Annotated in this window: 207 protein-coding genes and 6 tRNA genes; 114 read left to right on the top strand and 99 right to left on the bottom strand. The window is 64.6% G+C overall.

The genetic code is table 11. The features are described from left to right. Positions 1–28: 28 nt before the first annotated feature. Positions 29–1882, bottom strand: a complete 1854-nt coding sequence (locus tag ACW7G6_RS01065; RefSeq protein WP_456997371.1) for an SUMF1/EgtB/PvdO family nonheme iron enzyme — start codon at positions 1880–1882, stop codon at positions 29–31. Positions 1883–2042: 160 nt separating this feature from the next. Between ACW7G6_RS01065 and rnd the strand changes: the two genes are divergently transcribed. The 17 genes from rnd (at position 2043) to ACW7G6_RS00980 (ending at position 21168) form a co-directional block, all read left to right on the top strand. Continuing rightward, positions 2043–3149, top strand: coding sequence for a ribonuclease D (gene rnd, locus ACW7G6_RS01060; RefSeq protein WP_456997370.1), 1107 nt, complete (start codon positions 2043–2045; stop codon positions 3147–3149). A gap of 51 nt (positions 3150–3200) precedes the next feature. Then, a tRNA-Ala gene (locus ACW7G6_RS01055) sits at positions 3201–3276 on the top strand. 159 nt (positions 3277–3435) lie between these two features. After that, the gene (locus tag ACW7G6_RS01050) at positions 3436–5067 is read left to right on the top strand and encodes a TldD/PmbA family protein (RefSeq protein WP_456979042.1); all 1632 of its coding nucleotides are present in this window, start codon (positions 3436–3438) and stop codon (positions 5065–5067) included. A 19-nt stretch (positions 5068–5086) separates the two neighbouring features. Continuing rightward, complete coding sequence (locus ACW7G6_RS01045) at positions 5087–6721, top strand: TldD/PmbA family protein (protein WP_456979860.1); 1635 nt, start codon at positions 5087–5089, stop codon at positions 6719–6721. 35 nt (positions 6722–6756) lie between these two features. After that, the gene (locus ACW7G6_RS01040) at positions 6757–8088 is read left to right on the top strand and encodes a TldD/PmbA family protein (protein ID WP_456979041.1); all 1332 of its coding nucleotides are present in this window, start codon (positions 6757–6759) and stop codon (positions 8086–8088) included. A gap of 43 nt (positions 8089–8131) precedes the next feature. Next, positions 8132–8854, top strand: coding sequence for a DUF4159 domain-containing protein (locus ACW7G6_RS01035; RefSeq protein ID WP_456979040.1), 723 nt, complete (start codon positions 8132–8134; stop codon positions 8852–8854). A gap of 16 nt (positions 8855–8870) precedes the next feature. Further along, complete coding sequence (locus tag ACW7G6_RS01030) at positions 8871–9881, top strand: AAA family ATPase (RefSeq protein WP_456979039.1); 1011 nt, start codon at positions 8871–8873, stop codon at positions 9879–9881. A 13-nt stretch (positions 9882–9894) separates the two neighbouring features. Continuing rightward, entirely contained in the window at positions 9895–10800 is a 906-nt protein-coding gene (locus ACW7G6_RS01025; RefSeq protein ID WP_456997369.1) for a DUF58 domain-containing protein, read from the top strand. After that, positions 10797–12020, top strand: coding sequence for a BatA domain-containing protein (locus tag ACW7G6_RS01020; protein ID WP_456997368.1), 1224 nt, complete (start codon positions 10797–10799; stop codon positions 12018–12020). Before ACW7G6_RS01025 ends, ACW7G6_RS01020 begins: the two co-directional genes overlap by 4 nt. Next, entirely contained in the window at positions 12017–14200 is a 2184-nt protein-coding gene (locus tag ACW7G6_RS01015; RefSeq protein WP_456997367.1) for a hypothetical protein, read from the top strand. The genes ACW7G6_RS01020 and ACW7G6_RS01015 overlap by 4 nt, the downstream gene beginning before the upstream one ends. Beyond that, entirely contained in the window at positions 14197–16083 is a 1887-nt protein-coding gene (locus ACW7G6_RS01010; RefSeq protein ID WP_456997366.1) for a carboxypeptidase regulatory-like domain-containing protein, read from the top strand. Before ACW7G6_RS01015 ends, ACW7G6_RS01010 begins: the two co-directional genes overlap by 4 nt. A 42-nt stretch (positions 16084–16125) precedes the next feature. Beyond that, positions 16126–16202: transfer RNA gene (locus ACW7G6_RS01005), tRNA-Arg, on the top strand. Between the two features lie 23 nt (positions 16203–16225). After that, positions 16226–17758 carry an L-piperidine-6-carboxylate dehydrogenase gene (amaB, locus tag ACW7G6_RS01000; protein ID WP_456979034.1) on the top strand — a complete coding sequence of 511 codons (1533 nt, stop codon included), beginning with the start codon at positions 16226–16228 and terminating at the stop codon, positions 17756–17758. 23 nt (positions 17759–17781) lie between these two features. Next, a complete protein-coding gene (locus tag ACW7G6_RS00995) occupies positions 17782–18117 on the top strand; it encodes a DUF4190 domain-containing protein (RefSeq protein WP_456997365.1) in 336 nt (111 codons plus the stop codon). A gap of 2 nt (positions 18118–18119) precedes the next feature. Continuing rightward, a complete protein-coding gene (locus ACW7G6_RS00990) occupies positions 18120–19181 on the top strand; it encodes a quinone-dependent dihydroorotate dehydrogenase (RefSeq protein WP_456979032.1) in 1062 nt (353 codons plus the stop codon). Next, positions 19178–20251 (top strand): UDP-N-acetylmuramate dehydrogenase, encoded by a 1074-nt coding sequence (murB, locus tag ACW7G6_RS00985; protein WP_456997364.1) that lies wholly within the window; start codon positions 19178–19180, stop codon positions 20249–20251. Before ACW7G6_RS00990 ends, murB begins: the two co-directional genes overlap by 4 nt. Beyond that, positions 20245–21168 (top strand): DMT family transporter, encoded by a 924-nt coding sequence (locus ACW7G6_RS00980; protein WP_456979030.1) that lies wholly within the window; start codon positions 20245–20247, stop codon positions 21166–21168. The genes murB and ACW7G6_RS00980 overlap by 7 nt, the downstream gene beginning before the upstream one ends. On the opposite strand, the gene ACW7G6_RS00975 is transcribed toward ACW7G6_RS00980, so the two are convergent. Both ACW7G6_RS00975 and ispG read right to left on the bottom strand, forming a co-directional pair. Next, positions 21152–21892, bottom strand: coding sequence for a phosphatase PAP2 family protein (locus tag ACW7G6_RS00975; protein ID WP_456997363.1), 741 nt, complete (start codon positions 21890–21892; stop codon positions 21152–21154). The two genes, ACW7G6_RS00980 and ACW7G6_RS00975, sit on opposite strands and share 17 nt — an antisense overlap. Further along, positions 21855–23105 (bottom strand): flavodoxin-dependent (E)-4-hydroxy-3-methylbut-2-enyl-diphosphate synthase, encoded by a 1251-nt coding sequence (gene ispG / locus ACW7G6_RS00970; protein WP_456997362.1) that lies wholly within the window; start codon positions 23103–23105, stop codon positions 21855–21857. Before ispG ends, ACW7G6_RS00975 begins: the two co-directional genes overlap by 38 nt. 147 nt (positions 23106–23252) lie before the next feature. On the opposite strand from ispG, the gene xseA reads away from it, so the two are divergent. From xseA to ACW7G6_RS00945, 5 genes are all read left to right on the top strand, one after another. Further along, complete coding sequence (gene xseA / locus ACW7G6_RS00965; RefSeq protein WP_456997361.1) at positions 23253–24608, top strand: exodeoxyribonuclease VII large subunit; 1356 nt, start codon at positions 23253–23255, stop codon at positions 24606–24608. Further along, positions 24605–25078: a DUF4442 domain-containing protein gene (locus tag ACW7G6_RS00960; RefSeq protein ID WP_456979026.1), complete on the top strand. Its 474-nt coding sequence runs from the start codon at positions 24605–24607 to the stop codon at positions 25076–25078. Before xseA ends, ACW7G6_RS00960 begins: the two co-directional genes overlap by 4 nt. Positions 25079–25141: 63 nt before the next feature. After that, positions 25142–27130, top strand: a complete 1989-nt coding sequence (locus tag ACW7G6_RS00955; RefSeq protein WP_456979025.1) for a bifunctional serine/threonine-protein kinase/formylglycine-generating enzyme family protein — start codon at positions 25142–25144, stop codon at positions 27128–27130. Positions 27131–27143: 13 nt separating this feature from the next. Then, entirely contained in the window at positions 27144–27848 is a 705-nt protein-coding gene (locus ACW7G6_RS00950) for a DUF502 domain-containing protein (protein ID WP_456979024.1), read from the top strand. 92 nt (positions 27849–27940) lie between these two features. After that, the gene (locus tag ACW7G6_RS00945) at positions 27941–29761 is read left to right on the top strand and encodes a DUF885 domain-containing protein (protein ID WP_456979023.1); all 1821 of its coding nucleotides are present in this window, start codon (positions 27941–27943) and stop codon (positions 29759–29761) included. Positions 29762–29826: 65 nt separating this feature from the next. On the opposite strand, the gene ACW7G6_RS00940 is transcribed toward ACW7G6_RS00945, so the two are convergent. The 6 genes from ACW7G6_RS00940 to ACW7G6_RS00915 form a co-directional block, all read right to left on the bottom strand. Next, the gene (locus ACW7G6_RS00940) at positions 29827–30519 is read right to left on the bottom strand and encodes a hypothetical protein (protein ID WP_456979022.1); all 693 of its coding nucleotides are present in this window, start codon (positions 30517–30519) and stop codon (positions 29827–29829) included. A 2-nt stretch (positions 30520–30521) separates the two neighbouring features. Next, positions 30522–31622, bottom strand: a complete 1101-nt coding sequence (locus ACW7G6_RS00935) for a hypothetical protein (protein WP_456979021.1) — start codon at positions 31620–31622, stop codon at positions 30522–30524. Further along, positions 31619–32737, bottom strand: coding sequence for a GNAT family N-acetyltransferase (locus tag ACW7G6_RS00930; RefSeq protein ID WP_456979020.1), 1119 nt, complete (start codon positions 32735–32737; stop codon positions 31619–31621). Before ACW7G6_RS00930 ends, ACW7G6_RS00935 begins: the two co-directional genes overlap by 4 nt. A 236-nt stretch (positions 32738–32973) precedes the next feature. After that, positions 32974–34332 (bottom strand): DEAD/DEAH box helicase, encoded by a 1359-nt coding sequence (locus ACW7G6_RS00925; protein WP_456979019.1) that lies wholly within the window; start codon positions 34330–34332, stop codon positions 32974–32976. 296 nt (positions 34333–34628) lie between these two features. After that, positions 34629–38261 carry an ABC transporter permease/M1 family aminopeptidase gene (locus ACW7G6_RS00920; RefSeq protein ID WP_456979018.1) on the bottom strand — a complete coding sequence of 1211 codons (3633 nt, stop codon included), beginning with the start codon at positions 38259–38261 and terminating at the stop codon, positions 34629–34631. 13 nt (positions 38262–38274) lie between these two features. After that, positions 38275–39189, bottom strand: a complete 915-nt coding sequence (locus tag ACW7G6_RS00915) for an ABC transporter ATP-binding protein (protein ID WP_456979017.1) — start codon at positions 39187–39189, stop codon at positions 38275–38277. A gap of 187 nt (positions 39190–39376) precedes the next feature. Between ACW7G6_RS00915 and ACW7G6_RS00910 the strand changes: the two genes are divergently transcribed. Continuing rightward, positions 39377–41488: a M13 family metallopeptidase gene (locus ACW7G6_RS00910; RefSeq protein ID WP_456979016.1), complete on the top strand. Its 2112-nt coding sequence runs from the start codon at positions 39377–39379 to the stop codon at positions 41486–41488. A gap of 154 nt (positions 41489–41642) precedes the next feature. Continuing rightward, positions 41643–43634, top strand: coding sequence for a M13-type metalloendopeptidase (locus ACW7G6_RS00905; protein ID WP_456997360.1), 1992 nt, complete (start codon positions 41643–41645; stop codon positions 43632–43634). A 113-nt stretch (positions 43635–43747) separates the two neighbouring features. Here the strand turns inward: ACW7G6_RS00905 and ACW7G6_RS00900 are convergent, their stop codons facing one another. Next, positions 43748–44404 (bottom strand): rhomboid family intramembrane serine protease, encoded by a 657-nt coding sequence (locus tag ACW7G6_RS00900; protein ID WP_456979014.1) that lies wholly within the window; start codon positions 44402–44404, stop codon positions 43748–43750. A gap of 113 nt (positions 44405–44517) precedes the next feature. After that, entirely contained in the window at positions 44518–44853 is a 336-nt protein-coding gene (locus ACW7G6_RS00895) for an MGMT family protein (RefSeq protein WP_456979013.1), read from the bottom strand. A 35-nt stretch (positions 44854–44888) separates the two neighbouring features. Here ACW7G6_RS00895 and ACW7G6_RS00890 point away from each other — a divergent pair, with 35 nt between their 5' ends. Further along, a complete protein-coding gene (locus ACW7G6_RS00890) occupies positions 44889–45299 on the top strand; it encodes a hypothetical protein (RefSeq protein ID WP_456979012.1) in 411 nt (136 codons plus the stop codon). On the opposite strand, the gene ACW7G6_RS00885 is transcribed toward ACW7G6_RS00890, so the two are convergent. After that, positions 45296–46423, bottom strand: a complete 1128-nt coding sequence (locus tag ACW7G6_RS00885) for an anion permease (protein WP_456979011.1) — start codon at positions 46421–46423, stop codon at positions 45296–45298. The two genes, ACW7G6_RS00890 and ACW7G6_RS00885, sit on opposite strands and share 4 nt — an antisense overlap. Positions 46424–46433: 10 nt before the next feature. Beyond that, positions 46434–47060 (bottom strand): DUF47 domain-containing protein, encoded by a 627-nt coding sequence (locus ACW7G6_RS00880; RefSeq protein ID WP_456979010.1) that lies wholly within the window; start codon positions 47058–47060, stop codon positions 46434–46436. A gap of 303 nt (positions 47061–47363) precedes the next feature. Here ACW7G6_RS00880 and ACW7G6_RS00875 point away from each other — a divergent pair, with 303 nt between their 5' ends. Together ACW7G6_RS00875 and ACW7G6_RS00870 are read left to right on the top strand one after the other, a co-directional pair. Continuing rightward, entirely contained in the window at positions 47364–48701 is a 1338-nt protein-coding gene (locus tag ACW7G6_RS00875) for a hemolysin family protein (protein ID WP_456979009.1), read from the top strand. After that, positions 48685–49320, top strand: a complete 636-nt coding sequence (locus ACW7G6_RS00870; RefSeq protein WP_456979008.1) for an exopolysaccharide biosynthesis protein — start codon at positions 48685–48687, stop codon at positions 49318–49320. The genes ACW7G6_RS00875 and ACW7G6_RS00870 overlap by 17 nt, the downstream gene beginning before the upstream one ends. Positions 49321–49328: 8 nt before the next feature. Here ACW7G6_RS00870 and ACW7G6_RS00865 read toward each other — a convergent pair whose 3' ends face one another. The 3 genes from ACW7G6_RS00865 to ACW7G6_RS00855 form a co-directional block, all read right to left on the bottom strand. Continuing rightward, entirely contained in the window at positions 49329–51500 is a 2172-nt protein-coding gene (locus ACW7G6_RS00865) for a putative bifunctional diguanylate cyclase/phosphodiesterase (RefSeq protein ID WP_456979007.1), read from the bottom strand. After that, complete coding sequence (locus ACW7G6_RS00860) at positions 51497–52414, bottom strand: phosphate/phosphite/phosphonate ABC transporter substrate-binding protein (protein ID WP_456979006.1); 918 nt, start codon at positions 52412–52414, stop codon at positions 51497–51499. Before ACW7G6_RS00860 ends, ACW7G6_RS00865 begins: the two co-directional genes overlap by 4 nt. A 105-nt stretch (positions 52415–52519) precedes the next feature. Further along, a complete protein-coding gene (locus ACW7G6_RS00855) occupies positions 52520–53299 on the bottom strand; it encodes an RNA methyltransferase (protein WP_456979005.1) in 780 nt (259 codons plus the stop codon). Positions 53300–53410: 111 nt separating this feature from the next. Between ACW7G6_RS00855 and ACW7G6_RS00850 the strand changes: the two genes are divergently transcribed. Beyond that, positions 53411–54241: an inositol monophosphatase family protein gene (locus ACW7G6_RS00850; RefSeq protein ID WP_456979004.1), complete on the top strand. Its 831-nt coding sequence runs from the start codon at positions 53411–53413 to the stop codon at positions 54239–54241. A gap of 87 nt (positions 54242–54328) precedes the next feature. Here ACW7G6_RS00850 and secF read toward each other — a convergent pair whose 3' ends face one another. The 5 genes from secF to queA form a co-directional block, all read right to left on the bottom strand. Further along, positions 54329–55294, bottom strand: a complete 966-nt coding sequence (gene secF / locus ACW7G6_RS00845; protein ID WP_456979003.1) for a protein translocase subunit SecF — start codon at positions 55292–55294, stop codon at positions 54329–54331. A gap of 15 nt (positions 55295–55309) precedes the next feature. Next, a complete protein-coding gene (gene secD, locus ACW7G6_RS00840) occupies positions 55310–57175 on the bottom strand; it encodes a protein translocase subunit SecD (protein ID WP_456979002.1) in 1866 nt (621 codons plus the stop codon). A 57-nt stretch (positions 57176–57232) separates the two neighbouring features. Then, entirely contained in the window at positions 57233–57568 is a 336-nt protein-coding gene (yajC, locus tag ACW7G6_RS00835; RefSeq protein ID WP_456979001.1) for a preprotein translocase subunit YajC, read from the bottom strand. A gap of 113 nt (positions 57569–57681) precedes the next feature. Continuing rightward, on the bottom strand, positions 57682–58791 hold the full coding sequence (gene tgt / locus ACW7G6_RS00830; RefSeq protein ID WP_456979000.1) for a tRNA guanosine(34) transglycosylase Tgt: 1110 nt from the start codon (positions 58789–58791) through the stop codon (positions 57682–57684). Continuing rightward, the gene (gene queA, locus ACW7G6_RS00825) at positions 58788–59852 is read right to left on the bottom strand and encodes a tRNA preQ1(34) S-adenosylmethionine ribosyltransferase-isomerase QueA (protein ID WP_456978999.1); all 1065 of its coding nucleotides are present in this window, start codon (positions 59850–59852) and stop codon (positions 58788–58790) included. Before queA ends, tgt begins: the two co-directional genes overlap by 4 nt. Before the next feature lie 222 nt (positions 59853–60074). Between queA and ACW7G6_RS00820 the strand changes: the two genes are divergently transcribed. Continuing rightward, positions 60075–61589: an aminotransferase class III-fold pyridoxal phosphate-dependent enzyme gene (locus ACW7G6_RS00820; RefSeq protein WP_456978998.1), complete on the top strand. Its 1515-nt coding sequence runs from the start codon at positions 60075–60077 to the stop codon at positions 61587–61589. A gap of 102 nt (positions 61590–61691) precedes the next feature. Here the strand turns inward: ACW7G6_RS00820 and ACW7G6_RS00815 are convergent, their stop codons facing one another. Further along, positions 61692–61841 (bottom strand): hypothetical protein, encoded by a 150-nt coding sequence (locus ACW7G6_RS00815; protein ID WP_456978997.1) that lies wholly within the window; start codon positions 61839–61841, stop codon positions 61692–61694. Between ACW7G6_RS00815 and ACW7G6_RS00810 the strand changes: the two genes are divergently transcribed. Together ACW7G6_RS00810 and ACW7G6_RS00805 are read left to right on the top strand one after the other, a co-directional pair. Next, positions 61840–63354: a catalase gene (locus ACW7G6_RS00810; RefSeq protein ID WP_456997359.1), complete on the top strand. Its 1515-nt coding sequence runs from the start codon at positions 61840–61842 to the stop codon at positions 63352–63354. The two genes, ACW7G6_RS00815 and ACW7G6_RS00810, sit on opposite strands and share 2 nt — an antisense overlap. Before the next feature lie 300 nt (positions 63355–63654). Continuing rightward, positions 63655–66003, top strand: a complete 2349-nt coding sequence (locus ACW7G6_RS00805; protein WP_456978995.1) for a membrane-bound PQQ-dependent dehydrogenase, glucose/quinate/shikimate family — start codon at positions 63655–63657, stop codon at positions 66001–66003. A gap of 180 nt (positions 66004–66183) precedes the next feature. Here ACW7G6_RS00805 and ACW7G6_RS00800 read toward each other — a convergent pair whose 3' ends face one another. The 13 genes from ACW7G6_RS00800 to ACW7G6_RS00740 all read right to left on the bottom strand — a co-directional run bounded on the left by ACW7G6_RS00800 (position 66184) and on the right by ACW7G6_RS00740 (position 80437). Then, on the bottom strand, positions 66184–66768 hold the full coding sequence (locus ACW7G6_RS00800) for a hypothetical protein (protein WP_456978994.1): 585 nt from the start codon (positions 66766–66768) through the stop codon (positions 66184–66186). Beyond that, complete coding sequence (locus ACW7G6_RS00795; RefSeq protein ID WP_456978993.1) at positions 66765–67025, bottom strand: hypothetical protein; 261 nt, start codon at positions 67023–67025, stop codon at positions 66765–66767. Before ACW7G6_RS00795 ends, ACW7G6_RS00800 begins: the two co-directional genes overlap by 4 nt. Positions 67026–67072: 47 nt before the next feature. Further along, positions 67073–67963 (bottom strand): ATP-grasp domain-containing protein, encoded by an 891-nt coding sequence (locus ACW7G6_RS00790; protein WP_456978992.1) that lies wholly within the window; start codon positions 67961–67963, stop codon positions 67073–67075. 131 nt (positions 67964–68094) lie between these two features. Further along, positions 68095–68541 (bottom strand): HIT family protein, encoded by a 447-nt coding sequence (locus ACW7G6_RS00785; RefSeq protein ID WP_456997358.1) that lies wholly within the window; start codon positions 68539–68541, stop codon positions 68095–68097. A 108-nt stretch (positions 68542–68649) separates the two neighbouring features. Continuing rightward, positions 68650–69036: a YchJ family protein gene (locus ACW7G6_RS00780; protein WP_456978990.1), complete on the bottom strand. Its 387-nt coding sequence runs from the start codon at positions 69034–69036 to the stop codon at positions 68650–68652. A gap of 53 nt (positions 69037–69089) precedes the next feature. Then, positions 69090–69515 (bottom strand): PaaI family thioesterase, encoded by a 426-nt coding sequence (locus ACW7G6_RS00775; protein ID WP_456978989.1) that lies wholly within the window; start codon positions 69513–69515, stop codon positions 69090–69092. A 23-nt stretch (positions 69516–69538) separates the two neighbouring features. Next, complete coding sequence (locus ACW7G6_RS00770) at positions 69539–72094, bottom strand: diguanylate cyclase (protein WP_456997357.1); 2556 nt, start codon at positions 72092–72094, stop codon at positions 69539–69541. Positions 72095–72128: 34 nt separating this feature from the next. Continuing rightward, positions 72129–72344 carry a hypothetical protein gene (locus tag ACW7G6_RS00765; RefSeq protein WP_456978987.1) on the bottom strand — a complete coding sequence of 72 codons (216 nt, stop codon included), beginning with the start codon at positions 72342–72344 and terminating at the stop codon, positions 72129–72131. A gap of 139 nt (positions 72345–72483) precedes the next feature. Next, complete coding sequence (locus tag ACW7G6_RS00760) at positions 72484–73104, bottom strand: YbhB/YbcL family Raf kinase inhibitor-like protein (RefSeq protein ID WP_456997356.1); 621 nt, start codon at positions 73102–73104, stop codon at positions 72484–72486. 92 nt (positions 73105–73196) lie between these two features. Beyond that, positions 73197–73754 (bottom strand): DUF3228 family protein, encoded by a 558-nt coding sequence (locus ACW7G6_RS00755; protein WP_456997355.1) that lies wholly within the window; start codon positions 73752–73754, stop codon positions 73197–73199. A 14-nt stretch (positions 73755–73768) separates the two neighbouring features. Next, positions 73769–74779 carry a zinc-dependent alcohol dehydrogenase family protein gene (locus tag ACW7G6_RS00750; RefSeq protein WP_456997354.1) on the bottom strand — a complete coding sequence of 337 codons (1011 nt, stop codon included), beginning with the start codon at positions 74777–74779 and terminating at the stop codon, positions 73769–73771. Between the two features lie 70 nt (positions 74780–74849). Beyond that, on the bottom strand, positions 74850–79526 hold the full coding sequence (locus tag ACW7G6_RS00745) for an autotransporter domain-containing protein (protein ID WP_456997353.1): 4677 nt from the start codon (positions 79524–79526) through the stop codon (positions 74850–74852). A gap of 320 nt (positions 79527–79846) precedes the next feature. Further along, positions 79847–80437, bottom strand: coding sequence for a PAS domain S-box protein (locus ACW7G6_RS00740; RefSeq protein ID WP_456978982.1), 591 nt, complete (start codon positions 80435–80437; stop codon positions 79847–79849). Between the two features lie 211 nt (positions 80438–80648). On the opposite strand from ACW7G6_RS00740, the gene ACW7G6_RS00735 reads away from it, so the two are divergent. Together ACW7G6_RS00735 and ACW7G6_RS00730 are read left to right on the top strand one after the other, a co-directional pair. Then, the gene (locus ACW7G6_RS00735) at positions 80649–83786 is read left to right on the top strand and encodes a TonB-dependent receptor (protein WP_456978981.1); all 3138 of its coding nucleotides are present in this window, start codon (positions 80649–80651) and stop codon (positions 83784–83786) included. Positions 83787–83969: 183 nt separating this feature from the next. After that, positions 83970–84887, top strand: coding sequence for a glycerophosphodiester phosphodiesterase (locus tag ACW7G6_RS00730; RefSeq protein WP_456978980.1), 918 nt, complete (start codon positions 83970–83972; stop codon positions 84885–84887). Positions 84888–85001: 114 nt separating this feature from the next. Here the strand turns inward: ACW7G6_RS00730 and ACW7G6_RS00725 are convergent, their stop codons facing one another. Together ACW7G6_RS00725 and ACW7G6_RS00720 are read right to left on the bottom strand one after the other, a co-directional pair. Beyond that, the gene (locus ACW7G6_RS00725) at positions 85002–85781 is read right to left on the bottom strand and encodes a FecR family protein (RefSeq protein ID WP_456997702.1); all 780 of its coding nucleotides are present in this window, start codon (positions 85779–85781) and stop codon (positions 85002–85004) included. 104 nt (positions 85782–85885) lie between these two features. Further along, on the bottom strand, positions 85886–86497 hold the full coding sequence (locus ACW7G6_RS00720; RefSeq protein WP_456978979.1) for an RNA polymerase sigma factor: 612 nt from the start codon (positions 86495–86497) through the stop codon (positions 85886–85888). Positions 86498–86800: 303 nt separating this feature from the next. On the opposite strand from ACW7G6_RS00720, the gene ACW7G6_RS00715 reads away from it, so the two are divergent. The 3 genes from ACW7G6_RS00715 to ACW7G6_RS00705 are packed head-to-tail and all read left to right on the top strand — an operon-like array spanning position 86801 to position 89395. Then, positions 86801–87229 carry a DUF2231 domain-containing protein gene (locus ACW7G6_RS00715; protein WP_456978978.1) on the top strand — a complete coding sequence of 143 codons (429 nt, stop codon included), beginning with the start codon at positions 86801–86803 and terminating at the stop codon, positions 87227–87229. Beyond that, on the top strand, positions 87226–88512 hold the full coding sequence (locus ACW7G6_RS00710; RefSeq protein ID WP_456978977.1) for a PQQ-dependent sugar dehydrogenase: 1287 nt from the start codon (positions 87226–87228) through the stop codon (positions 88510–88512). The genes ACW7G6_RS00715 and ACW7G6_RS00710 overlap by 4 nt, the downstream gene beginning before the upstream one ends. Before the next feature lie 49 nt (positions 88513–88561). Then, positions 88562–89395 (top strand): DODA-type extradiol aromatic ring-opening family dioxygenase, encoded by an 834-nt coding sequence (locus tag ACW7G6_RS00705; protein WP_456997352.1) that lies wholly within the window; start codon positions 88562–88564, stop codon positions 89393–89395. Between the two features lie 91 nt (positions 89396–89486). On the opposite strand, the gene ACW7G6_RS00700 is transcribed toward ACW7G6_RS00705, so the two are convergent. From ACW7G6_RS00700 to rsmD, 7 genes are all read right to left on the bottom strand, one after another. Further along, entirely contained in the window at positions 89487–90254 is a 768-nt protein-coding gene (locus ACW7G6_RS00700) for a TMEM43 family protein (RefSeq protein WP_456997351.1), read from the bottom strand. Beyond that, on the bottom strand, positions 90251–91141 hold the full coding sequence (locus tag ACW7G6_RS00695) for an MBL fold metallo-hydrolase (RefSeq protein ID WP_456997350.1): 891 nt from the start codon (positions 91139–91141) through the stop codon (positions 90251–90253). Before ACW7G6_RS00695 ends, ACW7G6_RS00700 begins: the two co-directional genes overlap by 4 nt. Before the next feature lie 85 nt (positions 91142–91226). Next, positions 91227–92966, bottom strand: a complete 1740-nt coding sequence (ggt, locus tag ACW7G6_RS00690) for a gamma-glutamyltransferase (RefSeq protein WP_456997349.1) — start codon at positions 92964–92966, stop codon at positions 91227–91229. A gap of 28 nt (positions 92967–92994) precedes the next feature. Further along, a complete protein-coding gene (locus ACW7G6_RS00685) occupies positions 92995–93249 on the bottom strand; it encodes a YfhL family 4Fe-4S dicluster ferredoxin (RefSeq protein ID WP_456978972.1) in 255 nt (84 codons plus the stop codon). A gap of 72 nt (positions 93250–93321) precedes the next feature. After that, complete coding sequence (locus ACW7G6_RS00680; RefSeq protein WP_456978971.1) at positions 93322–93822, bottom strand: hypothetical protein; 501 nt, start codon at positions 93820–93822, stop codon at positions 93322–93324. 106 nt (positions 93823–93928) lie between these two features. Then, positions 93929–94432 (bottom strand): pantetheine-phosphate adenylyltransferase, encoded by a 504-nt coding sequence (gene coaD / locus ACW7G6_RS00675; protein ID WP_456978970.1) that lies wholly within the window; start codon positions 94430–94432, stop codon positions 93929–93931. Between the two features lie 57 nt (positions 94433–94489). After that, positions 94490–95119, bottom strand: coding sequence for a 16S rRNA (guanine(966)-N(2))-methyltransferase RsmD (gene rsmD / locus ACW7G6_RS00670; RefSeq protein WP_456978969.1), 630 nt, complete (start codon positions 95117–95119; stop codon positions 94490–94492). A 62-nt stretch (positions 95120–95181) separates the two neighbouring features. Between rsmD and ftsY the strand changes: the two genes are divergently transcribed. From ftsY to ACW7G6_RS00650, 4 genes are read left to right on the top strand one after another with little or no spacing between them, the layout of a single operon-like run. Beyond that, complete coding sequence (ftsY, locus tag ACW7G6_RS00665) at positions 95182–96456, top strand: signal recognition particle-docking protein FtsY (protein WP_456997348.1); 1275 nt, start codon at positions 95182–95184, stop codon at positions 96454–96456. A gap of 16 nt (positions 96457–96472) precedes the next feature. Beyond that, the gene (locus ACW7G6_RS00660) at positions 96473–97798 is read left to right on the top strand and encodes a hypothetical protein (RefSeq protein WP_456997347.1); all 1326 of its coding nucleotides are present in this window, start codon (positions 96473–96475) and stop codon (positions 97796–97798) included. After that, complete coding sequence (gene mutY / locus ACW7G6_RS00655) at positions 97795–98859, top strand: A/G-specific adenine glycosylase (RefSeq protein WP_456997346.1); 1065 nt, start codon at positions 97795–97797, stop codon at positions 98857–98859. Before ACW7G6_RS00660 ends, mutY begins: the two co-directional genes overlap by 4 nt. A gap of 29 nt (positions 98860–98888) precedes the next feature. Continuing rightward, positions 98889–99164, top strand: coding sequence for an oxidative damage protection protein (locus ACW7G6_RS00650; protein WP_456978965.1), 276 nt, complete (start codon positions 98889–98891; stop codon positions 99162–99164). Positions 99165–99170: 6 nt separating this feature from the next. On the opposite strand, the gene ACW7G6_RS00645 is transcribed toward ACW7G6_RS00650, so the two are convergent. Continuing rightward, positions 99171–99599, bottom strand: coding sequence for a DUF6491 family protein (locus ACW7G6_RS00645; protein ID WP_456997345.1), 429 nt, complete (start codon positions 99597–99599; stop codon positions 99171–99173). Positions 99600–99760: 161 nt separating this feature from the next. Between ACW7G6_RS00645 and ACW7G6_RS00640 the strand changes: the two genes are divergently transcribed. The 8 genes from ACW7G6_RS00640 to dxs all read left to right on the top strand — a co-directional run bounded on the left by ACW7G6_RS00640 (position 99761) and on the right by dxs (position 107327). Continuing rightward, positions 99761–99836, top strand: a tRNA-Phe gene (locus tag ACW7G6_RS00640). A 116-nt stretch (positions 99837–99952) separates the two neighbouring features. Beyond that, positions 99953–100666, top strand: a complete 714-nt coding sequence (locus ACW7G6_RS00635; protein ID WP_456978963.1) for a zeta toxin family protein — start codon at positions 99953–99955, stop codon at positions 100664–100666. A gap of 12 nt (positions 100667–100678) precedes the next feature. Beyond that, complete coding sequence (locus ACW7G6_RS00630) at positions 100679–100876, top strand: hypothetical protein (protein ID WP_456978962.1); 198 nt, start codon at positions 100679–100681, stop codon at positions 100874–100876. A gap of 128 nt (positions 100877–101004) precedes the next feature. Next, on the top strand, positions 101005–101487 hold the full coding sequence (locus ACW7G6_RS00625) for an LEA type 2 family protein (RefSeq protein WP_456997344.1): 483 nt from the start codon (positions 101005–101007) through the stop codon (positions 101485–101487). An 82-nt stretch (positions 101488–101569) separates the two neighbouring features. Next, positions 101570–103360, top strand: coding sequence for an acyl-CoA dehydrogenase C-terminal domain-containing protein (locus tag ACW7G6_RS00620; RefSeq protein ID WP_456997343.1), 1791 nt, complete (start codon positions 101570–101572; stop codon positions 103358–103360). A 75-nt stretch (positions 103361–103435) separates the two neighbouring features. Further along, a complete protein-coding gene (locus ACW7G6_RS00615; RefSeq protein ID WP_456997342.1) occupies positions 103436–104134 on the top strand; it encodes an HNH endonuclease in 699 nt (232 codons plus the stop codon). Between the two features lie 64 nt (positions 104135–104198). Beyond that, positions 104199–105314, top strand: coding sequence for a hypothetical protein (locus ACW7G6_RS00610; RefSeq protein WP_456978958.1), 1116 nt, complete (start codon positions 104199–104201; stop codon positions 105312–105314). A gap of 87 nt (positions 105315–105401) precedes the next feature. After that, a complete protein-coding gene (gene dxs / locus ACW7G6_RS00605; RefSeq protein ID WP_456978957.1) occupies positions 105402–107327 on the top strand; it encodes a 1-deoxy-D-xylulose-5-phosphate synthase in 1926 nt (641 codons plus the stop codon). Positions 107328–107402: 75 nt separating this feature from the next. Here the strand turns inward: dxs and ACW7G6_RS00600 are convergent. The 11 genes from ACW7G6_RS00600 to uvrB all read right to left on the bottom strand — a co-directional run bounded on the left by ACW7G6_RS00600 (position 107403) and on the right by uvrB (position 117677). After that, positions 107403–107479 (bottom strand) — tRNA-Pro (locus ACW7G6_RS00600). Positions 107480–107552: 73 nt separating this feature from the next. Further along, the gene (locus ACW7G6_RS00595) at positions 107553–107909 is read right to left on the bottom strand and encodes a MerR family transcriptional regulator (RefSeq protein WP_456962930.1); all 357 of its coding nucleotides are present in this window, start codon (positions 107907–107909) and stop codon (positions 107553–107555) included. Continuing rightward, positions 107902–108204 carry an integration host factor subunit alpha gene (locus ACW7G6_RS00590; protein WP_456961050.1) on the bottom strand — a complete coding sequence of 101 codons (303 nt, stop codon included), beginning with the start codon at positions 108202–108204 and terminating at the stop codon, positions 107902–107904. The genes ACW7G6_RS00595 and ACW7G6_RS00590 overlap by 8 nt, the downstream gene beginning before the upstream one ends. A 74-nt stretch (positions 108205–108278) precedes the next feature. After that, the gene (gene pheT, locus ACW7G6_RS00585; protein ID WP_456997341.1) at positions 108279–110669 is read right to left on the bottom strand and encodes a phenylalanine--tRNA ligase subunit beta; all 2391 of its coding nucleotides are present in this window, start codon (positions 110667–110669) and stop codon (positions 108279–108281) included. 22 nt (positions 110670–110691) lie between these two features. Further along, on the bottom strand, positions 110692–111729 hold the full coding sequence (gene pheS, locus ACW7G6_RS00580; RefSeq protein ID WP_456997340.1) for a phenylalanine--tRNA ligase subunit alpha: 1038 nt from the start codon (positions 111727–111729) through the stop codon (positions 110692–110694). Between the two features lie 115 nt (positions 111730–111844). Then, the gene (gene rplT / locus ACW7G6_RS00575) at positions 111845–112204 is read right to left on the bottom strand and encodes a 50S ribosomal protein L20 (RefSeq protein WP_456961047.1); all 360 of its coding nucleotides are present in this window, start codon (positions 112202–112204) and stop codon (positions 111845–111847) included. A gap of 13 nt (positions 112205–112217) precedes the next feature. Continuing rightward, positions 112218–112415, bottom strand: a complete 198-nt coding sequence (gene rpmI / locus ACW7G6_RS00570; protein WP_456961046.1) for a 50S ribosomal protein L35 — start codon at positions 112413–112415, stop codon at positions 112218–112220. Between the two features lie 194 nt (positions 112416–112609). After that, positions 112610–113131: a translation initiation factor IF-3 gene (gene infC / locus ACW7G6_RS00565; RefSeq protein ID WP_456997701.1), complete on the bottom strand. Its 522-nt coding sequence runs from the start codon at positions 113129–113131 to the stop codon at positions 112610–112612. Positions 113132–113211: 80 nt separating this feature from the next. Beyond that, entirely contained in the window at positions 113212–115113 is a 1902-nt protein-coding gene (thrS, locus tag ACW7G6_RS00560; RefSeq protein WP_456997339.1) for a threonine--tRNA ligase, read from the bottom strand. Between the two features lie 301 nt (positions 115114–115414). Beyond that, positions 115415–115489, bottom strand: a tRNA-Val gene (locus tag ACW7G6_RS00555). Positions 115490–115571: 82 nt separating this feature from the next. After that, positions 115572–117677 (bottom strand): excinuclease ABC subunit UvrB, encoded by a 2106-nt coding sequence (gene uvrB / locus ACW7G6_RS00550; RefSeq protein ID WP_456997338.1) that lies wholly within the window; start codon positions 117675–117677, stop codon positions 115572–115574. Between the two features lie 153 nt (positions 117678–117830). On the opposite strand from uvrB, the gene ACW7G6_RS00545 reads away from it, so the two are divergent. Beyond that, positions 117831–118361 (top strand): GspH/FimT family pseudopilin, encoded by a 531-nt coding sequence (locus ACW7G6_RS00545; protein WP_456997337.1) that lies wholly within the window; start codon positions 117831–117833, stop codon positions 118359–118361. An 85-nt stretch (positions 118362–118446) separates the two neighbouring features. After that, positions 118447–118523: transfer RNA gene (locus ACW7G6_RS00540), tRNA-Asn, on the top strand. A 296-nt stretch (positions 118524–118819) separates the two neighbouring features. Here the strand turns inward: ACW7G6_RS00540 and ACW7G6_RS00535 are convergent. The 6 genes from ACW7G6_RS00535 to ACW7G6_RS00510 are packed head-to-tail and all read right to left on the bottom strand — an operon-like array spanning position 118820 to position 126501. Then, positions 118820–119239, bottom strand: coding sequence for a type IV pilin protein (locus ACW7G6_RS00535; RefSeq protein WP_456997336.1), 420 nt, complete (start codon positions 119237–119239; stop codon positions 118820–118822). Positions 119240–119253: 14 nt separating this feature from the next. Beyond that, entirely contained in the window at positions 119254–123855 is a 4602-nt protein-coding gene (locus tag ACW7G6_RS00530) for a pilus assembly protein (RefSeq protein ID WP_456997335.1), read from the bottom strand. Between the two features lie 14 nt (positions 123856–123869). Next, positions 123870–124352 carry a pilus assembly PilX family protein gene (locus ACW7G6_RS00525; RefSeq protein WP_456997334.1) on the bottom strand — a complete coding sequence of 161 codons (483 nt, stop codon included), beginning with the start codon at positions 124350–124352 and terminating at the stop codon, positions 123870–123872. 12 nt (positions 124353–124364) lie between these two features. Then, a complete protein-coding gene (locus ACW7G6_RS00520) occupies positions 124365–125513 on the bottom strand; it encodes a PilW family protein (RefSeq protein WP_456997333.1) in 1149 nt (382 codons plus the stop codon). Between the two features lie 20 nt (positions 125514–125533). After that, positions 125534–125995, bottom strand: a complete 462-nt coding sequence (gene pilV, locus ACW7G6_RS00515; protein WP_456997332.1) for a type IV pilus modification protein PilV — start codon at positions 125993–125995, stop codon at positions 125534–125536. Then, on the bottom strand, positions 125992–126501 hold the full coding sequence (locus tag ACW7G6_RS00510; protein WP_456997331.1) for a GspH/FimT family pseudopilin: 510 nt from the start codon (positions 126499–126501) through the stop codon (positions 125992–125994). Before ACW7G6_RS00510 ends, pilV begins: the two co-directional genes overlap by 4 nt. 207 nt (positions 126502–126708) lie before the next feature. Between ACW7G6_RS00510 and ACW7G6_RS00505 the strand changes: the two genes are divergently transcribed. Then, positions 126709–127731 (top strand): sensor histidine kinase, encoded by a 1023-nt coding sequence (locus ACW7G6_RS00505; protein ID WP_456997330.1) that lies wholly within the window; start codon positions 126709–126711, stop codon positions 127729–127731. Between the two features lie 220 nt (positions 127732–127951). Here the strand turns inward: ACW7G6_RS00505 and ppnN are convergent, their stop codons facing one another. From ppnN to grxD, 5 genes are all read right to left on the bottom strand, one after another. Further along, positions 127952–129334, bottom strand: a complete 1383-nt coding sequence (gene ppnN / locus ACW7G6_RS00500; RefSeq protein ID WP_456978944.1) for a nucleotide 5'-monophosphate nucleosidase PpnN — start codon at positions 129332–129334, stop codon at positions 127952–127954. 97 nt (positions 129335–129431) lie between these two features. Then, on the bottom strand, positions 129432–132629 hold the full coding sequence (locus ACW7G6_RS00495) for a TonB-dependent receptor (protein WP_456978943.1): 3198 nt from the start codon (positions 132627–132629) through the stop codon (positions 129432–129434). A gap of 214 nt (positions 132630–132843) precedes the next feature. Beyond that, entirely contained in the window at positions 132844–133437 is a 594-nt protein-coding gene (locus tag ACW7G6_RS00490; RefSeq protein ID WP_456978942.1) for a MarC family protein, read from the bottom strand. 10 nt (positions 133438–133447) lie between these two features. Then, positions 133448–134140, bottom strand: coding sequence for an SDR family NAD(P)-dependent oxidoreductase (locus tag ACW7G6_RS00485; protein ID WP_456997700.1), 693 nt, complete (start codon positions 134138–134140; stop codon positions 133448–133450). 68 nt (positions 134141–134208) lie between these two features. After that, positions 134209–134550 carry a Grx4 family monothiol glutaredoxin gene (gene grxD / locus ACW7G6_RS00480; protein WP_456978941.1) on the bottom strand — a complete coding sequence of 114 codons (342 nt, stop codon included), beginning with the start codon at positions 134548–134550 and terminating at the stop codon, positions 134209–134211. A gap of 121 nt (positions 134551–134671) precedes the next feature. Here grxD and sodB point away from each other — a divergent pair, with 121 nt between their 5' ends. Further along, entirely contained in the window at positions 134672–135250 is a 579-nt protein-coding gene (gene sodB / locus ACW7G6_RS00475; protein ID WP_456978940.1) for a superoxide dismutase [Fe], read from the top strand. Positions 135251–135298: 48 nt separating this feature from the next. On the opposite strand, the gene ACW7G6_RS00470 is transcribed toward sodB, so the two are convergent. Together ACW7G6_RS00470 and purE are read right to left on the bottom strand one after the other, a co-directional pair. Then, on the bottom strand, positions 135299–136453 hold the full coding sequence (locus ACW7G6_RS00470; protein ID WP_456997329.1) for a 5-(carboxyamino)imidazole ribonucleotide synthase: 1155 nt from the start codon (positions 136451–136453) through the stop codon (positions 135299–135301). Beyond that, on the bottom strand, positions 136450–136953 hold the full coding sequence (gene purE, locus ACW7G6_RS00465; protein ID WP_456961023.1) for a 5-(carboxyamino)imidazole ribonucleotide mutase: 504 nt from the start codon (positions 136951–136953) through the stop codon (positions 136450–136452). The genes ACW7G6_RS00470 and purE overlap by 4 nt, the downstream gene beginning before the upstream one ends. A gap of 92 nt (positions 136954–137045) precedes the next feature. Here purE and ACW7G6_RS00460 point away from each other — a divergent pair, with 92 nt between their 5' ends. From ACW7G6_RS00460 to ACW7G6_RS00450, 3 genes are read left to right on the top strand one after another with little or no spacing between them, the layout of a single operon-like run. Next, the gene (locus ACW7G6_RS00460; RefSeq protein ID WP_456978937.1) at positions 137046–137315 is read left to right on the top strand and encodes a Trm112 family protein; all 270 of its coding nucleotides are present in this window, start codon (positions 137046–137048) and stop codon (positions 137313–137315) included. Continuing rightward, positions 137312–138178, top strand: a complete 867-nt coding sequence (gene nadC, locus ACW7G6_RS00455; protein ID WP_456997328.1) for a carboxylating nicotinate-nucleotide diphosphorylase — start codon at positions 137312–137314, stop codon at positions 138176–138178. The genes ACW7G6_RS00460 and nadC overlap by 4 nt, the downstream gene beginning before the upstream one ends. A 2-nt stretch (positions 138179–138180) precedes the next feature. Next, on the top strand, positions 138181–138492 hold the full coding sequence (locus ACW7G6_RS00450; RefSeq protein ID WP_456961020.1) for a DUF3301 domain-containing protein: 312 nt from the start codon (positions 138181–138183) through the stop codon (positions 138490–138492). On the opposite strand, the gene ACW7G6_RS00445 is transcribed toward ACW7G6_RS00450, so the two are convergent. The 6 genes from ACW7G6_RS00445 to ACW7G6_RS00420 all read right to left on the bottom strand — a co-directional run bounded on the left by ACW7G6_RS00445 (position 138485) and on the right by ACW7G6_RS00420 (position 143648). Continuing rightward, complete coding sequence (locus ACW7G6_RS00445) at positions 138485–139036, bottom strand: ClpXP protease specificity-enhancing factor (protein WP_456978934.1); 552 nt, start codon at positions 139034–139036, stop codon at positions 138485–138487. The genes ACW7G6_RS00450 and ACW7G6_RS00445 overlap by 8 nt on opposite strands. Before the next feature lie 81 nt (positions 139037–139117). Then, a complete protein-coding gene (locus ACW7G6_RS00440) occupies positions 139118–139753 on the bottom strand; it encodes a glutathione S-transferase N-terminal domain-containing protein (protein ID WP_456997327.1) in 636 nt (211 codons plus the stop codon). Between the two features lie 137 nt (positions 139754–139890). Then, positions 139891–140637 carry a cytochrome c1 gene (locus ACW7G6_RS00435; protein WP_456978932.1) on the bottom strand — a complete coding sequence of 249 codons (747 nt, stop codon included), beginning with the start codon at positions 140635–140637 and terminating at the stop codon, positions 139891–139893. Further along, a complete protein-coding gene (locus ACW7G6_RS00430) occupies positions 140630–141889 on the bottom strand; it encodes a cytochrome b (protein ID WP_456997326.1) in 1260 nt (419 codons plus the stop codon). Before ACW7G6_RS00430 ends, ACW7G6_RS00435 begins: the two co-directional genes overlap by 8 nt. Positions 141890–141892: 3 nt before the next feature. After that, a complete protein-coding gene (gene petA / locus ACW7G6_RS00425; RefSeq protein WP_456978930.1) occupies positions 141893–142573 on the bottom strand; it encodes a ubiquinol-cytochrome c reductase iron-sulfur subunit in 681 nt (226 codons plus the stop codon). Between the two features lie 136 nt (positions 142574–142709). Continuing rightward, a complete protein-coding gene (locus ACW7G6_RS00420) occupies positions 142710–143648 on the bottom strand; it encodes a lytic transglycosylase domain-containing protein (protein WP_456978929.1) in 939 nt (312 codons plus the stop codon). Between the two features lie 149 nt (positions 143649–143797). Between ACW7G6_RS00420 and miaB the strand changes: the two genes are divergently transcribed. The 6 genes from miaB (at position 143798) to ACW7G6_RS00390 (ending at position 151024) form a co-directional block, all read left to right on the top strand. Further along, a complete protein-coding gene (gene miaB, locus ACW7G6_RS00415) occupies positions 143798–145204 on the top strand; it encodes a tRNA (N6-isopentenyl adenosine(37)-C2)-methylthiotransferase MiaB (RefSeq protein ID WP_456978928.1) in 1407 nt (468 codons plus the stop codon). Between the two features lie 68 nt (positions 145205–145272). After that, positions 145273–145719 carry an azurin gene (gene azu / locus ACW7G6_RS00410; protein WP_456978927.1) on the top strand — a complete coding sequence of 149 codons (447 nt, stop codon included), beginning with the start codon at positions 145273–145275 and terminating at the stop codon, positions 145717–145719. Positions 145720–145792: 73 nt separating this feature from the next. Next, complete coding sequence (locus ACW7G6_RS00405) at positions 145793–146485, top strand: TetR/AcrR family transcriptional regulator (protein ID WP_456997325.1); 693 nt, start codon at positions 145793–145795, stop codon at positions 146483–146485. A 133-nt stretch (positions 146486–146618) separates the two neighbouring features. Beyond that, complete coding sequence (locus ACW7G6_RS00400) at positions 146619–147680, top strand: DmsE family decaheme c-type cytochrome (RefSeq protein WP_456997324.1); 1062 nt, start codon at positions 146619–146621, stop codon at positions 147678–147680. A 15-nt stretch (positions 147681–147695) separates the two neighbouring features. Then, on the top strand, positions 147696–150230 hold the full coding sequence (locus ACW7G6_RS00395) for an MtrB/PioB family outer membrane beta-barrel protein (protein ID WP_456997323.1): 2535 nt from the start codon (positions 147696–147698) through the stop codon (positions 150228–150230). Between the two features lie 8 nt (positions 150231–150238). Then, positions 150239–151024 carry a c-type cytochrome gene (locus tag ACW7G6_RS00390; RefSeq protein WP_456997322.1) on the top strand — a complete coding sequence of 262 codons (786 nt, stop codon included), beginning with the start codon at positions 150239–150241 and terminating at the stop codon, positions 151022–151024. Positions 151025–151083: 59 nt separating this feature from the next. Here the strand turns inward: ACW7G6_RS00390 and ACW7G6_RS00385 are convergent, their stop codons facing one another. After that, entirely contained in the window at positions 151084–152775 is a 1692-nt protein-coding gene (locus tag ACW7G6_RS00385; RefSeq protein WP_456997321.1) for an amidohydrolase, read from the bottom strand. Positions 152776–152863: 88 nt separating this feature from the next. Here ACW7G6_RS00385 and ACW7G6_RS00380 point away from each other — a divergent pair, with 88 nt between their 5' ends. From ACW7G6_RS00380 to corA, 5 genes are all read left to right on the top strand, one after another. Next, positions 152864–153850: a PhoH family protein gene (locus tag ACW7G6_RS00380; protein WP_456997699.1), complete on the top strand. Its 987-nt coding sequence runs from the start codon at positions 152864–152866 to the stop codon at positions 153848–153850. Positions 153851–153869: 19 nt separating this feature from the next. Beyond that, the gene (ybeY, locus tag ACW7G6_RS00375; protein WP_456978920.1) at positions 153870–154343 is read left to right on the top strand and encodes an rRNA maturation RNase YbeY; all 474 of its coding nucleotides are present in this window, start codon (positions 153870–153872) and stop codon (positions 154341–154343) included. Positions 154344–154418: 75 nt separating this feature from the next. After that, a complete protein-coding gene (locus ACW7G6_RS00370; RefSeq protein WP_456978919.1) occupies positions 154419–155306 on the top strand; it encodes an HlyC/CorC family transporter in 888 nt (295 codons plus the stop codon). Next, positions 155272–156483, top strand: a complete 1212-nt coding sequence (locus tag ACW7G6_RS00365) for a lipoprotein N-acyltransferase Lnb domain-containing protein (RefSeq protein WP_456997320.1) — start codon at positions 155272–155274, stop codon at positions 156481–156483. The genes ACW7G6_RS00370 and ACW7G6_RS00365 overlap by 35 nt, the downstream gene beginning before the upstream one ends. A gap of 42 nt (positions 156484–156525) precedes the next feature. After that, entirely contained in the window at positions 156526–157539 is a 1014-nt protein-coding gene (corA, locus tag ACW7G6_RS00360; RefSeq protein WP_456997319.1) for a magnesium/cobalt transporter CorA, read from the top strand. Between the two features lie 18 nt (positions 157540–157557). Here the strand turns inward: corA and ACW7G6_RS00355 are convergent, their stop codons facing one another. The 7 genes from ACW7G6_RS00355 to ssb form a co-directional block, all read right to left on the bottom strand. Then, a complete protein-coding gene (locus tag ACW7G6_RS00355; protein WP_456979856.1) occupies positions 157558–158805 on the bottom strand; it encodes a DUF819 family protein in 1248 nt (415 codons plus the stop codon). Between the two features lie 78 nt (positions 158806–158883). Continuing rightward, the gene (locus ACW7G6_RS00350; RefSeq protein WP_456997318.1) at positions 158884–160974 is read right to left on the bottom strand and encodes a prolyl oligopeptidase family serine peptidase; all 2091 of its coding nucleotides are present in this window, start codon (positions 160972–160974) and stop codon (positions 158884–158886) included. A 64-nt stretch (positions 160975–161038) separates the two neighbouring features. Next, a complete protein-coding gene (locus tag ACW7G6_RS00345) occupies positions 161039–162988 on the bottom strand; it encodes an OPT family oligopeptide transporter (protein WP_456997317.1) in 1950 nt (649 codons plus the stop codon). Positions 162989–163136: 148 nt separating this feature from the next. Continuing rightward, a complete protein-coding gene (locus ACW7G6_RS00340; protein WP_456979855.1) occupies positions 163137–165155 on the bottom strand; it encodes an alpha/beta hydrolase family protein in 2019 nt (672 codons plus the stop codon). Between the two features lie 69 nt (positions 165156–165224). Then, a complete protein-coding gene (gene rfbD / locus ACW7G6_RS00335) occupies positions 165225–166124 on the bottom strand; it encodes a dTDP-4-dehydrorhamnose reductase (RefSeq protein ID WP_456978914.1) in 900 nt (299 codons plus the stop codon). Positions 166125–166128: 4 nt separating this feature from the next. Beyond that, positions 166129–166692, bottom strand: a complete 564-nt coding sequence (rfbC, locus tag ACW7G6_RS00330) for a dTDP-4-dehydrorhamnose 3,5-epimerase (RefSeq protein ID WP_456979854.1) — start codon at positions 166690–166692, stop codon at positions 166129–166131. A gap of 78 nt (positions 166693–166770) precedes the next feature. Further along, positions 166771–167250 (bottom strand): single-stranded DNA-binding protein, encoded by a 480-nt coding sequence (gene ssb, locus ACW7G6_RS00325; RefSeq protein WP_456978913.1) that lies wholly within the window; start codon positions 167248–167250, stop codon positions 166771–166773. A gap of 186 nt (positions 167251–167436) precedes the next feature. On the opposite strand from ssb, the gene ACW7G6_RS00320 reads away from it, so the two are divergent. Continuing rightward, a complete protein-coding gene (locus ACW7G6_RS00320; protein WP_456978912.1) occupies positions 167437–168444 on the top strand; it encodes a polyprenyl synthetase family protein in 1008 nt (335 codons plus the stop codon). A gap of 17 nt (positions 168445–168461) precedes the next feature. Here the strand turns inward: ACW7G6_RS00320 and murD are convergent, their stop codons facing one another. From murD to ACW7G6_RS00305, 3 genes are read right to left on the bottom strand one after another with little or no spacing between them, the layout of a single operon-like run. Then, positions 168462–169883, bottom strand: a complete 1422-nt coding sequence (murD, locus tag ACW7G6_RS00315) for a UDP-N-acetylmuramoyl-L-alanine--D-glutamate ligase (RefSeq protein ID WP_456978911.1) — start codon at positions 169881–169883, stop codon at positions 168462–168464. After that, positions 169864–171243, bottom strand: a complete 1380-nt coding sequence (murL, locus tag ACW7G6_RS00310) for a UDP-N-acetyl-alpha-D-muramoyl-L-alanyl-L-glutamate epimerase (protein ID WP_456978910.1) — start codon at positions 171241–171243, stop codon at positions 169864–169866. Before murL ends, murD begins: the two co-directional genes overlap by 20 nt. Before the next feature lie 22 nt (positions 171244–171265). Beyond that, complete coding sequence (locus ACW7G6_RS00305) at positions 171266–173848, bottom strand: bifunctional aspartate kinase/diaminopimelate decarboxylase (protein ID WP_456978909.1); 2583 nt, start codon at positions 173846–173848, stop codon at positions 171266–171268. Between the two features lie 253 nt (positions 173849–174101). Here ACW7G6_RS00305 and ACW7G6_RS00300 point away from each other — a divergent pair, with 253 nt between their 5' ends. Further along, positions 174102–174980, top strand: a complete 879-nt coding sequence (locus ACW7G6_RS00300; RefSeq protein ID WP_456978908.1) for a PhzF family phenazine biosynthesis protein — start codon at positions 174102–174104, stop codon at positions 174978–174980. Positions 174981–174992: 12 nt separating this feature from the next. Here ACW7G6_RS00300 and ACW7G6_RS00295 read toward each other — a convergent pair whose 3' ends face one another. Then, complete coding sequence (locus tag ACW7G6_RS00295; RefSeq protein WP_456997316.1) at positions 174993–175439, bottom strand: OsmC family protein; 447 nt, start codon at positions 175437–175439, stop codon at positions 174993–174995. A 226-nt stretch (positions 175440–175665) separates the two neighbouring features. On the opposite strand from ACW7G6_RS00295, the gene ACW7G6_RS00290 reads away from it, so the two are divergent. The 3 genes from ACW7G6_RS00290 to ACW7G6_RS00280 are packed head-to-tail and all read left to right on the top strand — an operon-like array spanning position 175666 to position 177482. After that, positions 175666–176259: a DUF1439 domain-containing protein gene (locus tag ACW7G6_RS00290; RefSeq protein ID WP_456978906.1), complete on the top strand. Its 594-nt coding sequence runs from the start codon at positions 175666–175668 to the stop codon at positions 176257–176259. 15 nt (positions 176260–176274) lie between these two features. Then, positions 176275–176970: a hypothetical protein gene (locus tag ACW7G6_RS00285; protein WP_456997315.1), complete on the top strand. Its 696-nt coding sequence runs from the start codon at positions 176275–176277 to the stop codon at positions 176968–176970. A gap of 14 nt (positions 176971–176984) precedes the next feature. After that, complete coding sequence (locus ACW7G6_RS00280; RefSeq protein WP_456997314.1) at positions 176985–177482, top strand: PIN domain-containing protein; 498 nt, start codon at positions 176985–176987, stop codon at positions 177480–177482. Here ACW7G6_RS00280 and ACW7G6_RS00275 read toward each other — a convergent pair. The 3 genes from ACW7G6_RS00275 to ACW7G6_RS00265 form a co-directional block, all read right to left on the bottom strand. Next, positions 177454–179739: a DUF5916 domain-containing protein gene (locus ACW7G6_RS00275; RefSeq protein ID WP_456997313.1), complete on the bottom strand. Its 2286-nt coding sequence runs from the start codon at positions 179737–179739 to the stop codon at positions 177454–177456. The two genes, ACW7G6_RS00280 and ACW7G6_RS00275, sit on opposite strands and share 29 nt — an antisense overlap. Before the next feature lie 119 nt (positions 179740–179858). Continuing rightward, on the bottom strand, positions 179859–180662 hold the full coding sequence (locus ACW7G6_RS00270; RefSeq protein WP_456997312.1) for a 3-hydroxybutyrate dehydrogenase: 804 nt from the start codon (positions 180660–180662) through the stop codon (positions 179859–179861). A 47-nt stretch (positions 180663–180709) separates the two neighbouring features. Beyond that, positions 180710–181195 carry an SET domain-containing protein gene (locus ACW7G6_RS00265; protein ID WP_456997311.1) on the bottom strand — a complete coding sequence of 162 codons (486 nt, stop codon included), beginning with the start codon at positions 181193–181195 and terminating at the stop codon, positions 180710–180712. Positions 181196–181292: 97 nt separating this feature from the next. On the opposite strand from ACW7G6_RS00265, the gene ACW7G6_RS00260 reads away from it, so the two are divergent. The 15 genes from ACW7G6_RS00260 to ACW7G6_RS00190 all read left to right on the top strand — a co-directional run bounded on the left by ACW7G6_RS00260 (position 181293) and on the right by ACW7G6_RS00190 (position 197964). Beyond that, positions 181293–181760: an SUF system Fe-S cluster assembly regulator gene (locus ACW7G6_RS00260; protein WP_456997310.1), complete on the top strand. Its 468-nt coding sequence runs from the start codon at positions 181293–181295 to the stop codon at positions 181758–181760. A gap of 89 nt (positions 181761–181849) precedes the next feature. After that, positions 181850–183286 carry a Fe-S cluster assembly protein SufB gene (gene sufB, locus ACW7G6_RS00255; protein ID WP_456997698.1) on the top strand — a complete coding sequence of 479 codons (1437 nt, stop codon included), beginning with the start codon at positions 181850–181852 and terminating at the stop codon, positions 183284–183286. Between the two features lie 34 nt (positions 183287–183320). Next, complete coding sequence (gene sufC, locus ACW7G6_RS00250; protein WP_456960982.1) at positions 183321–184100, top strand: Fe-S cluster assembly ATPase SufC; 780 nt, start codon at positions 183321–183323, stop codon at positions 184098–184100. Continuing rightward, a complete protein-coding gene (gene sufD / locus ACW7G6_RS00245; protein ID WP_456978898.1) occupies positions 184100–185395 on the top strand; it encodes a Fe-S cluster assembly protein SufD in 1296 nt (431 codons plus the stop codon). The genes sufC and sufD overlap by 1 nt, the downstream gene beginning before the upstream one ends. Next, the gene (locus tag ACW7G6_RS00240; RefSeq protein ID WP_456978897.1) at positions 185392–186702 is read left to right on the top strand and encodes a cysteine desulfurase; all 1311 of its coding nucleotides are present in this window, start codon (positions 185392–185394) and stop codon (positions 186700–186702) included. Before sufD ends, ACW7G6_RS00240 begins: the two co-directional genes overlap by 4 nt. A gap of 24 nt (positions 186703–186726) precedes the next feature. Beyond that, entirely contained in the window at positions 186727–187266 is a 540-nt protein-coding gene (locus ACW7G6_RS00235) for a GNAT family N-acetyltransferase (RefSeq protein ID WP_456997697.1), read from the top strand. Then, positions 187263–187583, top strand: coding sequence for a non-heme iron oxygenase ferredoxin subunit (locus ACW7G6_RS00230; RefSeq protein WP_456997309.1), 321 nt, complete (start codon positions 187263–187265; stop codon positions 187581–187583). The genes ACW7G6_RS00235 and ACW7G6_RS00230 overlap by 4 nt, the downstream gene beginning before the upstream one ends. Before the next feature lie 193 nt (positions 187584–187776). Then, complete coding sequence (locus tag ACW7G6_RS00225; RefSeq protein WP_456997308.1) at positions 187777–190104, top strand: catecholate siderophore receptor Fiu; 2328 nt, start codon at positions 187777–187779, stop codon at positions 190102–190104. A 12-nt stretch (positions 190105–190116) separates the two neighbouring features. After that, the gene (locus ACW7G6_RS00220; RefSeq protein WP_456997307.1) at positions 190117–190809 is read left to right on the top strand and encodes a Fe2+-dependent dioxygenase; all 693 of its coding nucleotides are present in this window, start codon (positions 190117–190119) and stop codon (positions 190807–190809) included. Positions 190810–190932: 123 nt separating this feature from the next. After that, positions 190933–193095 carry a TonB-dependent receptor domain-containing protein gene (locus tag ACW7G6_RS00215; protein WP_456997306.1) on the top strand — a complete coding sequence of 721 codons (2163 nt, stop codon included), beginning with the start codon at positions 190933–190935 and terminating at the stop codon, positions 193093–193095. Positions 193096–193153: 58 nt separating this feature from the next. Then, a complete protein-coding gene (locus ACW7G6_RS00210) occupies positions 193154–193792 on the top strand; it encodes a PepSY-associated TM helix domain-containing protein (RefSeq protein WP_456997305.1) in 639 nt (212 codons plus the stop codon). 17 nt (positions 193793–193809) lie between these two features. Beyond that, positions 193810–194367: a DUF2271 domain-containing protein gene (locus ACW7G6_RS00205; RefSeq protein WP_456997304.1), complete on the top strand. Its 558-nt coding sequence runs from the start codon at positions 193810–193812 to the stop codon at positions 194365–194367. 70 nt (positions 194368–194437) lie between these two features. Then, entirely contained in the window at positions 194438–195238 is an 801-nt protein-coding gene (locus ACW7G6_RS00200; RefSeq protein WP_456997303.1) for a DUF4198 domain-containing protein, read from the top strand. Between the two features lie 54 nt (positions 195239–195292). Continuing rightward, positions 195293–196297: an FAD:protein FMN transferase gene (locus ACW7G6_RS00195; RefSeq protein ID WP_456997696.1), complete on the top strand. Its 1005-nt coding sequence runs from the start codon at positions 195293–195295 to the stop codon at positions 196295–196297. After that, entirely contained in the window at positions 196294–197964 is a 1671-nt protein-coding gene (locus ACW7G6_RS00190) for a sulfite reductase subunit alpha (RefSeq protein WP_456997302.1), read from the top strand. Before ACW7G6_RS00195 ends, ACW7G6_RS00190 begins: the two co-directional genes overlap by 4 nt. An 8-nt stretch (positions 197965–197972) precedes the next feature. Here ACW7G6_RS00190 and ACW7G6_RS00185 read toward each other — a convergent pair whose 3' ends face one another. Both ACW7G6_RS00185 and ACW7G6_RS00180 read right to left on the bottom strand, forming a co-directional pair. Then, entirely contained in the window at positions 197973–198578 is a 606-nt protein-coding gene (locus ACW7G6_RS00185; RefSeq protein WP_456997301.1) for a HutD/Ves family protein, read from the bottom strand. 188 nt (positions 198579–198766) lie between these two features. Next, positions 198767–199048, bottom strand: coding sequence for a ComEA family DNA-binding protein (locus tag ACW7G6_RS00180; RefSeq protein ID WP_456960969.1), 282 nt, complete (start codon positions 199046–199048; stop codon positions 198767–198769). A gap of 207 nt (positions 199049–199255) precedes the next feature. On the opposite strand from ACW7G6_RS00180, the gene ACW7G6_RS00175 reads away from it, so the two are divergent. From ACW7G6_RS00175 to murU, 3 genes are read left to right on the top strand one after another with little or no spacing between them, the layout of a single operon-like run. Next, the gene (locus ACW7G6_RS00175; RefSeq protein WP_456997300.1) at positions 199256–200761 is read left to right on the top strand and encodes a M20 family metallopeptidase; all 1506 of its coding nucleotides are present in this window, start codon (positions 199256–199258) and stop codon (positions 200759–200761) included. 37 nt (positions 200762–200798) lie between these two features. Next, positions 200799–201863, top strand: a complete 1065-nt coding sequence (locus ACW7G6_RS00170) for an aminoglycoside phosphotransferase family protein (RefSeq protein WP_456997695.1) — start codon at positions 200799–200801, stop codon at positions 201861–201863. Continuing rightward, entirely contained in the window at positions 201860–202591 is a 732-nt protein-coding gene (murU, locus tag ACW7G6_RS00165; protein WP_456997299.1) for an N-acetylmuramate alpha-1-phosphate uridylyltransferase MurU, read from the top strand. The genes ACW7G6_RS00170 and murU overlap by 4 nt, the downstream gene beginning before the upstream one ends. On the opposite strand, the gene hda is transcribed toward murU, so the two are convergent. The 3 genes from hda to ACW7G6_RS00150 are packed head-to-tail and all read right to left on the bottom strand — an operon-like array spanning position 202554 to position 205611. After that, positions 202554–203258 (bottom strand): DnaA regulatory inactivator Hda, encoded by a 705-nt coding sequence (gene hda, locus ACW7G6_RS00160; protein WP_456997298.1) that lies wholly within the window; start codon positions 203256–203258, stop codon positions 202554–202556. The genes murU and hda overlap by 38 nt on opposite strands. Continuing rightward, a complete protein-coding gene (locus ACW7G6_RS00155) occupies positions 203255–204412 on the bottom strand; it encodes an AI-2E family transporter (RefSeq protein ID WP_456978883.1) in 1158 nt (385 codons plus the stop codon). The genes hda and ACW7G6_RS00155 overlap by 4 nt, the downstream gene beginning before the upstream one ends. Continuing rightward, positions 204412–205611, bottom strand: coding sequence for a DUF2066 domain-containing protein (locus tag ACW7G6_RS00150; protein WP_456997297.1), 1200 nt, complete (start codon positions 205609–205611; stop codon positions 204412–204414). The genes ACW7G6_RS00155 and ACW7G6_RS00150 overlap by 1 nt, the downstream gene beginning before the upstream one ends. Positions 205612–205788: 177 nt before the next feature. Here ACW7G6_RS00150 and purM point away from each other — a divergent pair, with 177 nt between their 5' ends. The 4 genes from purM to ACW7G6_RS00130 are packed head-to-tail and all read left to right on the top strand — an operon-like array spanning position 205789 to position 209107. Beyond that, a complete protein-coding gene (purM, locus tag ACW7G6_RS00145; protein WP_456997296.1) occupies positions 205789–206814 on the top strand; it encodes a phosphoribosylformylglycinamidine cyclo-ligase in 1026 nt (341 codons plus the stop codon). Positions 206815–206841: 27 nt separating this feature from the next. Next, positions 206842–207552: a phosphoribosylglycinamide formyltransferase gene (gene purN, locus ACW7G6_RS00140; protein ID WP_456997694.1), complete on the top strand. Its 711-nt coding sequence runs from the start codon at positions 206842–206844 to the stop codon at positions 207550–207552. Positions 207553–207607: 55 nt separating this feature from the next. Then, complete coding sequence (locus ACW7G6_RS00135; RefSeq protein WP_456997295.1) at positions 207608–208399, top strand: DUF3108 domain-containing protein; 792 nt, start codon at positions 207608–207610, stop codon at positions 208397–208399. A gap of 24 nt (positions 208400–208423) precedes the next feature. Beyond that, complete coding sequence (locus ACW7G6_RS00130) at positions 208424–209107, top strand: DUF3108 domain-containing protein (protein ID WP_456997693.1); 684 nt, start codon at positions 208424–208426, stop codon at positions 209105–209107. A gap of 12 nt (positions 209108–209119) precedes the next feature. On the opposite strand, the gene murA is transcribed toward ACW7G6_RS00130, so the two are convergent. After that, positions 209120–210391, bottom strand: coding sequence for a UDP-N-acetylglucosamine 1-carboxyvinyltransferase (gene murA, locus ACW7G6_RS00125; protein ID WP_456978878.1), 1272 nt, complete (start codon positions 210389–210391; stop codon positions 209120–209122). A gap of 2 nt (positions 210392–210393) precedes the next feature. Next, complete coding sequence (locus ACW7G6_RS00120; protein WP_456997294.1) at positions 210394–210630, bottom strand: BolA family protein; 237 nt, start codon at positions 210628–210630, stop codon at positions 210394–210396. 186 nt (positions 210631–210816) lie between these two features. Here ACW7G6_RS00120 and ACW7G6_RS00115 point away from each other — a divergent pair, with 186 nt between their 5' ends. The 13 genes from ACW7G6_RS00115 (at position 210817) to ptsP (ending at position 221055) form a co-directional block, all read left to right on the top strand. Continuing rightward, positions 210817–211821, top strand: coding sequence for a KpsF/GutQ family sugar-phosphate isomerase (locus ACW7G6_RS00115; protein WP_456978876.1), 1005 nt, complete (start codon positions 210817–210819; stop codon positions 211819–211821). 4 nt (positions 211822–211825) lie between these two features. After that, on the top strand, positions 211826–212428 hold the full coding sequence (locus ACW7G6_RS00110; RefSeq protein ID WP_456978875.1) for a KdsC family phosphatase: 603 nt from the start codon (positions 211826–211828) through the stop codon (positions 212426–212428). After that, positions 212425–212991 carry an LPS export ABC transporter periplasmic protein LptC gene (lptC, locus tag ACW7G6_RS00105; protein WP_456997293.1) on the top strand — a complete coding sequence of 189 codons (567 nt, stop codon included), beginning with the start codon at positions 212425–212427 and terminating at the stop codon, positions 212989–212991. Before ACW7G6_RS00110 ends, lptC begins: the two co-directional genes overlap by 4 nt. Positions 212992–212998: 7 nt before the next feature. Continuing rightward, a complete protein-coding gene (gene lptA, locus ACW7G6_RS00100; protein ID WP_456997292.1) occupies positions 212999–213586 on the top strand; it encodes a lipopolysaccharide transport periplasmic protein LptA in 588 nt (195 codons plus the stop codon). Beyond that, positions 213586–214305 carry an LPS export ABC transporter ATP-binding protein gene (lptB, locus tag ACW7G6_RS00095; protein WP_456978872.1) on the top strand — a complete coding sequence of 240 codons (720 nt, stop codon included), beginning with the start codon at positions 213586–213588 and terminating at the stop codon, positions 214303–214305. Before lptA ends, lptB begins: the two co-directional genes overlap by 1 nt. Before the next feature lie 89 nt (positions 214306–214394). Continuing rightward, the gene (locus ACW7G6_RS00090) at positions 214395–215819 is read left to right on the top strand and encodes an RNA polymerase factor sigma-54 (RefSeq protein ID WP_456997291.1); all 1425 of its coding nucleotides are present in this window, start codon (positions 214395–214397) and stop codon (positions 215817–215819) included. A 69-nt stretch (positions 215820–215888) separates the two neighbouring features. Then, on the top strand, positions 215889–216218 hold the full coding sequence (gene hpf, locus ACW7G6_RS00085) for a ribosome hibernation-promoting factor, HPF/YfiA family (protein ID WP_456978870.1): 330 nt from the start codon (positions 215889–215891) through the stop codon (positions 216216–216218). A 5-nt stretch (positions 216219–216223) separates the two neighbouring features. Continuing rightward, complete coding sequence (locus ACW7G6_RS00080; protein WP_456978869.1) at positions 216224–216685, top strand: PTS sugar transporter subunit IIA; 462 nt, start codon at positions 216224–216226, stop codon at positions 216683–216685. Next, positions 216685–217644: an HPr(Ser) kinase/phosphatase gene (gene hprK / locus ACW7G6_RS00075; protein ID WP_456978868.1), complete on the top strand. Its 960-nt coding sequence runs from the start codon at positions 216685–216687 to the stop codon at positions 217642–217644. Before ACW7G6_RS00080 ends, hprK begins: the two co-directional genes overlap by 1 nt. Continuing rightward, complete coding sequence (gene rapZ, locus ACW7G6_RS00070) at positions 217644–218582, top strand: RNase adapter RapZ (RefSeq protein ID WP_456978867.1); 939 nt, start codon at positions 217644–217646, stop codon at positions 218580–218582. Before hprK ends, rapZ begins: the two co-directional genes overlap by 1 nt. Before the next feature lie 3 nt (positions 218583–218585). Next, complete coding sequence (locus ACW7G6_RS00065; protein ID WP_456978866.1) at positions 218586–218978, top strand: PTS sugar transporter subunit IIA; 393 nt, start codon at positions 218586–218588, stop codon at positions 218976–218978. A gap of 75 nt (positions 218979–219053) precedes the next feature. Next, a complete protein-coding gene (locus ACW7G6_RS00060) occupies positions 219054–219323 on the top strand; it encodes an HPr family phosphocarrier protein (protein ID WP_456997290.1) in 270 nt (89 codons plus the stop codon). A 10-nt stretch (positions 219324–219333) separates the two neighbouring features. Next, a complete protein-coding gene (gene ptsP, locus ACW7G6_RS00055; RefSeq protein ID WP_456997692.1) occupies positions 219334–221055 on the top strand; it encodes a phosphoenolpyruvate--protein phosphotransferase in 1722 nt (573 codons plus the stop codon). Here ptsP and ACW7G6_RS00050 read toward each other — a convergent pair. After that, the gene (locus ACW7G6_RS00050) at positions 221049–221462 is read right to left on the bottom strand and encodes a hypothetical protein (protein WP_456997289.1); all 414 of its coding nucleotides are present in this window, start codon (positions 221460–221462) and stop codon (positions 221049–221051) included. The genes ptsP and ACW7G6_RS00050 overlap by 7 nt on opposite strands. 158 nt (positions 221463–221620) lie before the next feature. Between ACW7G6_RS00050 and mgtE the strand changes: the two genes are divergently transcribed. Continuing rightward, positions 221621–222982, top strand: a complete 1362-nt coding sequence (gene mgtE / locus ACW7G6_RS00045) for a magnesium transporter (protein WP_456978863.1) — start codon at positions 221621–221623, stop codon at positions 222980–222982. A gap of 57 nt (positions 222983–223039) precedes the next feature. Here mgtE and ACW7G6_RS00040 read toward each other — a convergent pair whose 3' ends face one another. Further along, a complete protein-coding gene (locus tag ACW7G6_RS00040) occupies positions 223040–224053 on the bottom strand; it encodes an integron integrase (RefSeq protein WP_456997288.1) in 1014 nt (337 codons plus the stop codon). A gap of 576 nt (positions 224054–224629) precedes the next feature. Between ACW7G6_RS00040 and ACW7G6_RS00035 the strand changes: the two genes are divergently transcribed. The 7 genes from ACW7G6_RS00035 to ACW7G6_RS00005 all read left to right on the top strand — a co-directional run bounded on the left by ACW7G6_RS00035 (position 224630) and on the right by ACW7G6_RS00005 (position 228306). Continuing rightward, a complete protein-coding gene (locus tag ACW7G6_RS00035; protein WP_456997287.1) occupies positions 224630–225019 on the top strand; it encodes a VOC family protein in 390 nt (129 codons plus the stop codon). A 121-nt stretch (positions 225020–225140) separates the two neighbouring features. Further along, on the top strand, positions 225141–225617 hold the full coding sequence (locus tag ACW7G6_RS00030) for an ASCH domain-containing protein (RefSeq protein WP_456997286.1): 477 nt from the start codon (positions 225141–225143) through the stop codon (positions 225615–225617). Next, positions 225547–226302 carry a hypothetical protein gene (locus tag ACW7G6_RS00025; RefSeq protein WP_456997285.1) on the top strand — a complete coding sequence of 252 codons (756 nt, stop codon included), beginning with the start codon at positions 225547–225549 and terminating at the stop codon, positions 226300–226302. Before ACW7G6_RS00030 ends, ACW7G6_RS00025 begins: the two co-directional genes overlap by 71 nt. Beyond that, a complete protein-coding gene (locus tag ACW7G6_RS00020) occupies positions 226302–226892 on the top strand; it encodes a hypothetical protein (protein WP_456997284.1) in 591 nt (196 codons plus the stop codon). The genes ACW7G6_RS00025 and ACW7G6_RS00020 overlap by 1 nt, the downstream gene beginning before the upstream one ends. Before the next feature lie 141 nt (positions 226893–227033). Further along, entirely contained in the window at positions 227034–227306 is a 273-nt protein-coding gene (locus ACW7G6_RS00015) for a hypothetical protein (protein ID WP_456997283.1), read from the top strand. Positions 227307–227325: 19 nt separating this feature from the next. Next, positions 227326–227811: a hypothetical protein gene (locus ACW7G6_RS00010; RefSeq protein ID WP_456997282.1), complete on the top strand. Its 486-nt coding sequence runs from the start codon at positions 227326–227328 to the stop codon at positions 227809–227811. Positions 227812–227955: 144 nt separating this feature from the next. Further along, on the top strand, positions 227956–228306 hold the full coding sequence (locus ACW7G6_RS00005; RefSeq protein WP_456997281.1) for a hypothetical protein: 351 nt from the start codon (positions 227956–227958) through the stop codon (positions 228304–228306). Positions 228307–228542: the final 236 nt, after the last annotated feature.

Below are 228542 nucleotides of genomic sequence, written 5' to 3'. Positions count from 1 at the left end.
GCTCCTTATTTCCCGGAACTCGTTACGTTCAGATCTCGCGCACTACCCGGAAGCCGACCCGGGCGTTGGTGGTATTGGCGTCGCTGCCAAGCCGCCACGCCGACCGCGTCTGGCTTGGCGAGCTTGCCCACGAGCCGCCACGCACCACCCGGTCCCGGCAGCCTGGATTGATCCACGCGCCGCCGTCGGACGGCGCGCGTCGGTAGCTGTCATGCCAGCAATCGGCCACCCATTCGCTGACATTACCGGCCAGGTCGTGAAGATCGTAGGCATTGCCCACATACGAGCCAACCCGCGCGGGCCCCCACGACCCGTCGCCATAATCGTCAAAGGCGTTGCGCCAACCACGCCCGGTAGGTGATTTGTCGAGTCCGCCGGTAAAGTTCCCGGCGTTGGCTGGCGGCGCACCGTCACCCCACGGAAACCGTGTCTGGCTGCCGGCACGCAACATGTATTCAAACTCCGCCTCGCTCGGCAACCGGTAGTGATGACCGGTCTGCTCCGACAACCAGCGGGCGTAGGCTTCGGCGTCCTTGGCACTCACATGCACGACGGGCTGGTCATCGGCCGCCGGAGCGCCGGTGTAGTCCGAGCGCCAGTCCACATGGCTTCGGCGCACCAGGTTGCCGCTGCGCTCGTCGTACACCGTGGAGCCCTGCCGTCGACTGGCGCGTGATTCATAGCCGGTCGCAGTGACAAACCGGCGAAACTCGCCCACGGTGGTTTCATTGCGCGATACCGCCAACCCGCGGTCAAAACGGATGCTGCGCACTGGCAGTTCCGACTCGCTCGCGCCTGGCTCGTTGTCACCGGCGCCCATGCGGAAGGCGCCATGCGGAATCACCACCATCTCCGGGCCACGGCCGCCGTGCTCAAGCGCTTCGGTGAACGCCTGCCCCGGCCGAAACAGCCCGTAATGCGTCACCAATTCGATTTGCTCGCGCAACTCGATTGCCGCAGGGTCGCCGGCCGGTGCGATCCGCAGCAACGTTGCCAACGTGCCACGCGCCACGTCGAGGCCGTCCTCCTTCGACAACGCAGCAATGCCCTCGTCGCGCAGGTTGCCCACCCGCGCGCCCCGCTGGCGCGCTATCCGTTGGCGCGCCTGCTCCACCGTGTCCATGTCCGGGCGCACCTGGGCGGCGTGTCCCAACCAGGTTTCGGCAGTGGCGTAGTCGTCACCCCCGGCTGCCAGCTCGGCCTTGTGGATCAAACCGCTCTCGGCCGCGGCCAGCCCCTGCCTCGCACGCGCATCCGCTGGGCGCAACGCCAATGCCTGGCGGAAGTAGCTGATCGCACCGTCCTGGCCGTCTTGCCCCTGATCCAACGCGCGATCCTGGTTCAACGCGCGTTCGCCGCGCAGGTTGGCTTGCCGAGCCTGGTCGGCGCGATCCAGCAATTCCAGGTACTCGATCACGCCCTCATCGGTCGGCGCAACCGCCCGGGCAACCGCGGCGATCTGATGGGCATGACGCAACTGCGCCGGGTCGGAATCGATTCCCCCCAGTGCGGCGCTGCCCTGGGCCAGCAAGGCCTCCAGGGCGCGCTCCAATCCGGCCAGGACCTCGGGATCCTCCGGTGCGATATCACGCAATGCCAGGTACGACGGGATGGCATCGCTGGCGTCGCCGAACAATTTGCCCTGCTCCAAGGCCAGCTGCGCGCTTATTTTCAGGTCGGCGGCACTGTCCGCATCCACTTCGACCGGCGGTGCCTGCCAAGCGGGTACGGGCGAGACTTGCTGGTCATCGCTGATGGTAACGACCGGCACCCGCGGGCCGGCAGCGGCTTCCGGATCGGCTGATGCAGAACGCTCCGTGTCCGGCTCGTTTGCACAGGCCGCCAACAGCAGCGCGAGCACCGTGGCCGCTACCCACCGCACCGGTCGTGACGCGGGTGACTGAACTGGCAATCGTGCTTGCAATCGTCCTCCTGCCCTGCGAACCATCGGCGCCGCGCCAAGGGGTACGGTGAAAGTAGGCTATTGTCACCCGCCCCGGCAATCTGTGTATCGGAGCCGCTCTCACGTGCCAAGTCCCGCCATGCCTTCATCATCCACTCCCGTCTGGATCATCGATCCCGCCGAGTTGACTGCCCGCCTCGCCGATCGCCCGACGCGTATCGCCCTGGACACCGAATTCATCCGCGAACGCACCTATTGGCCGCAGCTGGCACTGGTGCAACTGGCGCTGGAGCGCGACGGCGTGCTGGAAATCCTGCTGGTAGACACGCTGGCGCCGGGAATCACGCAGGCACTTGCGCCGATCCTTGTCGACGAGTCGGTCCTGAAGGTCATGCACAGCCCCAGCGAGGACCTGGTGGCCTTTCAGCACGCCTGCGCCGTGGTGCCGCAGCCGTTGTTCGACACCCAGCTGGCGGCCGCGCTGGCGGGCATCGCCGGCGGCATGGGCTACCAGAAGCTGGTCGAGAACCTGACCGGGATCGCCCTGGCCAAGGGTGAGACGCGCTCGGACTGGCTGCGCCGGCCGCTGTCTCCGTCGCAGTTGGAATACGCAGCGGACGACGTTCGCTACCTGTTCCCGATGCACGATGCACTGGCTGGCATGCTCGACCAGCTCGGTCGCAGCCAGTGGCTGGCCAGCGACGAGGCGCGCACCGTTGCCAACGCCCGCAACGCCGGGTTGGAGCAATGGCCGCATCTGTCAATGCGCAGCGCCCAGTTCCTCGACCTTGACGCCCAGCGCCGCCTGGTGCGCCTGCTGCGTTGGCGCGAGACCTACGCTCGCGAACACGACCGCCCGCGCAGCTGGATCCTCGACAACGAGCTGGCGATTGCACTGGCCCGGACCGTGCCGGCGGATGCCGCCGCGCTGCAAGCCGTGTTGGACGCCCACCCCAAGGCACCGCGCAAGCTGGGCGAGCCCATCTGGCAGGCACTCACCACCCCGTTGCCCGACGAGGCCGACCTGCCCGACGCGGGACTGGCGGAAAAACGCGACAAGAACCGTTTGCGGCAACTGCAGGACGCCGTCACCGCCCGCAGTTCGGAACTGGGCTTGCCTGCCGGCGTTCTGGCGTCGCGACGCTATCTGGAGGCACTGCTGGATCACGGCGAGTGGCCCGATGCCCTGGCTGGCTGGCGCCGTGAAGTATTGGAACCCAGTCTCGCCCCGTTGCTGCAAAAATAGTCGCGGGTACTGGCGCTGGTGCCCGCACGCCGCTACAATTTCAAGCTTCGTGGGGCGGTAGCTCAGCTGGGAGAGCGCCACGTTCGCATCGTGGAGGTCAGGGGTTCGATCCCCCTCCGCTCCACCACGAAACATTCCGGATAGCCTCCGGATACAAAAAACCCCGCCCAGTGCGGGGTTTTTTGTATCCGGCTTGTATCCAGCGCACCAACCATGCCTAACGTCACTTGACGGCATATAGCGTGGCCAGCACAGTCGATTGACACGTTTCTGGGGCGCGTTAACGATGGATAGACGACAGTTCCTTACCCTCGGCAGCCTCGGCGTCGCCGGCCTGGCGCTCCCCTCATGGGGGCACGCCATTGCCGCCGAGGCGCTGTTGGATCCGCTCGACGTGGCAGTCAACAAGGCGCTCGCCGATACCGCGCTGCAGGCGGCCACGGATGCCGGCGCGTCTTACTGCGACGTGCGCATTGGCCGCTACCTGCGCCAGTTCCTGAGGACCCGCGAAGACAAGGTCGAAAATATCGTCAACACCGAATCCACCGGCGTTGGCATCCGCGTGATCGCCAATGGCTCCTGGGGCTACGCGGCAACCAACGACCTCACTGCGGCAGGCATCGCCGATGCGGCCAGGCAGGCCACGGACATCGCCCAGGCGAACGCCAAGACCCAGACCGCGCCGGTGCAACTGGCCAAGACCCCGGGTCTGGGCGAAGTGTCCTGGAAGACACCGATCCGCAAGAACGCGATGGCGGTGCCGATCAAGGAAAAAGCCGAGCTGTTGCTGGGCGTCAACGCCGATGCCATCCAGGCCGGCGCCGACTTCGTCAACTCGATGCTGTTCCTGGTCAACGAGCAAAAATACTTCGCGTCCACCGATGGCTCCTACATCGACCAGGACATACACCGGATCTGGGTGCCGATGACGGTCACCGCCATCGACCGGGCCAGCGGCAAATTCCGTACCCGCGACGGGTTGTCCGCACCGATGGGCATGGGTTACGAATACCTCGACGGGAATGCCGACGACCGCTTCGTCCTGCCCAATGGGGTGGTCAGCTACGGCCAGTCCTACAACCTGCGCGATGACGCGATTGCCGCAGCGAAGCAGGCGCGCGAGAAGCTCAACGCGCCCTCGGTCAAGCCGGGGAAATACGATCTGGTGCTGGACCCCTCGCACACCTGGCTGACCATCCATGAGTCGGTCGGCCACCCGCTCGAACTGGACCGTGTACTGGGCTACGAGGCCAATTACGCCGGTACCAGCTTCGTGACCCTGGACAAGGTCAGGGATCACTTCCAGTACGGCAGTGAGCACGTCAACATCATCGCCGACAAGCTCGAGCCCGGCAGCCTGGGTGCGGTCGGGTACGACGACGAGGGCGTCAAGACCAGGCGCTGGGACCTGATCCGCGATGGCAAGCTGGTCAACCTGCAGGGCACTCGCGACCAGGTACACCTGCTCGGCCAGGACGCCTCGCATGGCTGCAGCTACGCCGACTCGTGGTCGAGCGTGCAGTTCCAACGCATGCCCAATGTCTCGCTGGCCCCCGGCAAGGACCCGCTCAGCGTTGCCGAGATGATCAAGGATGTCGAAAACGGCATCTACATCGTCGGTGACGGCTCGTTCTCGATCGACCAGCAACGCTACAACGCGCAGTTCAGCGGCCAGCTGTTCTATGGCATCAAGGACGGCCAGATCACCGGCATGCTCGAGGACGTGGCTTACCAGATGCAGACACCCGAGTTCTGGAATTCCTGCGCCGGGGTCTGCGACAAGAGTGACTACCGTCTTGGCGGCACGTTCTTCGATGGCAAGGGCCAACCATCGCAGTCGTCGACCGTCTCTCACGGATCCAGCACGGCACGCTTCAATGGCGTCAACGTGATCAATACAGCACGCAACCTGGGCTGATGGAGAACCCTGCACGATGATGCACCGTCGCGATTTCCTGAAAGCATCCAGCGCCGGTCTGGGCTTGTTGTTGCTGCCTTCGTTCGGCCATGCCATTGCCGCTGAAGAGCTGACCAGCCGGCTCGACGCCGCCGTGAACAAGCGTCTCGCCGACGCCGCGCTCAATGCGGCCAAGTCCGGCGGCGCAAGCTATTGCGACGTGCGTATCGGGCGCTACCTGCGCCAGTTCATCACTACCCGCGAAGACAAGGTCGAGAACATCGTCAACACCGAGTCGGCCGGCATCGGCGTGCGGGTGTTGTCCAACGGTGCGTGGGGCTTTGCCGCAACCAACGAGTTCGGTACCGACGCGGTGGCCGCAGCCGCGCTGCAGGCGCTTGCGATTGCGAACGCCAACGCGAAGATGATCACCACGCCGGTCCAGCTGGCACCGGCGCGTGGCGTCGGCGACGTGTCGTGGGCGACGCCGATCCAACGCAACGCCATGGCAGTACCGGTCAGGGACAAGGTCGAGTTGCTGCTGGGGGCCAACGCTGCAGCGCTGTCCGCCGGCGCCAGCTTCGTCGCGTCGCGGATGTTCCAGGTCAACGAGCAGAAATACTTCGCGTCGACGGACGGCTCCTACATCGACCAGGACATCCACCGCATCTGGACGCCGTTCACGGTCACCGCGATCGACCAGGCCAGCGGCAGGTTCCGTACCCGCGACGGGCTGTCCTCGCCGATGGGCATGGGATACGAGTTCCTCGATCCGCAGCCGGAGCACCGCTTCGACCTGCCTGGTGGCGTGGTGATGTATTCCGATTCCTATGACATCGTCGCCGACGCCGCCGCGGCGGCGCGCGATGCCCAGGCCAAGCTCAAGGCGCCGTCGGTGAAACCGGGCAAGTACGACCTGGTGCTCGACCCCAGCCACCTGTTCCTCACCATCCATGAGTCGGTCGGCCATCCGCTGGAACTGGACCGCGTGCTCGGCTATGAAGCCAACTACGCCGGCACCAGTTTTGCCACGCTCGACAAGTGGCGCTCCGGCGATTACCACTACGGCAGCGACCAGGTGACGATCGTCGCCGACCGGACCCAGCCGCATTCGCTGGGCGAGATCGGCTACGACGACGAGGGCATCCCGGGCCAGCGCTGGGACCTGATCAAGGACGGCGTCCTGGTGAATTACCAGGCCACGCGTGACCAGGCCCATATCATCGACGAGGCGCACTCGCAGGGCTGCTCCTATGCCGACTCCTGGTCGAGTGTGCAATTCCAGCGCATGCCCAATGTCTCATTGGCGCCCGGCAAGGCCGAATTGACCCCGGCGCAGATGGTCAAGGACATCGACAACGGCATCTACATCTTCGGCCGCGGCTCGTACTCGATCGACCAGCAGCGCTACAACGCGCAGTTCGGCGGCCAGTTGTTCTACGAAATCAAGGACGGCCAGGTCACCCGCATGATCGAGGACGTGGCGTACCAGATCCGCACGCCGGAGTTCTGGAATTCGTGTTCGGCCATCTGCGACCAGCGCGACTACCGCCTCGGCGGCTCGTTCTTCGACGGCAAGGGCCAACCCTCGCAGGTCTCGGCGGTCTCGCACGGGTCCAGCACCACACGCTTCGACGGTATCAACGTCATCAACACGGCACGCAGCCTCGGCTAGAAACGCCAGGCACGCATCAACCAGGAGTTCCGCAGATGGGTATGCTCACCGAACAGGAGGCCAAGGCGATCCTCGACAAGGTCATCGCGCTGTCGACGGCCGACGAATGCACCGCGACCTTGGACGGCTCGATCGATGGAAACGTCCGTTTCGCACTGAACAACATCTCCACCAGTGGCGTGGTCAGCGATACCAGCCTGGCGGTGCAGGTGGCGTTCGGCAAACGCGTGGGCGTGGCGACGATCAACGAGTTCGATGACGCCGCATTGAAACGCGTGGTGCAACGCGCCGAGGAGTTGGCGAAGCTCGCCCCGGAAAACCCCGAGTTCATGCCCGTCATCGGCAAGCAGGACTACAAGCCGAGTCCGACCTTCACTGCCGCGACCGCCGCGATCACCCCGGCGTATCGCGCCAAGGTCGCTGCCGATTCGATCGAGCCGTGCAAGACCCAGGACCTGGTCGCCGCCGGCTTCCTCAATGATGGCCAGGGCTTCCATGCCCAAGCCAACAGCAAGGGCAATTTCGGCTACCAGAAGACCTCGGCAATGGATTACACGTGCACCGTGCGTACTGCCGACGGCACCGGCTCGGGCTGGGTGGCGCGCAACCTGGCGGATGTGAGCCAGTTCGACGCCAGCAGCGACATCAAGACCGCGATCGCCAAGGCACGTGGTTCCGCCGATGCCAAGGCGCTGGAGCCGGGCAAGTACACGGTGATCCTGGAGCCGGCGGCGGCCGCCGGGCTGGTCTCGTTCATGATGCGGTTCTTCGATGCGCGGCGCGCCGACGAGGGCCGCAGCTTCCTGTCGAAAAAGGGCGGCGGCAACAAGCTCGGCGAGCAGGTCTACGACCCGCGCGTCAACATCAGCTCCGATCCATGGCACCCGGAGGTGGCGGTGCTGCCGTGGGACGGCGATGGCTTGCCGCGCGAAAAAGTGTCATTGGTGAAGGATGGCAAGATCGCCAACCTGCAGTACTCGCGTTACTGGGCCGACAAACACGGAAAACGCGCCCCGGGGCAGCCCGGCAACCTGCTGATGGAAGGTGGTGACAAGTCCACCGCCGAGCTGATCCAGAGCACCGAGCGCGGCGTGCTGGTCACGCGCACCTGGTACATCCGCATGGTCGATCCGCAGACCGTGCTGTTGACCGGCCTGACCCGCGACGGCACGTTCTATATCGAGGACGGCGTTATCAAGTATCCGGTCAAGAATTTCCGCTTCAATGAGTCGCCAGTGATCATGCTCAACAACATCGACGAACTCGGCCGATCCGTGCGCGTGGGTGACGAGTCGGACTTCGTGATGATGATCCCGGCGATGAAGCTGCGTGATTTCACCTTCAGTTCCCTGTCGGACGCGGTCTGAGCCACCATCGAAAAAAGAGGTCGCGGCCGGCCGCAGCATTTGCATGAACAGTCTTGAGCACCGCCGCGATTTCCTCCGGTTACTGGCGGGCAGCGCCGCCGCGGTCCTGGTCACGCCATGGCCGCGAGTCGCAGTTGCGGCGAGCGCCAACTACGATTTCTGGTTCACCCGATTGCGTTACGAATCCGGCGACTGGGATGTCGATCAGCGCATGCCGGCCAACATGATCACCTCGTTGATCGACTACACCAGCCTGCGGGTGGACCCGGAAGAGCACGTGCTCGACCTCGCCGATCCGAAGATGCTGATGGCACCGTTTTGCTACCTCGCCGGCCACAAGCTGGTCGAGTTCAACCCGGCCGAGCGGCGCAACTTCGAGCGCTACGTCCGCAACGGCGGCTTTATTTTCGTCGACGACTGCAACCACGACATCGATGGGTTGTTCGCCAAGTCGTTCGAGGCCCAGATGGCATCGATCTTCGGCAGCAAGGCACTCAGGAAACTACCCGACAGCCACGCCTTGTACCGCAGCTTTTTCACGTTCAAGGATGGCCCACCGGCAACCTCGTTCGAGCTCAACGGCTGGGGTGATGATCTGGTCCACGATTACCTCAAGGGCATCGAAGTGGATGGCCGTTTGGGAGTGCTCTACAGCAACAAGGATTACGGCTGCGAATGGGACTACGACTGGCGCAACAAACGCTTCCTGGCCGAGGACAACACCAAGCTTGCCGTCAATATCGCGATTTATGCATTGACCGCATGAGACAACCGGAACAACCATGAACGATACGCCGACCGGCACCCCGACAGAAACAGACATCCAGGCCGAGCTGGCCCAACTCGAGACCCTGCGTCGCGCCATCGCGCAGGCGATCGTCGGCCAGGATGAGGTGGTGGAACAGTTGCTGATCGGCCTGCTCGCCGGCGGCCACTGCCTGCTGGAAGGAGTACCGGGCCTGGGCAAGACCTTGCTGGTGCGCTCACTCGGCCAGGCGCTCGACCTGCAATTCCGACGCGTGCAGTTCACTCCCGACCTGATGCCAAGTGACATCATCGGCACCGAGATACTGGAGGAGGATCACGGCACCGGACAACGCCACTTCAAGTTCCAGCGCGGCCCGGTGTTCACCAACCTGCTGCTCGCCGACGAGCTCAACCGCACGCCACCAAAAACCCAGGCAGCGCTGCTGGAGGCCATGCAGGAACGTACCGTCAGCTACGCCGGCGTCACCCATCCGCTGCCGTCGCCATTTTTTGTGTTGGCAACGCAGAACCCGCTGGAGCAGGCCGGCACCTACCCGCTGCCGGAGGCGCAGCTTGATCGCTTCTTGTTGCATGTGCGGGTGGAGTATCCGACCCAGGCGGAAGAACGCGAGATCCTGGTCCAGACCACCGGCACCCACCAGGCCGAAGTGCCGCAGGTGATGCACGGTGAAGCGGTATTGGCCTTGCAGGCGCGCGTTCGCGAAGTGCACCTGGGCGACGACTTGCTGGACTGGATTACCCGACTGGTGCGTGCCAGCCGGCCTGACGACAACGCCCCACCGGAAATACGCCGGTGGGTGAAATGGGGAGCCGGTCCGCGTGCCGGGCAATCGCTGGTGTTGGCTTCCAAGGCCCGTGCGCTGTTGCACGGACGCCTGGCCGCCACCCGCGAAGATGTCCTCGCACTCGCCGCCCCCGTGCTGCGTCACCGCCTGTTGTTGTCCTTTACCGCCGAAGCCGAACAGACCCATGGCGACGAGGTCATTGCGGCCCTGCTGACCGCCGTGCCATTCGCGCCGCGCTGAGGCAGGTGACGCCGTGGCGCATCCGCCGACCCCTCTGCCAGACCTGATCCCACCGGATGTCCGTGCTCGGCTGAAGAACATCCCGCTTGTCGCGCGACAGGCTGCGGGTGCACAGGGCTTCGGCCAGCATCGCAGCCACCACCGCGGCGCCGGTCTGGAGTTCGCGCAGTACCGTGCCTACGAGCCCGGCGATGAGTTGCGCCAGATCGACTGGAAGCTCTATGCGCGCTCGGATCGCTTCTTCGTGCGCGAATCCGAGCGCGACAGTCCGCTCGACCTGTGGCTGCTGATCGACACCAGCGCCTCCATGTCACAGGAAGATGCCGCCCGCCCCGGCTGGTCGCGGCTGGATGCCGCCAAGTCGCTTGCGGCCTGCCTGATCGAGCTGGCGGCAAGCCAGGGAGAGCGCTTTGGCCTGGCCATCATTGGCGGTGGCCAGCTACGGTTGCAGGGCATTGGCGCCGGGCCACGCCACCGTGATCGCTGCCTGCTTGAGCTGCAGTCCCTGGCCGCCACTGGCACCTGGCCCGGCGAAGCGCGATTGCGGCCGCTATGGCAACACGTCGGGGCACGTACTTTGGTTGTGTCGCTCAGTGATGCCTTCGACGAAGCGGTCGCGCACCTGCTGGAGCGCCTTGCCACGGCGCGGCGCGAGGTGCTGAGCGTGCAGATACTGACCACCGAAGAACGCGACTTTCCGTTTCGCGGCGGCTGCCGTTTTCAAGACCCCGAAAGTGGCGAGGAAATGCTCGGCGACGGCAATGACATCCGCGACGGCTTCATTGCCCGCTTCGCCGCGGCACGTGCCGCCGTGGCTTCGCGCCTCGCCGCCAACGGCATCCGCCATGTCGAATACATGCTCGACGAACCACTCGATCTGCCGCTACGCCGGCTGTTCATGGGCGCGTCCCGCCCATGACGATGTCGCTGCTGCTACCGCTCGGCCTGGCAGCTCTGGCCGCGTGTCTGTTGCCGCTGCTGATCCACCTCGCGCGGCGCAGCGAGCAGCGGCTGGTGATGTTCGCCGCCTTGCGCTGGCTGCAGGCAAAACCACAGCCACGGCGCAACTACCGTTTCGAGGAAATCCTGCTGCTGTTGCTGCGCCTCTTGCTGCTGGTAGCGCTGGCGTTGCTGCTGGCCGAGCCGGTGTTGTTCGGCCGGCCGGACCGGACACCGTGGATTGTGGTGGCGCCCGGCGTCGACGTCGCAGCGGCTCGTCGGGATATCGGTATGGCCGATGCCCACTGGCATCGATTGGCGCCAGGGCTTCCACTGCTGGATGAGCAGGACACAGACAGCACCGAGAAGCCCGCAACAAACCCCTCCTCCTTGAGCAGCCTGCTGCGCGAGGTCGACGCGACGATACCGGCCGGCACGGCATTGACCGTACTGGTGCCACCGGTGATCGTTGGTGCCGATGCCGAGCGCCCCGTGCTCAGCCGCAATGTCGACTGGCGTGTCGTTCCGGGATCCCGTACCGCAACGCCCGCGCGTCCGGCACCCACCGCGACACCCTCGCTGATGGTGCGCCATTCGCCAGAGCGTACTGCCGCGTTGCGTTACCTGCGTGCCGCGGGCGAGGCGTGGATGGCGCTAGATCGGGACACTGACCCGGAAACCGACCCTCCGGCCACGACGCCAGTCCCGCCAGTGACCATCGCGCTCGCGTCCCAGCCGATAGATGTCGACAAGCGATATCTGGTCTGGCTGGTCCCCGGCCCACTCCCCGACAGCGTGCGTGAGTGGATCATCGTCGGCGGCAGTGCACTGCTGGACGCCGGCACCACCGCACCCGATCTGGCGGATGCCCCTGTCCTGTGGCGTGACGCCGACGGCCCGATCGTGCGCGGTACCAGCCTCGGCCGTGGACGCGTCATGCGCCTGGAGCGCGAGCTGGTGCCGGCGGCAATGCCGAGCTTGCTTGAACCCGACTTTCCGATCCACCTGCGACGGTTGCTGATCGGCGAACCACCGCAACCGACCCTGGTGGACGCCACCGTTCACACGCCCCGGAGCGGTCGTGCGGACTATCCCGAAGTACCGCGTCCGCTCGCGCCGTGGCTGGCGATGCTGGTGGCGCTGGTGTTCCTGATGGAGCGCTGGGTGGCCGGTGGCCCGCGTCGCAAGCCCGTCGCATGAGTACCGCCAACGCCCGCTTGCAGCATGCCCGTGGCCTCGCCCGCCGTCGCGCGATGGGGACCGCGGTGCTCGCCACGTTGCCATGGCTGCTGGCGGCCATCGTCCTTGCCTGGCGCGTGAACGCATCGGTCTGGTCGCAGCTGCTGGTCGCCGCGACGCTGATCGCCTCGCTTTGGCATGTCTGGCGCAGCGGACGCGGCTTTGATGATCACTGGTTGGCACGGCTTCTGGACGCACAGCGCGCCGACATGGAGGACAGCGCGGCCTTGCTGCTCCCGCAGGCCGCGCCAACCAGCGCGCTGGGGCGTCTGCAACGCGAACGCCTGCGCCAACGCATTCAGGACCAACCCACCCCGGATCTGCGAGCCCCGTGGAAAACACGCCAGTTGCTTGGGGGCGCGGCATTGGCCGGCGTCTGCATCGCTGTGATCGTGCTCTATCCCGGGCTGCCGCAAGCCACGCTCCACCCTGCCGCCTCTTCGGGGAAGCACACGGCGGCGGCCCCGGCACGCTTGCTCGATCAACACATCGGTATCCAGCCGCCGGCCTATACCGGCCTGCCGGAGCGTACCGTCGATACCTTGGCGGCCAAGGTGCCGGAGGGCTCGACGCTGCAATGGACATTGCACTTCGCGCCGGCACCGGAGCAGGTGGAGCTGGTCTTCCACGATGGCCGGCGACTCGCCCTGGAGCGTGACGGCGATGACTGGAAAGGCACGCTTCGCATCGACAAGCCAACCCTGTATCGCATTCAAACCGATCAGCCACTGCCACCGGTCCAGGCAGGTCCTCATCGCCTGGATGTGGTCAACGACAATCCTCCCCAGTTGCACGCACTGGAGCCGCAGCAAACGCTCACCCTGGCCACACCGGGGCAACGGACGTGGACGCTGGAGTTCGAAGCCAGCGACGACTACGGACTGTCACCGGACGCGCGACTTCAACTGACCCGGACCGAGGGCGATGGCGAGAACATCACCGCCCGCCAACACGTCATCACCGTGCGCGGACGTGGCGACGCCCGGCACAAGCGCTACCGCCATCAGATCGACCTGACCACGCTAGGCCTGGCTGCAGGCAACGATGTCATTGCCAAGCTCAGTGTCAGTGATCGTCGCGCCCCAAAAGCCCGCACCACCGACAGTCCGAGTTACATCCTGCGCGCGCCGGCGGTCATCATCCCCAGTTCCAGCGATCTTGAGGGCGTGGTCAAAAGGGTGATGCCCGCCTACTTCCGCAGCCAGCGCCAGATCATCATCGATGCGGAGGCGTTGCTGGAGCAGGTGCACGGGCTGGCGCCGGACGTCTATCTCGAAAAATCCAACACCATCGGCGTCGACCAGCGTCTTCTGCGACTGCGCTACGGACAGTTCCTGGGCGAGGAGACCAGCGGTGAGCCGCGGCTGATGGTGACCGCCGACGCCCAGGATGAGTACCTGGCAACGCTGGGGGGTGACGAGACCGATACGTCGACCACGGCGGCGGCCGGCCACGATGAGCACGCCGACGCGTCCGACGTGTCGCGACCTGCCACGTTTGGCGAACAACAGGACATGGTCGAGGAGTTCGGCCACACCCACGATCACGCTGAAGCCGCTACGTTGCTAGACCCGGCTACGCGCAAGCTGCTCAAGGCCGCGCTGGATGAAATGTGGCAGTCGGAACTCAATCTGCGACAGGGCCGGCCCGAACTCGCCTTGCCCTACGCCAACCGCGCGCTTGGTTTCATCAAGCAGGTTCAACAGGCCGAGCGGATCTACTTGCCGCGCGTGGGCAGTGAGCAGCCGCCAATCGATCACGAGCGGCGCCTGAGCGGCAAGCGCACCGGTCTGGCCGATCGCGGGGACCCTCTGGAGCCGGCGGCCGGCACCGATACCACCGTCGTCAATGCGTGGCGCGCGCTGGCACCGGTTACGGCAAGCCAGGACACGACCCTGGATCTCGATGCGCTCGGCCGCCGGGTCGAATCAAACACCACCGACGCCGGCGATCCGTTGCGGGTGGTCGCTGCCATCGACGCTCTGCGACGCGACCCCGCTTGCGCGGACTGTCGCGAGAAGCTTCGGCGCTTGTTGTGGCCGTTGTTGTCGCGACCACCCGGTGCCACTGGCGAGCGCTCACCACCAGGACGCGTGGGCGACGCCTATCTGGATGCGCTTGGGCGCGCGGGTGAGCAATGAACATCTCGTCACTCGACTTCACTGTTGTCATTGCCGGCGTTCTCGCGCTTGCCGTGGTGCTCGCCAGCGCACGCAGCCTGTGGCACCGGCACCGTCAGCCGCCGTCTTCACGCCCCCGCGTCTGGCGCACCGTGGTGCTGCTATTGGCGCAACTTGCCAGCGCCTGGCTGCTCTACCAGGTGCTGTGCCCGCCCCCTGTCGCACGCACCACCGGGACGCTGGTCGTGCTGACCGCAGGTGCGGGCGAGGTGACCGGGCAGGCGCCTGCCGCTGCCCGCGTGATCGCGTTACCCGAATCACATGCCGACACCGGCACGCGGTCCGACACCCGGCCCGATGCCGAGCGCTTCGGCGATCTCGCCAGTGCATTGCGCCGTTACCCCGCCACCGAGCGACTCCGGGTGGTCGGTGCCGGCCTGGTCGCACGCGACCGCGATGCCGTACGCGGATATCCGGTCGAATTCCACCCGGCACCACTCCCTGACGGCCTGGTCGCGCTGCACTTCCCGACGCAGGTTCCCGCCGGCCGTCAGTTCGCCATTACCGGGCGGGCGCTGGCGCTCGATGACGGATCGGCGGAACTGCGTGACCCTGCAGGCGGCCTCATGTCGCGCGGCGCCATCGGTGACAACGGTCGTTTCGAACTGCACGCCCGCACCCGCAGCGCCGGAGTGACGTCCTATCGGCTGCAAATACGCGATGCCGATTCGCAGGTGGTCGATGACGTTATCGTCCCTGTGCAGACAACCCCCGCCCACCCGCTGCGGGTGTTGATGATGGCGGGCGCACCGAATCCGGAGTTGAAGTTCCTGCGCCGTTGGGCGCTCGACGCCGGGGCCGAGCTCGACACCAGCATCAGCCTGGGCGCCGGCTTGCAGGTTGGCACCACGTCCGCCGATTTACGCCCCTCCACGCTGGGTCAGCTCGACCTGCTGGTGCTCGACCATCGCCGCTGGCATGGACTGGGCCGCCGCGACCGCAGCGCCCTTGCCGCCGCGGCGGACCGTGGGCTCGGGGTGTTGCTGCGCCTGGACGGGCCGGTCAACGGCGCGGATCGCAACCATCTGGAAACGCTCGGCTTCTCCGCATCAAGCACGGCCACGCCACGTGAGATCCGATTGGCGCGCAGCGACCTCACCGAAATTGGCACAGACCCTGCCACAGACACCGTAGCCACCGCCGACAACGACACCGCCGCATCGCCGACCTTGCATACCAGGTCCCCACAACTATCCGCCGCCGATGCGGTCACGCTTCTGGCCGACGCGTCCGGCGCGCCCGTGTCCATCTGGCGCGCGCATGGGCGCGGCCGCATCGGCGTATCCATAGTCAATGACAGTTATCGACTGGTGCTGGCCGGGCGCGACGATGTCCACGGGGATCTGTGGAGTGATGCGTTCACCACCCTGGCGCGTCCGGCCCCGGTCGGCGCCCCGCCGACGGTGGACGCCGCCGCTCCGGGCCAACGCAGCGTGATCTGTGGCATCGGCGAGCAGGCCAGCGTTCTGGTGCCGGGCGGGCACTCCGCCCCGTTGACGCTGGACCCGGCCAGCGACGGCGGCCATTGCGCCGGGTTCTGGGCCGATACCAGCGGCTGGCACCAGCTCCGCGACGCAGACCGCACGTTGCCGTTCTACGTCCGCGAGCCGTCCGATGCGCCCGGTCTGGCCGCCTACACGCTGCATGAAGCCACCCGCGCCCTGGCCGCGCCGGCCATCGCCAACGCCGATATCCCGGCGTCGACCCATGAATCGGCGGCCCAATCGACCCGGTTCGGCCCACGTTTACCGTGGTTTTTCGCCTGGTTGCTGCTGGTAGCAGCGTCCTGGTGGCTGGAGCGCGCACGGTGGGGCCAGCCTGCAGCCCGCCCGGGATCCACCTGAGTTCCGGCCCGCCGTCCATTCGTGCGAAAATTACCGTTTTACGGCCCCGTAGCTCAGCTGGATAGAGCGGTCCCCTCCTAAGGGACAGGTCACACGTTCGAATCGTGTCGGGGTCACCAGGTTTTTTCCAAGGAGTTTCTTCATGACCCACCCCGTCCTCACCGCACTCGGCCTGACCGACAACGAATCAGGCACCTATCTCGGCAATGGCGAATGGGCCACGTCCAGCGATGCCGGCATCCTGGAGCCGATCAATCCGACTGATGGCGAGTCGCTGGCGCGGGTCAATGCCACCTCGCAGGCCGACTACGACAAGCTGGTCGAGCGCGCCCAGGCGGCGTTCCAGGTCTGGCGTACCACCCCGGCGCCGCGACGTGGCGAGGCCGTGCGCCTGTGCTCCGACGCGCTGCGCGAGAACAAGGATGCGCTGGGTTCGCTGGTCGCGCTGGAAATGGGCAAGTCCAAGCCCGAAGGCGACGGTGAAGTCCAGGAAATGATCGACATCGGCGAGTTCGCTGTCGGCCTGTCGCGCCAACTGTATGGCCTGACCATGCCGTCCGAGCGTCCTGGCCACCGGATGTACGAGCAGTGGCATCCGCTGGGTGTCGTCGGAGTGATCTCGGCGTTCAACTTCCCGGTCGCGGTGTGGGCCTGGAACGCGCTGGTCTCGGCGGTCTGCGGCAACATCACCATCTGGAAGCCGTCGCCGAAGACCCCGCTGTCGGCGATCGCCTCGATCAAGATCTGCAACGAGGCGCTGAAGAAGGGCGGCTTCCCGGACATCTTCTTCCTGTTCAACGACGACGATAACAAGCTGGCCCAGACCTTTGTCGACGACAAGCGCATCAACCTGGTCAGCTTCACCGGTTCGACCAAGGTCGGCCGCCACGTCGGTGAGCGCGTCGCCAAGCGCATGGGCCGCTCGCTGTTGGAGCTGGGCGGCAACAACGCGATGATCGTGGACGCCAGTGCGGACATGAAGCTGGCGATCCCGGCGATTGTGTTCGGCGCGGTCGGCACCGCCGGTCAGCGCTGCACCAGTACCCGCCGTGTGTTCATCCACGAGTCGATCTATGACGACGTATTGGCCAAGCTGGTGACCGCGTACAAGCAGGTTGAAAGCAAAACCGGCGATCCGATGGACACGGCCAACCTGATGGGTCCGCTGAACAGCGCCGAAGGCGTGAAGGGCTACCTGGCAGCGATCGAGAAGGCCAAGGCGGCCGGCGGCAAGGTTGAAACCGGCGGCGCGGCCATTGACCGCAAGGGCAACTTCGTCCTGCCGACCCTGATCACCGGCCTGGCCAACAGCTCCGAGGTCGTCCAGACCGAGACCTTCGCGCCGATCCTGTACGTGATGAAATTCAGCACCTTGGACGAAGCAATCGATATGCAGAACGACGTGCCGCAAGGCCTGTCCTCGGCGATCTTCACCGAGAGCCTGAAGGCGGCCGAGCAGTTCCTGACGGCGCGCGGATCCGATTGCGGTATCGCCAACGTCAACATCGGCACCTCGGGTGCGGAAATCGGCGGTGCGTTCGGTGGCGAGAAGGAAACCGGCGGCGGTCGCGAGTCGGGTTCCGACGCGTGGCGCGCCTATATGCGTCGCCAGACCAATACCATCAACTACTCCGACGAACTGCCGCTGGCGCAGGGCATCAAGTTCGACCTGTAAGGCAAGCCACCGAGACCAGCACGATGAACAGTCCGGATCATCCTTCGTCGCTGCCCCCGCCCGCACCCGTTGCGGGCGGTAGGCGTACCAGTGTCCTGGCCATCATCAGCCTGGTCGCGGGCGTGCTGGGCTGGACGGCATTGCCAGTCATCGGCAGCATCGTGGCGATCGTTACCGGCCATCTGGCACGCAGCGAGATCCGCAGGGATCCCGGGGTGATGGAGGGCGATGGATTGGCCCTGGCCGGGCTGGTGCTGGGGTACGCGATGGTGGTGATTGCGGTCTTGTCAGTGATCGCCATGCTGCTGTTTTTTGGCGGGCTGGCGGCATTCTTCGCGCTCGCCTCCAACTGGGGGTGAGCATGTACGGGTTGGCACGCCCGCTGTTGTTCACCATGGACGCCGAACGCGCCCATGACCTGAGCTTGCGGGCGCTTGACCTGGCCCATCGCAGCGGCGCAACCGGGATGCTGGGACGCTTACCGGAACCGTTGCCGACCCGTGCCTTCGGGCTGGAGTTCCCCAACCCGGTCGGCCTGGCCGCCGGGCTGGACAAGAACGGCGAGCATATCGATGCGTTGCTGGCACTGGGTTTCGGTTTCGTCGAGATTGGTACCGTGACCCCGCGGCCCCAAGCGGGCAACCCAAAGCCACGCATGTTCCGCCTGCCCGGCCAGAAGGCGGTGATCAACCGGCTGGGCTTCAACAACGCGGGCGTGGACGCGCTGGTGCGCAATGTCGAACGGGCGCAACGCACGGGCAAGGGTTTGTTGGGCATCAATATCGGCAAGAACAAGGAAACGCCCAACGAGATTGCCGAAGGCGACTACATGTATTGCCTGTCGCGGGTCTACCAGTTGGCGGACTACGTGACGGTCAACATCTCCTCACCCAATACCGCCGGCCTGCGCGAGTTGCAGGAAGAGCAGATGTTGCGTCGACTGATCGGCACCCTGCGTGATGAGCAGGAGCGTCTTGGGGCCAAGCACGGCCGCCGCATCCCGATGCTGGTCAAGATCGCGCCGGACCTGTCCGATCACGATATCGAAGCCTGCGCGCGGGTGCTGGCGGAACTGGAAGTCGATGGCGTGATCGCGACCAACACCACCGTGTCGCGCATCGCTATCGAGGGCGCTCGCCATGCCGGGGAGCAAGGTGGCCTGTCGGGGAAGCCGCTGCTGGGCCCATCGACGACAGTGCTGCGGATGATGCGCACCCGGCTGCCCGAATCGATCCCCTTGATTGGCGTCGGCGGCATCCTGTCGGGTGCCGATGCGGTGACCAAGATGGCCGCCGGGGCGAGTCTGGTGCAATGTTATTCGGGGCTGGTCTACCGCGGTCCGGCGCTGGTGCGCGAGTGCGTGGAGGCGATCCGCCGGCGCAAGTTCGCACCCAGCAGTGGCCCGATGCCACCGGCTGCATGAATTCATCCCCCCGCATCCTCCGACAGGTACCGTTGCAACCGCGCAACACCCTGGGCGTGGTCGCCTGTGCCAGCTTGCTGGCGGAAGTCGGTGATGCGTCAGCGCTGCCGGAATTGTTCGAGCACGACGAGTTTGCCGGCCGCTCACCGCTGGTCCTGGGTGGCGGCAGCAACCTGCTGTTCGTGGGTGACCCGCAACGGCCACTGGTGATGCTGACCGGTCACGATGTCCGGGTGCTGGACAACACGGCCGCCGGGGCAATCGTGCGGGCGGATGCCGGGACGCCGTGGCATGGTTTGGTACTGGACACGCTCGCTCGCGGCTATTGCGGTTTGGAGAACCTCGCGTTGATCCCGGGCAGCGTGGGCGCGGCGCCGATCCAGAATATCGGCGCGTACGGGGTCGAGGTGTGCGAGTTGATCCACGCGGTCGAGGCGTTCGAGCCGGCGACCGGCTCATGGCATCGCCTGGATCGCGACGCCTGTGCGTTCTCCTACCGCGACAGCCTGTTCAAGCGGCAGCCGGACCGTTTCATCGTCACCGCAGTGGAGTTCGCGCTATCGCGCACGTCGACACCGCGTACGTCGACAGCACGACTGGACTACGCCGGTATCCGCCAGGAGCTCGCCGCAATGCAGGTTGATGTGCGCGACCCGAGCCCGCGCCAGGTCGCCGATGCCGTGATCGCGATTCGCCTTCGCAAGCTGCCCGACCCGGCGGTCATCGGCAATGCGGGCAGCTTTTTCAAGAATCCCATCGTGCCGACGTCGCAGGCGCAATCGCTGCTGGCGGAGCACGACGCACTGCCGGTGTTTCCGGTCCGCGACAACGACCCCGACAATGACTGCCGCAAGCTGTCGGCCGCGTGGTTGATCGATGCCTGCGGCTGGCGGGGGCATCGCGACGGTGACGCCGGTGTTGCCGCATCGCACGCATTGGTACTGGTCAACCATGGCCATGCGAGTGGCCGTCAATTGTTCGGGCTGGCGCGGCGGATTGCCGATTCGGTACACGCTCGCTTTGGCGTGGCGCTGGAGCCGGAGCCACGCATGATCGGAGCACGATGGTGAGCACCCCCAAGGCGTCCATGCCGGTACATACGCGTGCAGCGTTGTTGATGCTTGGCAGCACCGGCTTCTTCGCGCTGATGGTGATCACCATCCGCCTGGCCTCTGAATCACTGCATACCTTCGAGGTCGCATTCTTCCGCAGCTTCTTCGGCATGCTGGCAGCACTGCCACTGGTGCTCAAACATGGTCCCGGGCTATTGCGGACGCAACAACTACCCCGCTACCTGGTGCGTTGCGTGCTGGGCACGCTGTCGATGTTTTGCGGCTTCTGGGCGATCGGCAACCTGCCACTGGCCGAGGCGGTATCGCTGTCCTACTCCACCCCGTTGTTCGTGACCATCGCGGCGGTGCTGTGGTTGGGCGAGCAGGTGCGGGTACGCCGCTGGAGCGCGGTCGTGCTGGGTTTCATCGGCGTGCTGGTCATCGTGCGCCCCGGCACGGCCGAGTTCAGTGCCGGGACGCTGGTCGCGGTCTCGGCGGCGGTCATCAGCGCCATCGTCGCGATCCAGATCAAGCAGTTGTCGCATACCGAACCGGCGGACCGGATCGTGGTGCTGACCACCATCTTCTGGGTGCCGATGTCGCTTGTACCGGCACTGTGGGTGTGGGAATGGCCGCAGGGCATCACCTGGCTGTGGGTGATCGCCGCCGGCATCCTGGGGACTGCCGGGCACATGCTGTGGACCCGTGCGCTCAAGCTTGGCGATGTCTCCGCGCTGACGCCGATCAGCTTCGTGCAGTTACCGATCGTGGTGGTGTTCGGCTTCTTCCTGTTCGGTGAGAGCCTGGATCGCTGGACCGTGATTGGCGCGACGATCATCCTGGTTGCAAACGGCTACATCGCCCATCGCGAGGCAAGTCTCGCGCGTCGCGCGGCGACCTCGGCACCGAGTACTGCGGTCAAACCGGGCCAGTAAACGGCCTGTGCTGCAGGCGGAACACCGCCAGATACGCGACCACCGCCCAGACGCTGGCCGCGGCCCAACCGGCAAGGATGTCGGAGGGGTAATGCACGCCAAGGTAGATTCGCGAGAAGCCGACCAGCAGCACGAACGGCACCGCGCATGCCACCACCGGCCAGCGCCAGCGGGTGTGCCACAACACCAACACCAACACCCAGGCCAGGGTCGCCGACCCCATCGCGTGTCCGCTGGGGAAACTGTGGGTGAGCTCGGGCGTGATCGACTCCCACAGTGATGGCCGGTCGCGCGCGAATATCAGCTTGGTGCCAACGTTGAGCAGGCCGGATCCCGCCAGTGCGATCGCGGCAAAGGTCGCCGCCCGCAACCGCCTCAACAGCAGTAGCGCCAGCACCAGCGCGATGTCGAACGGCACCACCCCATGCAGGTAGCCGATATCGGTAATGGCAACGAAGAAACGATCCAGGTCCGGTGTCGCCAGCGCGTGGGCGAAACGCAGGACCGGCTCGTCGAAGCCGATCACCTCGCGCTCGTGGATGTCCCCGGCCAGCTCGGCAAAACCCCACAGCGGCAACAGCAAGCCGATGAATACCAGAAGCAATCGCCAACCGTACCGCCGCGACAGATCGGTAACGAGGTGCCGCTCCGCGCGGAGCGTCTCGCCGACCGCGGGAAGCTTGCGCTCAGTCGGCCCTGTTGCCGCCATAGTGTCGCTCGACATAGGTGTCGATCAGCCCGACGAACTCATCGGCGATATTCTCACCACGCAGGGTCACGGTCTTCTGGCCATCCTCGAACACCGGTGCCGCTGGCGCCTCGCCGGTACCGGGCAGCGAAATGCCGATGTTGGCGTGGCGTGATTCCCCGGGACCGTTGACGATGCAGCCCATCACCGCGAGGGTGAGATTCTCGGCTCCTGGATGGGTGACTTTCCACTGCGGCATCTTCGCGCGTACATGTTCCTGCACGGTCTTGGCCAGCACCTGGAAAAACTCGCTGGTGGTGCGACCGCATCCGGGGCATGCGGTGACCATCGGGGTGAATGCGCGCAGGCCCATGGTCTGCAACAGCTCCTGGGCGACGATGACCTCGTTGGTCCGCGACTGGCCGGGGTCGGGCGTCAGCGAAATACGGATCGTGTCGCCGATGCCCTCCTGCAGCAACACCGCCAGCGCTGCGCTCGAAGCGACGACGCCCTTGCTGCCAATGCCGGCCTCGGTCAGGCCCAGGTGCAGTGCGTAGTCCCCGCGGGTAGCCAGTTCGCGGTATACCGCGATCAGCTCCTGCACGCCGCTGACCTTGGCGCTGAGCACGATGCGATCGGCAGCCAGGCCGATATCGACAGCCCGCGCGGCCGAGTCCAGTGCCGAGCGGATCAGCGCCTCGCGCAGTACCCGTCCGGCGTCCCAGGGCTTGGCGCGCAGCGCGTTCTCGTCCATCAAGTCGCGGGCCAACGACTGGTCCAGCGAGCCCCAGTTGGCGCCGATCCGGACCGGCTTGTGGTACTTGATCGCCAGCTCGATCAAGGTCGCGAACTGGCTGTCACGCTTCTTCCCGAAACCGACGTTGCCGGGATTGATGCGGTACTTTGCCAACGCCTCGGCGCACGCCGGCTCTGCGGTCAGCAATTGGTGGCCGTTGTAATGGAAATCGCCAATCAGCGGGACCGGGGCACCGATCATCGCCAGCTTGTCGCGGATCCGCGGCACAGCGGCGGCAGATTCCGCGTTGTTGACGGTGATGCGCACCAGTTCGGAACCCGCGCGCCACAACTCGGCGACCTGCTTGACGGTACCGGCGATGTCGGCGGTATCGGTATTGGTCATCGACTGCACCACCACCGGTGCGCCACCGCCAACGGTCAACCCGCCGATCCTGACCGCGCGCGTCTGCAGGCGCGGCCGGGGGCCAAAGGCGGCGTGGGAGCAAGGCAAGGCGACGTCCTGATTCATCCGCTCATTGTACCGCCGCAGGCAGGCGTTACATGACAACAGCCGATGGCGGCAATGCCGGTGGCCCGTGATCCGCGTGACCACTCCCGACCGCTGGGTTACCTTGTCACGCCACCCTGCCCTGTTGCCATGACCCTCGACGATCCCAACCACGTCCTGACCCCGAGCCAGCTCAACACCCTGGCGCGCGACCTGCTGGAAGGGGCGTTCCCGCTGGTGTGGATCGAGGCGGAGCTGGGCAACGTGGCGCGTCCGTCTTCCGGACACCTGTACCTGACTCTCAAGGATGCGCGGGCGCAGGTGCGTTGCGCGATGTTCAAGCCCAAGAGCAGCTGGCTGAAGTTCATCCCGCGCGAAGGCATGCGCGTACTCGCGCGGGGCCGGCTGACCTTGTACGAGGCGCGCGGCGAGTACCAGATGGTGCTCGACCACATGGAAGAAGCCGGCGAAGGCGCGCTGCGCCGGGCATTCGACGAGTTGAAGGCGCGGCTGCAGGCCGAGGGCCTGTTCGACGACGCGCGCAAACGGCCATTGCCGGCGTTTGCATCGCGTATCGGCGTGATCACCTCGCCCAGCGGCGCGGCGGTGCGCGATGTCCTGAGCGTATTGGCACGCCGTTTCCCCCTGGTCCAGGCCGAGGTCTTGCCGGTACCGGTACAAGGTGCGACCGCCGCGGCGCAGATCACCCGGATGCTGCAGCGCGCCGCCGCCTCCGGCCGTTACGACGTGCTGGTGCTGGCCCGTGGCGGTGGTTCGATGGAAGACCTGTGGGCGTTCAACGACGAACAGCTGGCGCGGGCGATCGCCGCCTGCGAGGTGCCGGTGGTGTCGGCGGTCGGCCACGAGACCGACTTCAGCCTGGCCGACTTTGCCGCCGACATGCGGGCACCCACGCCATCGGTCGCGGCGGAATTGCTGGTACCCAACCGGGATGACCTCAACCGCCGCCTGCGCGCGCTGGATGCACGCCATGCCAACCTGCAGGCACAACATCTGCGCCAGGCGATGCAGCGGGTGGACCGCGCCGGACTGCGACTGAACGCACAGCGCCCGCAAGCGCGGCTGGATGGCTTGCGCCGACGCCAGCTCGATGCCCTGCGCCGGCTCGCCGCCGCATGGCGACAACGGCTTGAGCAGGATCAGTCCCGCCTGCGCCACGCCGACGCGGTGCTGCGGATATCCCATCCGAAGCGGCGTGTCGATCGTTTGCGCGAGCGCCTGGCGGCGGTGTCGCAGCGTCCGCAGGCGGCTATCGCCCGGCGACTGAGCCACGATGCCCTGGCACTGCGTGGGCTTGCACGCTCGCTGGAGGCGATCAGTCCACTGGCCACCGTCAGCCGCGGCTACGCCATCGTCGAGCACCCTGACGGCCGCCTGGTTCGCAGCGTGTTCGATGCCGAACCCGACGACCATCTGGAAATCCGGCTCTCGGATGGCCGGCTGCAGGTCCGGGTCGAAAAGCCGCACCAGGCGCCCGGTAAATGAACCCCAACCTGCTCCGCCACGGGCTCAACCTGTGGCCGCCATTCCTGTTCAGCGGCATCCACGTCACTGCCATTGGCGCCCATTACCACCATGCCCATGTCGAGCTGCGCATGCGCCCGTGGAACCGCAATTACGTTGGCACCCATTTCGGCGGCAGCCTGTTCGCAATGACCGATCCATTCTGGATGCTGTTGGTGATGCAATCGCTGGGGCGCGACTACATCGTCTGGGACAAGGCCGGCACGATCGACTTCATGAAGCCGGGCCGGGGCACGGTACATGCGCGCTTCGACCTGGAGGCGACAGTTCTGGACGAACTGCGCGAAGCGACCGCCGACGGCGACAAGGCCTTGCGCTGGTTCGAGACCGGGATCACCGACGCGCAGGGCGATATCGTCGCCCTGGTACGCAAACAACTGTACGTGCGCCGAAAACGTCGTACCTTTGGGGATATCGAACCGGACCCATGAGCGCTATGCTCGTCGCTCGCGAGACAGGGGGGCCGCGCGATGCCGCATCCGCCAGACAATGAAATGAGCACGCAACCGCTGCCCGAAGTTCGGGGCTATCGGCTGCTGCGCATCATCAATCATGGCGGCATGTCCACGGTGTACCTGGCCGAACAGATTGCCCCGTCACGCGAGGTCGCGATCAAGGTGATGGCGCCGCAGGCGTTGTCGGATGAAGTCAGTCGGCGTCGCTTCGAGAACGAGGTCCGCACCATTGCCAGGCTGGAGCATCCCCACGTGGTACGCATCCACGAACTGGGGCGCACCGCCGATGGCCTGCCGTATTACACGATGCCGTACCTGTCGCGTGGCCACCTCGGCCAACGCCGCTTCCTGCTCGACAATGGCGAGCCCGACGAACCTCGCATAATCGCGACCTTGCGCACGGTGCTGTCTGCCTTGGCGTACGCGCATGGCCGCGGCGTGGTGCATCGTGATGTCAAAGCCGAGAACGTGCTGTTTGACGACGGCGAGCAACCGTTGCTGGCCGATTTCGGGATTGCGTTGCGACGCGGCTTCGGCCCGCGGGTGACGGCTATCGGCCTGGCGGTTGGCAGCACGGCCTACATGGCACCCGAACAGGCACGCGGCGAGGAAGTCGACGGTCGCGCCGACCTCTACAGCATGGGTGTGCTGGCCTGGGAAATGCTTACCGGCCACTTGCCGTTCGAAGCCGCTGACGCCTTGTCGATGGCCGTCATGCATGCGCAGGACCCGATCCCGAAATTGCCGGCGCACCTGCGTCATTGGCAGCGTTTCATGAACCGTGCGCTGGCCAAACAGCCCAGTGAGCGATTCGAAGATGTCGGCCAGATGGCGGACATGCTGGCCCGGGTAGAGCAGCGCCAGGGTTGGCCGCGACTCGCCGTGTTCCGGGAGCGCATCACCGGCCAGCTGGCGGACATGCCACGTTGGGCGTTGGCTGTTACCGCCCTGGTGTTCGTGGCCATTGTCGGCAGCGCCCTGTTGACCCGCAACGACGGCGTCAATGGGTTCTTCCGCGCTGGCGCGCCGATGATCGAAAACACCGTCCAAACCGATCCAATCCCATCGATGTTGCGCCCCCTGCCCGAGGCGCCCGTGCAAGCGGCATTGGACAATGCGCGCAGGCAGATCGTGCAGCGCAATCTCACTGCACCAGAGGGCAACAACGCCTATGCCAGCGTGGTGAAGGCGTGGCAGGCCGAACCCGACAACCGGCAAGTGCAGGCGGTGGCTGACGAGCTCACCACCGCACTGGGCGCCGAATTGCTACTGAACCTGCGCAACGGCAAGGACACCCGCGCGAAGGAATACGCAGCCCGTGTGCAGCAGCTGGCCGACGATACCGGAACCCCCGTGTCGCCTGCTCGCTCGCAACTGCAATCGGACATCCAGCAGGTCCTGCAGCACCGGGTCGAGCGGGCCGCCACCCATTTTGACAGTACGTTGGCGACCGCTGTTGCCGCCCTGGCAGGACCGCTTGGATTGCCGGACGACGCCGCGGCCAAACTGCAACGCCTGGCCTTGTCGATCCCAAGGTCTGGGCAGCGATTGCCGGGTGACCCTTCGGGCGCGGTGGTGGCAACGGCCGGCGTAGCGGTCAGTCGCAAGCCGGTCAGCGTCGATGATTACTCCCGCTTCGCCACGCTCACCGACCGTCCGGCCGCGCGCTGTCGCGAGCGCGTATCGCTGTTGCGCGTGCTCGCACCACGTGACTGGCGAGATCCCGGGTTCGACCAGGACGAAGAAAACCCGGTTGCCTGCGTATCGTTCCCCGATGCACAGGCCTATGCCGAGTGGTATAGCCGCCAATCCGGGCATACCTATCGTTTGCCATCGACTGCCGAGGCCGATCAGCTGGCACCGGAGATCAGCGGCAAGCCCTTGTCGTTGTGGCTGCTTGACTGCGGTAGCAGCTGCAAGCAGCGCGAGGCTGGCGGCGCGTCATGGCGCAGCCAGGCTGCGAGTCGGGCGCTGAATACCGACCGTGGCTATGACGATGTCGGGTTCCGGCTGGTAAGGGAGCTGTAGCATCCGTCCACCGATGCCGCGCCGCCCCATTTACAATCGCGCCATGCGCACTCCCCCTACCCTGAAGCGACTGTTCCTCACTGGACTGCTGACCTTGTTGCCGCTGTGGCTGACGTGGGTCGTCGGCAAGTTCGTGTTCGTATTGCTATCGGACACCAGCCGGCCGATCACCGGGCCGATGCTGACCCGGCTTGCCAGCGACTTCCCGCACTTCGCCGGTTGGCTGGCGCAGCCCTGGGTGCAGACGGTGATCGCGCTGGTCGCAACCTTGCTGGTGATCCTGCTGTCGGGGATCATGGCCCATCGGGTAATCGGCCAACGGTTGCTGCGCTGGTTCGAAGCCGTAATCGGGCGCATCCCGTTCGCCAGCACCATCTATGGCAGCGCGCGGCAACTGCTGGATATCCTGCAGACCAAGCCCGACGGCACCCAACGGGTGGTGCTGATCGACTTCCCACACGACCAGATGAAGTCGATCGGCTTTGTCACCCGGGTGCTCAAGGAGCAGGGCACCGGCCGCGAACTGGCCGCCGTGTACGTGCCAACCACGCCGAACCCGACCTCGGGCTACCTGGAGATCGTCCCGGTCGAGAAGATCACCCCGACCGACTGGACCGTCGACCAGGCGATGAGCTTCATCATCTCCGGCGGCGCGGTGTCGCCTGACTCGATCCCGTTCTCGCCACCTGCGCGGACTGATGGCGGGAAGACCACGTAGCGATCGCGGGTGACTTTTGGGCCATGCCATGCGCGCCGTGAGCGATGAGGCTCGACGATTGTGCTTGCCGGCCCATCCAATCGGAGAATGCGATGAAGTCCAACGTCACCCGCTCCCTGCTCGCCGTTGCCCTGGTCGCCGCAATGGCCGGCTGCAGCCCCACCCCCGCCAACGATGCGGCCCAGGCCGAGCCCGCCACCGAACAGGCCGCAACCGACAAGGCCGCCCAACTCAAGGAGATGTACGCCCAATACTGGGAGGAGTACCTCAAGCTCAACCCATTGGCGGCGACTTTCCAGGGCGACCCGCGCTACAACGATCAGATGCCGAACTACCTGTCCGAGCAGTACCGGCAGAAGTCGCACGAGTTCACCCAGCGCTGGCTGGACAAGGTCGAGGCGATCGGTTCGGACGGGCTGGAAGACCAGGCGCTGCTCAGCTATGAGATCTTCGTCGAGGATGCCGAGGACGAACTGGCCAGCGAACAATTCCCCGGCTGGATGCAACCGATCAACCAGTTCTACAACCTCGCCAGCATGGCGGTGCAGCTTGGCTCGGGCACCAGCGCGCAACCGTTCAAGACCGTTGACGACTACGCCGCCTGGCGCAAGCGCGCCGCACAGGTGCCGGTACTGTTCGACCAGGCCATCGCCAACATGAAGCTCGGCGTCGAGGCCGGCGTGGTGCAGCCCAAGGTGCTGATGGACAACGTGGTTGACCAGCTCGACGCGTTGATCAAGGAAAAGCCCGAAGAAACCCTGTTCTGGAAGCCGATCGAATCGATGCCCGAATCATTCGCGGACGCCGACAAGGAGCGTATCGCGGCGGAATACCGCGAAATGATCGACACCGAGCTGATGCCGGCATATCGCGAGCTGCGCGAGTACATCGCCAACGATTACATGTCGCACGCCCGCGACACCGTAGGCATGGCCACGTTGCCCAATGGCGAGGCGTGGTATGCGTTCAACGCCCACAAGTCCACCACCACCGACCTGAGCCCGAGCCAGATCCACCAGATTGGCCTGGACGAAGTGGCCCGCATCCACGGCGAGATCCACAAGGTGATGAAGGAAGTCGGCTTCAAGGGCACGCTGCAGGAGTTCTTCGAGTTCATGAAGACCGATCCGCAGTTCAGCTTCGACAGCGAGGAAGCGCTGCTGACCTACTACCGTGGCCTCGAAGACAAGATCAACCAGAAGATCCCGGAGCAGTTCTCGCTGATCCCCAAGGCCGGTTTCGAGATTCGACCGGTCGAAGCGTTCCGGGCCAAGTCCGCGGCCGGCGGCTCGTACATGACCCCGAGCGAGGACGGCAGCCGTCCCGGCATCTTCTACGTCAACACCTATGACCTGCCGACCCGCAAGACCTGGGATGCGGAAGACCTGTACCTGCATGAGGCGATCCCTGGCCACCATTTCCAGCTCGCGCTGCAGCAGGAGCTGACCGACCTGCCCGACTTCCGCCGCTTCGGCGGCCAGACCGCGTTCATCGAGGGCTGGGGCCTGTATGCCGAGTCGCTGGGCAAGGACCTGGGCGTCTACGAGGATCCGTACAGCTACTTCGGCTATCTGCAAAATGAACTGTGGCGCGCGATCCGGCTGGTCGTCGATACCGGCCTGCACAGCAAGGGCTGGACCCGCCAGCAGGTGATCGACTACATGCTGGAGAACTCGGCGGAAAGCGAGACCCAGGCCACGGCGGAAGCCGAACGTTACATGGCGATCCCGGGCCAGGCACTCGCCTACAAGATCGGTGCCCTGAAGATCCAGGAACTGCGCGACAAGGCGGAAGCGGCGCTGGGGGAGAAGTTCGACGTGCGCGAATTCCACGCACAGGTATTGAAGGACGGCTCGGTGCCACTGGACGTACTGGAGGACAAGCTCAACCGCTGGATTGACAGCGTGGAATAACCGCCGCGCTGACCGCATCGCGCACCTGACCGCACAGCCGGAAGTTGTCTCACCGCCGGCTGCTGTCAGGTGGCGCGGTTGACATAGATGCGCAGGCCGGTGCTGTTGTGATGCAGGCGCAGGAAGCCGGCCCCATCGAATACATCGGCGTGGAGCGGATTCGAGTAGGCGATGAGGATGCGTCGCGGTTCTGCCTCATGGGCGGCCTGGATGTTGGCCAGTACCTGGCGCATCACCACCTCGTCGAACGGGTTGTAGAAATAGCAGAACAGGTCACCTGCCGGTGGGCGAAAGGCGACGGCATCCATGCAGAACAACTCGATCGCCCTCGCCTTCGCATCCCGGGCCGCGAAGGCGGCGATATTGCACATGGCCTCGGCGTACAGCGATTCAAACAGTTCGACCCCAACCACGCGGCGAAAGCCAAGATCGGCGGCCAGCACCAGTGCGCGACCCTTGCCGGCGCCGTAGTCGATGAATGTGCAAGCGGTCGGATCGAATGGTTGTGCGGCACTGACCAGACGCCGGAACTTGCCGAACGCCAACGGCGCATAGAACACCGCGTTGGCCGAGTGCTCGTGGCCAGGATCGCAGGCCACGGACTCGGCAACTTCGACCTGGCCCACGGTTGCGATGCCAAGCCTTCGATCCAGCCGCAGCTCGGCCTGGCCACGCAGCCAGACCGGCACCTTGCCGACCACGCCGAACACGCCGTCGATGCGGACCTGCCGGACCAGCTTGCGGATAAAAGTCACCATCGTCAGCTGTCCTGCTCCAACCAGGTCATATGCAGGACGGGCATTGCCTGCGGGGAGATATCCGGGTTGAGCCACATGCCAATGAGCGGTTGTCCGCTGCGGGCGACGAAGCCCGCCGCGCGCCAACCGGCCATGGCCTGCTCGTCGGCCGTAAGCAACAGGTGGATGGCGCTGCGTCGCTGCGCCCGCGCTGCGGCGACCAGGACCCGGATCAGCTTGGGGTGGATCCCTGTCATTGCATCAGCAGCCCAGTAATCCAGCACTTCCAGCGGTTGATCAAGCGCGGCATGGGCATCGCAGGCAAACCATGCCACCAGTTGATCGTCGTCGTCCGACACCAGCAGGTAGCGCGCGCGGCCCGCCGGCGGCATGTCAAACCGCCAGCGCAACAATGCGTGGTCGCGCACGCTGGTCAATGCGCAGGTGTGGGTCGAGCCATGCCACAGCGTGTCCATGCGCGGGTCGCTGTGCTCCGACCAGCGCCAATGCAGGTCCGACACGACGCCGCCGGCCAGCAGGTCCCGCAGCCGCACCGCCGAATCCACCAGCGCACCGACCGGACGCGCTATGGCCACCGGCAGCCTGCGTTGCAGGTAATCCCCGTAGCGCAGCACCTTGGCGTGTCGGCTCAACGTGCCCAGTACGCTGAAGCCTGCCCGGCGGCTGACGCCAACCGCGCTCGGCCGTGGCAGCCCGTACAACAGGTCGAACCGCCCTCGTGCGGCTTCCAGCAACGACTGCTGCAGCAGCAACGCCGGGCCCAGGGTGCGGTGGCCGGCAGCCACCGCAAAGTACGCGACGACCCCGGCGCGAATGGCCTTGCCTTGCCAGATCACCGGCCGCGGACCGGCGCTGATGACACCGACCAACTCGCCATCGGGATCATGACGCAACAACTGGATGATGGCCGGGCCGTCCGGATTGTCGCGGTAGAAGTGGTCGTACTTGTCGGGCGCAATCGCCGGCGGTCCGAAATCACCCTGCCAGAGGGCAATGATCGCGTCGCGGTCACGCACCGCGTCACCCGGATGCGTGCTGTAGCGCATGACCTCCACCACCTTGGTGTCGGCCACGGTGGTAACCGCGCCGCCCGTCGTGCTCATGGAGATGATTCGGCGCGGCGGGTCAGCAGCCGCTGCAACCGTTTGCCGTAACGCAACAGCATCCGGTTGGCCAGGGTGTTGCGCAGGATGGCGTAATCGCCCAGCACGCATTCACCGGCCCACAGGTTCGGAAACATGGTGTTGTCCGCCACCGTGCAGGAGTCGACGGCAGCCAGCTGGGGGTAGCGCTCGCGGATGTGATGCATCTGGTACAGCTCGATCAGGATGCCGGGCGAGTACCGCGCATAGGCTTCGTCGTAGGCAATCTTGAAGGTGAAGGCATGGGCACCGCTCAGGAAGTTGCACTTCATCGCGATGGGCTTGCCATCCAGGTCCAACGCCAGCATGTGCAACTGGCCGCGGGCGTGGGCGGCCTGGCAGGCGGCCAGCAGGAAGGTGCGGCCTGGATCACTGGCACCCATGGCGGTGCCCGCGCGGCCTTTCCAGCCACTGGCTTCGACCCGCAGGAACTGCTCGATCCATGTCGCAAGGTCGTCGTCCCTCGACATCACTCGGTAGCCGACCTCGCCCTCATCCCCCAATCGTCGCTCCTTGCGCCGGAGCGTGCTGCGCTGTTTGGCGGACATGTGTTGCGGGTCGTCCGGCACGTTCAGGTGATACATCGCACGGGTCCAGCGGGTACACCGCGACAGCAGTCGTCCGCGCCGCGCGATCCCCGCATCCAGGGCCGCCGCGACGGCGCCATCCATGCGGATGTTGACCAGCTCGATAACACCGGCGGGAGCGTCGCGTGCGGCCAGCCAGTCGAGCATGGCATCGACCGCCGCCTGCACATGGTCGCGGTGCAGCAGCGGCGCAGACAGGAAGGCATAGTCATGCGTCCATGAGCGCAAGGTGGGCTCAGGCATGCGCTTGAAATGCGCGTGATGGGCCAGCGGCAGCAACCCGATAAGCTCACCTGCGGCATCACGCACGGTCAGCAGTTGCAATGCCTCCGTCGACAAAAACATCAGCGCGGGGCGCAAGCACCAGCTTTCGTAGAAGGGGTTGGGTTCGGCCGCCTCGGCCGCAAGTTGATCGATCTCCCCCGCCAGTGCGTCATCAACGCAGTCCACCTGCGTCAGTTGCGCCCATGGAGCAGGTAGTTCGTTCATGGTTGCACTGGTCACGGACACGCTGGTTCTCCCCGGGTTCGCGGTCACAGGAACCGCTCTCGGTGGGAATAACGCAAAACGCGCCATGAGGTGGACACCGGTGCGCAATTTTTTGTCGCGCCACAACGCAAACGACCCGGAGGTCATCCGGGTCGTTTGCTGGATCGTTTCAGGCAAGCGTTACGCCGTAGCGCCGCTGCCCGCCGGGTGGCTACCCGTACTCAGCCGCCAGTGCTTCAGGCGCTGGAGCCGTCCCGGAACGAACCGCGTCCGCCACGACCACCGGCCGGTGCCGTGCGCTGTCGCGGGCCGCCGGCATGGGCATGACGCGGAGCCGGCTGGCCATGCGAACGAGCACCGCCACGCGGGGCATTGTTGCGTGGAGCGTTGTTGCGCGGCGGACGGCCCGCACCGGCATTGTTGCGCGGGTTCGGGATCGCCACGTCCAGACGGATCGGACGGCTGGGCTCGTAGCCCGGCACCACCACCATCTCGACATCCTTCTTCAGCACATGCTGGATCTGGCGAAGCAGGCCGCCTTCGTCGTGCGAGACCAGCGACAGCGCCTCACCGGTGGAACCATTGCGGCCGGTACGGCCGATCCGGTGCACGTAGTCCTCAGCGACCATCGGCAGGTCGAAGTTGATCACCAGCGGCAAATCAGGAATGTCCAGACCACGTGCGGCGACATCGGTGGCGACCATTACCCGGGCACGGTTCGACTTGAAGTCACGCAACGCCTTCTGGCGCTGTGACTGGCTCTTGTTGCCGTGGATGGCGACCGACTTCAGGCCGGCGGCTTCCAACTGTTCGGCAAGCCGGTTGCAACCGTGCTTGGTACGACCGAACACCAGCACCTGGTCGCCCGGACGCTTGGCGATGATCTCGATCAGCAGGTCGCGCTTGCGGCCGCTGTCCACCGGGTGCGCGCGGTGGGTGATGGTGTTGGCGATCGCGTTGTTGGTGGCGACCTGGACCTGCTTGGGATCGCGCATGAACTGCAACGCAAGCTGCTTCAGCTGGCTCTCGAAGGTGGCCGAGAACAACAGCGTCTGCCGCTGCGCCGGCACGCGGCCGAGGATGCGCTTGATCGCGGGCAGGAAGCCCATGTCGAGCATGCGGTCGGCCTCGTCGAGCACCAGCACTTCGATCTCGTCGAGCTTGACGGTGCCGCGCTCGATGTGGTCGATCAGCCGGCCCGGCGTGGCCACCACCACGTCGATGCCGCGACGCAGATTTTCGACCTGCGGGCCCATGCCGGCGCCGCCGAAGATCGTGCAGAAGTTCAGGCGCAGGTGTTTGGCATAGCTGCGCAGGCTGTCGTTGACCTGCACCGCCAACTCGCGGGTCGGCACCAGGATCAGCGCGCGCGGCTTGCGCGAACCGTTCGGCGCGGTCTGCTTGGCCAGCCGGTTGAGCAGCGGCAAGCCAAACGCGGCGGTCTTGCCGGTGCCGGTCTGGGCGCCACCCAGCAGGTCGTGGCCATCCATGATCAGCGGGATGGCCTGGACCTGGATCGGGGTCGGGCTGGTATAGCCCTGTTCGGCAAGCGCGCGCAGCAAAGCAGGCGCAAGGCCGAGGGATTCAAAAGACATGTTGTAACTCCGAGTAGATAAAAAACCGCATGGAATGCGGCAAGACCCGGAGCGTTCCCTGAAACCGCGCTGCGAGTATTCAATGTGACGGTGCCGGATGCTCCGGACCGTGTCGGCGCGACGAAAGACGTGCGGGATAACGTCGTATTGGGCGGTCCCCGCATGCAGGGAACTCGCACCAGATACGACAGGCAACCTGGGAAACGTAAGGCAGCCGTGCGCTGAACAGGCGAATCCTACGTGAAAATCTCCGCCTGCGCCAGCACCCGAAACTGCCCGTTCATTTTTGCGCCGGGTTACTTCACCGACACCCGCTTGCGGTTGTCCGACGACACCCGGTCGATCAGCTTGTTGTAGGGGTCGAAACCGGCCTCGTACGGCAACTGGTCGACCACCACGGTCAGCGCCGGCGATCCATCGACGATGTGCTGCCGCTCGAGGTACAACACCTGCTCATCGGCCTCCTCGCCCGAGGGCCCGCGAGCGAATACCCCGACCTCGATCCAGTCGTCGAGCTTCGCCGCGGTCTCCCTGCCCTCGCCATCTGCGTACAGCTTGGCCGCATGCAGATTCAGGGTGACTTCGTACTTGCCGTCGTCGCGCTTGACCGCGGTTGCAGCATCTACCCGGTTGTCATAGAAGCTGATCTTCTCGAACAGGTCGGTGATCAACTGCTGGTGCTCCGGCGCGGCCTCGGCGCGGATGTAGCTCAGCAACTCGGCCGAGGTGGTGAACGGTGCGTGCTGGTAGGCCTTGTCGGCGATGAAGCGCGACAGCGCGCGGTTGAGCGCGTCCTCGCCGATCTCGTCGCGCAACCGGTAGAACACCAGCGAGCCCTTGCGGTAATGGATGTACTGCTGATTTTCGACCCGGTACAACGGCAGCTCCTCGATCATCTCGCCACCGCGGCTGGACAGGTAACGGTCCAATTCGTACTTGAGGAAGCGACGCATCCTGTCGCGACCGTACTCATGCTCCATCACCATCAGCGCGGAGTATTGCGCCAGCGATTCGCTGAGCATGGTGGCGCCCTGCACGTTCGCGCCGATCACCTGGTGCGCCCACCATTGATGCGCGATCTCGTGGGCGGTGACGTAGAACACGTAGTCGATCGCGTCCTCGTCGCGCAGGTCGGCGATGAAGCCGATCGACTCGGAGTACGGGATCGTTCCGGCGAAACTCTGGGCGAAGCTGCTGTAGCCGGGGAACTCGATGATCCGTACCTGCTCATGTTGGTAGGGACTGAAATTCGCCTCGAAGTAAGCGAGCGACTTCTGTACCGACTCGACCATGCGGTCGACGTTGTACGGATGCTTGGGGTCGTAATAGACCTCGATCGGGATCTCACCGGGCGTGCCGGCCTTGTAAACGCCCTTCCTGACCTCCCATCGCGCCGACAGGGTTGCATGGAAGTCCAGCATCGGCCGCTGCATGGCGTAATCGAAGCAACGCCGGCCATCGAGCAGGTACTCCTTCTGCAGCACGCCCGGAGCGAGCGCGACCTGATCCGGCGCCGTGCACACCGTGGTCTTGAAGGCGATCCAGTCCCCGTCGTCACTGATGTAGGTGTTGGCCCGCGCAGCCTCGTCTTCCAGCTTGGCCATGCGCGGCACGTCGCCCATCCCGCGCTTGCGCCGCTCGTTGCGGTCGGCGATCTGGAAACCTTCGTTGTAGCCGAAGCTCGGCAACATCTGCGAGTTGATGAAGGAGCCGTTCTCGACCACCGCGGTGGAGGCGGTGTCGTTGCCGAAACCCTCCTGTCCGAACTCGACATCGAAGCTCAACTCGCGCTGCTCGCCTGGCTGCATCGGCTCGGCCAGACGGTAGATGCGGTAATTGACCGGCTCATCGTTGCTGACCAGTTCCGCTTCGCCGAACGCCAGCGCATGCAGCTGCGTATACGGATACAGCTGAATATGGATGTCGTTGATGGCCGCCGCGTGCGGATTGCTGATGGTGTAACTGCCGCGGATGCGCACGCGCTGGTCTTCCGGGCGCAGATCCACCTGCGTGCTGACGGCGCTGATGCGCGGTTGCGGCAGATCCCGGTACTGGCGGTACTGCTCCTCGTAACGCTGCTGGCGATCCTTGACGGCATCACCGGCGACGTACTCGTTGCGCACGTTGGTGTTCCAGAAGATGAAACCACCCAGCAGCGCGAACACCACCAGGCTCGCCGCCACCGCAACGCCATGACCGCCCATCAACCGTTGGCGCGCCAGCTTGAAGCGCTCGCGCCGGCTTGGTGATACCCCACGCACCCAGAACGCTGCCGCGACCAGCAACAACACCAGCAGGCACACGCCCCAGTACGCGTGGAACCACAGCCGCGCGGGCAGGAAATGGCCGTAGCCGTTCATGTCCGAATACGGCGCCTCCGGCGCGCTACCGTAGTTGTAGAGGTTGTGATCGAAGTCGAGGTAGCCCAGCGTGCCCTGCGCCACCAGCCAGGCGATCAGCAGGCCGTAACCGATGAACTTGTTGTTGCTCAGCACCTGCAACACCAGTGCGAGACCGGCGATCAGCACGAATGGAATCGAATCCAGCAACGACGCCTTGAGATACAGCGCTGGCTCCAGCGCGGTGAATCCCTTGCCCAGTTGCATCGCCATCGCGGCCAACGCACCGACGGCTTGGAACGCCAGTACCACCAGCACCAGCGCCGCCATCTTCGCCGCCAGCGGCACCCAGTTGGGCACCGGCAACGCGTCGGTCACCTCGTCGATCTTCGCCCCCCGCTCCTTCCACACCAGCTCGCCGGCGTAGAACATCACGATGATCAGCAGCATGAACGTGAAGCTGCCCTGCAAGGCCTGCAGCATCAGCGAGGTGACCGGGTAGACCTTGGTGCCGAACATGCTCTGGACGACGCTGGCACTGCCGCTGAAGTTCGCCACCGCCAGCACCAGCATGATCAGGAACGGCACGCTCTTGAACACGCCGACGCTGTCGAACCGCCACTGGCGCAGGAACTGCCGCCACGCCACCGATGCTCCGGTGGCAGGTACCACGCGCGGCGCGATCATCGAGCTGGGGCGCGCGGTGACCGCAGCGGCCGGCGCGGTAGCGGCACGACGGGCACGACGGGCACGACGGGTAAACCAGCCCGCAAACCAGCCCTTGCCAGTACCCGTCCGCTGCGGCTTGAACAGCGCAAACGTCGCCACCACCAGCCCCAGAGCAATCGCCACCCACAGCGCGCGGTTGGCAAGCAGGTAACCGGTCACGACCGGCAACTGGGTATTGTTCTCCGCCGCCGACCAGTAGCGGACGATGCGGCGGAACGCCGTGATACCGAACGGATCGAGCAGCGTGGCCAGCCAGACGTTGTCCAGATCGGCCGTGAGCCGGCCCGACATCACATACAGCACAAAGAAACCGATCACGCCCAGGTACACCGCCAGCAGGCTGCGCGTGGTCACCGCCAGCAGCGCCAGCAACGCGCCGGTGAACAGCAGGTTCGGCAACACCAGCACGCCGAAACCCCACACATACGGCGCCAGCGAGAACGCGCCCAGACGCTCGGGATCGACCCACGGCATCAGCGGGCCGATCATCAGTCCCAGCGCGACCATCAGGTAGACCACGCAGCACGCCGCCACCGCAGCGGCGAACCGGCCGATCAGGAAATCGCGCTTGCGCATCGGGCTGGAGAAGAACAGGTCGGCGGTGCCCAGCTCGAAATCACGCAGCAGCGCGCCACTGATGAAACTGACGATCACCAGCAGGCCGAGCACGGTGAACACGCCCAGAAAGGTGATGATCACGGTCGGCGCGTTGCGGTTGATGTTGCCGACCGCGCTGCCGATCTGGATCGCATCGCTGCTGGCCGCGCCGAACGCGAACAGGCCGAACATCAACGCCATCAGCCACAGCAACGGCGCGCGCAACTGCTGCTTCAGCTCGAAGCGGAAGAATTCAAGAATCATGTCGTGACCCCGCTCAAGCCGCTTCGGCGCGGGATGCCGTCTGCCGAGCCTGCTGGCGCAGGCGCTGGAAGTAGACGTCCTCAAGATCCGGCGCGACCTGCTCGAAACCTCCTTCCGGGCTGTCACTGGCAAACACGTGGATCACCGGATGACCCGCCACCAGCCGGGTCGACAGCACCGTGTGGCTTCTTTCGTACTCGGCCAATGCCGCCTTGGTCACCTGCTTGCGCCACACCTGGTTGCGCAGCGCCTCGATCGCCGCGTTCGGCTGGCCGGTCAGCAACACCTGGCCCTTGTTCATGATCGCCATCGTCGGGCACAAGTCGGTCACGTCCTCGACGATGTGGGTGGACAGGATCACCGCGACGTTCTCGCCGATCTCCGCCAGCAGGTTGAGGAAGCGGTTTCGCTCCTCCGGATCCAGACCGGCGGTGGGCTCATCGACGATCACCAACCGCGGGCTGCCGAGCAGCGCCTGGGCGATGCCGAAACGCTGGCGCATACCGCCCGAGTAGGTGCCCAGATTTCGCTTGCGCGCGTCCCACAGATTGACCTGTTGCAGCAGGCCATCGACCACCTCGCGACGCTGCTTGCGCGCGGTCAGACCCTTGAGCACCGCAAAGTGCTCCAGCAGATCCTGCGCACTGACCTTCGGATAAACACCGAAGTCCTGCGGCAGGTAACCGAGTTGACGGCGCACCGCGTCCTTGTCGCGTAGCACGTCGATCGGCTTGCCATCGGCACCGTCGAGCGTGACGGAGCCACTGTCGGCCTCCTGCAAGGTCGCCAAGGTTCGCATCAACGAAGACTTGCCCGCGCCATTGGGACCCAGCAACCCGAACATCCCCCGCGGAATGTCGAGACTGACGTCATCAAGTGCGTGCACGCCGTTGGCGTAGGTCTTGCTGAGTTCACGGATACTGAGCATGAACGCCCCCCGATATGGTGATGTAGCGAACCATAACACCACTCCAGCCCCCATTGCCATGACTTTCCGGCAATGACCTTCGACACACCCGTCAGTCCTGCAGGAGGTCTAATGTCGACCGGTCCCGTACTTGAAAGAAGTACTCTTCGGGGCTGTCATTCCTCAATGCCACCGGCCGGAGTCATACGTGAGCTTGAACAAACCACAAATCCTGTTGCTGTCCCTCGCCATCGCCACTGCCGTGGCCGCCTGTTCCAACCAGGACGCCGCCACCGCTGACGACGCCAGCGCCAAGCCTGCCGCTGCCGCTGACGCCAACTCACTGACCATCGACGAGAGCGCGCTGCCACCGGTCAACCGGTTCCAGATCTCCGACCTGGACAAGTCCAAGGATGCCTGCACCGACTTTGGTGGCTACATCAACGGCACCTGGTTGGCAGCCAACGATATTCCGGGCGACCGCACCAGCTGGGGCGCGTTCGAGATGCTCGACGAGCGCTCCACCGCAGTCCAGCACCAGCTGGCCAAACAGGCCGCTGCCAATGACGATGCCACCGGCGTGCAGAACATCGTCGGCGACTTCTGGGCGACCGGCATGGACGCCGAGCAAATCAACGCCCAGGGTATTGCTCCGATCCAGGACAGGATCGACGCAATCGCCGCACTCGACAGCCAGCAGGCGGTCACCGATTACCTGCGCAGCAGCGCAGCGGAAGGTGAGAATTTCCTGTTCTCGTTTGGTGCCGAGGCCGACTTCAAGAACTCCGACATGAATATCGCCTACGCCGCCCAGGGCGGACTCGGCCTGCCGGACAAGTCGTACTACCTGGATCCCGACAAGGCCGACAAGCTGGCTGCCTACCAGGAGCACATCGCCAAGGTATTGGAATTGTCCGGCGTGGAAGTGGCACAGGCGGCGAAACAGGCAAGCGACGTGATCGCCTTCGAGACCCGGCTGGCCAAGGCTTCCAAGTCCAGCGAAGAGATGTCGCGTGATGTCTCGTTGTTCTACAACCCGGTCAGCCTGGCCGAAGCCGACAAGCTGACCCCGAACTTCCAGTGGACGAAATTCTTCGAGTCCCAGGGTGTCGCCGCCCCGGAGATGTTCTCGCTGGCCATCCCGGCCTTCCACGAGCAAGTCAGCCAGATGCTGGCCGACGTACCGGTCGAGCAGTGGCAGTCCTACCTGCGCTTCCACACCGTCGACGGTGCCTCGCCGTTCCTGAGCGACGCGTTCGTGCAGGAGAACTTCAACTTCTACAACAAGGCAATGCGCGGCCAGAAGGAGATCAAGGACCGCAGCAAGCGGGTGCTGAACACGATCGAGGGCGAAGTGGGCGAAGCCCTGGGCCAGATGTACGTCAAGGTCGCCTTCTCCCCCGAGTCCAAGGCGCGCATGGAAACCCTGGTCAAGAACCTGAGCGACGCGCTGAAGGTTCACCTGGAAGGCCTGGACTGGATGAGCGATGAGACCAAGGCCAAGGCCATGGAGAAATGGGGCAGTTTCACGCCGAAGATCGGCTACCCGGACAAGTGGCGCGACTGGACCGGGCTGGAGACCGACCGCGACAGCTACATCGGCAACGTGATGGCGGCCAACCAGTTCAACTACCAGTGGAACCTGTCCAAGATCGGCCAGCCCGTCGACAAGACCGAATGGGGCATGAGCCCGCAGACCGTCAACGCCTATTACAACCCGCTGGCCAACGAGATCGTATTCCCGGCGGCAATCCTGCAGCCACCGTTCTTCGATCCCGAAGCCGGCGACGCGGTCAACTACGGCGGCATCGGCGCGGTGATCGGCCACGAGATGATCCACGGCTACGACGACCAGGGCAGCCGTTTCGGGCCGACCGGCAACTTCGAGAACTGGTGGACCGAAGCGGACTCCAAGGGCTTCAGCAGCCGTACCGACAAGCTGATCGCGCAGTTCGACGCCTATGAAGCGATGCCGGGCAAGCACGTCAACGGCAAGCTCACCCTGGGCGAGAACATCGCCGACCTGGGCGGGCTGGCGGTGGCTTACGACGCGATGAAGCAGGCAACCGAAGGCACCCCGGACCCGATGACCGATGGCATGACCCGCGACCAGCGGTTCTTCGCCAACTGGGCCACCGTGTGGCGTCGCAACTTCACCGACGACGAGCTCAAGGTACGCCTGACCACCGATCCGCACGCACCGGCGAACTTCCGCGCCATTGGTGCGCCGTCCAACATGCCGCAATTCGCCGCGGCGTTTGAGTGCACGCCCGGCCAGCCGATGGTTCGCGGCGACGACAAAAAAGTCGTCATCTGGTAATCGTGCCGGGCCCTGGTCAGGCCTGACAATGCAATGACCAGCGAGCGAAGCAGAAGCCCGGATTCGTTCCGGGCTTCTGCTTTTTGCCACCCGCGTTCAGTGGTCAAGGCCCATCCGTTGTTAGACTGGCGCGATCATCTGGACGGAATCCGCAATGACCCTTCGACCGCTCTGTTGTGCCCTCGCCCTGGCCTTGACTGCAGGCTTCGCTTCGCCGGGTGCCGTCGCGCAGGATACTGCCACCGCGTGCAGCGATTTTCATGCTTTTTCCAACAGCGGATGGCTCACCGCCAACCCCCTGCCCGCCGGTTCGGACTCCGTCTCCGCGCTGGGGCAACTGTGGGAGCGCGCGCGCCAGCAACAGATCAGTTTGCTCAATGCCGCCATGCAGTCACCCGAAGGCGATGTGCAGAAGCTGCTGGGTGATTTCTGGGCCAGCGGCATCAGTGAAGCCCAGGTCGAGCGCGACGGCGCCCAGCCATTGGCGCCCCTGCTGGACAAGATCATCGCGGTAAAACGCTCCCAGCACGTCGCCCCGACCATCGCGGCCCTGCATCAGGTAGGCATCCCGGTAGCATTCAACTTCGGCGCCGACATCGACCTGCGCAACCTGCAAAGCCATATCGGCTACTTCAGCCAAGGCGGACTGGGTCTCCCCGATCCGGCCTATTACACCCGCACCGATGCCGCGACCCAGGCGTTGCTGGCCCAGTACGACACCTACGTGCAGAAGATCCTCGCCCTGACCGGCGTGAAGGAGAAGGACCTGGCCGATCAGGCGCAACTGGTGATTGACCTGGAGACCCGCATCGCCCGGCTCTCGCTGCCCTTGTCCAAGCTGGAGGATCCACGCACCAACTACGCGCCGGTTGCCACCGAAGGACTCGCTGCGCAGTACCCGAACCTGCACCTGGATCAGTTTCTCGAAGTCCAGGGCGTCACCTCGCCCACGGTATCGGTTGCCAACCCGGAGCTGCTGACCGGTATCGACACATTGGTCGATGAGCTCAAGCCCGAACAATGGCGTGCCTATCTGCGCTGGCAAGTGGGCGATGCCATGGCACCGTACCTGTCCAAAGTCTGGCGTGACGCGCACTTTGATTTTCACGGTCACCTGTTGGCCGGCACCAAGGCACCGCCGCCACGCCAGCAACAGGTACTGGATGCCATCAACCTCGCCGCCGGCCCAATGCTGGGGCACGAGTACGCCGAAAGGTACCTGACCCCGGAGGTCAAGGCGCGGGCACTCGAAATCGCCGGCCACGTCCGCGACGCGCTTGGCGTCGCCCTGCAGGGCGACTCACGCCTGGGGCCGGAAGCCCGGACAGAAGCGGCTGCCAAGCTGGCCGCGCTGAAGATCGAGATCGGCACCCCGGCGCGGGATCTCGACTACACCGTACAACCGATGGGTCGGGGCAGCTTCGGCGGCAACATGCTGATCGCCTCCACCTGGCGTCACCGCGAGGAAATGCGACGGATCGGCGAGGACAATGCCGGCCGCCGCTGGAACGTGTTGCCACAGCAACCTGCACTGGCCTACGACCTGGCCCACAACCGCTTGATAATCACCGCGGCGGTGCTGCAATCCCCGATAATGAACCCGATCGCACAGACCTCCGCCCAGTACGGCAGTTTTGGCGCACTGGTCGGTCACGAGCTCAGCCATGGCTTCGATTCGCGCGGTCGCTTCGTGGACGCCGCCGGGGAGCTGCGCGATTGGTGGGGCCCGCAGGAACTTGCGGCCTGGGATGCCACGGCAAACCAGCTGGCCGCGCAGTACGGAGCCTTCGACTATCCGGTGCTGGAAGCGACCAAGGTCAATCCGGCAGCGGTCCGCAACGAGAGCGTTGCCGACCAGGCCGGAGTCGAGTTGGCGTGGACGGCTTACACCGCTGCGACACCCGATGCCGACAAGGCATCCGGGAAAGCCTTCTTCGAAGGTTGGGCAGCCCTGTGGCCGAAGCATATGACTCCGGAGATGGCCGCCCGCAGCGCCGTCAGCGACGTGCACGCCCCCGGCGTGTGGCGGACCAATGGCCCGTTGATGAACCTGGGCGAGTTTGGCGAGGTCTACGGTTGCAAGGCCAAGACGTCCATGCAATACAAAGCCGATGACCGGGTCGTACTCTGGCCGCAACACGACTGAGCCAGGACTGGGTCAGGCAGGAAAACGGCGCGGATGAAACCGCGCCGTTTTTATTTTACCGTTCTTGTTCCACTGTTCCTGGTTCACTTTTCCTGTTCAGCTATCTGCTCGCATCAGCGTACGACGCGTGGCCGCGGTGGCCCACGACGGCCAAACGGTGGCTGGCCCCGCCAATACCGGATCAGCAGCCAGCCAAACAGCATCCCGCCCAGATGGGCAAAATGGGCCACGCCGGGCTGGTAACCGCTGAAGCCCAGCATCAGCTCGATGGCGCCATAGACAATCACCAGCGTGCGCGCCTTCATCGGGATCGGCGGGATCAGCAACATCACCCGCTGGTGCGGAAACAGCATTCCGTAGGCCAGCAGCAGGCCGAACACGCCGCCCGAGGCGCCGATGGTCGGATAGGCGGCGCCACCGTGTGACATCGTCCAGGCCCCGACGATCAGCTGGCATACCGCCGCGCCCGCCACGCAGCCCAGGAAGTAGGTCAGGAACCGACGCTCGCCCCAGGTGTGTTCCAGCGGCGCACCAAACATCAGCAACGCGATCATGTTGAACAGCAGGTGGGTAAAGCTGCCATGCATGAAGCCGTAGGTGAGCAACTGCCATGGCAGGAACTCGTTGACCATGTAGGCGCTGTCTCCGCTGCTGATTGGCCAGAGCATGAACGACGCCAGTGCAGCGTCACCCAGCACCATCTGCAGGACGAAAACCAGTCCGTTGGCAATCAACAGCGCCTTGGTGACGGGCGGCAAGTTGGAAAACATCGCATCTCCTCAAAGGTCGTTCAATGGTAGCTGCTGGGCGCGGTTTCCGGTTGGGAAGCCAGTCGAGGACATGGTGTTCACGTGGTCGACTGACAACCCCGCTGGCATATCCCTCAGTCTCCCTGCCCGCCCCAGATCTGCTCATCCAGCGTCGCGGCGGCACGCAGACCGCGCACCCGCCCTGCCTCCACCACCACCCCCTCGGCCCGCAAGCGCTGAACCTGCTCGGCAAGCTGGGGTGAGTCGGCAGGGAAAGCGATACGCCCGTCCGAGCGCAGGACCCGGTGCCAGGGCAGGTCGGGGTCGTCGTTGTGGCTCAACAGGCGGGCCACCATGCGCGCACGCCCGGGGAGCCCGGCGCGACGCGCCACCTCGCCGTAGCCGGCCACCGAACCGCGCGGTATTGCCCGGATGACGGCCAGGATTCGGGTGGGAGCATCATCTTGCATCGCGGTAGCATAGTGGTCCCGACCCGGAGTCGCCCATGCACAACCTCCAAGCGATCCAGCAGCACCTGGTTGCCGCCGGCTTCCAGATCAGCTTGCCGCACGAAGGCGTGGCCTGCATCGAGCTGTCACTGGACAACGGCAGCCGCCACCAATCGATCTTCCTGTCGGAACTGGACGACGACGATGGGCGTCCCTACCTGCGCGTAAGCAGCTCGGTGGCGCCGATTGCGGGCCTGGATGCCCACCGCGCCCTGGTATTCAACTGGCAAAGCCGGGTCGGCTACCTGGCCATCGGCGACATGGGCGGAGAACGCTACCTGCAACTGTGCGAAAACCGCCCGTTCGACGGACTCGATGGCGCCGAAGTCCACCGACTGGTACTGGAGATCGGCGGACTCGGCGACCGCATGGAACGCTCCCTGTCCGGTGAGCGCGACCTGCTCTAGGCCCAGCCGGCGGCGGCCAACACCCGGAACGACAGGTACGCGATACCGCCGGCCGCGGGGATGGTCAGGATCCATGCCCAGATCATCCGCTCCACCATCGTCCACTTGATGGCATTCAGGCGTTTGGCGGTACCCACGCCCATGATCGACGCAGAGATGTTGTGGGTGGTGGACACCGGGATCCCCAGCGAAGACGCAATGGTGATGACCGTCGCCGCACTGGCCTCGGCGGCAAAGCCATGGATCGGATGCAACTTCACCAGTTTGTGGCCCAGGGTCTTGATGATGCGCCAGCCACCGGCAGCGGTACCGGCCGCCATCACCGCGGCGCAGGTGAACTTGATCCACAGGTCGATGTCGCCATTGACCAACGCATCCTCCGAAGGGTGCAGGAACGCCAGGAAGCCCGGCAGGTCATCCAGGGTGCCATCGGACTGCGCGGCGACCAATGCCAGGGCGATGATGCCCATGGTCTTCTGGGCGTCGTTCATGCCGTGCGCGAACCCCATGTAGGCCGCGCTGCCGATCTGCGCCTTGCCGAAGAACGCGTTGACCCAACGGGTCCGCGCCAGTCGCGCCACCAGCCCACCGGCCCGCGCCATGGCCGAGATGATCGCGAACAACACCCCCATCAGCAGGAAGCCGCCGACGAATCCCGCCACCGGCGAGGTCACCATCGGCACGATCACCTTCCACATCACGCCGGCGCTGCGGTACCAGGGTTCCACCGGGACCGAAAAGATGATCGCGTCGAAATTGTTCGCGGCCGCCGCCAGTGCCGCACCCATCAGCCCACCAATCAGGGCATGCGAGGACGAGGACGGCAGGCCGAGCCACCAGGTGATCAGGTTCCACACGATGCCGCCCAGCAACGCGCACAGGATCAGCTGGGAACTGACATCGACCACGGACGCATCGATCAGGCCAGACGCAATCGTCTTGGCCACCGCGGTGCCCAGCAATGCCCCCAGCAGGTTGGTACTGGCCGCCATCGCGACCGCCTGCGCCGGCGACAGCACCTTGGTGGCGACTACCGTGGCAATCGAGTTGGCGGTGTCGTGGAAACCATTGATGTACTCGAACACCAGCGCCACGAACACGACTATCAGGACCAGGGTCAACATCCCGGGAGCCTCAGGAGTTCTTCAGCACGATGTCGTACGCCACCACCCCGGCCTCGCGGCAACGGTCGATGGCCTTTTCGAGGATCTCGAAGAACTCCTTGAGCAGGAACATTTGCAACGGCTCCAGGTCCCCCGAGTAGATATCCCGGTACAGCTCAAGCATCAACCGGTCCGCCTCGTTCTCGATCGAGCGCAGCTCGTCGTTGAGTTGTTTCATCGGCGCCAGCTTGATCTTGCGCAGCTGCTTGACCATCTTGACCACCACTCCGGCCGCCTGCTCCAGCATCGCCGCGCGCGGCGCGAAGTCGATGTGTCCCAGGTGCTGCACGGCCAGTGAGTAACGGTCGGCAAACTTCTCGGCCTGCTTGTTGATCTTGTGCAGTGCGGAGCTCAACGCCTCGATATCTTCGCGCTCGATCGGGGTGATGAAGCTGTCGACCAGCTCCTGGCTGATCTGCCCCGAAGCATCGCGCTCGCGCTGGCGGGCGAGCTTGAACGCATCCAGCGCCGGCTCGGCGTCTGCGCTCCTGAGCATCTCGTGCAACGCCTTGGTACTGTCGTGTGCGGCAACCGCAGAAGCCTCCAGCAGCGTATAGAACTGATTGCCTTGGCCGAACATGGTTTGCAGGGAGAACATCAGGGAGGGACCTCGTCGTGCTGGCGGCAATGGGTCGCCGGAATGTGCGGGCAGGAGTGCCGCAACCGGACAGCGGTGGAGGCGACGGCGGAATTATGACGGTTTCGTGACCTTCACGCCCAGTCGGGGACTCTCAACGGGCCCACGGGCACCACCTGCTAAAATTCGCGAGCGCCGCATCGGCGCGCTTATCCGACATCATTTCTCCATGGACGACGACTCCAAACCTCCGCCAACAGTCATTACGCCGCCATTGCGGCGACACGTGTGCGCCCCCTTCACCGCCAACCCGGAGAGGGCGCAATGCTGGAGTTCCTGATTGTCCTGGTCCTGATCGCGTTCAACGCCTTCTTTGCCCTGTCGGAAATGTCGGTAGTCACCTCCCGCCGGCCCAAGCTGCGCCAGATGGGTCGCTCCAGTCCCAATGCCCGCAAGGCACTTGACCTGGCCGAGCACCCCGACCGCTTCCTTTCCACCGTGCAGGTGGGTATTACCCTGATCGCCATCCTGACCGGCATGTTCGGTGGCGACGCCATCGGCAACGCGATCGGCAGCTGGCTGGGCGAGAAGATCCCGGCCCTGGGCAGTTACGCCCGACCGGTTGGAGTGGTGCTTGCGGTCGGCCTGATCACCTACCTGAGCATCGTGCTGGGCGAGCTGCTGCCCAAGCGCCTGGCGCTGCTGGCACCGGAGAAGCTGGCCAGCTTCATTGCACTGCCGATGCACTGGGTTTCACGGATCGCAACTCCGGCGGTTTGGCTGCTGATGGTCAGCACCCGCGGCCTGCTCAGGCTGCTGCGGCTGGACCGTAGCCAGGCCACGAACATCAGCGAGGAGGAGATCCGCCTGCTGGTCAGCGAGAGCCACGAGCAAGGGGTGATCGATGCCGACGAGCGCAAGATGATGCACCGTGTGCTCGGCTTGGGCGATCGCACTGCCGACAGCCTGATGACTCCCCGCACCCGCATCACCTGGCTGGATGCCGGCGCCCCGCTGGAGGTCAACCTGGAGACGATGCGAAATGCGCCCGTCTCGCGCTTCCCGGTGTTGCGCGGTACCGACCAGGACGTGATCGGCGTAGTCGAGGCCAAATCTCTGTTGCGCGCGCTGGCCCCCGGGGTGGCGATCGACCTGTTTGGCAACATGCGCGAGGCATTGTTCGTATCCGAATCGACCCACGCGATGAAGCTGCTGGAGATCTTCCGCGAGGAGCAGCAATCACTGGCGCTGGTGGTGGATGAGTACGGCGACGTAACCGGCCTGGTGACGGTCAACGACGTGATGGGAGCGGTCATTGGCCGCGTCCAGGCGGGCATGGGGACGACGACCGAACACCAGGCCGACCAGGCCAGCCCGGTGGTGGAGCGCGCCGACGGCTCGTACCTGATTGATGGCAGCCTCCACGTCGAGGACCTGCACGAGCTGGTCTCCGGCTCCGTGCCAGGCGACGAGGAGCACGACTTCCATACCGCCGCAGGCATGGTGATCACCCACTTCGGCCGCATTCCCAATGTCGGCGAGCAGTTCGCCTGGCCCGGCTGGCGGATCGAGGTGGTCGACCTGGATGGCCCGCGCATCGACAAGCTGCTGCTGTTCCCCGAACCCGAGCAGGATCCGGACAACGATGAGACCAGTGGATAGGCAACAGGCCATCCGCGAAGCGGGGACGCGTGCGCTGCTGGACGCCTTTGCCCACGGCGAGCAGGAACAGGTGGTCAAGCTGGGAGAGGTGTTCGCCGGCCTTGGCAAGCGGTCCTTCGGCATGCTGTTGTTCGTTGCCATCCTGCCCGCGTTCATCCCTGTTCCAGGGGTGGCAGGCGCGATCAGCGGACCGCTGGTCATCCTGGTCGGAGCGCAGTTGCTGCTCGGCTTGCGAACCCCGTGGCTACCCCGGTTCGTCGCCTGCCGCGGCCCGCGCCGACAAACCCTGGCGCGTTTTCGTGACCGGTTGTCACCCTGGCTGGCCCGGTTGGAACGCGTGGTACGACCACGCTCGCCCGCCTTGCTTGATCATCGCCTGGCCAACGCGTTCACCGGCTTGCTGCTGGTCGCGCTGGGACTGCTGCTGGCCTTGCCGATACCGCTGACAAACTATCTGTTTGGCGTCTTGCTGCTGTTGTTCGCGCTGGCATTGCTTGAGCGCGATGGCCGCCTCATGGCGGTTGCGTGGTTGGCCGGTGCAGCGGCCGTTACGGTGTTTGGATTGCTGTCGGGCCAGATCGCCGCGCTCATCACTCCGTGGATCGACCTGCTGTTCTAGCAGAGGTGCTAGCCCAGGCCCGATGCCATAGGCGGCTGCGCCCGCAACATCTCATGGAATGCTTCCAGGGCCATCGGGTGCCCCAGCCAGTACCCCTGGGCCAGGTTGCAGCCACGCTCGCGCAACAACGCGTACTGGCTTTCCGTCTCCACGCCTTCTGCGACCACCGGAATTCCCAACGAATGCGCCATCGCGATGATCGCGGTGGTCAAGGCAAGGTCGTCGGGGTCATGCAGGATGTCCGCTACGAAGCTGCGATCGATCTTGACGCCATCGATCGGCACCCGTCGCAGATGGCTCAGGCCGGAGAAGCCGGTTCCAAAATCGTCCAGCCAGACACGCACCCCGCGTGCGCGCAGTTGATGCAACATCTCGCTCGCATGCGCCTCATCACCGATCATCGCGGTTTCGGTCAACTCGACATGCAGCTGTTGCGGGGGCAACCCGCTATCTCCCAGCGCCGCGGCGACCACGTGCGGCAAGTCGCCACGACGCAGCTGCCGTGGCGAGACATTGACCGACACGAACAGCGGCTCCCCACTGGCCGACATCGATTGCCAGTGAACGGCGTCCCGACAGGCGACCTCCATGACCAGCGGCCCGATGGTTTCTATCAGCCCGCTCTGTTCGGCGACCTCGATGAATACCGACGGAGCAATGGATCCCAGCTCCGGATGGTTCCAGCGCAGCAATGCCTCCGCTCCGACCAGGATGCCATCGGCGAGCTGGAAGATCGGTTGGTACACCAGGCTGAGCTCCCCGCGGTCCCAGGCATCACGCAACTCCGCTTCCAGATGCAGCCGCCGCTCCACCGCCTGATTCATCGTCCGGCTGTAGTAGCGGATGCAGTTCTTGCCCGCGGCCTTGGCCTGGTACATCGCGATATCACCGATTTTCATCAGGGTCGCGGCGCCGGCCGCATCCTGCGGAAACAGGCCGATACCGATGGAAATCCCGAGGAAGACATCGCTGGCCCGTAGTGGCAAGGGGATCGCGACCTGCTCCACCAGCATTTCTGCCAACTCGCTGGCGACGGCGCGCAACTGGTCCCCATCAGCCGCCTCAAGCAGCACCAGGAACTCATCACCACCAAAGCGTGCCACCAGGGCCTGCTCGCCGGCCACCCGCGCGACAACCTTGCGGATGCGATTGGAGACCTCCAGCAATACCTCGTCCCCGACGTCATGGCCCAAGGTGTCGTTGACCCGCTTGAAGTCATCAATATCGGCGAACAACAACGCCAGCTGTCGGCCCGAGCCACGCAACTGCACCAGGCGCTGGTCCAGCGCCTCCCGGAAAGCGAGGCGGTTGGCCTGGCCGGTCAGCGCGTCGGTATAGGCCATCTTGCGGATGTCGCGGTCATGGCAGGCGATACTCTCGCTCATCCGCGAGAACGCGCGCATCAGGTCGCCAAGCTCGTCGTTGCGATCACTGGCCGGCACCTGTGTTCCGAATGCCCCACCCTCGATCGCACGCGCTGAATCGGCCAGCTGGCGGATAGGACGTACCAGCCAGCGATGGATCGACCACAACGTGACGCCGCCCAGGGCCAGCACCGCGACACCCAGCAGGCCAATCCAGAACAACTGCCGCCGACCCAGTTCCGACAGGCTCTGGCGCAAGCTGGCTGCCCCACGTTCCTGGTACCCGCGCACGACGTCGAGGTCGTACCCGATACGGACCCCGCCCAGGCGATTGCGGCCGACCAGGATCGGCGCCGACACCTCCATGATTGTGTCGCTGAACTGTGTATGCAGCGCCGTCGTTGCAATGGCCTGTGCCGCCAATGGATCGCTCATGTGCCGACCGTAACCGGGGATCTCGTCACTGCCGTCGTGCAGGACGTTGCCGTCTTCATCGAAGACAGTGACGTAGGCAATGCCGGGCTGGCGCAACGCGTCGCCGATGAGCGCTCCGACCTGGTCCAGGTCGTGGTAATAAAGCGGGTTCGCCAGCGACTCCGCCAATGGCCCGACCATCCCTTCCGCCCGTCGATGCAGCGTCTCGATGGTCATGGAATGCATCGCCGCCCGGCTGGCTGCCTCGACCTCGTACTGGGTGCGGTTCTGGCGGTGCAACAACAACGCGATCAGCGCCACCAGCACTACCATCGCGACCAGCATCAGCGATGCGACCCTCGCCTGCAGCCCGTAAGCCGGCTTGAAACGCAATGGCTTCATTCGACCTTGGCCCGTACGTGGCGGACGCCGGACTGGATGTGATCCAGCGCATGGCGGGATTTGGTGTCGATCGGCAAGAACCCCGTAGTCCCGAAAAATTGCCGTAGCGCGGCGCTGGCGGACGGATCGCTGGCCGCGCCCAGCAGCACTTCCTTGAGCCGTGCCCGCACCGCCGGGTCCATGTCCGGGCGCAGCATCTCGACCGCACGCGGGTAGTCCGGTGTGCGGCCGATCACCAACAGGTCGCGTCGGAAGGCCTTGGGCATCCGCTCCGGGTTGTCCCAATCCAGGTTGCTCATCACCCCGGCATCGACCACCCGTTTATGCACCCAGGTCGCGATGTTTCGCTCCGAACGCGCGAACAGGTAGCCCAGCGCGTCGGAATCGATCGAATCGGTCGGGGAAAGCAGTATCTCCAATGTGATTCCGAGCCCCAGCAACTCGCCTGCCGGGACAAAATAGGCACTGGTGGAGGACGGCCGCTGGAAGGCGATGCAATGCCCGCGCAAGCCGTCCAGGCCGGTGATGCCGCTGTCACGCCGGACGAAGAACACGCTGTGGTATTGACTGTGGCCGCCACGCTCGGTCAAGACCAGGGGCTGGGCGCCGGCACGCTCGCGCAGCAACATGCCGGACCCGGCGGTCTCGGTGACCCAGTCGACCCGGCCGCGGCGCATATAGCTGGCCATCTGCTGGGCATCACGCGCCATGAGTACGCTGCCCTCACGGATCCCCACGTCAGCCATCCGGGGCACCACATAGTCCAGCAACGGCTTGAGCTGCTCGTAGTGGGTCGCCGGATCGTCGCTGATCCGGCCCAACACCAGCACACCGTCGTCCGCCATTGCCGGCGACAACGCGCATCCGAACACGACCAGCAGAGCCAATACGGCCCGCTGAAGCGTTGCGATCACTGCAGAACTCGCACAGTAAGCCGGCCAACCCGAGGCAATGTCACAGGATAGCCCGAAAATCCTGCTCGCCACCCTCGACGCGCGCCCTCAGCGTGCCGGCTGCACTCATCGCTTTCCCGCCAGGGTTGCCATGCGGGTGGCATCCGCCAATACCCCGCGCAACAAGCGCACCTCCGGCTCATCCAGGCTTGCGCGCATGAACAATCGGCGCAGCTTGCGCATTGCCGATGCCGGCGCCCGGCCCTTGTGGAAATCGATCGCATCCAGCGTCTCGCCCAACTGGGTGAAAAAGCCCTCCATCTGGGCGTGCGATGCAGGCAACTGATGAGCTTCGTCCGCTACAGACGGTCCGGAGGCGGCCAGCAGCGCCAACCGCACCTCATAGGTCAGCACCTGCACCGCGGCCGCCAGGTTCAACGAGCTGTAGTCCGGGTTGGCGGGGATATGCACCGCGGCATGGCACAGCTGCAACTCGTCGTTGTCCAGGCCGGTACGCTCACGGCCGAACACCAGCGCGACTTCCTCATCGGCCGCCGCCCGGGACACCAGGCGCTGGGCCCCTGCGGCAGGCAGCAACTCGGGCAACATTATGCGACGGGTACGCGCGGTACAGCCGACTACCAGCCGGCAGTCGGCAACAGCCTCCGCCAGGCTGCCGCAGACCACCGCGGCAGACAGCAAGTCGTCGGCACCGGCCGCCAGCGCGAACGAGTCCCCGTTGGGCAATTTTTCCGGCGCGACCAGGACCAGACGGGCCAGCCCCATGGTTTTCAGCGCGCGAGCCGCCGAGCCGATGTTGCCCGGATGCTGGGTCCCGACCAGCACGATACGGATGCGATGGGCGACGGGAAGCGGAGCGTGTTCGGCAATGCGCGTGGTAGTCATGACGGCAATGGTAAACTTCCCGGCCGGCCACGGTCTCCATCCGTGTCATCGCCGGCTGCTCTTTTCCCTTGTCAACCCTTCCTTCACCTCTTTCGCCCGAGGCCGTTTGCCATGCAGAAACCCGCCGTCACCCTCATGGTCAAGGCCGCCCGCTCCGCCGGCAATGTGCTGTTGCGCCACATGTACAAGCTGGATGCGTTGAACGTGGTCGAGAAGGACCGCATGGACTTCGCCAGCGAAGTCGACGAGCTGGCCGAGAAGGAAATCATCAAGGAGTTCCGCCGCGCCACCCCGGACTACGCGATCCTTGGCGAAGAGGGAGGGCTGATCAAGCCCAAGAGCGGGAGCTCCCGCTTCACCTGGGTGATTGACCCCCTGGACGGCACCAGCAACTACCTGCGCGGGATCCCGCACTTTTGCGTATCCATCGCGCTGGTCGAGGCCGGCGAGCCGGTCCACGGGGTGATTTTCGACCCGCTGCGCAATGAGCTGTTCACCACCAGTCGCGGCAGCGGCACCACGCTCAACGACAAACGCGTACGGGTCTCTGACCGCAAGGACCTGACCGGGGCCATGATCCTCACCGGGTTTGCCCCGCGCGAGCGCGCCCGTGCCAGCGCACAGCTCAAATGCATCGATACGCTATTCACCGAGATCGAGGACATCCGCCGCAGCGGCTCCGCCGCGCTCGATCTGGCGTACGTGGCCTGTGGCCGCGCCGATGCCTACTTCGAGGCCGGCCTGAAGCCGTGGGATATCGCCGCTGGCGCACTCATGGTGCGTGAGGCGGGTGGCAAGATCAGCGACTTCCGCGACCGCACCACCGGCCCGATGGACGCACGGGGCGTGGATCCGCGGCCGCTGCTGGCCGGCAACATCAAGGTCACCGGACTGTTGCAGCAGCGCATCGTCAATACCGGTTATGCGGCCGCGTTTGATTGAGTCAAAACCGCACGGACGAATGAACAATGAACACCCACGAAAAAGGCCGCGGAATCCGCGGCCTTTTTCGTGGGGGCAATCGCACGGTTACGGTCGCCGGGCCAACGCTTCGTCGTTCTTGGCCTTGGGCATCAGGTCCTGCTTGGTGATCTTCAGGAAGCCGATGGTCAGCAGCGGGGACGCCACGAAGATCGACGACAAGGTGCCCACGACCACGCCGATCATCATCGACTCGGCCATGCCCCGCAGGGAGCCGCCACCGTACAGATACAACGCCAGCACGGTCAGGAACGCGACCACCGAGGTGATGATCGTGCGGGACAATGTCTCGTTGATGGAGGCATTGATGATCGTGCGCGGGTCGGCGCGCATGGTTCGGAAATTCTCACGGATTCGATCGAACACCACGATGGTGTCGTTGATCGAGAACCCCAGCACCGACAGGATGCCCGCCAGCACCGTCAGGTCGAACTCGTGGCCGCTCAACGCGAACCAGCCGGTGACGAGCACCACGTCCTGCAGCGACGCAATCACGGCAGCGACCGCGAATTTTTTCTCGAACCGCATCGAGATATAGATCAGGAAGCCGACCACGACGAAGATCACCGCCCAGATCCCATTGAGCGCCAGCTCCTTGCCGACCTGCGGACCGACGAAGTCACTGCGCATCACCCTGCCGGGATTCTCAGGCGTTGACACGGCCTTGGTGATGGCCTGGGCCGTCCGCGAGTCAATCTGGGCAGCCTCGTCTTCGCCTTCCTGCTCCGATTGCAAGCGAACCAGGATATCGTTGCCCGAGCCAAAGCTGAGCACCTCGGCATCGCCGTACCCGGCGTCCGCAAGCCGGGTACGCGCATCGTTGATGTCGATCGGTTGCTCGAAACGCAACTCGGTGACGGTACCGCCGGTGAAGTCCAGCGCGAAGTTGAAGCCGTTGAACACGATCGACCCGACCGATACCAACAGCAGAATGATCGACAACGAAAACGCTGCAGTGCGCAGGCGCAGGAAGTCGATGTTGACGTTTACCGGGATGAGGTTGAGTTGTTTCATGATCGTTTCCCGCCGTCAGATCGCAAGGGACTTGAGCTTGTTGCGCTTGCCGTAGATCAGCGTGGCCATCGCCCGCGAACCCGACACCGCCGTGTACATCGATGTCGCGATGCCTACGATCAACGCCACCGCAAAGCCCTTCACCGGACCGGTACCGAAGGCGAACAGCGCCACGCCGGCCAGGATTGCGGTCAGGTTGGCATCCATGATGGTCCCGGTGGCTTTCTCGTAGCCGGCGACGATCGCCGATTTGGGCGGCATCCCGTCACGTAGCTCTTCGCGTATTCGCTCGTTGATCAGCACGTTTGCATCCACCGACAGGCCGACCGTCAACGCGATACCGGCCAGGCCAGGCAAGGTCAGCGTGGCCCCGAACAGCGACATCACCGCGACCAGCATCAGGATATTGAGCAGCAACGCCAGGCAGGTGATCAGCCCGAACATGCGGTAGTACACCAGGAAAAACACCAGCGCGAAGGTGAACGAATAGCTCACCGCAGTCAGACCCCGCGTGATGTTTTCCCGACCCAGGCTGGGACCGACGATGCGCTCCTCGACGAAGTCCATCGGTGCGGCCAGCGAGCCCGAGCGCAGCAGCAGCGCCAGATCCGCCGCTTCCTTGCTGCTGTCCAGCCCGGTGGTCTGGAACTCCTTGCCGAACACGCCGTTGATGTTGGCCACCGAGATCACCTGCTCGCTGACCCGGGTGCTGCGCACCTCTTCGCCATCAACCATGCGTACCTCGGGGATACGCTCGATGTAGACCACGCCCATCGGCTTGCCCACGTTCTCGCTGGTGAAGTCGAACATGCGCTGCCCACCGGCACTGTCCAACCGGACCGAGACCGACGGTGTGCCGGATTGCGGATCCATCCCCGAGGTAGCGCCAATCAACTGGTCACCCGAGGCGATCACACGCTTGTTGAGCAGGATCGGCACCGGCTTGCCATCCGGACCGAGCTCCTTGCGGTAATAGACCTTGGCCTGCGGCGGCACGTTGCCCGAGGCGAGCGCGTCATACGCGTTGCCTTCAACCACGGCGCGGTATTCCAAGGTGGCGGTGGCACCGATGATGCGCTTGGCCTGGGCGGTGTCCTGCACGCCCGGTAATTCAACCACGATCCGGTCATTGCCCTGGCGCTGGATCAGCGGCTCGGACACGCCCAATGCGTTGATGCGGTTGCGCAAAGTGCCCAGGTTCTGGGTCAGCGCGTCGGCCATCATCCGCTGCAACTCGGCGTCGGGCACCGTCAGCGTCAGGGTCCGGTCATCTTGATTCAACTGCAGCGCCGGCTGGCTGGCGCGGATCTTGTTGAGCGCATTGGCAGCGTCGGCCGCGTCGGCCAGACGTACCACGATGGAATTATCGGGCCGGCGGGTCACCGACTCGTAACGCACCCGGCTATCGCGCAACACCACCCGGGTGTCCTCGACGATGGCTTCCATGTGCTTGTCCAGCGCCGCCTTCTGGTCGACCTGCATCAGGAAGTGCACGCCGCCCTGCAAGTCCAGGCCCAACAGCATGCCGTCGGCACCGATGGCGGTGAGCCAGCCGGGGACGGTGGACGCCAGGTTGAGCGCGGTCACGTAGTCGCTGCCCAGCACCGGCGCCAGTGCATCGGCGGCCCTGGTTTGCAGCTCGGTGCCAGGCAGGCGCACCAGCAGGTTGTCACCGGCCAGCTCGACTTGCTTGACCGGGATGCCCGCCTTCTCAAGCGTGCTGCTTACCCGGTCGGCCAGTGCCTGGTCGACGGGTGCACCGCGGCTGGCGGTGACCTGTACCGAGGGATCCTTCTGGTAAAGGTTGGGCAACGCGTACAGCGTGCTCAACACGATGGCCAGCACCAGTACAACGTATTTCCAGCGCGCGTAAGTCAGCATCGATTGCCCCTGCGGCGACCACCCCGGCCACCAGACGTCAAAAGTAGTGTTGGCCGATCAGGCCGACTTCAAGGTGCCCTTGGGCAATACGTTCGCAATCGATCCCTTCTGCACGCGGATGCGCACGTTGTCGGCGACCTCCACGGTGATGAAGTTCTCTCCCAGCTCGGTCACCACGCCGGCCATGCCGCCGTTGGTCAGCACTTCGTCGCCCTTGGCCAACTGGCCGAGCATTGCCTTGTGCTCCTTGGCGCGCTTCATCTGCGGACGGATCATCAGGAAGTACATGACGCCGATCAGCAGGATCGGGAACAGCAAGGACATTCCAAAGCCGCCAGCCGCCGGCGCAGCGGCTGCATGGGCGGGAGCAATCAGGAGATCAAGCAGGTTCATGTGGAAATTCCGTAAAGGCTGAAATTAGCCGGGGATTATGTCACGGCAGGGCACATACCACTTGCCTGGTCGTGAGACGGGTTGAAACCGGTTGAAATGGGGCTTGCACGCCACTACGGCTGACGCGCGAGATAAAAAGACTCCCTGAACGCAGCAAAGGTTCCCTGCCCGATTGCCTCGCGCATCTGCGCCATCAGCCGCTGGTAGTAGCGCAGGTTGTGCAGCGTACCCAACATCGGCCCGAGCATCTCGTTGCAACGGTCCAGGTGGCGCAGGTAGCTGCGGGTGAAGCCGCCGGCGCAGGCGCGGCAGTCGCAACCCTCCTCGATCGGCCGCAGGTCGTGCTCGTATTTCGCGTTGCGGATGCGCACCGTGCCGGTCGAGGTGAAGAAGTGGCCGTTGCGTGCGTTGCGGGTCGGCATCACGCAATCGAACATGTCGATGCCGCGCGCCACACCTTCGACCAGATCCTCCGGCCGCCCCACGCCCATCAAGTAGCGCGGACGGTCGGCAGGCAATTGCGGACAGGTGTGCTCAAGCATCGCGTTGCGCTCATGCTCCGGCTCGCCGACCGCCAGGCCGCCGATCGCGTAGCCGTCGAAGCCGATCTGCTTGAGTCCTTCCGCCGAGCGTGTACGCAGGTCGTGGTGGACCCCACCCTGGACGATGCCGAACAACGCCGCATCGTTGCCGTCGTGGGCTTTGCGGGAACGCTCGGCCCAGCGCAGGCTCAGTTCCATCGACTTTTTCGCGACATCCGGCGTCGCCGGGTACGGCGTGCACTCGTCGAAGATCATCACGATGTCCGAGCCGAGCACCTTCTGGATGTGCATGCTCTCCTCGGGTCCCAGGAACACCTTGCGGCCGTCGATGGGCGCGGCGAACGTCACCCCGGCCTCGGTGATCTTGCGTTTGTGCGCCAGCGAGAACACCTGGAAGCCACCGGAGTCGGTCAGGATCGGGCCATCCCACCGCGTGAAACCGTGCAGGCCGCCATGTGCCTCGATCACCTCGAGGCCTGGCCGCAGGTACAGGTGAAACGTGTTGCCCAGGATGATCTGCGCACCCAACCCGTGGATGTCATCGGGAAACACGCCCTTGACCGTGCCGTAGGTGCCGACCGGCATGAACGCCGGGGTCTCGACTGTGCCGCGCGGAAAATCCAACCGGCCGCGGCGCGCGGCGCCGTCGGTGCCGAGCAGTTCGAAGGACATGCGGCTCATGGCTGCTGCTCGGTGGTGCGCTCGGGCCACAGCAGCATCGCGTCGCCGTAGGAGAAGAACCGGTAGCGCTCGCGGATCGCATGCGCGTAGGCCGCAAACACCCGATCCTTCCCGGCGAACGCGGACACCATCATCAGCAAGGTGCTCTCGGGCAAATGGAAGTTGGTGACCATCGCATCGACCGAGCGGATCCTGTAGCCGGGCAGGATGAACAACCGGCTCTCGCCGGCATAAGGACGCAACTCGCCCCCGGGATTGGCCTCGGTAACTCGCATTGCCGTCTCCAGCGCGCGCACCACCGTGGTACCGACCGCAATCACCCGGCCCCCGGCAGCGCGCGTGCGCCGCACCTGCCCGACCAGCCCAGCGCCGACATTCAGCCACTCGCTGTGCATCACGTGCTGGTCCAGGTCGTCAACCCGCACCGGCTGGAACGTGCCCGCGCCCACATGCAGGGTGACGTGGCCGGAATCCACGCCCCGCGCGGCCAGCCGCTCCAGCAACGGCTGGTCGAAGTGCAGCCCTGCGGTGGGCGCGGCGACTGCGCCGGTCTCGCGTGCGAACACGGTCTGGTAGCGCTCGGCATCATCCGCGCCCGGAGCACGCTGGATATAGGGCGGCAATGGCAACTGGCCTGCGTGCAGCAGCCATTGCTCCAGCGATTGCCCGACATGGAACCGCAGGCGATAGAACTCGCCATCACGCCCCAGCACTTCGACGTCCCCACCCGCATCCAGGGCGATCCGCGCGCCCGGCCGGGGTGACTTGCTGACGCCCAGTTGCGCGCGCGCCTCATCGCCACCCAGCAACCGCTCGATCAAAATCTCGACCCGGCCACCGGTTGCCTTCTGCCCGAACAGGCGCGCCGGAATCACCCGGGTATCGTTGAACACCAGCAGGTCGCCAGGCGCAAGCAGATCGGGCAGTTGGTGGAATATGTGGTCTTCGATGCCACCCGGCTCTGGCGGCACCAGCAGCAATCGGCTCGACGAGCGTTCGGGCAACGGCGCCTGGGCAATCAGCGCCTGCGGCAACGCATAATGGAAATCGGATTTTTTCAAGGCGGATCTTCGAGGCGACTTTCGGGCAGACGGGCGCGGTGACAACCCACCCGCGCCGGCCGCATAGTGTAACGACGGTGGGGGTTATGCCCAATACGGCCGGCATGATAGAATCATGCAACTAATTGAATCAAAACGAAAAACACCCTCGTGTTGAACTCCTGAGCGCTTATGCCGGGCTACTTTCGACACCGCAATCGACCCCGTGGAGGAACAACACCGATGTCCAGCACCACCAACGGCAACGCCATTGTCAGCAAACTTGCGCCACTGCGCGCCCACGCCGGCTCGCGCCGTACCATCGGCCTGGACGATGCTGTTCTGGCCAGTTTTTCCACCGATGCCGACCTGATCGAGGCGGTCGATGCCGCGGTCGCCGAATACCACCGCGTCAAGGGTGATTTCGCCGACCTGCTCGAGCTCGACGAGGATGCCCAGACCCACGCCATGCAGGCGGGTTTCATCAACTTCTACCAGGACGACGCGGTCAATCCCTATATCGCCCTCACCGCACGCGGGCCGTGGATCGTGACCCTGAAGGGCGCGGTGCTGCATGACTCGGGCGGCTACGGCATGCTGGGTTTCGGCCACGCGCCGGTCAAGGTGCTGGAGGCGATGGCCAAGCCGCAGGCGATGGCCAACATCATGACTCCGAACCTGTCCCAGCTGCGCTTTAGCACCTTGCTGCGTGAAGCGATCGGCTTGGGCCGCGACTGTCCGTACGCGAGCTTCATGTGCCTGAACTCAGGTTCCGAATCGGTCACGCTGGCGGCCCGCATCGCCGATGCCAATGCCAAGGTCATGACCGACGAAGGCGGCCGGTACGCCGGTCGCACCACCATCAAGCGGGTCGTGGTCAAGGGTGGTTTCCATGGCCGCACCGAGGGTCCGGGCTTGTACTCCAATTCCTCGCGCAAGGCCTACGAGCAGTACCTGGCCAGCTACCGCGGCGAGAACAGCGTGATCGTGATCGCGCCCTACGACATCGACGCGCTGAAGCAGGCGTTCGCCGATGCCGACGCCAACAACTGGTTCATCGAGGCGATGTTCCTGGAGCCGGTAATGGGCGAAGGCGACCCGGGCCGCAGCGTACCGGTTGACTTCTACAATGCCGCCCGCGCGCTGACCAAGGCCCATGGCGCGCTGCTGCTGGTCGACTCGATCCAGGCCGGACTGCGCGCCAACGGCGTGTTGTCGATCGTTGATTACCCCGGCTTCGAGGGCGTCGATGCGCCCGACATGGAGACCTACTCCAAGGCGCTCAACGCCGGCCAGTACCCCTTGTCGGTTCTGGCGGTCAACGAGGTGGCCGCGAATGCCTACAAAAAGGGCTTGTACGGCAACACCATGACCACCAACCCGCGCGCGCTGGACACGGCCTGCGCGGTGCTGGAAACGGTTACTCCGGCCCTGCGCGAGACCATCCGCGCCCGCGGCGCCGAGGCGATCCAGAAGCTGGAGGCGCTCAAGGATTCGCTGGGCGGGATGATCACCAAGGTCCAGGGCACCGGCCTGCTGTTCTCGTGTGAGCTGTCCGACGACTTCAAGTGCTTCGGCACCGATTCCACCGAAGAGTGGCTGCGTGAGCACGGCATCGGCGTGATCCACGGCGGCGCCAACTCGCTGCGTTTCACCCCGACCTTCACCGTCACCAGCGCCGAGATCGACCTGCTGGTCAGCATGGTCAGCCGCGCCCTCAAGGAAGGCCCTCGCCTCAATCAGGCCGCGGTAGCCTGACCGCCACCACGTCAGACACTGCAAGCGCGTACTGAAAAAGCCGGGGCAACCCGGCTTTTTCACGCCAGCATCAATACGATTGAAATTTTTGATCGCTCGTAGCTAGAGTCGTGCGGTTTGCCTATCGCTTTGATCGAGATAATCGAATGGCATATCAATGGCGCGCGAGGCAGACTCGTTGGCAACACCAAGCCAAGCCGCCTGGATCCGTCCCAATGCGGCGCTGACCATCGACATGAGGAAGACGACCATGACCCGTTCCGACAACACGTCCAACAGCAGTGCGCCCAACAGCGGATCGACCACCGGTGCCGGCGCGCCCGCCCCGAGCGACCGCAACTCGCTGAGCATCGGCGCCGACGGTCCGATCCTGCTGCACGACGTGCACTTCCTGGAGCAGATGGCGCACTTCAACCGCGAGAAGGTGCCCGAGCGCCAGCCGCACGCCAAGGGCGCGGGTGCGTTCGGCGTGCTCCAGACCACCGAGGATGTCTCGAAGTACACCAAGGCGGCGCTGTTCCAGAAGGGCGCGTCGACCGACATGCTGGCGCGCTTCTCCACCGTCGCCGGCGAGATGGGCAGCCCCGACACCTGGCGCGACGTACGCGGCTTCTCGCTGAAGTTCTACACCGATGAGGGCAACTACGACCTGGTCGGCAACAACACGCCGGTGTTCTTTGTCCGCGACCCGATGAAGTTCCCCCACTTCATCCGCAGCCAGAAGCGCCTGCCCGACTCCGGCCTGCGCGACAACCACATGCAGTGGGACTTCTGGACCAACAATCCCGAGACCGCGCACCAGGTCACCTACCTGATGGGCGAGCGTGGCCTGCCGCGCACCTGGCGGAACATGAACGGCTACGGCTCGCACACCTATATGTGGATCAACGCTGCCGGCGAGAAGTTCTGGGTCAAGTACCACTTCCACACCGAGCAGGGCATGGCGTTCTTCAATAACGCGGAAGCTTCCACGATGGCGGGCCAGGACGCCGACTTCCACCGCGGCGACCTGTTCAACGCGATCAAACGCGGCGAGCACCCCAGCTGGATCCTGTCGGTGCAAGTCATGCCGTACGCGGACGCGAAGAGCTACCGCTTCAATCCGTTCGACCTGACCAAGACCTGGTCGCACAAGGACTATCCGCTGATCAAGGTCGGCACCATGACCCTGAACCGCAACCCGGAGAACTTCTTCGCCCAGATCGAGCAGGCCGCGTTCTCGCCGGGCAACACGGTGCCGGGCATCGGCCTGTCGCCGGACAAGATGCTGCTCGGTCGCGCGTTCGCCTACGCCGACGCCCAGCGCCACCGAATCGGCACCAACTTCCACCAGCTGCCGGTCAACCAGCCCAAGGTGCCGGTCAACACGTACATGTTCGACGGCCAGATGACCTACCACCACAGCGGCAACGCGCCGGTGTACGCACCCAACAGCGGCGGCCGCACTTGGGCCGATGAAACCGGCCCGGTGGCAGACGGCTGGGAGACCGACGGCGAGATGGTCCGCAGCGCCTACACCCTGCACGCGGAGGACGACGACTTCGGCCAGCCCGGCACCTTGGTGCGCGAGGTCTGGAACGATGCCCAGCGCGCGCAGTTTGTCGATCAGGTCGCCGGCAGTCTGCTCGGCGGCGTCCGCAGCCCGGTGCTGGAACGCGCGTTCGAATACTGGAAGAACGTCGACCCCGCGACCGGCCAGCAGATCGAGGACAAGGTCCGTTCCGGCAGCGCGCCGGCACCGGCCGAGGGCATGGGCGAGGGCTGATCACCGGCTCGTATGCATGATCGCCAGCTCGTGAAGCGGTCTCGGCCAAGGCCGCCGCAACACGACCGATTGCGACCAGACCGATCGCAACACCCCGGCCTCGCGTGCCAGTCACGCGGGGCCGTTTTGTATGCCCGTGGCGTCATCCAGGTCACGGACATCCGGTAGGGTTTCAGCGCAGGGCGGAAAGCCGTTGGTCAATTCCGCGTAGTAGGCTCACGCACACAACTACTCTCACTGCCGGAGTCCACCGTGGGTATTTCAGCGCAAGCAACTTCACCCCGGGCTTGGCCTGCCTACGTGGCCGCCATCCTGGTGCTGCTGTGCGGGGCGTTCATGGCGATCGGCGGCGGCCGACTGCTGATGCTCGGCGGCAGTCCGTATTTCGTGCTCGCGGGCATCGGCCTGGTGGTCGCGGCGGTGCTGATGTTCCGCCGCCGGGCCGCCGGCACCTGGCTGTATGCGTTGGTGATGCTGGCGACGCTCGGTTGGGCGCTGTGGGACGTGGGCCTGGAGTTCTGGCCTTTGGTCTCGCGGCTGTTCGCGTTCGGCGTGCTGAGCCTGCTGGTCGCGCTGGCCTGGCCCGCGCTGACGGGTACCCGCAATCGCGGCGTTTGGGTCGTCGCCGCCGTGCTCGCCGTGGCCCTGCTCGCCACTGCCATCCGGGCGTTCCAGCCGAGCCCGATGGTGCAGGCCAGCGGTCCGTATCCGGCGGTGACGCCGGTATCGCCGGCGGCGGCACAGAAGGAATGGCGGCATTGGGGCAACACGACCGCCGGCACGCACTTCGCGGCGCTCGACCAGATCAACCGCGACAACGTCGGCCAACTGCAGGTCGCGTGGACGGCGCGCACGGGCGACATCCCCGAGAGCACCGGCTCTGGTGCCGAGGATCAGAACACGCCGCTGCAGATCGGCGACACGCTGTATGTGTGCACCGCCTACGGCAAGGTGTTGGCGCTGGACGTGGACACCGGCGAGGAGGCGTGGCGGTTCGACCCGCACGCCACCGCGCCCAACTGGCAGCGCTGTCGCGGCCTCGGCTACCACGAGCAGCTGGCTGGCGCGGCATCGGCGAGCGTCGATCCAGCCAGACGCCCGGCCCTTGCCTCGGCGAACTGCAGCAAGCGCCTGTTCCTGCCCACCATCGACGCCCGCCTGATCGCCCTGGATGCCGACAGCGGCCAACCGTGCGCGGACTTCGGCGACAACGGTACGGTCGACCTCGGCATCGACATGGGCCAGATCAAGCCCGGCTACTACCAGCAGACCTCGACCCCGCTGGTGGCCGGCGACCTGGTGATCGTCGGCGGCCGCGTCGCCGACAACTTCTCGGTCGGCGAACCGCCCGGCGTGGTCCGTGCCTACCACGCGGTCACCGGCGAGCTGGCCTGGGCCTGGGATCCGGGCAACCCCGCCACCACCCTGCGCCCGCCCGAAGGCGAGACCTACACCCGCGGCACGCCCAACGTGTGGTCGGCGATGGCCTACGACCCCGCACTCGGCCTGGTGTACCTGCCGACCGGCAACGCCACCCCCGACTTCTGGTCCGGCCATCGCAGCGAACTCGACGACAAGTATTCATCGGCGGTGGTCGCGGTGGATGTCGCCACCGGCCGGCCGCGCTGGCACTACCAGATGACCCACCGCGACCTGTGGGACTTCGACATCCCGGCCCAGCCGCTGTTGTACGACGTGCCCGACGGCAACGGCGGCACCCTGCCGGCGCTGGTGCAGATCACCAAGCAGGGCGAGATCTTCATGCTCAACCGGGTCACCGGCGAGCCGATCGCCGAAGTCGTCGAAAAGCCGGTGCCACAGGGCAACCTGCCCGGCGAGCGCTATTCACCGACCCAGCCGTACTCGGTCGGCATGCCCTCGATCGGCAACGAGACCCTGGTCGAATCCGACATGTGGGGCGCCACCCCGTTCGACCAGCTGCTGTGCCGGATCCAGTTCAAGTTACTGCGCCACGAGGGCGTGTACACCCCACCGGGGCTGGACCGCTCGCTGCAGATGCCCGGCTCGCTGGGCGGCATGAACTGGGGCGGCGTCTCGGTCGACCCGACCACCCACACCATGTTCGTCAACGACATGCGCCTGGGGCTGGCCAACTACATGGTGCCGCGCGCGGACGTCCCGACCTCCGCCAGCGGCATCGAGATGGGCATCGTCCCGCAGGACGGCACGCCTTACGGTGCGATGCGCGAGCGTTACCTCTCGCAGCTCGGCATCCCCTGCCAGAAGCCGCCGTTCGGCACCATGACCGCGATCGACCTGGCCAGCCGCGAGATCCTCTGGCAGGTGCCATTGGGTACCGTGCAGGACACCGGCCCGCTGGGCATCAAGATGCATCTGCCGATCCCGGTCGGCATGCCGACCCTGGGCGGCTCGCTGGCTACCCAGTCCGGCCTGGTGTTCTTCGCCGGCACCCAGGACTACTACCTGCGCGCACTCGACGGCCGCACCGGCAAGGAATTGTGGAAGGCGCGGTTGCCGGTCGGCAGCCAGGCGGGACCGATGACCTACGTCTCGCCCGATACCGGCCGCCAGTACGTGGTGGTGACCGCCGGCGGTGCCCGCACCTCGCCCGACCGCGGCGACTATGTGATCGCCTATGCGTTGCCGGAGGGTTCGGCGGATCGTTGATCCTGGTTGCCGTGGGCATGGCGAGGGCTGATCACCCGCACGTATTGACGCCGGCTTGTGAAACACCCGGCCCCGCGTGCCTGTCATGCGGGGCCGTTTTGTATCCGGCGCGTGACCACCGCGCCCGGAGCTCCCGCGCCGAATCGACACTGGAACCCGATTCGGGGGGATTACCGGCGGCTACGCATTCACCGCCAGTTGGAACGCCACCCCGCACGCCAGCCCTGTCACCGCACCGACGAGGACTTCCGAAATCCGGTGTCGGCGCAGTACCAACCGCGACCACGCCACCACCACTGCGGCCGCGAGCAACCCGGCGAACGCCACCGCCTGCGGCCAGACGATGCACGCCGCGAACATCGCGAACCCGACATGCAAAGAGATCTTGAGCCGGCCGCGCAGCACGTGGCCGGCCAGCACGATCACCCCCGACAAGCCGATCGCCGCGACTACACCACGATCCGAACCGGCCGCCGCGAGTATCGCCGCAAGCCCCAGCAGCACCCATGCGGCGAACCGGTTGAGTTGCGAGCGCTCGTGCGGTTGCGAGGCATCGATATGCGACCAGCGGCCCGAGCGGGTCTGCAGCACGCTGTAGATCATCACCACCGCGGCCGCCGCCAGCGTGAGCCCCAACGCCTGCCACACCCGTCCCGGCGCCGGGCCGCCCGCATTAGTGGCCACGGCGGCTGCGACCATCATCACCACCACCGGGTGGATCAGGATCGACACCAGGCGCGCGACCCATTCCCAAGTCGGTTTCATGCCGTTGCCGGCGCCGCCTTCCCCGCCTCCAGGCGCGCCCCGGCGAGCGTGCCGACGGCATGCGCCAGGAACGGCATCACGAAGTGCCGCGGCTCGAAAAGATGGATGGCGCTGGCGAGGCCCTCGGCGCTGGCCACGTCCACGCCCGCAGGCGGCGGAATCAGCGACGGGCCGAGGGTGACGAGTGCCAGGTTGACGGCACGGCCGACGACGAACCCGACGACGACGGCAATCACGTTGCGCAGCAGGTGGGGCATGGCGGGTTACCGACGAGTGGAAGATTGGCCTTGGAGCGTCGAAACGATCAGGCGTTCTCGAGCCAGGCCTGTACGGCCCGGCCGAACGCCGCGCCCTGCCGTGGATCGGCGCCGAGATAGAAGTCCGGCTCGATCAGTTCGGCCTCCATCAGCAGCCAGCGGCCGTCCGTATCGGGCAGGACGTCGATGCGTGCGTACAGCAGCGGCGTGTCGATCGCAGCGAGGGTTTGTTCGGCCAGCGCCAGCGCACCGGCCGGGGGTTCCGGCAGTGCGGTGTAGATGCCGCCGTACTGCACCTGGATGCGGAACTCGCCCGTCACTGGGCGCTTGTTGACTGCATGGCTGAAGCGGCCGCCAAAGAACAGCAGCGAGGTTTCGCCTTCGGTCTCGATGGTCGGCAGGTACGGCTGGATCATCGCGGCGCCTGCGGGGACATCGTGAGGGGCTTCGTGGAGACGATCGCCGCGGCCCAGGCGCTGGGTCTTCCAGCCACCGCCGGAGACGGTCGGCTTGACGATCAACTGCTCCGCGCCGGTGGCGGCGAATACCTTCTCGAGCTGGGCCGGCGTCACCCGGTCTGTCCAGAGGGTGGGCGGGGTCGCGATGTCCCGTTGCCCCAGCCTCTCCAGATAACGCTTGTCCGAGTTCCAGGCCAGTACTGCGGCAGGATTGGCCAGCGCGATCCCGTCGGCGTCCCAGGTCCGGCAGGCGTGAAGCCAGCGGGCGTGATCGTAATGGTAGCCCCACACGATCAGCGGAAGGACCAGCGCAAACCGCTTCAACCCGCTGCTGTCATCGACATGGGCCGTCCATGGTGTCGGCGTCGCGGTCACGCCGCTGGTTTCCAGCGCGCTCTGGAGACGGTGCAACACCTCCGGCCACAGCTCCGCGAAAGAGGGGTCGGCGGGATCGGGGGTGAGGATGGCGACTTCGGTCATCGGTGCTCCGGTACGTGGCGCTTGCGTGGCGATTTTCGGCGTTGGGGAACCGGCGCGATCCATGCTATCCGGATCAGGTCAACGTATGCACGAGGTGACGAGTGGAAGCTTGGCGAGCTTACCGCTGCGGATCACTCTTCGCCCGGCCATTGGCTTGCCGCCAACTGCCGACGCAGCGTCTCCGCATAAACCTCCCTGACCCGCTCGTCTGGCGTATCTGGCGCATGCGGATAGACGCGCAACATCCCGTCGCCGACCCGGCGCGGATGCACATGGAAATGCAGGTGCGGCACTTCCTGGCCGGCCGCCTCGCCGATGGAATGCCAGATGCCAAGACCCTCGTTGGCGAACGCCTCCCCGACCGCCCGTGTCACCCGCGTCAGCATGGACATCACCGCCGCGCCGGTGGCGTCGTCCAGCTCACGAACATCCGGCAAATGACGCCGCGGAACCACCAGGACATGGCCCGGGTTGAACTGGCGCAGATCGACGAACGCGACCACCAGATCGTTCTCGCAGACGATGCTCGCGGGCTCGGTTCCGCGGACGATCCTGCAGAAGGGACAGTCGCTGCTCATGTGCGACAAACGGACTCGATGAACGCCATGACTTTCCCCTGCTGCTGGTCGAACAATCCCCTTGACGGCAACCGCAGCCGGATCCGCGGTGCGCCTTGCACGATGTTGCTAGACAGGAAACTCCCCGTCCAGGTAAAACCAGCGGCCATCCACGCACGCGAAACGGCTCACCTCGTGCAGCCGTACCGCGGGAGCGCTGCCAACCTTGTAGCGGGCCACGAACTCCACCACCGCGCTGCCATCACCGGCATCGGCGTGGCGCTTCACGTCCAGCCCCAGCCAGCGCAGACCCGGGGTGTCGTCCAGGTCGAGCGAGGCTGGGCGGGTGTCGGGGTGCCAAGTGGCCAGCAAGTAGTCACGCAGGCCCAGCACATAGGCGCTGTAGCGCGAACGCATCAACGCCTCGGCGGTGGCGGCCGGGGCACGGCCCTCGTGCAGCGGCTGGCAGCAGGTCGCATAAGCGACGGACGGGTTGCAGGGACAGGACTGGGGCATGGAGAGTCTGGAATCACGCCGCGCAGCGGAGCCACGGTCGGCTGGATGAATGGTCAGGCGCCTTGCTTCGGATAAAGCACCATTTGAGTACAACGGAAAAGAGCGATGGTCTTGCCGGACTCCCGGTGCGTGACCACGACATCCCAGACCTGGGTGGTCTTGCCAAGATGCACGGCTTTGGCAGTGCACTCGATCGTTCCATCACGGGCGGTGCCGAGAAAGTTGGACTTGAGTTCGATCGTGGTGAAACCTTCTGCTCGCTCCGGAAGATTGGCGACGCACCCATAACCTGCGGCGGTATCGGCCAGGGTGACAATGCTGCCGGCATGCAGGAACCCGTTGGGCGCCATCATCTCCTTGCGCACCGGCAGCTCCGACGTGACCTCTGACGCAGAGATACCCGTGATGACGATGCCGAGATGACCGGGGAGATTATCGGCGCCGATTTTGTTGAAGTAATCTGGATTCAGCATGGGCATGGCTTCAAACACCTTTGTTCTTGTCATCCCAGGGCATGGGTTCCCAAAGCTCGGTCTTGTTTCCATCCGGACTCCCCAAGGGTACTTCCTTCAGGCGCGGGAGCGCCGCGCAACTCGCCCAGCGGCGGAATGACCAGCGTGGTGTATTCCTCGTAGTGCGCGTCGGGCAGGTCGCGCAGGGCCAGGCGCTCGATCCGGGGGGATCCGATCGGCAGCTGCGCCGCCTCGTACAGGATCACCTCGTGCTCTGCCGGGTACCAGCGCAGCAGCTTGTCGACCAGCGCCTGCAGCCCTTCGCGCTCGGCATGCAGGCGACGGCACGACAGGTCGCCGGACAGGGCCACCTGCCAGAGCAGCACCAGGCCGGCGGTATCAGGCCGGCGATCGTAGACAAGGAAATGGGTCGCCTCCATCGACTGCACGCCGCGGTGGCCCGGGTCGATCCCGAGGTCGGCGTACAGGCAGGCTTCGGCGGAAATCCCCGGCTCCATGCGCGCCGGAATGCCCTTTGCGCGGGCCTTGCGAAGCACCCCATGCGGCACATCGGCAAACACTCCCGGGTGGCCGTAGAACACCGCACAGACGTGCTTGCCGGCCTCCACCTCGGCCATGATCACCGCGTCGATCTCGCGGTAGATCTCGCGCCGGTCCTTGTCGGGCGCGTAGTAGACGCCGAGGTTGATCGCATCGGGGCGGAAGCCGTGGATCATGCCCAGCGCGAACGGGTCGACCAGGCAGAACACGACCTCGGCTTCGCGGATTTCCGACAGGCAGCGTTCGCTGGCGTGGCGGCCGAACTGGATCCCGCTGCCCACCACCACCAGGCCTCCGGCCGAATTCGCGGCGGAGCCGGCATCCCCGCTCGCACACACCACGCGGTCGCGACCGTCGTGCTTGGCGCGGTACAGGGCCTGGTCGGCCTCGTGGATCAGCTGCTCCAGCGTGGCGGTGCCAGCGCTCTTCGGGCAGATCCCCGCGCTGAGGTTGAAGCCGAACGTCTGCCCGAACACGGTGATCGGTTCGATCCTGGCGCGCAGGCGCAACAACAGCGCCTCGGCTTCGACCACGTCGGCATCGAGCAGAATCGTGAACTCGTCGCCGCCGCTGCGCCCGGCGATGCCGCGCGCACCGACGACCTCGATGATCCACGTGCCGAGCGAACGCAGCGCCTCGTCGCCGGCGGCGTGGCCGTAGCTGTCGTTGACCTGCTTGAACAGGTCGATGTCGGCGACGATCGCCGTGAACGGCCGCCCGTTGGCGCGTGCGTGCGCGAATGCCGCCTCGCCGAGCTTGCGGACCTGCTGGTAGTTGTACAGGCGGGTCAGGCCGTCGCGCTCGGACTGCCAGCGGTAGCGACGGCGCTCGCGGATCGAGCGGCGCAGCAGGCCGAACAGCAGGACCGCGGTGACCAGCAGCCCGACCACGCCCGCGCCGAGCAGCAGCTGCCGGCGCTGCGTCGCGGTGACCTGCAGCGCCGCCAGCTCCTTTTCGGCTTCCAGCAGGGCGATCTGCTGCTCCTTCAAACGGGTATCGAACTCGACCTGCAGGTAGACCAGGCGGCGGTCGCGGGCGTCGCGCTCGGCCACCTTCGATGCCGACATGGACAGCCGGAAATGGGCGAGCGCCCGGGCGAAGTCGCCGCGCCGCTCGGCCAGCCTGGCAAACAGGTCCTCGGCCTCCGCGATCGCGAGGTGGAAGTCCTGGTCACGGTAGTAGCGCAGGGTGTCGGTCAGCAGCATCCCGGCCTCGTCGAGCCCCCGGTTCAACTCGATCAGGCTTTTGGCCACCTCCAGCCTGGCGCCCCAGGCGCCGGCCGCGAAGCCCGCCGCCCCGAAGTCCGCAAGCGCCTGGCGGGCCCAGCCCAGTGCCTCGGCGTAGCGCCCCTGGCTGGCCAACATCTTGCCGACGCCGTACTTGCCGTTGGCAATGAACACCAGGTCGCCGGCGCGGGTGCAGGCCTCGATCTGGCGATGTCGCCATGCCTCCGATTCGCGGAAATTACCCGCGTGATCCTCGGCCATGGCCACGTCGGCCAAGGCCAGGCACAGCGCCCTGGGATCATTTCCGGCTTCGACGGTTTCGAGGGCACGCATCGCCAGGTCCCGCGCCTTGTCGGTCTCGTAGACGAGGGTGTGCAGATAACTGGCGGCGCCGAGCAGCCCGGCCGATTCCGCGGGGGCCTCATCCAGGTACGACAGGCCCTCGCCCAGCCAGGTGAATGCCAACGTCCAATCCTCGACGTTGGCGGCCATGCTGATGGCGGTGGTATAGACGCGCACACGCAGCGCCGCAGGCAGGTCCTGGCGCAGCAGCTCGGCCAGGCCCTGCAGCGCGGCGGACTGGTTGCCGGCGAGCCCGAGATTGCGCAGACGGACGAACTCGATCCGGTGGCGCTGCTCCTGCGAGAGCGCATCCAGCTGCGATGCCAGGCCCTCGATCTTCCTGTCGGACTCACGCCAGTGCGCGGTGACCGCCAACCGCTCGATGTCCTGGACCTGCGCCTCCAACGCGTCGTCGGCGAACACCGGCGTGGCGGCGAACACCAGTAGCAGGAGGGCGATGGAGACTAACCGGCTCATGCAGTCGCGAGCATTGGCGGCGTAAGGCGGCCAGCTACTCGTAGGCCTTGATGATGTGGTTTGTGGCGAACTTTCCGTCCGCCAGTCCAGTGAGCCGCTTGATCGCAGCGTAATCGCTGGCGAGCATTGCCTTCTGCTCGGCCCCGGACAGCCCGGCGCGCCGGACCACCGCGCCCGGATCCTTTGCATACTCCGCGGCCAGTGCGGCATCGCTGCCGAGTTTCCGCATCAGTACGAGCAGTTTCGACATGTCCCCTTCCCCCTTGAGTTGACCAGACATCCACTGCCGCATGCGCAGGATCGATCACCCCAGTCCCGCCATCAAGCCATTTGACCCTAGCATAGGCCCGTGTCCGTCTCCGTGGAGCGCGCAGGGGTACCAGCCGCCGTCAGCCGGCAGGCTCCTGCGGTGCCGCGTAAGTGCCCACCAACCGCGCTTTCCCCACGACGTGGCCACGCATCGCGTTGAGCAGCGCGTCGCGGCCGGTGTCGGGCGCGAGGTCGAGCGCGGCATCCAGTGCAAACACCTGGAAGTGGTAGTGGTGCAGGCCGGTCCCCGCGGGTGGCCGAGGGCCGAAGTAACCGGTTGATGCGTGGTCGTTGAGGCCCTGGCGCATGCCGTCCGGGTCGGCCAGCCGCGGTTCCGCGGGCAGGCCTTCGGGCAGCGACGTCGCGCCGGCCGGAATGTTCCAGGCCACCCAGTGCACGTAGGGCGCGGGCCGGTCGGCGTCGGGATCCTCCATCACCAACGCATAGGTCCGCGCACCTTCCACGGGCTGCCAGGCCAGCGCCGGCGAAATGTCCTCGCCGTAGGCACTGTGGCGCGCCGCGATTGGCTGGCCGTCGGCGAAAGCCGGCGAGCGCAACGCGAACTCGCCGGCGTTGGTGGCCTGCGTGTAGGGGCTGTCGAAGGCGAGCGCCACGCCATCGTCCTGGCAGCCCGGGGCGATGGCCGCCAGCAGGGCGGCGAGAGCGATCGGCAGGATGGTACGTCGGGGCGTGCGGTTCATGGCGCGATCCTCGAAACGGATAGGTAACTTCCCTTCGCAGGCTAGCGCACGTCGCGTTGCGCGGGTGCGAAACCGTCAAACGCGACGTTCCCCTACCCGCGCCAGTTCGCGTGCGCGCGCCAGAACTCCACGCTGCCACGGTAGGCCTCACGGTCGACAGCCACGCCTGAGCCGCCTTCGGCAACGCCCAGCGCATTGCGCATCATCGTGATGGGTGCCATCGGCGTTTCTTCGGGCTCTACCGTGTACATGCACCCCACCACGCCCCAGTCGGCGTCGATCACCGTGCCCTCCTTCGCCAGTTGGTCGCGGCGGTAGAGGATGGGAATGAGGTAATCCGCCACGGGGGGTTCGAGGCCCTCGAACCAGCGCACCAGCACCGGCAGTTCATCCTTCGTGCGCGCCTCGTAGTCGGAGCGCAGCAGGTGGCGGTTACTCTCGGTAATCGGCACCGCCAAGCAACGCGTCGACGTCCAGTTGCGGTGCACATGCAGCTTGCAGAACGGCGCGTAGCCGTCGAGCACTTTCAGCGGCGGCACATCGTTGAGATGGCGCTCGAATTCCGCGGGCGTGCAGTCCTGGATGGTGTTGCCACGCGACGCGCGCGGGAACAGGCGCGTGCGGGCGAAGTCGGTAAGGACGATGGACACGGACGCCCCGCCGCTCAGATGTCGAGCACAATTTTGCCGAAGTGCTTCCCACTCTCCTGATGGCGGAATGCGGCCACCAGGTCGTCAAGCGCAAAGTGGCGATCGATGACCGGGCGCAGCGTGCTGGCGTCGAGCGCACGCACCATGTCCTGCTGCTGGCGACGGCTGCCGACCACGAACGCCTGCAGCCGCAGGTGTCGCGCCAGGGCCAGGCCCAGCGGCAATTTGCTGTCCATGCCGGTCAGCACGCCGATGACGGCGATGTGGCCGCCCACGCGGGTCGCCAGCATCGACTGCACCAGCGTCTCGGGACCTCCCACCTCGATCACGTGGTCCACGCCACGGCCACCGGTCAGGCCGCGCACGGTCATGCCCCACTCCGGGTCCTTGCGGTAGTTGATCACCTCGTCGGCGCCCAGCTCGCGCAGGCGCTCGAGCTTGGCGTCGTTGGACGAAGTCGCGATGACCCGCGCGCCGGCCTGCTTGGCGAACTGCAGCGCGAAGATCGACACGCCGCCGGTGCCCTGCACCAGCACGTCCTGCCCTGGCTGCAATGCGCCGTGCTCGAACAGTGCGCGCCAGGCGGTCAGGCCGGCGGTGGTCAGGGTGGCCGCCTCGGCATGGCTCCAGCCGCGCGGCGACCGGGTGAACGCCATCGCCGGCGCGGTCACCTGCTCGCGCGCATAGCCGTCGATGCCGTCGCCCGGCACGCTGCCGAAGCCCTCGGTCTTTGGCTCGCCGTCCAGCCAGTCCGGGAAGAACGTGCTGACCACGTGGTCGCCGATGGCGAACTCGGTGACGCCCGCGCCGACCACGGTCACTTCGCCGGCGCCGTCGGACATCGGAATGCGGCGTTCCTTGGGCGCCATCGCGCCACTCACCACACCGTAGTCGTGGTAATTCAGCGAGCTGGCGCGCAGGCGCACGGTGATCTCGCCGGGGCCGGGCTCGACGGCCTGGGACGTGGCGATGGTGACGTGGTCGAAACCGCCGCCGGCGGGGATGTAGAGGGTCTTGATAGTCATGTCGGCCAGTCTAGACTCCCGGCCGCGCCGGCGGCGACAACGGGTGGGACAGTGAGTTTCCGCCAATGACTCAGAACCGCCAGAGCAGATTCACCGACCCGGCATTCTCACGACTGCCATCACCAAACTGCCCTGCATAACTCACGCCCAGTGTGGCGTTGCGAGAGATCGCAACATCGGCGCTCAACTCCAGCATTGCCACATTGCGCGCAATCGCCGTTCCAACAATGTTGAACGGCTGACTGCCATTGAACGCCAGCGTGCTTTGCGAGTTGATTGAACCCAGCACATGCCCCCAGCCCAGGCTGCCGCGCACCGTGCCCTTGCTCTCACCTTGCATAAACGGGGCCTGCAACCGCACGCCCAGGGTCGTGCTGGTCTGATCATCGGTTTTGGCTTGCCCGCGAAGTGCGGCCGAGCCACCGGATTCACTGAAGGCGCGCGTGTTCAACTCATTCCACGCCACGCCGGCAAAGGGTTCCAGCGTGGTCGTACCCATCGGCCATGCATAACCCAACTCGGCCGCCATTTGGCGGGTGTTGGCGCGGTAGTCGGCGTTGAGCTCCTGGCTCAAACCCGCTGCCGCGATGCGGCGCTGGCTGTCGATGTCATGCCAGGAGTAACCACCACCCGTCAGCAAGTTGAGTTTTCCGGTACCGACCTCAAACGCTTTGCCCGCGTAGAGCGTGGCGCTATAGCTGTTGATCTGGCTCTTTGAGTTACGTCCGTCGACGCGCAGTGTGCTGTCGGTATAGCCCAACACCCCGCCCACGCGCCACGCATTGCCGATCACCCTATCCGCGCCGCCAAATACTCCGCTGGTGCGCTGTGCTGTACTGGCTGCGTTGTCGTTACCGTCCATGCTCAACCAATTACCGACAACCTCCGCCCACGCCGGCAAGCCATCGGCTTGTACGCCAAGCGTACCCGGCTCCGCCATCGCGGTTAGATTGCTGCGCAGGTGCTTGAACGACAGCGCCCGGGTGCCGGCGGCGCTGCTTTGCAGTGCGGCACCGGTGCTGGCATGAATCTCACCGGACAGGTTGTCGAACACCGCCGGTGGCGCGCCCTCCGCAAGGGTTTCGATACGCCGATACAAGTCATCGACGTTGCCCAGGCTCTCCAGCGCGTTGGCAGTGGCGCGCTGGTTGGACGTGTTGGCGGCATCGGCAAAACGCATCGGCTGCGCGGGTTCCGTGGGCACCGTGGGCACCGCGGGCACCGCGGGTTCCGTGGGTTCCGTGGGTTCCACCGGCGCATCCTTGCGTACCAATTCCATCGTCACCGCGTTGGTCGCATACGCCAGGCTCGGGGTGAGATAGGCAAACACCGACTGCACTTCATCGAACGTGCCGAACACGCCCTGGTCGGCGCTCAGAATGGTGTAGCCGATACCCGCCTGATAGCTGCCACCGGGGCCCACATGCATCACGGTGCCACCGGCCAGTGTCGCGGTGCCGGTCACATTGGCCCGGCTGCTGTTGGCCGAGGCCGGATCAGCGAAGACCAGATAATGGGAGCCGGCCGCCATCGTCAAATTGCCGTCGATCGTCAGCGGTGCGCTGACATCGCCCGGCATCAGACTGCCGCCTGCCGCAACATTCGTATTACCTACCGTGCCGCTGCCGCCCAATAGGCTGCCTGAGGCGACGTTGAGCAGGGAGGACGAGGCAATGGAGCCGGCAACCAACAGGGTGCCTGCGTTCAACGCAGTCGCACCTGTATAGGTACTGATGCCCTCCAGCCGCAAGACACCCGCACCGATCTTGGTCAGCCCGCCGCTACCCAATCCACCGTCGCTGATCACGCCGGCGATCGTATCGTTCTGATTCAACCCGCCCAGCGTCAGGGTCTTGTCACCCAACACCACCGCGCCCGCACCCGACAACGAACCTATGCCGATGCCCGCGCCGGCAAGCGCACTGATATCCAGCGTGCCACCGGCATTGTTCTGCAGCGTGGCCAGATCCGCCGTCGAGTTACCGAAAAATTCGATCACGCCATCGGCGTTGTTGATGATCTGTCCCTGTCCCGCCGAGCTCTGATCAACAAACCACATCACGCCATCGGCCAGATTGACGAGGTTCGCGTTGCCGGCGCTGGCGTCGTGCAGGAGGACGGTTGAACCCCCATCGCTATTGAACAGCGTGGCATCGGCTGCGCTGGACGTACCACGGAAGTAGGTGCTGCCACCCTTCTCGTTATGGATGTTGAGCGATTGCGCGCTGACCGGGGTCGCGCCCATGGCGAGAAAGTCCAGCACGCTGCCGGCCCCGCTGACCTTGACCGCCCCGGCCCCCAAACCACCGGTGGTCATGACCGTCAGGTTTCCGCCCTGCACCTGGGTACCACCGGCGTAGGTATTGGCTTGGGTCAGCGTGACATTGCCGGCGCCCGTCTTGACCAGAGTGCCTGCGCCATCGATCACGCCATGCAAAGTGAGCATGCTGCCGGCGGCCGCATCCACGGTGCCCGCGGTGGTCAGCGTGATCGCGCGGCTGCTATCGAAACTCGCGGTGCTTGCCAGCGTGCCGCCACTGAATGTCAGTCCACCCGCGGCGCTACCCAGATTGGCATCGCTGGACACCGACAACACGCCAGTACGAAGCTCGGTGCCACCGCTGTAGGTGTTGCTGCCGGCCAGGACCAAGGTACCGAAATCAGACTTCACCAGGCGGCTGGCGCCGGTCAGCGCCGAGGCAAGCGTGGCCGTCATGCCTGCGCTGCTGGTCAAGCCGGTGCCCACGCGCACGATGGTCTCGCCGCCCACGCCTTGAAGCGCGATCGCGTCGCCTTCGATCCGATAACCGTCCGTGGTGAACTGCATGCCGGTGACGCCAATCGCGCCGGCCGCGTTGTCCACCGTGACCGTATCGGCCGCGCCCTGGAAGACTGCAAATGTCGGATTTGGCTGGAACGCACCGTTGGCTGCGGCACTAGCGTCAGTCCAGTTGTCACCGTCAGCGCGCCAGGAGCCTGCGCCGCCATCGATCACGCCATTGTTGTGGAGCGTCGTATTGCCGCCATCCCAGAAGCCGAGATCTGCACCCGCCGCGGACACCAGATTGATCTGGTTGGCGGCGGCGGTCTGGACATGGAAATCGCTGGCTGTCATCCCGCCCGGCATGAGGCCGATCGCAAGGCCGTTGTCGGTCAACGTGCCCGCGTAGTCGAACAGGCGATAGACGCCTGCACCAAAGCCGCCCTGGTTGGCCACATGGAGGGTGCCGTCCAGGATCAGGTTGCCTGCCACATCAAACAGCGCAGCAGTCGGCGCACCACCCAACGCCACCTTGATCGCACTGCCGTCGTCCAGAGCGAGGTTGCCGCCGATGGCAAGCGTCTGGCCTTGCGTGCCAGCCAGCACCGCGTCACGGGAGATCGCAACATCGCCGCCAATCGTGCCAACACCGGCAAGCGTGCCGGCCGCATTGGCAAGGACATCGCCGCTGAAATGACCGTCCACCTGAAACCGGCCGTTGCTTACCGTTGCCCGATCACTGGCCAACTGGTTGGTCACCACCAGCGAGCCACCGCGCACCGTGGTGCTGCCGCTGAAAGCCGAGCTGTCGCCGCTCAGCGTCAGCGTGCCCGCGCCCTGCTTGTTGAAGCTGCTGGCCAATGCCGATGAGAATCCCGTGCCCACCCCGATATTGAAGCCCGCGGTGTCAAACCAGGCGCCTTCGGCACCCACCGCCAGCGTGGAAAAACCTGACAGATAATCCGATTGGTTTTCCATCGCCTGCGCGATGCCGCCGTTGAAGTCGAGCGTGGCATTGCCCGGCCCTTTCATGATCTGACCGGTGCTGAGAACGCCACGCCCACTGGTGCTGTCGCCATTGAGGTTGAGCGTGCTGGTTGCTCCAGCGGCCGTACCCATGGTGATGCTTGGACTGACTACTTGCCCGCGCTTCTCGATGGTCAACGTGCCGGTACCGACGTGGCCCAGATAGAGGTTATCTAGATTCGTCCAGATCGAACCCGCACCGGTGACTGTGACCGTGCCGACGCTATCCCCCCCCAGACCTAAATAACCGACGATGTTGGACACCGTGCCGCCATCGGCAATGGTCAAGCTACCTTGACCTACGGAACCAACCTGTAGTTGGCCAGAATTGATCCAGCTCGATCCCACACCGGAGACAGTGGCGCTACCACCTGCCAGCTCCGTCCCTATGAAACCGGTGCGGCTTTCAACCTTGCCACCATCCAGGACATTCAGCGTGCCGGAGCCGGCACCACCCACCATAAACTGGTCCAAACTCGTCCAAATCGAGCCGGGACCGGTCACGGTCAGGGTGCCGGTGCTTCCGGGCCACTGACCGATCATCACAAAACCCGGGTTGCGAACCCTGCCGCCCTGCTCGACGGTCATCGTGCCGCTGCCAGCAGCGCCCACAATGAAAGCGCTTGAATTCGTCCACGTCGAGCCCACGCCGGTCACCTTGACCGTGCCGTCACTTCCCGCGTGCCTTCCGACAAAAGCCCCGCCGCTGGAAACCGTGCCGCCGCCCTCGATGTTCAGCGTGCCAACGTTGGTGTCGCCAACAGAAATGGTGCCCGCGACGTTCCATGGATCCGCGGGGGCCGGAAAAGCCGGCGTCACATCGCCGCTGACGGTCACCGATTGCGCGAGGCTGGGCTGCGCACAAACCAGGGTGGCGAGCACCACAGCCACGGCCTGGGCAAGCGGAAGCAGGCGCAGCCCACCGTTGTGGGACCGCTGGGCTTTCTTGGGGTACTTCATTGTCGGTTTCCTGATTGCTTGAATGATCAGCAGGCATGTATCCCCGCATGTCTTGGCTGACAGCCGGGCGCGCAGCGTCGATAGAAGCTTCCGCCCCGCTGACGATGCAGACATCCACTGGTATGCCCCTGGGGGCCGGTGTCACGTTGTTCCCATGCCAGACGCGCTTGGAAGCAACGCCGCGTGCACAGATCACGGCATGCTAGACAGCCGCAGGCCATTGCCCAATCCTGCTAATCAGCAGGATTGCACCCTGTCATTGCAACGGGGTGGGCAACCCGGATCCCATCACAAGGGAACTCCGGCGGTGTTGCATGACCTCAGCCGGCCGGCTCATCCCGCAGCGGCTTGAGCCACAGGCTCATCAATCCCGCACGGCCACGCACACCGAGTTTCCGGAAGATGCCGGTGATGTAGGAATGCGTGGTGGACAGAGCGAGGCCGAGCTTTTCAGCGATCTGCTTTTCCGTAGCATCGGAAAGTAGAAGCTCCAGCACTTTCTGTTCGTGCGGTGCTAGACCGGCCACTGCAGGCACGTCCCGCATGGTTGGCGCCTTGATGCGCCTCAACCCGGTGATATCACGGGCAACCCCGATACGCAGGCCCTCCGCTTCCAGCCACCGCGCCGACCACATGAGGTGGACTTCTTCACCGTTCTTGTGGAGATAGCGGTTCTCGAACCCGATCCTCTCGTTGGCCTTCATGACATCACGTGCTTCATGCAGGGTCTTGTCCCGGTCCACCGGCGCCACGAGATCCAGCATGGATCGTCCGACCATCTCGTCGGGCCGGTAGCCGAAAATACTCAGGCAAGCAGCGCTTACGTAGGTGATCCGATGGTTGGAATCGACCATGAAAACAGCATCCGGCAATCGGTCATAGAAGCTCAATGCACCGTCACCCATTGCCATGCTCATTTTTTCCAAAGGACGATGCCGAAGCATGTTACTTGAAGCAAGAGAACTGAACGCTCAAAACGCTTCCTGATCCCGGCGCCAAGTGATGTTGACCCAGCGGGCATTGGTCGCCTCGTCTGTCACAAAAATTTAATCTGCCAACGTGAAGGAAACCGCCAAGTGCACCGTCATCAATGGGGTACATCCTCCCAACAGGAATCCCGCAGTGCGCTCAACCTCCTCCCGCTTGGCCATCTCGATCGCCGCCGCCATGGTTGCGATCTCTCTTTCAGCCCCCCTGCATGCACAAGACCAGGTGCATGAATTCAACGTTCAACAACAGGATGCGTCGAGCGGGATCCGCGAGTTCGCGCAGCAGGCTGGCATCCAGGTCATCGTCTCCGGCGACGACGCTCAAAACCGCATCGTCAATGGCGTGTCGGGAACGCTGCCACCGCGCGCCGCACTCGACCGGCTGATCGCCGGAACGGGACTGACGGTTCGCTCGTTCGACAACAACGTCGCGGTCCTGGGCCCGGAACCCCCGGCGACACCAAGCGCCACCGAGGCGTCCGGGGAGGATATTTCAACGCTCTCCAACGTGGTGGTCACCGGCTCGCGCATCGCGCGCCCGGAACTGGAATCGTCGATGCCCATCGGCGTGATCGACATGGACCGCGCCATGAGCCAGGGCAAGACCACTCTGTACGAAACCGTGCTGCAGGACGTCGCGGTCGGCCCCGGCAACGGCCCCTACAACAGCTCACCCGAAGGCCAGTACGACGGCGGCATCGCGACCATCGAACTGCGCAACATGGGCGTCGCCCGCTCGCTGACGCTGGTCGACGGGCGTCGTCGCGTGTCCAGCGGCCAGTCCTCGTCGGCTGTCGACATCAACATGATCCCCGCCGCGATGGTCGAGCGCATCGAGATCATCACCGGCGGCGCGGCCGCGGTCTATGGCGCAGATGCCGTGACCGGTGCAGCCAACATCATCACCCGGAAAGATTTCGAAGGGCTGGAGTTCTCGGCAACCACCGGCACCACCCAGGACGGCGGTGGCGACAAGACCCAGTTCTCGGTCGTGGCCGGCACCAGTTTCGCCGACGGTCGCGGCTCCATGATGTTCGGCGGCACCTGGGCGAAGAACGACCCCATCCACTACTACGACCGTTATTCGAAGGGCACGAACCTCAGCTATCAGGTCAACCCGGAAAACACCGGACCCAACGATGGCATTGCCGACCGCATCATCCGTTACAACACCACCAACATGTACCTGCAGCCGGCACCGACCATCTACGCGGGCGGGGACACGTATCTGTTGAACCCGGACGGCTCGGCCTACGTGGGCGCCTACGACACCTGCCATTCCGGTTGCGGCACTTCGCGCGATGGAGGCGATGGCGGAATGCCGCAGAGCCAGCACTGGAGCGACTTCCTGATCGCGCCGATCGAGAACGCGTCCCTCATGGGCCGTTTCGACTATCAGTTGACCGACCGGCTGAACTTCGGCATGAACTTCGACTACGGCCGCTCCAAGTACGATTCCTACCGCCGCCCGTACCGCGACGACGACCGCCTGACCTGGCTCAACGGTGCCGGTGGCGCGGTTGCCTACCTGGACAACCCGTTCCTGCCCGACTCCTTTCGCGACGTCATGCTGGCCAATGGCCTGGAATCAACGGTCGTGCAACGCAGTTATGAAAATTTCGGCCAGATGACCGATCACAGCGACCGCCAGACCTTCAACATCGGCAGCTCGTTGGACGGCGAGATTGCCGCTGGATTCCAGTGGGAAGCGTTCTGGCAGCATGGCCGCAGCACCAATGACATCCACGCGAACAACGTACCGATGGCCTCACGCCTGCTCACCGCCCGCGACGTGATCGCCGATGAAAACGGCATTCCGGTGTGCCGCGATGAAGCCGCCCGCGCGCTCGGCTGCGTGCCGCTCGACGTCTTCAGCACTGAAGAGCTCAGCCCGGAACTACGCGACTGGATGATGGCCACGCGCCGCAAGCATCGCGAACAGAGGCAGACGATCTTCGGCGGCAGCCTGGCCGGCGAGCTGTTCTCCCTCCCGGCCGGTGAGGTGCAGGCAGTGCTCGGCATTGAGCACCGCAAGGAATCCATCCACAACGTCGACGACAATGGCGCCGCGGCGCCGGCCAATGAACTGTCGCACCTGGGCACCTGGGCACCCTACGAGCCGGAACTTGCAGCTTCCAACGACGTGTCCGAAATCTACGCCGAACTGGTGGTCCCCGTGTTGAAGGATCTGCCCTTCGCGCACCGCCTGACCGTGGAAGGTGCGTACCGCTATTCGGACTATAGCGACTTCGATTCCACCAACACCTGGAAGCTGGGAACGAGCTGGGCACCGATCGAGAGCCTGACCTTACGCGCCACCAAATCCAGGAGCGTGCGCGTTCCGAACTTCGGCGAGTTGTACTCCGCCCGCGCCGTGCAGGAGATCGGCGTGCGCGATGCATGCCTGGAAACCAGCTACCAGGCCAACCCGACCCGCATGGCCAACTGCGCGGCGCTGATGCAGCAACTGGGCGTTGACACGCCCTACCTGCCCAGCGAGATCGGAACCGGCCACGTCATCACCGGCGGCAGCCAGGACGTCACCCCGGAGATCTCCGACAGCGTCAGCGCGGGCCTGGTCTGGCAGCCGCAGTTCGTGCGCGGCCTGGACCTGACCCTGGACTACTGGAACATCAAGCTCGACAACATGATCACCGCGATCTCGCGGCAGAACATCCTGAATCTGTGCATGGACCTGCCCAGCAGCGACAACGAGTTCTGCGATCGCATCACCCGTGATTCGCGCGGCTACGCCGAAGGCGTCGATACCAGCTACATGAACGTGTCCGAGTCCGAGGCCAAGGGCATCGACCTTGGGGCGAACTACCGCTTCGACCTTGGCCCGGGCCGGCTGAGCCTGGGCCTGCGCGCCAGCTACCTGCTCAAGTACGAGACCACCACCCTGCCGGGGGTGGACACCAGCCGGATCATCTACGACGGCGGCTACCAGAACCCGGACTTGCGCGGCAACCTGTCGATGAACTACGACATCGGTGACTGGGAAATCGGCCTGAACAACCGTTACTGGGGCAAGGCGCTCAACTACACCAACGTGTCTGTCGAAGCCTACGACGGAAACAGGCTTCCGGCGCGGCTCTACAACGACCTGACCGTCGGTTGGCACATAAACGAGCACGCCACCTTCCGCGTGGGCGTCAACAACCTGTTCGACGCCCAGTCGCCGTATCGGCCGCGCACCTACGAGGGTGGCGGTGGTGTTTACGACGTCTACGGCCGCTACTTCTACGTCAACGCAAAGCTCAGCTTCTGAGGTCGATCCGTTGGGACGACGACGCCACGCCACGGCGGCATGGCCTGTGAAGCAACACTTCAGATCAGGAGACGCACATGAACATGATTGCAAACAGCCCGCTTGCAAGCGCGCTGACCGCGCATGGCAGGAACTGGTGAACCTGTTGCAAACCGAATATGCGAACCGTCGAGGAGTAGAAAAATGAAGCGTACAAACATGTGTGTGCTATCCGCGAGCCTGGCCGTGGCGCTGTCGGCCTGCGCCATGCCCAATACGGTCTGGGCAGAAACGGTCGCCCCGGAGACAGCCAGCCAGCCGTCCATCGCCGCACACCGGGGCGGGGCGATGCATCGCCCCGAGAACACCATCAGCGCGTTCGACCACGCCATCGAGCTGGGCGTGGATGTGCTGGAGTTCGACATGGTGATGACCAGCGACGACGAGCTGATCGTGCATCACGACGCCACCATCAACCCCGACATCTGCATTCCCGACCCGAGCTCCGACATGGTGGCCGGGCCGGTACGTGGCCTGACCCTCCAGCAGACCCAGCAGTTCGACTGCGGCACGAAGGTGCGCGACATCTATGCCGTGGAAGGCCATGTGGCGGTTCCGGGTGCGCGTATCCCCACGGTGGATGAACTGCTGGGACGCTTCCGGAGCAAGGACGTCGTCTTCTACGCCGAGACCAAGATGCCCAAGCCCACGCCGGGCATTGCCGATGTCGATCCGGTGACGTTCGCGACCCTGGTGGATGCGGTGGTCCGCGCTCACGGATTGCAGGACAGGCTCATCCTGCAGTCCTCCGATTACCGCACCATCGACGCCCTGCACACCATCAATCCACGCATCCGCACCTGCCTGCTGGGTGCGCACAACTGGGGCCATCGCGATTTCCTGACAACGCTGCAGCAGCACCATGCAACCTGCATCCTGCTGCGCGATTCCATAGTCGGCAAGGAAGACGTGCGGGCGTTGCAGGACGCGGGCGTGCAGGTCTATTCGGAAGTCGTCGACACACCGGAGGCCTGGCGCAGGTACCTTGACCTCGGCGTGGATGTCCTCTTCACCAACCACCCGGAAGGCGCGATCAAGTTCGTGGAGCGACAGGGCCAGTAATCGGGACAATGCCGGCGGCAGCAACTGCTTCACCGGCTTGTTTTGGAGCTTCGCTTGATCCGTCGATGACATCGGTGCGTCCCGACGCCATTCACCCGGGTTGATGGCCGGCAGTTACGGGGCGCGTTGCGCCTCGAGAATGATGATTCCATCCCCATGGCCCACTTTCGCGCCTGCAATGGCGGCCGCGGCCTGGGCGAAGTGTTCAGGTTCATTCGCCTTGAACAGACCGACGACCCTGACGTCGCCGATGGCCGGGTCCCGCACGACGATCTGGGTGCGATTGACGCGGTTGAAGCGCTTCGCCGCGGCCAGGATCGATTCGTTGTCCAGTGATATCTGCCCGGGGTTCAACGCCTGTGGCATGGCCGCGTCGGGGTCCAGCGTCACCTGGTCGCCAGCGTTGAGGATGATCGCCCGGTCAGCCTGGCCGTCCGTCCAGACCAGTACGCTGCCGTCGGACACCTTGACCGCCGCACCCGAGACGCCAACCCTGGCGACCGAGTACACCGTACCCACCGCCTGGGCGAACACCTCGCCGGAGCGGACCTGGAACGGGCGTTTCGGATCCTTGACCACATTGAAGACGGCTTTATGGCTTTGCAGGGTCACGGTGCGGGCGCTGTCCGTCATCTCCACGGCGACCCTCGCACCGCCGACGAGGGTGACAATGCTTCCGTCCGCCAGGTCGATGTCCTGATGGGAGGCGGTCGGAGACGACTTGGTCGGCCAGAGCCTTCCCGGCGCGACGGCGATCGTCGCGAGCAGGCATACAGCGATCGCCGCAAGGGCGAACCGGCGACGCCGGGCGGTCGGCGCCTGTTTCGGTCCATAGTCGTTGTCGTTATCCGACTCGAGCACCGACGGGCCGCGTGCCACGGCGGTTTCGATCACGTGAAGTGCCGCCCGGGCGCGCAACAGGGCGCCCCGATGACGGCGGTTGGCCTGCAGCCACGCCTCCAGATCGGCGCGACAACGGTCCGTCATCCGTCCATTGCTCAGCCGTGCTGCCCATTGCGCCGCTGCGTCCTCTGTCTGGTTGTTCGAATGGGGGTGCTGCAACTCTGTTCACCTTCGCCTTGCTCGTGCGTATCCAGTTCCGATACTGCTTTCAGGAGGCGCCTGATTCCACGCACGATATGGTTTTCGACGACGTTCTCACTGACTCCCAGCCGGCGTGCTGTTTCCGCCTGCGACAATCCGTGTACCCGACGCAGCTCTATCACCTGCCGGCAGGTCCAGGATAGTTGCGACAGCAGTTTCGTCGCCCGCTCCAGCTCCTGGCTTGCCTCGGCGGCCCGGTCCGGCGTTGGGCCATCATCTATGACGTCCAGCCACTCGATTTCCGTCATCGCACGCGTGTTTTTATATCCGGCCGAGCGGGTCATGTCGATTGCCACCGCCCGGGCCGTGGTGAAGAAGTAGGACCGACCGGCGCGGATGTGCGCAACGGAGTCGAGTTCGGATATCCGGCAGTAGGCCTCCTGGATCACGTCGTCGACGTCGATCGCCCTGCGCCAATGGCGGATGAGCCAGCTGCGAACCACGGGTTCGTGCGGAAGGATTTCCTCCGCGACCCAGACTGCGATGCTGTTGTTGTCGGTGTGCATTGACGGACGCGGCTGAAAAGAGTGCATCGGAAAACGATGTGCACACGACGTTGCTGGCGCAGCGCATATGCGAAGTGCCCGACGATAGCGCTCAGTTGTGCAAGGGCTGTTACATCCGTCGCCGTGCAGCCAATGCCGGCGACTCCGGCGATCGTGCCGCCACGGACACCCAAACAGGCCGCGTTGGAGGCCTCGCTCAGGCACGGTTGACGGCCTGAGCACCCTGTTCCGCCAACGCCTTCCACGGGCCGCACTGCTACAGTGTCGGGAGCCTCATTTCAACCATCAAAGGGAGTAACCGCCATGGCTGTCACTGTCGACCGAGTGCCGCAAAGGGTGCTTCACCCCTTTCATGCGTTCCTGCTTGCCGGGGCCGTCCCGCTGTTCCTGGGCGCCCTGCTGAGCGACATCACGTATGCCCGCAGCTACCAGATCCAGTGGAGCAACTTCGCGTCCTGGCTGCTCGCCGGTGCGCTGGTCTTCGCCGGCTTCGCGCTGTTGTGGGCCGTCATCGACCTGCTCCGTGGCGATCGTCGCGGCGGGCGCCCGCTCGTCTACGTCCTGCTTCTGCTGGCGACCTGGGTGGTGGGCTTCATCGACTCCCTGATCCACGCCAAGGATGCGTTCGCGATCATGCCGACCAGCCTCATCCTGTCGGTGATCGTTGCCGTGCTCGCGTGCGCGGCGACCTGGCTCGGGTTCTCCAACCTTCGTACCGGAGGTGCAGCATGAAACGCCTGTTGACCGTCGTTGCCATGACGGCCCTGCTGGGCGCATGCGGCGGCAGCGACCCGGACTCGGCCCAGTACGGTGCTGATCCGACCCTCCCTGCCCCGGAACGCGGGCTGTTGCCCAATATGACCATTGCGAAGCCGGCGCTGTGGGGCGACCAGCTGCCGACCGTGCCTCAGGGCTACACGATCGCGGCCATCGCCACCGACCTCAACATCCCGCGCCAGACCCTGGTACTTCCCAACGGCGACATCCTGGTGGCCGAAGGCCGGGGCGGCGGCGCGGCAGCCCTGAAGCCGAAGGACGTGATCGCCGGCCGCATCAAGGCCAAGGGCAACACCACGGTCAAGAGCGGCAACCGTTTGACGTTGCTGCGCGACACCGATGGCGACGGCAGCTACAAGGAGCGGACCGTCTTCGCCGAGAACCTCAACGCGCCCTACGGGCTCGCGCTGGTCGACGGCCAGCTTTACGTGGCGAACCAGGATGCGCTGGTGCGCTTCGATTACCGCGATGGCCAGACCACGGCCAGCGGGGCGCCGGTCAAGGTCACCGACCTGCCGTCGGCGATCAACCATCACTGGACCAAGGCACTGACCGCCAGCCCGGACGGGCGTTTCCTCTACGTGGCCATCGGCTCCAACAGCAACATCACCGAGCGCGGGATGGATGCCGAAGTCGACCGCGCTCAGGTGTGGCAGGTGGACACGCAAACCGGGGCGCACAAGGTCTATGCCACCGGCCTGCGCAACCCCACCGCACTCGCCATCCAGCCGGGGACGGACGTCTTGTGGGCGGTGGTGAACGAGCGCGACGAGCTCGGTCCCAACCTCGTCCCCGACTACCTAACCTCGGTCCGCGAAGGCGGGTTCTACGGCTGGCCGTACAGCTACTGGGGCCAGAACGTTGATCCGCGCGTGCGGCCGCAGAACCCGGAAAAGGTGGCCTCCGCCATCACCCCGGACTACAGCCTGGGGTCGCATGTGGCTGCGCTGGGTCTGGATTTCTCCACGCCCACGATGGGTGCCCAGTTCGCGGACGGCGCGTTCGTCGGTGAGCACGGCAGCTGGAACCGCAAGGACCCTGTCGGCTACAAGGTGATCTTCGTGCCGTTCCGCAACGGTCGCCCCTCGGGCCCGCCGGTCGACTTCGCCACCGGTTTCCGTGGCGAAGACGGCAAGACCCGTGGCCGCCCGGTCGGCGTGACCGTGGATCCGCGCGGCGCACTCATCATCGCCGACGACCTGGCCAACACCATCTGGCGCGTGGCCCCGGCCCGCTGACCGACAACGATCCACGAGGCCATGCAGCAAACAGGCAAAGGTATCCACGGTGAACAACGACAAGCGTCCCAGCGCCGGCGATAACGCAAGGATGCCGGTGTTTTTCATCCCGCATGGCGCGGGCCCCTGCTTTTTCATGGATTGGAATCCGGGCGACACCTGGACCGGCATGGCGGGCTTCCTCAAGGGTGTGGCCGATACGCTTCCGGCCCGGCCGAAGGCCATCGTGCTGGTCTCCGGGCATTGGCTGGAGCCGCAGTTCAGCGTCACCGGCCACGCCCGGCCGCCGCTGATCTACGACTACTCCGGCTTTCCGCCGCACACCTATGAGCTGACGTATCCCGCGCCCGGCAACCCGGAGCTGGCGGCGCAGGTCGCTCAAATGCTTGACCCGGATGGGGCGGCGATCCGGGTGGATGGTAAACGCGGCTTCGACCACGGCATGTTCATCCCGCTGAAGTTGATGTTTCCGGCGGCGGAGATCCCGGTGATCCAGCTGTCGCTGCGCCGCGACCTGGACCCGCGTGCGCACATCGAAGCGGGCCGCGCACTGGCGGCGCTCCGCGACGAGGGCGTGCTGATCATCGGCAGCGGCATGAGCTTCCACAACATGCGCGGCTACGGCGATCCGCGTTTCACCCCGATCTCGGCCGAGTTCGACGCCTGGCTGACCACCGCGGCGGAAAGCTCGCCGGCGCAACGCAACGCCCTTCTGCAGGAATGGACGCTCGCTCCACACGCACGCGACTGCCATCCGCCGGGCGGCGAGGAGCACCTGCTTCCACTGCTGGTCGCCGCCGGCGCCGGCGATGACTCGACGGGGCGCAAGGTCTATTCGGAGACCGTCATGCAAACCACCATTTCAGCATTCCGCTTCGGCTGAGCAACCAGCGTGCGCGCCCGCGGCACCGCGGACAAGCCGCAGGCGGATGATCCCGATGTCGATGATCCGGCAGCCGGGCAGTGTATGCACGCTAACGCTTGAGTCTGCGGCGCAACAGCAGAGCGAGTACGAACGCCAGCGCCAGTGCACCGGCTGCTATCCAGAACCACCGGCCAGAACTTCCGGTCTGCAGAGAGTCTTGGCCCGCCGCCTGCAAGAGCCCTGTGGTTTGGGTTTCCAACTCCGGCCTGGTCGCCAGCTGCCACCTGCCATCCTCCAGCTCGACATGCCCCGACAACTCGGGAAGGCGCAATTGCCGCCAATGGATACGCAAATCGCCGATCTTGGGATCAAGCGGGTTGTCGGAGCTTCCAAGACCGTCGCCTTCCGGTTGGAAGGTGGCCGCCAGGTTGGCCCGCAAGCGTGAGAAACCCGGCCGAAAATCCTCCCATTGCCCCAGTGTTTTCAGCACTGAGAGGTCGAGCGGCCTGCCATCCAGACTGGCATCGGTAGCCCACCAACGCTGGCCTTGCAGTGGAATCTCCCCAGGGTTCTGGTGGCCCGGCGCGAATGCGGAGGAGTCGACCAAGGCCGGTTTCCAGACTCGCTCATAATCGCCATTGCGGTCGCGGTACCACTGGAACATCTCAACCCGCCGGTCCAATCCGAACTGGTCGGTGCGCACGCCGAACTCGGTGTCTTCGAGCACGCTGCCGGGCACCGGTTCGCCCACCGGCTTGGCGACGACCGCCTGCGCCGGCGCCGCCGTGCGGCCAGGCACCTGCGCGCCGACCGGCCACGGCGCAAGTGTCGCCACCGTCACCAGTACCCATGCCGCCAGTCCAGGCCGCCAGTTCATGCGGCCAGCGTCCTCGCCCGTAATTCCGCCACCTCGTGGCTGGTGCCGAACCTGCCCTTCTCGTTGCGGGTCACCTGGGCCAGCGCGCAACCGGGATCGTGGGTAAAGAACAGGCGCACGTTGCGCGCCATCTTGTCGGCCAGGAAGGTCTTTTTCTCGTCGATCAGCAACTCGGCATTGCGGTCGTAACCCATCGTGATCGGCACATGCACCCACGGCCGTCCGGGGACCAGGTCGGCGCAGAACACCACTCCGCCCTGGGATTGGCCGTCGATGACTTCCGGCCCGACGATCTCCGCCAGCATCAGGCCCGGCGTGTGGCCGTCGCTGTAATGGAAGCGCACCGCCTTGCCGAGGGTCTGCGAGAACTCGCCGTCGACCAGCTCAAGCTTACCGGTGGCCTCAAGCAATCCCGGAAGTTCGGGGATGAAGCTGGCGCGGTCGCGGGCGTGCGGCGCGGTGGCACGCTGCCAATGCTCCCGACCCACCACGTAACTCGCATTCGGGAACACCAGCCGCGGCGGTTGGCCTTCTTCCCACGGGGCCAGCAGGCCACCGGCATGGTCGAAGTGCAGGTGCGACAGCACGATTACATCGATGTCCGCCGGCTTGAATCCGGTTTCGGCCAGCGAGTCGAGCAGCACGTGGCGGTCCTCGACCACCCCATAACGCTCACGCAGCCTGGGCTCGAAGAAGGCACCGATGCCGGCCTCGAACAACACCGTCTTGCCCGCCAGCGGGCTGGCCAGCAGCGCGCGACAGGCCAGGTCGATGCGGTTTTGCTCATCGGGCGGCGCCCACTGGCTCCACATCGCTCGCGGCGCGTTGCCGAACATCGCCCCGCCATCGAGTTTCTGGCTGTTGCCGATCAGCGACCAGAGTTTCATCGTCGACTCCACAAGCTCGCAGCCGCGGCTGCATCCCGATCATGATGGGCGATCGGGATGCGCAAGGAAACCGTCGGCTCGGCAATCAATGCTCGTCGAGCTGTACCTCGGCCGAGCCGACCGGATTGCGTGGATCGGTACCGCCGTCCAGGGTGTCGGTCTGTTTGTCCCAGGCAACGGTTTGCAGGTTGCCCCAGGTACCCTCGCCAGCGTTGACCGTGTGGCCCATCGCCTGCAGAGCCTTGATGGTGCCGGCATCCAGCGCGTCCGGCTCAGCAGCAATCACGTCAGGCAGCCACTGGTGGTGGATGCGCGGCTCGGCCGCTACCTGTTGTGCATCCAGGCCGGCGTCATAGCCCAGGATGCCGATCAATACCTCGGTGATGATCCGGCTGCCACCGGGCGCACCCAGTGCGGCGAGCTTGTCTGGCGACTCGATGAAGGTCGGGGTCATCGAGCTGAGCATGCGCTTGCCCGGCTCGACCGCGTTGGCGGCAAAACCCATCACCCCGAACGCGTTGGGCGTGCCGGGCTTGAGCGCGAAATCGTCCATCTCGTTGTTGAGGATCACGCCGGTCCCGGGCGCAATCAACCCGGAGCCGTACAACAGGTTGACGGTCTGGGTTGCCGAGACGATGTTGCCTTCGGTATCGATGATCGAGAAATGGGTGGTCTCGTCATCCTCGAAGGACACTGGCTGGCCGGAAAGCAGCTCGCTGGGAGTCGCCTTGTCCGGGTGGATGGTCGCGCGCAGGCCGGCCGCGTAGGCCGGATCGGTCAGCAGCGCGATCGGCATCTGCACGAAATCCGGGTCGCCAAGATAAATGGTGCGATCCCGGTAAGCCCGGCGCATCGCCTCCACCAGCAAGTGGGTTCGCTCGGTCTGGTCGAGCTGGGACAAGTCCCACGGCTGCAGGATCTGCAGCATTTCCGCCAGTGCAACCCCGCCCGAGGACGGCGGCGGCGCGGTGACTACCTGCCAGCCGCGGTAATCGAACCTGATCGGTTCGCGCTCGCGCACCTGGTACCCGGACAACTCGGCGGCAGTCCAGTGACTACCCTCTTCCGCCACCGAGGCGAGCAGCTTGTCGGCCACCTCACCGCGGTAAAAACCGTCATGGCCATGCGCTGCCAGCAACTCCAGCGTGCGGGCCAGGTCGGGCTGCTTGAGGATCTCGCCGACCTTGGGCGGATCGCCATCGGCCAGGAATACCTCGCGGGTTCCACGGTAGCGCTCCATCACCTCGCTGCGACGCGCGTAGCCCTTCTCCAGCCGCTCGTATATCGGGAATCCATCACGGGCAACACGGATCGCCGGCGCCAGCGTGGTTGCCAGCGGCAGCTCGCCGTAGTCCTGCGCCAGCACGACCAGCGCGGCCGGCAATCCCGGAATACCGGCCGACCAAGCGCCGTTGGTCGCCCGGTCGCGATCCAGTTCGCCGTCCTCGTCGAGGTAGGCCTCCGGCGTCGCCACGATCGGTGCCGTCTCGCGTGCGTCGAGGAATATGTCGCGATCGGTACTGGCGTCGTGGAGCAGGAAGAAACCACCGCCGCCGAGCCCGGAGCTGATCGGCTCGACCACCGACAACGTCGCTGACACCGCAACCGCCGCATCGAACGCGTTGCCGCCCTGGGCAATGATCTCCAGCCCAGCCTCGGTCGCAAGCGAATGACCACTGGCGATCACCGCCCCGGGAGGGGTGTTGGTGGCGGCTTGGGGCGCTGGTGCCTGCTCCGGCGAGCTCGCGCACCCGGTGAGGCCAACGGTGAGTGTGGTGAAGGCCAGCAAGCCAGCCAGCGTCAGCGTTCGTGGTGTATTGCGCATCAAGTCGCCCTCTTTGGCGTCGCAGGGTTTACCCGGTACCGGTTTGCAGCTTCAGCAATTTGCCCAGCAGCTGCTCATGGGTTTCCGGGAAGTTCGGGTCCGGGTCGATACATTCCACTGGGCAGACGACCACGCACTGCGGCTCGTCAAAATGTCCCACGCACTCGGTACACAGCCCCGGGTCGATTACATAGATGTCTTCACCCTGGGTGATCGCCCCGTTGGGACAGGCCGGTTCACAGACGTCGCAATTGACGCAAATCTCGTTGATCTTCAGGGCCATGGCATGACGCGGCGCCGTGGCCCGCGAAAGGATCCGTTGATTACAGTTTCAAGGATGTCTGTCGAAAGAAGACTACTTCGCCTCGACAAACACGTATTCGACACCGGCCGGCTCAACGGCAGCCTTGACCCGGTCATTATCGACGGCTTCACCGATGAACAGCAGCCTGACGTTGTTCATTGAACCCGGATCGACCTTGGCGAAAGCGCCGACCACGATATCGGCCATCATCGCCGACTCGGGTGAGCCAAACGCCACCAGGTTGCCTTCCACGATACCGCGCTGCATCGCGATCTCGATCTCTTCCTTCAGGCGCTCATGGGCACCCTCGAAGCCCGCACTGTCGCTGCCGGGCAAATAGTAGAGGTACGGGCTGTTGGTGACCTCGCCCATGTTGCTGGTCACTACCTGCGACAGATAGCTGCCCCAAGCGTTGTCGTCATTGGTGGTCGGCGCAGTCAACGGTGCCTTCGCCACGGCTACGATTTCTTCGGCCTTGTCGGCCTTGTCGCAGGCCGCCAGCAGCGGCATCGAAAGCAGAGCAATCAGGATCAGACGGGTGGTGGTGTTCATGGCATTCCCCTTCGGTCAAATATCAAGTTTCAATTGGACAACGTCGATTTGAAGCTGCGTCGGTTTGATCGGCGTCGATTTGGAACGGCGTCGGTACGGCAAGTGCTCAAGCGTCACTACGTTGCCATTGCGTTTGCAGCGCCTTGGCAACGGCTGGCGGCACGAAGCCGGAGACGTCGCCCCCGAGGCGGGCAATCTCGCGCACCAGCGATGATGAAATAAAGCTGTATTGCTCGGCCGGAGTCAGGAACAGCGTTTCCACCTCCGGTATTAAATGGCGGTTCATGCTTGCCATCTGGAACTCATATTCGAAATCCGACACCGCGCGCAAGCCACGCAGCAGTACTCCTGCCCCCAGACCGGACACGAAATGGGCCAGCAGGGAGTCGAACCCGCACACTTCCACGTTGGCGTGGTGGCCCAGCGCCTGTTGCGCCAACTCGACCCGAAGCTCCAATGGCAAGGCAGGACTCTTGCTCGGGCTCTCCGCGACCCCGACGATGAGCCGGTCAAACAATGGCGCGGCGCGGTCGACCAGGTCGATATGGCCGTTGGTCACCGGGTCGAAGGTTCCCGGGTAGACAGCGATGCGGTGGCGGGCCGGTGTCATTTGATGGCGGGCTCAAGAAGATTGGAACCCGGGTTTTCCGGGGTTGAGGGGAGTGTATCAACCGAGACCGGCGTCCTGCTGGTCAGTCGTGATGCCGGCACGCCGATACACGGCATACCGCACCTCGCGGGTACGGCCCTCGCGGTGCAGTATCCACCCGTGCGGCAGGACAATGGGCTCGGCCAGCGGTGCCTCGACATACAGCCAGGCATCGTTGGCCAGCACCGGCAGCAGTCCCGCCAATACCGGCTCCCACTGCCCGGAAGCGAATGGCGGGTCAACGAAGGCGATATCGAAGCTGGCGCGCGGTTGCGCCGGCAGCCAGACCAGTGCGTCCGCCCGGATGACCTTGGCGACCTCGCCGCCCGGCAGCCGCTCGGCGGTCGCCTGCAAGCTTGCCGCCAGCTGGGGGTCGCGCTCGACCAGTACCGCTGACGCCGCGCCACGGGAAACCGCCTCCAGCCCGAGTGCCCCGCTGCCAGCAAACAGGTCCAGAACCCGTGCGCCGGGCAAGGCCGGCATCAACCAGTTGAACAAGGTCTCGCGGACCCGGTCGGATGTTGGGCGCAGCCCGCTGGCGGCACCCACCGGCAGCTTGCTGCCGCGCCAGCGCCCGGCAATGATCCGGACCTGGCCGGGGCCACGGAACACGGGACGGGCGGGCTTTGGAGCGGGTTTCTTGATCATTCGCAATGACAGGCCAGTGCTAGCATGTGCCTATTCTCGCGCATTCGTGAAACCAACCGTCGATGGTCAGCCTCTTCCGCCGAAAAAAGCCAGGGACCGGTCCGTCCGAGCGTCGTTACAGCACCGAAGAACTGGCGGCTGCGTTCCCGAGCCCGGCACCGGCGAGCAACGAGTCTTCGGCACCCGAGGCTCCTGTCGTACCGGTTCCGGCTCCAGCGGCGGCTCCGGCCTCAACTCCGCCGCAAGCTCTGGCACCAGCTCCCGCTCCCGCTCCAACTCCGGAACCCGAGCCGGCCCCGGCGCCACCTGGCTTGCCCAGGCCTGCGGACTCGCCGCAGCCTGCCGTTGCGCCGAGTCAGCAGGTCGCCTCGACACCGGTCATCCATCCTGCCGCATCGGTCGACAAGCCGGTCGCTGCCGACCGACCGAGCTGGCGCGAGCGCCTGCGGGGCACCGGGTTCGCCCGCAGCTTCGGCGGACTGTTCCATGGCAACCCGAAACTTGATGACAACCTGCTCGACGAGATCGAGACCGCACTGATCATTGCCGACGTCGGGGTAACGGCGACCACCGACCTGGTCGAGGACCTGCGCAAGCGCATGAAGGCACGCGAATTCGCCGATTCGCGCGCCTTGCTGCAAGCATTGCGCGCCGACCTGGTCGCATTGCTGGCGCCGGTTGCGGTGCCATTGTCGATCCGCAGCGACGCCCGTCCATTCGTGATCCTGACCGTGGGGGTCAACGGCGTCGGCAAGACCACCACGATCGGCAAGCTGGCGCGCAGGTTCAAGGATGAAGGCCGGTCATTGATGCTGGCTGCCGGCGATACCTTCCGCGCCGCCGCGGTGGCCCAATTGCAGGCCTGGGGCGAGCGCAACCAGGTGCCGGTAATTGCGCAAGGGCAGAACGCCGATGCCGCCTCGGTTGCCTTCGATGCATTGCAGGCCGCCCAGGCACGCAACATCGAGCTCCTGATCGCCGATACCGCCGGACGCCTGCATACACAGCAAGGCCTGATGGCCGAGTTGGGCAAGATCAAGCGGGTGATCCAGAAACTCGACCACGATGCGCCACACGAAGTGCTGATGGTGATTGATGGCACCACCGGCCAGAACGCGCTGTCGCAGTTGCGCCAGTTCAACGCCGCAGTCGGGGTGACCGGGCTGGTGGTGACCAAGCTGGACGGCACGGCCAAGGGCGGCGTGGTGTTTGCATTGGCGCGCGAGTTCGGCATCCCGATCCGCTTTGCCGGCATTGGCGAGCGCCCGGAGGACCTGCGCGTGTTCGATGCCGAAGCCTTCGTCGACGCGTTGTTGCCCGAGGCGATCGGCGCCTAGCGCCGGCGGCCTGCGCGTGGGCGCCCCAGCAGCGCCAACCGGGACCGAGCGAGGAGCCCGCCAGTGGCGAAAGATCATCGCCAAGGGTGCAGGCGCGTTCCTGCTGTTGATGTTCGCGCTTACCCTCGGCTGGTTCACCCGCCCCGGCCAGGTCGCGGATCTGATTCTGGAACGGGTCGGGCAGGCATTGGGATTGGAGATCACCTCCAGCGGCGCAAGTGAGTACCGTCTGCGCGGTACCCCCAGGCTTGTGGTGCGCGATGTCATCGCCCGCCAGCCGGGCGCCGAAACACCGTTACTGACCGCCGAGCGCATCTACCTGTCGCTGCCGTGGACAACGCTGCGCGCGGCCGGTGGAGACCTCACCGTGCAGCGCGCGGAACTGGACGCGCCACGAGTCGACCTCGCCGCATTGCAGCATTGGCTCGACAGCCGGCCACCGGGCGGGGAGTTTCGCATCCCGACCATCACCGATGGGGTCCAGGTCACCCGGGGCGAGATCATTGGCGACGGTTGGTCGATCGACCGGATCGGTCTGGACACGCCATCGCTGCATCCGGAAAGTGCGCTTGCGGCTCGAATCAGCGGCAGGGGTCGCTTCGGCACCACCATCGCCCCGTTCGACCTGCAGTGGGCCCTGACTCGGCCAACGCTGGATGCGGGCCTTGGCGCCGCCGGCATTGTCACCGTGGTCACGCCCGACTGGCGCCTGCCGATGCAGTTGCAACTGTCGGGACAACTGCACGATGGCGATGATGGCCTCGGGCTTGACCGCTTCCAGGCGGGCGCCGACATCCGCTGGTTGGATCGCAGCCCTGCCGGCTCCCGGGATCTGGCGTTTGCCTATGGCGTTGCCGGGCCGCTGCGTTACCGCGCGGGCAACATCAGCATCATTCCCATGGGCACCGTGCTGCGTGGCGGCGGGCCGATACCGAGCTTCGACGCCCGTGGTGCTCTTGCCTGGGGCGACACGTTGGCATTGCAACTCGACGGTGTAATCGCCGAATGGCCTGACAGTTGGCCGGCGCTGCCAGCGCCACTGGACCAGTCGGGCTCACCACTGCCGTTCAAGGTCGACTACACCGGCCCGCTCGATCTGTCCGGGGTCACCTCCCTGCAACTGGAACGTGATGACACCCGCCTCGACAGCCGCTTGCAATTGCCTGCAATCCTGGATTGGCTGGACCAGCTCGACACCGGCACCCCGTTGCCGCCACTCAGCGGCACCCTGGTTACGCCACGCATCGAAATTGCCGGCGCAACCCTGACCGGGGTGGAAATCCGGTTCGACAATGGTGACGACGAGCACCCGGGCGATTCCGAAGACAGCGTCGACCCATGACACCGGAGCCAGCCGACTTTGCCGGACGCCTGCTCGTCTGGTTCGATCACAACGGGCGCCATGACCTGCCCTGGCAGCATCCGCGCACGCCTTACCGGGTATGGCTGTCGGAGATCATGCTGCAGCAGACCCAGGTCAAGACCGCCGCGCCCTACTTCGAGCGTTTCGTGGCGGCGCTTCCGAGCCTGCCCGCCCTGGCCGCCGCGCCGCTCGACGATGTCCTCGCACTGTGGTCGGGACTGGGTTACTACACCCGCGCCCGCAACCTGCATAACGCCGCCAAGCTATGCATGGAACGTCACGACGGCGACTTGCCACGTGATGTCGACGCGTTGATCGCCCTGCCCGGCATTGGCCGCAGTACCGCCGCGGCGATCGCGGCGCAAGCCTGGGGCGACCGGCACGCGATCCTGGATGGCAACGTCAAACGGGTACTGGCGCGCTACCACGGTGTGACTGGCTGGCCCGGCTCGCCGGCAATCGAGAAGCAGCTGTGGGCGCTGGCAGAGTTACATCTGCCCACCTCGCGTCTGCGCGACTACACCCAGGCCCAGATGGACCTTGGCGCGACCCTGTGCACGCGCAGCAACCCGCGTTGCGTCTCATGTCCATTGCAGGGCAATTGTGTTGCGCGTATCGAAGGCCGCAGCAGCGAACTGCCAACCCGCAAGCCAGTCAAGGCCATCCCGCAGCGCCACGCGCACGTACTCTGGCTGCAGGACGTCGATGGCCGGGTGCTGTTGCAGCAACGCCCGCCGGTAGGCATCTGGGCCTCGCTGTGGACCTTGCCGCAGGCCGACGACGAGGCGGGCGCACGCGACTGGTTCGCCCGCCACCTGGCGGGTGACCTTGATCACGACGGGTTCGACCAGGGAGAAACCCTGCCGACCATCGCCCACGCCTTCAGCCACTACCGGCTGGCACTGCAACCACGGCGCTGGCGCGGCGTTACCTTGGGCGGCGCGGTGGGCGACAATGCCGATCTGCGCTGGGTCGCCAACGGACAATTGGGGAGCCTCGGCATCCCCGCGCCCATCCGCCGGTTGCTGGAAGCCAACTGAGCGCGCACCCGATCCAAGGAGAACTGGTAATGGCCCGTACCGTCTACTGCGAATACGAAAAACGCGACGCCGAAGGACTCGATTTCGCACCCTGGCCGGGCGACGCCGGCAAGCGGGTATATGCCCATATCGGCAAGCCGGCCTGGGCCAAATGGCTGGCGCATCAGACCATGCTGATCAACGAGAACCGCCTGTCGCCGATGGACCCCAATCACCGTGCCTTCTTGCAGGAGCAGATGCTGAAGTTCCTGTTCGAAGGCAACGTCGAGCAAGTGGCGGGCTACGTTCCGCCCGAAGGTGATTGAGCCGCGCTACTTGCCTTCAACATCGTCGCGGGCGGCGTCTTCGGCCTTCTTCAGGGCTTTGACATCCAGCGGCAGGATTTGCTGGATCCGGCACGGGAAGCTGGTGACTCCGGGATCGAGCACCACCACGCTGTCCATCCCGGAAAAGACCGTCCCACCCTGCCCGCTGAAACTGATGGCGTGCCCGTATTCCAGGCCCGGACAGCTCCCGCCCAGCTCCAGCAGATAGGCCTGGTTGCGCCGGGTCCAGACCGTCAGCGCGCTATCGCCCAGCGGAGTCCAACTGTAGAGAGTGCCAAAATTGTGGAAGCTGTTGACCGGTGCCCCGGCATGCGCCCGGTGGATCTCCAGGCGTTGATCGTCGGGCAAGGTCGCGGTAGTGGCGCAAGCGGTCAGCAGCGCTGCGACGGCGACCGAAAGGAAGATACGTTTCATGTCTGCTCCCGGGTTGGCGAAGGAGGCGTTCAAGAGTGCATGGTGCACCGTGAGTTGCGATGAGTCTGGCACGAGCGCGCACACATTCAGCTCACATCCGGCTTGCCACCTACGCCATCAGCCCGCTATCATGCCGCTCCTTCACGGCCAGCCCGTGACAGGGCCGGGTAGCTCAGTTGGTAGAGCAGGGGATTGAAAATCCCCGTGTCGGGGGTTCGATTCCCTCCCCGGCCACCATTTGGTGGCGTGTGAGATGCAAGCCCTGCAATGCTGTCGAGCACTGCGGGGTTTTTCGTTTGTGAGGGTGAGCCATGGAGGCTTAGTAAAATTGTCCGGCCCCGTAGGAGATCGTCTTGGAGCTGAGCCCCGAAGATCAAATTGTCATGGGCGCCGCCAACGCATACGCGCAAGCCAATCGGAAGGCTATTGCCGCGGAGCGGACAGACCCCCATGTCTACCTATCTGAAAAGTCGCCAGTCTCTGTCTTCATGGCCGGGTCACCTGGCGCAGGGAAGACTGAAGCATCGATAGAACTTCTGGCCCAGCATGGAGATCGTGTTCTACGGATCGATCCGGACGAGCTGCGGGAATTGCTGCCCGGCTATGAAGGACACAACGCCAGCCTCTTCCAACGAGCTGTTTCGACCTTGGTGAATCGGATGCTCGATCTGGCATTTAAGCAAAGTCAGACGTTTTTGCTCGATGGCACACTCACCAACTACTCAATCGCTGCCCACAACATTGATCGGTCGCTACAGCGAAAGCGCGTCGTTCAGATCCTTTATGTGTACCAGGAGCCTCACCAAGCCTGGGAATTCGTTCAGGAACGGGAAGCTCTTGACGGGCGGCACATTCCTCCAGAACAGTTCATACACCAGTACTTCGAAGCGCGTAACGTTGTGAACAGGCTGAAGAAGACTTTCGGCCGTTCGATCAGTGTAGATCTACTACTCAAGAATATTGACGGCACCAACGGTATGTACGTCGACAACATCGACCTGATCGATGGGCACATTCCTGAAAAGTACGACGAAACGGCCCTACGCCGGATCCTGAGCACCATCTAGAGAAATCAGAAAATGTTCGATTTATTCAAGACCAAGAAGGTATCGTCCACACCCTTCTCTGACTTCATTCGCAATGCCTCTTCCAAAGAGAAGAAGAAGGTCTACAAGGTCGTGCTGGTCAAAGCCACCGAACGCCAAAAGAGCATCATCGAGAAGCGCCGTGCTGAATCCGGTAGCTCTACGAGGACGTTCCACGCACAGTCGCGGTAACTCTTGATCCGCCTTCTAATTGCAGAACCCCGCTTTGCGGGGTTTTTGCTTTTGCCCCATCGTCATGCAACTGCCCGCACCATGCGCCGTAGTATCCTCGACGAAACAGACACCATCGGGGACGAACAATGACTACCACGCGTTGGACAAGCTGGCTCGGATTGGCATCATGCGTATTGCTGCTGGCAGCTTGCGCCAGTGGTCCGGTGCGCCGCGTGTCGGAGCCGTCCGCACGGATCCAGCAGTTGACCGTACTGGCCGATGGCAGCTGGTCGGCCGAGTTGCGGATCGAGAATTTCAGCAGCATCCCGATGCGGTTCGACTCACTGCGCCTCGCCCTTGAGGTGGGCGACCAGGAAGCCGGCGCGCTGGCTGCACAGCCGGCGCTGACCATCGGCCCGGAATCTGCCGACGTGATCACCGTGACACTCGCGCCTTCGGTGGCCGCAAAACTTGAAGTCGCCGATGCACTGGCCCGCAACCAGGGTCTGGATTACGCGCTTGAAGGAACCATCACCGCGACGCCCGACGATGAGCGCCAGCGTGAATACAAGATCGAGCGCAACAGCACGTTGAGTCCGGCACCGGGACTACCTGGCGTGTTGCGCTGAGCAGCGGGCAGCCAGACTCCCGTAATTTGCGGTCCATCCAAGCTCCCGATCCATCCAAGCCTTCGCCCAACCGAGGTCCTCGATGAGCCAGTACAAAGTTCCCCTTCGTGACATGCAGTTCGTCCTGTTCGATGTGCTCGACAGCGAGGCCGAGTTCCAGCGGCTGGGCTTCACCGATGTCAGTCGCGACCTGCTCGACGCGGTCCTGGAGGAGAGCGCGAAGTTTGCCGAGAACGTGCTCGCACCGCTCAACGAAGTCGGCGACCGCGAAGGCTGCACGTTCGACAAGGCGACCGGTGCCGTCACCACGCCGACCGGCTTCCGGCAGGCCTACCAGCAATACGTGGAGGGCGGCTGGACCGGACTGGTGTCATCGGTCGAGTTCGGCGGCCAGGGCCTGCCGCACCTGGCTGGCTTCGCGCAGAAGGAAATGATCGATGCCGCCAACCTGGCCTGGGGAAACTTTCCATTGCTCTCCCACGGCGCCACCGAGGCACTGCTGCACCACGGCGAGGACTGGCAGCGCGAGGTATTCCTCAAGCCCTTGGTCGAAGGCCGCTGGACCGGCACCATGTGCCTGACCGAGCCGCATTGCGGCACCGATCTCGGCCTGCTGAAGACCCGTGCCGAACCGAACGACGATGGCAGCTACTCGATCACCGGGACCAAGATCTTCATCACCGCCGGCGATCACGACCTGACCGAAAACATCATCCACCTGGTGCTGGCGCGGCTGCCGGATGCGCCCGCCGGCAGCAAGGGCATCTCGCTGTTCGTGGTCCCCAAGATCCGCATTGCGCGCGATGGCAGTACAGGAGACGCCAACGCGGTGCGTTGCGGCAGCATCGAGCACAAGATGGGCATCCACGGTTCGGCGACGTGCGTGATGAATTTCGACGGCGCGCAGGGCTATCTGGTCGGCAAGCCGCACAAGGGCATGGTCGGAATGTTCACCATGATGAATGCCGCGCGCCTGGCGGTGGGACTGCAGGGGTTGGGCCTGTCGGATCGTGCATTCCAGAACGCGTTGGCCTACTCGCGTGAGCGGTTGCAGATGCGCTCGCTGTCGGGCCCGAAATTTCCCGACAAACCTGCCGACCCGATCATCGTGCATCCCGATGTGCGCCGCATGTTGTTGACTTGCAAGGCACTGGTGGAAGGGGGCCGGGCCATGAGTTATCACGCCGGGCTGCAGATCGATATCGCCCAGAACGCCACCGACCCGACCGAGCGCGAGCAGGCCGATGCGCTGGTGGGTTTCATGACCCCGATCGTGAAGGCCTGCCTGACCGAATGGGGTGTGGAATGTACCTACCACGCGGTGCAGTGCTACGGCGGCCACGGCTATATCGCCGAGAACGGCGTTGAGCAACTGGCCCGCGACGCGCGGATCACCACGCTGTATGAAGGCACCACCGGGATCCAGGCGCTGGACCTGGTCGGCCGAAAGATCCTGCAGCTGCAAGGTGCCGGGTTGAAGGTAATGCTGGGCATGATCGAGCAGTTCTGCAGCGACAATGCGGACAACGCCGCGGTCGCCGAGTTCATCGCACCGCTGCGCGCCGGGGCCGACGAGTGGCAACGGCTGACGATGCAGATCGGCAAGCGTGCGGCCACCGACCCGGACGAGGTCGGCGCGGCCGCCTATGACTACCTGATGTACTCGGGCTATGTCGCCCTCTCCTACTGGTGGGCACGCAGCGTTGCCGCCAGCGAAGGGTCAACGCAGCCGGAGGGATTCAAGGCCGGAAAATGCGAGACCGCCCGGTTCTATTTCGCACGGATCCTGCCGCGTACGCTGGCTCACGCAGCGGCGATCGACAGTGGCAGCAGTTCGCTGATGGCGCTGGACGCTGGACAGTTCGACGCCTGAGGATGGCGCAACCCGTCGCAAGCGCGCGCAGGCCCGATCCAAATCGCCACAAATCAGGTATATGCTCGATTTCCAATGGAGATCGATACAGCACCGTTATCGCTGGTCCGCTCTGGAATCCACGCCGGATACAGCAACCGGCCGGACCCGGGTGATCCCCCGTTTGGCTCGTCCACGCTCGACTCGCGCCACGCACTGGAGCATCTCAACGCGGTGCGGCTGCTGTCGCTGGATGCCTACGGCCAGGCACTCAGCTGGATAAACTGGCAACAGGCGGCGTGTCTGTATGCCCGCGATGCGGTGGCATGGACGCTCGGTGACCCGTGCCTGGAAGTCCACGGTGGCTTCAACCGGCTCAGTGGCCAGCGCAGCCTGATGGAGCTGCACCCGATCGTGGCGGCACGCGGGCATGCCCGCTCCCGTGCGATCAACCCGACCCCGTCCCTGACCAACCCGGCATTGTTCGCCCGCGACGCGCACCTGTGCCTGTACTGCGGCGACGAGTTCCATCGCCCGCAGCTGACGCGTGACCATGTCATGCCGGTATCCCGCGGCGGCCGCGATATCTGGGAGAACGTGGTCTCCGCCTGTTTCCACTGCAACTCGCGCAAGGGAAACCGCACCCCGCAGCAAGCCCACATGCCATTGCTCGCCGTACCCTACCGGCCCAGCTGGATCGAACACCTGATCCTGTCCAACCGCAACATCCTGGCCGACCAGATGGCGTTCCTGAAAAGCCAGTTGCCCAGGAAACATGTCCGCTCGTTTTCCTGAGCACAATGTTTGACGCCTGCAAACGGTTCCGCAACACTGGCGGATTGAAAAATTGGATTCGATAATGGCCCTTACCCTTGGCCTGACCGGCATGGATCCGGCGACCGAAACTTCGTTAAAGGCCGCTTTCACGGATGCCAATGGGCGCTTGGGCTCCGCATGGCAGTTGATGCCCGCCGCCGCGGCCGAGTACGTCGTCGTCGATATGGACAGCATGTACGGGCCAATGAGCTGGTTGCGACTGCATGCGTCGGGCAAGACCGTGATCGGACTGACGTCGGCGCCGCGCACCCAGGCCGATCTGCTGCTGGCCCAGCCGTTTGATGCGGGCTCGCTGTTTTCCCTGCTCTCACAGATCGCGCCACAGCCGGCCGCCGCCGTCGCACCCACAAGCACGACTACGGAAAAGTCGCCCGCGACCGATTTGCCACCGGCTGCACCGCCAGTAGACAAGACAGCCAAAACGCCATCGCTTGACGAGGTACCTGCCGCCGCAGGCCCATCGCCGGTGGCGTCGGAGACGCTCGATCCCGTCGAGCCGCCCGGCCTGGCTGTAGCCGCCGATGTCGCACCGGCGTTGCCCGACGACGAGCCAAAGACCGGGCCGGACGCTCCAGCCGATTCGGAACCGTCTACATTCGCCGAGTGGCTTGCTTCCGGGCGTCTTGCCAGCCAGGTCAAATTCGAGCGTGACGGTCTGGCGTTGCTGGTCGATACCGCCCGCAACCAATACTTTGGCCCCAGCAGCCTGAAGCCATTGGCCGCTCATGTAACCAGCCAGGCCGATGCCGACGATTTCGTCTCCGTCCCTGATTGGGACAGCGAGATAGCCAGGATTGGCGCATCGCAGCCGTTGACGCGACTGGTCTGGTACGCAGGACTGCTGTCGAGCCAAGGCCGCCTGACGCCGGGATTCGACCCCAAAGCGCGTTACCAGCTGTTGAAATGGCCGCAAACCGAGCGCGAATACCCCAAGCATTTCCGGATTGCGACCACCATGATGAAAGGCCCGACGACGTTGCCTGACATCGCCGAGGCAAGCGGGGTTTCCATCGCGGAGGTGACCGACTTCGTCAACGCCAGCCTCGCCACCGGTTTCGCCGATATCGAGCGCTTGCCCGAGCCGGCACCGGAGCCGCAAAAATCCGGCGGCCTGTTCGGACGCCTGCGCGGACGCTGAGGGCCACTACCGCTGCCAGTCAGGTCCCACCTTGCTCCGTTCCAACGCGAGCGGGACAATGGCGTACTACCGTCCGACTCCGTATTGATGATTGATTCGCAACGCTACCCGCGTCTGTCACGTATCCAGACCCCCGCCGACCTGCGCCAGTTCCCCGCCGAGGAACTGTCTGCCATCGCCGGAGAGCTCCGTGCGTACCTGATCGAGCAGGTCGCTCAATCGGGCGGTCATTTCGGCGCGGGTCTGGGCGTGATCGAATTGACGGTCGCATTGCATTGGCTATACGACACTCCCACCGACCGACTGGTCTGGGACGTTGGCCACCAGACCTACCCGCACAAGATCCTCACCGGTCGCCGGGACCAGATCCACACCGTCAAGCACAAGGACGGCGTGGCGCCCTTCCCCAAGCGCGACGAGTCCGAATACGACACGTTCGGCGTCGGCCACAGCTCGACCAGCATTTCCGCCGCAATCGGCATGGCAATCGCGTTGCAGCACGTCGGCGACGAGCGCAAGGTGGTTGCGGTGATCGGTGACGGCGCGATGACTGCCGGCATGGCATTCGAGGCGCTGACGCACGCCGGCGGCATGGGCAACGACCCCGGCGGCGTTGAACCCAACGTGCTGGTGATCCTCAACGACAACCAGATGTCGATCTCCGAGAACGTCGGCGGCGTGACCCGGATGCTCGGACGCCTGACCGGCAGCCGCACCCTCAACGCCCTGCGCGAAGGCGGCAAGAAGTTGCTGGGCGACAAGAACCGCCCCCCGGCACGCTTCATCCGCCGTTGGGAAGAGCACTGGAAAGGCATGTTCGTGCCGTCCACGTTTTTCGAGGAGGTCGGCTTCCATTACACCGGTCCCATCGATGGCCATGACATGGAAGCACTGGTCGCCACGCTGAAAACCCTGCAAGGCATGAAGGGCCCGCAGCTGCTACACATCATCACCACCAAAGGCAAGGGCTACGAGCCCGCCGAGGGCGACCAGATCGGCTACCACGCGGTCAGCCCGTTTGATCCGGACCTGGGCATGATCAGCAAGACCGGGGCGAAGAAGCCGACCTATACCGACGTGTTTGGCGACTGGATCTGCGACATGGCCGCCGCCGACCAGGCATTGCTGGGCATCACGCCGGCGATGCGGGAAGGCTCCGGTCTGGTGCGCTTCAGCAAGCAGTACCCGCAACGCTACTTCGATGTCGCCATCGCCGAGCAGCACGCGGTCACCCTGGCGGCGGGCATGGCCTGCGAAGGCGCCAAGCCGGTGGTTGCGATCTATTCGACGTTCCTCCAGCGCGGCTATGACCAATTGGTACACGATGTGGCGCTGCAGGAGCTGGACGTGCTGTTTGCGATTGATCGCGGCGGCGTGGTCGGCCCCGATGGCGCCACCCATGCGGGCAACCTTGACCTGAGCTACCTGCGCTGCGTGCCCAACATGGTGGTGATGGCGCCAGCGGACGAAAACGAGTGCCGGCAGATGCTTTCCACCGGCTTCCGCTTCAAGGGCCCGGCGTCAGTGCGCTATCCGCGCGGCGTCGGCCCGGGCGTGGAGGTCCAGGCAAGCCTCGACACCCTGCCGATCGGCAAGGCGCACTTGCGCCGCGAGGGCTCCAGCATCGCACTACTGGCCTTCGGCGCACTGGTCCAGGTTGCCGAACAGGTGGGCAGCGAATTGGGACTGAGCGTGGTCAACATGCGCTTCGTCAAACCATTGGATCGCCAATTGCTGCTGGAACTGGCGGAGACCCACGAAGGCTTTGTCACCCTGGAAGACAACGTCGTCGCCGGTGGCGCCGGCAGCGGCGTGGCCGAGCTGCTGGCGGCTGAGGGCATCACCCTTCCGATCCTGCATCTGGGCTTGCCGGACGCTTTCCAGCACCACGCCAGCCGCGAGGAGTTGCTGAGCGAAGCCGGACTGGATGCGGACGGCATCCGCGTGGCCGTACTGGCGCGCTGGCCGGCATTGGCTGTCACGTCGTCCGGCGGGGCGGCCAGGACCGCCTGACCAGGGATCGCCTGACCAAGGCCGCCTGAAAAGCAAACGCCCGGCAATGCCGGGCGTCGCTGGAATCAAACGAATTGGTCGGGGCGGCCGGATTTGAACCGACGACCACTTGTCCCCCAGACAAGTGCGCTACCAGGCTGCGCTACGCCCCGAAGTCTTGCGGTCCGCCGTGGGGCGGGCGGTGAGTATAGCCGATTACCGTGGAATCCGAACCACTATCGTGGCTTATCGCCGCAGCAACTGCAGCACTTCTTCCAACTCCATACGCACCTGGCGGACGATCTGCGAACTCAGCGCCGACTCGTCCTTGGCGTCGTCGCCCTCCAGCCGCAACCGCGCCCCGCCGATGGTGTAGCCCTGCTCGTACAGCAAGCCGCGGATCTGGCGGACCATCAGCACTTCATGGCGTTGGTAGTAACGACGGTTGCCACGACGCTTGACTGGCTTGAGCGACGGGAACTCGGTTTCCCAATAACGCAGTACATGGGGCTTCACGTCGCACAACTCGCTGACTTCACCGATGGTGAAGTAGCGTTTGGCCGGAATCGGCGGAAGCTCGCGGTTGCTGCCCGGATCAAGCACGTGCGGCCCCTGCGTACGATTCGACACGTTCCTTCAGCTTCTGGCCTGGCCGGAATGTGACCACGGTCCGGGCCGAGATCGGGATCTCCTCACCGGTCTTCGGGTTGCGGCCCGGCCGCTGGCTCTTGCGCCGCAAGTCGAAGTTGCCAAATCCCGACAACTTGACCTGCCGCCCGGACTGCAAGGCTTCGCGCAGGGAGTCGAAGAACGCATCGACGAACTCCTTGGCCTCGCGCTTGTTGAGACCGACCTCGTCAAACAGTCGTTCGGCCATTTCAGCCTTGGTCAACGCCATGATCCATTTCCTTCCGATAGCCTATCGCCGCACGATTGCCGCTTTGCACCATCGCGGCCAACTTGCCGCGACCATCAACTGCGTAGCGTGGCGCCGTGCTCCGACTGCAACGCCGCAGTGACCGCAGTAACCACCGCATCCACGTCGGGATCAGTCAGCGTGCGGGATTCTTCCTGCAAAATCAAGCCCATAGCGAGACTCTTGCACCCTGATTCAACACCCTTGCCCTGGTACTGATCAAACAACACCAGCTCACGCAGCACGGGACCCGCAGCGCCACGGACGCTGGCGGAAACCATCGCCCAGGAAACATCATCGGGCACCACGAAGGCCAGGTCACGGCGCACCGACGGGTACCTGGACAAGGCCGCTGCACGTGGCAGCGCGCGCGCGGTCAGCGGCGCCAGGTCGAGCTCGAACGCCACCACGTCGCGATCGATTTCCATCGCCTGTTGCAGGCGCGGATGCAGTTGGCCGATCCAACCCAGTGCGATCGCGCCGCCCTTGTCGTCAATGCGGAAGACGTCGGCGCAGCGGCCCGGGTGTGCCCAGCCCGGCTGCGACGCCCGGTACTCCAAGCGGGCCCCCGACAACGCGGCCAGACTCTCCAGGTCGCCCTTCAGGTCGTGAAAACCCACCTCGCGCTCGGCCACGGCCCATTGCTCGATGGAGACATTACCGCAGACCGCGCCCGCCACTCGCAGGCGCTGATGCGGCGCTTGTCCGTTGACCGCGGCGAATACGTTACCCAGCTCGAACAGGCGCACACGGGACTGCTGGCGTGCGACATTGCGGCCCAGCGCGGCGACCAGTCCTGGCAGCAACGACGTGCGCATCACCGCGAGCTCGGCGCTGAGCGGATTGGCCAGCGACACCGCGCCATCGCCCAAACCCCAGGACTGCAACAGCCCGGCGTCGACGAAGGCGTAGTTGATGGCCTCCAGGTAATCGCGCCCAACCAGTTGCCGACGGATGCTGCCCTCGTCCACCGTCGCCTCGCTGGGCGCGGCCAGCCGCGAGGCGCCGGACGGCAGGGTCGTGGGGATCGAGTCGTAGCCGTGGATCCGTGCTACTTCCTCGATCAGGTCTTCTTCGATCGCGATGTCGAACCGCCGACCCGGTGCGGTGATCTGCCAGCCCTCGTCGCTTACCTCGACGGCCAGGCCCAACGCTTTCAGGATCTGCTCGACCTTGGCATCGGGCACGTCCAGGCCCAACACGCGGGCAAGCCGGGCGCGACGCAGATTGATCGGCTGTGGTTGTGGCAGGTGTTCCGGCAACGCTTCTTCCACCACCGGACCGGGCATGCCACCGGCAGCATCAAGGATCAACCGGGTTGCATACTCGATCGCCGCGCGCGGCAGCTCCGGATCCACGCCGCGCTCGTAACGGTGCGCGGCATCGGTGTGCAGTCCGATTTTGCGACTACGGCCGATGATCGCGCTGGGGGCGAAATGGGCGGACTCGAGGAATACGTTGCGGCTGGCGTCGGTGACCCGCGTATCGAAACCACCCATCACACCGGCCAGCGCAACCGGCTTGTCGGCGTCGGTAATGGCCAGGAACTGCTCATCGAGCTGGACCGTCCTGCCATCCAGCAACTTCAGGCTTTCCCCGGCTTGCGCCCAGCGCACACCGATCGGCCCGGCCAGCAGGTCCAGGTCGAAGGCATGCATTGGCTGGCCCAGTTCCAGCATCACGTACTGGGTCACGTCGACCAGCAGCGACACCGGGCGCACGCCACTGCGGCGCAAGCGCTCGGCAATCCAGAGCGGGGTCGGGACGGTGCCATCGATGCCTTCGATCACCCGGCCGCAGTAACGCGGTGCCGCGGCGCCGGCACTGAGCTGGATCGCAAGCTTCGTCTCGACGGTAGCGGGCACCGGTTGGATATCGAATGCGGCAACCTCCCCGTCCAGTGCCGCGGCAACGTCAAACGCGATCCCGCGCACACTGAAGCAATCCGCCCGGTTCGGAGTCAGCTTGATCTCGATACTGGCGTCGGGCAGGCCGAGCAACCCGGTCATCGGTGACCCTGTCACGGCATCGGCCGGCAGTTCCAGCAGGCCGGACGCATCGCCATCGGTCCCCAGCTCCTTGGCCGAGCACAACATGCCAAATGACTCCACCCCACGCAGCTTGGCCGGCTCGATCTTCATCCCGTCCGGCAACACGGCACCCACCTTGGCCAGCGGTGCCTTGAGGCCAGCGCGCGCGTTGGGCGCGCCACAAACGATCTGCACGATCTCGCCATTGCCGACGTCGACCTGACAGACCTGCAAACGGTCCGCCTGCGGGTGCTTGTCGGCGCTGAGTATCTGCGCGACCACCACGTCATCGAGCGATTGCCCCAGCTCGGTGACCTCTTCGACCTCCAGGCCAATCGCTGTCAGGGTTGCGACCAGCTCATCGTGGCTGGCTTCGGTCGGTACGTGCTGGCGCAGCCAGTTTTCGGAGAATTTCATCGCTGTCCACTACGCGGGATGGTCATGCGAACTGCCTCAGGAAGCGCACGTCGTTGTCGAAGAAGCTGCGCAGATCGTCAACGCCGTATCGCAGCATGGCGAGACGCTCCACGCCCATCCCGAACGCGAACCCGGTGTACTTCTCCGGGTCGATACCGACATTGCGCAGCACACTTGGATGGACCATCCCGCAACCGAGCACTTCCAGCCAGCGGGTGCTGCCGTCGGGCTGCTGCCAAGCGATGTCGACCTCGGCGGACGGCTCGGTGAATGGAAAGTAGCTGGGCCGGAAGCGCATCTCGAAATCGCGCTCGAAAAACGCACGCACGAACTCGGCCAGGGTGCCCTTGAGGTCGGCGAAACTGGCAACCTCGTCGATCAACAGCCCTTCGACCTGATGGAACATCGGGGTATGGGTCTGGTCACTGTCACTGCGGTAGACCTTCCCGGCGGCGATCATCCGCAACGGTGGCGTGCCGCCCTTGGCAAGCAGGTCCATCATGTAGCGCACCTGCACGCCCGAGGTATGGGTGCGCAGCAGGTGCCTGTTGCCGCCGGCCTCAGCGGCATCGTCCCCGGACATGTAAAAGGTGTCGTGCATGGCCCGCGCCGGATGGTGCGGCGGGAAGTTCAGCGCCTCGAAGTTGTGCCAGTCGTCCTCGATCTCCGGACCGTCGGACAACTCGAAACCGAGGCGCCCGAAGATGTCCGTCATGCGCTCCAGGGTGCGGCTGACCGGGTGCAGCCCACCACAGGCGGCATCGATACCAGGCAGGGTAACGTCCAGCGTTTCCGCCGCCAGGCGTGCATCCAGCACTGCGGCGGCCAGCGTCACCTTGCGCGCCGCCAGCTCGGTGGACAGCACATCGCGCGCCTTGTTGATCTTCTCGCCGGCCGCCTTGCGCTGGTCGCCTGGCAGGCTGCCCAGTTGCTTGAGCTGGGCAGTGATGCTGCCGGATTTGCCGAGCAAGGCCACCCGCAATGCCTCGATCAGCTCGGGCGAATCGGCGGCGGCAATATCGGCCAGTGCCTGTTCGGTCAATTGTTCGATGCCGCTCATCTGCAATCCCCAGAACCAAACATGGGGAAGGACTTGCGCCCTTCCCCATGCGTGTATTGCGTTGTCGGCTCACTGCGTCGCGGGATCAACTCCCGCACGCGAGCGACGCGACACCTTACGCTGCGAGTGCGCCCTTGGCTTTCTCGGTCAGCGCGGCAAAGCCTGCCGCGTCGTGCACGGCGATATCTGCCAGCACCTTGCGGTCAAGGGTAATGCCGGCCTTCAGCAGGCCATTCATGAAGCGGCTGTAGCTGATGCCATTGGCGCGGGATGCCGCATTGATGCGGGCGATCCACAGCGAGCGGAAATTGCGCTTCTTCTGCTTGCGGCCGATGTAGGCGTACTGCAGGGCCTTCGTGACCGCCTGATAGGCGACGCGATAGACCTTGCGGCGGGCGTGATAGTAGCCCTTGGCCTGCTTCAGGATTTTCTTGTGACGCCTACGCGCCTGTACACCACGTTTGACTCGTGCCATTTCTCAGTCCTCCTCAGGCGTACGGCAGCATGCGGGCAATACGGCCGGCATCTTCGGCGCGAACGTGGTTCGCCTGCCTCAGGTTGCGCTTCCGCTTGGTCGTCTTTTTGGTGAGGATGTGGCTACGGTTGGCGTGGCCGCACTTGAACTTGCCGGAAGCGATCTTGCGAAAACGCTTGGCCGCTCCACGGTGAGTCTTCATCTTGGGCATTGCGAATGTCCTTTCGGGTTTCTGTAACTGACCTGGGCGGTGGCATGGCCACACTTTCCGTCCTGCCCGTGCCGGCTTGTAAGCTATTGATCCGCAAGCGAATCAACAACAGGTCCTGACAACAACTGCAAACAACACCGGTTCACCCGGCCGACCATTATGCCGGCTGGGTTTCATGGTTGCAATGCGTGATGCTACTTCTTCTTGGGCGCGATCATCATCACCATCTGCCGGCCTTCCAGGCGCGGACGCGATTCAACGACAACGTCCTCGCCAAGGTCCAGCTCGATCCGGGCCGCCATCTGGCGACCCAGTTCCTGATGGCGCATTTCGCGGCCACGGAAGCGGATGTTGACCTTGATCTTGTCGCCCTCTTCCAGGAACCGGCGCATGTTGCGCAGCTTGATCTGGTAGTCACCTTCATCGGTGACCGGGCGGAACTTGATTTCCTTGATCTCGACCTGTTTCTGCTTCTTCTTGGCGGCGTTGGCCTTCTTCTGAAGGTCGAAGATGAACTTGCCGAAATCCATGATGCGGCAGACCGGCGGATCGCCGTGGGGCTGGATCTCGACCAGGTCGAGGCCCTCTTCCTGCGCAAGCTCGAGTGCTTCGTCGCGCGAAAGCACGCCGACCATCTCGCCATCGCTGCCAATCACACGCACCTTGGGTACGCGGATCTCCTGATTCTTGCGGTTCCGCTTGTCGGGGGTACTGATGTTGCAATCTCCGGTATGGGTCGAGCCAGCCGCGCGTGCATCTGTGCACGTGCGAATGGGCCATTATGAACTACGTTGCCTCAGCGGATGTCTTCACTGCGTAAACGCTGGGCGAATTCGGCGACGGTCATCGACCCCAGATCCTCCCCTCCGCATGCGCGCACCGCGACCTGGCCATTTTCCTTCTCGCGGTCACCGACCACCAGCAGGTATGGCACGCGCTGCAGCGTGTGCTCGCGGATCTTATAGCCGATCTTTTCGTTGCGCAAATCGCTGGCCACCCGGAACCCTTGATCCGCAAGGGCTTTGAGCGCTTCAGCGACGTAATCGGCTTGGGCATCGGTGATGTTCATCACCACCGCCTGCACCGGCGCCAACCAGGCCGGGAAACGGCCCTCGTGGTGCTCGATCAGGATACCGATGAAGCGCTCCATCGAGCCAACGATCGCACGGTGCAGCATGACCGGGTGTTGGCGCTGGCTGGACTCGTCGATGTACTCGGCGCCCAGTCGGGCCGGCATCATGAAGTCAACCTGCATGGTGCCCAGTTGCCAGGTCCGGCCGATCGCGTCGCGCAGGTGATACTCGATCTTTGGGCCGTAGAAGGCGCCCTCGCCGGGCAGCTCCTCCCACTCCACACCGGCCGCGCGCAAAGCGCTGCGCAAGGCATCCTCGGCCTTGTCCCAGGTCGCGTCGTCGCCCATCCGCGGCTCGGGACGCAGCGCCAACTTGACCTGCACGTCGCGGAAGCCGAAGTCCGCATAGACCGCCATCGCCTGGGCGTGGAAGGCGGTGACCTCGGACTCGATCTGGGCCTCGGTGCAGAAGACGTGGCCGTCATCCTGGGTGAAACCGCGCACGCGCAGGATGCCGTGCAACGCACCCGACGGCTCGTTGCGGTGGCAGGCGCCAAACTCGCCGTAGCGGATCGGCAGGTCGCGATAACTGTGCAGGCCGTGATTGAACACCTGCACATGGCCGGGGCAATTCATCGGTTTCAGCGCGTAGGTGCGCTTCTCCGACTCGGTGAAGAACATGTTCTCCTGGTAGTTGTCCCAGTGGCCGGATTTCTTCCACAGCTCCACGTCCAGGATCTGCGGGCAACGCACCTCGGCGTAACCGCTTTGGCGATAGACGCCGCGCATGTACTGCTCCACCACCTGCCAGATCGACCAGCCCTTGGGATGCCAGAAGACCAGGCCGGGCGCCTCTTCCTGCAGGTGGAACAGGTCCTGCTGCTTGGCGATCTTGCGGTGGTCGCGCTTCTCGGCCTCTTCCAATTGCAGCAGCCAGGCCTTCAGGTCCTTGTCGTTGAGCCAACTGGTCCCGTAGATGCGGCTGAGCATCTGGTTGTTGTGGTCGCCGCGCCAATACGCACCGGCGACCTTCATCAGCTTGAATGCGCGCAGCTTGTCGGTACTCGGCACGTGCGGGCCACGGCACAGGTCGGTGAACTCGCCCTGGCTGTAGAGCGAGAGATCCTCGTCCGCCGGGATCGACTCGATGATCTCGGCCTTGTAGTGCTCGCCGATGCCGTTGAAAAACGCGACCGCCTCGTCGCGCGACTTGACGCTGCGACTGACCGGCTGCGCCTCCTTCACGATCTTGAGCATCTCCGCCTCGATCGCCGGCAGGTCCTCGGGGGTAAACGGGCGCTCGTAGGCGAAGTCGTAATAGAAGCCGTTGTCGATCACCGGACCGATGGTGACCTGCGCGCCCGGGAACAGTCGCTGCACGGCCTGAGCCAACAGGTGGGCCGTCGAGTGGCGCAGCACTTCCAGCGCATCGGGGTGCTTGTCGGTGACGATCTCGAGCGATGCGTCGCGGTCGATCTGGAAGCTGGTGTCGACCAGCTCGCCATCGACCTTGCCGGCCAGCGCGGCCTTGGCCAGACCGGGGCCGATGGAAGCGGCGACATCGGCGACGGAAACCGGGCTGTCGAATTCACGGCGCGAGCCGTCAGGAAGCGTGACTGCAATCATGGGTATCTGTGGGGCTCTTGCAAGAAGGACGGCCGAAAAGCTCGGCACAAATAAAAAAGACGCCCCGAAGGCGCCTGCGCGGTGCGGAAGCTTCGGGCGGAATCAACAATGTGCGCTGGTAGTGCTCATGTCACACGCTCGGCCGGCGCGTTGGCGCGGGCCACCCTCGAAACGGAGCCGGCTGGATAGCCGACCGCTATTGCAATAGTTGGGGACAAGCCGCCGCAAGTCAACGGCAGGACGGCGGGCGATAAAAAAACGGCCAGAGCCTGAGGCGCTGACCGTTCTTAAACCACTAATGTGGTGGGCGGTGAGGGTTTCGAACCCCCGACCCCTACCATGTCAAGGTAATGCTCTACCACTGAGCTAACCGCCCGTTCGTCAACTTGCGTGAAGTCGACGAGAGGGCGCGCAGTTTAGCCCGGTGCGGAGGTGACGGCAATAGGGTCGTGAGGATCTCACGCCCCAAACCCCTGCTCCTTCATCAGTCGCAGGCGATCGCGCACTGCGCCTGCCTGCTCGAACTCCAGGTCGCGGGCGTGCTGGTACATCTGTTGCTCCAGCTTCTTGATGCTTGCCGCCAGCTGGCCGGGGCTGAGCGCCGCGTATTCCGCCATCTCCTCGGCCACCTGGCGCGCCTTGTTTCGGCCCTTGAGCGCGTCCGGATCGACCCGGGCGCCTTCCATGATGTCCATCACCGCCCGGTTGATCGAGGTCGGGGTGATGCCGTGCTCGGTGTTGTACTCGACCTGCTTGGCGCGGCGGCGGTCGGTCTCGTCAATTGCCTTCTGCATCGACTTGGTCATCTTGTCCGCGTACAGGATCGCCTTGCCGCGCACGTTGCGGGCGGCGCGGCCGATGGTCTGGATCAATGAGCCGGCCGAGCGCAGGAAGCCCTCCTTGTCCGCATCCAGGATTGCCACCAGAGACACCTCCGGCATGTCCAGGCCCTCGCGCAGCAGGTTGATGCCGACCAGCACGTCGAACTTGCCCAGCCGCAGGTCGCGGATGATCTCCACCCGCTCCACCGTGTCGATATCCGAGTGCAGGTAGCGCACCCGCACGCCGTGCTCGGCGAGGTATTCGGTGAGGTTCTCGGACATGCGCTTGGTCAGGGTCGTGATCAACACCCGGTCACCCATCGCCACGCGCTTGGTGATCTCGCCCATGACGTCGTCGACCTGGGTCGCGACCGGTCGGATCTCGACCTGCGGATCGATCAGACCGGTCGGTCGCACAACCAGTTCGACCACCTGCCCTTCGGACTTCTCCAGCTCGTAATCGCGCGGCGTGGCCGAGACGAAGATCGAGCGCGGCGAGCGCCCTTCCCACTCCTCGAACTTCAGCGGACGGTTGTCCAGCGCGGACGGCAGCCGGAAACCGAACTCGACCAGCGTCTCCTTGCGTGATCGGTCGCCCTTGTACATCGCGCCGATCTGCGGAACGGTCACGTGCGACTCGTCGAGCACCAGCAGCGCGTCCGGCGGCAGGTAGTCGAACAGGCACGGTGGCGGCTCGCCGGGCATGTGGCCGGTCAGGTGGCGCGAGTAGTTCTCCACACCGTTGCAGAAACCGACCTCGGCCAGCATCTCCAGGTCGAACTGGGTGCGCTGTGCGAGCCGCTGCGCCTCGACCAGCTTGTTCTGCGCATACAGGTGCTCCAGCCGGACCTTCAGCTCCTCCTTGATCGCCTTGACCGCGTCCAGCACGCTGCGGCGCGTGGTCACGTAGTGCGACTTCGGGTAGATCGTATAGCGCGGCAGCTTGCGCAAGGTCTCGCCGGTCAGCGGATCGAACGCCGTGACCGCCTCGATCTCGCCGTCAAACAGCTCGATCCGTACCGCCTCCATCTCCGATTCCGCCGGGTGCACGTCGATCACCTCGCCGCGCACCCGGTAGGTGCCGCGGCGCAGTTCGGTGTCGTTGCGCACGTACTGCATCTCGGTCAGGCGGCGGATCAGTTCGCGCTGGTCGATGCGCTCGCCCCGCACCATGTGCAGCACCATCCGGAAATACTCGTTCGGATCGCCCAGCCCGTAGATCGCCGACACCGTGCACACGATGATCGCGTCACGCCGCTCCAGCAGCGCCTTGGTCGCCGACAGCCGCATCTGCTCGATGTGCTCGTTGACCGAGCTGTCCTTCTCGATGAACGTGTCCGACGAGGCCACGTAGGCCTCGGGCTGGTAGTAGTCGTAGTAGCTGACGAAGTACTCGACAGCGTTGTTGGGAAAGAACGACTTGAACTCGCCGTACAACTGCGCCGCCAGGGTCTTGTTGGGCGCCATCACCAGGGTCGGCTTCTGCACCTGCTGGATCACGTTGGCGATGGTGTAGGTCTTGCCCGAGCCGGTCACACCGAGCAGCGTCTGGTGCGCCAGGCCGGCCTCGAAGCCCTCGACCAGCTTGGCGATCGCCTGCGGCTGGTCGCCCGCCGGGGAGTACGGCGAGACCAGCTCGAAGGTGCCTTCGCGCTGGCGCGAACCCGGGAACCTGTCGCCGGGCTGTGGCGCTTTCCGGCCGGATTGCGTCGGGGGTGTCGCCATGTGGGTTTCGTCGTTCATCGTGTCGAAGCGTCTGGCCGCCAAACCCCAAGTGTAGGACCCCACCTTGATGGGGGCAGGTGCGGCACTTCCCTACCCCGGCGCGGGCAGGTGGCCGATAACCGTTCAGTCCGGCGCGCGCGACCCTGCAGGCTGTCCGAATGGAGTCGGCCGATGAAGTCCGTGGCGAAAGGATTCACATTGCTTGAGTTGATGGTGACACTGGTGCTGCTGGCGGTGGCCTTGGGGGTCGGTCTTCCCGCTTTGGCCTCCGTTATCGAACGCACGCGAGTCGCCAGTACCTATCACCTGCTCACCGCATCGCTGATGGCCGCCCGAACTGCCGCGGTCACCCGGTCGGAGCCCGTCACCGTCTGTCCCAGCAGCAATGGGATGCGGTGCCGGGGCGATCAGGTCTGGGAGGATGGCTGGATCATCTTTGTCGACTCGGGTCGTACCGGACAACCGAGCGGCGCAGCCTCAATCTTGCGCCAGATTGACGCTATCAACGGCAATCTTTCCCTACGCACCACCAGCGGACGCCAACGCGTGCGCTACCTCCCCAGCGGCCGCGCCTACGGCAGCAACGCCAGCCTGCGACTGTGCGGGCATGACGATGAGCGATTGATCGGCGAAGTGGTAGTCAACAATGCCGGCCGCGCACGTACTCAACGCGCCACCGGATACGAGCCTTGCCCCTACTAATCGCCCGCGGACCGACTACGATTGCCACTCTGTAGCGTCAAGAGCCCTTGACCCCGGCCACGTACCGCTTACAATGCCCATCCCCGCCCGAATAGCTCAGCTGGTTAGAGCACTTGACTGTTAATCAGGGGGTCGCTGGTTCGAGTCCAGCTTCGGGCGCCAGATATCCAAAGGGTCGCGAGAAATCGCGTCCCTTTCGTTTGCCGAGGCTTCTGCCACCTGCGCAGAAATACGCCAAACAGGCGGACGCGAAGAAACAGTCGCACTTCCGGTGAAAGCGGCCTGATATCACACCGCAATTCGTGCTAGCCACCATCGGTGTTCACGGACAGGGACAGCATCAGATAACAATCGCTGCCCTGCGCGCTGATCGCACCGCACTGAATCAACGCATGGCTGCGTCATTCCCTTCCGCGCGCTATTCCGCGCGGCATGTGGCCGCGTTGTTCAGCAGCTGGCTACCAACAATCGGCTAACGCGCCTTTGCTATTAGTTTTCACGCCGGCCTGATTCAGACTCAGATCGCCGCAGCGATCCTCCACCTGATTCCCTTGGGCCTCAGCCTCAATGGTGAATGTAGACGCGGCCGCGTCAGGGCTGAGCGCCAGCGCATAATGCGCGGTCGCCCCTTGCTCCCGAGGGGATTGAGCGAAAGGCAAGTCGAACCCCACATATGTGTTGTTGACCGTATGGAATCGCTCGGCCAGCTGCGCGTACTCGACCAAATCCGCCTTGACCTGCCCTCGACGGGACTTTCTCACCTGATCCTGATAGGCAGGATAAGCAATGGCGCTGAGGATGGCTATTACGGCAACCACGATCATCAGCTCAATCAGAGTGAATCCACCGGCGGGCCTCCGGCCAAAAATGTTCTGCATGTAATGCTCCCTATTCATCGGACCTGGCGCCAGGATTGTCGGCCACAAGGACGCGGCAAATACAAAGGGTCTGCTCCGGCGGCCCTGAGCACAAAGGTGCATTGTTCCGCTTCAAGCAATTCATCGATCGTTGCGGTACAGGCAGGATCCGCAGGATCACACTGCGACACCAGCTTCGGCACGAATACATTCGTTGTTTTAACCGGAGCGGATGGGTTATCGCCATCATTCAGTGATATCCCTCCGCAATTCTCGGTACAGACCGGGTCGCCGCCTGGCGTGAGCGAGACTCCAGACATCGCACCGCCACCAGTGAGCAGGTCAAGGGCGTATTCCCAGTTGACTCCGCCACCAGCCGAGCAGATCTCGCCGCGCGGTTCATAGGTAGTGAAGATTACCTTTCCGCTTTGCAACCGCGGTGTACCTATGAAGCGTTCTCCATTCACTCCCGATGCGTCCGAACCCACACGCAAATCTAAGTACCAGCCACGCTTGTCCACGTAATTGACGGCTTCACGCGTTACGCCGCGGAGCGAATAGCCATTGCTGTCCGGCAACTCGAACATCATTTGTTCAACCAAAGCGGATTCGCGGGGGCCAATGGGTGTAGCACTCAGATCGTCCCAGACGCTGTACAGGCTTTGCACCGCCATATTCTCGTTATCACCTTCGGCAAAATAGCTCCCTGTGCCAAAGAAGATGCTCATGCCTCCCCCCGGGCCCGTGGATACCTCCAGCCCCCCAGTTATCGGCTGCACGACTCCGCTATCGGCCGCGGTGAATAACGGCACACCGCTCAGACCAACCTGCCAGTCATCCGGATTGGCGGACGACAAGTCAAACTTCCAAAGATTGCCCTGTAGGTCACCTGCGTAGACCGTGTCCACCAGTCCATTCGTGTTGTCGATGGCGACAGGCGCAATATTCATGAGTCCGTTGCGGATTGCGTAGCTGGCATCGGTAGCTGCCAACCTCGATAGCACCTCTCCGGTCTCGATGTCCACAACAAAAAGAACCGGTTGGCCGCTGTCGGAATTCGGCCCATTACCAAACAACGCAACCCAACGCGGCGCTCCGCCGATTCCCTCTACCGGGACGATCTCCGGCTTACCCAGCACGAAGCCGAGGTCGGCGTCATTTGCGCCACTTAACTCCCACAGAACGTCGTTGGCGTCAAAACTTTCGGGCGAAGACACGTCTAGCGCAAACACACTGCCACTACCGTTGGGCGTGGCAGTGCCGCCGCCCCCACCCCCGGTACTTCCAACCAAAACGGTATGCCAGTCACCAGCCCCGGAGGAGCTGAACGACACGTCACCAGATGTCAGTTGCCCATCAACGTAGTACTGGTGTTCGTAGCTAGGATTGGCCAGTTCGAACAAGCGATTCAATGAAGTTGATGGAATGAATCCAAATATTTCGCCCCCGCCCGAGACTTCCGAGGCGTTGAACCCGTGGAGCATTCCGTCATTGGCGCCGACGTACACCATCGGTATCTCATTCTTTTGCGCAAGATAGTCGCGGTATCCGGCGCCAAGCGCGTTCTTCCAACCGCCAGGGGCCGAATCAACCCAATATCCGTAACCGTAGTCGTTCCTAGGCGTGACAATCTCCGTTGTGGAATTAACAATGTCTCCAAGCCTGGAAGTTCGTGTCCGTAGCCCGGCAACCGTCTCACCGCGCAGGTAGCTCACCAGACCCTCAGCGGTAGTGCTGCCAAGCCAAGAGGGCTTTGACGTAGGCACTCCCAATGCACTAAGCCGCTCAGTCTCATCGCCACCCAGGTTTACGGCAGTAAACGAGGCTACTGCCGCTGCGCTATCTATCGCGCCATCGTCCGCAACCAACGTCGGCTGGGTTGACATCCATATCTGGCGGCTGCCTGGCGCCGGCATGCTGCCGGCAGCATCCCACAACTGTGCACCTGCACTTCCGTCGTCATTGACTCCGATTGCCCTGAGGAACCCGGTCCAATCATTCGATGCGTCCGCAACGTCGAACCCTGCTTCCAGCGTGAACGAAGCATCGCCCACACGCGCACCCGCCCCACCGCCTGCAGTGGGGCCACCACCAGCGGTGGCGTCTTCAAAAATACGGCCCAACTCTGCTTTAAGCTCAGACGGATTACGCGCGAAGAAATAGTTATCGGGGGTTCCCGATTCCCGCGAGTCCCACTCTCCCGAATCAGGAATACCGTTATTGTTGGCGTCATCGAATCCGCCATACTTCGCCGCATACCAGAGCGGGTTTTCCAGCAACCCTGCCCCATCAGAACCCACCTTGAGCTTCATGACCTTCGGCTTATCCCACGAAGCCGCCGGGTCTGCTGTGGTCGTCAAGATTGAACCATTCTGGTTTCCGGGGCGCAAAGCCAACTTGTGTACGCCGTCTTGGTTGGACCCCGATATCGATACGCCCGTCAGCATGGCGTTACCCGCGTATGCGGACATGTTCTCGATCCGCACAAGAACCTCGTCGTCTGCGACTGAAGGAGACCCGGCACCGCAAACCGTAGAGTCGGAGCGCCAACAGATATCCAGCCCCGTCCAGGACGCGTTATTCCGTGGATTTGTGTCGGCACTGCATGCAGCACCGACACAATAGGTCATCATTGACACTACATCGTTGTCATTATCGTTACCCCACAAAGAGTCCTCCCATACTAGGGAAAAACTGCCTGCGACTGCGCGCTTCTGGGCATCGTATATTACGGGGCGCCCATAAACATGGTAAGGAGCGACCTGCGATACTTTGCTACCAACACCGACCGATCCCAGTGCACAGGTACGCCACCCAGTGGTTTTCAGGGTTGCGTTACCGTTACCGTGAGCCTGGCAGAGCGGTGCCAGCGATACCTTTCCGCTTCCGAGCGGAATATCGAATTTTGGCAGGTTATCAGCCAGCGCCACACCGTAAGTTGTGACGGTGTTCCTGTGCGCAGCCGGCTTACTCTGCAGGCCTGGCCTGAGATCCACGGTACTTGCCCTGAATGCCAGCCCTGAAACCAGATAGCTGCCCTCAAGCGAGGGAATGTCGGGGCATATACCTCTCACACTACTCAGCCCACCGATGGCTTTCGCCGAACAAACGTCCGCATGGGTATCCAGCGATGCACCAAGTGGCGTCGATGAAGCGCGACCCACCAAGTATTGTCCACCGACTATGCCTTCTGCGGCGCCCACCGCGTCGGTTGCAGCGCTCACGGAGCCAATCCGAGGTACAGAAGGCATCTCGTCGCTATCGAAGGAGCTCAATCCCGAAGAAAGCACGAGAATACTGCAATCGGCGCAATAGGAATTACCACCATCATCCGGCGCGCGGTAGGGGTCGTTCCAGACCACTGAGGTGGGCAATCCGGCCAGATCGCCTCCCCCGAAAAAAGCCGAAGTGCCGCTGCTCTGCCCAGCTATGTACCTGACCGCTTCCGCATACATTTCCGCAACAGGATTTCCCCAGGCACCACAGTGGTGCGAGCCAGTTCCCGGATTGTCAAGACTGCCGTTGCCGCCCTGCCCCTGCCTATTCAATATTCCCCAATCGCCGCAGTCGGACCATTTGCTACCTGTCCAACCCGTCAACTTAAAGCGATTTACAGTGTTGATGATGCCCTCATCTCCACCGCCCTGGTTACAAAATTGCCCTGTCGAAAGGTTGACCTCATCGCCCGCAGCGCAGGCTCCGGCACCATTCCCCGCAATTCTGCCAATGTTTCGTCGCAAGACACCACCGCTACGAGGAGCGTCGTAACTACCACTGATCAACCCGAAGCGAAGACGCCCACTTTCACCATACTGTTGAATGAGCCCAGTAGGCTTATAGCTCGTCTCACCATCGTGATTATAAGCGGTACAAAAATCTTCCCGCAAACTCGCATCGACTGAAGGATCACAAACCTCGACACGAACAGTGAGTGAATTGGCCGTCTTCGGCGTGTCACTACCGTTATTCAGCCCACACTGGTTGGTTGCGGTGGCTGCCCATTCTGACCAATTCCCCTCTTTGTAGCGTACTGTCGGCGCACCATTCTCCCCAAAAGAGGCACTACAAAATGAATGGGGCCCGCTTAGCGGGGTAAACGACCCAATATCTCCACCCGAGTATACTTTCACCCAGGCGTGAAGATCATCTGGAATATGCGCGCGCTCAATAATCGTTTTATCCAAGTCGTCTGTTGAACGCATTCCGCCATACAGCACGTAACGCAAAACATCCAAACGACTCATGGTCATCCAATTGACAAAATTGCCGCTCCACCCGGTGGAGCAAGAATGACCATGCGTTCCTGCAGCCGCTCCCGATGCCTTGAACCGACCGCCTGTATGACTATAGCAAAGGCCGGAGTCAAAATACCCCGAATAATCAAAACCATCCTGGTAAGTGGTATCCAGAATTCCATCTTCATCAAGGTCGGAGTAATCGCTATAAGCCTTGGTAAAAAGACGCTCATCCCGCGACATCACCATCATCATCAACGGCGATTCGGTCACGCCCATATATAAAGGCTTTTGCGCGATGGCATAATCGGTATCAGCGGCTCGGAGGTCGACGACCTGACTAACGGCTGCGGCGATTATACCGCCGACCAGTGCAAAGCGAATAAATGTAGACACGGACATGTGCGCCGCTCCAGTCAGGGAATGAAAGTAGTACTGATTACGGCACTAGAAGATGAGTCGCTTCCGTCGTCGCCGGCCACAACACTGATCTCGTATATATTTCCGGTTTCTTCATTCAGCTTGGCACCGATGCGCCGGCTTGACGAAGGGAAGCATTTATCGATCCGTCGAGTATGAGAACTGTCTTCGCCGATGACAGTTTCCGCCCAGGTCAACGGATCAAACACGGGGGCACAGGCTTCCTGGTCGGACGAGAACGTGCCGGTTGCCGAAACCGACGTGCCAATCATGCTTTCAGTGTCGCGAGCCGATGCTTCTGCCGCCTGAAATGCTTGATTAACCCTCATATAGTTCGCAGCCATGCGTTCCTGCAACCCAGTGACCTGCATACCTACAATGCCCAACATGGCCAGCAACACCAGCATGATGAGGGCGATATAGAGAACCGCGCCCCGTTGCCTCGCGGCCCCCGTAGTCGAACGAATTGCTCGATTCATGACCATTCAGCCTCAGTTTCCATACAGCCTGTTTCTCACGGCGATCGTGCTCTGGTAAACGGCTCGGAAGCGACCGTCGCTAGGCGCGGTATACGTCACCCCAAGAGCAGCCAGAGCGGTCTCCGCCTGGGATGCGCTAGAAGGATCGGGGCTTGCTGCAAGCAAGCCAATCTGGACTGAACCAACACGACGCCAACCATCCGCGGCCGCCGGCTGTGAGCTCTCCACTCCGCTAGCCACGAGCTGACGATCAATGTGCCCAGTTGGGGATCTGGCAGGGTCGATCACTCGATCTTGTCCATAGAGCAACTGCAGGTTCTCGATGCCCTCAACCAGCTCCTGATTGTCGGTGACCAGCACACCATCTGGCGCCGCCGTGTATTGCAATCGATAGAGCGACGGCCGGCCAAAATCGTTGCGCCCGATGTAATACACCACGCTTTCCGCGCGATACAGCATCGACTGCCCCGGCGTATAGGCCTTGGTCATCGTTGTGGCGGCATTGTTAGGCGCCGCTCCCATCGTCACGCTACCGGCGGCTACGGCTTTTGCCTGGAACACCGTCGCGTTCAAACAGTCCGCGACCCCGAATAAGCCCGGATCCCCGACACCACTGCGGAGCACGTCCCAACGCGACGGGTCGAAATTAAAGACGGGTTGACCAGCAGTCCCGGAAATCGAGGTTATTGGCACCCCCTCCGGCGCAAGAAAGCGGAGCGCGATGATATCGCTACCTGCAATCCTACGAGGAATAGCAGCCGCGATCCCAGCTGGGAGAGCTGGCGTGTAGGCGTCACCACCCGCCTCAGGGTCTGCACTCACTGACAAGGTGTCGTTCGGACCAGTACTATTGGCCTCAAACCCTCGTATAGATATATCGTAGTTTAGCGCCGGGTGCGGCACCGCAGCGAAAGTAGTATTCATTCCGGGCGGCGTGTTGCGAGCATGAGCCTGATCGTTGACGCAACCAAAATGTCCCGCCATACGGATATCGCGCTGCAGAAAATCCATCGCAAAACGGCTGTTCTCCTGTGTGCGCGCCAAGCCCTCGGACAGCTGATACGCCGCACGTGACCCGCTGAATATTTGCACGAGACCGAGCATCAGGATGCTGGCTATTAGCATCGCGATCATCAACTCGATCAACGAAAGACCACGCATAGTTACTGCATTTGCGGCCCTCATAACTGCGTGCTCGCGGAGAAAGTTTGATCAGTGGCGTCCGGGTCCCAGCGGTTGTCACCCCAGGTAATCGAAACTGTAACTTCATCCCCAACACGCAAGGCGCTCGCAGTCGCCCCATCGCCAAGCGCTTTGCCAAGGCGGCATTCCCACGCATCGCGGAAATCGCTACTGGTGACGTTTTCGCCGGTGGACGGCACGCAATCGTCGCTGTCGGTACTTGCCGTGTAGTTGCCGAGATACGTGGTCATCACGATGCGATTGGCCCGCATCTGGTCAATCAGCTCGTAGGTCAGGTTGGTCATCTGGGTCCGGTAGTTCGCACTTTGTGCGAATCGCACGCTCATGGTTTGCAGGAGCGCGAAGCCCAGGAGCCCAAATGCCATCACCAGAATAGTGATCAAAACTTCAATCAGCGTGAACCCGCCCGCTTTAGGGGCATTTGATAGCCGACGACTCATGAGCAATCCCCTCGCGCGGTTCTAACTTGACCAGTGATATTGACCGTCAAGGTTCTCTGCAACGGCTGATTGCCGCAGTCCACAGGACGAAGTGCCAAGACCTGGCTATCGGAAGCTCGCCGCCGCCCACGTGCGTCGAAAACAATGCCGTCACCCGTTGGCCCGCTCGCCTGTAGCTCCGTTCTTCCCTGGGTGAAGCGAAAGACTGGCTCGCCGTCTTCAAACGCGCCACTGCCGTTGCTGTCACCCCAGACTATCCAACCGTCGTTCCAAGTGCCGTCGCACGCGCCGCCATCCTTGCTGGCGCACATGCCTGCACCCTGGCTCCCCTTGATCGCCTCGCTTCGAGCCAATGCCAGAGAAGCGACCATCTCATTGGTGGTGGTTGCCACCCGGTTGGATCGCAGCGTGCCTTGGAAGCTCGGCAGGCCGATCGTCAACAAGATGGCGAGTACCACGATCGTCACCATCAATTCAATGAGGGTGAAGCCCCTATTTCTGTTCAACGTCCCCGCTCCCCCAGAAGTCGTGTCATCTCATCGTGCTGAGCTTTGAACATCAGTGCAAGGAAGTTGAGACAGGCGGTCGCCTAGCCCCGACGAACGCTCGTTTCGGCATGTCTCCCACCATCAACGAAGAGTTGATCCAGGACAGCGAATCCAAAGAGCGCATACCATGCTCAGCTATTCCGTCTCTTTTACTCAGCCCGAACCATGCCCCCCCCATCCGCTCGGCCCATCCCGCTCGACGCGCTCTGGCGTGCCCCCGCGATCATGTGGATGATGCTCTGTGGTGAGGGAGTGACTTTGTTGCTCTGCCTCGCTCCCGGCCCAGGGAGCATCGACCGTATCTATTATTTTGGCACGCTGTCTGTCGCGGTCCAATGGATACTCCTGAATACTCTTGCCGCACTGTACCTTCTTCGCGGTCTCGTGCGAACACTGCGGCCTGTGTATATTTCGTACATTGCGTTGATGCTGTTACTTCTATCGACACTGCTCGCAAATCGCGTGATTTGGCTGCTTTTCCCGGATAGCTCGATGCTTGCCGAAGGCTTCCAGCTTGCAACATTCCGTGCCCTTGGCATCGCGTTGGTGGTCGGCCTCTTGGGCCTCGCCGCCTTCCAGAACCATTGGCGCGGCCGGTTGCACGCGGTACGTGCCAAGCAATCGGAACTGCAGGCCCTACAGGCGCGCATCCGGCCGCACTTCCTGTTCAACACACTCAACACCGGCGCGGCGCTGGTGCACGAGCGGCCGGAGGAGGCGGAGCGGTTGCTGCTGGACCTGGCCGACCTGTTCCGCGCGGCGTTGGCGGGGCCACGGCAGATTTCACTGGAAGACGAGCTGTCGCTGGCGCGGCGGTATCTGGAAATCGAGGCGCTGCGCTTTGGTGATCGCCTGACGATTGGCTGGCATTTGCCGCGCGAGTTGCCGGCGGTGACGGTGCCGGCGCTGTCGATCCAGCCGTTGGTGGAGAACGCGATCCGGCACGGGGTGGAGCGGATGGCCAGCGGGGACATCGACGTCAACGTGAGCACCATGCCCGACACGGTGGTGGTGCGGATCAGCAACCCGCTGCCACCGGCGGGCGGGCTGTCGTTTGCCGGTCACCAGGTCGGGTTGAATGCCTCGCAGGTGCGGATCGAGGCACTAACCGGCGGCCGCGGCAGCGTGCAGACGCAGGTTGAGGCGGGACGGTTTATCGCCACGGTACGGTTGCCGGTGGAGGGGTGAGCGTCGAGGTTTTTCGGCGCTTGAATATCAAAGTCCATGGATCCCCGCCTTCGCGGGGATGACGGTCAAAAGAGGGATGACGGTCGAAAGGGAGATGACGGTCGAAAGGGAGATGACGGTCGAAAGGGAGATGACGATCAGAAAAGGGGGATGACGGTCAGAAAATAGGGGATGACGGTCAAAAGCCGCATTGCCCAGGCCTGCCTGGGCGGCGGGCGCCTCAGGCCACGACCCGGTAACACGGTTTGTAATCCCCGGCGATCTTCATCCGGCGCTGCTCGACGAAGGCGCGGAGCAGGCCGTCCAGAGACGCCATTATCTCGGGGTCACCATGGATCTCGAACGGGCCGTGCTCTTCGATCCGGCGCATGCCGTCCTCCTTGACGTTGCCGGCGACGATGCCGGAGAACGCGCGGCGCAGGTCGGCGGCCAGTTCATGCGGCTTGCGGCCGTGGTGCAGGTCCAGTGCGGCCATTGCTTCATGGGTCGGGACGAACGGGCGCTGGAACTCCAGCGGCACGTTGATCGACCAGTTGAAGAAGAACGAGTCGCGCTGCTCCAGGCGGTGTTCGCGGACCTTGTGCACGCCGTTGGCCATGCGCCGGGCGGTCGCGACCGGGTTGCCGGTGATGATCTCGTAGCGCTTGGTCGCGGCTTCGCCCAGGGTCAGGCGGATGAACTTGTCGATCTGCTCGAAGTACGGCGCCGAGGCGGTCGGACCGCTGAACACCAGCGGGAACGGCACGTCGGCGTTCTCCTCGCGCAGCAGGATGCCCAACAGGTACAGGATCTCCTCGGCGGTGCCGACGCCACCGGGGAACACGATGATGCCGTGGCCGATGCGGATGAAGGCCTCCAGCCGCTTCTCGATGTCCGGCATGATCACCAGGTGGTTGACGATCGGGTTGGGCGACTCGGCGGCGATGATGCCCGGCTCGGTCACGCCGATGTAGCGCATCCGGCGCTTGCGTTGCTTGGCGTGGGCGATGGTGGCGCCTTTCATCGGCCCCTTCATCGCGCCGGGGCCGCAGCCGGTGCAGATGTCCAGGCCGCGCAGGCCCAGGTGGTAGCCGACCTCCTTGGTGTAGAGGTACTCCTCGCGACTGATCGAGTGGCCGCCCCAGCACACCACCAGATTGGGGTCGGCGGGCAGCAGCACGTGCGCGTTGCGCAGCAGGCCGAATACCGCATCGGTGATGCCGTTGCTGCTGTCCAGGTCACGGCCGGCATCCACGCCCAGGTCGATCGCGTGATACGCCAGGTCGCGCACCACGGCGGCCAGCAGTTCAGCGACGCCGCGGATGATCTGGCCGTCGACGAAGGCCATCGCCGGGGCGTGTTGCAGGTCGATGCGCACGCCGCGGTCCTGCTGGTGGACCTGGATATCGAAGTCCGGGTACAGCTCCTGGGCGGCGCGCGGGTCGTCGGAGGCACTGCCGCTGGTGAGCACGGCCAGCGCACAACGGCGCAACAGGTCGTGCATGCCGCCGGCAGAGGCATCGGCAAGGCGGGCGACTTCCGCACGCGACAGCAGGTCCAGGCCACCGCGTGGATGGATGCGGGCGTTGACAGTCGGCAAGGTCGCGTTGGTGGGGGCGGTCATTGGATTCCCTTGGTTATGGTTTTTCTGGTGAAGACTTTAGCGCACACAAAAACGGCCGGGTTGCCCCGGCCGTTGGATTACTGCATTCCGAGTGTGATCAGAACTTGTACTTGAAGCTCAGCATCGCCGACCAGCGCGAGATACCCGGGTTGGAGCGGCCTGCGCCGTCCTGGATGTTCTCGTTGTCGGTGAAGCCGCTGAAGTTGTAGATGTACTTGCCGGTAGCCGGATCGATACCGGCGTAATTGGCCACGCGGCGGGTCGCATAGAAGCCGTAGTCCTCGACCACGCCCCAGTCCTTGTTGAGCAGGTTGCCGAAGTTCATGATGTCCAGCGCGATCTCGGCCTTGTGGCCCTTGAAGAACGCCGGAATCTCCTGGCTGATGCGCACGTCGAAGGTATTGACCCAGCTGGCCCGGAACTCGTTGGCCGGAGCCACCTGGCCACGGTAGCGCTGCAGCTCGGGCGCGCTGGTCGCCATCCAGTCGAAGAAGTCCTTCTCCATCTCGGCGCCACCGGTCCACATCACGTCACCCGGGCCCGACGGCACGTAGAACAGGTCGTTGGTCTCGGCACTGTCGCCGTTGACGTCGTTGTAGAAGATGTAGCTGTACGGACGACCCGAGCGGCCCTCATAGAACATGCCGATGCTGGTGGTGTTGTCGCCGAACAGGTCCTTCTGCCAGGTGACCGCACCGGTGAAGCGGTCGCGGATCGCGTAGCGCGAGTTGTAGCCGACCGGCTCGTTGGTGTTGAACACCAGCGAGTTGTTCCAGTTCGAGGAGTTCTGCGAGCTGGTGGCCGGGCTGAACTCGGTGGCATCGGTGTGGGTATAACCCACGCTCCAGCCCCAGTTCTCGACCATCGGCTTGGACAGCGAGAGCGTCAGCTGACGCGCCGAGCCCTTGTTGGTGTTGCGGATCACGATGGCCTGATCGACACCCGGGTTCTTGTTGGCGCGGTTTTCTGCACCATTGAGTCCCGCATCGATGCCGAAGTTGCCGGCATTGGCCGGGTCCAGGCCCGCCGCGTTCCAGTAGATCATGCGGCCGTCCTGGCCCTGATAGGTGGCACCGCCCACGTCGATCCGGTCAAACCACAGCGCGTCCTTGTTTTTGGTCACCAGCAACTCGGCCGAGCCGACCAGTCCGTACCACGGCAGTTCGTGGTCGATCGCCAGGTTGGCCTTCCAGATCGACGGCAGGGCCAGGCCCGGCGCCATGATGTCGGCGGTGATCAGCGGGGCGCCAGCGTTGCCGCCCACGACCGTCGGCGGCAGGCTCGCGTCAAACCCCGGGGTGTCGGGGCCGCGGAAGTCATAGGAATCGAAGTTCAGGCCGGTGTTCTGGAACGGGCCGGCCAGCCAGACGTTGGGGTTGCCGCCCTGGAACAGGCCCACGCCGCCGCGCAGCTGGGTCGGACGATCGGTGTCGAAGGTGTAGTTGAAGCCGAAGCGCGGCTGCACCAGCTTCTTGTCGAGGGTGACGGAGTTGTCGTAGCCGTAGATCTCCTGGATGCGCGAGTTGTAGATCGGGCTGTTGTCGAACTCCGGCATGTCCACGCGCACGCCGAACATCAGGCTCAGGTTGTAATTGACCGCCCAGTCGTCCTGGATGAACACACCGGTATTCTTGAAGTTGTACGCCGCCGGGATGTCCGCGTAGCTGCCACCCGGACGCGGGGCGCGAACCTGGTAGCGCGAGGGATTGTTGCTCTCGAAGTCCTCGATGCTGTCGAAGGTATAGACGCCGTTGATGTCGCGGCCGTAATAGTTGAGGACGTCGTTGTCCTCATAGTCGAAACCGAACTTGATGGCGTGGTCACCGGCATACCAGGTGCCCGCGCCGAACAGGGTGGTCTGCTCGGTGTCGACCACGTTGGCGTGGCGGTTGCGCTCGGTGCCGAGGTTGATCTCGTTTTCACCGTCCTTGATGATGATGCCCGGCAGGTTGGCGTAGGTGGACGCGATCGACGAGTAGTCGCGACGCGAGACCTTGAACTCGGTGGTGAAGGTGTCGCTCCAGTTGCTGAAGAGCTCACCGACCACGCTTTCGAAGGTCTTGTCCTGGTCGTACCAATGGCTGCGCAGCGAGACGCCGTCGTTGCCGAAACCCGGAATCTGCGGCACCGACTGCACCAGCTTGCTGTAGCGCAGCGCGGCGCGGTGATCGTCGTTGATGTTCCAGTCCAGCTTGAGCGCGTATTCCTCGATATCGGTCTCGGCGCTGGCCGGCGGGGTCATGCCACCGGCGTCAAAGCCGTAGCCCTGGGCTGCGGCCTGCACGCGGGCGATGTCGGCATCGGTGATCTCGCCACGGCCGTACGGGGTACCCACCAGGCTGACGCCCGGGGCGGTACGGGTGAACTGCTCGTAGTTGGCGAAGAAGAACAGCTTGTCCTTGATCAGCGGACCACCCAGGGTGAAGCCGTAGGTCTCTTCCTTGTCGAAGCCCTGGAACTCCTCGCCCGCCAGGTCCTCGCGGACCCAGTCGCCGTCACGCATGGCGAAGTAGGCCGAACCGTGGAACTCGTTGGTGCCGGACTTGGTGACCGCATTGACGATCGCGCCGGTGCCGCCGGCGATGGTGGTGTCGTAGTTGGCCAGGTCGATGTTGATCTCTTCGATCGCATCCATCGAGACCGGCTGCCGCATGGTCGGCATGTTGTTGGCTTCCAGGCCGAACGGGTCGCTGCTGTTGACGCCATCGATCCGGATCACGTTGAATCGCGAGTTCTGGCCGCCAGCCGAGATCGCGCCGTCACCCTTATCGGTCTGCGCGATGCGCGGGTCCAGGCGGATGTAATCCTGGATGTTGCGGCTGGCCGACGGCAACGCGTCGATCTGCTCCTGGGTGACGTTGGTGCCGGTGCCCATCTTGGTGGCGCTGAATATCTCCGAGCCGCCTCCCATGGCAACTGCCTGAACCGTCGTCAGGGTGGTGACATCGTTGTCGAGTTTCACATCAACGGTGCTCACCTGGTTCAGGGCCAGGTACACGTCGTCCTCCGAAGAGGACCCCGCACCCGCCTTGTTGATGGTGATCGTGTACGGCCCACCCACGCGCAGGCCCCGCGCGGTATAGCGGCCGCTGGCGTCAGTAGTGACACGACTGACCGTGCCCGATTCATCATGCACGATGGTGACCTCGGCGCCGACGACCGGCTGGCCGTCAGTACCAGACACCTGTCCACCGAGGCCGGCGGAGGTGCTCTGTGCGAATGCAGGAGCAGAAGCAAGGACAACGAGCAGTCCCAGGGTGAGCTTGGACAACCGGGCGCGGCTGGGGTGATTCATGACGGAGGGCCTCAAGGCGTTGGGTAACTTGACTTGACCATCGGTGGGGCGACGGCGGGGTTTTCTTGGGTGTTGACGCAACAAACTGGTGGCTGCCAGTTAACGCTAGATTAACATGGCGACATACTAATGCGGATGTTTTACAGAATTGTGACGGTCTCCCCCCAGCCGCTGGATCATGTGTTTGCCCTGCCGCCCCCCGGCAACGCGCTGCTCAGGACGCGACGCCCAGGTATCCGACCAGTCCGTCAAGGAACATCTGTACCGAGATCGCGACCAGCAACATGCCCATCAAGCGCTCGACTGCGCTGAGCACGCGCGAGCCAAGCCACTTGTACAGATAGGTCGCCGAGAACAGGATCGCCGCGGTCACGCCCCAGGCGATCAGCAGCGCCAGGCTCCACTCACCCAGGCGGTCAGGCTCGTTGCTGCCCATCAGCAGTACCGCGGCCATGCCGGACGGGCCGGCAATCAGTGGGATGGCCAGCGGCACGATGAAAGGCTCACCGTCAGGCAACGCGCCCATCAGCCCCTCCGGCGGCGGGAAGATCATCCGGATGCCGATCAGGAACAAGACGATACCGCCGGCGATCGCGACCGAGTCCTGGCGCAGGTGCATCACTTCCAGCGCGTACTTGCCGCCCCACAGGAACAGCATCAGCACGACCAGGGCGATCAACAGCTCGCGCGCCAGCACGAAGCGCTGACGCTCCGGTGGCAGCGTGCGCAACAGGCTCAGGAAGATCGGGATGTTGCCCAACGGATCCAGGATCAGGAACAGCAGCAGCGCGGCGGAGGCTATGGTCATGCGACGACGCTCACGGCTTGGGTGCCCAGACCTGGCCGCGATGGATCGCGCCGGCGCTCGACAACAGGGTCACGCAGGATTGCGCATAGGCTTGGGGGTCATCGGCCAGGTGCATGGTTTCCTCGACATAGGCCTTGGCCCGTAGCGGCGTACGCATCGGCCCGGGTTGCAGCCCGCTGACGCGTACCGGCGAGTTGGCCAGTTCCGCATGCAGCATGCCGACCAGGCTGGCAAGGCCATGCTGGGCGAGCCCGTAACCACCCCAGAACGCCTTGCCTACCCGGGCCAGGTCGTCGATGGCGAACACCAGCGCCGCATCTTCGGCTTTTGCAAGCAACGGCAGGCAAGCCTGGCTGAGCCACCACGGGGCGGTCAGGTTGACGTGGATCGCGCGCGCGAACGCGGCGGGATCGGTATGCAGCAACGGGGTCAATCCGGAAAAATCGGCGGCACAATGCAGCACGCCGTCGAGGCGTCCGAGCTCGGCATCGATGCCCGTCGCCATCTCGGCGTAATCATCCGGCGATGCGCCTCCAAGGTCCAACGGGTACAGCAAGGCTGCAGCGCCGTCGGCCACGATCGCGTCATGGACCCGGTTCAACCCGGGCAGCTTGCGACCCAGCAACACAACAGTCGCGCCCGCGCGCGCGCAAGCCTTGGCGGCCACACTGCCCAAACCACCATGGGCGCCGGTCACCAGAATCACACGGTCATGCAAGTCCGGCGTAGCGGAAGCAACGGTGTGCGAATGAGCAGTGCTTACCGAGCTCACTACGCCTGGTTCTCCGCTTGATCCTCGGCCTGGGTCTCGCTGATCATCCGCGCCAGCTCACCCGACTCATACAGTTCGACGGTGATGTCGCAGCCGCCGATCAGCTCACCGTGGATGAACAACTGCGGGAAGGTCGGCCAGTTGGAGTAACGCGGCAGGTTGGCGCGGACCTCCGGGTCCTCCAGCACGTTGAAGGTATGCAGACCGGTGGCGCCGGACGCCTGCAACACCTGCACCGCGCGACTGGAGAAGCCGCACATCGGGAACTCCACCGTCCCCTTCATGAACAACACGACCGGGTGGCTCTCGACCTGGGCCTGGATCCGCTCGATCACCGACATTGGCGCGCTCCTGGGTTTGGCTTGCCGTGACCGTTGACGACCACGCAACATGGGGTGGGGATAGAATGGGGATTGTAATCTTTTGCTGTCCCCCAGAGTCACTTTCATCAGGAGCCCGCCAATGGCCATCGAACTGCCTCCCCTGCCCTACGACAAGAACGCGCTTGAGCCGCATATCTCGGCGGAGACGCTGGACTACCACTACGGCAAGCATCACAAGGCGTACGTCGACAACCTCAACAAGATGATCGAGGGTACCGAGTTCGCCGACATGCCGCTGGAGGACATCATCCGCAAGTCGCAGGGCGGCATGTTCAACAACGCCGCGCAGGTCTGGAACCACACCTTCTACTGGAACTGCCTGTCACCCAACGGCGGCGGCGAGCCGACCGGCAAGGTGCTGGACGCCATCAACAAGGCCTTTGGTGATTTCGCCAAGTTCAAGCAGCAGTTCAGCGACACCGCGATCAAAACCTTCGGCTCCGGCTGGGGCTGGCTGGTACAGCGCGCCGATGGTTCGCTGGCACTGGTCAGCACCGCCAACGCCAACACCCCGCTGACCGGCAGCGACACCGCGTTGCTGACCTGCGACGTGTGGGAGCACGCCTACTACATCGACTACCGCAACGCGCGGCCGAAGTACGTGGAGTCGTTCTGGAACCTGGTCAACTGGGACTTCGTTGCTTCGAACATGAAGTAACCGGACGGTTGATGCGCAACACGAACGGCCGGGGCGACCCGGCCGTTTTTATTTTTTCTGGTCGCCCTGCAATCTGGCGATTACCGGCGAGACTTGCGCCTCGCGCCCAAGCGCTGCGCCGACCCTCTCCAATGCGGTGACCAGCTCGCCGGTGGAATCCGCGCGCAAGGTGGCATGGCCGACCTTGCGCCCGTCCCGTGCAGCCTTGCCGTAGTCGTGCCAATGACCTGACGGCTCGGCCAGTATCGGGTTGGCCTCGGGCATCGCGCCGATCCAGTTGAGCATGCAAGCGTGGCCGAGCATGCGCGTAGAGCCCAACGGCCGACCGAGCACGGCACGCAAATGGTTCTCGAACTGGCTGGTCTCCGCGCCCTCGGTGGTCCAGTGCCCGGAGTTGTGGACGCGCGGCGCAAGTTCGTTGGCGAGCAGTTCACCGTCGCGGCAGAACAGTTCCAGCGCCAGCACGCCGACATAATCCAGCGCATCGGCCAGCTTGCGCGCATAGGCAAACGCACGCTCGGCCAGCGCTTCGTCGACGCTCGCCGGTGCCAGGCTGGCCGACAACACGCCGTCGACGTGCCAGTTCTCGGTCAGCGGCCAGGCTCGGAACTCGCCGTCACGGCCGCGCACGGCGACCACGCTCAACTCACGCTGGAAGTGGACGAAACCTTCCAGGATCAAGCCGACCTTCGCCGCCTGCGCGCCCAGTGCCACCCAGGCGTCGTCGGCGTCGCCTGCGGTGCGGATCCGGAACTGCCCCTTGCCGTCATAGCCCAGACGCCGGGTTTTCAGGATGCACGGCAGCCCGACGCTGGCGATCGCCTGGTCGAGCTGTTCGCGGGTATCGACCACGGCGAAGTCGGGCACCGGGATGCCGAGCTCGCGGAACAGGGTCTTCTCGGCCAGCCGGTCCTGGGCGGTACCCAGCGCGCGCGGGTTGGGGAATACCGGGACCCGATCGACCAGCCATTTGGCCGACTCGGCCGGCACGTTCTCGAAATCAAACGTAGCCACGTCGATACGGGAGGCAAACTCGCCCAATGCCTCCTGGTCCACGTAGTCGCCCACCACCATCGGCGCGAACTGGCCGGCGCAGGCATCGGCAGCGGTGTCCATGACCAGGAAACGCAACCCCAGCGGAGCACCCGCCAAGGCCATCATCCGGGCCAGCTGGCCACCACCGAGAATGCCGACCGTGCTCATCGACGCGGGTCGTCGTTGCGGGCGACGTCGTTGGTTTGCCGTTCCCGGAACTGGGCCAATGCCTCGCCGACCGCCGGATACTCGACCGCCAGCATGGCCGCCGCGAACAGCGCCGCATTGGCCGCACCCGCATCACCAATGGCGAACGTGGCCACCGGAACACCGGCCGGCATCTGCACGATCGACAGCAGCGAGTCCATCCCGTTGAGCGCCTTGCTCTGCACCGGCACGCCCAGCACCGGCACCGTGGTCTTGGACGCCAGCATGCCCGGCAGGTGCGCCGCGCCGCCGGCACCGGCGATGATGGCGCGCAGGCCGCGACCGGCCGCACTGGCGGCATAGTCGAACAGCGCATCGGGCGTGCGGTGCGCGGAAACCACCCGCACCTCGTGGGCAACACCCAGCGCTTCCAGTCGTGCGACGGCGTGCTGCATCGTCTCCCAGTCGGAGCGCGAACCCATCACGATGCCGACCAGCGGCCTCGGTGCGGTGTCTGTCATGGTTGGACCCTGCGGCAAAACGGTATTCTACCGGGCATGCACGCAAGCGCCATGCGTGTGCACATCCCGAATGAACTGGAGACTCCCACCCCATGGACCGCAAGTTGCTCGATCTGCTCGTCTGCCCGATCACCCGCCAGCCATTGGCCATGCTCGAGGGACGTGGGCTGCAAGTACTGAATGACGCGATCGCCAGCACCACGGTATCCCGGGACGACGGCAGTCCCCAGACCGAGCCGCTGCGCGAGGCCCTGGTGACCGCCGACCGCAAACGCGTCTACCGGGTCGACGACGGCATTCCGGTGTTGCTGGGCGACGAGGCGATCATGACCGCGCAGGTCGATGGATTTCCGTCGGCATGACGGCCGACTTCCATCCGCCCCTTGCTGCGATTGACGCTGACGTCGCCAGTGCGTTGGCCGAAGACCTGGGCAGCGGCGACGTCACTGCTGCGCTGCTGCCCGATGCCGCCGACACCGCCTACCTGCTGTGCAAGCAGGACGCCGTGGTGTGCGGGCGGCCCTGGTTCGATGCCTGCCACCGCGCGCTGGACCCGCAGGTCCGTATCGACTGGAAGGTAAACGAAGGCGACCACGTGACCGCCGGCACCGTATTGGCGCTGCTGAGCGGCCGGGCGCGCGCGCTGGTCAGCGCCGAGCGCACGTCATTGAACTTCATGCAGACCCTGTCGGCGACCGCCACCACCACCGCGAGCTACGTCGAGGCGGTAAGCGGCACCCGGGCAAAAATCCTCGACACCCGCAAGACCATCCCCGGTTTGCGCCAGGCGCAGAAGTACGCCGTGCGTGTCGGCGGCGGCACCAACCATCGCATGGGCCTGTTCGACGCGGTGATGCTGAAGGAGAACCACGTGCGCGCGTCCGGCTCGCTGACTGCGGCGATCAACGCGGCGCGGTCCGCACAACCGTCGCTGCCCCTGATTGTCGAAGTCGAGACCCTGGCGGAACTGCGCGAGGCGCTGGAGGTGGGTTGCGACCGCATCCTGATCGACAACTTCGATGCTCCCACCCGGCGCGAGGCCGTCCGGATCAACGCGGCGCATGCACGTCGGGTGCCGCTGGAAGTCTCCGGCGGGGTCGACCTGCCCGGTCTTCGCGCCATTGCCGGGGACGGCGTCGACTGCATCTCCATCGGCGGGCTGACCAAGCACGTGCAGGCCATCGACCTCTCGCTCAAGCTCGGCTCGCCGCCGGCGACGGGCTGACCATGCCGACCCTGCTGATCATCATGCTGGTCGCCGGTGCCGGCTTCGCGTTCTGGAGCGCGGGACGTGGAGCGGCCGAGCGCGCGGAAGAGGTGGGACGCGACGCCTGCAATGCGGCGGGGGTCCAGTGGCTGGACCAGAGCGTGCATGCCATTGGTCTACGACTGTGCCGTGGCCATGATGGTTGGCTGGGATGGGAACGTACGTTCCGCTTCGACTATTCCCGCGACGGAGAGGACCGACACGTCGGCCGGCTGGTATTGCGCGGCAACCGCCTGGTGTCGTTTATCGGACCGGTCAGCCCGCCTACTTGACCACCCTCAGGTGTCCGCCACGGCGCGGCCCGGGCCCGTCTGGGCCATCGTCGGGACCATCATCACGATCGCCGTTGGCAGACGAGGCCTTGTCCGGGTCCTTGGGCACCGCACTCAAGGACGGGCGAGCGGGCTCCGCAACACCATCATCGGTGTTGGACTGTCCTGTGCCGGCCGAGTCGATACCGGCGCCATCGGCAGCACTGCCCGCACCGACATCATCGGGCAAGGCCATGCCGTGGCCGGTCTCACGTGCGTAGATCGCCAGCACCGCACCCACCGGTACAGATATGGACTGGCTGACACCACCGAAACGGGCGCTGAACCGAATTGACTCGTTGCTCATCTCCAACGCGGAAACGGCGCGGTCGGCAATGTTGAGCACGATCCGACCGTCGCTCACTGCGCTGACCGGCACCCGGACATCCGGCGCGTTGGCATCGACCAGCAAGTGCGGCGTCATGCCGTTGTCGGCGATCCATTCGTACAGCGCCCGCAACAAGTAGGGGCGATGACTGGTCATCGGGAGGCTTTGTTCACTCATGGGGGCAGTTTAAGCCAACCGGCCCGGCCAGGGCACCTGGATCGATGCCCATTTCCGGTGCGATTTTCCGGATCAGCCGGATCAACCAGGCAACTCGTTCAGCCGCCGCTCTTGCTCGGTCAGGCTGCGTGCAAAGCCCGGATTACGGAAGATCCGGCTGCCGTAATCCTCGATGGACTTGCCATCCTTGGGCAGCGCCACGCCCAGCGACGGCAGCCGCCAGATGATCGGTGCCATCGCGCAATCGGCCAGGCTCATCTCGGCATTGAGGAAAAACTTGAACGCCTTGAACAACGGCACCGACGCGACTAGGAGCTCTTTCAACCGCTTGCGGCCCGCGTCCGCCTGACTCTTGGTGCCCAGCTGGATCGCTTGCACCTGCGGCACCCAGTCGATTTCCAGGCGCAACGTGGCCAGGCGCAATCGGGCCCGTGACAACGGGTCCACGGGCATCAACGGCGGGTGCGGATAGCGCTCATCGAGGTACTCGCTGACCACGCTTGCCGCGTACAGCACCAGGTCGCGCTCGACCAGGGTCGGCACGGAATGGTAGGGATTGAGATCGATCAGGTCTTCCGGTGGATCCTGGGGATCGACTGGAATCAAATCGTACGTGACACCCTTGGCCGCCAGCACCAGCCTTACCCGATGGCACAACACGCAATCGTTCGCGGAAAACAGGGTAAGGGCATTACGCATACGTGGGCTCGCCGCCATTATCGACCTCTCCAGCACCCGGAATCCGCCGGATACAAGACGCTGCCCACCCAGCGTGGGCAGTCGTCACGGCCTCGAGCAACGCACCCTCACAGCCGGCCACCAATCGCCGGCTGCTTATGGGCAGGTGCGTCTGACTAGTCCACGTCCCGCCAATACTCTTTGTTCAAGAGCCAGGCGAACAGCGTGAACACCGCCAGGAACAAGACAACCCACACACCCAGGCTCTGGCGCTTGAGGGCAGCAGGTTCACCCGCGTACTCGAGGAATGCAGTGATATCACGTACCGACCGATCAAAGGCCGCCGGGTCCAGTGACCCGGCCTGGGTGATGGTGAGTCCATTGACCACCTTGTCACCAGTGACCGGGTCGGGATCGCCGTACTCGGCGTGCTGCAGTCCTTGCAGCTTCCACAACGGGTTGGGCATCGATACGTCCGGGAACAACTTGTTGTTCCAGCCCAGCGTTGCGGATTCGTCCAGGTAAAACGACTTCAGGTAGGTATACACCCAATCACTGCCGCGGGAGCGGGAGATCAGGCTAAGGTCCGGCGGCATCTTGCCGAACCAGGCGGTTGCCCCGGCCTCGGGCATCGCCACTTCGATATGGTCACCAAACTTGGCGTCGGTAAAGACCAGGTTGGACATCACCTGCTCTTCGGTCAGCCCCAGATCGGACGCCAGGCGCGAGTACCGCAGATACTTCAGCGAATGGCAAGCCGAGCAGTAGTTCATGTACAGCTGGGCGCCGCGCTGCAGCGAGCCTTCGTCGTTGAGATTGGTCCCGGCCTGCAACAGGCCTCCGCCGCTGGCCGCAAACGCGGCAGCCGAAACCAGCATGCCGGCGGCAAAAACGGTGATCCTGCCAATGATGGACTTATTCATGCATCGTTACCCGTTCCGGTACCGGCTTGGTCTTGTCGAGCTTGCTCCATAGCGGCATCGTGATGAAGAAAGCGAAGTAGAGGAAGGTCAGCACGCGGCCGATCTGGGTCTCGACCGGGTCGGTTCCAGGACCCGAGCCAATCTTGCCCAGCCAGACGAAGCAGACCACCAGCAGCGCCAGCATGGTCTTGGTGATCCAGCCCTTGTAACGGACCGACCTGACCTTGCTGCGATCCAGCCAAGGCACCGCGAACAGGATGGCGATCGCACCAAACATCACCATCACGCCGCCCAGCTTGTCGGGAATCACCCGCAACATCGCGTAGAACGGGGTGTAGTACCAGACCGGCTTGATGTGCTCCGGAGTGACCAGACGGTTGGCTTCCACGAAGTTGTCATGTTCCAGGAACCAGCCACCAAACGCGGGTGCAAAGAAGATGATGAACGCGGCAATCATCAGGAACACGCCGATCCCGACCAGGTCGTGCACGGTGTAGTACGGATGGAACGGGATGCCGTCGGCCGGCTTGTTCGCGTCCCAGCGGTTGCCCTTCGGACCTTTCTTGATCTCGACGCCGTCCGGGTTGTTGGAACCCACCTCGTGCAACGCACCGATGTGCAGCACTACCAGCAACAGCAATACCAGCGGCAGTGCAATCACATGCAGGGCGAAGAATCGGCCCAGCGTCGCATCGGAAGGCAGGTAGTCGCCCATGATCCATTCGGTCAGGCCCGAACCAATCACCGGGATCGCGCCAAACAGCGAAATGATCACCTTCGCGCCCCAGAACGACATCTGGCCCCACGGCAATACGTAGCCCATGAAGGCTTCTGCCATCAGTACCAGGTAGATCAGCATGCCCAGGATCCACACCAGCTCACGCGGCTTCTGGTAACTGCCGTACATCAGCCCGCGGAACATGTGTATGTACACCACGACGAAGAACAGCGAAGCGCCGGTGGAGTGCATGTAGCGGATCAGCCAGCCCCACTCCACGTCACGCATGATGTACTCGACCGAGGCGAACGCCTCCGCCGAGCTGGGCTTGTAGTGCATGGTCAGGAAGATGCCGGTGAAGATCTGGTTGACCAGCACCACCATCGCCAACACGCCGAAGTAGTACCAGACGTTGAAGTTCTTCGGGGCGTAATACTCGGTCATGTGCTTGCGGTAGACCGGCATCATGCCCGGCGCGCGCTCGTTGACCCAATCCATCACGCCATTGGCGCTACGGGTGAAGATGTTCGCCATGACTCAGGCTGCTCCCTGGTTGGAAGACGGGGGATCGAGGCCGACCACAATGGTGACGTCGTCCTTGTAGTAGTGCGGCGGCACAACCAGGTTGGTTGGCGCCGGCACCCCCTCGTACACGCGTCCGGCCATGTCGAATTTCGACTTGTGGCAGGGGCAGAAGTAGCCGCCTTTCCAGTTCGGGTCGAACGGCTCGGGCCGGATCTCGGCCTTCATCTCCGGCGAGCAGCCCAGGTGTGTGCAGATGCCGACCAGAACCGAGACCGCCGGCTTGATCGAGCGCAGCTCCGGATGCTCGGCAATGACATACGCCGGCTGCTGTTCCGGGTTCTCCGACATCGGGTCGCGCAGGTGGTCGTCCAGGGTGGGCAACGCCTGCAGGATCGCCTCGGAACGACGCACGACCCAGATCGGCTGGCCACGCCACTCGCGCATCAGGCGCTGACCCACTTCGAGTGCGCTGATGTCGACGGTGATCGGCGCACCGGCCTGCTTGGCACGCTCGCTCGGGTTCCACGACTTGATGAACGGCACCGCCAGGAAACCGGCGCCCACCGCGCCTACCACGCTGGTGGTCGCAGTCAGGAACCGGCGGCGCCCCAGGTCGGCAGGTTTGCTGACCGGGTTACTGACGGATCCACTGGCAGGATCGTGATGAGGATCATTGATCCCTGGATTGGCCATCCGGCACTCCGTAAAGCTGGTAATCGACGTTCCGCCACACTACCGACCCGATTGGTGACGGTTGGCGGCTCATAAAGGCAGGAAGTGTAACGGAAGGATGAACAGCTCGACAATCGTCGCGGCGTTTTGACACGTCCTATTGCGCTGCCCGGTACCGGTCGGCCAGCACCCCGACGCGCTTCACATAGCGCTGGGTCTCGCTATACGGCGGCACCCCCTTGTACTTGTCCACCGCGCCTTCACCGGCGTTGTATCCCGCCGCCGCCAGGGTCAGGTTTCCATCGAAGCGCTTCAGCAGCCACGCCAGGTACTCCACCCCGCCAAGGATGTTCTGGCCCGCATCGAAGGCGTTGCCCACCTTGAAACGGCGCGCGGTCGCGGGCATCAGCTGCATCAGGCCCTGCGCGCCGACCCGCGACAGCGCGTTGGGGTTGAACGACGACTCGGCATGGATGATCGCGCGCACGATTGCCTCATCCACCCCGTGCTTGGCCGCCGCGGCAGCGATCTCCGCGCTGTAGGCCTGGGTATTGAGCCGGACATTGCTGAAGTTGACGCCCGAAGCGGTCCCGCACGCGAAACAGGTCTCGAGGAAGCTGTACTTGATCGTGCGCACCGGCCCCGCGCGTGCCACGCCCTGGGGACGCGCGCTGGTGTAGTGACGCACGCCATCCTTGATGTAGGAATACACCTGCCCCTGGACTCGCCGGGCGCCTTTCGACCCCGGCGTAACCGAGCTGACCGGCGCAGCATTGGTCATCAGGCCGACTTCGGCGCCGGCGGATGCGTCCGTGCTGATGCTGGCTGGCGCGCCTTCGATGGAATGGGCTGCCGTGGCGCTGCCGACCGTCGCCGGCGTGCTGGGTGTTTGCGGTGCGCTGATCGACGAAACGCCCGTCCCGGAAGTCGCGCCGCCGGTATAGCGGCTTATCGGACTGCACTTGGCGCCCGAAATGCGCTTGCTGACGTAACTGCGGACCCCATCATCACTGTCGCAGCGATACACGGTACCGGCGACCACGGGCGTGGCAACCAGCAAGCAGGCAATCCCCAACAGTGCGATACCCCCCCTCATGTCGCGAGTCTCTCCTTTAGCGCGCGCGTTGCCAAGCACCTCACCCCTGAAACGGGACCAACGCCCCGATGCGGCCGCGGCAGCGGCTAGACTACCCGGTTCCAACCACCTCCGGCGCGGATTAACCGCCGCCCCTCCCGGAACCCGCCATGACCGATACCCCTGCCCGCGGCAAGCTTTTCATCCAGACCCACGGCTGCCAGATGAATGAATACGACTCGGCCAAGATGGCCGACGTCCTGGCCGCCAGCGACGGACTGGAACTGACCGCCGACATTGAAGAAGCCGACGTGATCCTGGTCAATACGTGCTCGATACGTGAGCGGGCGCAGGACAAGGTGTTCAGCCAACTGGGCCGCTGGAAGGCCCTCAAGGACGGCGACCGGCAGGTACTGATCGGTGTCGGCGGATGCGTGGCCAGTCAGGAAGGCTCGGCAATCATCAAGCGGGCGCCGTATGTGGACCTGGTGTTCGGCCCGCAAACGCTGCATCGGTTGCCGGAACTGATCCGCGAGCGTCGCCAGACCGGGCAGCCGCAGGTGGATATCAGCTTCCCGGAGATCGAGAAGTTCGACCGCCTGCCGACGCCACGCGCCGACGGGCCCAGCGCGTTCGTGTCGATCATGGAAGGCTGCAGCAAGTACTGCAGTTTCTGCGTGGTGCCCTACACCCGCGGCGAGGAGGTGAGCCGGCCGTTCGAGGACGTACTGGTCGAGGTCGCCCAACTGGCCGCGCAAGGCGTGCGCGAGGTCAACCTGCTGGGACAGAACGTGAACGCCTACCGCGGCCCTTATGGCACGGAAGCCGAGTCGAACGAGGAACAACTGGTCGCTGATCTCGGCCTGTTGATCCGTACCATTGCCCGGATCGACGGCATCGACCGGATCCGCTTCACCACCTCGCACCCGCTGGAATTCTCCGACTCGCTGGTGGAGGCCTACCGCGACGTGCCGGAACTGGCCAACTACCTGCACCTGCCCGTCCAGGCGGGCAGCGACAGGGTGCTGGCGGCAATGAAGCGCGGCTACACCACGCTGGAATTCAAGCAGAAGATCCGGAAATTGCGGGCGGTACGGCCGGACATCTCGATCTCCTCGGACTTCATCGTCGGCTTCCCCGGCGAGACCGAGGCGGACTTCGAGAAAACCATCAAGCTGATCGAGGATGTCGGCTTCGATCAGTCCTACTCGTTCATCTATTCACGCCGTCCCGGCACCCCGGCCGCCGACCTGGAAGACCACACCAGCGATGCCGACAAGCGCACCCGGCTGGCGCGGTTGCAGGCGCTGGTAAACGCCAATGCGAAGACCATCAGCGAGGCCATGGTGGGCAGCGTCCAGCGGGTGCTGGTCGAGGGGCCATCGCGGCGCGATGCGAACGAGCTGACCGGCAAGACCGAAAACATGCGCTCGGTGAACTTTGCCGGTCATCGGCGGCTGGTCGGGCAGTTCGTGGATGTCGTGATTACCGATGCGATGAGCAATTCGTTGCGCGGTCGCGTTGCGACCACCGGCACCGACAGCCCCGTGAGCGTTCTTCACCAGCCGTCCATGTAACCTCAATTACAGTACCCGAACGCCCTGCCATGCAAGGCGCCCATTTTTTCTCATGTGAGGCCATCCCAATGTTGCGCACACTCGTTATCGCCGCTGCCCTGTCCCTGGCCGCTCCGGCCGCCTTCGCCGCCACCTGCTCGGTGGATCTGGAAGGCAACGACGCCATGCAGTTCAACAAGAAGGAGATCGACGTCAGCAAGAGTTGCAAGACGTTCACGATCAACCTGAAGCACACCGGCCAGCTCGCCAAAAACGTGATGGGCCACAACGTGGTAATTGCCAAGACCGCCGATATGCAGGGCATCGACGCAGACGGCATGAAGGCGGGCCTGGATGCCGATTACATCAAGGCTGGCGATGCGCGGGTGATCGCCCATTCCAAGGTGGTCGGTGGTGGCGAGAGCACCTCGATCAGCTTCGATCCGGCCAAGCTGAGCGCGGACCCGAACTCGTTTTTCTGCAGCTTCCCCGGCCACTCGGCATTGATGAAGGGCACGCTCAACCTGGTGCCGTGATTCCAGCCGCATGTTCCCTCGACGGCCGCCTTTGTCCAAAGGCGGCCGTTTTGTTGCCACGTATCATCCGTCCATGACCGCTCCAGCCAAACCCCATACCAGGGGCATCCGAAAATCGCCCGCACTGCCCAAGCTGAAAGCCCGTCCGGCAGCCAAGTTGCGCAAGCGTGGCGAGGAACGGGTCGACCGTTTCCTGGAAGCGGCGACCCAGGTCTTTCTCGAAAAAGGTTATCGCCATGCACGCCTGAGCGAGATCGTCAGCCGTGCCGGTGGTTCGCTGGCCACCTTGTATCGCGTGTTCGGTGACAAGGAAGGCCTGGCGCACGCGATCATCGAGCGGCAGGCGGAAAAATTCACCCTCGTGTTCCACGACCTCTGCCTGTCGGCCTTGCCGCCTGAAGAAGGCCTGCACCTGCTGGCCCGGCGCTTCGTGGAAACCATGGTGTCGATGGAGTCCCAGGTACTGCACCGCACCATCATCGGCGAGGGGCACGCTTTCCCCGAATTGCGCGACTGGTACTTCGAACACGCCATCGGTGCCACCAATCACATCCTCGCCGAGTACCTGCTCCAACAGGAGACCGCGGGCCGGCTGGTGCTGCCCCAAGGACCAGAACTGGCCGCGATCCAGCTGGCGATGCTGATGGTCGGCGACCTGGTGTTGCGCATGTCCAGTGGCCACCTGGTGACGCCGGAGGCAGCGACCGCCATACAGGCCGCCCGCGCCGGCGTGGATGCTTTTCTGCAGGGTGCCCTGCCGCGCTGAAGCCGAGGCAGAAAACCCGCACCACTTTCCGCTTGACTCAGGCTGAACGACACCTTTATGGTCGGCATGTAATTTCGATTACGCCAGTCAGCCGCCACGGAGCGGCCAGCCAGCAAAAAAAGGTGAGGTTTCAATGCGCATTTTTCTGGGTCTGGGTCTGGCGGCAGCCGCCGCTGCCGTACTTGCCGTAGCCGGCTGGCAGGCGCCCGTGGCCGCGCAAAGTACCGCTTCGACGGACAATCCATACAATCTTCCCAGCACCCATTTCGGCAGCGACGGTCCGGTCGCTGGCCATGGCTTCGACGTCCCGCCCGGCTTCGCCCATGCGCGTGTAGCGAGCAACCCGCTGGCTGCCGACGCCACGCCGATCGGCGAGCAGACCTGCAATTCCTGCCATGCCCGCGAAGAACAGAACTTCGCCCATACCAGCCATGCGCTGGGAATGAAGGTCGCGCTGGCAGCCAACCCCGAAACGCCGACCTGCGAGGCCTGCCATGGCCCGGGCTCCAAACACATGGAGAACCCCGCAGCCAAGGGCGCGATCATCGCCTTCACCAAGGACGGCGGCACGCCGGTCCCCACCCAGACCGAGACCTGCATGGGCTGCCACTCCGGCGGTCCGCGTGACCAGTGGGTGGGCTCGGTCCACCAGCGCAATGACCTGTCGTGCAGCGATTGCCACAATCCGATGGCGCGCCTGTCCGCAGAAGGGCTGATGGCCAAGCCGTCGATCAACGAGACCTGTGCGACCTGCCACAAGGACATCCGCCAGCAGTTCAACCGCCGCTCGCACATGCCGCTGCCAGAAGGGCAGATGGCCTGCGTGGATTGCCACAACCCGCACGGCGGCTTCAACGAGGCGCTGCTCAAGACCGACACCGTCAACGAGACCTGCTACCAGTGCCACGCCGAAAAGCGCGGGCCATTCCTGTTCGAGCACGCCCCGGTACGCGACAACTGCCTGAACTGCCACATGCCGCACGGCTCCAACCAGCACGCCCTGCTGGTGGCCCCGATCCCGATGCTGTGCCAGCAGTGCCACTCGCACGTCCGCCATCCCAATGACCTGCTGACCAGCCAGTCGCTGGGCATCGGGGCCGCGCCGGACGAGCGGCTGATGGGTCGTGGCTGCATCAGTTGCCATTCGCAGATCCACGGTTCCAACAACCCTTCCGGACCACGACTTCACAAGTAAAGGGAGTGCCGAGCCATGCACGGACATCCACGACTGCTGCCGTTATCCCTGGCAGCCCTGTCGTTGTCGCTTGCCCTCGCCCCCCTTGCCCATGCACAGGACAGCGGCACCGGAGTCGACCTGCAATTTGGCACCGCGCTGGACCCGGCCGGACTGTCCGCACGCAGCTGCGATCCCGATGGCATGAGCTGGTTGGCCGGCGATGCCAAACGAACGCCGACCGGCTATCTGTATGGCTGCACGCCCACCCCATACGGCCTGGACTCGACTGCCACGCTGGACGACACCTGGCTGGGAGGCGGAACGCTGTCGGTCGGCTACCTGCATCTCACAGGCGACCAGGACAACACCCAATGGCGTCGGTTCACCAACTGGGACGACGGCTTCGTGCTCAGCGCCGACTTCCGCCTGGTACGTCCCGACCAGGGCCGCTACATCGACTTGCGCGCCACCCGTATCAACGAGGACAGCCAGTTCTATCGCGCCGTATTCGGCCAGGCCGGAAAGTACCGCGTGCAGGCGTTCGTGCGCTCGCAACCGAACATCCTCAGCGGCAACGCCCGCTCGATATGGGATGGCGTGGGCAGCCAGCACCTGACCCTGAAGGACGGCCTCACCGTCAACGGCAGCACCGTCGACCAGGTCTCGGCGGTGTCGGCAGCGCAACCCCTGCAGACCCTGAAGGTGGTGCGCGACAAGCAGGGACTGGGGATCCAGTACCTGCTCAACAGGCAGTGGACGGCCACGTTCAACGCCAGCCACGAATCGCGTGACGGCGCGCGACCGTTTGGCGGGCCGTTCTTCTTCAACTATCCGTTCCCGGACAACGGCGGCATCTACGAGATCCCCCGGCCGATCGACGACAGCACCGTCAACGTGAATGCCGGTCTGCGCTTTGTCGGCAACGACTGGCGCATGCAGTTCGACTATGCCGGCTCGTTCTTCCGCAACGCGTACACCGGTTTCGACTACGAGATTCCGTACACCACATGGTCGGTTACCGGTGTGCCCACCCCACAGGTTCCGCTGGGCCAGTACTCCTACGAACCCGACAACGACTACCACCACGTCTCCGGCACCTTCAGTCGGCGGATCAAGTGGAATGGCGATTTTTCGGTAAAGGCCGCGTTTGGCACCTCGCGCCAGAACGACAGCTTGCTGCCGCCGACCAACTGCCAGGGTCAGGTCGGCATCCCGATTCCCGGCTTCCTGTATGACTGCGCGGACTGGAACACCACCGCCTCGCTGTCGCGCCAGAGCGCCGACCTGGCCATCAATACCCAGCGGCTCGACTTGCGGGTGGTGCTGCAACCGGCCACCGGTCTGAGCTGGCGCTCCACCGCCAAGTTCCACCGCGAGGACTATTCGGGCACCTACTGGGCCTACAACCCGCTGACCGGGCAATACGGGTACATCGCCGAGAATGGCGCGATGGGCAGCGTGGTGCCGGGCGAGATGGGCGTGTGGGACCCGGGTGCCAATGCCTCGGTCCCGACCCGGGTACGCAACCTGCCGCTGGACAAGGAAACCTGGGAAGCATCCACCGGCGTCAATTGGCGGATGAACACGAAGAACACCCTCGGAGCGGGCTACACCTTCACCCGCACCGAACGCACCAATCGCGAGTTCGCCACTGTCCAGGACAACGAGCTCAAGCTCAACTGGACCAACCGTTCGATCGACTGGCTGAACTTCCGCGCCAATTACGCCTTCCTCGACCGCTCGGGCAACGACTACAACTCCAACCCCTACTCGTTCACCCTCTCGCATGACATGCCCGGCTATGTCCCGCCACCGGGCGGCACGCCTGCGCATACGATCGCCGAACTGCGCAAATACGACGTGGGCGAACGCGAGCAGCACAAGATCGACCTGATGGCCACGGCGACGCTGCCCAACAACATGACCGTCAGCGCCTCGATCCGCGGCGACTGGAACGACTACGACGCCCAGGCCGGCCGGCAGCAATTCGATACCCTCGGCACCAGCCTGCAATGGGAGTGGCAGCCCGTCCCGGGCCGGGTCGCCGGCGCGTGGTACGGCTATGACGAGTCGGACCTGGTGTTCGCCAACGCCAACGACGTGGCGATCACTCCCGACCCCAACCTGGACGGCGCGACCTACCAGGACGGTGGCCGCTGGAGCACCAACGACCGGCAGCGCAACCATTACGCAGGCGCGAACTGGTCGCAGCGTTTCGGCAAGGCCACCTTCGATGCATCGTGGAACTGGACCTACACACGCGGCATGACCCGCTACGATTTCGCCTCGGCCGACGCGATGGCGTACCCGCAGCTGGTCGCCAGTGCCAACGGCGCGTTCCCGCCGATGATCTACCGCTCCAACTCGCTCAGCCTGTCGCTGTCGTTCCCGATCAACGACCGCATCGGGGTCCGCCTGTTCAACACCTACGAACGCGCGCGACTGTCCGACTGGCACTACCTGGGTTTTGACCAGAGCCGGGTCTACGACCACCGCGTCTACACCGACGGCGGCCCGATGGATTACAGCGTCAACATGTTCGGCGCGATGCTGGAGGTCCAGCTATGAAACTTGCAGTGCCTGCCTCTATCCTGGCCGCTACCCTGCTGGCGGTACTTCTGGGCCCGGCCGTGGCGCAGGCGCAGGAGTCGCCAACGAGTGATTCGGCGCCGGCCGAATCCCCTGCAGAAGCGGAAGCCCCGTCGCCGGATTATCTCGACTTGCGCCGCGTCGCCAGCATCCATGGCGATGCCGCCGCGGGGCAGGCAAAAAGCGAGCTGTGTGCTGCCTGCCATGGCCCACAGGGCATCGCGATCGCGCCGATCTTTCCGAATATTGCCGGCCAATCGGCCGACTTCATGTATTGGCAACTGGTCGAATACAAGCGCGGCGTGAATCCCTCGCCGATGACCCCCCTGGTAGCGAACCTGTCGGATCAGGACATGCGCGACCTGTCGATGTACTACGCGGCCATGCCGGCCGATGGGGCGCCTTCAAGCGGACAGGAAGCACCGGCCGCTGCAGCCGACCCGGCTCAGTTGCAGTTGGGTGAGCAGTTGTATCTGTCCGGCGATCTGGGCAAAGGCATTCCGTCGTGCCAGGGCTGTCACGGCGCCGATGCCCGCGGTCCGGCGGCGGCTGACCGGGTAAATCGCAGCGGTCATCACCCCTATGCCGGCTACCCGTCGCTGCGCGGACAGCAGGCCGCCTATCTGCAGGCCAAGCTGGGCGCCTATCGCGACGGGAACATCGGCGACTCCACCTCCGACTTCGTCATGACCGGGGTCGCCAAACAGCTGGATGACGCCTCGATCCAGGCACTGTCGACCTGGTTGTCGAGCCTGCCGGCAACCGATCGGTAGCGGTCAACCGCCTGACCGCTACCAACCCGGCCGCGAGCATGTGCCGGCAGACAGCGGAATCAGGGCCCGGCCGCGCTGTAGACCGCCTCCCCGTCCACGTATGTGCCCAACACCGTCAGTTCACGCAACTGCGACGGATCGATCGCCAGCGGGTCCTGCGCCAGCACCACGAAGTCGGCGCGCTTGCCGACCTCCAGGCTACCCACTTCATCCTCGTTGAAGCCGGCATACGCCGCGTCCAGGGTGAATCCACGCAGGGCCTCGTAGGCGGTCAGTTTCTCCTCCGGCTGCCAGCCACCCAGCGGCAGGCCTTCGGCATCGGTGCGCGTGGTCGCCGAGTACAGACCCAGCCGTGGATCAACCGACTCGACCGGGAAGTCCGAGCCCAAGGCAAGCCGCGCTCCGCTGTCGCGCAACTCGCGCCACGCATACGCCCCCTGGAGCCGCTCCGCGCCAATGCGATCCTCGGCCCAGGGCATGTCGCTGGTGGCGTGGGTAGGTTGCATCGATGCGATCACCTGCAGGCGTGCCAGCCGTGGCAGGTCCTCGGGGGAAAGGATCTGCGCATGTTCGATACGCCAGCGATGGTCGCCACTGCTGTCCTTGCCCAGTACCCGTTCATACGCCTCAAGGACCACATGGTTGCCACGGTCGCCGATCGCATGGGTAGCAACCTGTATGCCACAACGCTTGGCTTTTTCCGTCACCTCCGCCAATTCATCCGGTTTGACCATCAACAACCCCCGGTTGCCTGGATCGTCGCTGTAGTCGGCCAGCAACGCCGCACCGCGACTGCCCAGCGCGCCGTCGGCAAACAGCTTGACCGAGCGCATCTGCAAGCGACCCGACGGGTGCCGGTAGGCGCCGTCACGGCACAACATCGCCAGTGCATCGCCGTCACCGGCCGCCATCGCGTTGATGCGCAACGGCATTTCGCCACGGTCGGCCAGCTGCTGGTAATGCTTCAGCCCTGCCAGCGAGACGCCCGCGTCGTGCACGCCGGTCAAGCCATGCTCGACCGCGGCTTGCATCCCCAACGCCAAGGCGTGTTCCTGCGTGGCGGCATCGGGCTCGGGTTCCTGCGCGTCGATCAGTGCCATTGCCCCATCAACGAACACGCCGCTTGGCTGACCATTCGCATCGCGCTCGATCTTGCCGCCTTCGGGCTGCCAGTCGCCGGTCAGGTCACGCTCCACCAGGGCCATCGCGGCACTGTTCGCCCAGCCCGCATGGCCGTCGATCCGCCGCAGCCACACCGGGCGATCCGGGAACAGGGCGTCCAGGTCGGCGGCGGTCGGGAATCGCTTCTCCGGCCAGTCGTTCTGATCCCAGCCAGCTCCCAACAGCCAGGCGCCATCGGGCAGTTCGTCGGCAAAATCGCGCAGTCGTTGCAGCGCCTCCTCCTTGCTGGCGGCATCGACCAGGTACGCCTGCAGTTCGTTGAACCCCAGCCCCGCCACGTGGCCATGGGCGTCGATCAGGCCCGGCACCACGGTGGCCTCGCCGACATCCAGGCGGCGGGCATCCGGATAGTCCCGCAGCAGCGCATCGCGCTCGCCAAGCGCCACAATCGCGCCGGTGTCGTCGAATGCCAACGCCTCCACACGGGGCTGCGCGGTGTCCATCGTATGGATGCGTGCCGCCGTCAGTACGGTGACTTCGGCGGCCAGTACCGGTGCGGCCAGCGGCATGACTGCGGCGAGCAACGCTGTCTTCAGCAGGATATTCCGGGTCTTGCGCGTCGCCTGCATTGCCATGCCCCTTATGAGTGAGTTCCGCCACTTTGCGAAAACCTGGCGCCGGGTGCAAGCTGACATGCCAATGGAAGACAGTTTGACGATGGCACCAAGCACGATTCACGAGTTCACGCTGGACCCGCCCGATGCCCAGCGCCTGGCCAACCTGACGGGCCCATTCGATGCCCATATGCGGATCATCGAGCTGCGTACCGGGGTTGAAATCTCCAACCGCGGCAACGTGTTCCGGTTGGCGGGCACCAAGATGATGATGCGCAAGGCCGAAAAGGTCCTGCGCGAACTATGGGAAGAAGCCGACGGCCCGGTCCTGGACGAGCATGCGATCCATCTTGCCCTGATCGGGCTGGACGTCGCCCATGCGGTGGAGCAGGACATCCAGCCGCAGGAAGTCGTGATCCGGGTCAAAAGCGGCACCATCCGTGGTCGCGGCGCCAACCAGGCCCGATACCTGCACGCCATCGCCACCAACGACATCAATTTCGGCATCGGCCCGGCCGGTACCGGCAAGACCTTCCTGGCCGTTGCCAGCGCGGTGGAGGCGCTCAACGAATCGCGGGTGCAGCGATTGGTGCTGGTTCGCCCGGCGGTGGAGGCCGGCGAGAAGCTCGGGTTCCTGCCCGGCGACCTGTCGCAGAAGGTCGACCCCTACCTGCGCCCGTTGTACGACGCGTTGTACGAGATGCTCGGGGTGGAGAAAGTACTCAAGCTGCTGGAGCGCAGCGTCATCGAGATCGCACCACTGGCCTACATGCGCGGACGCACCCTCAACGACGCCTACGTGATCCTCGATGAGGCGCAGAACACCACGATCGAGCAGATGAAGATGTTCCTGACCCGGATCGGCTACGGCAGCACCGCCGTGGTCACCGGCGACCTGACCCAGAACGACCTGCCCAAGCACCAGAAATCCGGCTTGCAGGATGCGCTGGACGTGCTACGCGAGGTCGAGGGCGTGTCCTTTACCTTCTTCGAATCCGGCGACGTCGTGCGTCACCCGCTGGTAGCCCGTATCGTCAACGCTTACGAGGCGCGCGATGCGAAGGACGCCCAGACCGGTCCGTCCAGCTGAACCACATGAGGCCCAACCCATGACCCTCGGTCCCACCGTACTCGACGTGTCAGTCAGCTACGGCCTGCCGCGCGCCGGCATCCCGGCCGCGGTCAGCTTCCGGCGCTGGGTCGCCGCCGCACTGGACGGCCGGATCCGCCAGGCCGACCTGGCGATCCGCCTGGTCGACGACAAGGAAGGCCGTGCGTTCAACCGCCACTATCGCGGCAAGGACTACGCCACCAACGTGCTGAGCTTTCCGGCGGATTTGCCCGAAGGAGTCACCCTGCCACTGCTGGGCGACTTGCTGATCTGCGTTCCGGTGGTCGCCAGGGAGGCACGCGAACAGGGCAAGCGGCTCAACGAGCACTATGCCCATTTGACCGTCCACGGCGCCCTGCACCTGCTGGGCTGGGACCACGAGGACGAGCGCGAAGCGGAATGCATGGAGCAACTGGAGCGCGAGATCCTCGCCACCCTTGGCATCTCCGACCCGTACCTGATCATCGATTGATGCCCAGCCACCCCCATTTGATGCGCTAAACTCACCCCGACGCCCATCCCCCGGGCGTATTCATGAAACTGATCAATGTCCGAGGACGATAGTAGTACCCCCACCCACCCATCCGCGCACGATGCGCCGGAGCGGAACGACAAACGCCGCTCCTGGTTTGACCGGATCAGCTCGGCGCTGTCGGGCGAGCCGACCTCCCGCGAGGACCTGGTGGAGCTGTTGCGCGATTGCCAGACCGACGGGCTGATCGAGTCCGACACGCTGACCATGATGGAAGGCGCGATAGCGATCTCGGATTTGAGCGTGGGCGATGTGATGGTCCCGCGCTCGCAGATGATCATGCTGCCGGCGAACGGGTCTTTCATGGACCTGATGAAGCAGGTGGTCGAGTCCGGTCATTCGCGCTTCCCGGTGCACGGCGAGGACAAGGACGAGATCATCGGCATCCTGCTCGCCAAGGACCTGCTGCTGGGAGTGGTCACCGATAACGGCCCGGCCACCATCCACCAGCTGATACGTCCGGCGGTGCTGATACCCGAGTCCAAGCGGCTGAACATCCTGCTGCGCGAGTTCCGCCAGTCGCGCAACCACATGGCGATCGTGATCGATGAGCACGGCGGCGTCGCCGGCCTGTTGACCATCGAGGACGTGCTGGAGCAGATCGTCGGCGAGATCGATGATGAGCACGACGAGGCCGAGGATCCGGACGCGTTGATTGCCGCTCAGGCCGATGGCCAGTACGTGGTCGACGCGCTGGCCCCGATCGAGGACTTCAACGAGCATTTCAATGCCGATTTCGACGATGACGAATACGACACCATCGGCGGCCTGGTGATCGCGGCGATCGGTCACTTGCCGGAAGCCGGTGAGGAGCTGATTCTCGGACGGTTCGTATTCCGGGTGTCCAGTGCGGATGCGCGGCGGGTGCATGCCTTCCATGTCGGCGTGCTCGGGGATGTTTGACCGGCGCGGAACGAGCCATGGCATCTTGATCCGCCTGTGCCTGTTGGCGCTGTTGTGGTCGTGCGCATTCGCCGCCACCGCCACACCGCGCATCGGCGTGATCACCATGCAGCCGGGCGAGATTTTCTTCGAGCGCTTCGGGCATAACGCCGTGCTGGTCGCCGACCCGGCCACCGGTACGGCGATTTCGTACAACTTCGGCTTCTTCGACCCGACCGAGGACGACTTCATCGCCCGCTTCGTGCGCGGCGACATGCGCTACCGCCTGGTGGCCCTGCCGCTGCAAGAGGACCTGGCCTACTACCGCCAGGTCGGGCGCGGGGTCAGCCTGCAATGGCTGGATCTGGACCCCGCGGCCGCTCAGGAGGTGGCGGACGCGCTTGAGCACAACGCACGTCCGGAGAATGCGGCCTACAGCTACGATTATTTCCTGGACAACTGCTCCACCCGGGTGCGCGACACACTCGACCAGGCGTTGGGCGGTGACCTGCGCCGCCAGATGGGCGGCTCGCGCGGCAGCACGTTCCGCAGCGAGGCGACCCGTCTGGCATCACCGGATTTCTGGATGTGGCTGGGCTTCGACGTTGGCCTGGGACCTGCGGCCGACCGGCCACTGGCGTTCTGGGCCGAGGCATTCATTCCGATGCGACTCGCCGACGCCTTGCGCGATGCCCGCAATGGTCATGACGAGCCCCTGGTCATCGAGGAGGTCGAGCTGCTGCCACACCGGCTTGCACCGGCGCCACGCGACCTGCTGCGGCCCTGGTGGCCGTGGTTGTTGGCCGGAATCGCGGCCGGTGCCGGGCTGGCCTGGCTCGGCCGCCATCGACCCCGCCTGATAGCCGGGATCGCACTGCCGTTCTGGACGGTGTCGGGACTGATAGGCGCCCTGCTTCTGTTTATCTGGTTCGGCACCGCGCACCAGTTCGGCTGGGCCAACCAGAACCTGCTGCTGGCCAGTCCGCTGGCGTGGTTGCTGCTCCCCGGCGGGTGGCGAATCGCCCGTGGCCGCAAGGGTGGACGCTGGTTTGGCTACGTGTTGACGGCGATGGTGGCGCTGGTGATGCTGGCATTGTTCAGCCATTGGATGCAGTTGCTCCCGCAGCGCAACCTGCATTGGATCCTGCTGCTGCTGCCGATCCATCTGGGCCTGCTGGGGGCGCTGAAGCGTCGTTGAGGTGCTTGCCGGCATCCCTGTTAACGGGTCAGGATGGCGCTGATGGAGACTTCAACCAGCCAGCCGCGTGATCCCAGCCTGCCGGCGAGCGTCGTCAACTGCGCCGCCTACGACCGCCACGGCACACGCCGCGACATCAGCCTGGATGCCATCAGTGACGTATTGGCGGTCGACGATGGCAGCTTTGTCTGGGTCGGCTTGTACGAGCCCGATGATGCGATCCTCGACAAGCTGGGCGAAGAGTTCGACCTGCACAGCCTGGCCGTTGAAGATGCGGCCAACGCCCACCAGCGACCGAAGCTGGAAGCCTACGACGACTCATTGTTCATAGCGTTGCACACGGCACAGACCGTCGACGGGCATATCCGCTTCGGCGAGACCCACCTGTTTGTCGGCCCGCGTTACCTGGTGAGCGTGCGCCACGGTGCATCCAGCAGCTATGCGGCCGCGCGGGCACGGATGGAGCGCGAACCGGAAATGCTCAAACACGGTCCGGCGGCTGCGCTGTATGCCGTGCTCGACATGGTGGTCGACCGTCTGGTGCCGATCGTCGACGAGTTCGGCAATGCCCTGAACGCATTGGAAAAAGACATCTTCGCCGACGAGTTCCACAAGCACACGGTCAGGAAACTGTACGACCTGAAACGTGAGCTGACCCGGTTGCGGCTGGCGGTAGCACCATTGCAGGACATCTTGGGACACCTGGCGCGTCCACGCGGTGAGCTTATCGATGAGGAGATGCAGCTGTACTTCCGCGATGTCCTGGACCATTCGGTCCGGATCAATGACCACACCGACACCCTGCGCGAGATGCTCACCGCCGCGGTCAATGTCAACCTGTCGTTGGTGACCGTGCGCCAGGGCGAAATGGTCAAGCGCCTGGGGGCCTGGGCCGCGCTGCTGGCCGCGCCAACCTTGATCACCGGCTGGTACGGGATGAACTTCGTCTCGATGCCCGAGTTCAATGCCCGCTGGGGCTATGCCGTGCTGATCGGCGTGGTAGCCGTGACGATGGGAGTGCTGTACTGGCGGTTCAAGCGCTCAGGCTGGTTGTGATGGGCTTGTTGTGACGAATCAACCGGCCATCAGCTGCAACCCGAGCCCGGTGATATACGCGCAGTACGTGCCCAGCGCATAGCCCAGTACCGCCAGCAATACCCCGACCGGTGCCAGCGACGGATGGAAGGCGCTGGCGACCACCGGCGCGGACGCGGCGCCACCGATATTGGCTTGCGAGCCGACCGCCAGGAAGAACAGCGGTGCCCGGATCAACTTCGCCACCACCAGCAGCAGCAACGCGTGGACGCTGATCCAGATCACGCCCAGCAACAGCAGCATCGGCCGTTCCGCCAATGACTTCAGGTCCATTTGCATGCCGATGGTGGCAATCAGCACGTACAACATCACCGAGCCGATGTTGGACGCGCCTGCGCCTTCCAGCCGGCGCGCGCGGGTGAAACTGAGCAACACCCCGAACGTGGTGGCCAACACCACGATCCAGAAGAACTTCGAATCCAGGCTGTAGTCCTGCAGCCGCCACTCCGCCGGCAGCGACTGCACCCAGGTGATCAACGGGTCGGCGAGGAAATGCGACAGCCCGGTCACCCCCAGCGCAACCGCCAGGATCAGCATGAAATCGGCCATGCTGGGGATGCGCGCGTGCTCGCTCTGGTAGCTCGCGATGTGCACCTTGAGCTCCTCGATCGCGGAGGTGTCTGCACCCGTCCAACGGTCGAATTTCTCGGCGCGCGGCGCGAGGAACAGCAGGATCGCCATCCAGAAATACGCCACGATCACGTCGATCGCAACGAACTGGCCAAACAGCGTCGCATCGACCTCGAATACTTCCTTCATCGCGGCCTGGTTGGCGCCACCGCCGATCCAGCTGCCGGCGATGGTGGTCAGGCCACGCCAGGTTTCGCCGGCCACGGCTTGGGGATAGATCCAGCCCATTGCCCAGAACGCCACGAACGCGCCCAGCATGACCCCCACGGTACCGGTGAAGAACATGATCAGCGCCTTCGGCCCCAACCGCATGACCGCGCCGATATCCATCGCCACGCAGAACAGCACCAGCGCACTGGGCAGCAGGTAGTCACGCGCCATCGGGTACAGCCCCGACGCGGGTCCATCGATCAGACCGACGCTGTTGTAGATCGCCGGCACCAGGTAGCAGATCAGCAGCGCCGGTATGACGCCGTAGAACTTCTGCCAGAACCCGGTGGGCCGCGACGCGGTCCAGAACACGGCGCCAAGGGTAATCGCGAGCAATCCGAGGATCGCCGCATCACCGGTGATGACGGCGGTGGGGGGTGCAGCAATCATGCAGACTCCGGTATGGAAGCAAGGCGAGGACCGGCCCGCTGCATTGGCGCGGGCCGGCTCAGGTCGATGGACGGACTATTGGCCCAGGTGCTGCTCGAGCCAGCCGTTGACGGTGTCGTGCCACTGCACCGAATTGTGCGGCTTCAACACCCAGTGATTCTCATCGGGGAAGTACAGGAACTTCGACTCGATCCCCTGTCGCTGCAGCGCAGTGAACGCTCCCAGGCCCTGGCTGACGGGAATCCGGAAGTCCTGCTGGCCGTGGACGACAAGCATCGGCACGCGCCAGTCGGCGACATGGCGACTGGGGTTGAAGGTCTCGTAATCGGCGTCCTTGTCCCACGGGCTGCCGCCGTTTTCCCACTCGGTGAACCACAGCTCCTCGGTAACGAAACCCATCATGCGGGTATCGAATACACCGTCGTGATTGACCAGGCACTTCCACGCGCCGGACGACGGCGTGTGCCAGTTACCGGCGATCCAGTTGACCATGTAGCCGCCATAACTGGCGCCCAGTGCGCAGGCGTTGTCGCCGTCGAGGAACGCATACTTCTCCTGCGCGGCTTTCCAGCCCTTCTGCAGGTCCTCCAGCGGGCGATCGCCCCAGTGCTGGCTGATGGCATCGGTAAACGCCTGGCCATAGCCGACCGAGCCGTGGAAGTCGATCATCACCACCGCATAGCCTTGGCCGGCGTAGGTCTGCGGGTTCCAGCGGGTGCTCCAGCCATTGCCGAAGCTGCCTTGCGGGCCACCGTGGATCAAAAAAGCGACCGGGTACTGCTGGCCTTCCTGGTAGTTCCAGGGCTTGAGCACATAGCCGTGAACGGTGTCGTTGTTCCAGCCAGTGAAGGTGAACTGCTCGAACTCGCCGAAGGTCACCTCAGGCAGCATCTGGCCGGCGCTGGGGGTGATCGCGCGTTCTGCCGCGCCGTTGATGCCGCCGACGAAAACCTGGGCGCCACTGTCCAGGCTGGCCCGGGTAAATGCCAACGTGCCGCCGGCCAACTGCACCGAACCGATGCTGCCGTCGCCGGCGATCGGCGTGACGCCGCCGCTGTCGACGTGGACGGCAAACAATGGATGCTCGCCGGTGTCCTGAGCGGTCACGTAGAGGGTCTTTCCGTCTGCGGACACCGCGATGCTGTCGGCGGAGCGATCCCACTGCGGTGCGATCTCCCGGCGCGCGTTGGTAACCAGGTTCAGCTCCATCAGCCGGTAACGGTCTGCTTCGAAACCCGGACGCGTCATGGCCCGGTAAAACAAGCTGCGACCGTCGGCGCTGAATACCGCACCGGTGTCCGTGGCAAGGTTGTCAGCCGTCAGGTTCTTCGAAGCACCGCGACCATCGGCGCTGACCTGGTACAGATCGAAATTGGTCGACCATGGCTCGCTGCGGTCGCTTTTGCGGGCGCTCATCACCAACCACTCGCCGTCCGGCGACCAGGTGTAGTCGCTGCTGTCGCCAAACGGTCGCGCCGGGACGTCGCCAATGACATCGGTGGCAACCGCCGTAGCGGCGGTCGTCAATGCCTTGTCATCCGGCAGTGTCGCTACGAACACGCGATTCAGGCGGCCATCGCTCCAAGCATCCCAATGACGGACGAACATGTGGTCGTAGACCACCCCGGTTTCAGGGCTGGCTTCGCGTTCTTCCAGGCGCTGCTTGCTGCAGGCAAGGTCGCTGCCGCAGTCAACGAAAGCCTCGACGTTGAACGCCACTTGCTGCCCATCGGGCGACAACTGGTAGCCGCCGACATCCAGGGCGAAGTCGGTCAATTGCCGGGCTTTGCCGCCCTCGGTCGGGACCGCATACAGCTGCGAGCTGCCCGATTGGCTGCTCAGGAAATACACGCGCTTGCCATCGGGTGAGAACGCGGGGGAATTGACGCTCCAACCTTCCGGGGTCAGCCGCACCGGCGGCGCCGAGTCGCGGGTGACCAGGTTCTCGATCCACAGCGAGGACGACGCCTTGTTGGCGTCGTAGTCGGTCACGGCCTTGGCAAATACCACCAGCCGACCATCGGGAGATACCACCGGTGAGGAAAAGCGGTCCAGCGTCGCCAGGTCGATCGGCTGCAGGCCACGAGTCTCCGCATGGACAGGTTGACCGATCGTGGGCAGCGCAACAGCGATCAGCAATGGCAGCACGGCATGGCTCAAACGCATGAACAGTTCCCCTTTTTTTTCAGATCCCGATGGTAGGCCCGGCGGCGCAACCGCCGCAACCGCATCAATTGGTGACCGAAGGATCGGCTTTGGCCCCGGCGCGATAAAGCAGCCAACCCACCAACGCCAGGACCGCCAGACCCACCCATTGACCGAAGTTCAGCGCATCCGGCAGGGCCAGCACGTCGGCGCGTCCCGACACCACGATGGGGATCGCAATGGCAATGCCCATCAACGCCTCACCGGTAATCAGCCCGGCCGAGAACAACACGCCGGGCCGGTGGATGCGGTCCTTGCCGTCCTCATCGTCGGCGGCCAACTTGTGCTTGCGCTCCACGAAGTGCGCCAACAGGCCACCCAGGAAGATCGGAACCATCAGTTCCAGTGGCAGGTAGATACCGATCGCGGCAGCCAGCACCGGCACCCGGAACTTCGAGCCGCGTTTCTTCAGCCACTCGTCAAGCGCGATGACCAGCGCGCCAATCGCCGCGCCCAGGCCAATCATGAACCACGGCAGCTTGCCGCCGAACATGCCCTTGGCCACCGATGCCATCAGCATTGCCTGTGGCGCCGGCAGCGGGTTGGGATGCGCGTCGGTCGGCGTGCCGATGCCGTAGGCGGCCGAGAGCAGGTTCAGCACCGGCGCCATGATCAACGCGCAGGAAAACGCGCCAATGGCCAGCATCAGCTGCTGCTTCCACGGCGTCGCGCCGACCAGGTAGCCGGCCTTGAGGTCCTGCAGGTTATCGCCGCCTACTGCCGCAGCGCAGCACACCACTGCACCGATCATGATCGCGGCGACCGCGCCGATCGGCGAGTCGCGCCCAAGCATGAACACCAGCACCAGTGAGGCGAAAAGTATGGTGGCGATGGTGATGCCCGAGACCGGGTTGTTGGACGAGCCCACCAGTCCAGCCAGGTACGCCGACACCGAGACGAACAGGAAACCGGCGACGATCATGATGATGGTCATCGGAATGCTGACCAGCCATTGCCCGACGATCGCCTGGTAGAGCGCGCCCAACGGGATCACGAACACCACCAACGCAACCAGCATCCACTTCATCGGCAGGTCGCGCTCGGTCTCTGCCACCACCTCGCCGCTGCCCTTGCGTGCGGCCGCGATACCACTCTTGATCCCCGATACCAGCGACTTGCGCAGCGAGAACAGGGTCCATATCCCGCCAATCAGCATCGCGCCGACGCCGAGATAGCGGATTTTTGCGTTCCAGATCGTGAACGCCGCGTCGGCCGCGCCCTGGCCGGCCAGCTCGGCGGCCAGCACCGGATCGGTGCTGGCGAAGAAGGCGTAATACAGCGGAATCGCGATATGCCACGACAACACCGCACCCGACACCACCACGATGCCGACGTTCAGGCCCACGATGTAGCCCACACCCAGCAATGCCGGCGACAAGCCGGTACCCAGGTAGGCCAGGACCTTGCCGTTGCCCAGCAGCCCCGCCTGCACCCAGGCGTCCGGAATGACCCGCAGGCCGCTGCTCGCGGCCAGCTTGACCACCGCCCCCACCACCCCGGACAAGGCCAGGATCTTCAACCCGGGACCCGGGCTGTCACCGGCCTTGAGGACTTCCGCAGCCGCCTTGCCCTCGGGGAACGGCAACGGATCCTCAACGATCATCGACCGTCGCAGCGGCACCGAGAACAAGACGCCCAGCAATCCACCCAGGCCGGCAATCGCCAATACCCAGGAATAACGGAAGTCGTCCCAGTAGCCCAGGATGATCAACGCCGGAATGGTGAAGATCACGCCGGCCGCGATCGACGAGCCGGCCGAGGCACCGGTCTGGACGATGTTGTTTTCCAGGATGCTGCCGCCGCCGAGCAGACGCAGCACACCCATCGAGACCACAGCGGCCGGAATCGCGGTAGCAATGGTCAGGCCGGCAAACAGTCCCAGGTAGGCATTGGCCGCAGCCAGCACCACCGCCAGGATAATCGCCAGTACGACGGCGCGGAAGGTCAGTTGCGGTGGTGATGCCGTGGTACTCATCGAATGCTCCTTTGCTACGTCGACCCGACCGGTGCAGGAAAACGCCGGCCTGCAAAAACACAAGCTGCCGAGAATAGCCGAGAACCCGCAGCCAGCACGCGTGCCGATCGTCAGCCGACGGTCGGCACCAGACTCCAGCGGATCCCGGCTATTCGGCCTCCCCGGCTCCGGCCCCCTTACCGGTGCCGCCACCCAGGCTCCGCGACAGGAAGGCCAATAGCCGGACGTAGTACTCCCGGCGGTGCGACTGGAGATAAAACCCATGACCCTCGGTGTCGTAGTAGAGGGTTTCCACCGGCACCCCGGCCCTGCGCAGCACGCGTTCCATCATCTTGCTGTGCGCGATAGGGGCACGCTCGTCTTCGCCGCCGGCGGCCAGGAAAACCGGCACCTTGATCCGGTCGGCCAGATTGTTGGGAGAGACGGCGGCAAGCTGGCCGCGATCACCGATCCACTCACGCAGGTAGGTCTCGCCTGAGCCGCGCTGCTGGATATCGCCGTGGGTGTGCATCGTCGGCAGGTCGTAAACGCCGACGTAGCCCGCAGCGCATTGGTACAACGATGGCTCCCGGGCGACTCCCATCAACGCGGCATAAGCACCGTAACTGGCCCCATAGATGCAGATCCGCCGCGGGTCCGCGATGCCCTGGTCGATTGCCCAGCGGGTCGCATCGGTGAGGTCGTCCTGCATTGCCTTGCCCCACTGTTGCGCGCCAGCTGCGGTAAAACTCTTGCCGTAGCCGCCCGAGCCGCGGAAGTTCAGCCGCAGCACCGCATAGCCGGCGTCGGCCAGCAATTGCACCTCGCTGTCAAAGCCCCAGGTGTCGCGGATGCCAAAAGGACCGCCATGCGGCAATACCACCATCGGTTCCGATTTGCCGTCCGACCCGTTGGGCAGCGTCAGGTAACCGTGCAACGGCAGGCCATCGCGGGCGTTCAATTCAATCGTCCGGGTCACTGCCATCTGGCTGGGATCGAACCAGTCAGCCCGGCTCAACAGCAACTCCGCGCTCTTGGCCTGCTTGTCGAACAGGTAAAAGTCGCCGGGATTGCGGTCACTCCAGGTCTCCACCAAGGCGATCTTGCCGTCCGCGGTCTGGGAGTTGATCAACACCGGCTGGTTACCGAAGGCAGCCTCCAGGCTGCGATACAACCTTGCCTCGTCCGAGTCCTCGTCGAAAAATGCAGTACGCGGCTTGCCGTCGTCCAGCAACACGCCCACCGGGACCGCACTGCCATTGCGATAGATGACCTGGGCCGGGTCGACGTTGTCGTCGCGTTGGACCAGCTTCCGGGTCTGTCCGGCGATGTCGAACGCGATGATCGCGTTGGGACCGCTGGTTTGCTCGGCTTCCAGATAGGCGATCTGGTCGTTGGCATCAAAACCGATCGGCCACTGGCTCAACCCGGTTTTATTTTCATCGTTGAGCAGCTGCCAATCCGCACCATTACCGGCGCGGTAATACAGGCGTTCGCGGTTGTCGGTGTTCATCCCGACGGCAAACCGGACAACGCCCTGGTTGTCGGCAACGAACCGCGCGTTGCGCACCGGCGCACTGGCGACCTGCACGCGGCGACCGCTGTAGACGTCCAGCAGCTCGGCGCGGGTGTACGGGTCACTGTTGAATGGACTGACCGAAATGATCACTTTCCGATCATCATTGGGCAAGTCATCGACCAGGAACGCAGCGACGCGTTCGGCTTTTTTCGACTGGATCCGGGTGCCCGGCCCCGCACCCTGGACGCGCTGACCCACCAGGAATTCGACCTGGCTGCCATCGGCATTGATGGCATACAACTCACCGGTAGCCTGGGGCTGGTCGAGCGCACCCAACTTCTCGGCCATGCTGATCAGTACCCGCTCGGGGTTGACCCAGGCGAAGCTGGCAACGTGCGTGTTTGCCCCCAACACGAACGTCGCGCCGATCGAGTGGTCGCTGCGTCGCGTAATCACCAGTGCCGTGCGCTCGCCATCATCCAGGGGCACGGTAGCGGCATAGTAATCCCCGCGCGGCGAGATCTTGATCGCGTTGAAACTGTCGGTCCTGACAAAGCGCCCGACATCAACGGTTGTGGTGGTAGTGCTTCCCGTAGCGGTAGTGCCCCCATCGGCCGCCAAGGCGGCCGTCGAGAACAGCGCGGCCGCCAACAGCGCAGTACTGACCATGACTTTCAATATAGATCTCCCCTGGCTAGCGCCCCTGCAGGCAAGACTACTGCACCAACGCTGTCCGCTCTAGTCGCGCGAAACGGGGCCCAACGTGGTGGCGAGCGCTTGCCGCCAGTCCGGAAGTTCGACCCCGTACTCGTCCAGCAGACGGCGGGTATCGAGCACCGACCACGACGGACGGGCCGCGCGCGTGGGGAACTCGGCGGTGGTGATCGGTAGCACCCGTGGGCCCTGATCGATCATCCCGCGATCAGCCGCCCCGGCAAAGATCGCCTCGGCAAAACCGTGCCAACTGGTTTGACCGGCACTGACCAGATGACGCACGCCTGACTCGGCGAGCCCCTGCTCCAGCACGGCCGCGGTAACGTCGGCAATCAGCCAGGCCGGCGTTGGTGAGCCGATCTGGTCGGCAACCACGCGCAACTCATCGCGCTCGGCACCCAGGCGCAACATCGTGCGCAGGAAATTGGCGCCATGCAGGCCGTAGACCCATGCGGTGCGCAGGATCAGATGACGGGCGTGGGTGGCGGCAATCGCCTGCTCGCCAGCAAGCTTGCTGGCGCCATAAACGCCCAGCGGCGAGGTCGGGTCATCCTCGCGGTATGGGCGTTTTGCGTTGCCATCGAACACATAGTCGGTCGAATAGTGGATCAGGCTGGCGCCAGCCTGCTCGCAGGCCGCGGCCATGCGCCCGGGAGCTTCGGCGTTGATACGGAACGCCAGGTCCGGCTCGTCCTCGGCGCGGTCCACGGCGGTGTAAGCCGTTGCGTTGACCACGGCCTCGGGCGCATGGCGCTGGATCAACCGGTCGATCGCTTCCGGGTCGGACAGGTCCAGCGTCTCGCACCGGCCGCCCTCGGACAGGCGGCCATCGCGGGTACTCACCACCAGCTCTCCCAGTGGCGCCAGGCTGCGACGCAACTCATGGCCGACCTGGCCGTTACCGCCCATCAACAGGATCTTCAACGGCTCACTCCGGTGGATCAAACGTCGGCAGGCAATCGTCGGCAATGTCGTCCAGCAGCGGCGCTTTCATGTCCTTTGCCGACAGCACCGGTACGCTGACCGGCCAATCAATCGCCAACCGCGAGTCATCCCAGCGCAAGCTGCGATCGGCCTGGGCGTCGTAGGTCGCGGTACATAGATAGGTGAACACCGCCCGCTCGCTCAGTGTCACGAAACCATGGGCAAAGCCTTCGGGAATCCAGAGCTGGCGTTTGTTATGCGCGCTCAGCACCACGGCGGTCCAACGACCGAAATGTGGCGAGCCACGACGGATGTCGATCGCGACGTCCCAGACCTCCCCTTCCAGCACGGAGAGGTACTTGCCTTGCGGATTGGGCCACTGGTAATGCAGGCCGCGTAATACACCGCTGGTGGAACATGAAACGTTGCCCTGCACGAACGCCGGCTGCAGCCCGTGCTCGCGCATTCTGTCGTGGTTGAACGACTCGTAGAAAAAGCCACGCTCGTCATTGAGCACCCGCGGCTCGATGACCACGCACCCGGGCAGGTCGGTCTGGATCAACTTCAATGGCAAGCCTTTCAGCGGTGACGGTCGAGACCGGTACCGGGCAGACACCTACCCGGTCATGGACGGCAGGGCAGGTTCCTAGAACGGGATGTCGTCATCGGCGAAGTCCGCGCCAAAATCGTTCGACTTGGCCGGCGCAGCCTCGCGACGCGGCGCTTCCGAACTTGCCGCCGGTCGGGACGGACGCTCGCTGCGGTCGCCACCGCCACCACCGCCGCCTTCACCACGGCCACCGAGCATCTGCATCTCGTCGGCAACGATCTCGGTGAAGTACTTTTCCACTCCGTCCTGGCCGGTGTACTTGTCGTAACGGATGGAGCCTTCGATATAGACCTGGCTGCCCTTGCGCAGGTACTCGCCGGCGATCTCGCCGAGCTTGCCGAAGAAGGTCACCCGGTGCCAATCGGTGCGCTCGATCTGCTGGCCGTCCTTGTCCTTGCGGGAGCTGCTGGTGGCCAGGCTGATCTTGGTGATCGCCATGCCGCCTTGGGTGTACTTGGTCTCTGGGTCGTTGCCCAGGTTGCCGACCAGAATCGCCTTGTTGATACCACGTGCCATGGGTGCGGTCCTTTTGGGTCGCCGCGGGCGGCGACGGGCAGTCCAGTATACCGATCCAACCGCAGACCGCAGTCGGCAAACCCCGGGCCGCGAGGTAGGATTTGTGCGGCGGGTTCGCCAATCGCGACCCGGCCAATGCCGTGCTGGACCGCCTATAATTGCCGGTCCAGCGTTTCCGGTTCCGCCATGCACGCCGCCAGCAAATCCGTCATTCCCGGCCTTCCCGCCATCCAGGCCCTCGCCCACGCGGACATGGCCGCCGTCGATGCGCTGATCCGGCGGCGGTTGGCCTCGGACGTGGTGCTGATCAACCAGGTCGCCGAGTACATCATCGGCGCCGGTGGCAAGCGGCTGCGACCGATGCTGCTGCTGCTGGCCGCCGGCGCGCTCACCCCATCGGGCAAGGGTATCGGCGCCGAGGTCCACCAATTGGCTGCGGTGGTTGAATTCATCCACACCTCCACCCTGCTGCACGACGACGTGGTCGACGAGTCCGACCTGCGCCGTGGACGCCGTACCGCCAACGCGGTGTGGGGCAACGCGGCCAGCGTGCTGGTCGGCGACTTCCTGTATTCGCGCAGTTTTCAGTTGATGGTCGAGCTGGACAGCATGCCGGTGCAGCGAATCCTGGCCGACACCACCAACCTGATCGCCGAGGGCGAGGTCCTGCAGCTGTTGCACGTGCGCAACCCGGACACCGACGAAGCCGCGTACCTGCGCGTGATCGAACGCAAGACCGCGGTACTGTTCGCGGCCGCGACACGCCTGGGCGCGCTGCTGGCCGGCGCCGACGAAGCCACCCAGCAGCGCTTGCACGATTGCGGGCTCAACCTGGGCTACGCCTTCCAGATCGCCGACGACGTGCTCGACTACTCGTCCGATGCCCAGACCCTGGGCAAGAACCTCGGCGACGACCTCGCCGAGGGCAAGGCGACGCTACCGCTGATCCATGCAATCAGGCACGCCGATGCCGACACCGCCGTCAAGTTGCGAGCGGCCATCGAGCATGGCGATGCCGATTCATTGCCCGGAGTGCTGGCGGCGATCCACGCCACCGGCGGCCTGGAATACAGCCGCGAGCGTGCGCGCGATTACGCCAAACTCGCCGCGCAGGCGTTGGACGGGTTGGAAGAGAACAGCCACGTGGGCGCGCTGCGTGGTTTGATCGACTATGCGGTCAACCGCGACCACTGAAGGTGCCGCAAAACACGTCAACTCACGCCGAGTCCGGGGATGGTGCTGATCGCGTTGGGGTCGAAACCTGTCAGGGAGGCGAAATGGCGGCCGCGGGCAACGTAGTCGCGGTAGGGACCGAAGCTGGGGGCGCCGGGGGAAAGCAGGACAACGCCCTCGCCGCCAAGCGCGTGCTCGGCCTGCCGGACCGCTTCGGCCAGATCGGTGGCGGCGACTAGCTGGAAGCGGCCGCGCGCAGCCAGCGGCGCAAGCAGCTCGTGGATCCGTGGACCGTTGGCGCCCATGGTGACAACCGCAGCCGGGGCATGATCCGCCATCGCCGCGGCAAAGCCGGACCAGTCGACACCGCGGTCATGGCCACCGACCAGGATCGCAACCCGGCGGGCGCCGAAACACTCCAGCGCAGCCAGGCTGGCATGCGGGGTGGTGCTGATCGAATCATTGACGTAACTGACCGCGTCCCGGGTGCCGAGCATCTGCAAACGGTGCGGTAACGGCACAAATTCCATCGCGCGGCTGGCCAGCGCCACCGCATCCAGTCCGAGCACCTCCAGCACGGTCAGCACCGCGCACAGGTTGCCGCGATTGTGGCGACCCGGAAGTGGCAGCGCGGCGGTATCCATGACCCTATGATCGCCGCGATACAACGCGTCCTCGCGCAGGTGCCAGCCATCATCGCCTCCGAACCAATGCACGTCGCACCCGGGCAGTGACAGCGCCGCCAGGGTGGGGTCATTGGCATTGAGCACCGCGACCGGCGGCCGCGCGCCGGTCAGCAGCCGCAGCTTGTCCTCGATATAGCGCGCCTGCGATCCGTGCCAATCCAGGTGCTCGGGGAACAGGTTGAGAACCACGGCGACCTGCGGCCGGGCGCCGCTATCGGCCACGTCGCCGGTCTGGTAGCTCGACAGCTCGATCGCCCAGTAGTCCGGTGACGGTTGATCGAGCGACGCCTGCGGCCAGTCAGACAACTCCAGCAGCGGCAGGCCGATATTGCCGGCCAGCGCGGTGCGATGACCGGCGGCACGCAACAGGTGGGCGAGCAGCGCGGTGGTGGTGCTCTTGCCCTTGGTGCCGGTCACGCAGACGGCGTTATCCACGATACCGGCGGGGCCGGCATGTTCGGCAAACCACAGTGCCGTGCCACCGATGAAGCGGGTGCCCTGCCCGGCGGCGGCAATCGCCTCGGCGCGGTAGGGGCTGATGCCGGGCGACTTGACCACGACATCGAAGCTGGACAAGCGCCCGGCGCTGGCATCGGTTTCCACCGCCAGCCGGGCATCTCCCACGGACGCTGCGTCGGCAGCTTCATCATCCTGACAAAGCAGCGTCAGCGGCAATTCCGGCAATCGCGAGCGGATCGCACTGTAAGCGGCGCGGCCTTCACGGCCCCAGCCCCACAACGCAACGCGCTGGCCATCAAGTTGCGAGATGCGCACGCAATCGTTCCCACAGTCGCGGCGGAATCCGCTGCTCGTCGTCGGGCACCAACAGCGGCTGGATCGACAATCCTTCCGGGTCGAGTTGCGGCAGTATTTCGCGGGCGAAACGTTTGACCAGCGCATCCTCGCGCCACTCGGGACGCTCGGCCAGCGCGGCCATCGCTGCGCGCGACTCGCGGCCTTCACCGACACACTCGAACGGCTTGTGGTCGCGGTACTCCAGCAAGGCGTCGTAACCGGCGGCCTGGGCGCTGTCATCCAGCAGATTGCGGCCAAGGATGCCGACCAGCCGCGGCTTGCTCATGAATGGCGCCAGCGCGAGGAACACGAAATGGCACTTCGGGCAGACCCCGCACCAGCGGTTGGTCGGGCGCTCGCCAAGAATATGGAAGTTGCGGTTGCAACTGGAAAAATGCGCGTCGTAGTGATCGGTGCGGGTGAACTGGCGCGCAACCGCCAGCTCGCTCAACGGGCGCAGCAGCGAGTAATAGTGCAGATCGGCGGCAACGTGCTTCTCGACGTAGTCGCCAAACGCCGACTCGAACGCCCAGCCCTTCGACCACTGGTGGTTGACCTCGGTGGTGACCGTGCCGTCATCGGTAGTGATCAACGAGCCGTAGCTGGCCGAACGCTCGTTGGAGAACACCACCTGCCCGGCCGCCTGCAACAGCGCAGCCAGCACCAGGATCGCGGAGTTCACCGCCGTCACCGGAATGTGGCCGTTCCAGGCGCCCTCGCGGTTGTAATCGAACAATTGCGAGGCCAGCGCGCGACCGACGTTCAGTGTCGGCAAGCCGGTACGTTCCGCGCAGGCCTTGATCAGCTGCGAGCCGCCAATCCAGCTGACCGTCTGCTCGACCCCGAGCGCGCGCAACGCCTCGATGCTGACCAGCGAGTCCTTGCCGCCGCCAATGGCAACCAGCGCGTGCTCGCCCAGACCCACCGCGGGAGCGAGGCCGGAAGCGGGCTGCTTCCCGCTCGGGAAGCGGATCCGGCCATGCAGGTCCAGGCCATTGCGATACGCAAACTCACCCAGGCCATTGAGATAGATGGTCTCCAGCAAGGCCGCGGTGTCGCTGTCAATGGCGTACGAGTCGATCCGAATCTGCTCCGGCACCGCCGCCTTGTAATAGCTCACCCCGGCGATCAGGTGCAGCAGTTGCAGCGCCTTCTCCACCGCGGCGGCACGCGCGTCGTCCAGGACGAATGGCGCACCCGGCACGGTGATCGTCTCCACCAGTTCCGGACCGTCGTCAAACGCATAGACCAGCTGCGCCACCCCATTGGCGGGGTCGAAACTGCAGCGGACGAAACGGAACGCGTCGATCGCGTCACGCTGGAACTTCCAGTTACTCATTGCCTGTTACTCATGCCGTGTCTCATTCAATGATGTCCTCTGCCGGCAGCGCCCGCAGGTTGTAGGTGTTGGCCATCGCCATGCCGTAGGCGCCAGTATCGGCGACCAGCACCACGTCGTCCTCGGCGGTGGCGGCCGGCAGCAGCCGGGCGCGGCCCAGCACGTCGCCGGTCTCGCAGATGGGCCCGACCACCTCGAAGGTTGCCGTCACCGGGTCGTCCAGGCGACTGAGGTTGTGGATGCCATGCCAGGCGTCGTACATCGCCGGCCGCATCAGTGCATTCATGCCGGCATCGCAGCCCACCCGGTGCACGCCATCCTTCTCGACCACCTGGGTTACCGACAGCAGCAGGACGCCACACTCGGCGGCCAGATAGCGGCCCGGTTCGACCACCAGCCGGTAGCGCGGATAGCTGGCCTTGATCTCGTCCAGGCCAGCGCCCCAAGCGGCGAGGTCGAAGTCATGGGCGTCGGGCGTGTATGCCACCGGCAGGCCACCACCGATATCGATGCTTTCGACGCTGGCGGCCGTGTCTGCCAGTCCGACCAGCTCGGCATACACCTCGCGCCAGAAACGGGGGTCGTCGATGCCGCTGCCCAGGTGGGCGTGCAAGCCGCTGATACGGATATCCAGCTGGCGGGCACGAGCGAGGAAGTCGTCGAACTTCGCCAATGGCAGGCCGAACTTGGCGGCGACGCCACCGGTGCGGACCTTCTCGTGGTGGCCGTCGCCGCGGCCCAGGTCCAGCCGCAGCCAGATAGTGCGGCCACGGAACACTTCCGGCCAGTTCTGCAGCGCTTCCAGATTATCCAGGGTGACGGTCACGCCAAGCGCAAACGCCGTCTCGTACTCCCGGCGCGGCGCAAAACTGGGGGTGAACAACACCCGCTGCGGGGACAGTCCGGGGACATGCTGGAACACGTGCTCCAGTTCTGCGGCCGACACACATTCCAACCCGAACCCCTCGGTCGCCAACACGCGCAAGACAGCCGGATGCGGGTTGGCCTTGATCGCGTAAAAACAGCCGTCGACGGCGGTGGCTGCCGCCACTTCGCGCGCGCGCCTGCGCACCGTGTCCAGGTCGTATACATAACGCGGCGTTCCGGCGCGGGCACGCTCCAGCAAGTGCTGACGCGCACCCAGCCACCAGGGTGTCCGCCGCCGGGTCTTGCCGTGGACGATCTCACGCCAGCTGGGACCAAATACCTCGGCATCCAGGGTTGGCATGGCGCCGCTGCGGATCAACTCGGCATGCAGCACCGGCAACAGGCCGTCGGCATCCGCCTCGTCGATCACGAAGGTCAGGTTGAGGTCGTTGGAGGATTGGCTGATCAGGTGCACGCGCTCGCGCCCGAATGTCGCCCATACGTCCGACAACCGGTGCAGCAGCGAACGCATGCCGCGGCCGACCAGGGTGATCGACGTGCAAGGCACGATCACCTTGACCCGGCACACCAGAGCCAGATCGGCGGCGAGCGCCTCGATCACGTTACTGGTGACCAGGTTCTCGCTGGGGTCCAGGGAAATGGTGACGTTGGTCTCCGACGAGCCGATCAGGTCGACCGACAGGCCGTGATGCTTGAACAGGTCGAAGATGTCAGACAGGAAGCCGACCTGTTGCCACATGCCGATGTTCTCCATCGACACCAGCACCACCCCGTCGCGGCGACTGATCGCCTTCACTCCGGGCACGGTCGCGATGGCGCCTTCGATCCGCGTACCCGGCAGTTCGGGGCGCTGGGTATCCAGGATCGTCATCGGCACTCCGGCGCGGCGGCAGGGACCGATCGAACGCGGGTGCAGGACCTTGGCACCGGTGGTCGCGATTTCCTGGGCCTCGGCGTAGTCCAGTCGCACCAGCAACCGGGCGTCCGGGACCTCGCGCGGATTGGCGCTGAACATGCCCGGCACGTCGGTCCATATCTCCACCCGCTCGGCGTTCAACAGCACGCCAAAACACGCCGCCGATGTATCCGAGCCGCCGCGGCCAAACAATGCGGTGCCACCGTCGGCATGACGGGCGATGAACCCCTGGGTCAGCAGCATCGGCGCCGGTTGGGCGGCAAAGCGCTGGCCAAAGCCGGGCTCGGCCTCGCGTTTGCAGTTCACCGACAGCCGGCCTGCCCACGGGCTCTGGTTGGGCAGTTCCGCCGCATCCAGCCACTCGCGCGCGTCGCACCAGCCGACATCCACGCCCTGGCTACGCAGGTAAGCCACGCCCAGCGTGGAGGACAGCAGTTCGCCCTGGGCCAGCATCTCGGCTTGCCACGACAGCGGCCGCGCTACTGCACACGGCGATTGCAGCAAGGCCAGCAGCGCGTCCAGACGCGCGCCCAGCACCAGCTCGGGGTCCAGCCCCAGCTCGACGCAGAACGCGCGATGCCGCTCGATCAGCGCCAGGCCCCGGGCGTCGGCATCGTCGCCGTCGCAGATCGCCTGCAGCTCATTGGTCACGCCCGACAGTGCCGAGACCACGACCAACACGCGCACGCCACTGTCCGCCATGCGTTCGCCGGCCAGACGGCCGATGGTGTCCCACCGCTCACGTTGCGATACCGAGGTCCCGCCAAATTTCAATACTGCCCATCTATGCGCTTGAACCACCAATGTGTCCTCGACTGAACCGGTAGCGCGCGCCGGTCTGGGTGAATAAAACGGGGTCTCGTCCTGATCCGATGCCTGCGCCACAAGCACAGGGTGCAGACAGCACCAATCCGATGCACACGGGCCGGTGCAGAGGGAATGCTGCTTGACCCACTGCTTCGATACAACCCTTTAGAATCCAGCGTCCGCCGATTGCCCGGTTGACGCACTGTCACCCATTGCTCCGGCTACACCCACAGGATGCCTCACCGCAATGACGTTGCGCCGCTATTTGCAATTGGATGTGTTCGCCGACCAGCCGGGCGCGGGCAATCCGCTGGCCGTGATCCTGGATACCGAAGGCCTGGACGATGCGGCAATGCAGGCCATTGCCCGTTGGTCAAATCGTCCCGAGACGACGTTTGTATTTGCCCCCACGGTGCCGGGCGCGGATTACCGCATACGGATATTCAGCCCGCAGCGCGAAGTCCCGTTCGCCGGCCACCCCAGTGTGGGAACGGCGTTCGCGGTGCTCGACGCCGGCATGGTGGCCGCAAAAGGAGGCCAGGTCGTGCAGGAAGGCATCGGCGGCGTGCTGCCGCTCGCCGTCCACGGCGAAGGCAGGCAACAGACAATTGCGGTGCGCACACCGCGGGCACAGGTGACCGAGGTTGCCGCGGTCGATGACCCTCGGCTGACAGCCGCCCTGAGCGGCTTGCCAGCAGGCAACCTGCCTCCGGCACTGATGGACGGAGGACGCCGCTGGTGGCTGGTCGAAGTCATTGATGAGGCGGGCTTGCGGGCTGCCGTCCCCGATTGGCCCGCAATCGCCAAGCTTGCCGCCGCCACCGGAAGCATGGGGATATGCGCGTTCGCGCGCGCCGATGACGACCACGATTACGACTTGACGGTGCGCGCCTTCGTCGGCGCGGGAGCGCCGTTCGAGGACGCCGCTTCGGGCGCGGCCAATGCGACCATCGCCGCCTGGCTGGCCCACAACCAGCGCCTGCCCGGCCGCGACGGCCGCTACGTGGCCAGCCAGGGACGCGAGGTTGGATTCGACGCGCGGCTGCAACTGCACGTGGACCGGGACGGCGAGGTCTGGTCCGGCGGTCGGGTATGCCCGATCGTGCGCGGCAGCCTTCACTGGTAAGGCCGGTACGGGTCAGGCTTTCAGTGTCGCCTGCATCGACATCGGTACGGCGCTCAATGCCTTCGATACCGGGCAGTTTTCCTTGGCATCCTGGGCAATCGACTGAAATTTGGCCTCGTCGATTCCCGGCACCCGGGCCTCGACCGTCAGCCGGATCTGCGACAGCGACGGCCCGTCCTTCATCGACAAGTCGACCTGCGCACGCGTGTCCAGGCTGTCGGGCGGATGGCCGGCCTCGGTCAGCTTGGCCGACAACGCCATGGTGAAGCAGCCCGCGTGGGCGGCGGCGATCAGTTCCTCGGGGTTGGTACCGCGGCTTTCATCGGTATCTCCGTCGCTGAAGCGGCTGTTGAAGCCGTAGCGGGTCTTGTCCATCAGGCCGCTCTGGGTGCTGAGCTGACCCTTGCCGGTCTTGAAGTCGCCTTCCCAATGTGCGGTGGCGTGGCGTGAAATGCCCATGTTCGGTTTCCTTTGCGTGTCAGGGGAAACCACAGGCTAGCGGCGGGAGTGTTAGCGCAACATGTCGACGGGCCTTGCGCGCAGCCAGCCATCGCGACTGCGCGACCCTCGACTACCGGCAACCACTTCGCGCTAGCATCGATACAGCCCGCCACGGGCGTCGTCACGCTAACCCGCCATTCACGGTCGCCACGTACCGTGCGAACGAAACCTGCAAGGATCGATCATGCGCAAACCGGTTGCCTGCAAGTCTGTTGTCCGTACCTGCGTCGCCATCTCGACGTTCGCCTTGATATGCCTGTTGTCCGCCGGCTGTTCCACCCTCAACGCGCTTGGCATGATGCTTGGCAGCCAGGTCACGTTTACCCAGCCGCAGTTGCAGCACTCGCTCAACCGCAACTTCCCGAAGCAATACGAGCGTGTGGGCGGCCTGGTGTCGCTGCGGCTGACCAATCCGACCCTGTCGATTCCGCATGACAACACCCGCCTGCGCCTGAGCTTCGACATCCGCTTGTCGGCATTGGACAGCACCAGCCTGACCGCCCTCGGGCATTTCACGCTGAGCAGCGGCCTTCGGTTCGACCACGACACCCTGGGACTTCATCTGCGCGACCCGGTAATAGAGTCGGTCGACCTGCCAGGACTGGGCGGCGTGATGAATACCACCTCACGCGAGCTGCTCAGCGCCTGGCTATCCGACTACGCCCGCGAGGAGCCGGTCTACCGGCTCGACAACAGCCTGCTGGAGCGCATCAGCGCGCGCCGGATCGAGTCGACCGATATCGAGCGCGGCCTGGTCGTAGTCAAACTCGACGAATAACGGAGTACCGACCGCATGAACGGTTTGCACACGACGATTGGCCTGGGTGTCTTGCTGGCCTTGGCCAGCTGTCTGGCTGGCTGCGGTGAGCGCTCGACACCGGTGAGCCACGACACCGCCAGCACCGAAGGCCTGCCCGAACCCGGACCTTCCAGCGACAGCGTCACCGGCATGCCCACCCAGCCGGGGCCGGGACAGATCGGGTCGCCCCCGCCGCTGAGCCCGCCCGCGATCGATGCCGCGACCGGCAGCGACGGCAAGCCCGATGAGGACGGCGGACTGCCGCTGTCGGCTCCCACGCCCGGCATGTCACCGGATCTGGAATCGCGCCCCGAAGAGCCCGGCCCGGACCAGGCGGTCGCGGTGGTGCGTGAGTATTACGAGGCAATCAACGCCGGCCAGCATGACCAGGCCTATGGGCTGTGGTCCGGCGACGGCAAGGCAAGCGGGCAATCGCCAAAGCAGTTTGCCGATGGCTTCGACGATACCGTCCAGATCTCGGTCGAGGTGATGGCGCCCGGCCAGGTCGGCGCCGCCGCCGGCTCGCGCTACATCGAGGTTCCGATCGCGCTGCGTGCTACCCATCACGATGGCAGCATCCACCAGTATGTGGGTGCCTACACGTTGCGCCGGGCCGTCGTCGACGGCGCCACCCCGGATCAGCGTGCATGGCGAATCGCATCGGCCGACATCCGTGAAGTCCGGCCGTGACAGGCGAGCGGGCTGTGCACCGCATCGTGCTGGATACCAATGTCTGCCTCGACCTGTTGCTGTTCAACGATCCACGCGTGAGGGCGCTGAAGGCGGCGTTGCGGGCCGGTGACGTGATCGCGGTCGGCAACCACGACTGTCGCGCCGAATGGCTGCGGGTGCTGCGTTACCCGGTGCTGAAGCTGGACGAGGATCGCTGCACCACGATGGTCGCGGCGTTCGATGCGGTGACGACGCCGTTGCATGCCATGGAGGCAGCCACCGGCTCGCGGCCCGACGTCGCCCTGCCCCGCTGCAGCGATCCCGACGACCAGAAGTTCCTGCAACTGGCGTGCGACTCGGGTGCCCGCTGGCTGCTCAGCCGCGACCGTCACCTGTTGTCGCTGGCGCGGCGCTGCAAGCGCGAAGGCCTGTTCGAGATCACCACCCCCGACCAGTGGATCGCCCCAGACAACCCCATACAGGAGCGACCGGTCCGCGCCCTTACAACTCGAACCGGTACGACAGCTTGACCAGCAACTGCTCGCTGTCGCGCAGGCTGAAGCTGTCGAGCAACTGCTCCCGCGGCCCGACCGAGAACTCGTCGAGCATGTAGCCGCCGCGTCCGTAGACTACATACAGGTCCGACAGCGGCGCGAGCATGTAGCGGTAGCGGACCTGGAAGCCGAGGTTGCGCAGGCTGAAGTCGTCGACCTGGTTGTCCGCCAACGTGGGATCGACCGCCAACGCGTGGCCATCCGCACCCACCCGCACCGCCCCGGTGCGCTGCGCCTCCAGCCCGATCGCCTGCAACTTCACCCGCAGCTCCTGGCTCTGGCCGATGCTCCAGTCCAGCCCAGCGTTGAACTGCAACGAATGCTGCTCGAAGCGGCCGACCAGGTTGTCGCGCTGCCAGACCAGCCAATCCGGCGTGTACTCGGCATAGCCACCAACGAACGCGCTGAGGGCGTCGCTGAAGTAGTAGGTCGGGGAGAACTCCAGGCTGTAGCCGACCTGGTCATTGCCTGCCAGGCCACCGCTGCCGGCCCAGGCATCGAACTCCCACGCCCAGTTCCCCTTGCGCGGCCGGTCGCGCTCCCAGGACAGGCTGACGTTGCCCGGCAGGTGCAATGGATTGTCACCCCGCGTCAGCAGGTCGTCGTAGTGCGGCGCGTTGACGTTGAGCTGCAGGTACTCGGCGCCGCCATCGCGACGGTCGCTGGAGCGGATCAGGCGCAGTTGTCGCTGCAACCGCAGGCCATGGTCGTTGTCCATGCCGATGATGCGGCCGCGATAGTCGTGCGAGGCGTAGGCCGAATCCGGCGACAGTCCGGTCAGGCGGCGACTGACCTGCCAATGCCCGTAGTTGAGGTTGTTGCGACCGAGGTAGCCAAAATCGTTGACCTCAAGGTCATCGCCAAAATGCATCGCCAGCCACTGCTGGCGCCAGCCGTTGCCCATTTCATACTCGACCACGGTGGTCGCGCCACTGCCGCGGGTGGTCTGCCCGGCCTGCTCGATGTCGCTGCCGACCATGTTGCTGGTGATGGTCAGTGCATCGTTCGGTCGCCAGCGATGGTCGATACCAAGCACGCGCGCCTCGCGGTCCAGGAACGGCCGCAGCACCTGGGTGGCCAGCAGGCCGACGTTCTGGCGCTGGAAATCATGGTTGAGCCGCAACGCCCGGAACGAGCGGCCGGCCTCGCCGTTCTCCTCGGCTGCCATCAGTCCATAGTTGGTCGCGCCAAAACTGCCGTTGAGCTTGACCGCCGCGCCGATGTCACCGGGACCGCTGCCGTCATCGGCAGGCCCGCCTACCCGACGGGTATAGATCAGCTGGCTGTCGTCGATCAGCAGGCCGAAATTGAAGATGCCCTGGTTTTCGGTGAAGAACGGCCGCTTGTCGCTGAAGAAGGTCTCTTCGGCGCCGAAGTTGACCACCAGGTCGTCGCTCTCGACCTGGCCGAAGTCGGGGTTGATGGTCGCCGTCAGCTGGGTCTGGCCGTTGGGCTTCCAGAAGATGTCCGCGCCGGCGTCGAAGTCACTGCTGCCACCTACGTTGTCGTACATCCCGACCACATACGGCGTGATCGCCAGCAGCGACTGGCTGTAGGCCGGCAACTCGATCCGGCGGAACTCGGACAGGAACCGGGGGCGCTGGAAGCTCGCGCCCGGCGTGGCAACGCGCTGACCGGTCGATCCAATCACCCGATCCAGGTACAGACCAACCGTGCGGGTGCCGCCGTCGGCCTTGCGCATCGGCGCGATGTACCACGGGATCAACATCTCGACGTTCCAGCCGGCCTCGTCCTCGCTGACCGCGTGTTGCCAGCTGCCGTCCCAGTCGCTGCTGTAGCTGGTTTCGTTGGTGATCACCTCATCGCCGATGCCACCGGCCAGGGTGACCATGAAGTTGTAGCCGGTACGCCCATCGCCATCGAAGTCGATCGCGACGTTGACCCGGTCGACCTGTGCATCCTCGTCGCGACGGGTGCGGGTGCGCACGCGCGGCACGTCGGCCGCCTGCAGGCTGCGGAACGCGACCGCCAGGCCATCGGGCGTGGCCAGCACCCAGGCCTCGGTCGGGTATGGCGATGGCTGTAGCGACAACGGCTGGGTCAGCAGGAAGTCATCGAAGTGGCGCGCGCCCTGCCATTCAACCGGGTCGATCCGGCCATCCAGCTCGATGGTGCCAGGCTCGACCGCCCCGGATTTCGCTGTCGCGGCTATGGCTGCCTTGAACGGCAGCGCCAGCGCGACAAGGATGGACAGCATCGGGAGCAGGCGCATGCAAGTTCCACGAAAAGCAGGGTCTGCGCGAAAGCTTACCCGGGTTTTCCGGTCCCACCGCCTGTCAAACGTCACTCCGACCATGCGCCTATGCCGACACGGCGGACTTCAGCATCGGCCTATTGCATGTACCAGCCGTGGCTGACCACCAGGCTTTGCCCGGTCAGTGCGGCGCTGGGGAACTCGGCGAGAAAGCGCACCGTCCTGGCGACGTCCTCGACCGTGGTGAAGATGCCATCGACGGTCTGTCCCAGCATCACGTCGCGGATCACTTCCTCCTCGCTGATGCCGAGCTCTTTCGACTGTTCCGGGATCTGCTTGTCCACCAGCGGCGTGCGGACAAAGCCCGGGCAGACCACGTGGCTGCGCACGCCGCGCTCGCCGCCTTCCTTGGCCAACACCCGCGCCAGGCCCAGCAGGCCATGTTTGGCGGTGACATACGGCGCCTTCAGCTTCGACGCTTCATGGGAATGCACCGAGCCCATGTAGATGACCACGCCGCCGCGGCTCGCCTTGCCGCTGCCATCGTCGCGGTACATGTGCGGCAACGCCGCCTTGGTGGTCAGGAACGCGCCATCAAGATGGATCGCGAGCATCTTCTTCCAGTCGGCAAAGCTGTAGTTCTCGATCGGATTGACGATCTGGATGCCGGCGTTGGACACCAGGATATCGACCGCGCCCAACTGATCCACGACCTGTTGGGTACCGGCATTGACCGCTGCCTCATCGGTGACATCCATCGCGACACCGATCGCCTTGCCACCGGCCTGCCCGATCTCATCGGCAACCGCCTTGGCGCCATCCAGGTTGATGTCGGCAATGGCGATCAATGCGCCGGCACGCGACAGCTCGAATGCGATCTCCTTGCCGATTCCGCTGGCCGCGCCGGTGACGATGGCAACCTTTCCCTGGATCGAACTCATGCGCTGGCTCCTGCAGTGTTGGGAATGGCGCGATATTAACGAATGGCTCAGTCTTTCCGCTTGTTCTTGCGCTTGGGTTGCAACATGGTGCCGGTGCAGCTGCCCGCACCGCAGCGGCATGTCCAGATGCGTTTCATGCGCGCGGTGTGGGCCTCGGCCAGGGTAATGCCGTAGTTGTAGACCAGCTCCTCGCCCGCCGCGATGTCATTGATCGCCTCGATGAACACCCGGTCCTTGCTGCGGTCATCACCGTCGTGCTCCTCCAGCAACGCTTCGCAATTGGGCTCGCAGCTGTGGTTGATCCAGCGCGCGACCCCGCCACGGTAATTGGCATCGATCACGTACTCGTCGTTCAACGTGAACAGGAAGGTGTGACCCGAGTCCGGGTCGCCTGTATCGCCGGCATCCACTTCCTGGTGGGTACGACGCAACCCTTTGTATTCGACAATGCGCTCGCCCTTGGCGATGGGCGCAACGGTAAACACACCGTTGCCGTGAATGGCGGAGTGACGGGCGATGATCTTTCGCGGCATACGAGCTTCCGGGGGAGAAAAGGGAGGGAACCGGTAAATGTACTTGGCCCCCGCCCCGATAATCCGTACAATAACGGTACTGATTGAGGGTCCAGCCATGTTGCGTGTCACCCGACTCACCGATTACGCCACCATCGTGCTCACGGTGCTGGCCGCCGATCCCCTGGTCGTTCTGAGCGCGCCCGAGCTCGCCGACCGTGCCGGCCTGGAAACGCCAACGGTGAGCAAGTTGCTCAAGCCGCTGGCCCAGGCGGGTCTGGTGGAGGGCTTCCGTGGTGCCAACGGCGGCTACCGGCTGGCCCGCCCGGCCGGGTCGATCACCTTGATCGAAATCGTCGAGGCGATGGAAGGCCCGTTTGCAATGACCGAATGCAGCATCCACGAAGGCAATTGCGATATCGAGGATTCATGCAACATGCGCGCCAACTGGCGTTACATCAACGATGTCGTGGCCGATGCGCTGCGCGCGGTCAGCCTGGCCCAGATGCTGACGCCGCTTACGGCCCCCACACCACCCCCTCTTTCCGGGCCGAAGCGCATTGACCTTCGTCTCTCCAACGCATAACCGACAGTAGGCAGCCCATGGCCACCGAAACCATTGAAAACCCGACTTCACGCACGCCTCCAGACGCGGCGACCACGCAGCAGGCGGACATGCCCAACCGTGAAATCCACGAACAGCTCGGCCGCAAGTACGAGGCCGGTTTCATCACCGATATTGAAACCGACAGCCTGCCGCCAGGACTGGACGAGGACATCATCCGCCAGCTCTCCGCGATCAAGGAAGAGCCCGAGTGGATGACCGAGTGGCGTCTGGAGGCCTATCGCCACTTCCTGACGATGCCGATGCCTGACTGGGCCAAGCTCAACATCGCGCCGATCGACCTGCAGGCGCTCAGCTACTACTCCGCACCCAAGGGGCCGAAGTACAAGTCGCTTGATGAGGTGCCGCAGGAACTGATCGACACCTACGACAAGCTTGGCATCCCGTTGCACGAGCGCGCCAAACTGGCCGGTGTGGCGGTGGACGTGGTGTTCGACTCGGTCTCGGTCGGCACCACCGTGCACAAGGAGCTGACCGACAAGGGCGTCATATTCTGCTCGATGTCGGAGGCGATCAAGAACCACCCAGAACTGGTCAGGAAGTACCTGGGGACGGTGGTGCCCACCGGTGACAACTACTTCGCCGCGTTGAATTCGGCGGTATTTTCCGACGGCAGTTTCGTGTTCATCCCGGCCGGGGTGAAGTGCCCGATGGAGCTGAGCACCTACTTCCGCATCAATGCCGGCCACACCGGGCAGTTCGAGCGCACCCTGATCATCTGCGAGGACCGCGCCAAGGTGTCCTACCTGGAAGGCTGCACCGCGCCGATGCGCGACGAGAACCAGCTGCATGCGGCAGTGGTCGAGCTGGTCGCGCTGGAAGAAGCCGACATCAAGTATTCCACGGTGCAGAACTGGTACCCGGGCGACGAGAACGGCGTCGGCGGCATCTACAACTTCGTGACCAAGCGCGGCGAGTGCCGCGGCGCGCGCAGCCGTATCCACTGGACCCAGGTCGAGACCGGTTCGGCGATCACCTGGAAGTACCCGTCATGCGTGCTGATCGGCGATGACTCGTCCGGCGAGTTCCACTCCGTCGCCCTGACCCACCACCGCCAGCAGGCCGACACCGGCACCAAGATGATCCACATCGGCAAGCGCACCAAGAGCACGATCATCAGCAAGGGCATCAGCGCCGGCCACGGGCAGAACACCTACCGCGGCCTGGTCAAGATCGCCTCGTCGGCGGAAGGCGCGCGCAACTACACCGAGTGCGACTCGCTGCTGATCGGCAAGCACTGTGGCGCACACACCTTCCCGTATATCGAGGTGCGCAACCCGACCGCGACCGTCGAGCACGAGGCCACCACCTCCAAGATCAGCGACGACCAGATGTTCTATTGCCGCAGCCGCGGCATTGGCCAGGAAGATGCGGTGTCGATGATCGTCGACGGCTTCTGCAAGCAGGTATTCCGCGAACTGCCGATGGAGTTCGCGGTGGAAGCCAAGGCGTTGCTGGAAGTGAGCCTCGAAGGCTCGGTCGGCTGAGCCGAATTTCAAGAAAAATCACGAGAACACAATCATGTTGAAGATCGAAAACCTCCATGTCCGCATCGGTGACAAGGAAATCCTCAAGGGCCTCAGCCTGGAGCTGCAGCCCGGCCAGGTCCACGCCATCATGGGCCCCAACGGCTCGGGCAAGTCGACTCTGGGCAACGTCATCGCCGGTCGCGAGGGCTATGAGATCACCGAAGGCTCGGTGACGTTCAAGGGCCGCGACCTGTTGGCGCTGGAGCCCGAGGAGCGCGCCGCCGCCGGGGTGTTCCTCGCGTTCCAGTACCCGGTCGAGATCCCGGGGGTGAACAACACCTATTTCCTGCGGACGGCACTCAACGCGCAGCGCAAGGCGCGCGGCGAGGACGAGGTCGATTCGATGCAGTTCCTGAAGCTGGTGCGCGAGAAGCTCGCAGTGCTGCACCTGAAGGACGAACTGCTGCACCGCGGCGTCAACGAGGGCTTCTCGGGTGGCGAGAAAAAACGCAACGAGGTCTTCCAGCTCGCCTTGCTGGAGCCGACGCTGGCGATCCTGGACGAGACCGACTCGGGCCTGGACATCGACGCGCTCAAGACCGTCGCCGCCGGCGTCAATGCGCTGCGCTCGCCCGACCGGATGTTCATGGTGATCACCCACTACCAGCGCCTTCTGGATTACATCAAGCCGGACGCGGTGCACGTGCTGGCCGATGGCCGGATCGTGGAGAGCGGTGGGCCGGAACTGGCGCTGGAGCTGGAAGCGCACGGTTACGAATGGATCAAGGACCGGATTGAACCAAGCACCGCCGCGCCGGAGGCGGTTGCCTGATGAGCGCCCTGCTCGACTCGCTTGCCTCATCTTTCGACACCCTGCCCGCCCGCGATGCCGGGGGCCTGGGTGACCATCGCCGTGCCGCGCTCGACGCGGCCCTGCGCGATGGTCTGCCGCACTCGCGCGTCGAGAGCTGGAAGTACACCCCGTTGCGGGCGCTGGAGCGTCGTGCGTTCGCACCCTCCGCGGGCACCGCCTCGTTTGATCGCGAACTGCTGGCCGGCATCCCCGCGCCGCGAATCGTGTTCGTCAACGGTCGCTTCGATGCGGCCGCGTCCGACCTGGCCAAACTGCCGGCCGGGGTGAGTTTGCAGCCACTGTCGCAGGTGCTGGACAGCGGCGACGCCCGCCAGACCAGTTTCCTGGCGCGCAGGTTCGAACGTGGCGACGAAGTGTTCGCCAAGGTCAACGCGGCGCTGGCCACCGAAGGCATGGTCCTGCGTGCCGAAGCCAATACCCGCGCGACCGCACCGGTGCACCTGGTATTCATCGGCGCTGCGGCCGAAGGCGATCAAGCCTGGCATCTGCGCCATTTGATCGAGCTGTCCGACGGCGCCGAGTTGAGTGTGGTGGAACACCAGCTGGCGGGCGCCGAGCACCGCCATTTCGCCAACACCTTGATGCATGTCCATGTCGGCGTCGGCGCCCGGTTGTCACATGCCCGGGTGCAAGCCGAAGCCCCCGGCGCGACGCTGATCAGCCGCACCGATGCGGTGCTCGCCGAGCGCGCCGAATACCGACGACTGGACCTGGAGCTGGGTGCGGGCCTGTCGCGCCACGAGCTCAACGTGCTCCTGCAGGGCAACGCATCCAGCCTGCACGCCAACGGCGTATTGCTCGGTGCCGGTCGCCGGCACGTGGACACACGTTTATCGATCGACCATGCCGGTCGTGATACCAGTTGCGAACTGACCTGGCGCGGCATCGGCACCGACCGGGCCCGGGTGGTGTTCCATGGCGGCATCGAGATCCGCGAAGGTGCCGATGGCACCAATGCGATGCTGTCCAACAAGAACCTGCTGCTCAGCGAAGGCGCGGAAATCGACACCCAGCCGGTGCTGGTGATCAACGCCGACGAAGTACAGGCCGCGCATGGCGCAACGGTGGGCCAACTGGACCCGACGGCGATGTTCTACATGCGCTCGCGCGGGCTGCCGGTCGAACAGGCGCGTGCGCTGCTGACCGCGGCATTCTGTCGTGAAACCCTGGCGGTGTTCGAGGACATCGGCACGCGCGAGGCGGCGTCGGCACGGCTGGATCAGGCACTGGCGGAAACGGTGGCAATGGCATGAACGTGGAAGCCGGCACGCCCCACGCCAGCGGACTGCCCGACCAGCATGCCCGCGAGCCCGCATCGGATGACGTTGCAGGCAACGCTGTCACACCGATCGACTGGGCCCGGGTGCGCGCCGATTTTCCGTTGTTGTCCCGTCAGGTCCACGGCAAGCCGTTGGTCTACCTGGACTCGGCCAACACCGGTCAAAAACCTGCCGTAGTGATCGAGGCGGTGGATGACTTTTATCGTCGTCACAATGCCAACGTCAGCCGCGCCGTCCACGCGCTGGGCTCCGAGGCAACCGACGCCTACGAAGGCGCCCGCGACAAGCTGGCGAAGTTCCTCAACGTGCGCGCGAACGAACTGGTGTTGTGCAGCGGCACCACGTTCGCGATCAACCTGGTCGCCTGGAGCTGGGCGCTGCCGCGCTTGCGGCCCGGCGACGCCATCGTCCTGACCCGGATGGAGCACCACGCCAACATCGTGCCGTGGCAACTGGTCGCCGAGCGCACTGGAGCGACCTTGAAGGTCGCCGAGCTGGACGAGCATGGCGATCTCGACCTTGCCCAGTTGTATGGCCTGCTCACCCCGGAGGTGAAGCTGCTCGCATTGACCCACGTCTCCAACGTGCTGGGCACGGTCAATCCGGTGCGCGAGATCTGCAGGCAGGCGCGCAAGCGTGGCATCGTCACCGTCGTCGATGGCTCCCAGGCCGCGCCGCATCGTGCGCTCGACATCGCGTCCATCGGCTGCGACTTCTACGCCATCACCGGCCACAAGATGGCCGGACCGACCGGCACCGGCGTGCTGTGGGCACGCCGCGAGCATCTCGAGTCGATGCCCCCGTTCCTGGGTGGCGGCGAGATGATCAAGGAGGTGCGTTTTGAAGGCACCGTGTACAACGACGCGCCGCACAAGTTCGAGGCCGGCACGCCGAACATCTCCGGCTTCATTGGCCTGGGCGCGGCGGTGGATTACCTTTCCGCCATCGGCATGGGCAACATCGAGGCACGCGAGCAGGAACTGCTGGCCTACGCGACCGACAAGCTGTCGCAAGTGGAGGGCCTGCGCATCTTCGGCCATGCCCGCGAGAAGGCGGCCGTTATCAGCTTCCTGATCGAAGGTGCACACGCGCACGACCTGGCCACCCTGCTCGACCTGGAAGGTGTGGCGGTGCGCTCGGGCCATCATTGCGCGCACCCGCTGATGCACCATTTCGGGGTGCCCGCAACCTGCCGCGCGTCGTTCGCGTTCTACAACACGTTCGCGGAGATCGATGCGTTCGTGACCGCGCTGGAAAAAGTCCGCAAGCTGCTGCTGTAGCCGCTGAGTCCATTCATGCCATCCATGCCCGAAGCCACCTTCCGCAACGCCATCGCTGCTGACATCGACTCGTTGGTCGCCTTCGTCACGGCCGCCTACCGTGGTGACAGCAGCCGCCAGGGCTGGACCACCGAGGCCGACGTGCTCGACGGCAACCGGATCGATGCACAGGTGCTGGGTGGCGATATCGAGCGCGATCGCAGCCGGATCCTGCTGCTCGAGCGTGGCGGCGAATTGCTTTCCTGCGCTCACGTCTGCGAAGACACCGGTGCTGGCTACTTCGGCATGTTCGCGGTCAAGCCGAGCCTGCAGGGCGGCGGCATCGGCAAGCGGGTCATGGATGAGGCCGAGCGCGTGGTGCGCGATGACTGGCAACTGCCGGTGATGCGGATGACCGTGATCGACGTGCGTGCGGAGTTGATCGCGTTCTATGAACGACGCGGGTATCGCCGCACCGGGTTATTCAAACCGTTTCCGTACGGCGACGAGCGCTTTGGCATCCCGCGGCGGGATGACTTGCGGTTCGAGGTGCTGGAAAAACCCCTACGCGGAATGACGCCATGACCGGCTGGACCCGCGTCTGTACCACCGCCGAGCTGTTACCGGGCGAATCCACGGTCGCCTGGGACGGCGACACGCCGATCATGGTGGTCAATTTCGATGGCACCTACTACGCCTTCGAGGACCGCTGCTCGCATGAAGACTTCGAACTGTCGGCCGGCAACTTCGACGGCAAGGAGGCAACCGTGGAATGCGTCCTGCACGGCGCCAAGTTCGATGTCCGCGACGGCCGCGCATTGTGTCCGCCCGCCTACGAGCCGGTGGTGAATTTCCCGGTCAAGGTCGACGACGGCGTCGTCTGGACCCTCGACGACCGCTGAACAACGGCGGCGACGCCACCCCCGAACCGGTGTCAGGGGCCTGCTCGCAGGCAGCCTCACGGGCGTCATTTTCCAATTATCTATTGCGAATAGTTCTCAATTGCGTTTAAATGACGCCCCTCGAAACCGTCATTGACTTGCGTAGTCATGCGCCGCCCTCCGAGCGCAACGCGACCCTATACAAGGCATGGAAATGAGCCACATCAAAAGCCGCAAGCATTCGTCCCGGTTCGCGGCATCCTCGCAATCGCTGACCGCAGTCTCACTCATCACCGGCCTGGCGCTGGCAGCACCGATGGCCGCATCGGCACAGAACCTTGGCGGCCCCGCCGCCGACGTACTCCAGACCACCGAGCTGGACGAGATCAACGTCCACGGCAAACGCGGCAAGGTCTACTCATCGGGCAAGCTGTCGTCGCCAAAGTTCAGCCAGCCGCTGGTCGACACCACCCAGACCATCAACATCATCGGCAAGGACCTGTTCAACGAGCAGGGCGCGACGACGCTGACCGAGGCCTTGCGCAACAGCCCCGGCGTCGGCACGTTCTACGCTGGCGAGAACGGCAATACCACCACCGGCGACGCGATCTACCTGCGCGGGTTTGATACCTCCGGCAGCATTTTCGTCGACGGCGTGCGCGACCTTGGGTCGATCTCCCGCGACGTGTTCAACATCGAGCAGATCGAGGTCGCCAAGGGCCCGGCGGGCACCGACAACGGCCGCACCGCCCCCACCGGCGCCATCAACCTGGTGACCAAGCAACCGTTCGGACGCAACAAGTCATCAGTGACCGCGTCCTACGGCAGCGCCGACCAGAAGCGGGTCACCGCGGACTGGAACCAGACCTTCGGCGCGGCCAATGCGTTCCGCCTCAACGTCATGGCGCAGGACAGCGGCGTCCCCGGCCGCGATACCATCGAGAACAAGCGTTGGGCGATCGCGCCGTCGCTGGCCTTCGGGCTGCATTCGGCGACCCGGGTGTACCTGAATCTGCTCCATGTACAACAGAACAACCTGCCCGACGGCGGCGTGCCGACCATTGGCCTGCCCGGCTACAGCTCACCGGACCCCACCCGTCCGGAACTGGCGGCCGCACCGCCGGTGGATCCGCGCAATTTCTACGGCACCTTGTCGGACTATGACGATGTCACCGCCGACATGGCCACCTTGCGGGTCGTGCACGACCTGTCCGATGACACCCGGCTGACCAACACCACACGGTGGGGACGGACCCGGCAGGACTACATGCTGACCGCTTTCATGGGCTCGACCGCCAACCTGGTCACTCCGGATATCACCGACGCGGGCAGTTGGACCATCGCCCGCTCACTGCCGACCTTCAAGGACCAGAGCAGCCGGATCATCACCAACCAGACCAGCCTGGCCACGCGCTTCACCTCCGGCAGCGTGCAGCACGACCTCAACACCGGTCTGGAACTGACCCGCGAGAACCTGGCCACCCGCGGCGTCGACGAGCTTGCCGGCACCGCATGGCCAGCCGCCAATATCTATGCCCCCAATCCGGACGTCAGCGGACTGGCGTGGGAGCACAACGGCGCTCGCGGCGATGGCCAGACCGACACCGTCGCGCTGTATGCGTTCGACACCATCACCTTCAACCCGCAGTTCGAGCTCAACGGCGGGGTCCGTCTGGATCACTACAAGACGGCCTTCAGCAGCCTGGTCCCGTGCGGCGGGCGCCGCGGTCCGGACTGCGGGGCCCTTGCCGACGGATCGATCGCGCCCGGCGTGGATGCCGAGGTCTCCGACACCCTGGTCAACTGGAAGGTGGGCGCGTTGTACAAGCCGGCGTCCCATGCCAGCGTCTATGCCAACTACGCCATCGCCCGGCAACCGCCGGGCGGCGGCAACCTGGAATTGAGCTCATCGGCCAGCAGCGCCAACAACCCGGCCCTGGACCCGCAGAAAGCAAAGACCGCCGAAATCGGCACCAAGTGGAACCTGCTCGACAAGCGACTGTTGTTGACGGCCGCGTTGTACGACACCCGCATCAGCAACGAAGTTGTGCGCGACCCGGTCGACCAGCAGTACTACCAGAGCGGCCGCAAGCGCGTGCGTGGACTGGAGCTGAGCGCGGTTGGCAAGATCAGCAACGCCTGGTCGGTCTCAACCGGCTTTACCACCATGGATGCCGAGGTGCTGGAAGGCCCGACCGTATCGACGGACGGATCTCAGGACCTGGCCTACACGCCCAAGCGCGCGTTCACTGCCTGGTCGACCTACCAGTTGCCTGTCGGCCTGACCATCGGCGGCGGCGTGCGCTACTCCGGCGAGCTCAAGCGCGGCAACGATGGCGCCGTCGGCACGCCCGCCTATACCGAGGACTACTGGGTGGTCGACGCGGTCGCCAGCTACGCGGTCAGCGAGCATCTGGATCTGCGGTTGAACCTCTACAACCTGCTGGACGAGAACTACGTGGCGGCCATCAACAAGAGCGGCTACCGCTACACGCCCGGGATGCCGCGCTCGGTCATGTTGACCGCCAACTTCCACTTCTGAGCGAGCCACGCCATGTTGTTGCACGTCCCGGGAATCCTTGATCGCGACCAGCTTGCCCGGTTCCGCCAGGCACTCGATGGCGCGCAGTGGACCGACGGCAAGGAAACCGTCGGTCCGCAAGGCGCGCAGGTAAAGCGCAATCTCCAACTCCCCGATGCGTCGCCGCTGCGCCAGCAACTGGGACAGGTGGTCTCGGCGGCGCTGGCGGCCAGTCCGCAGTACTTCGCCGCCGTGCTGCCACTGCGCACCCTGCCGCCGCGCTTCAATCGTTACGAAGGTGGTGGTCAATACGGCTTCCACGTCGACGGCGCGGTGATGACCCCTGCCGCGCCGCCAGGACAGCTCGCCGCCACCCTGCGCACCGACGTGTCGTGTTCGCTGTTCCTGTGCGAGCCCGACGAGTACGAAGGCGGCGAGTTGGTGATCCACGACACGTATGGCGAGCACGAGGTCAAACTGCCGGCCGGCGACTTGATCATCTATCCATCCAGCAGCCTGCACAAAGTGCAGCCGGTGACCCGCGGCGCGCGCCTGGCGGCGTTTTTCTGGGCCCAAAGCCTGATCCGCGACGATGGCCAGCGCCGGCTGCTGTTCGATCTGGACACGTCCATCCAGGCCCTGACCCGCTCCGGCGCCGACCCCGATGCACTGCTGCAGTTGACCGGCGTCTATCACAACCTGCTGCGCCACTGGGCGGAGACCTGAGCCACACCACCGCATAGCGCCGCGCCAAACCCCATCCACCGTTGCCAGCAGGCTCCCGTCTGCTGACCTTTGCGCGCCTGCCCGACCGGCAGCCCGTGCTTTTCAATGACTCCCGTGACCCTTATGACCCTTGTGACCCCAACCCATTCCCGCACCCTGCGTCGGGCGACCCTTGCCGTCGCACTGCTGGCTGCCCTGACCCAGCCCGCGTTGGCCGAAGGTGCCAGTGCCGCCGCAGGCGCGACCGACCTGGATGCGGTGGTAGTCACTGCCTCGGGGTTTGAGCAGATGGTGCGCGAGGCTCCCGCCAGCATCACCGTAATCACCCACGAGGACCTGGAACAAAGGCCCATCCACAGCCTGGCCGATGCGCTGGTGCATGTGGAAGGCGTGGATGTCGGCGTGGGCGTGGACAAGACCGGCGCTCCGCAGATCAGCATGCGGGGCATGCCTGCCGAGTACACCCTGGTGCTGATCAACGGCCGCCGCCAGAACACCTCCGGCAACGTCGGCCCGAACAATTTCGGCAATACCGCCAACAACTTCATACCGCCGATGTCGGCGATCGAGCGCATCGAGATCATTCGTGGGCCGATGTCGACCCTGTATGGCTCCGACGCGATGGGCGGCGTGGTCAACATCATCACCCGCAAGGTCGGCACCCAGTGGGCCGGCTCGGTGGGAGTACAGACCACCCGGCAGGAGCACGCGCAGTTCGGCGACTCGCATAGCACCAACTTCTATCTCGATGGCCCGCTGGCAGACGACCTGCTGGGCCTGTCATTGCAGGGCGGGTACTTCAAGCGCGACCAGGCCCGAACCACCTATCGCGATGTCAATGGCAACCAGATCGAACCGTGGATGGGAGCCAACCCGGTCAGCTACGACAACCACAATGTCGGCGCGCGCCTGGTGCTGACACCATCCGACAACCATGACCTGTGGCTGGAGCTGTCCGGCAACCGCCAGAAGTACGACAACAGCGAAGGCCAGATGGGCACACTCGGCGGTCGTGGCTATGCGGAGGCCCTGCGCTTCAACCGCGACCAGGCGACGCTGGCGTGGGATGCGCGGCTCGCCTTTGGCACGCTGGAAACCAGCCTGCAGCAAAGCAAGACCGAGACCATCGGGCGGCTGCTTCCTGCTGGCACCGCTGATGCAGACGGTCCGCGCAAACTGGAAAACACCAACCGCGTCTTCGACACGAAGCTGATCACCGACATCGGCCCGAACAAACTCATCATCGGCGGTCAGTACCTGGATGCCGAGCTGGTCGATGGCATCGCCTCGGCGCCGTTCGGGTTCCATCAATGGGCCTTGTTCGCCGAAAACGAGTGGCGGATCAACGACACGCTCAACCTGACCCTCGGCGCACGCCGCGATGACCACAGCACCTTCGGCAGCCATCTCAGTCCACGTGCCTACCTGGTCTGGAACGCGAGTTCCAACTGGGTAATCAAGGGCGGCTACAGCGAAGGATTCCGCTCGCCGAACGTCGAGGATCTCACCGCTGGCATCAAGGGGTTTGGCGGCCAGGGCACGATTCCACTGATCGGTACGCCGAGCCTGCAGCCGGAAACCAGCGCGACCACCGAACTGGGCGCGTACTACGCCACCGCCAACGGCTTCAGCGCCAGCTTGACCGTGTTCAACAACGACTTCGACGACAAGATCGCGCGTGGAACGCCGGTCACCAACTGCGCCTATGGATTGAGCCAGGCCGAGTACGACAGCGCCTATTTCGATGGCGCAAGCTGCGTCGACGTGGGCTATTTCCCTAGCTCGGCGACGCTCGGCCAAACGGTCAACATCGACAGTGCGGTAACCCGTGGCGCCGAGTTCGCCATGCAACTGCCCCTGGCCGAGCGCTTGAAGCTGCTGCTCAATTACACCCATATCGACAGCGAGCAGAAGACCGGGGCAGCCAAGGGCGAGCCGCTGACCGATACACCCAGGCACCTGCTCAACGCCAGCCTCAACTGGCAGGCGGGCGATGCATTGGATATGTACCTGCGCGCCGAGTACCGCAGCTCGCGCTATCGCGGCGCCGACAGCGCGGTTCAGGAACAACTTGGCGATTACAAGCCGTACTCGCAATTCCACCTCGGCGGGCGCTACCAGCTCACCGACGCCGTCAGCCTCAACGCCGCTGTCTACAACCTGTTCGACAAGGATTTCGTTGATTACCTGCCGTATGACGACAACGGCAGCCTCGCCTATGCCAACAGCCGCAGCACCAGCGAAGCCGGACGTCGCCTGTGGTTGTCGCTCAACGTGGACTTCTGAGCAATCGGCACGGATATCCCAATTGCGAGTGATTCTCATTGATAGTAAGCTGGTCTGAATGTCTGCTGCCTCCCCAAAAACGCCTGGAAACACCGCCACCCGTGGGTGGTGGCTGAAGACACTGCATCGTTGGCACTGGATGAGTGCCGCATTCAGTTTGTTTGCGTTGCTGGCATTTTCCGTCACCGGGTTCACCCTCAACCACGCCGCCCAGATCGAATCCACGCCGGCGGTCACCAATCTTGTCGACATCCTGCCGCCGAGCATCCTGCGTAGCCTGGCGGGCGATTTCGATGACGCCGCGCCGCTGCCACCCAGCGTGAGCCAGTGGTTGGCGGGCGAGATGGGCGTGCGCGTTGCTGGCCGGCCGGTGGAGTGGTCAGACAGTGAGATCTACATCTCGCTGCCGCGCCCCGGCGGCGATGCCTGGTTGGCGATTGACCGCGCCAGTGGGGAGTTGGAATACGAGCGCACCGACCGCGGGGTGATCGCCTGGCTCAACGACCTCCACAAGGGCCGCAACACCGGTACGGCTTGGCGCTGGTTCATCGACCTCTTCGCCGTTGCCTGCCTGCTGTTCGCACTGACCGGTCTGTGGCTGCTGCAGATGCACTCGCGCCAACGCGGCAAAACCTGGCCCATGGTCGGTCTGGGCGTGGCCGTGCCGGCGCTGTTGATCCTCCTATTCATGCACTGACAAGACAGGTATTCCGTATGCGCTCGCCCTCACCTTCCGTGCCCCGATTGTTTGCGTCCAGACGCTTCCGGCCGCTGGTATTGGCCGCCTTGCTGGTGCTTCCGGCCGCGCTGCCCGCCGCCGAGCTCAACCTGACCGTGGAGATTCCACGGATGAACGTGGCCGAGTACCACCGGCCCTACGTCGCGGTGTGGATCGAGCGACCGGACCATACCGTGGCTGCCAATCTTGCCGTCTGGTACGACCACGACATGAAGGGCGACGAAGGCAGCAAGTGGCTCAAGGACATGCGCCAGTGGTGGCGCCGCAGCGGCCGGTCGCTGTCGATGCCGGTCGATGGCGTCAGCGGTGCGACCCGTCCGGCGGGCCAACAGCAACTTCGCTTCGACGACTCCCGCGCTCCACTGAAAGGGCTTGCCCCGGGAAAGTACGAACTGATCATCGAGGCCGCGCGCGAGGTCGGCGGGCGCGAGGTCGTCAGCATTCCTTTCCAGTGGCCGGTGCAGGCGCCGCAGCAGATGCAGGCCGAAGGCGACAGCGAGCTGGGCCAGGTCCGGCTGTCGCTGGAGCCCTGAGCCGCGCTCCGGGCCGGTCACCGACTGCACAACGATCAAACCACCTCAATCTCAATCAACAAGGACTCCAATGATGAACCTGCGCACCATCGCCATCGCCGTCTCGCTAAGCCTTTGCTTCGCCCCCAGCGCATTCGCCCACAAGGCGTGGTTGCGTCCCTCCGCCACGGTGTTCTCGGACGTGGGCAGCTGGGTGACCGTGGACGCCGCGGTCTCCAACGACCTGTTTTATTTCAACCATGTGCCGCTGCGCCTGGACGGGCTGCAGATCACCGCGCCCGATGGCAGCCAGCTGCAGCCGGCGAACCCGGCGACCGGCAAGTACCGCAGTGTTTTCGACCTGGAACTCACCCAGCCGGGCACCTACAAGCTGGCCGTGGTCAACGACGGCCTGATGGGGCGCTACCAGCTCGATGGCGAGGCCAAGCGCTGGCGCGGCGGTCCGGAGGCAATACCGGCCGGTGCCACTGACGTGCAGGTGTCCCAGCGACTGGGACGCGTGGAGACCTTCGCCACGGTCGGCTCGCCGACCACCACCGTGCTCCAGCCCACCGGCAATGGACTGGAACTGGTACCGATCACCCATCCCAACGATCTCTACGCCGGTGAAACCGCGACCTTCCAGCTGCTGATCGATGGCAAGCCGGCGTCGGGGCTGGAGATCGAGGTCGTCCCCGGCGGCACCCGCTATCGCGACCAGCAGAACCAGATCAACCTGATCAGCGACGCGGACGGCAAGTTCGAGGTGACCTGGCCGGAAGCCGGCATGTACTGGCTGGAGACCACCAGCACCGACCAGCACACCTCCGTACCGGAAGCCAGCGAACGCCGCCTCAGCTACGTGGCGACCCTCGAAGTGTTGCCGCTGTAACCGATGCACGTCGGACTCGGACCCATGCGCATCGGTGCCCTGGCAGTCAGCCTGATGCTGGGGTGGCTGCTGTGGCCGCTGGCGGCGATCGCCATGCCACTGCAGACACTCGCCGGGCAGACGATGGGCACGACCTGGGCGGTGACGCTGCAGGCCGAGCCTGGCGAGCTGCCGGCACTTCGGCGCGGTATCCAGGCCGAGCTGGATCGGGTGGTTGCGCAGATGAGCACCTGGGAAGCCGACTCCGACCTCAGTCGTTTCAACAACGCGGTCGCTGGCACCAGCGTCATGCTGCCGCCGCAACTGCACGAAGTGGTCGACGCGGCGCTGGAGCTGGCCGCGGAAACCCAGGGCGCGTTCGATCCGACGGTCGGACCGCTGGTCAACCTGTGGGGTTTTGGGCCAGGCAACAGCGGACCGGGGAACGATCGCCAGCACCCGCCCGCGTCGAAGGCACTGGCCGCGGCGCGCAAACGGATCGGATGGAAGCAGCTATCGGTCAACGCCGATGGCACCGTCACCCAGCCCGGTGGTGTCTATGTCGACCTGTCCGGCATTGCCAAAGGCTATGGCGTCGACCAGGTCGCACGGTTCCTGCTCGAACAAAAACTGGAAGCGTTCCTGATCGAGGTCGGCGGTGAGCTCCGTGGCCATGGACGCAAGAATGACGGCAGCGATTGGCGGATCGCGGTGGAACGCCCGGCACCCGACGATACGATCGATAACGACATCCAGCGGGTAGTTGCGCTGGACGGGCTTGCGATGGCGACATCGGGCGACTACCGGCACTACTTCGACGACGCGGGTCAACGCTACTCGCACACCATCGATCCACGCACCGGGTTCCCGGTGACACACGGCCTAGCGTCGGTCACCGTACTGCACGAGAGCTGCATGCAGGCCGATGCCCTGGCCACCGCTTTGACCGTGCTCGGCCCGCAGCGGGGCTGGGACTATGCCCAGCGCCGCGGTCTGGCAGTACTGCTGACCTGGCACGAAGGTGACGGTTTTTCCAGCCGGATGACGCCTGCCTTCGCGAGCCACGTGCAATCGCAATGAGCACGATCGTCACCATGCACCCGACCAATGCGACTGCCGTTCCGGGTCGACGTGGCAACCTGCTATTGGCGTTGATGCTGGTGCTGCTGGCCATCGCGCTGGCCGGTTGGCAGGTCGAGCCATGGCAATGGATCGATCCGGGCCGGCCAAGGCTGTTGATGGCAGCTGCGGTGGTGCTGGCCTATCTGGGATTCATCGCGTTGCTGGGCGAGACGCGTCGACGTGCGACGGCGACGGATATCGCCACCCAGCCAATGCTCGACCCCGACAGCGCCAGCCAAGGCTGGCTGGTGGCCTACGCCAGCCAGTTCGGCCAAGCCGAAGATCTGGCGCGACGGACCGCGGAGTCATTGCAGCAAGCTGGCCAACAGGCGGCGGTCGTCGCGCTGGAAACACTGGATTACGCCCAGCTGCAGAACACCCGACGTGCCCTGTTTGTAGCCAGCACCACCGGCGAAGGCGATGCCCCTGATCCGGCGGCCGCTTTCGTGGAGCGGACCATGGGCCGGACCGATCTTCGCCTGGAGCATCTCAGCTACGGCGTGCTTGCGCTGGGTGACAGCGACTACGGTGAGTTCTGTGCTTTCGGCCACCGGCTGGACGCCTGGTTGCGGGATGCCGGCGCGCAGCCGCTGTTCGACCTGATCGAGGTCGATGACTGCGATCCCGGTGCGCTTCGCCATTGGCAGTACCACCTGGGTCAGTTGGGGGGTGACAGCGACCAGCCCGACTGGAGCCGTCCCCGCTACCGCGCCTGGTCACTGCAGGAACGTCATCTGCTCAACCCCGGCAGTCCGGGCGGTCCCGTGTTCGACCTGGCATTGCTGCCGCACGAGGCTGACGAGCTGACCTGGCAAGCCGGCGACATCGCCGAAGTCGGTCCACGCCACGGCGCCGCCACGGTCCAGGCCTGGCTCGACCGCGTCGCCCTCGCCGGCGACACCATGGTGAACGACGGCGCCGGCCCGGTCTCGCTGGCCGAACTGGTAGCTCGCAGCCGGCTGTTGGCACCCGAGTCGATCGATGGCAATGCGGCCCAGGCGATTGCGGACCAGCTGCAACCACTGCCCCACCGTGCCTACTCGATCGCCTCCATTCCCGCGGAAGGCAAGTTGCGGCTGCTGGTACGACAGGTCTGGCACCCGGACAACACGCCCGGCATTGGCAGCGGTTGGCTGACCGCGCACGCCGACCCGGGCACGCGGATCGACCTGCGGATCCGCCGCAATGAGTCGTTCCATCGCCCCGCTGACGATCGCCCGTTGGTGCTGATCGGCAACGGCACCGGCCTGGCCGGGTTGCGGGCGTTGCTGTGCGAACGGGTCCAGGCCGGTCACCATCGCAACTGGGTCCTGTTTGGCGAACGCACGCACCAGCACGATTTCCATTACCGCGACGAGTTCGAGCACTGGCACCGCGAAGGCCGGATCGAGCGCCTTGACCTGGCGTTCTCGCGCGACCAGGAGCAGCGCCACTACGTGCAACACCTGGTGCAGGCCCGGGCCGAGGAACTGCGCTCGTGGTGTGAACAGGGCGCAGCAATCTACGTTTGTGGCAGCCTCCAGGGCATGGCACCGGCCGTGGATGAGGTGCTGGCCCAGATCGTCGGCCGCCCTGCGCTGGAGGCGATGACGGCCGATGGACGCTACCGCCGCGACGTTTATTGAGGGGGCGACTATTGAGGGGGCGAGCGCGGGCTGATCCGCATCACCAGAATCTCGCCAGCACCCTCAAGAACGTAGCGCACACGCGCCTCGGAGGCGACAAGGATGGCGGTATCGGCGGCCTGCATCGGCGCCAGCCCCGAATCGGCGGCGAAGCGCGCGTCGCCAGCGAGCATATGGACAATCCAGGTCGTGTCCGGCTCGCCGAAGATCACCATAGGGCCCACAAGGGGTCGGTGCCACGACTCGGCTTCGACACGGTCGCGGCGCCACATCAGGTTGAAGTCCCGGGTGGGCCCATCCAGCAGCTCTCCGGTGACGCCACATTCGCCGGAGAAGCGATGGCGCTCGTACGGGCGCTGCAGGGTCACTGCCTCGCCACCGTCGAAGCGCAGCCGCACGCCATTGCCGGACAGCAGCATCAGCTCACGATCAACGCCGGGAAACGGCGAGAAGGCGGCATCACATTCGATCTCGGCAATCGACAGCCGCCAGTCCCAGTCATCTGCCGGCCCGTGCCGAAGGATCTCGCGGGTCCAGCCGAGCTGGTTGCGCCAGCGCTCGCGCCGGTACTGGCTTGCCGGGATAACACTTGACCCAATAGCACGCGAATCCATGACTGCAGCTCGTGAAACGGGCGCCCAGTCTATCCACGCAGCGATGCCGCACCAAGGCCGCGCCAACGTCGGTTGCTGACAAAGCTGCCGCCCGCCGCAGATCCCTCTGCGGCGGGCGGCGTACATCCCTGTCCAGGGTTCCCCCTGACTCCACGGGCAATCCGTGCCCACGTTGACTCGGCGGCGACCTACTTCTTGGAACTGCCCACGGTGATGCGGTCGCGGTTCTTCTCGATCGTCTTCAGCCCGATGCCCTTGACCATCGCCAGTTGCTCGGCGCTTTGGAACGCACCATTGGTTTCACGGTAATCGACGATGGCCTGGGCCTTGGACGGACCGACGTTGAGCAGCACGCGATCAATGGTGGCCGCGTCGGCGGTGTTGACGTTGACGGTTTCTGCGGCAAGGGCCGTGCCCGCCAACAGCAGCGAGAGGACCAACGACTTGGCAATGAGTGCGAGGCTTTTCATGACGAGACTCCTGTTGCGAAAATTGGGGTTTCCGTTCCTGCCGGCAGCTGTGTTGCCGGTGGATACAGTCTCCGTCTCGTCCAGCAACACCGCTATCGCCAAAGCCGCCATCGCAATCAGGGTGCAAGCCGCGCCACCGGGTAGGAAAAGTCCTATCCGTGGCACCGGCGGTACAATGACGGCTCACTGGAAATACAGGTGCCCCCCATGGCCGCCAGCAAGATCGACACCGCCGTAGCCGAACGTTTCATCGCCGGCAAATGGGACGACGAGATCGTCCCCCAGCTGATCGAATACATCCGCATCCCCAACAAGTCACCGATGTTCGACGAGAAATGGGTCGAACACGGTTACATGGACCAGGCGGTGGCGTTGATGGAAACGTGGGCCAGGGCACAGGCTATCCCCGGCATGCAACTGGAGGTCGTCCGGCTGGAAGGTCGCACGCCACTGATCTTCATCGAGATCCCGGCGGCCAATGGCGGCAGCGATGAGGACTGCATCCTGCTGTACGGCCATCTGGACAAGCAGCCGGAGATGACCGGCTGGGATGACGACCTCGGCCCCTGGAAGCCGGTGATCAAGGGCGACAAGCTCTATGGCCGTGGCGGCGCCGACGATGGGTACGCGATCTACGGCTCGCTGACCGCGGTGATGGCGCTGCATGAGCAAGGCGTGCCGCATGCGCGCTGCGTGATCGTAATCGAGGCGTGCGAGGAATCGGGCAGTTACGACCTGCCGGCCTACGTCGACCACCTCGCCGAGCGTATCGGCAAACCCTCGCTGGTGGTCTGCCTGGATTCGGGCTGCGGCAACTACGATCAGCTGTGGTGCACCACGTCGCTGCGCGGGCTGGCGGGCGGCAATTTCACCGTCAAGGTGCTTGACGAGGGCGTGCATTCCGGCGACGCGTCGGGCGTGGTGCCATCGAGCTTCCGGTTGCTGCGGCAGTTGCTGTCGCGACTCGAGGACGAGAGCACCGGCCGGATCGTGGTCGAGGGGCTGCACGTGGAGGTTCCCGCCGAGCGTCTGGAGCAGGCCCACAGGTGTGCGCAGGTGTTGGGGTCGGCGGTCTACGACAAATTTCCGCTGCTCGACGGCATGACGCCGATGAGTGACGAGCTGGACGAGCTGGTGCTCAACCGCACCTGGCGGCCGGCCTTGTCGGTGACCGGAATCGATGGCATGCCGTCACTGGATTCCGCCGGCAACGTGTTGCGTCCCCACACCGCGGTCAAGCTGTCGCTGCGGCTGCCGCCAACCCTGGATGGAAAGCAGGCCGGCGAGCTGCTCAAGCAGGTGCTGCTGGACAACCCGCCCAACGGCGCGCAGGTCTCGCTTGAGCTGGAGAAGTCCTCCACCGGCTGGAACGCACCGGCGCAATCACCGTGGCTGACCCAGGCCATCGAGGATGCCAGCCAGGCCTTTTTCGGCAAGCCCTCGATGTACATGGGTGAAGGCGGCTCGATCCCGTTCATGGGCATGCTGGGCGAGAAATTCCCCGGCGCCCAGTTCATGATCACCGGCGTGCTGGGTCCCCATTCCAACGCCCACGGCCCCAACGAGTTCCTGCACATTCCGATGGGCAAACGCGTCACCGCCAGCGTCGCCCAGGTGATCGCCGCCCACCACCAGGCCGGCGAGCGCGGCGAGACCACCGGCGTGGCCGCCGCGGCCACCACCCTGGAACGCGGTGAGCACGGTTGTTGCTGAGTCGTCCGGCAACCCACTGCCGGTCGACGGGGCGCACATGACCGTGCCGGTTGTTGCCGAGTGTCCCGAGCGCGCGGCCGTGCGCCTGGCCTGGGCCCGCGCTGCCAGCGGCCACCCTGGCCTGGTGCTGGATCGCGCGTCCATGGATGCCGGTTTCCGCAGCTACTGGCGTGCGACCAACACGGTCGGCAGCGGCGACTTCGGCACCTGGATCGTGATGGACTCTCCGCCCGACAAGGAGGACGTGCGGCCGTGGCTGCGCGTGCGCGAGCTGCTGGAACGCGGTGGCGTGCGGGTGCCGCACGTGCTCGCGCAGGACATCGATGCCGGCTTCCTGATGCTGGAGGATCTGGGCATCAACACCTACCTGCAGGTGATCGGAACCGACAACGCGGACCAACTGTTTGATGCGGCCATCGCACAGCTATTGCGGTTGCAGGCCCTGCCCTGCCCTGCCGACCTGCCGGCCTATGACGAATCGATGTTGGCCCGCGAACTGCATCTGTTCGACCAGTGGTATCTCGGCCAGCACCTGGGCATCGTCCTGGATGATGGCGAACTGGCGACGCTCGAACACGTCTATCGCCAGCTGACCGATGCCGCGCTCGCCCAGCCGCAGGTGTTCGTGCATCGCGACTTCATGCCCCGCAACCTGATGCCGGTGCCCGACAACGACGGGGCGCAGGACACGGGACCGGCAGTGCTGGATTTCCAGGACGCCGTGCGCGGCCCGATCGCCTACGACGTCATCAGCCTGTTCAAGGATGCCTTCCTGAGCTGGCCGGAAGCGCACGTGGATGCGTGGATCGGCCGCTACCATGCGCGCGCACTGCAAGCCGGGCTGCCGGTTCCGGCACTGGAGCGATTCCGCCGCGATGCCGACCTGATCGGCGTGCAGCGGCACCTGAAAATCATCGGCATCTTCGCCCGGCTGTGGCATCGCGACGGCAAGCCCAAGTACCTCGCTGACGTGCCGCGGTTCGTGAGCTATCTGGAGATCGTACTGCCGCGCTACCCCGAGCTTGCGCCGTTGGCGGCGATCCTGCAGCGCCACGTGATCCCCGCGCTGGCATCACGGCCGTTCCGGGTCCCCGCCGGGTGAAAGCGCTCATCCTCGCTGCCGGCCTGGGCGAGCGCATGCGCCCGCTGACCGCCCACACCCCCAAACCGCTGCTTCCGGCAAGCGGCAAGCCGCTGATCGTCTGGCACCTGGAGAGGCTTGCCGCGTCGGGCGTGCGCGAGGTGGTGATCAACACCAGTTGGCTCGCCGAGCAGTTTCCACAGGTATTGGGCAACGGCGATCGCTGGAACCTGCGGCTGCATTACTGTTTTGAAGGTCCGGTGCCGCTGGAAACCGGCGGCGGCATGTGGAACGCGCTGGACCTGCTGGGTCATGAAGCACCCTTCATCGCCATCAACGGTGATATCTGGACCGATCATGACCTTGCCGACTTGCCGCGCGAACCCACCGGCCACGCGCACCTGGTGCTGGTCGACAACCCCGCGCACAACCCGGACGGCGATTTCGCCCTGGATGAGCGGACCCTGCTACACAGCGACGGCGAGGACCGGTTGACCTTTTCCGGTATCGGCATCTACCGTCCGGCGCTGTTTGATGACTGGCAGGCGGTGATCGGTGACGCCCCCGGCGCGCGCGAGCAACCACCACGATTCAAGCTCGCGCCCGTGCTGCGTGCCGCCATGGCACGCAGCATGGTCACCGGCGTCCACCACCGGGGCCGCTGGACCGACGTCGGGACTCCGCAACGATTGGCCGAACTGGATGCCGAGCTCAGAGCCCCAGCGTCTCGCGCAGGAACGGGACGGTGATACGCCGCTGAGCGGCCAGCGACGCCCGGTCCAGGCGGTCCAGCAACACAGCCAGTCCGGCCAGGTCGCGGTCGACACGCTTGAGCAACCAATCCAGCGCGGTGTCCTCCAGCAACCACCCGCGACGTCGTGCGCGTTGTCGCAGCACTTCACGGCGGCCTTCTTCACTCAACGGTTGCAGCCCGATCCGGCTGCATTGCGACAGCCGTGAGCGCAGGTCTGGCAGCACCAGCCCCAGGGCATCGGGATTGGCGCGCGCGGCGTAGATGATCCGGGTACCGGCCGCGCGGGCACGGTTGTGGGCATCGAACAGCGCCACCTCGTCGTCGCGCTGGCCACTGATCGCTTCCAGCCCGTCCAGTGCCAGCACATCGTTGCCTTCCAGTGCGTCCAGCGCATCGGCCAATCGCCCAACGGCGGCGACCAGCGGCAAATAGGCAGCGCGCCCGCCCGCCGCTTCGGTGGCCGCGCAGCTGGCCAACAACAGGTGGGTCTTGCCAACGCCGGTCGGGCCGGCCAGGTACAACCAATCACCGGTTTTTCCCTCGACCAGCCCACGCAACTGCGCCAGTGCACCGGGCGGAGCGCCGACAAAGGTATCGAGCCGCTGGTCAGCCGGATAGCGCAGCGCAAGCGGCAACTGCGGCACGGTGCGCGCGGGCTTCACTCGTCCTCCGGCTCCAGCGGATACGGCCGCACCGGCGGGTAGCCCTCGCGGGTCACGATGGTCGGTGAATCGCCGGCGTACAGCCGGCTATGGGTGTAGCGCTCCTCGGCATAACGCAGCAGCACGTTGACCACCGCCGCGCAGGGCAATGCAATCAGCATGCCCAGGAAGCCGAACAGCTGGCCGCCGGCGAGCACCGCGAATATCACCACCACCGGGTGCAGTCCGATGCGGTCACCCACCAACTTCGGTGTCAGCCAATAGCTCTCGATCAACTGGCCGATGCCAAATACCGCCAATACCCCGGCGACATGCTGCCAGTCCCCATACTGGACGAGCGCCGCGACACAGCCCAGCACCAGCACGGTAGCCGGCCCGACATAGGGCACGAAGGTGAGTATGCCGCCGATGATGCCGATCAGGATGCCCAGGTCCAGCCCAACCCCCCACAGGCCAACCGCGTACATCACGCCCAAGATCAACATCACCAGGAATTGGCCCCGCAGGAACCCGCCCAGCACGTTGCTGGACTGCATCGCCAACCTGCTCACTGTCTCCAACTGGTCGCGCGGAATCAGCGCGGCAACCCGCGCCACCAGCCGGTCCCAGTCGCGTAGTGCAAAGAACGTCACCACCGGCAACAGCACGACATTGGTCGCCATCCCGATCAGGGCGAATCCGGAGCGTGACATGTAGCCCAGCACGGTGCTGGCAAAGCCGCCGGCACTTTCCCAGTTGCTGCGGATCAGTTCGATCACGTGATTGAGGTCGAACCAGCCGGTAAGCTCCATCCCGGTCCTGGCTTCCAGCCAGGGCATTGCCGTGGCGACAACCCAGTGTTGGTAGCGCGGGACCGACTGCACCAGCGTCCGGATCTGATCCTGGATCATCGGCACCAGCAACAGCAGCACCAGCGCTACCAGCAGGATCATCGCGCTGAACACCAGCACCACCGCGACGTTGCGCGACCTGCCGGCGCGCTCCAGGCGGTCGACCAGCGGATCGCCCAGCCAGCCCAGCAACGCGCCCAGCACGAACGGCGTCAGCACCGGTGCCAGCAGCCACAACACCCAGCACAGGAACAAGCCCAGCGCCGCCCATTGCAGCCGCCGCAGGAAGCGGGCGATGTCTTGCAGCGCGTTGGTATCGTCCATCACAGCAACCGGTATACCGCAGTGCGGCGTGGGGCCTGGACCGGGCCTTCGATCGGCGCACCATCGACGGCGTCGATATCACTGCCAATCGGGATGGAAGGGTCCGCTGGCAAGTCGACACCAGCCAGCACCCCATCACCATCGATCATCAGCTCGAACCCTGTCAGGCCCGACACCAGTTCCAGGTTGAACTCCACCTGCTGCTCGCTGGCGCGTAGTGGAACCACCGCGCGGACTACCGACAGCTGCTGCAGGTAACCCGCCAGACGCAGGTAGTCATCGGCACTGTCCAGGCCGGTGAACGCCACCTGGTAGGTTCCGGCAGGGCCGGTCTGGCTGCGTTTGGCATACCGTTTCATCAGTGCATCGGCGGCACCGTCGGCTCCAGTGGCCATGAGCTGGCGCGCGTTGGCGCCAGACTCGGACCAGCTCGACAACACCTTGCCCTTGTCGACGAAGATCCAATCCGCCTTCCAGGCGCCGCCGTCGCGGTACAACTTGCCGATCAGCTGCATCGGCGGGCTGTAGCGTGCCGACCCGCGCGCCACCACGCCGCTGTCGCCGCGCCAGATCGCGCCCACCAGAGCCTGCTCGGCCGCGCTGCCGTTGGGCAGGCCGAGACGATAACCACGTTGCTGGGCACGATCGAGCACCGAGCGCGCCGCATCCGCCCTCGACAGGTCGACCAGCCTTGGCCCGCTACCGTCGTCAATGGCCAGCCATAACACCGGCTTGGGTCGCGGTTGCGGCCACACTGGCAAGCCAAGTGCGGCGGTCAGTGCGTCGACTTTCTCCTCGTCGAAGCGGACCACCAGGGTGGTCTTGAAACTGGGCGCACCGCTGGATGACAAGCCTTCGTCCTGTCGGTAGTCGTAGCCCAGCACATACTTGCCGGCCTGGCGCAGTTCCCGGGTGACGGCGGGCTCGGAGCCGACGTCGCGGTCGCCCGACAGTTTCCCCATGACCTGGGCCAGGCCACGGGAGAAGCCGATATTGCGCTCGGACTCACCTTGACCGTTGACCTCGACCTCGGCGGAATAGGCCCCACGCGCCGCCGCCCGGTCGCCCTCAACGCGCTGCGCAGCCGCGCCAAAACTGCACAGCAGCAATGCGGCTGTGCAGACCCACCACAGCAGCCAGCCGGTGGCCACGCGACCGCGTTTGCGCGGCTGTATCCGGCCGTATCCGTCGTTTGCCACACCCGTTACGCACGCCATGGTCGTTCCCGTGTACTGGTTATCGTGCTGAAATGGTGCCGCACGGCGGCCGGCACGTCCATCAAAGCCGGTTGCCGGCGGCCGCGGCTGCTAAAATCGCCGCTTTCCCGTGCCATCGAGCCTGCCGTGACCGTTCCCACCGCGCCCCCCAACACTCCCATGACCTATCGCGATGCTGGCGTCGATATCGACGCGGGCAATGAGCTGGTCGAACGCATCAAACCGCTGGTCAAACGCAGCTTCCGGCCCGAGGTGATGGGCGGGCTGGGTGGGTTTGGTGCCCTGTTCGACCTGTCGGGCAAATACAGGGAGCCGGTGCTGGTCTCAGGCACCGACGGCGTTGGCACCAAGCTCAAGCTGGCCCAGCAACTGGGGCGCCACGACACCATCGGCATCGACCTGGTCGGGATGTGCGTCAACGACGTGTTGGTGCAGGGGGCCGAGCCGCTGTTCTTCCTGGATTACTTCGCCACCGGCAAGCTCGATATCGAGACCACCGTGGCCGTGGTCGGCGGCATCGCCAAGGGCTGCGAGTTGTCCGGCTGCGCACTGATCGGCGGCGAGACGGCCGAGATGCCGGACATGTATGCCCCTGGCGAGTACGACCTGGCTGGCTTCACCGTCGGCGCCGTAGAGAAGTCGCAATTGCGCGATGGCGCGCGGGTCGAGGCCGGGGACGTGTTGATCGGCATTGCCTCGTCGGGCCCGCACTCCAATGGCTACTCGCTGATCCGTCGGATCTTCGACCGTGCCGGCCGTCCGGACGATGTCGAGGTTGGCGGGACCAGGCTGATCGACGCACTGATGGCGCCGACCGCGCTGTACGTCAAACCGGTACTGGCGCTGCTGCACGGTGAACACGGCGATGCCGTGCATGCGATGGCACACATCACCGGCGGTGGCCTGTCAGAGAACATCATCCGGGTGATCCCGGAGGAACTGGGTGTCCAGATCGAGGCGTCGGCGATCGTGCTGCCACCGGTATTCGACTGGCTGCAACGCGAAGGCAACGTCGCCGACGCGGAAATGTGGCGGACCTTCAACTGCGGCATCGGATTCGTGCTGGTGGTGCCGCAAGGCTCGGTTGCCGCCGTCGAGTCGGAACTCGACCGCGTGTCACTGGCGCATCACCGGATCGGCGAGGTCGTAAAGCCCGGCAACCGCCCACGCATGCAGATCAGCTGACTTTCTCATCCACGTCCCAGACCCGTGATCCACAAGCATGTCCCATCCATCGTGACGCCCGGCCCCTTCCGCATCGCCGTGCTGGTGTCCGGGCGCGGCAGCAACCTGCAGGCGATCATCGACGCTATCGCCGGGCAGCACCTTCACGCAGATCTGGTCGGAGTGTTTTCCGACCGCCGCCTTGCGCCCGCATTGGAGCGTGCGCGAGTGGCCGGCATCCCCACTGTCGCGCTCAGGCCGCGCGACTTCCCGGACCGGCCCAGCTATGACCAGGCATTGTTCGAACGCATCGACCAGGTTGGCGCCGACCTGGTCGTGTGTGCCGGTTACATGCGCCTGCTCAGTGCACCCGTGGTCCGTGCACGACCCGGCCGGATCATCAATATCCACCCCTCCTTGCTGCCCGCCTTCAAGGGCTTGCACACCCACCAGCAGGCACTGGACGCGGGTGCCGATCAACATGGTGCCAGCGTGCACTTCGTCTCTGCCCAGCTCGATGGTGGCCCGGTGATCTCCCAGACCCGGGTGCCCGTCTTGCCAGATGACGATGCCGAACAACTGACCCGGCGGGTGCTGGCCCGTGAGCACCCGTTGCTGCTGGCGACGCTGAAACTTCTCGCCAGTGCACGGGTCACACTGACCGACGACCAGGTATGCCTGGACGGGATGCCGCTAAGTGCGCCGCTGCAGCTGGATTCAGGTAACCAATTGCACATTACCGACCACGTCGCCGATTGATCACCGCGTCAACCCGCCGCATCAACTCACTGCGTCAAACCATTACGGCGAGCCCATGTCCCGACCACTACTCAACCCCTTGCTGACCTTGCTGGCTGCACTGTCATTGCAGGTCCCGGCACATGCGCAGGCCCAGGCAGCTGTTGCGGAGCCGTCCGCCATCGAAGCGAACACAACCACGATCGCGGCCGAGCCTGTACTGGAGTCGTTCGTCGCCAGCTATCTGGTCTACAAGGGCGGCAAGCAGCTGGGCGAGGCGACCATGCAACTGGTGCCACAGCAAGGCGCGCGCTGGCGGGTCGACCTGGTAATGCGGGGCACCCGTGGCCTGTTCGGCGTCGTCGGGATCAACGCCGAGCAAAGCACGGTGTTCGATCTGGCCGGCGAAACTTACCGCCCGCTGAGCCAGGCCACCGTCAACAAGAGCCTGTTCACGCGCAAGCAAACCGTGGGCATCTACGATTGGGCTTCTGGTACGGCCCGGTGGCAGGGTGACGTCAAGGACACCCGCCGCCGCCCGATAGACCTGCGTCCCGGCGACATGACCGGCCTGTTGATCAACCTGGCGGTAATCCGCGATGCCGCGCCGGGCAAACAATTGGAGTATCGATTCGTCGACGACGGCCGCACCCGCGATCATCATTACCTGGTCGCCGACGAGTACGAAAGCATCACCGTTGGCGACCTCCCGTACAAGGCGATGAAGGTCAGCCGGCTCGAGGATGGCGGCGACCAGACCATCATCTGGGTGGTCCGGAACGTACCAACCCCGATCCGGATACTGCAACGGGAAAATGGCGAAGACACCTACGACCTGCGCCTGGTCGAATACCAAGGAGTTGACTAGATGCGGTATACCAACCTGCCCATGATTCCGACCTCAGCCAAGCTGCGCGGGCTGTTCACCGTCGCTGCGCTGCTGATTGCCAGCGCGCCGGCAATGGCGATCGAGCCGTTCACCGCCAATTACCAGGCCAGTTACATGGGCATGCAGGCCGACGGCAAGATGACCCTGGCACCGGCTGGCGATAACCGCTGGCGCTATAGCCTGGACATCAGCAATGCGCTCGCCAACCTGAGCCAGGTCACCGTGTTCGAAGAGCACGCCGGCCACTGGCGCCCGATCAGCAGCAAGGATTCATCCAAGGTATTGGTGAAGAATTCCGACAAGAGCGCAACCTACGACTGGAGCAAGGGTGTCGCCAACTGGAGCGGCGACGTCAAGCCCGACCGGGCGGGCCCGATCAAGCTGAAGGCCGGCGACATGGATGCGCTGTTGATCAACCTTGCGTTGGTGCGCGACCAGGCGGCAGGCAAGCCGCTGAACTACCGGCTGGTGGATGACGGCCGGGTCAAGCAACTCAGCTACAAGGTCACGGGCAAGGACACCATCACGGTTGGCGGAAAGGAGCGCCAGGCAACCAAGGTGGTCAATACCGATGGCGACAAGCAGACTGTTGTCTGGCTGGTGGAAGGCATGCCGATCCCGGCCCGGATACTGCAGCGCAAGGATGGCAAGGACACGATCGACTTGCGGGTGAAGTCGGTGCAGTAGACGTCCGGGCCGTCAACCGATGCGGCGAATTTTCGCGCCCAGGCCGGACAGCTTCTCTTCGATGTTCTCGTAGCCGCGGTCGAGGTGGTAGATACGGCTGATGGTGGTCTCGCCGCTGGCGACCAGCCCGGCCAGGATCAGTGACGCCGAGGCGCGCAGGTCGGTGGCCATCACCGGGGCCCCGCTGAGCTGCTCGACCCCGCGCACCACTGCCATGTGCCCGTCGACGCGGATGTCCGCGCCCAACCTCACCAGTTCGTTGACGTGCATGAAGCGGTTTTCGAAGATCGTCTCGGTTACCACCCCGACCCCATCGGCGATGCAGTTCATTGCCATGAATTGCGCTTGCATGTCGGTGGGAAACGCCGGATGCGGCGCGGTGGTCAAGTCAACCGCCTTCGGCCGGCGGCCCTGCATGTCCAGGGTGATGCGGTCTCCGGCACATTCGATCAACGCACCGGCTTCCACCAGTTTGTCGAGCACGGCCTCCATCGTGTCCGGCCGCGCATGGTGGGCGGTAATACGACCACCGGTCATCGCCGCGGCCACCAGGAACGTCCCGGTCTCGATCCGGTCGGGTACCACCGAATGCGCGCCGCCGTGCAGCCGTTCGACACCATGGATCACGATCCGGCCGGTCGCCTCGCCCTCAATCCGCGCGCCCATCGCACGCAGGCACTCGGCCAGGTCGACGATCTCCGGCTCCATCGCCGCGTTCTCCAGCACCGTGGTGCCTTCGGCCAGCGTCGCCGCCATCATTACGTTCTCGGTCGCACCGACGCTGATCATCTCGAACACGTGCCGTGCACCCTTCAGCCGTGAAGCGCGCGCGTTGATGAAGCCGTTTTCCACCGTGATCTGCGCGCCCAGTGCCTGCAGACCCTTGATGTGCAAGTCGACCGGACGCGAGCCGATCGCGCAGCCGCCTGGCAGTGAGACTTCTGCATGGCCGTACCGGGCCAACAGCGGGCCCAGCACCAGCACCGAGGCGCGCATGGTGCGGACCAGCTCGTAGGGCGCCACCTGGCTGTGCACCGTGGTCGGATCCACGGTGATGCCCCCGCTTCCTCCGAGCGCGCGCTCGTCAATACTGATGCCCGCGCCGATCTCGGCCAGCAGCTTGGCGCTGGTCACCACGTCGTGCAAGTGCGGGACGTTGCTGATCGCTACCGGCGCATCGGCCAGCAGGGTCGCAAACAGGATCGGCAGCACGGCGTTCTTGGCGCCGGAGATCCGCACCTCGCCGTTCAGGACGTTGCCACCTTCCACGACGATCTGTTGCATGCTCAGCCCTGCCCGGCTTCAGCGGGCGTCAATGTTTTCAGTGCCAGGGCGTGAATCTCTCCACCCATGCGGTCACCCAGGGTCGCGTAGACCAGACGGTGCCGGGCCAGCGGCAGCTTGCCGGCAAATGCGTCGCTGACCACGGTCGCGTCGAAATGCACGCCATCCTCGCCGGATACGTCGGCGCGGGCGCCCGGCAAGCCGAGCTCGATCAGGGTTTTTATGGTGTCAGGATTCAAAGTTTCGGGTCTCGACGAAAGCGGCGAAATCGACTCGCCGGATGGAAGCAGGAATCGATCCGGATCGGACCACTCGCATGCATCCATCGCTCCATGGTGGGGACGGGTTCAGCGGATGGGGTACGCAGCCGGACAAACTGGGTAAAATCAACCCTCCCAGCCTAGCGGAAAGCCCCCTCCTCCGAAATGGCAACATCTCCCAGCCCCGTCCAAGACTCCCCTGGAACCGACTTCGCCGGCAGCGGTCGTCGCGTATTCGATATCGAAGCCACGGCCCTCGCCGCGGTGGCCGCCCGGCTGGATGGCGAGTTCAGCGCCGCCTGCCGGTTGATGCTGGACGTGCGCGGCCGCGTGGTCACCACCGGCATGGGCAAGTCCGGCCACATCGCGCGCAAGATCGCTGCCACCCTGGCCTCCACCGGCACGCCATCGTTCTACGTGCACCCCGGCGAAGCCGGCCACGGCGACCTGGGGATGATTACCGATGCCGACGTGGTCCTGGCGCTGTCCTACTCGGGCGAGAGCGACGAGGTGGCGATGCTGTTGCCCGGCCTGAAGCGCCAGGGCAACCGGTTGATCTCGATGACCGGTCGCAACAACTCCACGCTGGCGCTCGCGTCCGATGTCCATCTCGACGTCAGCGTCCCGGCCGAAGCCTGTCCGCTGCACCTGACGCCCACTTCCAGCACCACCGCCTCGTTGGCGATGGGCGATGCCCTTGCCGTCGCCTTGCTGGAAGCGCGCGGCTTCACCGCCGACGATTTCGCCCGCTCGCATCCGGCCGGCGCGCTCGGCCGGCGCCTGCTGCTGCACATCGCCGACATCATGCACGGCGGCGAGCAGGTACCCCGCGTCAAGGCCGATGCCAGCGTCAGCGAGGCGCTGGTGGAGATGAGCCGCAAGCGCCTGGGCATGACCGCCATCGTCGATGACGCCGGCAAGCTGTTGGGGCTGTATACCGATGGCGACCTGCGACGCAGCCTGGACGACAGCGATGTCGACCTGCGCAGCACCCCGATTACCCAGGTGATGACCAGATCACCCCGCACGATCGGTTCGGGCGCGCTCGCGGTGGAGGCGGCGCAACTGATGGAAGCGCACAAGATCAGCGGATTGCTGGTGGTCGATCCGGACAACCAGGTGGTCGGTGCGCTCAATATCCACGACCTGCTGCGCGCCCGGGTGGTGTGAATCCATGCCCTATAACCTCCTGGACGACACGCCCGCGACGATTGTCGAGCGCGCCAAACGCGTGCGACTGGCCTGCTTCGACATTGATGGCACGCTGACCGATGGGCGCTTGCTGTTTGACAGCCAGGGCCACGAACTGAAGGCTTTTCACGTCCATGACGGGCTGGGCCTGGTGCTGTTGCGCCAAGCCGGGGTCGAAGTTGCGTTTGTCACCGCGCGCGCGAGCACGATTGTCGAACGGCGTGGTGCCGAGCTCGGCCTCACCGAAGTCCACACCGCGGTCAAGGACAAACTGGCGCGGGTGGGTGAGATCGCGGCAAGACTGGGCGTCAGCCTGGACCAGGTGTCATTCATGGGCGATGACCTGCCCGACCTGCCGACGATGCAGAAAGTCGGTCTTGCCGTTGCGCCCACCAATGCCCATCCCTGGGTGCGCGACCGCGCGCACTGGTGCACCACCCTGGCGGCAGGCGCGGGTGCGGCCCGCGAGTTCTGCGACCTGGTGCTGGCCGCCCAAGGCCGGCTCCCGGCCCTGCTCGACGAGGGTCATGCCGACGCGCGCTTTAGCGGCCCGGTCCCGGCCATCGCCGCACGGGACAACGCGTGAACTGGCGCGTGGCCATCACCATGGTGCTGCTTGCTGGCGCTGCGATCAGTGGCTGGTCGCTGTGGACCAAGTGGGGCGACAACACCCCCGCTTTGACGGAGGCCGCCGGTGCCCGCCCCGACTACGTGCTCAACGACTTCGAACTGGTGGCGCTGAATGACCAGGGCCAGCAGTCGTTCACCTTGCGCGCGCCCCTGCTGACCCGCGACCCGGGTACCGAGTCGATGGAAATTGCCACACCCCTGTTCCTGATCCCGCCACAGGCGGGCAGCGATGGCGATGCCTGGCAGGTCCGGTCAAAAACCGGCTGGATCAGCGGCGACGGTGACGAGCTGCGCCTGCGCGGCGCGGTCAAAGCCACCAGCGAGGGCGGCAACGATGCTCCGGTCACCATCACCACCGAGCAGTTGAATGTATTCCCCGAGAAGGACCTGGTGACATCCGCGGTCGCGGTCACGATTAATCAGCCGGGCTCTATACTTCGCGGCAATGGGCTGGAGGTGGATCTGGCCAGCAAGCAATACACGCTCAAATCCAAGGTCAATTCCCGCTATGTCCCGTAACCATTCGATGTCATCCGTCCGCTGGCTACTGCTGGCAGTGCTGGTCGCTTGCAGCTCGTCGGCCTTCGCGCGCCAGTCCGACCGCAACCAGCCGATGGATATCAATGCCGGTCGCACGGTGGGCAGCCTGGACGACAGTATTCCCACGGTCATGTCCGGCAACGTCACCATCGATCAGGGCAGCCTGCACGCCGAAGCGGCGCGAGCGGAAATACAGACCAGCAACGGCGAAATCGAGCGCGTGGTGCTGACCGGCTCGCCCGCGACCCTCCAGCAGCAGATGGACGACGGCACCCGCATGTCCGCCGTCGCCAGCAAGATCGACTACAACGTCACCACCGATACCGTGGTGTTCACCGGCAAGGTCAACATCAAGCAGCCACGCGGCACGCTGAGCGGCGAGCGCGTGGTGTACAACATGACCAGCGGCCAGGTCACCAGCGGCGGTGAAGGCAATGGTCGGGTGAAGATGCGGATCATGCCCAAGACCACCGGCAGCAAGCCGCCCGCGGCGGACTCCGGCGCAAAGCCGGCGCAGGCCCAGCCGGACGAGAGCGACGGCAGCGACGCTGACAGCCCGGTGGAGGGCGGCTGATGCTGGTCGCCAAGGGGCTGCGCAAGTCCTATCGTTCGCGCGAGGTCGTGCGCGATTTCGGCCTGACCCTGGATGCCGGCGAAGTGGTCGGCCTGCTCGGTCCCAACGGCGCGGGCAAGACCACCTGTTTCTACATGATCGTCGGGCTGGTTCCGGCCGATGCCGGCCAGATCCTGCTCGATGGCAAGGACATCACCGGCGAGCCTATGTATGCGCGCGCCAAATACGGTGTGGGCTACCTGCCGCAAGAACCATCGGTATTCCGCAAGCTGACCGTGGCCGACAACCTGCGCGTGGTGCTGGAGCTGCGCAAAGATCTCGACAAGGCCGGGCGCGAGCGCGAACTGGCCTCGCTGATGGACGAGCTGCAGGTCAGCCACGTCGCCGACCAACTGGGGGCAAGCCTGTCGGGAGGCGAACGTCGCCGGGTGGAGATCGCCCGCGCCCTGGCGGGCAAGCCGCGTTTGATGTTGCTGGACGAACCGTTCGCCGGCGTCGACCCGATCTCGGTCGGTGAGATCCAACGGATCGTGCGCCACCTCAAGAACCGGGGCATCGGCGTGTTGATCACCGACCACAACGTGCGCGAGACCTTGGGGATTTGTGATCGGGCGTATATCCTCAACGATGGTGGCGTGCTCGCGCAGGGGGCTCCGGACGCGCTGCTGGCCAATCCCGACGTCCGTCGCGTCTATCTGGGCGAAGCCTTCCGCCTGTAGCCGGAAGGCTTGTACCCGGTGCAGTCCATACCGGGCATGATGCATGTGTAGCGGCCGTCTCCACCATCGGGTCGCGTTGCCTTTTGATCATGAAGCCCCAACTACAAATCTCGCTCGGCCAACACCTGGTGATGACGCCGCAGTTGCAGCAGGCGATTCGGCTGTTGCAACTGTCGGCAGTCGAACTTGAAGCCGAGCTGGTCACCGCGGTCGAAAGCAATCCGCTGCTGGACTGGGCCGAGACCATGGTTGCGGACGGCCCGGGGGACTCGCCCGCCGCTGCCGGCGAGCAGGAATCCATCGGCCGCGATACCCCCGCACCCACGGAAGCGGAATGGAGCGGCGGCGATGGCGAGGCCTGGCACCAACGCTCCGGTCCACGCGACCCAGACGATGACGATTCAGCCAGTGACCAGGTGGCCGAGCCCGACAGCCTGCAAGACCACCTGCTGTGGCAATTGCATCTCAGTCCGTTGTCGCCACGCGACCGCCACATCGCGGTGAGGTTGATCGAGGCGATCGACGATGACGGCTACTTCCGCGAATCACTGGAATCCATCGCCACCGCGCTCGCCCCGGAACTGCAGGTGGACGACGGGGAGATCTGCACCGCGTTGTGCCAGATCCAGCGGTTCGACCCGGTCGGGGTCGGTGCACGCAACCTGGGCGAGTGCCTGCGCCTGCAACTGGAGCCGCTGTGCGGGGACACTCCGGGCAAGGCATTGGCACTGCAACTGACCGATGGTCCGCTGGAGCGCTTGCCGCGCATCGGTATCGCAGGGCTCGCCGCGCAGATGAAGCTGGCGGTCGAACAGGTCGAGATCGCGGTGCAACTGCTGCGCTCGCTGGATCCGCGTCCCGGCGCCAGCATCGGCGCCATTGCCCATGACACCTACGTCTCCCCGGACGTGGTGATCTGGCGCCAGCATGGCCTGTGGCACGTTGCGCTATCGGAAAGCATGCGTCCACGGGTCAGCATCCACCGCGGGTATGAAGGCATGATCGGCAAAGCCAGCAGCGCCGACGCCAGTTACCTCAAGGGCCACCTGCAGGAGGCTCGCTGGCTGCTCAAGAGTCTGGAGGCGCGCGGTGAAACCATGCTCAAGGTGGCCCGCTGCCTGATCAGCCAACAGGCGGGGTTCCTGGAGTTCGGTGACAGCGCGCTGCGGCCATTGACCTTGCGCGAAGTCGCTGCCGAGATCGGCATGCATGAATCCACCGTCTCGCGCGCTGTCTCCCGCAAATACGCCCGCACCCCGCGCGGCACCATACCGCTGCGTAACTTCTTCGCCTCCGGCATTGATACCGGCGGCGGCGGCGAAGCGTCGAGCACCGCCATCCAGTCAATGATCCGCGAGCTGGTCGACGCCGAGAATCCACGCAAGCCCCTATCCGATGCGCGACTGGCCGATGTCCTGAAGCAGACAGGCATTCCGGTCGCCCGTCGCACCGTGGCCAAGTACCGCGAAGCCATGGGGATTTACCCGTCCAAGGATCGGGTGCGAATCGCCTGACTTGGACCGCCAACCGGCGTCTGGCTGGGCTATGCTGAACTCCCGTCGCGACGTTAGAGGAGTCCTCCCATGCGTATCGAAGTCTACGGCCAGCAGATCGACATCACCGCCGCCCTCCAGGATCACGTCGAAACCAAGCTCGCGCGCCTGCAGCGCCACTTTGAGCAGCCATTCGAAGTGCGGGTCCAGCTGGGCCTGGACAAGCCCGACCAACGTGCCGAGGCCACCATCACCTGCGCCGGGAGGACCTTTCATGCCGTCGCGGCAGCGCCTGACATGTACGCGGCCGTCGACCTGCTGACCGACAAGCTGGACCGGCTGCTGATCAAGCACAAAGACAAACAGGTCGACCAGCATCGCCGTGCCGAGAGCCTGGCGCGCATCACCGAACCCGGCTAGTCCCAATGCCCCTGCACCAACTGCTCCACAGCGACCGCATCGCGATCGTCACCGGACCCCACACCCGCGCGACGGTGATCGACACCGCCGCGCGGATGCTGGCGACCCGGGACGACTACCCGTCGGTCCGCGACAGCCTACGCTCACGTGAGCGCCTGGCCAGTACCGCGATCGGCCATGGCGTGGCGATTCCACACGGCCGGACCGGCTTGATCGGGCACGCCCGCGGGGCATTCCTGCACCTGCTTGAACCGGTCGACTTTGGCGCCATCGACGGCCAGCCGGTCGACCTGGTGCTGGCAATGGTGGTGCCCGAGCACTTCGTGCATGAGCACCTGGAACAGTTGGCCGAGCTGGCCGAACAATTCTCCGTTACCGGTTTTTGCGCCCGTCTGCGCCAGGCCGGCAACGTCGATGAACTGCGCCGCCGCCTGTTACAACCGCTCGCACACCACCAGGTGGCGTGATGCCGATACCGAGCGCGCGCATCAGTGCCAACGAGCTGTTCGACCAGCAGCGCGACCGCCTCAAGCTGCGTTGGTTTGCCGGTCAGGCGGGCGGCGATCGCATGCTGGAAGCGGTGGAAACCGTGGCCCGGCGACCGTCGCTGGCCGGTTACCTGAACGCGATCTATCCCAACAAAGTGCAGATACTGGGCACCGAGGAACTGACCTGGCTGGATTCGCTGGACTCGCGCCACCGCTGGGAGACGATCGAGAAGATCATCCAGTTCCGGCCGCTGGCGCTGGTCATCACCAAGGGCCAGGACTGTCCTACCGACCTGATCGAAGCGGCCGAGGAGTCGCTGACCCCGCTGTGGGGCTCGGCCGCACGCGGGCACGAGTTGCTCAATCACCTGCAATACCATCTGGCTCGCGCCCTGGCGCCACGAATCACCCTGCACGGGGTATTCATGGAGATCTACTCGATCGGCGTCCTGATTACCGGCGATTCCGGTGCCGGCAAAAGCGAGCTGGCGCTGGAGCTGGTAAGCCGCGGTCACCGACTGGTTGCCGACGATGCACCGGAGTTCACCCAGATCGCGCCGGACGTGCTTGACGGTACCTGTCCCGAGTTGCTCCAGGACCTGTTGGAAGTCCGCGGCCTGGGGGTGCTGAACATCCGCCAGATGTTTGGCGACACCGCCGTCAAGACCAATAAATACCTGCGCCTGATCATCCATCTCACCCGTCCCAGCGAGACCAGCGAGCTCGATGGCATGGCACGGTTGACCGGCGATAACCAGACCCGCCGGGTGCACGACCTGGACGTGCCGATGAGCTCGCTGCCGGTGATGCCGGGGCGCAACCTGGCGGTGCTGGCCGAGGCCGCGACCCGTCTGCACAGCTTGCGTATGAAAGGCATGGACCCGGCGGCGGCGTTCATCGCCCGGCACAACAACTTCCTCGAACGTGGCACCAGCTGATGGCCAACACCCTGCCCCCTTCCTCGCCGTCCCCGCCGGAGCCGACCCGCACCAGATCCGCGGACACCCGTGCGGGCACCGACGCGCTGGTCATCGTCAGCGGCATGTCGGGTTCCGGCAAGTCGGTGGCGTTGAAGACGTTCGAGGACCTGGGCTACTACTGCGTGGACAACCTGCCGGCCGAGTTGCTGCCCGCGTTCGTGCGCAGCGCCACCGGCGGCTCGACCACGGCCAAGCTTGCGGTCGGCATCGATGTACGCAACAGCCACAGCGACCTGAGCAACATCCCGGCCTGGCTGTCGGAGGTTGGAAAGCTCGGACTGGACCCGCGGTTGATGTTCTTCGAGTGCCGCGACGATATCCTGCTCAAGCGCTACGCCGATACCCGTCGACGCCATCCACTGAGCCATCTGGGCCTGTCGCTTCCCGATGCGATTGCGCTGGAGCGCCAGGTACTGCGGCCGCTGCGACAGCTGGCCGACGTCGACCTCGATACCAGCGACCTGAATGTCCACCAGTTGCGGCGCCACGTCATCACCGAGTTCGCCCTGGGCAACGACAGCGCGGTGTCACTGTTGTTCGAATCGTTCGCCTACCGCCATGGCGTGCCGAAGGACGCGGATTTCGTGTTCGACGCCCGTTGCCTGCCCAACCCGCACTGGGACCCGATCCTGCGGCCGTTGTCGGGACGCGATGGCGCAGTTGGCGATTATTTCGCCTCCCAGCCACTGGTCAACCAGTTCGTGGAGCAAGTCAGTGGTTTCCTGGATACCTGGTTGCCGCGACTGCACGAAGACACCAGCCGCAGCTACATCACCGTGGCGTTCGGCTGTACCGGCGGGCGCCACCGCTCGGTCTATCTGGCCGAACGCCTGGCCCGACACGCACGTGAGCAGGGATGGGACGAGGTCGCGGTCCACCATCGCGAGATCGACTGAGCCATGGCCGTCGGCATACTCCTCATTACCCACGAAGGCATCGGTAGCGCCGTGCTGGCCGTCGCCTCACGCCTGCTGAGTCCGCTGCCACTGCGCGCGGAGGCGCTGGAAGTCCCGTTTGACGGCGACCCCGACCAGCTCCTGCCCGGCGCCAGCGCCGCCATGCGCCGGGTGGATGACGGCGACGGCGTGCTGGTGCTGACGGACCTGTACGGATCCACGCCCAGCAACCTGGCCGCCCGACTGGCCACGCTGGGCACTCCGGTCCGGCGGGTGTCGGCGTTGAGCTTGCCGATGTTGTTGCGGGTGATGAACTACGCCGAGCTGGACCTGGACCAGTTGCCGGCCGTGGCTGGGGCGGGCGCGCGCAACGGTGTACGGCTGGATGACAGCTGATCATGGCGCTGGCACCGATGCAATGCCCCTCACTGTTGACTACAGCCCCGTGACTACCGCTTCTGGACCCTTGCCATGATCGAACGCGAATTGACCGTCTCCAACCGTTTGGGCCTGCATGCCCGCGCCACCGCCAAACTGGTGCAGCTGCTATCGGGTTACCAGTGCAGCGCGACGCTGGTTGCCAAGGGTCGCGAGGTCAACGCCAAGAGCATCATGGGGGTGATGTTGCTGGCCGCCGGTCAAGGCACCCAGGTCCGGTTGCGGGTCGATGGCGACGATGAATCGGCCGTCGCGGAGGCAGTCAGCGCGTTGTTCGAGCGTCGCTTTGACGAGGACCAATAGGATCAAGCGGATACGACAGGAGCTTCGCGGACAACCGGCCTCACGCGGCAACGCACTGGGCCGTGCCCGCGTGCGCCTGCCGCATGTGCTGGACGTGATCGAGGAGCGCATCGCGCCCGATGCCGTTGACGCCGAGCTGGAACGACTGCACAGCGCGATCGATCGCGTACGCAACGACATGCACGGACTGCGCGACCAGTTGCAAGGGGCGCTGGCCCACGAGGTCGGCGAGTTCCTGGACCTGCACGCCCTGCTTCTGGACGATCCGGAACTGCTCAAGGGGCTGGACGAGCTGATACGCAGCGATCGCTACAGCGCCGACTATGCACTGCGCCTGCAACGCGATCGCATCGCCGCGGTGTTCAACACCATGGACGATGACTACTTCCGCAGCCGCCTGGACGATATCGACCAGGTGATCGGCCGCGTCCACGCCGCATTGCACCGTCGCGCCAGCGGGATGAAAGGCGTCGCCGGCGATATCCTGGTCAGCGACAACGTCGCCCCGGCCGAGCTGGCCCAGCTGCAGGCCCAGGGCGTGGTCGCGATCGTGACCGCCAGTGGCAGCCCGTTGTCGCATAGCGCCATCCTGGCCCGCAGCCTGCACTTGCCGCTGGTGGTGGGCGTGGCCAGCGTACTGCAGCGAATCAACGATGGCGACGCGCTGATCGTCGATGGCGGCACCGGCACGGTGATCCTGGAACCTGCACCGGCGGACCTGCGCCGCCACCGCACCGCGCAACGCGGCTACGTGCGCGAACGACGCGAGCTCAATCGCCTGCGTCGCGAGCCCAACCGGACCCGCGACGATACCGAAATCGAGCTGTACGCCAATGCGGAATCGCGCGCTGACGTTGCCGAGGCGCACGCATTGGGCGCCACCGGGATCGGCCTGTATCGCACCGAGTTCCTGTTCCTGCAGCGCAATGAACTGCCGGACGAGCATGAGCAATTCCAGGCCTATCGCGATGTGATCCTCGGGATGAGCGGGCGTCCGGTGACCATCCGAACCCTCGACGTCGGCGCCGACAAGGCGGACCGCACCGACCTGGCCCTGCGCGACGAATCAAACCCCGCGCTGGGCCTGCGCGGGATACGGCTGTCGCTGGCGCGCGCCGACTTGCTGGAGACCCAGTTGCGCGCCCTGCTGCGTGCATCGGGCTACGGGCCGCTGCGAATCCTGCTGCCGATGATCACCACCCGAGATGAAGTGCGCCAGGCGCGTCAGCACATCAAGCGCATTGCTCGCGACCTGCACGGCGAAGGCCATGAGATGGCCGGCCATGTCGCGGTGGGCGCGATGATTGAGGTTCCGGCGGCGGCGATCTCGCTGGCGGATTTCATTGGCGAGACGGACTTCCTGTCCATCGGCACCAATGACCTGATCCAGTACCTGCTCGCCGCCGACCGCAACAACGAGGCACTGGGCGAGCTGTACACCCTGCTGCACCCGGCCGTTCTGCGGGTCTTGCGCGATGTGATCCGGGTGGCAAAACGGCGCCAGGTGCCGATTGCGCTATGCGGTGAGGTTGCCGGCGATGCCCGTTTTGCCCCGCTGCTGCTGGCGCTGGGGCTGGAGCAATTCAGCATGCATCCGACCAGCCTGCTGGAGGTGCGCCGCACCATCCGCGACTGCGACCTGGCCCGGCTGCGCGCCCACGCACCGGCATTGATGCGCGCGCGCGACCGCGGCGAGATTGAGCGTTGGCTGGACAACCAGCTCGGTCATTGACCAGCGGTTGTCCCGGCGGCCTCGCAACGACCCGGCCCGGCAGCGACCGCGGCCAGCAGCATGTCGGTATCACGATCGAGCAAAATGAACACCATGCCGTCGGAGGTCCACGCGTCGGTCTGCTCGGTCCCCATGGACTCGTCGCTGCGAGCAAAAACCTTGCGCTCGTCCGCGCCAATCTGGATCTCGATCTTCGAGCTCATCGACAACGGCACATCCCAGTTGACCGCACTGCGATACGTGCCGTCCGGTGCACAACCCGGGCCGGCAGGGGTCACCGTGAACGTCACCCCCGGCTCCGCGAACGGCAGTTGCGTGGGCACCTCGGGTGCACTGCAAGCGGCAAGCATCAAACCGGCAAGGGCAATCGTCGCGTGGCAGACGAGTCGGAGCGTTGTGTAGCGCATGCTGGAAACCATGTCGAAAATAGTGGCGTATCAATACCACGAAGTCGCCAGCAACCCATATCGCTGGGCACAACCCCCGGGAGCAGGGATAATCCTTCGATGACCACATGAAGCTGGTCGCATCCGGCGCGGGTGCGGCTTCCTGACCAGGAGCACGCATGGCCGAAGCCGTCCGCCACGACAAGACCTCGCACCAATTGCGGATGCTCTCCGACGCCCTCGACAGCGGGCGGCTGGGCCCGGTACGACGGCTGGTCAATACCCTTTCCCCGGCCGAGATCGGCAACCTGCTGGAATCGCTGCCGCTGGGCAAGCGGGTCATCGTCTGGGGGCTGGTGGATCCCGAGGACGACGGTGAGGTCCTGGTCCACGTTGGCGACGAGGTGCGCGAAAGCCTGCTGGCGGACATGGACCCCGACGAGATCATCGCCGCGGTCGGCGACCTCGACATCGATGACCTGGCCGACCTGGTCGAGGACCTGCCAGACACCGTCATCGATGAAGTACTCAAGTCGATGGACCGGGAAAACCGCGAACGCCTCGAGCAGGTGCTTTCCTACCCCGAAGGCACCGCCGGGCGCCTGATGAACCCCGACGTGGTCACCGTCCGCGCCGACACCACCGTCGACGTGGTGCTGCGCTTCCTGCGCCTGCGCGGCGAGCTGCCCGAGCACACCGACCACCTCTACGTGGTCAGTCGGCGCCATCAGTACCGCGGCCGGATCGCCCTGGCCGCATTGCTGACCCACGAACCGTCCACGCCGATCAACCGCCTGCTCGACGACGAACAGCCGGCATTCGACGTGGACGAATCGGCCAACGAGGTGGCCCGCCAGTTCTCCGATCACGACTGGCTGAGCGCACCGGTGGTCGATGACACCCACACCTTGCTGGGCCGCATCACCGTCGATGACGTGGTCGACATCATCCGCGAACAAGCCGAACACCAGGCCTTGAGCGCGGCAGGCCTGGACGAGGACGAAGACATGTTCAGCCCGGCCCGGCGCGCGTTCCGGCGCCGGTTGATCTGGCTCGGTGTAAACCTGTGCACGGCGTTCCTGGCGGCCGGCGTGATTGGTCGTTTCGAAGGCTCGATCGAGAAGATCGTCGCGCTGGCGATCCTGATGCCGATCGTGGCGGGGATGGGTGGCAATGCCGGCACCCAGGTACTTGCGCTGATGATCCGGGGACTGGCACTGGGCCAGATCGGCGCCTCCAACGTCGGCGAACTGCTGCGCAAGGAACTTGCCGTCGCCCTGATCAACGGCCTGTGCCTGGGCATCGGATTGGGAGTTATCGTACTGCTGTGGTTCCGCGACCCGATGTTGTCGCTGGTGATCGGCGTCGCGCTGACCATCAACCTGCTGACCGCCGCGGCCGGCGGTGTGTTGGTACCGCTGACCCTGAAGCGGATGGGCTTTGACCCGGCGCTGGCAGGCGGGGTCCTGCTGACCACGATCACCGACGTGATGGGGTTCCTGAGCTTCCTGGGGCTGGCGACGCTGGTGTTGCTGCACTGAGCCACGGGGCATGGCAAACGCACGGGCTGCTCCCTGAAAGACTGGCCGCCCGTTTGTTCAATCCCTGTCCAGCGGACTGAGCACCCCGCCCGCTCCGCGACCCAACACGTGGGTATAGATCTGCGTGGTCGCTACGTCCTTGTGGCCAAGCAGCTCCTGCACCGTGCGGATGTCGTGGCCGTCCTCCAGCAGATGGGTGGCGAACGAATGGCGCAGCGTATGGCAGGTCGCCGGCTTGTCGATCCCGGCGCGTGCCCGCGCGGTCTTGACCGCACGTTGCAGCACGCCCTCGTCGACATGGTGGCGCCGCTTGCTGCCGTCGCGCGGATCCAGCGAATGGCGCACCGACGGAAACACGAATTGCCAACCGAGTTCGCGACCGGCATTGGCATACTTGCGCGCCAGCGCATGCGGCAAGCTGACCACACCGAGACCCTGCAACAAGTCCTGCGCGTGTATCACCCGCACCCGCTCGACCTGCTCCCGCAACCGCTCGCGCAACTTGCGCGGCAACGGCACCCGCCGATCCTTGCCACCCTTGCCATTGCGCACGCAGATCTCGTTGCGACCGAAGTCCACGTCCTTGACCCGCAGCCGCACGCACTCCATCAACCGCATCCCGGCGCCATACAACAGCGCCGCCATCAGCCACACCTGACCATCGAGCACCGCCAGCAACCGGGTCACCTCATCGCGCGACAGGACCACCGGAATCCGCTGCGGGCGCTTGGCCCGCACCACCGACTCCATCCACGGCAACTCGATGCCGAGCACCTGCCGATACAGGAACAACAACGCCGACAGCGCCTGGTTCTGGGTGCTCGCCGCCACGTTGTCGTGCGTCGCCAGCGACGACAGGAACGCCTCCACCTCCACCACCCCCATGTCGCGCGGGTGCCGCTTGCGATTGGCCAGGATGAAACGCTTGATCCAGTACAGATAGACCCGCTCGGTGCGCAGGCTGTAATGCTTCAACCGGCACCGGGCCCGCACCTGCTCCAGCAAGCGCGGCGGACGATCAGGCGCCGCCTCGCTGCCAGATAACACCGCAATTTCGGGACGATAAGACATGACACCCCACAAAAGCCGCTTTCCCCAGCCAGCTTCCACTCCAAGCGACCGCGGCGTAAGTGGATAAGCCGCTGATATAGGGTAGGATTTCCCTGATTGACGGCGCCCCAGATTAAAGGCGACGATCCGATAACACCCCACTTTGGGGATCTACTAAGCGTTAGGCCGCACAAGCATCAGTATTTTTTTTGTTCGGGCAGCAGCGGCTTGCAGCTCGTCGCGCCGCCGGTTCTTTTGGGGCATCGCAGTTGCAACGCCCTCGCCTTTCGGCAGGTTGTCGTGAGAGTTCGCAGCGGCCTGCGCGGCTGGCTTCTCGCCAGGTTGGCTCACGGCGACTGACAGGGCGCGGCGGTGCAGGTTCTTGGCGCGCAGGTACGGTTGTCAGCGCGGCTTCGTGCAAGGGGTTAGTCGCGCTCGCCTTTCATCGGCTAAAGTGCGGCCTAACAAGTCATTCAAGCCGAACCCGCTTCGTGGCTTCTTCGCTTCGTTCCACTTTGTCGCAGGCGTTGTTGCCTCGGCTCCCGGTTCGCACGGTGCGGGTCGGCTTAATTCCAGCGTTAGGCCGCAGGAGCAACTATGCAGCGATTGTGGACAATCATTGGAGTCACGGACGTTATCCGCAGCTTCGCGTGGTATCAGTCGCTTTTGGGGCAAACTGCCACGCAGCCTGCCCATGACTATTTCGGACAGATCCTCGACACCGATGGGACCGTCCTGCTTTGCCTTCATCGCTGGGGCGACCACGAGCATCCATCCCTTGCCAGTCCAGATCATGCAGAGCCTGGCAATGGGCTACTTCTCTTCTTTCGCGTAGATGACTTTGACCAAGCGCTTGGTCGCGCACGCGGCCTTGTCGCGGCGCTTGAAGAGGAGCCTAATATCAATCCAAACACAGGCACCAGAGAGTTCGCACTGCGTGATCATGACGGGTACTACGTCATGATCAGTGCGCTGGCTGCGGCCTAACAATTCGTTCAAGCCGAACTTGCTTCGTTACACCAAAGCCATGGCAGAAAAAGCTTGCCATGGCTTTGGCTCCACTACGCAAGTCGGCTTAACTCAGGCGTTAGGCCGCTAAAGGCACCTCATGCATCCATCCGTAAAGCTCATGTGGCGCGAGTACGTAGCTTGTCTGCCCGACCCTCCCGAAAACCCATCCGATGCACCGCCGGCCTGGCATTTCTGTGCAAACGAAGCGGATGCTAATGAGTGCGCCCAGCTAGCTTTGTCCGGCGTAAAGCGCGCGACCTCACCATCATTGTGGTCTTTTGAGAGCAGTGGCGAGGCTTTACCCAAAACGGGCGAGCTGAACATAGTGACGGACTGGAATGGTCAGGCTATATGCGTCATTCGCACGACGAACGTGCAGATACTGCCTTTCAACAAGGTCACTGAACTTCACACTAGAATCGAAGGCGAGGGAGATGGTTCGCTTGACTGGTGGCGTAAAGCTCACTGGGCCTACTACTATCATGAGCTTGAAGGATCGGGCCATGAGCCTGCGACAGACATGCCAATTGTCTTTCAAGAATTCGAGCGCGTATTTCCGGCGGGCGCGGCCTAACAATTCGTTCAAGCCGAAACCGCTTCGTTACACCAAAGGCATGGCAGAAAAAGCTTGCCACGCCTTTGGCTCCACTACGCAGTTCGGCTTAACTCAGGCGTTAGCTGCCGACCAAGCAATGTCGCCACTCCGAGAGAAGCACATGCCAATCTGGCTCTGGATCGCTTTCATCACGCTGCTCGCACCTGTCTCAGCCGGCTGCGCGACGCCGGATTTGCCAGCTCCTGCCGCACCTCCGCGAGAGTGCCTACTCATACGCCACGCCTGGTGCATCGAGGGCGGGCCTTATGAGATTGTCATGCAGCGCGCAAATCGCTCAGAAAGCCCGGGATTTGATTGGGTTTGGGTTCTTCGCGGTGACTTTCGACCAGAGTCGAAACTAGTCCTGTTTGAGCCTTACGGATGCAAGGATGGCTTCGCCGATTCACTTGTTGCGCTCTCCTATGACAAGCGTGTCATCTGGCGAGATCGTGAGTGGGATCGTATGCGCGTTCGCCTAAGATCAGATGCTTCTTGTGACCTAGATATTCTCGTTCCGCCCTTCGACGGCGATCCAATGGAGTGGGCTTATTCAAGTGGGTTCGGCCTGATTCGCGCGTGCAGCAATGTGAGTTGTGAGGGCCCGCTTCTAGCGGATCTACGGGACGCGTTCAATCCGCAGTTCAAACGGACAAACACGCCGTAATGGCAGCTAACAATTCGTTCAAGCCGAACCTGCTTCGTTACAGCACCGTCGTGGCAGAAAAAGCTTGCCACGCCGTTGCCTCCACTGCGCAGGTCGGCTTAACTCAGGCGTTAGGGCCCATGTCACGCATCTCTGCAGTCATGCTTTTATTGCTCGTCTTCTCCTGCGCAATGGTTGCGTGTGTGTCCGGTCCGTCCAGGCCTGACACAACGTTAGATATCAAGACTGGCGGCGGTGTCACGGGTCCATTCTTTGCGGTTTCTCTATCGCCATCCGGCAAGCTCACCGTCAAGAAAGAATCGCTACCCTTTTCCGACACAAAAAGCGGCCTCACTACTGATACATATGATGTGCAACTCACGTCCGGCGAGACCGATCAACTGATTGCTCTCGCCGCATCAGTAGATGACTTCTCTCGCGGTTGTGGCTTGGTGGGTCATGGCACGACCGCCCGTCTGTGGCTAACGTCTGCCGGGAAAACAAGGGAGTTCGGGTGCGACAACGCGCCAGAGTGGCCAATCGGCCCTCATACACAGCAGCTTATGCAGCTCCTCAACCTTCATCTGCCAGAGCGCCTTCAAGTGTTCTAGCATGGGCCCTAACAATTCGTTCAAGCCGAACCTACTTCGCTACACCAACAACACGGCAGGTAGAGCTTGCCATGTTGCCGGCTACGCTACGTAGGTCGGCTTAACTCAGGCGTTAGGCCGCTATGACAGGACATCGCGAACATGGATAGATCACAAGCAGATGCGATCGCTCAAGCAATGCTTGAGCCTGACGTCAAAGCACAGGAAGAGCTTCGTCGGAGACGCGCCCAGGACGCGGCAAAGCTCGCCACTCAGCGGCATCATGCTGGGTTCGTGCTTGTTGGTTACTTTGCTGGTGCAGCCATCGGTCACTTTGCGTTCGGACGCATCGCACTCTTCGGCCTCACGGGTGCATTCTTCGGTATGTTGATCAGCCTTTTGGTCGTGCAACTCCGCAAGCGGGGCGCGGCCTAACAATTCGTTCAAGCCGAACTTGCTTCGTTACACCAAAGTCATGGCAGAAAAAGCTTGCCATGGCTTTGGCTCCACTACGCAAGTCGGCTTAACTCAGGCGTTAGGTTGCCCGGGAGACAACGCGGTGGCTTTCAGAAAAACATGGGTAGGTGTCGTGGTGCTCGTCACCACTTACTTTGTCGGCAGCGCAACGCTTGGCGCTTTCAACGCCGTCGCCGCGTTAGGCATGGGCACCCAAGCCGCGCTGGTCTGGCTTGTCAGCGCTTCAGTAGCTAGTTGTGTGGTTCGCCGCGGCTTCTGGTTACCCACCGCGGTTGTATGGCTAGTTATGTGGGCACTCGCTGTAGGGCTCTTGCACGCCATGGCTGGCCCAACAGGCCAAACATCTTGGGTTGGCATTCTCCGCTACAACTGGCTGGGGCTGGCTCTTTCAGCCGTCACAGCCATGGTGGGTGCATCTGTGGGCAAGTGGTGGCCAGTTGCAACATCCAAGCTGGCAACCTAACAATTCGTTCAAGCCGAACTTGCTTCGCTACACCAACAACGTGGCAGATAAAGCTTGCCACGTTGTCGGCTACGCTACGCAAGTCGGCTTAACTCAGGCGTTAGGCCTGCTAGATTATTTCTTCCGCCAACAGGGGATACGCTCTTGCTTTACATCATTGCCGCCCTTATGGGCTACATCATCGCCACCAACATCTTCGTTTCTCGCGCCGCGCAGCGTGACATTGGTTCTTCGTTCGTAAGTCCTACTGCAAACCTTCTTCTCTCTCTAGGCGGATTTGCGGGCTGGTTCTGTATCCTTCCAGCTGCTTACTTTGCGGGTAGCGCTGATGGCAACGGCTTCCTCCAGGGGATTCTGTTTGTCCTTGCTTCGCTGGGTGGCGGTCTCTTGGCGAGCTTCATTCGTATTCCGGGCCTGAGTCAGCTCATTGCCATCCTTGCCCTCTTCCTCAATGTTGGTCTCGCAGTACTCGTCTATTACGTTACGCGCAACTAGCGTGGTACGCAGGCCTAACAATTCGTTCAAGCCGAACCTGCTTCGTTACAGCAACGGCGTGGCAGAAAAAGCTTGCCACGCCGTTACCTCCACTGCGCAGGTCGGCTTAACTCAGGCGTTAGGCCTAAGGAGGCACGGTGAATTGGCTCAGTGAAATCTCGATGTACTTGGGGCGCGGCTTAGTTGGAATGGCGTTCTTCATTGTTGTGGCCCTTGTCTTGCGCAAAACTCGGAGG

Source organism: Lysobacter sp. A421 (assembly GCF_054052145.1).
Note: the sequence above shows the minus strand (reverse complement) of the source record. Positions and strands in the feature narration are given on the sequence as shown.

Excerpts from the sequence above, each read along its gene's own strand:
- sufD (WP_456978898.1), top strand. The coding sequence starts at position 184,100 with ATGAGCGCCCTGCTCGACTCGCTTGCCTCATCTTTCGACACCCTGCCC.
- ACW7G6_RS00110 (WP_456978875.1), top strand. The coding sequence starts at position 211,826 with ATGCCCTATAACCTCCTGGACGACACGCCCGCGACGATTGTCGAGCGC.
- ACW7G6_RS00345 (WP_456997317.1), bottom strand. The coding sequence starts at position 162,988 with ATGAGTACCACGGCATCACCACCGCAACTGACCTTCCGCGCCGTCGTA.
- ACW7G6_RS00775 (WP_456978989.1), bottom strand. The coding sequence starts at position 69,515 with ATGCCCATGCTGAATCCAGATTACTTCAACAAAATCGGCGCCGATAAT.
- ACW7G6_RS00200 (WP_456997303.1), top strand. The coding sequence starts at position 194,438 with ATGATGAACCTGCGCACCATCGCCATCGCCGTCTCGCTAAGCCTTTGC.
- ACW7G6_RS01050 (WP_456979042.1), top strand. The coding sequence starts at position 3,436 with ATGGATAGACGACAGTTCCTTACCCTCGGCAGCCTCGGCGTCGCCGGC.
- ACW7G6_RS00445 (WP_456978934.1), bottom strand. The coding sequence starts at position 139,036 with ATGAGTGAACAAAGCCTCCCGATGACCAGTCATCGCCCCTACTTGTTG.
- ACW7G6_RS00915 (WP_456979017.1), bottom strand. The coding sequence starts at position 39,189 with ATGCTCAGTATCCGTGAACTCAGCAAGACCTACGCCAACGGCGTGCAC.
- azu (WP_456978927.1), top strand. The coding sequence starts at position 145,273 with ATGTTGCGCACACTCGTTATCGCCGCTGCCCTGTCCCTGGCCGCTCCG.
- ACW7G6_RS00040 (WP_456997288.1), bottom strand. The coding sequence starts at position 224,053 with ATGTCTTATCGTCCCGAAATTGCGGTGTTATCTGGCAGCGAGGCGGCG.
- ACW7G6_RS00205 (WP_456997304.1), top strand. The coding sequence starts at position 193,810 with ATGCGCTCGCCCTCACCTTCCGTGCCCCGATTGTTTGCGTCCAGACGC.
- secF (WP_456979003.1), bottom strand. The coding sequence starts at position 55,294 with ATGAAACAACTCAACCTCATCCCGGTAAACGTCAACATCGACTTCCTG.
- ACW7G6_RS00065 (WP_456978866.1), top strand. The coding sequence starts at position 218,586 with ATGGCCGTCGGCATACTCCTCATTACCCACGAAGGCATCGGTAGCGCC.
- ACW7G6_RS00680 (WP_456978971.1), bottom strand. The coding sequence starts at position 93,822 with ATGAACACCACCACCCGTCTGATCCTGATTGCTCTGCTTTCGATGCCG.
- coaD (WP_456978970.1), bottom strand. The coding sequence starts at position 94,432 with ATGACACCGGCCCGCCACCGCATCGCTGTCTACCCGGGAACCTTCGAC.
- ACW7G6_RS00405 (WP_456997325.1), top strand. The coding sequence starts at position 145,793 with ATGACCGCTCCAGCCAAACCCCATACCAGGGGCATCCGAAAATCGCCC.
- purM (WP_456997296.1), top strand. The coding sequence starts at position 205,789 with ATGACCTATCGCGATGCTGGCGTCGATATCGACGCGGGCAATGAGCTG.
- ACW7G6_RS00170 (WP_456997695.1), top strand. The coding sequence starts at position 200,799 with ATGACCGTGCCGGTTGTTGCCGAGTGTCCCGAGCGCGCGGCCGTGCGC.
- yajC (WP_456979001.1), bottom strand. The coding sequence starts at position 57,568 with ATGAACCTGCTTGATCTCCTGATTGCTCCCGCCCATGCAGCCGCTGCG.
- ACW7G6_RS00030 (WP_456997286.1), top strand. The coding sequence starts at position 225,141 with ATGCATCCATCCGTAAAGCTCATGTGGCGCGAGTACGTAGCTTGTCTG.
- xseA (WP_456997361.1), top strand. The coding sequence starts at position 23,253 with ATGACCCTCGACGATCCCAACCACGTCCTGACCCCGAGCCAGCTCAAC.
- ACW7G6_RS00685 (WP_456978972.1), bottom strand. The coding sequence starts at position 93,249 with ATGGCCCTGAAGATCAACGAGATTTGCGTCAATTGCGACGTCTGTGAA.
- ACW7G6_RS00720 (WP_456978979.1), bottom strand. The coding sequence starts at position 86,497 with ATGCACACCGACAACAACAGCATCGCAGTCTGGGTCGCGGAGGAAATC.
- ACW7G6_RS00320 (WP_456978912.1), top strand. The coding sequence starts at position 167,437 with ATGCACGCCGCCAGCAAATCCGTCATTCCCGGCCTTCCCGCCATCCAG.
- ACW7G6_RS00530 (WP_456997335.1), bottom strand. The coding sequence starts at position 123,855 with ATGTCCGTGTCTACATTTATTCGCTTTGCACTGGTCGGCGGTATAATC.
- sodB (WP_456978940.1), top strand. The coding sequence starts at position 134,672 with ATGGCCATCGAACTGCCTCCCCTGCCCTACGACAAGAACGCGCTTGAG.
- ACW7G6_RS00620 (WP_456997343.1), top strand. The coding sequence starts at position 101,570 with ATGAGCCAGTACAAAGTTCCCCTTCGTGACATGCAGTTCGTCCTGTTC.
- petA (WP_456978930.1), bottom strand. The coding sequence starts at position 142,573 with ATGGCCAATCCAGGGATCAATGATCCTCATCACGATCCTGCCAGTGGA.
- ACW7G6_RS00615 (WP_456997342.1), top strand. The coding sequence starts at position 103,436 with ATGGAGATCGATACAGCACCGTTATCGCTGGTCCGCTCTGGAATCCAC.
- ACW7G6_RS00225 (WP_456997308.1), top strand. The coding sequence starts at position 187,777 with ATGAGCCACATCAAAAGCCGCAAGCATTCGTCCCGGTTCGCGGCATCC.
- ACW7G6_RS00820 (WP_456978998.1), top strand. The coding sequence starts at position 60,075 with ATGTCCAGCACCACCAACGGCAACGCCATTGTCAGCAAACTTGCGCCA.
- tgt (WP_456979000.1), bottom strand. The coding sequence starts at position 58,791 with ATGAGCCGCATGTCCTTCGAACTGCTCGGCACCGACGGCGCCGCGCGC.
- ACW7G6_RS00460 (WP_456978937.1), top strand. The coding sequence starts at position 137,046 with ATGGACCGCAAGTTGCTCGATCTGCTCGTCTGCCCGATCACCCGCCAG.
- mgtE (WP_456978863.1), top strand. The coding sequence starts at position 221,621 with ATGGCCGAAGCCGTCCGCCACGACAAGACCTCGCACCAATTGCGGATG.
- ACW7G6_RS00745 (WP_456997353.1), bottom strand. The coding sequence starts at position 79,526 with ATGAAGTACCCCAAGAAAGCCCAGCGGTCCCACAACGGTGGGCTGCGC.
- lptA (WP_456997292.1), top strand. The coding sequence starts at position 212,999 with ATGTCATCCGTCCGCTGGCTACTGCTGGCAGTGCTGGTCGCTTGCAGC.
- ybeY (WP_456978920.1), top strand. The coding sequence starts at position 153,870 with ATGACCCTCGGTCCCACCGTACTCGACGTGTCAGTCAGCTACGGCCTG.
- ACW7G6_RS00995 (WP_456997365.1), top strand. The coding sequence starts at position 17,782 with ATGAACAGTCCGGATCATCCTTCGTCGCTGCCCCCGCCCGCACCCGTT.
- ACW7G6_RS00630 (WP_456978962.1), top strand. The coding sequence starts at position 100,679 with ATGTTCGATTTATTCAAGACCAAGAAGGTATCGTCCACACCCTTCTCT.
- ACW7G6_RS00865 (WP_456979007.1), bottom strand. The coding sequence starts at position 51,500 with ATGAAGCCATTGCGTTTCAAGCCGGCTTACGGGCTGCAGGCGAGGGTC.
- ACW7G6_RS01035 (WP_456979040.1), top strand. The coding sequence starts at position 8,132 with ATGAACAGTCTTGAGCACCGCCGCGATTTCCTCCGGTTACTGGCGGGC.
- ACW7G6_RS00920 (WP_456979018.1), bottom strand. The coding sequence starts at position 38,261 with ATGATTCTTGAATTCTTCCGCTTCGAGCTGAAGCAGCAGTTGCGCGCG.
- ACW7G6_RS00090 (WP_456997291.1), top strand. The coding sequence starts at position 214,395 with ATGAAGCCCCAACTACAAATCTCGCTCGGCCAACACCTGGTGATGACG.
- ACW7G6_RS00490 (WP_456978942.1), bottom strand. The coding sequence starts at position 133,437 with ATGACCATAGCCTCCGCCGCGCTGCTGCTGTTCCTGATCCTGGATCCG.
- pheT (WP_456997341.1), bottom strand. The coding sequence starts at position 110,669 with ATGAAATTCTCCGAAAACTGGCTGCGCCAGCACGTACCGACCGAAGCC.
- ACW7G6_RS01020 (WP_456997368.1), top strand. The coding sequence starts at position 10,797 with ATGACGATGTCGCTGCTGCTACCGCTCGGCCTGGCAGCTCTGGCCGCG.
- murL (WP_456978910.1), bottom strand. The coding sequence starts at position 171,243 with ATGAGTAACTGGAAGTTCCAGCGTGACGCGATCGACGCGTTCCGTTTC.
- ACW7G6_RS00495 (WP_456978943.1), bottom strand. The coding sequence starts at position 132,629 with ATGAATCACCCCAGCCGCGCCCGGTTGTCCAAGCTCACCCTGGGACTG.
- ACW7G6_RS00235 (WP_456997697.1), top strand. The coding sequence starts at position 186,727 with ATGCCCGAAGCCACCTTCCGCAACGCCATCGCTGCTGACATCGACTCG.
- ACW7G6_RS00885 (WP_456979011.1), bottom strand. The coding sequence starts at position 46,423 with ATGTTGACCCTGGTCCTGATAGTCGTGTTCGTGGCGCTGGTGTTCGAG.
- ACW7G6_RS00440 (WP_456997327.1), bottom strand. The coding sequence starts at position 139,753 with ATGGCGGCGAGCCCACGTATGCGTAATGCCCTTACCCTGTTTTCCGCG.
- pheS (WP_456997340.1), bottom strand. The coding sequence starts at position 111,729 with ATGAGCGGCATCGAACAATTGACCGAACAGGCACTGGCCGATATTGCC.
- ACW7G6_RS00525 (WP_456997334.1), bottom strand. The coding sequence starts at position 124,352 with ATGAATCGAGCAATTCGTTCGACTACGGGGGCCGCGAGGCAACGGGGC.
- ACW7G6_RS00780 (WP_456978990.1), bottom strand. The coding sequence starts at position 69,036 with ATGCCCCAGTCCTGTCCCTGCAACCCGTCCGTCGCTTATGCGACCTGC.
- ACW7G6_RS00905 (WP_456997360.1), top strand. The coding sequence starts at position 41,643 with ATGACCCTTCGACCGCTCTGTTGTGCCCTCGCCCTGGCCTTGACTGCA.
- ACW7G6_RS00270 (WP_456997312.1), bottom strand. The coding sequence starts at position 180,662 with ATGAGTTCGATCCAGGGAAAGGTTGCCATCGTCACCGGCGCGGCCAGC.
- ACW7G6_RS00925 (WP_456979019.1), bottom strand. The coding sequence starts at position 34,332 with ATGTCTTTTGAATCCCTCGGCCTTGCGCCTGCTTTGCTGCGCGCGCTT.
- ggt (WP_456997349.1), bottom strand. The coding sequence starts at position 92,966 with ATGCGCAATACACCACGAACGCTGACGCTGGCTGGCTTGCTGGCCTTC.
- ACW7G6_RS00025 (WP_456997285.1), top strand. The coding sequence starts at position 225,547 with ATGAGCCTGCGACAGACATGCCAATTGTCTTTCAAGAATTCGAGCGCG.
- ACW7G6_RS00880 (WP_456979010.1), bottom strand. The coding sequence starts at position 47,060 with ATGTTCTCCCTGCAAACCATGTTCGGCCAAGGCAATCAGTTCTATACG.
- ACW7G6_RS00945 (WP_456979023.1), top strand. The coding sequence starts at position 27,941 with ATGAAGTCCAACGTCACCCGCTCCCTGCTCGCCGTTGCCCTGGTCGCC.
- thrS (WP_456997339.1), bottom strand. The coding sequence starts at position 115,113 with ATGATTGCAGTCACGCTTCCTGACGGCTCGCGCCGTGAATTCGACAGC.
- ACW7G6_RS00450 (WP_456961020.1), top strand. The coding sequence starts at position 138,181 with ATGCCGACCCTGCTGATCATCATGCTGGTCGCCGGTGCCGGCTTCGCG.
- amaB (WP_456979034.1), top strand. The coding sequence starts at position 16,226 with ATGACCCACCCCGTCCTCACCGCACTCGGCCTGACCGACAACGAATCA.
- ACW7G6_RS00520 (WP_456997333.1), bottom strand. The coding sequence starts at position 125,513 with ATGCGTGGTCTTTCGTTGATCGAGTTGATGATCGCGATGCTAATAGCC.
- ppnN (WP_456978944.1), bottom strand. The coding sequence starts at position 129,334 with ATGACCGCCCCCACCAACGCGACCTTGCCGACTGTCAACGCCCGCATC.
- ACW7G6_RS00990 (WP_456979032.1), top strand. The coding sequence starts at position 18,120 with ATGTACGGGTTGGCACGCCCGCTGTTGTTCACCATGGACGCCGAACGC.
- murB (WP_456997364.1), top strand. The coding sequence starts at position 19,178 with ATGAATTCATCCCCCCGCATCCTCCGACAGGTACCGTTGCAACCGCGC.
- ACW7G6_RS00350 (WP_456997318.1), bottom strand. The coding sequence starts at position 160,974 with ATGCGTTTGAGCCATGCCGTGCTGCCATTGCTGATCGCTGTTGCGCTG.
- grxD (WP_456978941.1), bottom strand. The coding sequence starts at position 134,550 with ATGTCGGTGATCGAGCGGATCCAGGCCCAGGTCGAGAGCCACCCGGTC.
- ACW7G6_RS00590 (WP_456961050.1), bottom strand. The coding sequence starts at position 108,204 with ATGGCGTTGACCAAGGCTGAAATGGCCGAACGACTGTTTGACGAGGTC.
- rnd (WP_456997370.1), top strand. The coding sequence starts at position 2,043 with ATGCCTTCATCATCCACTCCCGTCTGGATCATCGATCCCGCCGAGTTG.
- ACW7G6_RS00400 (WP_456997324.1), top strand. The coding sequence starts at position 146,619 with ATGCGCATTTTTCTGGGTCTGGGTCTGGCGGCAGCCGCCGCTGCCGTA.
- ACW7G6_RS00210 (WP_456997305.1), top strand. The coding sequence starts at position 193,154 with ATGTCTGCTGCCTCCCCAAAAACGCCTGGAAACACCGCCACCCGTGGG.
- ACW7G6_RS00700 (WP_456997351.1), bottom strand. The coding sequence starts at position 90,254 with ATGAACTGGCGGCCTGGACTGGCGGCATGGGTACTGGTGACGGTGGCG.
- ACW7G6_RS00380 (WP_456997699.1), top strand. The coding sequence starts at position 152,864 with ATGGCACCAAGCACGATTCACGAGTTCACGCTGGACCCGCCCGATGCC.
- ACW7G6_RS00815 (WP_456978997.1), bottom strand. The coding sequence starts at position 61,841 with ATGGTCGTCTTCCTCATGTCGATGGTCAGCGCCGCATTGGGACGGATC.
- ACW7G6_RS01045 (WP_456979860.1), top strand. The coding sequence starts at position 5,087 with ATGCACCGTCGCGATTTCCTGAAAGCATCCAGCGCCGGTCTGGGCTTG.
- ACW7G6_RS00935 (WP_456979021.1), bottom strand. The coding sequence starts at position 31,622 with ATGAGCACGACGGGCGGCGCGGTTACCACCGTGGCCGACACCAAGGTG.
- ACW7G6_RS00625 (WP_456997344.1), top strand. The coding sequence starts at position 101,005 with ATGACTACCACGCGTTGGACAAGCTGGCTCGGATTGGCATCATGCGTA.
- ACW7G6_RS00300 (WP_456978908.1), top strand. The coding sequence starts at position 174,102 with ATGACGTTGCGCCGCTATTTGCAATTGGATGTGTTCGCCGACCAGCCG.
- ftsY (WP_456997348.1), top strand. The coding sequence starts at position 95,182 with ATGGTCAGCCTCTTCCGCCGAAAAAAGCCAGGGACCGGTCCGTCCGAG.
- ACW7G6_RS00115 (WP_456978876.1), top strand. The coding sequence starts at position 210,817 with ATGGCAACATCTCCCAGCCCCGTCCAAGACTCCCCTGGAACCGACTTC.
- ACW7G6_RS00215 (WP_456997306.1), top strand. The coding sequence starts at position 190,933 with ATGACCCTTGTGACCCCAACCCATTCCCGCACCCTGCGTCGGGCGACC.
- sufC (WP_456960982.1), top strand. The coding sequence starts at position 183,321 with ATGTTGAAGATCGAAAACCTCCATGTCCGCATCGGTGACAAGGAAATC.
- ACW7G6_RS00080 (WP_456978869.1), top strand. The coding sequence starts at position 216,224 with ATGCCCCTGCACCAACTGCTCCACAGCGACCGCATCGCGATCGTCACC.
- ACW7G6_RS00385 (WP_456997321.1), bottom strand. The coding sequence starts at position 152,775 with ATGCAGGCGACGCGCAAGACCCGGAATATCCTGCTGAAGACAGCGTTG.
- ACW7G6_RS00155 (WP_456978883.1), bottom strand. The coding sequence starts at position 204,412 with ATGGACGATACCAACGCGCTGCAAGACATCGCCCGCTTCCTGCGGCGG.
- ACW7G6_RS00715 (WP_456978978.1), top strand. The coding sequence starts at position 86,801 with ATGGCTGTCACTGTCGACCGAGTGCCGCAAAGGGTGCTTCACCCCTTT.
- ACW7G6_RS00870 (WP_456979008.1), top strand. The coding sequence starts at position 48,685 with ATGAGACCAGTGGATAGGCAACAGGCCATCCGCGAAGCGGGGACGCGT.
- ACW7G6_RS00940 (WP_456979022.1), bottom strand. The coding sequence starts at position 30,519 with ATGGTGACTTTTATCCGCAAGCTGGTCCGGCAGGTCCGCATCGACGGC.
- nadC (WP_456997328.1), top strand. The coding sequence starts at position 137,312 with ATGACGGCCGACTTCCATCCGCCCCTTGCTGCGATTGACGCTGACGTC.
- ACW7G6_RS01030 (WP_456979039.1), top strand. The coding sequence starts at position 8,871 with ATGAACGATACGCCGACCGGCACCCCGACAGAAACAGACATCCAGGCC.
- ACW7G6_RS00710 (WP_456978977.1), top strand. The coding sequence starts at position 87,226 with ATGAAACGCCTGTTGACCGTCGTTGCCATGACGGCCCTGCTGGGCGCA.
- ACW7G6_RS00810 (WP_456997359.1), top strand. The coding sequence starts at position 61,840 with ATGACCCGTTCCGACAACACGTCCAACAGCAGTGCGCCCAACAGCGGA.
- ACW7G6_RS00240 (WP_456978897.1), top strand. The coding sequence starts at position 185,392 with ATGAACGTGGAAGCCGGCACGCCCCACGCCAGCGGACTGCCCGACCAG.
- ACW7G6_RS00180 (WP_456960969.1), bottom strand. The coding sequence starts at position 199,048 with ATGAAAAGCCTCGCACTCATTGCCAAGTCGTTGGTCCTCTCGCTGCTG.
- dxs (WP_456978957.1), top strand. The coding sequence starts at position 105,402 with ATGATTGATTCGCAACGCTACCCGCGTCTGTCACGTATCCAGACCCCC.
- ACW7G6_RS00760 (WP_456997356.1), bottom strand. The coding sequence starts at position 73,104 with ATGAACCGCACGCCCCGACGTACCATCCTGCCGATCGCTCTCGCCGCC.
- ACW7G6_RS00765 (WP_456978987.1), bottom strand. The coding sequence starts at position 72,344 with ATGTCGAAACTGCTCGTACTGATGCGGAAACTCGGCAGCGATGCCGCA.
- purE (WP_456961023.1), bottom strand. The coding sequence starts at position 136,953 with ATGACAGACACCGCACCGAGGCCGCTGGTCGGCATCGTGATGGGTTCG.
- ACW7G6_RS00185 (WP_456997301.1), bottom strand. The coding sequence starts at position 198,578 with ATGGATTCGCGTGCTATTGGGTCAAGTGTTATCCCGGCAAGCCAGTAC.
- ACW7G6_RS00230 (WP_456997309.1), top strand. The coding sequence starts at position 187,263 with ATGACCGGCTGGACCCGCGTCTGTACCACCGCCGAGCTGTTACCGGGC.
- ACW7G6_RS00050 (WP_456997289.1), bottom strand. The coding sequence starts at position 221,462 with ATGCGCTACACAACGCTCCGACTCGTCTGCCACGCGACGATTGCCCTT.
- uvrB (WP_456997338.1), bottom strand. The coding sequence starts at position 117,677 with ATGAACGACGAAACCCACATGGCGACACCCCCGACGCAATCCGGCCGG.
- ACW7G6_RS00695 (WP_456997350.1), bottom strand. The coding sequence starts at position 91,141 with ATGAAACTCTGGTCGCTGATCGGCAACAGCCAGAAACTCGATGGCGGG.
- ACW7G6_RS00785 (WP_456997358.1), bottom strand. The coding sequence starts at position 68,541 with ATGAGCAGCGACTGTCCCTTCTGCAGGATCGTCCGCGGAACCGAGCCC.
- hprK (WP_456978868.1), top strand. The coding sequence starts at position 216,685 with ATGCCGATACCGAGCGCGCGCATCAGTGCCAACGAGCTGTTCGACCAG.
- miaB (WP_456978928.1), top strand. The coding sequence starts at position 143,798 with ATGACCGATACCCCTGCCCGCGGCAAGCTTTTCATCCAGACCCACGGC.
- ACW7G6_RS00730 (WP_456978980.1), top strand. The coding sequence starts at position 83,970 with ATGAAGCGTACAAACATGTGTGTGCTATCCGCGAGCCTGGCCGTGGCG.
- rpmI (WP_456961046.1), bottom strand. The coding sequence starts at position 112,415 with ATGCCCAAGATGAAGACTCACCGTGGAGCGGCCAAGCGTTTTCGCAAG.
- ssb (WP_456978913.1), bottom strand. The coding sequence starts at position 167,250 with ATGGCACGTGGTATCAACAAGGCGATTCTGGTCGGCAACCTGGGCAAC.
- ACW7G6_RS00220 (WP_456997307.1), top strand. The coding sequence starts at position 190,117 with ATGTTGTTGCACGTCCCGGGAATCCTTGATCGCGACCAGCTTGCCCGG.
- ACW7G6_RS00265 (WP_456997311.1), bottom strand. The coding sequence starts at position 181,195 with ATGCCGCGAAAGATCATCGCCCGTCACTCCGCCATTCACGGCAACGGT.
- ACW7G6_RS00470 (WP_456997329.1), bottom strand. The coding sequence starts at position 136,453 with ATGAGCACGGTCGGCATTCTCGGTGGTGGCCAGCTGGCCCGGATGATG.
- ACW7G6_RS00875 (WP_456979009.1), top strand. The coding sequence starts at position 47,364 with ATGCTGGAGTTCCTGATTGTCCTGGTCCTGATCGCGTTCAACGCCTTC.
- ACW7G6_RS00980 (WP_456979030.1), top strand. The coding sequence starts at position 20,245 with ATGGTGAGCACCCCCAAGGCGTCCATGCCGGTACATACGCGTGCAGCG.
- ACW7G6_RS00015 (WP_456997283.1), top strand. The coding sequence starts at position 227,034 with ATGGATAGATCACAAGCAGATGCGATCGCTCAAGCAATGCTTGAGCCT.
- ACW7G6_RS00190 (WP_456997302.1), top strand. The coding sequence starts at position 196,294 with ATGAGCACGATCGTCACCATGCACCCGACCAATGCGACTGCCGTTCCG.
- ACW7G6_RS00430 (WP_456997326.1), bottom strand. The coding sequence starts at position 141,889 with ATGGCGAACATCTTCACCCGTAGCGCCAATGGCGTGATGGATTGGGTC.
- ACW7G6_RS01010 (WP_456997366.1), top strand. The coding sequence starts at position 14,197 with ATGAACATCTCGTCACTCGACTTCACTGTTGTCATTGCCGGCGTTCTC.
- pilV (WP_456997332.1), bottom strand. The coding sequence starts at position 125,995 with ATGAGTCGTCGGCTATCAAATGCCCCTAAAGCGGGCGGGTTCACGCTG.
- ACW7G6_RS00650 (WP_456978965.1), top strand. The coding sequence starts at position 98,889 with ATGGCCCGTACCGTCTACTGCGAATACGAAAAACGCGACGCCGAAGGA.
- ACW7G6_RS00850 (WP_456979004.1), top strand. The coding sequence starts at position 53,411 with ATGCAGAAACCCGCCGTCACCCTCATGGTCAAGGCCGCCCGCTCCGCC.
- ACW7G6_RS00855 (WP_456979005.1), bottom strand. The coding sequence starts at position 53,299 with ATGACTACCACGCGCATTGCCGAACACGCTCCGCTTCCCGTCGCCCAT.
- ACW7G6_RS00930 (WP_456979020.1), bottom strand. The coding sequence starts at position 32,737 with ATGAACGAACTACCTGCTCCATGGGCGCAACTGACGCAGGTGGACTGC.
- rsmD (WP_456978969.1), bottom strand. The coding sequence starts at position 95,119 with ATGATCAAGAAACCCGCTCCAAAGCCCGCCCGTCCCGTGTTCCGTGGC.
- sufB (WP_456997698.1), top strand. The coding sequence starts at position 181,850 with ATGCCCAACCGTGAAATCCACGAACAGCTCGGCCGCAAGTACGAGGCC.
- ACW7G6_RS00420 (WP_456978929.1), bottom strand. The coding sequence starts at position 143,648 with ATGAGGGGGGGTATCGCACTGTTGGGGATTGCCTGCTTGCTGGTTGCC.
- ACW7G6_RS00610 (WP_456978958.1), top strand. The coding sequence starts at position 104,199 with ATGGCCCTTACCCTTGGCCTGACCGGCATGGATCCGGCGACCGAAACT.
- ACW7G6_RS00195 (WP_456997696.1), top strand. The coding sequence starts at position 195,293 with ATGCTGGGGTGGCTGCTGTGGCCGCTGGCGGCGATCGCCATGCCACTG.
- ACW7G6_RS00740 (WP_456978982.1), bottom strand. The coding sequence starts at position 80,437 with ATGGCAATGGGTGACGGTGCATTGAGCTTCTATGACCGATTGCCGGAT.
- ACW7G6_RS00795 (WP_456978993.1), bottom strand. The coding sequence starts at position 67,025 with ATGCCCCACCTGCTGCGCAACGTGATTGCCGTCGTCGTCGGGTTCGTC.
- mutY (WP_456997346.1), top strand. The coding sequence starts at position 97,795 with ATGACACCGGAGCCAGCCGACTTTGCCGGACGCCTGCTCGTCTGGTTC.
- ACW7G6_RS00135 (WP_456997295.1), top strand. The coding sequence starts at position 207,608 with ATGTCCCGACCACTACTCAACCCCTTGCTGACCTTGCTGGCTGCACTG.
- ACW7G6_RS00060 (WP_456997290.1), top strand. The coding sequence starts at position 219,054 with ATGATCGAACGCGAATTGACCGTCTCCAACCGTTTGGGCCTGCATGCC.
- ACW7G6_RS00750 (WP_456997354.1), bottom strand. The coding sequence starts at position 74,779 with ATGACTATCAAGACCCTCTACATCCCCGCCGGCGGCGGTTTCGACCAC.
- ACW7G6_RS00770 (WP_456997357.1), bottom strand. The coding sequence starts at position 72,094 with ATGAGCCGGTTAGTCTCCATCGCCCTCCTGCTACTGGTGTTCGCCGCC.
- ACW7G6_RS00175 (WP_456997300.1), top strand. The coding sequence starts at position 199,256 with ATGGCCGCCAGCAAGATCGACACCGCCGTAGCCGAACGTTTCATCGCC.
- ACW7G6_RS00800 (WP_456978994.1), bottom strand. The coding sequence starts at position 66,768 with ATGAAACCGACTTGGGAATGGGTCGCGCGCCTGGTGTCGATCCTGATC.
- secD (WP_456979002.1), bottom strand. The coding sequence starts at position 57,175 with ATGCTGACTTACGCGCGCTGGAAATACGTTGTACTGGTGCTGGCCATC.
- ACW7G6_RS00900 (WP_456979014.1), bottom strand. The coding sequence starts at position 44,404 with ATGTTTTCCAACTTGCCGCCCGTCACCAAGGCGCTGTTGATTGCCAAC.
- ACW7G6_RS00395 (WP_456997323.1), top strand. The coding sequence starts at position 147,696 with ATGCACGGACATCCACGACTGCTGCCGTTATCCCTGGCAGCCCTGTCG.
- ACW7G6_RS00545 (WP_456997337.1), top strand. The coding sequence starts at position 117,831 with ATGAAGTCCGTGGCGAAAGGATTCACATTGCTTGAGTTGATGGTGACA.
- ACW7G6_RS00645 (WP_456997345.1), bottom strand. The coding sequence starts at position 99,599 with ATGAAACGTATCTTCCTTTCGGTCGCCGTCGCAGCGCTGCTGACCGCT.
- ACW7G6_RS00365 (WP_456997320.1), top strand. The coding sequence starts at position 155,272 with ATGCCTTCCATGTCGGCGTGCTCGGGGATGTTTGACCGGCGCGGAACG.
- ACW7G6_RS00960 (WP_456979026.1), top strand. The coding sequence starts at position 24,605 with ATGAACCCCAACCTGCTCCGCCACGGGCTCAACCTGTGGCCGCCATTC.
- ACW7G6_RS00955 (WP_456979025.1), top strand. The coding sequence starts at position 25,142 with ATGAGCACGCAACCGCTGCCCGAAGTTCGGGGCTATCGGCTGCTGCGC.
- ACW7G6_RS00535 (WP_456997336.1), bottom strand. The coding sequence starts at position 119,239 with ATGCAGAACATTTTTGGCCGGAGGCCCGCCGGTGGATTCACTCTGATT.
- ACW7G6_RS00890 (WP_456979012.1), top strand. The coding sequence starts at position 44,889 with ATGCACAACCTCCAAGCGATCCAGCAGCACCTGGTTGCCGCCGGCTTC.
- ACW7G6_RS00275 (WP_456997313.1), bottom strand. The coding sequence starts at position 179,739 with ATGCGCCTGCTCCCGATGCTGTCCATCCTTGTCGCGCTGGCGCTGCCG.
- ACW7G6_RS00505 (WP_456997330.1), top strand. The coding sequence starts at position 126,709 with ATGCCCCCCCCATCCGCTCGGCCCATCCCGCTCGACGCGCTCTGGCGT.
- ACW7G6_RS00295 (WP_456997316.1), bottom strand. The coding sequence starts at position 175,439 with ATGGGCATTTCACGCCACGCCACCGCACATTGGGAAGGCGACTTCAAG.
- ACW7G6_RS00290 (WP_456978906.1), top strand. The coding sequence starts at position 175,666 with ATGCGCAAACCGGTTGCCTGCAAGTCTGTTGTCCGTACCTGCGTCGCC.
- ACW7G6_RS00895 (WP_456979013.1), bottom strand. The coding sequence starts at position 44,853 with ATGCAAGATGATGCTCCCACCCGAATCCTGGCCGTCATCCGGGCAATA.
- ACW7G6_RS00340 (WP_456979855.1), bottom strand. The coding sequence starts at position 165,155 with ATGGTCAGTACTGCGCTGTTGGCGGCCGCGCTGTTCTCGACGGCCGCC.
- ACW7G6_RS00260 (WP_456997310.1), top strand. The coding sequence starts at position 181,293 with ATGTTGCGTGTCACCCGACTCACCGATTACGCCACCATCGTGCTCACG.
- ACW7G6_RS00950 (WP_456979024.1), top strand. The coding sequence starts at position 27,144 with ATGCCGCGCCGCCCCATTTACAATCGCGCCATGCGCACTCCCCCTACC.
- ACW7G6_RS00975 (WP_456997363.1), bottom strand. The coding sequence starts at position 21,892 with ATGTCGAGCGACACTATGGCGGCAACAGGGCCGACTGAGCGCAAGCTT.
- rplT (WP_456961047.1), bottom strand. The coding sequence starts at position 112,204 with ATGGCACGAGTCAAACGTGGTGTACAGGCGCGTAGGCGTCACAAGAAA.
- ACW7G6_RS00285 (WP_456997315.1), top strand. The coding sequence starts at position 176,275 with ATGAACGGTTTGCACACGACGATTGGCCTGGGTGTCTTGCTGGCCTTG.
- corA (WP_456997319.1), top strand. The coding sequence starts at position 156,526 with ATGGAGACTTCAACCAGCCAGCCGCGTGATCCCAGCCTGCCGGCGAGC.
- hpf (WP_456978870.1), top strand. The coding sequence starts at position 215,889 with ATGCGTATCGAAGTCTACGGCCAGCAGATCGACATCACCGCCGCCCTC.
- ACW7G6_RS00035 (WP_456997287.1), top strand. The coding sequence starts at position 224,630 with ATGCAGCGATTGTGGACAATCATTGGAGTCACGGACGTTATCCGCAGC.
- ACW7G6_RS00370 (WP_456978919.1), top strand. The coding sequence starts at position 154,419 with ATGTCCGAGGACGATAGTAGTACCCCCACCCACCCATCCGCGCACGAT.
- ACW7G6_RS01040 (WP_456979041.1), top strand. The coding sequence starts at position 6,757 with ATGGGTATGCTCACCGAACAGGAGGCCAAGGCGATCCTCGACAAGGTC.
- rapZ (WP_456978867.1), top strand. The coding sequence starts at position 217,644 with ATGGCCAACACCCTGCCCCCTTCCTCGCCGTCCCCGCCGGAGCCGACC.
- ACW7G6_RS00020 (WP_456997284.1), top strand. The coding sequence starts at position 226,302 with ATGGCAGCTAACAATTCGTTCAAGCCGAACCTGCTTCGTTACAGCACC.
- ACW7G6_RS01015 (WP_456997367.1), top strand. The coding sequence starts at position 12,017 with ATGAGTACCGCCAACGCCCGCTTGCAGCATGCCCGTGGCCTCGCCCGC.
- ACW7G6_RS00790 (WP_456978992.1), bottom strand. The coding sequence starts at position 67,963 with ATGACCGAAGTCGCCATCCTCACCCCCGATCCCGCCGACCCCTCTTTC.
- ACW7G6_RS00435 (WP_456978932.1), bottom strand. The coding sequence starts at position 140,637 with ATGAATAAGTCCATCATTGGCAGGATCACCGTTTTTGCCGCCGGCATG.
- murA (WP_456978878.1), bottom strand. The coding sequence starts at position 210,391 with ATGCAACAGATCGTCGTGGAAGGTGGCAACGTCCTGAACGGCGAGGTG.
- lptB (WP_456978872.1), top strand. The coding sequence starts at position 213,586 with ATGCTGGTCGCCAAGGGGCTGCGCAAGTCCTATCGTTCGCGCGAGGTC.